Origin of the sequence: Pseudomonas vanderleydeniana (genome assembly GCF_014268755.2) — a bacterium.
GTDB classification, from domain to species: Bacteria; Pseudomonadota; Gammaproteobacteria; order Pseudomonadales; family Pseudomonadaceae; genus Aquipseudomonas; species Aquipseudomonas vanderleydeniana.
The window spans coordinates 6,437,844-6,668,529 of record NZ_CP077093.1 but is presented as its reverse complement, the minus strand read 5'-3'; the positions used below and the strand labels follow the sequence as shown (position 1 = coordinate 6,668,529).

Below are 230,686 nucleotides of genomic sequence, written 5' to 3'. Positions count from 1 at the left end.
CATGAATTCCGCCTGCTTGCCTGCCTGCTGGAGCAGCCCGAGCGGGTGTTCAGCCGCGAGCAACTGCTCGACGCCGTCGGCGTTGCGGCGGATGCCGGCTACGAGCGCAGCATCGACAGCCACATCAAGAGCCTGCGGGCCAAGCTGCGGCTGGTGGCCAGTGACGCCGAGCCGATCCAGACCCACCGTGGCCTGGGCTACAGCTACAGTCCGAGTCAAAGCTGATGCCGCTGGGGCTGCGGATCTTCCTGGTGTACTTCCTGTTCGTCGGCCTGACCGGCTACTTCGTGCTGAGCACGGTGATGAAGGAAATCCGTCCCGGAGTACGCCAGTCCACCGAGGAGACCCTGGTGGACACCGCCAACCTGCTGGCGGAAATCCTCCATGATGACGTCAAGTCCGGCACCCTTGGCCAGAGCCGCCTGCCCGAAGTGCTCAAGGCCTACGGCAAGCGCAAGCCGGCGGCGAACATCTGGGGCCTGCCGAAGAACCAGGTCAACCACCGTATCTACGTGACCGATGCCAAGGGTATCGTCCTGCTCGACTCCGCCGGGTTGGCGCTGGGGCAGGACTACTCGCGCTGGAACGATGTGTACCTGACCCTGCGCGGCGAGTACGGCGCGCGCTCGACCCGATCCGACCCTGACGACCCGAACTCCTCGGTGATGCACGTTGGTGCGCCGATCACCGATCAGGGCGAGATCATTGGCGTGGTCACCGTGGCCAAGCCCAACAGCTCGCTGCAACCCTATGTCGACCGCACCGAGCACCGCCTGATCCTCTGGGGCGCCGGGCTGATCGCCCTGGGCCTGCTGTTCGGCGCACTGCTGTCCTGGTGGCTGAGCGCGGCCCTGCGCCGACTGACCGCCTATGCCCAGGCGGTCAGCGAGGGCCAGCGCGCCGAACTGCCGCATTATCGCGGCGGGGAAATGGAACAGCTGGCCAGTGCCGTGGAGCACATGCGTACGCAACTGGAGGGCAAGGCCTACGTCGAGCGCTACGTGCACACCCTGACTCATGAACTGAAAAGCCCGCTGGCGGCGATTCGCGGTGCCGCGGAGCTGTTGCACGGCGAAATGCCGGATGCCCAGCGCGAGCGTTTCGTCGGCAACATCGAGAACGAAAGTGCGCGCATGCAGCAGTTGATCGAACGACTGCTGAACCTGGCGCTGGTGGAGCAAAGGCAGGTGCTGGAAGAACAGGTCGAGGTGCCGCTGGCGGCTCTGGTCGAAGAAGTCTTGCAGGCCCAGGCAGCACGTATCGAAGGCGCCGGTTTGCAGATCGAACGGGGGATCTGCGCGGACGTCAGCGTATTCGGCGAGCGTTTCCTGCTGCGCCAGGCTATCGGCAACCTGCTGGATAACGCCCTGGATTTTACCCCGGCGGGCGGAGTGATCCGCTTCAGCGCCGAACGCGACGGCCAGCGACTGCGTTTCAGCCTGTTCAACCAGGCCGAGGCGATTCCCGACTATGCCCTGCCGCGCCTGAGCGAGCGCTTCTACTCGCTGCCGCGCCCGCACAGTGGGCGCAAGAGCACCGGGCTGGGGCTGAACTTCGTCGAAGAAGTGGTGAAGCTGCACGGCGGCGAGTTGCTGATCGGCAACGTCGAGGGTGGGGTCGAGGTCAGGATCATCCTGTGTTCATGAGGCCGTCGTTGTCTTGTCGAGGTTGAACAGTGACTCGGCTTTTTCCGCATCCAGGTGGGCGACATTGATCCTCAGCCAGGGGCTCTGCCTGCCATCGGCACTGAACAGGTGCCCAGGGGCCAGCAGCACGCCTTCTCTGTAGGCCTTTTCGAGAAAGTCATCGGTACTTTCCAAACGTGGATGTCGGACCCAGATGAACATGCCGCAGTCGGGCTGATGAAAGATCTCCCAGCCCCAGCGCGTAAAGCAGGCATGGGCGGTTGCCTGGGACGTGCGGAGCTTGCGCTGGACGATGTTCAAGTGACGTTCATAGAGACCATCAGAGAGGATCGCGCTGAGGAAGCGCTCGCAGAAACTGGGGACGGCAACACTGGTCAGCAGCTTCAGGTCCGCCAGTTGGGCGATCAGGCCAGTCGGCGCGACCACGTAGCCGACACGCAGACTGGCCGAGAGTGTCTTGGAAAAACTGCCGATGTAAATGACCTTGCGCATACCGTCGAGAGTGGCCAGCCGGTTGCCCTGTTCATTGCTCAGGTCACCGTAGACATCGTCCTCGACCAGAGTGAAATCATGCTGATAGGCCAGTTGCAACATCTGGAACGAGTTCTGTGGACTCAGCGAGGCGCCGGTGGGGTTGTGAAACTTCGAGTTGATGAAAAACGCCTTGATCCGATGCCGGGTCAGCACGTCCTTCAGTGCGATGACATCCGGTCCCTCGGGTAGTCTCGGAATGCCGATCACCACCGCGCCGCGCAAGGCCAGGAGTTGGACCAGGTTGCTGTTGCAGGGATCGTCGACGAGGACATGATCCCCGGGCTCGAGGATATGGCGAATGACCAGATCCAGACCCTGGGTCGCTCCGAGGGTTGTCAGGATCTGGTCCGGCTGAAGGGTCAAGCCCAGGGTGTTCAGCAGGTGCTGGGCCAGGTTCTGCCGCAACGGCAGGTGCCCCAGGGGATCGCCATACTCGATCAGCGTGCTGTGGGCGAAGTTCGCGGTGCGGCGGATCACGCGGGCCAGTGCCTGGGTATCGCGCCAGGACGGCGGCAGCCAGCCACAACCGAGCTTCATGCTGTAGGCGCTGCCATGGAACAGCCGCCAGAAGGCGTTCAGATTGCCGTTATCGACCGGTTCGTCGACCGGCAGCCTTGGCATGCTCGCGAGCCTGGCCGGCTGTGCCTCGACGAAAAAGCCACGACCCTGGCTGGCACTGATCAGTCCATTGATCTCGAGGCGCTCGTAGGCGCTGACGACTGTGTAGTAGCTCAGTCCCTGGCTGCCACTCAATTTTCGAATGGACGGTAGGCGCTGACCCGGCTTGATCCTGCCCTGGAGAATGGCGTCCTTGATCGCCTGGATCAACTGTTCCACGGGTTTCCCCGCAGAACGGTCCAGTGTGAGTTCCATCCCAGCCTCCCTGACCACCAAGTGTTAGAGGGAATTTTCTAACAGTTCTCATAGCAGGGCCACTACTGTTTTTTTATTCATGGAACTTTTGCGGTATGCCTGGGAGCCAGTCACTTATCTCAGGAGGAGTACCCATGTTTGAGGCCTTGTCACAGTCCATGGCTACAAGGGCGCAGGAACGCAGCAACCTGATTGTTTCCGACTTCGATGACTGGGCGGATTGGAAGTGGCAGCAGCGCAATGCCGTTACCCGGCTGGATGAGCTGCTGGGCTACTTCCCGGGGCTTGAACAGGGTGACTGGCTGGCGCGTATCAGTAGCCATCTGCAGAATCGCAAACTCACGGTGACGCCCTACACCCTGTCGCTGATCAAGGTGGATGAGCACCTGCGCCCGTTAGCCGGCGACCCGATCTGGCGCCAATTGATCCCGGATTGGAATGCTGAACACGGCCCCCAGCCGCTGGCCTACGATGGTGAGTCGGAGAACTGGGAGCTGCCCGACGAGATGGTCACGCCCATCTGCCAGCATAAATACGACAACCGGGTGATCCTGCGTCTGGCCAACGTCTGCCATGCTTACTGCCAGTTCTGCTACGAGGCCCTGAGGACCTTGGAGAAGCAGACGGCCAAGAGCTCGATGCGCAAGCAGGACTGGCTCGATACGCTGGCCTATGTGCGCAACAACCCCCAGCTGGACGAGGTGATTCTCAGTGGCGGTGAGCCGCTGATGCATTCCGACAAGCACCTGGATGGTTATCTCGGCGATCTGCGGGCTATTCGCCCGGACTTGATCATTCGGTTGCACACCCGCGCCCTGACCTTCAACCCGTATCGCATCACTCCGGAACTGGTGAACATCCTGGCACGCCACGATGTGACAGCGATCGGTCTTCACATTGCCCACCCACGGGAGGTAACCGAGGATTTCCTCAAGGCTGTGCAGCGGCTGCGCGCGGTGTGTCCGATCCTGTTTGCCAACATTCCGCTGCTCAGTGGTATCAACGACAGCTATGAAACCCTGTCCGAGCTGTGCCTGAAGCTGTATCGCGTCGGTGTGCAGCCGCACTATCTCTACCACTTCATGCCTTTCTCGCCGGGCTCCGAGGCCTTCCGTACCGATATCAGCGCCGCCCTGGCGATTGTCGGGCGAATGAAGCGCCGGCTGTCCAACATTGCGGTGCCCGAATACGTGCTGCCGCACAAGACCGGCAAGTACACCGTCCCACTGGACCTGAATGTTGGCTTGCCCCGCCTTGAGGTTCGCAGCGAAGGAGAATTCCTGCATTTCACCAACTGGCAGGGGCAGCCATGCACATTCCCGGAATGAAACCGCAGGGGGAGCGGGGCATGCCACGAATTGCCGAGCATCTGCGCGGGCTGGAAAACCCCAATCCCTTTCCCGGGCTGGTGGCGTTCCAGAAACGTACCGGCTATCAGGTGCAGTACCGCCTGGGAGGCAACGAATGCCTGGATGCGCCGCTGACGGTGCTGCAGGAACACTATGGTGAGGAATTCTGTCGGCTCGCCCGCCTGTATGGTGATCCTGGTGCCAGTGCCCTACGCGAGTCGCTGGGGCGGGTCCATGGTATCGACCCCGAACATATTTGCCTGGACAGTGGGGCCGATGCCGTGATCGCCCTGTGCCTGCGGGCCCTGTGTGTTCCGGGGGACAAGGTGGTCTGCACTGCGGGCACCTATCCGACCTTTGGTTATTTTGCCCGGGCGGCGGGTTGCGAAGTGATCGAGGTTGACTATCAGCGCACCGGGCACAGCCTGTCGGTGCACCTGCCCGGCCTGCTGCAGGAGGTGGTCCGCACCGGTGCGAGGGTGGTCTATCTGGCCAATCCGGACAACCCCAGCGGGAGCTGGTGGTTGCCTGAGGTCATCGATGAGTTTTGTCGGAGCCTGCCGGATGATTGCACGCTGTTGCTTGACGAGGCCTACCTCGACTTCTGTGCGGATTTGCAGGCAGATAGTGGGCGGCCCTTGCCGGGCTGCATTCGTATTCGCTCATTGTCCAAGGCCTATGGATTGGCGGGACTGCGTCTTGGGTTCGCCTTGGCGGATGAGGCGTTCATCGAACTGCTGGGCAAGGTCCGGATTCACTATGCCGTGGGAGGGCTGGCCCAGCATGCGGCACAGCTGGTACTGGATGACCCGCAGCACGGTGAATTGATACGCACGCTCAATGGGTTGCTGCGCAACAGTCTGGGCGAGCGGTTGCGAGAGGTCGGTTACCGGGTGCTGCCGTCCGGTACCAACTTCGTCAGTCTGCTGTTGCCTTCCACTCGGGCGGCCCAGCACCTGCAGGAGCATCTGCTCGAACACCACATCGCCGTGCACCGCCCTGCGCACCCGGCGGTCGACAACCTGATCCGGGTGACAGTGTGCGAGGCGGTGCTCGAGGATGAACTGATCGCGCTGTTCGAGAGGGCTATCGCATGAAGCCGCAATTGCAATTTCGCGATGCGTTTCAGGATGCGCTACCGATTGTTATCAGTGGGTTCGTCTTTGGCCTGGTCTTCGGCGTCCTGGCTGCCAAGGCCGGGCTCTCGACCTTCGCCGCCACACTGATGAGCCTGCTGGTGTTTGCCGGGGCCTCGCAGTTCATCGCGGTGGAGCAGTGGAACGCGGGGCAGCTTTCCCTGGTGGCGGTGGTCATGACCACGCTACTGGTCAATCTGCGACATCTGCTGATGAGTCTTTCGTTGCGGCCCTCGTTTCGCAAGGAGTCCAGGAGCCGTCTGATTCCGGCGTTTGCATTGCTGCTGATCGATGAAACCTGGGCGTTGGCCGAACATCGCTTCAAGCAGGCGACACCCTCGCTGCGTTACTTCGTCCAGGCCGGCCTGCTGATCTATGGCGGCTGGGTAGGTGGCACGTTGCTGGGTACGCAATTGGGGAACCAGATTCCGAGGCCGGCGGATTTCGGACTGGATTTCACCTTTGTGGCGATGTTTCTGTCGCTGATGGTCCTGCTCTGGCAGCGCTCGCTGGATTTCTTCACCTGGTTGCTGTCGGGTGTGATCGCATTCTATGCGGCGAGGCTGCCGGGCATCGGCCAGGCTTCGGTGGTGATTGCGGCGATTGCCGCCAGTGCACTGGTTGCCGCGTTACCACAACCTGAACCCGAGGAGAGGCGGGCATGAGTGAGTTGGAGTTGGCGGCGATCGTTGGAATGGCGCTGGTCACATACCTGACGAGAGTCGGCGGTTTGTTGGTGACATCGCAACGCACGCATTTCAATGGTTTTACCGAACGTTTCCTGAAGAACCTGCCTGCCGCGCTGCTGGCGGCATTGATCAGCCCCAAGCTGGCCAGCGGCGACCCGTCGATCTGGTTGGCGGCGCTGGTCACCGTGGTGGTGGTCTGGGTCTCCAGGAACACATTGCTTGGCGTCGCCACGGGGACCGTGGCGTGTGCTCTGATTCGTTGGTTGATGGGATAGGGACAGAATGAAAATAGGAATTATCGATTCGCTGCACAACAGTTATGTAGACCAGCCCGATATCGAGCAACGGGTGTTGGGTGGGGACGCGAGTGTCACGCTCTACCGGGTGCGCAGCACCGATGAGTTGCCACCCGACGCACTTGAGTGCGACGGCCTGATCAGCTGGCATCTGGTCCCGCTGCAGGCTGGTTTTCTCGGTGAGCTCAAGGCTTGCCGCGGGATCGTGCGGGCGGCGGTGGGGTTCGACAATATCGACCTGGTGGCCGCTCGGCAGGCAGGTATCGCCGTGGCCAATGTGCCGGACTATGGTACCGAAGAGGTGGCCGATCATGCTCTGAGCTTGGCCCTCTCGCTGCTCAGGCGCCTGCCCCGCGGGCATGCCGTGGTCAGCTCCGGTAGTTGGGACTGGCGTGAAGTCGGGGCGTTGCCACGTCTCAACCAGTTGCATGTCGGCCTGATCGGTTGTGGACGGATCGGCATGGCAGTGGCTTTGCGCTTCAAGGCCTTTGGTTGCCGTGTGAGCTTTTATGACCCTCATCAGAGCAGCGGGGTGGAGAAGTCCCTGGGCGTCAACCGTTGTGAAACGCTTGCCCAGTTGCTCGAGTGTGCGGATCTGGTGAGCATTCATGCCCCCCTCGACGATCGGACTCGGCATCTGATCGGCAAGGAGCAATTGGCTGCCTTGCAAGGCAAGTACCTGGTCAATACGGCGCGCGGGCCGATCATCGATGGCGCTGCCCTGCGCGACGCGGTTGCCGATCGTTTGCTCGCCGGCCTGGGACTGGATGTCTATGAGGACGAGCGTCAGGCGATACCCGCCGAGTTTCTGAATCGTGATGATGTGCTGCTATCCCCGCATGTCGCGTTCTACTCCGATGCCGCTCTGCCCGAATTGCGGGCCAAGGCAGCACAGGTGTTGCGCGAAATCCTCAGCCAGGGCCAGCATCGCAACGTCGTCAACTGAGGTCGTGCGGCGCAACGGTCGGCTCTGCGACTGTTGCGCCATAACTCCACACAATCTCCACATGCTCCCCATCAGGACTCCACATGGGCGTCCCAGACTCTCTCCCATTCCAATCAGGGAGAGAGACCCATGAACCGCAGTCTGGCGATAAAATTCGGGGCGATTGCCCTATTGATGCTGTTGTTGCTGGTCCCGTTGATGATGATTGACGGGTTGATCCGCGAGCGGCAGTACCTGCGCGACGGTGTCCTGGAAGATATCGCCCGCAGCTCCAGCAACAGCCAGCTGATCAGCGGACCGGTGCTGGTGGTGCCGTATCGCCAGACGTTGCGGGAATGGAAGACCGACGCCAAGGGCAAGCGTATCCAGGAGACCAGGGAAGTCAGCGGGCGCTTGTTCATGCTGCCGGATCGCTTCGAAGTCGATGGCAAGATCCAGACCGAGCGCCGTGCGCGGGGTATCTATGAAGCACGGTTGTTTCACGCCAACAACCATATCAGCGGCACTTTCGTGCTGCCGGCGCAGTTGGGTATCGACGAGGATTTTGCCGACTACCGTTTCGACGAGCCTTACCTGGCTGTCGGCATCAGCGATATCCGTGGCATCGAGAATGCGCTGACCCTGCAGTTGGGTGACCGGCAGTTGGAGTTCACGCCGGGAACCCAGGTGAGCTGGCTGGGCGATGGTGTGCATGTGACCCTGCCGCGAGTCGATGGCCGGCAGCAGCAACGCCTGGATTTCGAGTTTGACCTGACGCTGCAGGGTACCGGCCAGTTGCAGGTGATTCCGGTCGGCAAGACCAGCAGCGTGCACCTGGCCGCCGACTGGCCGCACCCGAGCTTCATCGGCAACTATTTGCCGGCCCGGCGTGAAGTGACCGAGCAGGGTTTCACGGCCAACTGGCAGACCTCGTTCTTCTCCACCAACCTGCATGAAGCGATGAGCAGCTGCGTGGACACCAACCGTTGCGAGTCCTTCAACGATCGTAGTTTCGGCGTGAGCCTGATCGACCCGGTGGACCAGTACCTGAAGTCCGATCGTGCAATCAAGTATGCGCTGCTGTTCATTGCCCTGACGTTCGCCGGTTTCTTCCTGTTCGAAGTGCTCAAGCGCCTGGCGGTGCATCCGATCCAGTACGCCCTGGTCGGCGCGGCGTTGGCCCTGTTCTATCTGTTGCTGCTGTCGCTGTCGGAACACCTGGGGTTTGGCATGGCGTACCTGGTGTCGGCGGGGGCCTGTGTCGGCCTGATCGGCTTCTACACCTGTCATGTACTGCGCAGCCTGGGGCACGGCCTGGGTTTCGCCACGGCGCTGGCGGCGCTCTACGGCCTGCTGTATGGATTGCTGAGCGCCGAGGACTATGCCTTGCTGATGGGCTCGCTGCTGCTGTTCAGCCTGCTCGGGGTGTTCATGGTGCTGACCCGCAAGCTCGACTGGTATGGGGTCGGCCTGGCGAGGACCAGCAGCCGCCAGCCGGTCGATGCCGAGGTGGCCCATGAGTAGGTCGCTGGGGTTGCGCGAGGAACAGCAGTGGGGGAGGGAGTTGGCATGGCTGATTGGCGAGGGCGTCCTTCAGATCGTCAAGAGCTTCGCGGATGAATCCGGCTCCCACAGAGGAGCGGCGTTCACAGGTTCTGTGACCACCACTGAACCCGTGGGAGCAGGATTTATCCGCGAAGGGGCCCTTGAGCCTTACCTCGGTATCATGCCGTGGCGGGGGTGCCGTTCAGCGTCGGTTCGTTCGGCGCCGACTTGAGCGGCCGGGCCACGTTCCACACCAGCAGCGCGGCGACGATGTCGAAGATCGCCAGGACCACGAACAACGGGCTGTAGCCGACCTTGGTCACCATGATGCCCAGGACCATGGTGAACAGCGCCGCGCCGAAGTAGCCGAACATGCCGCCGACACCCGTGGCCGTGGCGACTTCATTCTTGCCGAAGGAGTCGGAGGTGATCGCGTACAGCGCACCGGACAGGGTCTGGTGGGCGAAGCCGCCGACACAGAGCAGGGCAATGGCCGTATACGGGCTTTCCACCAGGCCGATGCAGGCCGGGCCGATCATGCAGCTGCAACCGAGGAACATCACCATCTTGCGCGAGGTGAACAGGCTGACCTTGAGGTGCTTGTGGAAGAACGGGCTCAGGTAGCCGCCGAGGATGCAGCCCAGGTCAGCAGCCAGGAACGGCAGCCAGGCGAACATCGCGATCTCCTTGATGTTCATGTGCCGTTCGGTCATCAGGTACAGCGGAATCCAGGCGTTGAAGGTCTGCCAGGCCGGCTCCGAGAGAAAGCGTGCACTGGCGATGGCGAAGAAGTTGCGGCTGATGACGACCTTTTTCCAGCTACCCTTTTTCGGGGTGGCGTCCTTGAAGTGTTCTTCCTGGCCGCTGAGGATGTAGTCGCGCTCGGTGTCGCTCAGGCGCTTCTGGTCCCGTGGGTGCTTGTACAGCCACAGCCAGGCCAGGCTCCAGACGATGCCCAGGGCGCCGACGATGATGAACGCCAGTTGCCAGCCACTCTGCAGGATCGCCCAGACCACCAGGGGCGGTGCCAGCAGCGCGCCGAAGGACGAGCCGATGTTGAACCAGCCGATGGCGACGGAGCGCTCCTTGGCCGGGAACCATTCGGTGGTGGTCTTGACCGCCGCCGGCAGGCCGGCGGCCTCGGTGACGCCCAGTAGTCCGCGCACAAACGCCAGGCCCTGCCAGCCGCTGGCCAGGGCTGCCGCCGCACAGGCCAGGGACCAGGCGATGGCGAAGATCGCGAAGCCCAGCTTGGTGCCGATGGCGTCGACGATGTAGCCGGCGATCGGCTGCATCAACGCATAGCCGATCTGCCAGGCGACGACGATATGCGAGTACTGCTCGGTGGAAACGTTCATCTCGCTCATGAGCGTCGGTGCGGCCACCGACAGCGTGTTGCGAGCCAGGTAGTTGACCATCAGGCCACAGGTGACCAGGCCGATCATCCACCAGCGGATGCCTTTGATTTTCATCACTTCACCATTTTTGTTTTTGGAGTCGAGGTGGTGCGTAGCGCCCCGTGCTCGAACGGGGAACGGGTGCGTCGGGACATCAGGAGGGTGGCGAGTGGGTTGTTGGGGAGCCAGTGGCGAGCAGGGCGCACAGGCCTGCAGGAGGTGCAATGAATCCGGTCATTTGCGTGGACACTCTTTGAATTATTTTTATTGGAGCGAATATGTTTCGTTGTATGTCGTCGTATGACTAGCGCCTTTATAAGGACTGTCGAGAGGGGATGTCAATTGGAGTTTCAACAAAAAAAGCGCCTATCGCGGTTTCTGACCGATGGGCGCTTTCATTGTTGTCGTATGACTATGGAGTCAGCGGGGGCGGCGACGTAGCAGGGCCTGAATGCCGATTACCGCCGGAATGCCCAGGCCCAGCCAGCTCAGCGCATCCCACAGGCCATCGCCGAGCAGCGCGGTGAACAACCCCGCGGCGGTGAGCACGGCGATCAGCAGCGGGATGGCGAAGACCTTCCAGAAATTCGATGCCCTTGGTTTCATCGGCAGGCCTCTGCCATGGCGGCCTTGGGGTGGCGGCGGACCCACCACAGGTACAGGCCGCTGCCGAGCACGACGATGGTCAGCACATCGAGCAGGGCCCAGAGGACCTTCATCGGCAGGCCGCCGTAGTCGCCGAAGTGCAGGGGTTGCGACATGCCCATTGCATCCATGTACCAGGGCCGTTCGGCCACGGCGGTGACCTGCAGGTTGCTGGCGTCGATCAGTACCGGTGTGAGCAGGTGCGAGGTCAGCTGGCTGGCGCCCTTCATGAACACCGCGTAGTGATGTTCGCTGGAGAAACGTGTGCCCGGGAAGGCGATGAAGTCCGGCTGCATGCCGGGGGCCGCCTGCTCGGCGATCTTCAGCAGGTCGCTGGCCGGGGCGAGCCGGGTCAGCGGCGGGGCGTTGCGATAGGGCTCGACCATGGCGCCGAGGCTTTCGCTGCGCCAGGCGTCGATGATCAGGTCAGCACAGGCGCTGATCACGCCGGTGACGCCGACCACCAGGCACCAGGTCAGGGTGACGATGCCGATCAGGTTGTGCAGGTCGAGCCAGCGCAGGCGGCTGGATTTGTCCTGGCGCACGCTGGCGAACTCCAGGCGGCGCATGAACGGCAGGTACAGCACCGTGCCGGAGATCAGTGCCAGCACGAACAGTACGCCCATGAAGGCCAGCAGCAGCTTGCCGGGCAGGCCGGCGAACATGTCCACGTGCAGGCGCAGCAGGAACAGGGTCAGTCCGCCGTTCGCCGCCGGTGTTTCCAGGGCCTCGCCGGTCCGGGCGTCGAGCATGAAGGAGTGCGACGAGTTGGGTTCGGTGCCGGCAGTGGCCGCCATGATCGCGATTACCCCGTTCGGATCATCATCGTCCCAGGCCAGGTATTGCATGGCCTCGCCGGGGCGATGGGCCTGTGCGGCCTGCACCAGTTGTTCCAGATTCAACTGCGGGGTGTCGGCGGGCATCTGCCGCAGCTCGGGTTCGTTGCCCAGCAGATGGTCGATCTCATGGTGGAAGACCAGCGGCAGCCCGGTCAGTGCCAGCATCAGCAGGAACAGGGTGCAGATCAGGCTGGTCCAGGTGTGGATGAAGGCCCAGCGGCGGATGGTGTGGCTTTTCATGGCATTTTCCAAATGCAAAAGGGCCACGGCTGCCCGTGACCCTTGTTTCGACGCGATGAAGCTAGTCGGTTACCACTTGTAGTTCACGCTGGCGACCACGCTGCGTTGGTCACCGTAGTAGCAGTAGTAGCTGTCACAGGTGGACAGGTATTCCTTGTCGAACAGGTTGGTGGCCTTGACCGCCACGGTGGCACCCTTGAGGGCGTTGTCGACGCGGCCCAGGTCATAGTGGACCGACGCGTCGAACACCGTGTAGGCATCGGCCTTGCCGAGCCAGGTGTTGGCCTGGTCGCCGTAGGTATTGCCGGTGTAGCGGGCACCGGCGCCGACGCCGAAGCCGTCGAGGAAGCCGCTGTGCCAGGTGTAGTCGGTCCACAACGAGGCCTGCTGTTCGGGCATCCGTTGCAGGCGGTTGCCCTTGTAGATGCCTTTCTGCACTTCGGACTTGGACAGGGTGTAGCTGGCGATCAGCTTGAGGTTCTCGGTGACGTCGGAGGTGGCTTCCAGTTCCAGGCCCTTGACCTTCACTTCGCCGGTCTGGCTGGTGACTGGAGTGTTGCCGACCATGTCGGTGACCTGCACGTTTTTCTGGGTCAGGTCGTACACCGCAGCCGTGAGCAGCGTGTTGCTGCCCGGTGGTTGGTATTTCACGCCCAGTTCCCACTGCTTGCCTTCGGTTGGCTTGAAGGTTTCGGTAGGCGAGGCGCTGGCGTTGCTGGTCGGCTGGAACGACTCGGCATACGACAGGTAGGGCACCACGCCCGAGTCGAATACGTAGCTGATGGCGGCATTGCCGGTGAAGGCCTTGTCCCGCTGGGTGTTGGTGACGTCGTTCTTGTTGAAGTAGGTGGTACCGCTGTGGACCCAGTCCTCGCGACCGCCGAGGGTCAGGCGCCATTGATCGAGGGCCATCTGGTCCTGGATGTAGAGACCGGTCTGGTTGGTTTTCTGGTTGTAGTCGTAATAGGCGGTTGAACGTGCCGGGCGGGTGATCGCCAGTCCGTAGGTCGGGTTGTTCACGTTGATGCCGGGTGCGCTGCCGAAGATCGAGGTGTAGGTGGTATCGCTGCGCTGGTGATCCAGGCCGAGCAACAGGGTATGGGCGATTTCGCCGGTATTGAAGTTGCCCTGCAGGTTGTTGTCGATGGCGATCTGGCCGATGTTCTCGTCGGTGCTGGTGGTGCTGCGAGAGGACAGGTTGCCCTGGTTATCCACTTGCCCATAGGGATAGGAGAGGGGGGTAATGGCCTGGAAGGACAGCTCGGATTTGGTGTAGCGCAGGTTCTGGCGGAACTGCCAGGTGTCGTTGATGCGGTGTTCGAAGGCGTAGCCCAGGGAGTAGTAGGTGCGGTCGTAGTATTCCCAGTTCGGGTCGCCGAGGTTCTTGTCGCGGGAGATGTCGCCGAACGGCATCTTGATCTTGGTGCCCTGGATCGGCCGGAACTGGCTGGTCATGCCGGTATCGTCGCGGGTGAACTGCGAGAGCAGGGTCAACCGGGTGTCGGGGTCGATGTTCCAGGTCAGGCTGGGAGCGATGTTGTAGCGCTTGTCATCGATCTTTTCGATCTGGGTGCCACCATCGCGGACCACGCCGCTGAGGTTGTAGAGGAACTGGCCGTCGTCATCGATCTTGCCGGTGCTGGCGAAGTTGATCTGGCGATGATTGTCGGTGCCGTACTGCACTTCGACCTCATGGCTGGCTTCGGTGCTGGGACGACGGCTGACCATGTCGATCAGGCCACCGGGCGGTGTCTGGCCGTACACCGAGGAAGCCGGGCCACGCAGCAGGGCGACACGATCCAGGTTCCAGGTTTCCATTTTCGGGTTGGCGTACACGCCCTTGGGCAGAGGCAGGCCATCGAGGAACTGGGTCGGTTCGAAACCGCGAACCAGCAGCCAGTCGGCGCGGCTGTCGCTGCCAAAGCTGCTGGCGACGATGCCTGGCATGTAGCGCACGGCGTCGTCGAGGTTCTGTACGTTACGCTGCTTCATCTGCTCGCGGGTGGCGACGGAGATCGAGCGCGGGGCTTCGACCAGGGCGGTGTCGGTCTTGGTGCCGGCAGCAGTGCGGGTGGCAACGTAGCCCTCGACCGGGCCCCAGGCGCTTTCGCCGCTGCCCTGGCCGGTGATGTTGGTTTCCGGCAGGGCCAGCGCACCGGCGACGACAGGAACCAGGGTATAGGTGCCGGCGCTGCTCTGTACCAGTTGCAGGCCGGTGCCATTGAGTGCGGCATGCAGGGCGCCGAGGGCGTCGAACTGGCCCTGGACCGGTGCCGAGGTCTTGCCGGCGGCCAGGGCCGGGTCAAGGCTCAGGGTTACCCCGGACTGGCTGGCGATCTGGCTCAGCACCGCGCCCAGCGGACCGGCCGGCAGGTTGTAGGCGCGCACGCTGGAGGCCTGTTCGGCAGCGATCAGCATCGGGCTGAGCAGCGGCGTGCCGAGGGCGATGGCGGCGGCCAGGAGACTGGGGCGAAGCAGGGTATCGAGCGTGCGGGACATGGGCGGATTCCTGAATGGAAATGTTTCTCAATGCCTATGGGCCGGACGAGATTCGAAAAGTGATAGGGCTGATTGAAAATAATTTAGATTCACGTTGGCTCTCCGGATGAACACCGTCCTCCCGTGGGGACAGGTGTGAGGCATTCCGTGGCCGGTCAGGTGGATGATCGTTCCCGATCTTGATCGCTCCCACGCTCCGCGTGTGAGCGCAGCCCGTGACGCTCTGCGTCACAAGAGCGGACGCCGAGCGTCCTGAAAGGCATTCCCACGCAGAGCGCGGGAACGATCGGTTGGGGACGATCAGGTGCCTACATTCAGGGTTTGGGGTCGGCCTTGGCCTGTACCGTCACCCACCACTGGGTGTGCCGTTCGATCTGCACCGGCAGGGTCGGCAGCAGGGCGGTCAGCGCCAGGTCGGTGTCGTGCAGCGGGAAGCTGCCGGTGATCCGCAGGTCGGCGACCTTCGGATCGACGCCAAGGTGGCCGCGGCGATAGCGGCCGAGTTCATCGAGCATGTCCGCCAGGCGCATGTTGTCGACCACCAGCATGCCGCGGGTCCAGGCGTCGGCCCCGGGATCGAGGGTTTGCAACGGGCCGAGGCGATCGTTTCGCATCAGTACCTGCTGGCCTTCATGCAGAATCTGTTCGTCGTGTTGCAACTCGGGCCGGGCGGCCACTGCCGATTGCAGCACGCTCAGGCGGGTGCCGTTGTCCTCGCGCTTGACCAGGAAGCGTGTGCCCAGGGCGCGCATGCGCCCGTCGCCGGTTTCGACGATGAACGGACGGGCGTCGCCGTGGCCGGTCTCGATCAGGATCTCGCCGTCGCGCAGCACCACCCGGCGGGTCTTCTCATCGAAACGCACGTCCAGCGCACTGTGGGTATTGAGCTGGATGACGGTGCCATCGGCCAGGTGCAGGGTACGCTGTTCGCCGGTGGCGGTACGCTGGTCGGCCAGCCAGTAGTCGATCGGCAGGTAGTGGTTGCCCAGCAGCAGGGCCAGGCCGCAGGCCAGCATCACGCTCGCCAGGCCACTGCCGAGCTTGCGCATTCGCCGGTGCGCGCTGTCGCGGGATTTCAGCAGGGCACTGCGCGCCGGTGCGCTGGTGCCACTGAAGCGCTGGTCGAGCATGCCCAACTGGCTCCAGGCCCGGGCGTGTTCTTCGCTGGCCGCGTACCACTTCTCGAACTCGGCCTGTTCCACCGCGCTGCGGCCGCTGCCGTCCAGGCACAGTTGCCAGGCAATCGCGGCGTCGAGGACGCGGGCGGACACCGGCTTGTTATTGAACGGATTCATGTCGGTTCGCCATACAGTGCGATGTAGCACTGGCGAATGCCCTGGGCCAGGTACTGGCGCACACGGGGGACCGAGACACCGAGTTTTTCCGCGATCTCGGCGTGGCTCAGGCCCTCGAGGCGGTTATAGAGGAAGGCGGAGCGAGCCTTGCTCGAGAGCTTGCCGAGCATCCGGTCGATCGCCTTGAGATCCTCGAGGATCAGTTGCTGATCTTCCAGCGACGGTTGTTCGTGTTCCGGCAGCAGCATCAGTTCGTTGAGGTACGCCTGCTCCAGCGCAGCCCGACGGAAGTGATCGAACAGCAGCCCCTTGGCAATCGCCACCAGGAACGCCTTGGGTTCGCGCGGAGCCTTGAGCTCGTCACGACCGAGCAGGCGGACGAACGTGTCCTGGCTCAGGTCTTCGGCGCGTTGTGGACAGGCGATGTTGCGTCGCAGCCATGCCAGCAACCAACTGCGATGGTCGCGATACAGGGCGCCAACAAGCTCATTGTGCGGGCTTCGGACTGACGACACGGGGATTACCGACAGGAAGTTTAAATTAACGAGAACTATTCGCGATTGTGTCAGGGCGCCGGGAAAGGTGCAATGGCTGCTGGTCGGATTGCCATCATGCAGGCGTGGTAGTCGGTGCCGGCCTCTTCGCGGATAAATCCGGCTCCCCCCCTCTTGAGTTGCTCAAAAAGTCCGTGAGCAGCGCCGAGCTCTGTGGGAGCCGGCGGTCCGGCGCCCCGGTTTATCCGCGAAGAGGCGCCGCGTAGTTTCAGAATGAAGGCGCCTGCTGCCGTCGTTTCCATTGGCCCAGCCGCTGTTGCAGTTGCAGCGGGCTGTCCAGTTGCTGCTGGCGTGCGCGGCTGAACAGGATCAATGCCAGTTCGGCGGTGGCCAGGGCGTCGGCGCTGGCATGGTGACGTTCCTCGACCTGCAACCGGAAATGGTTGATCCAGTCATCCAGCCCGGCTTCGCGGAAGTTTGCCTGGGGACAGAGCAGGGGCGCCAGGTCGGCAACATCGAGAAACGGATGCTGCAGGCGATAGCCCAGGCTTTCCTTCAGGGCGCGGCAGAGCATGTGCTGGTCGAACGGTGCATGGAAAGCCAGCAGCGGGCTGTCACCGACGAACGCCATGAAGTCCAGCAGCGCCTCGACCGGGTCGCTGCCGGCGGCCAGCGCGCTGGGTCCCAGGCCATGGAGCAGCACGCTGGGGCTGACGGTCCGTTCGGTGCGCTGCAAGGTGCGCTCGAACGACTGGCCGAGGTCAATGGCGCCATCCTCGATGGCCACCGCGCCGATCGAGATCACCTGGTCGCGATTCAGGTTGAGCCCGGTGGTTTCCAGGTCGACCACGACCCAGCGCTGTTCGCGCAGCGGGCATTCGCGCAACGGTGCCGCGGTGGGTAACCGTTGCAGGCGTTGCAACTGCCCGGCATCGAGTTGCGGCGCGTTGGCCTTGAACCAGGAGAACAGCTTCATAGCTGGTACCGCAGGGCCAGGCTGGCTTGCAGGCGCTGGGCCTGGCGCAGCGACTCGCGCAGGATGCGCCGGTCCAGGTGGTTGAGGCTTTCCGGGTCGACCCGGTTGGAGTAGGGCAGGTTGCTGCGGGTCTGCAATTGGTGCTGCTGCATGCGAGTCTGCTGGATGAAGTGATAGGCCTCTTCATAGGCGGCGCCGTCGAGGGGGTCGATCACTTCCCGGGCGACCAGTTGCTGCAGGCGCTCCAGGGTATTGTTGGCTTCGATGCCGTTGGCCAGGGCCAGCAGGCGGGCGCCGTCGACGAAAGGGGTCAGGCCCTGGACCTTGAGGTCGAGGGTCGCCTTGTCGTTGCCCTTGCGGCTGAGGACGAACTCGCGGAAGCGCCCCACCGGCGGACGGTTGCGCAAGGCGTTCTCGGCCATCATCCGCTGGAACAGGCGGTTGTCGCCGACCTGGGCAAGAATGCCCTGGCGCAGTTGCTGGCAGGCCTGTTCCTCACCCCAGACCACCCGCAGGTCGAAGTAGATGCTCGAGCCCAACAGGTTTTCCGGCGTGGCTTCGCGGATGAAGGCGGCGAAGCGCCGGGCCCATTCCGCGCGGGACAGGCACAGCTCGGGGTTGCCGGCCATGATGTTGCCCTTGCACAGGGTGAAGCCGCACAGCGCCAGGCTCTGGTTGATCTGCTGGGCCAACGGCAGCAGCTTGCCGCGAATCTCGGCGGCATGGGCGGCATCGCGGGCCTCGAAGAGGATGCCGTTGTCCTGGTCGGTGTGCAGGGTCTGCTCGCGGCGGCCCTCGCTGCCGAAGCACAGCCAACTGAACGGCACGCCGGGGTCGCCACGCTCGGCCAGGGTCAGTTCGATCACCCGGCAAACGGTGTGGTCGTTGAGCAGGGTGATGATGTGGGTGATCTGGGTCGAGGAGGCGCCGTGGGCGAGCATGCGCTCGACCAGTTGGCCGATCTCGCCGCGGATCGTCACCAGGTTTTCCACGCGGGCGGCGGTGCGGATGGTCCGCGCCAGGTGCACCAGGTCGACCCGTTGCAGGGAAAACAGATCGCGCTCGGACACCACGCCGCACAGGCGCTGATCCTTCACCAGGCAGACATGGGCGATATGCCGCTGGGTCATCGCGATCGCCGCGTCGAAGGCGCTGTGCTCCGGCGTCAGGGCGAACGGGGCCTGGGTCATGTGCCGGTCGATGCTCTGGCTGAAGTCGCTGATGCCGTCGGCGACCACCTGGCGCAGGTCGCGCAGGGTGAAGATGCCCAGCGGCGCCTTGGCGTCATCGACCACCACGATGCTGCCGACCTGCTGTTCGTGCATCAGCGTCACCGCCTCGCGCAGCGGCGTGAACGGGCTGCAGGTCACCGGGTGGCGCATGGCCAATTCGCCGAGGCGGCTGTTGAGCGAGTACTGGGTGCCGAGGGTTTCCACAGCTTTCTGCTGCACCTGCTGGTTGACCTGGTCGAGCAGGCTGCTGACGCAGCGCAGGGCAAAATTGCGGAAGCAGTCGGACAGCGAGAACAGCTTGATGAACGCCGGCTTGTTCAGTTGCAGGCAGAAGGTGTCCTCGCCCGCCAGGTGTTCGGTGCGGGTCGCGCGCTCACCGAGCAGCGCGGCGAGGGGGAAACACTCGCCGGTGGTGATTTCGAAGACGGTCTGGGTACCGCCCTTGGCCGTGTGTGGGCGCTCGCCGACGATGCGCCCCTGCTTGACGATATAGAAATGCTCCACCGGGCCGTCGCCGGGCTTGATGATGCTCTCGCCCTGGCTGTAGAAGCGCAGTTGGCACTGCTCGACCAGATAGGCCAGGTGGGCCTGTTCCATCTGGTTGAACGGGGGGAATCGTTGCAGGAACTGCATGGTGCCGTGGATGTTTTGCAACACCGCGGTCTTCCCTGCCTGGGTGAAGGCATCTGCTTTGCTCATAACCACTACCGCTGTTGTCCGTTGTTGTTCTTGTCGCGAGCTGTCGCTGTTTTCACCCATGGTCGGACGCTTGCTGGCGGGTGCCCATTGGACGTAAGTCTAGGGTGCGCAGGAAAAATTCCTGATCATTGGCGGGACATCGCCGTGGTGGCCCCGCCGTTTTCGGAAATATCCTACAGTTAATGGGTCAGATTCTTGATGCTGAACCTCTTGGAAAACTTTCCGACGAAGTGCACATTGAGCAGCCGTATAGCGATGTCTGAGCACTGTGCCAGGGGATTGGCTGGCCAAGGGAAGCCTGAGAACCGTATGACCGACCACGATATTTTGAGCGATGCCGAGCGTGAGGCATTACTTCAGGTAATGCACGCTCCCCAGTTGCCACCGCAACGTGTGCTGATCGTCGATGACGACCAGGACGCGCGCGAGCTGTTGTCGGAGATCTTTGCCATCAACGGCATCCATTGCCTGACGGCGGCCAGCGGTAGTGCGGCCTTCGACCTGCTTCAGGACAACCGCTCCATCGGCCTGATGATCACCGACCTGCGCATGGCCGATGATGGCCTCGACCTGATCCGCAAGGTGCGCAGTTCGGAGCGCGCGGCGCTGCCGATCATCATCGTGTCCGGCAATGCCCAGGTGCGTGACGCCATCGATGCCATGCACCTGAGCGTGGTGGATTTCCTGCTCAAGCCGATCAATGCCGAGCACCTGTTGAAGCTGGCCAGGCGCGAGCTGGGCATGATCGCCTGATCCAGCGGGTACCATGAAAAAAGCCCTGGCCGTTACCGACCAGGGCTTTTTTGTTGCGCCACTGCGTGGTTACAGGCCGTTGCGGGCCTTGAACTCGCGGCGACGGCGATGCAGCACCGGCTCGGTGTAGCCGTTGGGCTGTTTGGTGCCCTCGACCACCAGTTCGACCGCCGCCTGGAAGGCGATGTTGCTGTCGAAGTCCGGGGCCAGCGGCCGGTACAGCGCGTCGCCGGCGTTCTGCCGGTCAACCACGGGGGCCATGCGCTTGAGGCTTTCCAGCACCTGGGCTTCGGTGACGATGCCGTGGCGCAGCCAGTTGGCGATGTGCTGGCTGGAGATGCGCAGGGTCGCGCGGTCTTCCATCAGCCCGACGTCGTTGATGTCCGGCACTTTCGAACAACCGACGCCCTGGTCGATCCAGCGGACCACGTAGCCGAGGATGCCCTGGGCGTTGTTGTCCAGCTCGTTGCGGATCTCTTCGGCCGACCAGTCGGTGTTGCTCGCCAGCGGGATGCTCAGGATGTCGTCCACCGACGCCCGGGCGCGCTTGGCCAGTTCGGCCTGGCGGGCGAACACGTCGACCTTGTGGTAGTGCAGCGCGTGCAGCGCGGCGGCGGTCGGCGACGGTACCCAGGCGGTGTTGGCACCGGCCAGCGGGTGGGCGATCTTCTGTTCGAGCATCGCCGCCATCAGGTCCGGCATCGCCCACATGCCCTTGCCGATCTGGGCGCGGCCCTGCAGGCCGGTGCTCAGGCCGATGTCGACGTTCCAGTTCTCGTAGGCGCCGATCCACTTCTCGGCCTTCATGGCGGCCTTGCGCACCATCGCGCCGGCTTCCATGGAGGTGTGGATCTCGTCACCGGTACGGTCGAGGAAGCCGGTGTTGATGAACACCACGCGCTCGCTGGCGGCCTTGATGCAGGCCTTGAGGTTGACCGTGGTACGGCGCTCCTCGTCCATGATGCCGACCTTGAGGGTGTTGCGTGGCAGGTTCAGGACTTCTTCGATACGTCCGAACAGCTCGTTGGTGAAGGCCACTTCCTCGGGGCCGTGCATCTTCGGCTTGACGATGTAGATCGAGCCGGTGCGGCTGTTGCGGCGCACGGTATTGCCGTTGAGGTTGTGGATCGCCGCGAGGCTGGTCACCAGGCCGTCGAGGATACCTTCGGGCACTTCGTTGCCGTGGCTGTCGAGGATCGCGTCGATGGTCATCAGGTGGCCGACGTTACGCACGAACAGCAGCGAGCGGCCATGCAGGCTCAACTCGCTGCCATCGAGAGCGGTGTAGCGGCGGTCGGCGTTCATGGTGCGGGTGAAGGTGGTGCCGCCCTTGGCCACTTCTTCCGCCAGGTCGCCCTTCATCAGGCCGAGCCAGTTGCGGTAGATCACTACCTTGTCATCGGCATCGACGGCGGCAACCGAGTCTTCGCAGTCCATGATGGTGGTCAGGGCGGCTTCCATCAGCACGTCCTTCACGCCGGCGGCATCGGTCTGGCCGATGGCGCTGGTGGCATCGATCTGGATCTCGAAGTGCAGGCCGTTGTTCTTCAGCAGGATCGCGGTCGGCTTGGCGGCATCGCCCTGGAAACCGATCAGTTGGGCATCGTTGCGCAGGCCGCTGTTGCTGCCACCCTTGAGGGCGACTACCAACTGGCCGGCGACAATGCTGTAGCCGGTGGAGTCGACGTGCGAGCCGGCTGCCAGCGGTGCGGCTTCATCGAGGAAGGCGCGGGCGAAGGCGATGACCTTGTCGCCGCGAGCCTTGTTGTAGCCCTTGCCCTTTTCCGCGCCGCCGGCTTCGCTGATGGCGTCGGTACCATACAGGGCGTCATACAGCGAACCCCAGCGGGCGTTCGAGGCGTTGAGGGCGAAACGGGCGTTCATCACCGGCACCACCAACTGCGGGCCGGCGGTGCGGGCGATCTCGTCGTCGACATTCTGGGTAGTGGCCTGGAAATCCGCCGCTTCTGGCAGCAGGTAGCCAATGTCTTGCAGGAAGGCTTTGTAAGCCACGGCATCGTGAGCCTGGCCGGCTCTCGACTGGTGCCAGGCATCGATACGGGCCTGGAAATCATCGCGTTTGGCGAGTAGGGCTTTGTTCTTCGGCGCCAGGTCATGGATGACCTTGTCGGCACCGGCCCAGAACTGGTCTGCGGTCAGACCGGTACCGGGAATGGCTTCGTTGTTCACGAAGTCGAACAGGACTCTGGCGACCCGAAGGCCACCGACTTGAACGTGTTCAGTCATTGCTTGCCTCACTCTGCTCAGCTATTCAGCTCTTCTATTTAAAGCCTTGCGTGCTTCTCTAAACACAGTACCAGAACATGCCCTCGCGGACGGCTGGGCTGGCCCCGCCAACCATGGCCGGTGGGGCTTTCCGTGATTTCACAGGCACTCGGGCGAACATCCATCCAAGGTTATGTAGTGCGTGCCGGGGCATACTACATGATGCATTGCGGTTGTGAAAATCAGACTAAATACGTCGTTCTGCGACCGATCGGTTCTGTCTGGTCACGCAGCAGACCTCAATGTTCTCAAGAAAACCATGGGTTGTTCCATATAAATATGAAAATGGTACACAATTTGTTGTGTGCGAATGCATGGATGCTTTGACCCATCCGAGGGTGTGAAGGCGGGTACCGTCGCGAAAGCGGCAAGCCGGTCATTGCCTATACTGGATCGATGAACTGCCAGAGGGCTTCCCCGTGGACCATCTCGTACTGACTGTATTCGCCCCGGACAAGGCCGGCCAGGTCGAACGGATCGCCCAATGCATCGCAGCCCACGGCGGCAACTGGCTGGAAAGTCGCCTGTCGCGCCTGGCCGGGCAGTTCGCCGGGATCTTGCGCATCGGTGTACCGGCCGAGGCCCACGATGAATTGATCGACGCCTTGCAGGCGCTCGCCCATCAGGGCATCCGCGTGCTGGTCGCCGAAAGCGGGATCGAGCAGTCCTGCACCTGGAAGCCCATCGCGATGGAATTGGTGGGCAATGACCGCCCTGGCATCGTGCGCGATATCACCCGCCTGCTCAGCGAGCAGGGCGTCAACCTGGAGCGGCTGGTGACCGACATGCGCCCGGCGCCGATGAGCAGTGAACCACTGTTTCATGCCGAGGCGATCCTGGCGGTGCCGCTGACCCTGTCCCTGGACACCTTGCAGGCCAGCCTGGAAGCCCTGGCGGATGACCTGATGGTGGAGTTGGTACTGCGCAGCGAAGGTTGACCCGGCTTATCCAAGTTAACCGGGGACGGGCCTGTGGATAAGCTGGGGAGACACCGCGCCCGGCCAGGCGGGCCGGGGCTTGCCGAGATTTGAGCAAAAAACGAGCAGTTTCAAGGGCTTGTGCACAAACGGCGTGGACCGGCTTGTGGATAACCTTGGGATGGAAGCCTGCAGCCCTTGTCGAGTGTGGCTTGCAGGCTTTTGTACGTTTTCTGATCAGCCGCGTTTGCGCAGGCTGAGCCAGATATCCACGCTGTAGACCACCAGGCCCGCCCAGATGAACATGAAGGCGGTGAGGGTGCTGGACGACAGGTGTTCGCCGAACAGCAGCACGGCTTCGAGCAGCACCAGGGTTGGCGCCAGGTACTGCAGGAAGCCCAGGGTGGTGTAGGGCAGGTGGCGGGCCGCCGCGTTGAAACTGACCAGCGGCACCAGCGTGACCGGACCTGCTGCTACCAGCCACCAGGCCTGGGGGCTGCTCCAGAATTCCAGGTGGGCGGTGCTCGCTTCCGGATGCAGCAGCAGCCAACCGAGAGCCAGGGGCACCAGCATCCAGGTTTCCACCACCAGGCCCGGGAGCGCCTGCACGGGTGCCTGCTTGCGAATCAGGCCGTAGAAACCGAAGGTCAATGCCAGCACCAGCGACACCCAGGGCAGGCTACCGACCAGCCAGACCTGCTGGGCCACGCCGATGGCCGCCAGCCCCACCGCGACCCATTGCAGCCGGCGCAGGCGCTCACCGAGCAGCAACATCCCCAGCAGCACGTTGACCAGCGGGTTGATGTAGTAGCCGAGGCTGGCCTCGAGCATGCGCCCGTTGTTCACCGACCAGACGTAGGTCAGCCAGTTGGCCGCGATCAGCGTGCCGCTCAGTGCCAGGATCGCCAGGCGGCGTGGGTTTTCGCGCAGTTCGTGCCACCAGCCCGGGTGTTTCCAGGCGGCCAGCAGCAGGCTGCCGAACAGCGCCGACCAGAGCACGCGGTGGATGATGATTTCCGTGGCCGGCACGCTGGCGATGGCCTTGAAGTAGATCGGGAACAGGCCCCAGATGATGTAGGCGGTGAGGCCGAGAATGTACCCGCGGCGCGGGTTGGCGGCTTGCATGCAGAGTCCTTGCTTGGGCTGCTTGAGAAAATTTCGATTTGATGGGGGTGAGGCTATCGCCACCCAGCAGGGCGGCATGCCGTTGGCTGGCGATAGCGCCCGAAAGGGCATCACCGAATCCTGCCACAACCGTCAGAATAATTTCAGCGGTTCTTCATTCAGCGCCGCGAGCTGTTCGCGCAACGCCAGGACCTGGTCGCCCCAGTAACGCTCGCTGCCGAACCACGGGAAGCTGCGTGGAAACGCCGGATCATCCCAGCGTCGTGCCAGCCAGGCGCTGTAGTGCAGCAGGCGCAGTGCACGCAGCGGCTCGATCAGCGCCAGCTCGCGGGGATCGAAATCGTGGAACTCGCTGTAGCCCTCGACCAGTTCCGAGAGCTGACCGAGGCATTCCTGGCGATCGCCGGCGAGCATCATCCACAGGTCCTGGACGGCCGGACCCATGCGGCAGTCGTCGAGGTCGACGATGTGGAACACCTCGTCGCGGCACATCATGTTGCCAGGATGGCAGTCACCGTGCAGGCGGATGTTCTGGTGCGGGGTTTCGCGGTAGACCTGTTCCACTCGCTTGAGCAGGTCGCGGGCCACCGATTCGTAGGCCGGTAGCAGGCTGCCGGGGATGAAGCCGCCGTCGAGCAGGGTGGCCAGGGCGTCATGGCCGAAGTTCTGCACGCCGAGCGCTTCGCGGTGGTCGAACGGACGGGCGGCGCCGACCGCGTGCAGACGGCCCAGCAACTGGCCGAGGCGATAGAGCTGGTCGAGATTGCCCGGCTCCGGGGCTCGCCCGCCACGCCGGGGGAACAGGGCGAAACGAAAGCCCTGGTGTTCGAACAGGCTTTCACCGTCGTGTTGCAGTGGGGCGACCACCGGCACTTCGCAGTCGGCCAGTTCGAAGGTGAAGCGATGTTCCTCAAGAATCGCGGCGTTGGTCCAGCGATGTGGACGGTAGAACTTGGCGATCAGCGGTTCGCTGTCTTCGATGCCGACCTGGTAGACGCGGTTTTCGTAGCTGTTGAGCGCCAGTACCCGGGCATCGCTGAGAAAGCCGAGGCTTTCCACGGCGTCGAGGACCAGGTCGGGGGTGAGGGTATCAAACGGGTGGGACATGTTGGCTCCTGCGGGCGGCAGGCGGCCGCGTCCGGCCAGCCATCTTAGCGCACGAGGAGCAGGAAAGGTGATCGAGTCCGTGGCGAGCGGGCTTGCCCGCGATGGGGTGCGGAGCGCCCCTGAAACCTGCTGGCGCGGCGTGTCAGGCTCAATGGGGTCAGCGGACTTGCGGCTGCTTTGCAGCCGAACGCAGGCAAGCCTGCTCGCCACAAAGGCCCATTGGCACAAGCGCCATGAAGACTCGCCCCCACCCTCCTGTGGCGAGCGGGCTTGCCCGCGCTGGGGCGCGGAGCGCCCCTGAAACCTGCTGGCGCGGCGTGTCAGGCTCAATGGGGTCAGCGGACTTGCGGCTGCTTTGCAGCCGAACGCAGGCAAGCCTGCTCGCCACAAAGGCCCATTGGCACAAGCGCTATGAAGACTCGCCCCCACCCTCCTGTGGCGAGCGGGCTTGCCCGCGCTGGGGCGCGGAGCGCCCCTGAAACCTGCAGACGCGGCGTGTCAGGCGCCGATGATCCCGCCGTCCTCACGCCGGATGGCCATCACCGACGACCTCGGCTTGCCATTCGGCAGGTGCTCGGGGAACGTCGAACCGCCAGTTTCACCCGGGTGCTGGATGCCGACGAACAGGGTCTTCTGGTCTGGCGAGAAACTGATCCCGGTCACCTCGCAGCCGACCGGGCCGACCATGAACCGGCGGATCTCACCGCTGGCCGGATCGGCACAGAGCATCTGGTTGTTGCCCATGCCGGCAAAGTCGCCGGCGTTGCTGTAGTCGCCGTCGGTGAGGATCCACAAGCGCCCGGCCTTGTCGAAACCCAGTCCATCCGGGCTGTTGAACATGTTCTGCGGGGTGATGTTCGACGAACCGCCCTTGGGTGTCCCGGCGTGTACGCCCGGGTTGCCGGCGACCACGAACAGGTCCCACTCGAAGGTCGTCGCGCCGTGATCGTTGCCAGCGGCATGCCAGCGCAGGATCTGGCCGTAGACGTTCTTCTCGCGCGGGTTCGGCCCGCCCACCGGCTGGCCGTCCTCGCCACGCTTGGCGTTGTTGGTCAGGGTGCAGTAGACCTGGCCATCGATCGGGCTGACGACGATCCACTCCGGGCGGTCCATGCGCGTGGCCTTGACCACGCTGGCGGCGAGGCGGGCGTGGATCAGTACCTCGGCCTGGCTGGCAAAGCCGTTGTCGGCATTGATGCCGTTCCTGCCGAAGCTCAGTTCGACCCACTCGCCCGCGCCCTTGGGCCGGTCCGGGTTGCCGTCGCCGTTGTCGAAGCGCGCCACGTACAAGGTGCCGTGATCGAGCAGGTCTCGGTTGGCCTTGGGGTTCTTGTGGTTGATCCGGTCGCGGCTGATGAATTTGTAGATGAACTCGCCACGCTCATCGTCGCCCATGTAGACCACCGCACGACCGTCACGGGTTTCGGCGACGGCGGCGTTCTCGTGCTTGAACCGGCCAAGGGCGGTGCGCTTGACCGGGGTGGACTGCGGATCGAACGGGTCGATTTCCACCACCCAGCCATGCCGGTTCAGCTCGTTCGGGTTCAGCGCCATGTCGAAGCGTGGATCGTGGGTGTGCCAGCCGATTTCCTTGCTGGCTGCCACCACGCCGTAGCGTTTCTGCGCGGCGTCGAACTTCTGCTCGGCATTGCTGCTGCCGAAGCAGTCGGTGAAGTTTTCCTCGCAGGTCAGGTAGGTGCCCCAGGGCGTCTTGCCGTTGGCGCAGTTCTGGAAGGTGCCGAGCACCTTGCGCCCCTGCTTGTCGGCGCGGGTCTGCAGCCAGGGGTGACCGGCCGCCGGGCCGCCGATGCGGATCGGCGTGTTGCCGTGGATGCGCCGGTTGTATGGCGAGCCCTGGACGAAGTGCCACTGGTCGTCCTTGCGCTGGATCTCGATCACCGACACGCCTTCGCTGGCCTGCGCCTTGTGCACGTCTTCCGGCGACTGCGGCTGGCCACCGTGGGCATAGAGGTAGCGGTAGTTGGTGTATTCGTTGTTGATCGCCATCAGCGCGCGGTTTTCGTCGCCGGGGAAGGGGAACAGGCTCATGCCGTCGTTGTTGTCGCCGAACTGGACCTCCTGGGCCTTGGCGGTACCGTTGCCGCTCGGGTCGAAGGCCGGGCCGTTCTTCTCCAGCGGCTGGCCCCAACTGATCAGGACCGAACTGGTGTAGCCGTTGGGCAGGCTCAGGCTGTCGCTGGTGGCGGCGGCGATGCTGTCGAAACCGAGCAGCTTGCCAGGCGTTGTGCCGACGCTGGCCGCCATCACGCTGCGGGTCAGCAGGTTGCCACCGAGGAACAGCGCCGCGCCGCACAGGGCGCCGGCACTGATGAAACCACGGCGGCTGAGGCCGACCATCTGCTCGAGGTCGGTGGATTGGTTCTCTTCTAATAGACTCATCATCAGGCTCCCTGCGGTTAGGCAGCCACCTTAATCAGCCCGGATGACGGAATTGTTGCAGTAAAAAGTCGAGATGTTTCGCCCGCTCATTGCTGCCTAAAGGATGACGCTCATCGTGGTAGGAGCGCGGCTTGCCCGCGAAAGCGTCAAAGCGGAGTGCCCAGCAGGACAAAGGACGGCGCGAACTGCACCCGCACCGCGCTACCGCCTGCCAGGCCGAGGGCCGCGAGCTTTTCCACCGCCGCCAGGGCGCAAAGCGTCTGCCCGTTCGGCAAGGCAACTCTGACTTCCGAAGGGCCGTTTTCGTCTTCCAGGATTTCCTCGACGAGACCGTCCAAACAATTGTGTCCAGGTGTTGCTGCGACGTCGGGTGCGAGCAGTTCCAGCCAGCCGGCCTTGATCAGGGCGACAACCTGGGTGCCGATTTCCAGCTCCAGCCGGAGCGTGCTGTCGTGGGTGATCTGCGCCTGCAGGGGTAGGCCGCCGGCCAGTTCCAGGTGCACCCGGTCATTGCGGCCGTGGCTGTCGACGGCGACGACGGTGCCGTGCAACTGGTTGCGGGCACTGGTGCGCAGCATCAGGCGTCCGAGCAGGTCGAGGTCGCTGGCGTCCTCGGCGGCTTCCAGTACCTGCGCCTGGATCGCCTGCAGGCGTTGATAGAGACGCAACACCCGCTCGCCCTCGGCCGACAGTTTCGCGCCGCCGCCGCCCTTGCCACCGACACTGCGCTCCACCAGTGGTTTCTGCGCCAGGTTGTTCAACTCGTCGATGGCATCCCAGGCGGCCTTGTAGCTCAGGCCCGCGCTTTTTGCCGCGCGGGTGATCGAGCCCTGTTCGGCGATGTGTTGCAGCAGGGCGATGCGCTGCGGGCGGCGGGCGATGTATTGGGTCAGCAGGACGGGCAGGGACATGGGTGGGCTTCGGGCGGTGGCATTGTCTTCGAAAAGTGCCCGCTGGCGCGCCAGGCGTCAAGCCGGGTCGCCAGGCTTGGGTGTGCGCGCCAGGCAATAGACATCGACGCGCCGGGCGCCGGCCTTGAGCAGCAGGCGCGCCAGGCTTTCAGCGGTGGCCCCGGTGGTCAGGACGTCGTCGACCAGTGCCAGGTGCAACCCCCCGACCGACGCCCCGGGGGCCAGGGCGAAGGCGTCGAGCAGGTTGCGCCGGCGTGCCCTGGCGTCCAGCTCCTGCTGGGCAACGGTGTCCTGGATGCGCAACAGGCGGTGCTCGTCTGCCGGGATCTCCAGGCTTTTGCCGAGCCAGGTCATCAGCATCGCGGCCTGGTTGTAGCCGCGCTGGCGCTGGCGTTTCACGGCCATGGGCACCGCCAGCAGCAGGTCCGGTCGAGGCAGTCCGTGCTCGTAGCGTTCGCACAGGGCCAGTGCCAGCAATTCGCCCAGCAGGCGACCCAGCGGCCACTGGCCCTGGTGCTTGAAGCGGGTGATCAGGGTGTCCACCGGGAAGTGGTAGGTCCAGGGCGCGATGACCTGGTCGAAGCTGGGCGGTTGCTTCAGGCATTGGCCGCAGTTCAGGCCGGCCATCGGCAGGGGCAGGGCGCAGGTCTGGCAATGCTCCAGCAGCCAGGGTAACTCGCTTTCGCAAGGGGAGCAGAGGGGGTAGGGATTGTCACTGGGTTCGTCGCAAAGCAAACAGATCTGGTTGTTCTTTAGCCAGTTGTAAACCTTGAGCTTGCAATGTGGTTGACAGTCCATGTCGCTTCCTTAAATATGCCGGCATCCGTGTCGTGGTCGTGGCTGTCGCCCCGGCCGCTTGCCCAGCATAAAACAAGGAACTCCAGCGATGAGTGCCAGCACTACCGCCACTTTGCGTCACGATTGGTCCCTGGCCGAGGTCAAGGCACTGTTCCAGCAGCCGTTCAACGACCTGCTGTTTCAGGCCCAGACCGTGCACCGCGCGCACTTCGATGCCAATCGCGTGCAAGTGTCGACCCTGCTGTCGATCAAGACCGGCGCCTGCCCGGAGGACTGCAAGTACTGCCCGCAGTCCGGTCACTACAACACCGGGCTGGAAAAGGAAAAATTGCTGGAAGTGCAGAAGGTCCTCGAGGAGGCTGCACGGGCCAAGGCCATCGGCTCGACCCGCTTCTGCATGGGCGCGGCGTGGAAGCACCCGTCGGCCAAGGACATGCCGTACGTGTTGCAGATGGTCAAGGGCGTCAAGGCCATGGGCCTGGAGACCTGCATGACCCTGGGTCGCCTCGACCAGGAACAGACCGCGGCCCTGGCCGAGGCTGGCCTGGACTACTACAACCACAACCTCGACACCTCGCCGGAGTTCTACGGCAGCATCATCACCACCCGCACCTACAGTGAGCGTCTGCAGACCCTGGCCTATGTGCGCGATGCCGGGATGAAGATCTGCTCGGGCGGCATCCTCGGCATGGGCGAATCCCTCGATGACCGCGCCGGCCTGCTGATCCAGCTGGCCAACCTGCCGGAGCACCCGGAGTCGGTGCCGATCAACATGCTGGTCAAGGTCGCCGGCACACCGCTGGAGAATGCCGAGGATGTCGATCCGTTCGACTTCATCCGCATGCTCGCGGTGGCGCGGATCCTCATGCCCAAGTCCCACGTACGCCTGTCGGCGGGCCGCGAGGCGATGAACGAGCAGATGCAGGCCCTGGCGTTCTTCGCCGGTGCCAACTCGATCTTCTACGGCGAAAAACTGCTGACCACCGCCAACCCGCAGGCCGACAAGGACATGCAGCTGTTCGCTCGCCTGGGTATCCAGCCGGAAGCCCGCGAGGAGCATGCCGACGAAGTGCACCAGGCGGCTATCGAGCAGGCGCTGGTGGAGCAGAAGAGCAGCGAGCAGTTCTATAACGCCGCGGTCTGACTGACACCGCTTTTCCAACCGAACACTGCCCGCGCCCAAGCCAACGGATGCTGTAGTAGCCGGACTTGTCGGGACGCTGAACCGCCGCGAATGCGTTCGCAAGATCGCGAAAAGCCTCGCTGTCAACCGAGCGTCGGCCGGCCGCTCCTACAGGAAGGGGCGGTGTTCTTCAGATTGCACTGCGAGGCGCCCATGTCCTTCGATCTGTCCGCACGCCTGGCTGCCCGTCGTGCCGAAAACCTCTACCGTCACAGGCCGCTGCTTGAAAGCCCCCAGGGGCCGGAAGTGGTGGTCGATGGCCAGCCGTTGCTGGCCTTTTGCAACAACGATTACCTGGGCCTGGCCAACCACCCACAGGTGATCGAGGCCTGGCGGGCGGGCGCCGCACGCTGGGGCGTGGGCGGCGGCGCGTCGCACCTGGTGATTGGCCACAGCGGCCCGCACCATGCGCTGGAAGAAGCCTTGGCCGACCTCACCGGACGGCCCCGGGTGTTGTTGTTCAGTACCGGCTACATGGCCAACCTCGGCGCGGTCACGGCACTGGTCGGGCAGGGTGACACCGTACTGGAGGATCGCCTCAACCACGCCTCGCTGCTCGACGCCGGGCTGCTTTCGGGCGCGCGCTTCAATCGCTACCTGCACAACGACCTGGCCAGCCTCGCCAAGCGCCTGGAGAAAGCCACCGGCAATACGCTGGTGGTCACCGACGGAGTGTTCAGCATGGACGGCGATATCGCCGACCTGCCGGCCCTGGCTCGGGAAACCCGTGCCCGTGGCGCCTGGCTGATGGTCGATGACGCCCACGGTTTTGGCCCGTTGGGGGCCAACGGCGGCGGTATCGTCGAGCACTTCGGCCTATGCCCGGAAGACGTGCCGGTGCTGGTCGGTACCCTCGGCAAAGCCTTCGGCACGGCCGGCGCATTCGTCGCTGGCAGCGAAGAGCTGATCGAGAGCCTGGTGCAGTTCGCCCGGCCCTACATCTACACCACCAGCCAGCCGCCGGCGTTGGCCTGCGCCACGCTGAAAAGCCTGGAGCTGCTGCGCACCGAGCATTGGCGCCGGGAACACCTGAACGCATTGATCCGCCAGTTCCGTGCGGGTGCCGAGCAGATCGGCCTGGAGCTGATGGACAGCTTTACGCCGATCCAGCCGATCCTGATCGGTGATGCCGGGCGGGCGCTGCGCTTCTCGCAACTGCTGCGCGAGCGCGGGCTGATGGTCACGGCGATTCGACCGCCCACCGTACCGGCTGGCAGTGCACGCTTGCGGGTCACACTGACCGCTGCCCACAGCGAAGCGCAGGTACGGCTATTGTTAGAAGCGTTGGCCGAGTGTTCCAGATTGCTGGGGCCCCATGAGCCGTTGGAGCCACACCATGCGTGATCGCCTGATTCTGTTGCCCGGGTGGGGGCTTGGCATTTCGCCGCTGGAGCCTTTGGCCGCTGCCTTGCGCGGGTTGGACGAGCACCTGCGGGTGGAAATCGAACCGCTGCCGGAGCTTGCCAGCGGCGAGCTGGCGCAGTGGATCGAGGAACTGGATGCCACGCTGCCGGAAAACACCTGGCTGGGTGGCTGGTCGCTGGGCGGCATGTTGGCTACGGAGCTGGCGGCCCGCCGCGGCGATCGTTGCTGCGGCCTGCTGACGTTGGCGAGCAACCCACGCTTCGTGGCCGGGCAGGGCTGGTCCAGCGGCATGGCCGACGACACCTTCGCACAGTTCCTGAGCGGTTGCCGCGAGCAGCCCCAGGCCACGCTCAAGCGCTTCAGCCTGTTGTGTGCCCAGGGCTCGGCGGACCCGCGTGGGCAATCGCGCAGCCTGCTCGGTGGTGCACCGCACAGCCGTCCCGAGGTGCTGCTCGGCGGTCTTGAAGTGCTGGCGCAATTGGACACCCGTGAGGCCCTGCAAACCTATGGCGGCCCGCAGTTGCACCTGTTCGCCGGGCTCGACGGCCTGGTGCCGGCCGAAGCGGCGGGTGAGCTGCTGGCGCTGCTGCCGGATGTCGAAGTCGGCCTGATCGAACAGGCCGGCCACGCTTTTCTCCTCGAAGACCCGCACGGCGTAGCCGGGGCAATCCAGGCTTTTCTACATGAGTGTGCCGATGACTGATCTTTCCCTCCCGCCATTGCCGGGCAGCCTGCCCGACAAGCGCCAGGTCGCGGCCTCGTTTTCCCGTGCAGCCGCCAGCTACGACAGTGTTGCCCAATTGCAGCGGGACGTCGGTGACGAACTCCTGCGGCGCCTGCCGGCGCAGAGCCAGCCTTCGCGTTGGCTCGATGTCGGCTGTGGTACCGGGTATTTCACCCGCGCCCTGGGCGCCCGCTTCGGTGAGGATCAGGGCCTGGCCCTGGATATCGCCCAGGGCATGCTCGAGCACGCCCGGCCCCTGGGGGGCGCACGTCACTTCATCGCCGGTGATGCCGAGCGCCTGCCATTGCAGGCGCAGTGCTGCGACCTGGTGTTTTCCAGCCTGGCCGTGCAATGGTGCGCCGATTTTGCCGCGGTGCTGGGTGAGGCCCATCGGGTGCTGCGGCCGGGTGGTGTGATGGCGTTCGCCAGCCTGTGTGTCGGCACCCTGCATGAGCTGCGCGAAAGCTGGCGGGCGGTGGATGGCATGGTGCACGTCAATCGCTTCCGCGAGTTCGCCGATTACCAGCGTCTGTGCGCAGCCAGCGGACTGCGGGTGCTGAACCTGGAAAGCCGGCCACAGGTGCTGTACTACCCGGACGTGCGCAGCCTGACCCACGAACTCAAGGCACTGGGTGCGCATAACCTCAACCCCGGACGTCCGGGCGGGCTGACGGGCCGCGCGCGGGTGCTGGGGCTGATCGACGCCTACGAACGATTCCGCCAGGCGCAGGGTCTACCGGCGACCTATCAAGTGGTCTATGCCGTTCTGGAGAAACCGCTATGAGTGCAGCCTATTTCATCGCCGGGACCGACACCGACGTCGGCAAGACCACCATCGCCGCGGGCCTGTTGCATGCGGCCCGGACCGCCGGGTTGAGCACCGCGGCAGGCAAGCCGGTGGCTTCCGGCTGCGAGGTGACGCCCAAGGGGCTGCGTAACGCCGATGCGCTGGCGTTGCTGGCCGAGTGTTCGCTGCCGCTGTCCTACGCGCAGGTCAATCCGGTGGCGCTCGAACCGGCCATCGCTCCGCACCTGGCGGCGCGCGAGGCGGGTATCGCCTTGACGGTGCAGTCGCTGCTGGAGCCGATGCGCGAGATCCTGGCATTGCAGGCGGATTTCACCCTGATCGAAGGGGCGGGCGGCTGGCGGGTGCCGTTGGCGGACCAGGCCAACCTGTCGGACCTGGCCCGGGGCCTGGGGTTGCCGGTGATCCTGGTGGTGGGTGTGCGCCTGGGCTGTATCAGCCATGCCTTGCTGACCGCCGAGGCGATTGCCCGTGATGGCCTGCAACTGGCCGGTTGGGTGGCCAACATCATCGAGCCGAAGACCTCTCGTCTGGAAGAGAACCTCGCGACGCTGGCCGAACGCCTGCCGGCGCCGTGCCTGGGGCGGGTGCCGAAGCTCAAGACGGCCTCCGCACAAGCCGTGGCAGAGCACTTGCAGCTGGATCTGCTGGATTGATGGACAGGGCAGGGCGCTAGTTTTTGCCTATTGCCAGGCATTGTGCCATTAGTGTTTTTGACGGGCATTCTTGCCCGGGTTCTGCTTCAATGCAGCCTGTAACCGTTTTTCACAGTCGAGTTCGCCCATGGAAATCTCAGGTAGCACCGCTTTTTATGCCGGTCTGAGCACTATTCAGTCCGGGCAGAACCGTGTAGACCAGGCCGCCGGCCAGATCGCCAATACCACTGTCGAGCGTTCGCTGAAGAGCCAGTCTTCCGACTCCCAGGTCGAGCGCCTGCTGTCGCTGGACCGTAGCCAGCAGGACCTGTCGAGCAGTCTGGTCGACCTGTCCCAGGGCAAGCTCCAGGTCGAACTGGGCGCCAAGGTCGAGAAGGCGGCAGACAAGGCGCTGGGCACGCTGATCGACACCTACGCCTGATCCCTCTTTCGTCGTTATCCTGACGGGCGCGAAGGCGCCCGTTTTGCCCTGCGCGAGTCTCGTGCCCGGCACCTCCCCCTTTTCCCGCAACTGGCGTCAATGACGCTCGGCGCTGATACGCGCGCATTCGATAGATCATCTTTTCCCTGGACTATTCTTTCCTTGGCGCCAGCCGCTGCCTTCAGGGTTGCAGGTCATTTCCTGTGCGTATTGTGGGCTGCGTATGACCAATGGCTCATGAACGACGCTTGACAAGGCTTGGGCGCAAACGTATGTTTCAAACAACTGTTTGACCGGCGTGGCAAATCGACGCGGTCGCTTATTTCCAGGTTTCATCAGCAGAGGTTTATCGCTATGCCTGACTACAAGGCCCCCTTGCGTGATATTCGCTTCGTTCGTGACGAACTGCTTGGCTACGAAGCGCACTATCAGAGCCTGCCGGCTTGCCAGGACGCTACTCCGGACATGGTCAACGCCATCCTTGAAGAAGGCGCCAAGTTCTGCGAACAGGTACTGGCTCCGCTGAACCGTGTTGGTGATACCGAAGGCTGCACCTGGAGCGAGTCGGGCGTGAAGACCCCGAGCGGCTTCAAGGAAGCCTACAAGCAGTTCGTCGAAGGCGGCTGGCCGAGCCTGGCCCATGACGTCGAGCACGGCGGTCAGGGCCTGCCGGAGTCGCTGGGCCTGGCGGTGAGCGAGATGGTCGGCGAGGCGAACTGGTCGTGGGGCATGTACCCGGGCCTGTCCCACGGTGCGATGAACACCATTTCCGAGCACGGTACCCCCGAGCAGCAGGAGGCCTACCTGACCAAGCTGGTCTCCGGCGAGTGGACCGGCACCATGTGCCTGACCGAACCGCACTGCGGCACCGACCTGGGCATGCTGCGCACCAAGGCCGAGCCTCAGGCTGACGGTTCCTACAAGGTCAGCGGGACCAAGATCTTCATCTCGGCCGGTGAACACGACATGGCCGACAACATCGTCCATATCGTCCTGGCGCGCCTGCCGGATGCACCGGCCGGCACCAAGGGCATTTCGCTGTTCATCGTGCCCAAGTTCCTGCCCAACGCCGATGGTTCGGTTGGCCAGCGCAACGCCGTTTCCTGTGGCTCGATCGAACACAAGATGGGCATCCACGGCAACGCCACCTGCGTGATGAACTTCGACGGCGCCACCGGCTTCCTGATCGGCCCGCCGAACAAGGGCCTGAACTGCATGTTCACCTTCATGAACACCGCTCGCCTGGGTACCGCGCTGCAAGGCCTGGCCCACGCCGAGATCGGTTTCCAGGGTGGCCTGAAGTACGCTCGCGAGCGTCTGCAGATGCGCTCCCTGACGGGCCCGAAAGCGCCGGACAAGGCCGCTGACCCGATCATCGTGCACCCTGACGTGCGTCGCATGCTGCTGACCATGAAGGCCTTCGCCGAGGGCAACCGGGCGATGGTGTACTTCACCGCCAAGCAGGTGGACATCGTCAAGTACGGCCAGGACGAGGAAGAGAAGAAGAAGGCTGACGCACTGCTGGCGTTCATGACGCCAATCGCCAAGGCCTTCATGACCGAGGTCGGCTTCGAGGCCGCCAACCATGGCGTTCAGATCTACGGCGGCCACGGTTTCATCGCCGAGTGGGGCATGGAGCAGAACGTTCGCGACAGCCGCATCTCGATGCTGTACGAAGGCACCACCGGTATCCAGGCCCTCGACCTGCTGGGTCGCAAGGTGCTGATGACCCAGGGCGAGGCACTGAAGGGCTTCACCAAGATCGTCCACAAGTTCTGCCAGGCCAACGAAGGCAACGCGGCGGTCAGCGAGTTCGTTGCACCACTGGCCGCGTTGAACAAGGAGTGGGGCGAGCTGACCATGAAAGTGGGCATGGCGGCGATGAAGGACCGCGAGGAAGTCGGCGCCGCTTCGGTGGACTACCTGATGTACTCCGGCTACGCCTGCCTGGCCTACTTCTGGGCCGACATGGCGCGCCTGGCCGCCGAGAAGCTGGCTGCGGGTACCACCGACGAGGCGTTCTACACCGCCAAGCTGCAGACCGCACGCTTCTACTTCCAGCGTATCCTGCCGCGTACCCGGACCCTCGTGGCGACCATGCTGTCGGGTGCCAACAACCTGATGGACATGCAGGAAGAGAACTTCAGCCTGGGCTACTGAGTCCTGCCGGAGTGACCTCGAAAAGCCGCTTCTCCTTCGGGGGAAGCGGCTTTTTCATGGGCGTTTTTCGTATTGCCGATTTATTGGCGTCAATCGTGAAAATTCCTGACTAAAACGCTAAGAAGAAGCCGAGCCCTGCCGTTAAAGAGAGTGCATTCGTGATCTCTGTCACATTCTTTGTGCTTTACTCGCGCAAATAAAGGCACAATGCCATCTATTGAATCTGCCGGTCGGAGCTTTACCCTTGCCGCGTTCTACTGCTGTACATGCCAGTCACTTTCTACCCTCCGTCATGCTGTTGCTTGCGGGGCTCGCGGCAGCCTACGTCAAGGACCTCAACGTCTTCTTCACCTCACTGTTCAACGTCCTGCCGACCCTGGTGCTGTTGCTGGGCGGTTCCTACTGCGCGGTCTACCGGCGCCAGCGTGAACTGTTCCTGATGATCACGGTGTACATCGCCTACTTCCTGCTTTCGACCCAGGCCGACTTCTACCGTGACCATGGCAAGGTCCGCCAGGATGCCGCAGTGGTTTTCCATCTGGTCTGCCTGTTGTTGCCGCTGTTGTTCGGCGTGTTCGCCGCCTGGCAGGAGCGCACGCACCTGTTCCAGGACATGGTCGCGCGCTTTGCCGTGCTGCTGGCGGTGGGCAGTGTGGCGCTGGGCCTGGAGCAGAGCTACCCGGAGGCCCTGCTCGACTGGCTGGCGGAAATCCGCTGGCCGGCCCTGCATGGGGCGTGGATGAGCCTGATCCAGTTGTCCTATCCGGTGTTTCTCGCCGCTTTCATGCTGCTGACGGTGCAGTACTGGCGCAACCCGCGGCCGCTGCATGCGGCGCAGCTGATCGGCCTGCTGGGGCTGTTCTGGATGCTGCCGATGACCTTCATCCTGCCGTTCACCCTGAACATCATGTGCAGCCAGGTGATGCTGATGATCGCCGCGGCGGTGGCTCACGAGGCCTACCAGATGGCGTTCCGCGACGAGCTGACCGGGCTGCCCGGGCGTCGCGCGCTCAACGAACGGATGCAGCGCCTGGGCCGCAACTATGTGCTGGCGATGACCGACGTCGACCATTTCAAGAAATTCAACGACACCCACGGTCACGACGTTGGCGACCAGGTACTGCGGCTGGTCGCAAGCAAGCTGGCGAAAGTCAGTGGCGGTGGCCGGGCCTACCGCTACGGCGGCGAGGAGTTCGCCGTGGTGTTCGCCGGCAAGAGCCTGGAGGAGTGCATGCCGCACCTGGAGGTGATCCGCGAGGTTATCGCCAACTACAACATCCACCTGCGCAACCCGGAAAGCCGTCCACAGGATGACCAGCAAGGTCGCCAGCGGCGTTCGGGCAGTGCGGCGACGAGCGTTTCGGTGACGATCAGTATCGGTGTCGCCGAGCGCCAGGCGGACCAGCGTACCCCGGACGAGGTGCTCAAGTCCGCCGACCAGGCGCTGTATGCCGCCAAGGGCGCCGGGCGCAACTGCGTGATGGCCGCCGGGCAGACCGCCAGGCGTGGCGCGGTGCGCACCAACGAGGCTGCCGGCTGAGTGATGGTGGAGCATTCAGCGGCTGGACTGTGATTGCCCGGTGGCGGGCGCCGACAGTAGGTTGAGTCATCTGCTGCCGGAGAAACGACCATGCCTGACTACAAAGCCCCGCTACGCGACATGCGCTTTCTGCTCGACCATGTTTTCGATTTCCACACCCATTACCAGCACCTGGGGGCCAGCGATGCCAGCCCGGACATGGTCGCGGCGATCCTGGAGGAAGGCGCGAAGTTCTGTGAACAGGTGCTGGCCCCGCTGAACCGCTCCGGCGATGAGGAAGGCTGCCATTTCGACAAGGGCGTGGTGACCACCCCCAAGGGCTTCAAGCAGGCCTTTGCCCAGTATGTCGAGGCCGGCTGGCATGGGCTGGCGGCCGATCCAGAGTATGGCGGGCAGGGCCTGCCGCAATCGCTGGGGCTGGTGATCAGCGAAATGATCGGCTCGAGCAACACCTCCTGGGGCATGTACCCCGGCCTGACCCATGGCGCCATGTCGGCGATCCACGCCCACGGTACCGAGCAACAGAAACAGACCTACCTGAGCAAGCTGACCGCAGGTGAGTGGACGGGCACCATGTGCCTGACCGAAGCCCACTGCGGTACCGACCTGGGGCTGATCAAGACCCGTGCCGTGCCCCAGGCCGATGGCAGCCATGCGCTGACCGGCAGCAAGATTTTCATCTCTGCCGGTGAACACGACATGAGCCGCAACATCATCCACCTGGTGCTGGCCAAGCTGCCGGATGCACCGGCGGGCACCAAGGGCATTTCGCTCTTCATCGTGCCCAAGTTCCTGCCCGATGCGGCCGGCGAAGCGGGAGAGCGCAACGGCGTGAACTGTGGTGCCATCGAGCACAAGATGGGTATCAAGGCCTCGGCCACCTGCGTGCTGAACTTCGATGGCGCCACAGGCTTCCTGATCGGCGAGGCGAACAAGGGCCTGAACTGCATGTTCACCATGATGAACCATGCCCGCCTGGGTACCGGGATGCAGGGCCTGTGCCTGGGCGAAACCAGCTTCCAGGGGGCGGTCCGCTACGCCAGCGAACGTCTGCAGATGCGTTCCCTGACCGGGCCCAAGGCACCGGACAAGGCTGCCGACCCGATCATCGTGCACCCGGACGTACGCCGCATGCTGCTGACCATGAAGGCGTTCAACGAGGGCAACCGGGCCCTGACCTACTTCACCGCGCAGTGGCTCGACATTGCCCATCGCGCCGCCCAGCCCGAGCAGCGCCAGGAGGCCGAGGACCTGCTGGCGTTCCTGACGCCGATCTGCAAGGCCTTCATGACCGAGACCGGTCTTGAGGTCACCAACCACGGCATGCAGGTGTTTGGCGGCCACGGTTTCATCCGCGAGTGGGGTATGGAGCAACTGGTACGTGATTGCCGCATCGCACCGATCTACGAGGGCACCAATGGCATCCAGGCACTGGATCTGCTGGGGCGCAAGGTGCTCGGCAGCCAGGGCAAGCTGCTGCGCGGCTTCACGCGGATCGTGCACAAGTTCTGCGAAGCCAACGCCGGGCATCCGCAACTGGCGGCCCAGGTGACACGACTCGATCAGTTGAACCGGGAGTGGGGCGACCTGACGCTGCTGGTCGGCAAGGCGGCCATGCAGAACCCGGATGAAGTCGGGGCGGCGGCGGTCGATTACCTGATGTACAGCGGCTATATCGTCCTGGCCTATCTGTGGCTGCGCATGGCACTGGTGGCGCAGGCACAGCTGGACGATGGCCGCGGCGACGCGGATTATTGCCGCGGCAAGCTGGCGACGTGCGAGTTCTACTTCAAGCGTTTGCTGCCGCGTACGACCGCTCATCGGGCGGCGGTGGAGGCGGGGAGCGAGAGTCTGATGCGTCTGCCGGCCGAGGTGTTTGCCCTTTAGGCTATGAGGGGGCTTTGGGGCCTCTTCGCTTGCCCGCGAAGAGGCCGGCACATTCTCCGCAACAATCCCTGCAGGTATGTGACTAAAAATAACAAAAACGTCACGTGATGACCCTATGTGTCTGAAAAGTTGTTGTTGTACACTCAGGCCTTCGGAAATCGGCCCAGCGCGGGCCCTATCGTTCTAGATCTTGCGAGGTTTGCCATGGCTGACTACAAAGCGCCCCTGCGCGATATGCGCTTCGTCCTCAATGAAGTCTTCGAGGTCGCCAATCTCTGGGCGCAACTGCCTGCCCTGGCCGAGACCGTGGATGCGGAAACCGTCGAGGCGATCCTCGAGGAAGCCGGCAAGGTCACCGCCAAGAGCATCGCTCCCCTGAGCCGCGCTGGCGACGAGGAAGGCTGCCGCTGGGACAACGGCGCGGTCTACACGCCGACGGGCTTCCCGCAGGCCTACCAGACCTATGCCGAAGGCGGCTGGGTTGGCGTCGGCGGTGACCCGGCCTTTGGTGGCATGGGCATGCCCAAGGCCGTGTCGGCCCAGGTCGAGGAGATGATCAACTCCTCCAGCCTCGCCTTCGGCCTGTACCCGATGCTGACCTCCGGTGCCTGCGTTTCGATCAACACCCACGCCAGCGAAGAACTCAAGGCCACCTACCTGCCGAACATGTATGCCGGTACCTGGGCCGGCTCCATGTGCCTGACCGAACCCCATGCCGGTACCGACCTGGGGATCATCCGCACCAAGGCCGAGCCCCAGGCGGACGGCTCCTACAAGATCAGCGGTACCAAGATCTTCATCACCGGTGGCGAGCACGACCTGACCGAGAACATCATTCACCTGGTACTGGCGAAGCTGCCTGATGCGCCGGCCGGCCCGAAAGGCATCTCGCTGTTTCTGGTGCCCAAGTTCCTCGTCAATGCCGATGGCAGCCTGGGCGCGCGCAACCCGGCGACCTGCGGCTCGATCGAGCACAAGATGGGGATCCAGGCCTCGGCGACCTGCGTGATGAACTTCGACGAGGCCATCGGTTACCTGGTCGGTGAGCCGAACAAGGGCCTGGCGGCGATGTTCACCATGATGAACTACGAACGCCTGGGCGTCGGTATCCAGGGCCTGGCTTCCGGCGAGCGCTCCTACCAGAACGCCATCGAGTACGCCCGTGACCGCCTGCAGAGCCGTTCGCCAACCGGGCCGAAGGCCAAGGACAAGGCGGCCGACCCGATCATCGTCCACCCGGATGTGCGTCGCATGCTGCTGACCATGAAGGCGGCGAACGAAGGTGGCCGTGCGTTCTCCACCTATGTGGCGATGCAGCTGGACACCGCCAAGTTCAGCGAGGACGCGGCGACCCGCAAGCGTGCCGACGAGCTGGTCGCACTGTTGACGCCGGTGGCCAAGGCGTTCCTGAGCGACCTGGGCCTGGAAGCCACGGTGCATGGCCAGCAGGTTTTCGGCGGGCATGGCTACGTGCGTGAGTGGGGCCAGGAGCAACTGGTGCGCGACGTGCGTATCACCCAGATCTACGAAGGCACCAACGGCATCCAGGCGCTGGACCTGGTGGGCCGCAAGATCGTCGGCAGCGGCGGTGCCTACTACCGCCTGTTCGCCGAGGAAGTGCGTCACTTCATCGATACCGCGAGTGCCGACCTGAGCGAGTTCACCAAACCGCTGGCGGCAGCCCTGGACAACCTCGACGACCTGACCGACTGGGTGCTGGACCGCTCCCGGACCAACCCGGACGAGATCGGCGCGGCATCGGTCGAATACCTGCACACCTTCGGTTACACCGCCTATGCCTACATGTGGGCGCTGATGGCCAGGGCTGCGCTGGGCAAGGAGAAGGAAGACGCGTTCTACGCCAGCAAGCTGGGCACGGCGCGCTTCTATTTCGCCCGCCTGCTGCCACGGATCCACTCGTTGACGGCATCGGTGAGGGCTGGCAGCGAATCGTTGTTCCTGCTCGATGCCGAGCAGTTCTGAGGCGGAATTGGCATGTAAGCATTTGCTTACATAACGCGCTGCTGTTTGCCCATATCGCCCTATTGGATCCAGCAGTAATCTACACATGAAGGACGTCGAGCAGGAAGCTCAAAGCAAAACACGGACACGTAGGATTCCGCCAGGATGGTGGAGCGAAATGGATGTCAGGGAAACAGTCTGCAAAGCCCCGCTTCGGCGGGGTTTTCTTTTGTCCGCGAAAAAGTTTTCTCAGCCCAGGCCGTCGAGCCCGGCCGTCCCCGGCAGGTGCGTCACCTGGCTGTTCATCACGTCGTCCAGCAGCACCCGCAGCAGTTCCAGCGAAGCCTGCTGGCGCTGCACATCGCGACACACCAGGCCGACCCGCAGCGACACCCGAGGTTCGGTCAACGGCTTCCACAGCAGGTCATGATCGTCATGCTCATCCCGTGAGCGACCCGGCAGCACGGTGGCCAGGCGGGTGTGAGGCAGACTGTCGAGAATTCCCGCCATGTTGTTCAGCTCGGCCTGGACCTGTGGGCGCCGCCCCAGGTTGGCCAGTTGCGCCTGCCAGATCTGGCGGATCTGGAACTCTTCGCCGAGCAGTAGCATCGGCAGCTCCGCCGCTTGGCCGACCGAGACTTTCTTGAATTCGCGCAGCGGATGTTCGGCGGGGATCACCAGTTGCAGTTCGTCTTCGTACAGCGGCAGGCCGTGCAGCCCTGGCTGGCGTGGCGGCAGATAACTGATGCCGATATCCAGCGAGCCATTGAGCAGGCGCCGCTCGATCTCCAGACCCGTCAATTCGTAGATCTGCACCACCAGGTGGGGATGGGCCTTGCGTACCCGTTCGAGCATCTGTGGCACCAGGCTGGTGTGCACCGTCTGCAGCACGCCGATGGCGAGGGTCCGCAGCGCCTGGCCCTGGAAGTTGCGCAACGCTTCGCGGGCCCGTTGCATGCCGTCGAGCAGCGGCAGGGCATGGTTGTACAGTGTATGGGCGGCCAGGGTCGGCAACAGGCGCTTGCTGCTGCGTTCGAACAGGCTGACATCGAGGTTGTGTTCCAGGTGGCGTATCTGTTGCGACAGGGCCGGCTGGGAGATCGACAGCCGTTCGGCGGCGCGGCCGACATGCCCTTCTTCATACACCGCGACGAAATAACGCAGTTGCTTGAAATCCATAAGCAGTACTTATCGAAAATGCTCGAAAAACGAAATGGCCGTGAACGCCCGGGAGGCCTAGTCTAACCCCAAATCAAAGGGCTTACAGGGCCAGAGCGTGCGATGAATACCGTTTGCGTGGATGGTGTTTACATAGGCAAGGCAAAAAATCTCGGACAGGGTCTGATCAGCGATACGGATAAACACCGGGTTGCCAGCCGGCTCTGGTTATGGCCACAGGGGCTGGGCAGCGACGAGCAGGGCGATCCGCGTTTCCACAGCGGACCGGAGCGGGCATTGCATCACTACCCGGCCGAGCATTACGACTACTGGCGCAAACGGCATCCACAGCTCGACTGGGCCGCGCCGGCCTTTGGCGAGAATCTGTCGACCCGTGGGCTGACCGAGGAACATGTCTGCCTGGGCGACCTGTTCCGCTGGGGCGGTGCGTTGCTGCAGGTCAGCCAGCCCCGTTCGCCCTGCTACCGCCTCAGCCACCGCTGGGGCCTGGCCGAACTGCCACGGCAGGCCCAGGACACGGGACGCTGCGGCTGGTTCTATCGGGTACTCAAGCCCGGTTTCGTCAGCGACGACCAACCTTTCGAGCTGCTGCAGCGCAGTTATCCCGGGCTCAGCGTGGCCTGGGCCCTGCACGCGTTCTACACCGAACCGCTGGAGCATGCCGGGCTGAAGAAACTGGTGGATTGCCCGGCGCTGTCCTCGCGCTGGCGCGACATCGCCATCCGCCGCCTGCGCACCGGCAAGGTCGAGGACTGGTCGGCCAGGTTGCTCGGGCTGCCATTGGAAGGTCTGCGCGCATGAATCTGTTCAAGCTGCGCCGGCCACAGCCGAGCCTCGATGACCTCACCGCCGATTTCCAGCCGCGTTCACGGCATGAGCATGCACCCAGCGAGTACCTGATGCCCGCCGCCGAGCGCCCCAGCCCGGTGTTCGTCCGCGGCCAGGGTTCCTGGCTGTGGGACAGCGAGGAGCGCGCTTACCTGGATTTCAGCCAGGGTGGCGGCAGCAACAGCCTCGGTCATAGCCCGGGCGTGCTGGCCCATGCCCTGGCGGACCAGGCCCACGGTCTGATCAATGTCGGCGCGGGTTTTCATAACCCGGCGCAATCGAAACTGGCCGACCGTCTGTGTCGTGCCACTGACAGCGACCAGGTGCATTTTCTCAACAGTGGTTCGGAAGCCTGCGAGGCGGCGATCAAGCTGGCGCGCAAGTGGGGCCAGCTGCATCGTGGCGGTGCCTACCGGATCATCAGCGCGAACAATGCCTGCCATGGTCGCAGCTTCGGGGCGATGTCGGCATCTGGCCAGGACTGCTTCGGCAATCGTTTCGAGCCGCAACTGCCCGGCTTCAGCCAGGTCCCGTTCAACGACCTGGAAGCCCTGTACGCCGCAGTGGACGCCAAGACCGTGGCGATCATGCTCGAACCGATCCAACGGGCAGCGGGCGTGACCCCGGCGACCCGCGACTACCTCCAGGGCGTCGAGCGGTTGTGCCGGGAACTGGGCATCCTGCTGATCTTCGATGAGGTGCAGACCGGCATCGGGCGCTGTGGCAGCCTGCTGGCCGAGCAACTGTATGGCGTACGCGCCGATATCATCGTCCTCGGCAAGGGCCTGGGCGGTGGCGCGCCGCTGTCGGCGCTGCTGGCCCGGGGCACGGCCTGTTGTTTCGAACACGGTGAGATCGGTGGCAGCCATCATGGCAATGCGTTGATGAGTGCTGCCGGCCTGGCGGTGCTCGATACCGTGCTCAAGCACGATTTCCTCGACGAAGTGGCCGAGCGCGGGCTGCATCTGCAACAGGGCCTCGACCGGCTGGCGCGACGTTATGAACATGGCGAACTGCGGGGGGCCGGACTGCTCTGGGGCCTGACCTTGAGCGACGCCTCGGCGGATGCGGTGGTCAAGGCCGCATTGCAGGAAGGCCTGCTGCTCGATGCCCCGACTGCCGACAGCCTGCGCTTTTCTCCGGCCCTGACGGTCAGCCAGGGCACCATCGACGAGATGCTCCTGCGCCTGGGCCGAGCTTTCTCCCGCGTACGTACCGCCCAGGTGCAATGCCGCAAGGGTATTGCCGTCTGACTCGACTCGTCGCCTTTTCCTGAGCCTTATTCCGAACCGTCTCGCGGTATAACGCGTCGCCCTGTGCCTGACTCTTTTGGCACGGGGTGTTTTTTTATGGGCGGTATCCCGGTGCGCTCTTCCTGGGCGGGGCGCGACGCTGCCTTTGGGCGGAAAAAGTGCTCGAGGATTTGAATTTATATACCACCGGGTGGTATGTTTTTGGAGAAGGATTTCCATGCGATACAGGGTTTTCAAGACCAGGGGGTTCGCCGTCAGCGCCAGGAAGGCACGGATCGACGACGCCGAACTGGTGCTGGCAATCGGAGCGGTGATCAGGGGGCAGGCTGACAATCTGGGTGGTGGGGTGTGGAAGAAACGCCTGAACGAAAATCGCCACCGCTCCATCGTGCTGGCCCGGGGCGGGTGCTACTGGGTCTTCCAGTTCCTGTTCGCCAAGAGTGACCAAGGAAATATCAGCCAGCAGGAGCTCAGTGCCTTCAAGGCGCTGGCCAAAGCCTATGAGAACCTGAGCAGCCGGCAGATTCGGCAACTGCTGGAAATGAAAAAGTTTGTGGAGATAGCTTATGAACAAGCGGTATGAGTCCGAGGCATTGCAGTCGGTTCACGAATCGGCCAGCGCATTGCGCGCTATCGGAGCGATCAGCAAGGCGACCATGCGCGAGTTCGACGAGTCGTGCCTTGCACCGGTGCCGGACGAAATCGCCCCCGAGCAGATCAAGTCGTTGCGCGAGCGCAATCATGTCAGCCAACCGGTGTTCGCCCGTTACCTGAACACCAGCGTGTCGACGGTCAAGCAGTGGGAAGCTGGCGACAAACAGCCCAGCGGCATGGCGCTCAAGCTGTTGAGCATCGTGCAGAAGCACGGGTTGCAGATACTCGCCTGACCCGCAGGGCCAGAGGGGCTGGCATGTCGCTCAGCCCTTGGCGATGAGGCGCGAGTTGCGCTCGTTGCGAAATACCAGCTGCTCGATGTTAGGGCCGTCCTGGCTGGCTTCCTCGCGGGCTCGCAGGATCACGTCGTGGTGGTGCGACTTGGCACAGACCGGGTCGGCGTTGCTGGCGTCACCGGTGAGCATGAAGGCCTGGCAGCGGCAGCCGCCGAAGTCCTTTTCCTTCTCGTCACAGGAGCGGCACGGTTCGGGCATCCAGTCATAGCCGCGAAAGCGGTTGAAGCCGAACGAGTCGTACCAGATGTGTTGCAGGCTGTGGTCGCGCACATTGGGAAACTGCACCGGTAGCTGTCGTGCGCCGTGGCAAGGCAGAGCGGTGCCGTCCGGCGTGACCGTGAGGAACACGCTGCCCCAGCCGTTCATGCAGGCCTTCGGGCGCTCCTCGTAGTAGTCCGGGGTGACGAAGATCAGCTTGCACGGGTTGCCCTCGGCTTGCAGTCGGGCGCGGTACTCGTTGGTGATGCGTTCAGCACGTTGCAACTGTTCGCGGGTCGGCAGCAGGCCCTGGCGATTGAGTTGCGCCCAACCGTAGAACTGGCAGGTGGCGAGTTCGACGAAGTCCGCCTCCAGGGCCAGGCACAGCTCGATGATCCGGTCGATCCGGTCGATGTTGTGTCGGTGGGTGACGAAGTTCAGCACCATCGGATAACCGTGGGCCTTCACTGCCCGAGCCATTTCCAGCTTCTGCGCGAAAGCCTTCCTGGAGCCGGCCAGCAGGTTGTTCACCTGTTCGTCGCTGGCCTGGAAGCTGATCTGGATATGATCCAGGCCAGCCTGCTTGAAGTCGCTGATCTTCTGCTCGGTCAGGCCGATGCCGGAGGTGATCAGGTTGGTGTAGAAGCCCAGCCGGCGTGCCTCGGCGATCAGCTCGACGAGGTCCTGGCGCACCAGAGGCTCGCCACCGGAAAAACCCAGTTGGGCAGCGCCCATTTCCCGCGCCTCGCGCAGTACCTTGAACCACTGCGCGGTACTCAACTCCTGGCCCTGCCCGGCGAAGTCCAGCGGGTTCGAGCAGTACGGGCATTGCAGCGGGCAGCGGTAGGTCAGCTCGGCGAGCAGCCACAGCGGCAGGCCGACTTCCGGCTTGGCCGGCAGGCCGGATTCAGGCCAGTTCGATCCAGTGCTCTGCACGGGCGACCTCCATGAACTGCTCGATGTCCTCGCCGAGCTCGGCTACGTCGGGGAACTGTTGCTGCAGCTCGGCGATGATGGCTGCCACGTCGCGCTGGCCATCGATCAGGCCGCCAATCAGGGCGGCGCTCTCGTTGAGCTTGATCATGCCTTCCGGGTACAGCAGCACATGGCCCTTTTGCGCCGGTTCGTACTGGAAGCGGTAGCCGGCGCGCCATTTCGGGGTCAACTGGCGATCGAAGCTCATAGGGCGATTCCTCGGTGCCAGACCCGCTGGTCGGTCACGCTGTGATAGGGCGGTCGGTTCAGTTCGTAGGCCATGCTCATGGCGTCGAGCATGCTCCAGAGAATGTCAAGCTTGAACTGGAGAATCTCCAGCATGCGCTGCTGCCCCTCGTAGGTAGTGTAGTGCTGCAGGGTGATCTCCAGCCCGTGTTCGACATCGCGCCGCGCCTGGCCGAGGCGGGTGCGGAAGTACTCGTAGCCGGCGGGATCGATCCAGGGGTAGTGCTGCGGCCAGCTGTCCAGGCGCGACTGGTGGATCTGCGGCGCGAACAGTTCGGTCAGCGAGCTGCTGGCCGCCTCCTGCCAACTGGCCCGGCGGGCGAAGTTGACGTAGGCGTCCACGGCGAAGCGTACGCCGGGCAGCACCAGTTCCTGGGAGCGCAGTTGATCGGGGTCGAGGCCGACCGCCTGGCCCAGGCGCAGCCAGGCTTCGATGCCACCGTCTTCACCTGGGGCGCCATCGTGGTCGAGCAGGCGCTGGATCCACTCGCGGCGGATCTCCCTGTCCGGACAATTGGCCAGGATCGCCGCGTCCTTCAGGGGGATGTTGACCTGATAGTAGAAACGGTTGGCGACCCAGCCCTGGATCTGTTCGCGGGTAGCGCGGCCCTCATACATCGCCACGTGGTAGGGATGATGGATGTGGTAGTAGGCGCCCTTGGCACGCAGCGCCTGTTCGAATTCGGCGCGGGACAGTGGGGTATCGCTCATGGGGTTGTGCTCCTACAGCTCGATGCTCATGCCGTCGTATGCAACTTCGACGTTGCGTCGCTGCAGTTCGGCGCGTTGTGGCGAGTCTTCGTCGAGGATCGGGTTGGTGTTGTTGATGTGAATCAGCACCTTGCGCTGTGTTGGCAGGCGCTCCAGCACTTCGAGCATGCCGCCGGGGCCGCTCTGTGCCAGGTGGCCCATTTCCCGGCCGGTGCGGGTGCCAACGCCACGACGCTGCATCTCGTCGTCGTCCCACAGGGTGCCGTCCACCAGCAGGCAGTCGCTTTCGGCCATGATCTGCAACAGCGGCTCGTCAACCTTGCCCAGGCCCGGGGCATAGAACAGCTTGCCGCCGGTGCGCAGGTCCTCGACGATCAGGCCGATGTTGTCGCCCGGGTGCGGGTCGAAGCGATGCGGCGAGTAGGGCGGGGCGGCGCTGCGCAGTGGCAGCGGGGTGAAACGCAGGTGGGGGCAGGCGGCGATGGCGAAGCTGCCCTCGAGCTCGATGCGTTGCCAGTCGAGGCCGCCATTCCAGTGGGTCAGCATCTTGAACAGCGGGAAGCCGGTGCTCAGGTCCTCCTTGACCATGTCGGTGCACCAGACCTGGTGCGGACAGCCTTCGCGCAGGCTGAGCAGGCCGGTGGTGTGGTCGATCTGGCTGTCCATCAGGATGATCGCGCCGATGCCGGTATCGCGCAGGGCCCGACCCGGCTGCATGGGCGCGAAGCTCTGGAGCTGGGCGCGGATGTCCGGCGAGGCGTTGCACAGTACCCAGTTCACGCCGTCGTCGGAGAGGGCGATGGAGGACTGGGTGCGTGCCGTGGCCCGCAGGCTGCCGGCACGAAATCCTGCGCAATTGGCGCAGTTGCAGTTCCACTGGGGAAAACCGCCACCGGCAGCGGAACCTAGAATCTGGACGTACATGGTCCTGTCACTCACTCAAGGACTGAAAACGAAAACGCCCCGGCGAGGCCGAGGCGTTGCACTGCAGGTCGACCGATCAACGATTGGCGAAGTACATGGTCACTTCGAAGCCGATACGCAGGTCGGTATAGGCGGGTTTGGTCCAGGCCATGAATGACTCCTTCGGTTGGGTGGATGGGTGTCTATACATATAGTCCACCTCCGGCGGGAGATGTTCAAATGCTTAGCAAGCTAATATTACTGAATATTACCGGTTAAGTAGACCGCTTTCTTGGATAAAGCTCATTGCAGCCCGGGTAATGATCCCGTCCTGGCCTGCGAGCCCGCGTCCGGCGCGGCGCCGTTGGCCAGGCACAGCCAGCCGCCTGCGGCCTCGGCGAGTTGCCGGGCGGCCACCTGCAGTTGTTCGCGCTGCAGGCAGCGAAGATTCGAGGCGAGCTGCTCAAGATAATCCGACGAGTGGTTGGCCAAATGTGCCTGCCAGAGCAGCTCGGCGGCCTGTGCCAGTGGCAGGTCCGCCAGGTTGAACTGGGCAGCCAGGGATTCTCGCTGGGCCAGCCAGGCGTCGTCGTCCAGGCTGGCGATCCGCTCGGGGAGTTGCACCAGGAAACTTTCGAAATGCCCCAACAACTGTGCGAGTGATGTTCCGGGCGATTGCACGCCGAGCAACAGGCCGGTTCGGCCTTGGATCTGTCGGACGCTGCTGAAGACCGCGTAGCCCAGTTGCAACTCGACCCGCAGGCGCTGGTAGAACGGGGCCTGCACCAGTTGGCCGAGCGCCCGCCAGCAGGCGTCGTCGACCAGGCTGTCGCTGGGCGCCGGACAGAACAGCAGCAGGGCCTGCTCGGCCGTGTCGCAGGGCACGGTTTGCCAGCGCCTTTCGCCAGAGGCCACGGGTGGCTGCGGTACTTCCCGGGCCGGACTGCCGGGGGTACGGCTCAGGGCATTGTTGAGTGCGGTCTGGATGGCTGTCGGGAACCCGAGGGCCAGGCCCTGCCATTTGGCTTCGGACCAGAGCCTGCGCAGTCGCTCGGCATCCCAGGCCTGGGGGGGCACGTGGGTGGCTGCTGGCTGTTCGGACAACGCCCTGAGCAGTTCCCGGATAGGGATCAGTGCCTTGGGTGGCTCGGGTGGAGCCTGCCAGATCGCCTCACTCGGGGTCGTCAGGCTGCGCAGGGCCTGTTCGAGAATCGCCGGGATCGGTTCGTGCCAGCCAATAAGCTGGAGTTGCCAGGCACTGGCCTGGACGGTGAAGGACAGTTCCACACCGGCTTGCCGCGCCTGGGCGCGCAGGGTGTGCAGTCCCTGATTCAGCCGCGCTTGCAGGGCATGCGTGCCAGGCAAGTCATCCAGTTGCCAACGCAGGTAGAGTGCCGCCTCGCCGCTGTCGTTCGCCGGCAGCTCGACAGGGGTGATGGCGGACGAGTCCCGCCGCTTGTGCAGGCGGTCCTGGGCAAAGGTGCGCAGGCCACGATGGGCGCTGGTCTGGCCGCGGATCAGTCCCGGGTGCTCGGCTGGCGCGGTGGAGCGCAGGAAGGGATTGGCCGGCGGTAGCCGCCAGGACACCGCCGGGTTATCCACAGGCGCGCTGTCGAAAGGGCCCAGCAGGACCTTGAGCGCTGAAAGGGCGGCGTCCGAGAGTTCTGGCGAAGCATCGCCGGCATCCTGTCGGGCCCGCTCCAGTGCCGTGCTGCTGCGGGCCTTGCGGTTCTGCAGCAGGCGGTATTCCCGACGCAGCCCGGGCCAGTCGGCGTGGCTGGCGAAGAAACCCAGCCAATCGGCCAGCAGGGCCTCGATCTCGGCGCCCTGGTCGACGCCCTGTGGCGCCAGTTCGAATGCCAGTCGCACAAGGGCCTGTCCGGCGAACTGATAGAGAACCGTGACGTTCAGCGAATTTATCCACAGGCGCCCATGCAGCTCGGCCGCGAGTCCGCCGGGCTGGCTGTCGTTGAGCCAGGTGCAGAGGAAATCCAAGGCCTGCCGGGCGCCCTCGGGCAGTTCTTCCCAGGCCAGCAGCAGGTCGAGGTGCTGAGCGCCGGCCTGTTGATAACTTCGCTTGCCATGCTCGAACAGGGCCACAGGTGCTTTCTGTTCGATCGCCTGGCCTGGGCGCAGGTCGGCACCCAGGGATTGCGCCAGGGCCTGCAACTGCTCCAGCGGCTGCGGGCCGACCAGGCTCAGGGTCATTTGTCCGGACTGATAGAAGCCCTGGTAGAAAGCCTGCAATGCCTGCTGGAAAGCCGGGTCTTCGACCTGCAGGCTGGCGCGATTGCCAGCATGCACGCCGCGCAGGGGGTGGTGTTCGGACAATCCGGCGTAGAGCTGGAATTGCCGTTGCGCCACGGTGTCCCGCGACCAGGCGATGAACTCCGCTTCCAGCACCTCGCGTTCGCGCCATTGTTCGTCTGGCGCCAGGCGTGCCCGGGCGAGCATGTCGACCAGGCGCTCGAGCCCACCGGCAAAGGCCTGGGGCGGCAGTTCGAAGAAGAATTCGGTGCTGCGTTCACGGGTTTGCGCATTCACCTGGCCGCCGTGGCGCTGGACGTAGGCCATCAGCCCGTCGGCGGCGGGGAAGCGCTCGGTGCCGAGAAACAGCAGGTGTTCGAGGAAGTGCGCCAGCCCTGGCCAGGCTGTGGGAGCATCGTGGCTGCCCGCCGCCACTCGCAGGACCGCTGCGCACCGCTTCAACTGTGGCGCATGGCGTAGCGAGACCCGCAGGCCGTTGGCCAGGGTGATGCATTGGAGGGCTTGGGCGTTGGGGGCTGGCATGGACACTTCCGTTTCAGAGAAGCGTCCATGCTAGCGGATAACGCCAGGTCAGTCCCGGCTGAGGTTGCCGTAGAGCGCGGGGCGACGATCCAGCAGGTAGCGGTTGCTCGCGCGTGATTGCTGCATCGCCGCGCGGTCGAGCGTGCCGATGATCAGTGCCTCGTCCAGCCCGGCGCGGGCGATGCGGCTGCCATCCGGCGCGGCGATGCTGCTCTGGCCGCAGTAGTGGATGTCACCTTCGTGGCCGCAGTAGTTGGCATAGGCCACGTAGCACTGGTTCTCGAATGCGCGGGCGCGAATGGTCACGTCGGCGACGAAGTCGAACGGTACCATGTTGGCGGTGGGCACCAGGATCAGCTCGGCCCCGGCCAGGGCCAGGCGCCGGGTGTTTTCCGGGAACTCGACGTCGTAGCAGATCAGCAGGCCGACTTTCCAGCCGCCGAGTTCGACCACCGGGAACTCGTCCGGCCCGGCGCTGAACATCGAGTGATCGAGATCGCCGAACAGATGGGTCTTGCGGTAGTTGCAGCGGCTGTTGCCCTGGGCATCGATCAACTGCACGGCGTTGTAGAGGTTGCCGTCCTCGGCACGCTCCGGATAACCGTAGACGATGGCGATATTCGCCGCCCTGGCCAGCGCGGCAATGTGTTGCGCCGCCGCGCCGTCGCGGGGTTGCGCGAGCGCGGCAACCGCCTCGACGCCGATGTTGTAGCCGGTCAGGAACATTTCCGGCAGCACCAGCACATCGGCGCCATGGGCCTCGGCCAGCAGTTGCTGCAACCGCTGCAGGTTGCCCGCCACGTCCAGCGGCAGGGGCGGGCATTGGTAAAGCGCTACGCGCATGGGTTCGACTCCGTTCAGTCGGCCAGGGCGATCGGGCCGATGTCGGCGAACACGTCGCCTGGACCTGGGTTCTCGGCATGGGTACGGCCGCCGAAGTGGTTCATGATGCCCCACACCGCGTTGAGCGAGGTCTGGACTGCGCCCTCGACCCAGGCCGGCGTCCAGGACACGTCGTCGCCGGCAATGAAGATGCCGCGTTGTTCAGCCGGCATGTCGGCCTGCATGAAGTGCGCGTACATCCGCTGGTTGTAGCGGTAGTGGCCGGGCAATGCGCCCTTGAATGCACCGAGGAAGTGCGGGTCGGCTTCCCAGGACACGGTGATCGGGTCGCCGATGATGCGCGCGGCGATGTCCACTTTCGGGTAGATCTTCTTCAGGGCGTCCAGGGCCAGCTTGACCCGCTTGTCGATCGGCTGCGGCAGCATCTTCAGCGCGTCGCTCATCCACGAGTAGGACAGGCAGATCACGCCCGGCTTGTCGTCGCCGTTGTCGAACAGGTACGTGCCGCGGGTCAGGCGATCGGTCAGGGTCATGCTCATCAGGTCGCGGCCGGTTTCCGGGTCCTTGTCCTTCCAGAATGGCCGGTCGACCATGACGAAAGTCTTCGACGACTGCATGTAGCGCGTACGGTCCAGGGCCATCCACATCTTCTGCGAGAACAGCGATTCCTCGCACTCGATCTGGGTGGTCAGCAGCCAGCTCTGGCAGGTGGTGAGCACGGCGGCGTAGTGGCGGGTGTCGCCCCAGTTGTCGGTGACGGCGAAACGACCGTCGGCGGCGCGGGCGATGCGTTTCACCCCGGTACGCGGTGCGCCGTGGTGCAGGGAGCTGAGGCTGGTACCGGCTGGCCAGTGGGCGCAACGCTCCGGCACATGGCGCCAGATGCCCAGCGGTACCTGCTCGACACCACCGACCACCAGGTGCTGGTGATCGTCGCAGTTGGTCATGACCACGCGGAAGATTTCCAGCATCGAGTTGGGGAAGTCCGAGTCCCAGCCGCCGGTACCGAAGCCGACCTGGCCGAACACCTCCCGGTGGTGGAAGGACAGCTTGGCGAAGGCCTTCGAGGTGGCGACGAAGTCGTAGAAGGTGCGGTCGTCCCACAGCGGTACCAGGGTGTTCCACAGTTCTTTCAGGCGTGGCACATCGCGGTCGCGGATGGCCTGCTGGATATCACCGAAGCGCGCACCGTCCTCCAGGGCATCGGCCCAGGCGTCGGCGACTTCCTGGAACAGCGCCGGCAGGTCGGCGAGTTTTTCCGCGTAGTGGGTCTGCCCTTCGAGATCGATCACCGTGCTGCCGGAGGCCGGGGTCAGCGGGTTGGGGAAGGGTTTGGTTTCCAGGCCGAGCTTGTCGACATAGTGATAGAAGGCGGTGGACGACACCGGAAAGCGCATCCCGCCGAGTTCGGCGATGATGCCCTTGGCGCCTTCGAACTCCTGGGAGCGCAGGCGACCGCCCATCTTCGAGGCTTCGTACACCACGGGCTTGAGGCCCAGTTTCATCAGCTCGTAGGCGGCCACCAGGCCAGCGATACCGGCACCGACGATGGCGACTTCGGCGCCATGATTTTCCGCGGGAATCGTCCCCAGTCCTGCAGGATGCTCGATCCAGTCATCGAAGGCGAAAGGAAAGTCCGGGCCGAAAATGGTGACCGGTTTTTTACCATCGACAGGGTGGCGATTCTTCTTGTTCATGGCGGACCTTGCTGGCGACTCCTGCCGGAAGTGGTATCCGGTGGAAGTGTAGTTAGGAAAAGACTGGCGCCATTGTAGGTAGCGGGGAGAACGTAAATAAGACGCAAATTGTCGTCGTTTTGCTGATTAATGATGCTTTATGACGAGTCTGTTCGGCATTTTGTAGTGAAAGGGCTGGCCTCTTCGCGGCGGTCCGACGCATCGGTAAATCCGGCTCCCACAGGATAGGCGGTTGGCGCGGGGAGCCGTGGGAGCCGGATTTATCCGCGAAGAGACCCTGAGGGGTACAAAGTCCTTGGTCCTCGATTAAATCGGCTGCCCCCGATCCACCTTGCTGCTGAGAATGATCGAGGTGGTCGTTTTCTCCACCCCTTCGACACTACCAATCTGGTCGAGCAACTGATCCAGTTGCTCCGGCGAATCACTGCGCAGCCATGCCACGTAGTCGAACTCGCCACTCACTGCACAGAGCTGCTGGATCTGTGCCATGGCACTGAGCCTGCGCACCACATCCTTGCCCGAGCGCGGTTGTACCGTGATCCCGACATAGGCCTGCAACCCGCCATCGACCACTCGCTGACCAAGGCGCACGCCATAGCCCGTGATCACCTTGGCCTTTTCCAGGCGCGCCAGCCTCGAGGTCACGGTCGTGCGGGCAATGCCCAACTGCCGGGCGAGCATGGCTACGCTTTCGCGAGCGTTGATCTGCAAGGCGGCGATCAATTGGCGATCGATTTCGTCGAGGGGGATGCGGCTGTCAGGCAAGGTACTACTCCGTCGGTGAGGTCTACTCACATTGTTGGTTCACTTGATCCGTAGCCAGCAGGCCGGGGATTTGGTAACGCGTACTGCGACCTCCCCCTGGAAGGCGGACCAGGCAGCGCTTTTCCAGCAAATCGGCCAGATGGCGAGTCGCTGTAGCCTTGCTGACCTTCGCGACCTCCTGATATTGCGCGGCGTTGATCCCGTTCGCGAAGCCTTTATCGCCACCATCGAGCAAGCGATTCAGCACCTTCAATTGTTCGGTCGAGAGTTGATGCTGACGATGCTGTTGCCAATACCTGGCCTTGATCAGTACCCGATCGATCCGCTGCTGAGCCTGTTCCAGGCTACGCAACAAGGTTTGTAGAAACCATTGCAACCAGGCGGTGATATCCATCAAACCTTTCTGAGTGCTTTCGAGTATCTGGTAATAGCCCTTGCGGTCCTCAAGGATGCTGGCGGACATCGCATAAAAACGGATGGCTTGCTGCTCAGACTGCGCCAGGGCCAGGTCAGTGAGGCTGCGGGTCAAACGACCGTTGCCATCGTCGAACGGATGCAGCGTTACGAACCAGAAGTGGGTGATGGCGGCACGTAGCAGTGGATGCAGTGTGTTGTCCGTTTGGCTGCTATTGAACCAGTGGATGAAGGTTGCCAACTCTTGATCGAGCCTGTTGCGCGGTGGAGCCTCGAAATGTACGACTGGCCGATCGAGACGCCCGGAAACAACCTGCATAGGCTCGTTCCCCCGGATCCTGCCCACATTGATCCGTGGTGCCAGATTGCCTTCGTTGCCAGGGAAAAGCAGCGTGTGCCAGTGCAGTAGGCGCTCCAGGCTCAGGGGGTGTTCGTGGTGCTGGGTTGCGTCCAGAAGTAACTCGGCCAGGCCTTCACTGCGGGGGCTGACTTGGTGATCTGCCGCCAGTCCCAGGCGCCTTGCGAGCGAGGAACGGACCGAGCCGGCATTCAACTGCTCGCCCTCGATAGCCGAGGAGGTGATGATGTTTTGCAAAAGGGCATCCAGTTCGTTCTGGGCACTGCTGTCACCGTCGATGGCGCTAGCCATGCCGAGCAGACGTCCCTGGGCCTCAGCACATGCCTGCAGGCGGGTAGCCAGAACGTCGGCCTTCCAGGTGAAGTTGGGCCAGTCGGGCTGCTGCCAGATCCAGTAGGGAAGCTCGGTCATGGGGGCCTCGGCGGATGCGTGAGCCGAATAAAAGGGCTATTCGGCTCATTTGGTGAGCCGATTGTGCGAGGTATTCGGCTCAGCGTCCAGTTTTGCGCGGGTAGCCTGTTTCTATTGATGCGCCCACGCAGACGGATCAATGATGGCTGTCTTGAGACTGGAAGGCCCATCGAAAACGCAAAGGCCAGAAACGCAAAAGCCGCGCAACGCGCGGCTTTCAAGGATGGTGGGCCCACACGGACTCGAACCGTGGACCAAAGGATTATGAGTCCTCTGCTCTAACCGACTGAGCTATAGGCCCTCAGTTGGCCGCGAATTATAACGACGGTTTCTCTCCTGTGCTATCCGAAAACTCCGAAAGCATCACGCGAAGAAAGGTCGCGGCGAATTCTTCGGCTTCCAGCGGCAGGCTGACGATGTAGCCCTGGATCTGTTCGCAACCCTCGGCGGCGAGAAACTCCTGCTGTGCCAGGTTTTCCACACCCTCGGCGATCACCGTGAATTGCATGCTGCGGCCCAGGGCGATGATGGCGCGGACGATGGCGGCATCGTGGGGGTCGTCCGGCAGGCCGCGGACGAATGACTGGTCGATCTTGAGGTAGTCCAGCGGCAGGCGCTTGAGGTAGCTCAGCGAGGAGTAACCGGTGCCGAAGTCGTCGATGGCCAGCTGCACCCCCAGGCGCTTGAGCTGGTGCAGGACGTCCAGGGCCTCTTCGGTCTGGCTCATGATGAAGTTCTCGGTGATCTCCAGTTGCAGGCAGCCAGGGCGCAGGTGGTGGTCCTTGAGCAGTTGCTCGATGCGTGCCAGCAAGTTCGGCTGGCGCAGCTGGGCGCCGGCAAGGTTGACCGACAGTGGGCCGAATTCGCCGTAGCGATCGGCCCAGCGCTGCATCTGGCGGCAGGCCCGTTCCAGTACCCAGTCACCGATCTGCAGGATCATGCCGTTGTCTTCCGCCAGCGGGATGAAATGCTCCGGTGGGACGTCGCCGTAGGTTGGATGGTGCCAGCGGATCAGCGCCTCGGCGCCGACCAGCGCGCCGTCGTCGAGGCTGATCTTGGGTTGGTAATAGAGGAACAGTTCCTGGCGCTCGATGGCACGGCGCAGTTCGTGCTCCAGGGCAACCCGTTCGCTGGCCTGGGCCGTGAGGTCGCGGGTGTAGCTTTCGACACGGTTGCGGCCCTTGGCCTTGGAGCGGTACATCGCCGCATCGGCGTTCTTGATCAGGGTGGCGACGTCATCGCCATCGCGGGGGTAGAGACTGGTGCCGATGCTGGCGCTGATGAAAAACTCGTGTTCGCCGGCCTGGAATGGCGCGCTGAAGCAATCCAGCAGCTTGTTGGCCAGGTACTCCGCGTCGCTGGGTTGGTGCAGGCCGGGCAGCAGGATGATGAATTCGTCACCGCCCAGGCGCGCCACGGTGTCGATGTCCCGCAGCTGTTCCTTCAGGCGCTGGGCGATGCCCTTGAGCAGGAGGTCGCCGACCGGGTGGCCGAGGCTGTCGTTGATGTGCTTGAAGCGATCGAGGTCGAGGAACAGCACCGCGCCCTGGCCGCCATGTTCCAGCTGGCTGTTCAGGGCCGCCTGCAGGCGATTTTCGAACAGGGTGCGGTTGGGCAGCCCGGTCAGCGGGTCGTGGTGGGCCTGGTAGTCGAGCCGGGCCTGGGCGTGCTTGAGGCTGGAGATGTCGGCGAATACCGCGACAAAATGGGTGATGGTCTTGTCGCGGTTGCGCACGGCGCTGATGGTCAGCCAACTGGGGTAGAGCTCGCCGTTCTTGCGGCGGTTGTAGATTTCGCCCTGCCAGTGGCCCTCGGCGCTCAGGCGGTGCCACATCGCGGCGTAGAAGGCACTGTCGTGCTGACCCGAAGCTAGCAGGCGCGGGGTATTGCCCAGGGCCTCGGTTTCGCTATAGCCGGTGATTTCGCTGAAGGCCCGGTTGACCGCGCTGATGTGCTGATGGATATCGGTGATCAGTACACCTTCGGCGGTGCTTTCGAAGACCGTGGCGGCCTGTTGCAGCTTTTCCTGCATCAGGTGGCGTTCGGTGATGTCCCGGGCGATGGTCAGCATGCACTCCTCATCGGCGATGGGCAGCGGCCGGCTGGACACTTCACAGAGGCGGATCTGCCCGTCGCTGCGGCGGATATGGCAGGCGAAGTCACGGACGAAACCATCGCGCTGCAGCAGTTCGAGCATGTGCTTGCGTTCGTTGAGGTCGACCCACAGGCCCAGGTCCATGGCGGAGTGGTCCAGCGAACTGGCGCTGTTGTAGCCGGTCAGGCGGGTGAAGCCTTCGTTGATCTCCAGCAGCATGCCGTCGCGCTGGCGGCTCAATAGCATGCCGTCCGGCGACGCGTGGAAGGCCTTGGCGAATTTTTCCTCGGATATCTGCAGCTGCTGCTGGGTTTCCTTGAGCTGGCTGATGTCGCGGACCACGACCACCAGCGCCGGGGTGGTATCGAGTTCGAAGACCTCGGCGGAAATCAGCCCGGTAAACAGCTCGCCGTTGCTGCGGCGAAAGGTCATTTCCAGGTTGCGGATGCTGCCGCCCTGCAGACGTTGCAGCAGCCCGGGGCCAACGCCCTCGATACCCCAGATGTTCAGCTCGGTGGCGGTTCGTCCGATGACCTGGCTGGCGCCAAGGCCGATCTGCTCCTCGAAGGCCTCGTTGACCTCCAGCAGGCAGCCGTCGGACAGGCGGGCGATCACCAGGATGTCGGGGCATTGCTGGAATACCGAGGCGAACTTCTGTTCCGACAGGCGCAACGCTTCTTCGGTGTGCTTGGTTTCGCTGATGTCGATCATCAGTCCGCGGATGAGCAGGTTGTCACCCTCTCCGATCAGGCTGACGATATCGCGCACCCACAGGGTCCGACCGTCGGCGGTGATCACCCGGTAGTCGAGGCTGTGGTCGAGGCCGGCCAGGACCTTGTGGTCGAAAAAGGCATGGGCGCGGGTCAGGTCGGCGGGGTGGGTGATACTGCGCCAGAAGCCCGGCACCAGCCAGTGGGCCAGGGGATAGCCGAGCAGGGCCTCGGCATGGGGGGAGACGTAGGTGTAGGTGTAGTCACCCATCCGCGCTTCCCAGGCTATCGCCGACAGGCTCTCCACCAGGCCGCGGTAGTGGTACTCGCTGCTGCGCAGTTCCTGTTCGAGGGCTACCCGGCGGGAGATTTCCGAGCTCAGGCGCCGGTTGATGCGGATCACCACGGCCAGCACGGTGACCAGCAGCAGGATGCCTGGCAGGCCATAGGTCAGGATATCGTTCCAGTACGAGACGCCGGTCGCTACGTTGCCAACCCAATGTTTCTGGAGGGCGTCGATCTCGGCGGGGCTCATGTCGGCCAGGACCTTGTCGAGGATGCCTACCAGGATCTTCTCGTCCTGCGGTACGCCCATCGCCAGTTGGTAGCGATAAGGCGTTTCGCCACTGACGTACAGGCCGTCGAGCTTGAGCTGGCGCAGGCTCCAGACGCTGGAGGCGAGATCGCCGACCACTGCATCGACCTCGTCGGTGGCCAGAGCCTCAAGCGTCGAGCTGACGTTGGGCAGCGCGACCAGGTTCAGGTCCGGGTGGTGGGTACGTAGCAGTTCGTGGGGGGCGTAGTTCTCGACCACGGCGATCTTCAGGCCGTACAACTCCTTCATGTTGCGTGGCTTGGCTCCACCGGCATGGGCGAGGATGACGATCGGAAAGTCCAGGTAGGGGCGGGTGAAGGCCAGGTAGGCCTGGCGTTCGGGGGTGGACATGACGCTGGGCAGCAGGTCGAGCCGGTTGTCGCGGGCCTGCTGCAACACGGCCGTCCAGCTCATCGGCTGGCCCAGGGTGATGCCGACACCTAGGCGTTTCGCCACCAGCGCCATGTAGTCGGCGGACAGTCCCTGGTAGAGCCCGTTTTCGTCGCGGAACTCGAACGGCGGCCAAGAGGTGTCGACGCCCAGGTGCAGGTCCGGGTGGGCCGCGAGCCAGCCACGTTCTTCATCGGTGAGATTTAACGCGCCAGCCGTTGCGGTCCAGGCGAGCAGCGACAGCAGTAGCAGGGCTGGCAGTCTGGGCATAACGGTCTCGTTATGGCACGGTGATTGAAACGAGTGTAGACGGGCTGTGGGGGAGGGGAGGCTTTTGTGTCGCCCTGAAAAGCAAAACCCCCGGCGGGCCGGGGGTTTTGTTGATCACTCGTCGAGGAAGGAGCGCAGGTGCTCGCTTCGCGTCGGGTGACGCAGCTTGCGCAGCGCCTTGGCTTCGATCTGACGAATCCGCTCACGGGTCACGTCGAACTGCTTACCGACTTCCTCGAGGGTGTGGTCGGTATTCATGTCGATGCCGAAACGCATCCGCAGGACCTTGGCTTCACGGGCGGTGAGGCCGGACAGGACTTCGCGGGTGGCTTCCTTGAGGCTCTCGACGGTAGCGACATCGATTGGCGACTGCATGGTCGAGTCTTCGATGAAGTCACCCAGATGAGAGTCTTCGTCATCACCGATCGGGGTTTCCATGGAGATCGGTTCCTTGGCGATCTTCAATACCTTGCGGATCTTGTCCTCAGGCATTTCCATGCGTTCGCCCAGCTCTTCCGGGGTCGGTTCGCGACCCATTTCCTGCAGCATCTGCCGGGAAATGCGGTTGAGCTTGTTGATCGTCTCGATCATGTGCACCGGAATACGGATGGTGCGGGCCTGGTCGGCGATCGAGCGGGTGATCGCCTGGCGAATCCACCAGGTGGCATAGGTCGAGAACTTGTAGCCGCGACGGTATTCGAACTTGTCCACCGCCTTCATCAGGCCGATGTTGCCTTCCTGGATCAGGTCGAGGAACTGCAGGCCACGGTTGGTGTACTTCTTGGCGATGGAGATCACCAGACGCAGGTTGGCTTCAACCATCTCTTTCTTCGCGCGGCGGGCCTTGGCCTCGCCGATCGACATGCGACGGTTGATTTCCTTGATCTCGGCGATCGTCAGGCCGGTTTCGGCCTCGAGTGCGGTCAGCTTCTGCTGGCAACGGATGATGTCCGGCTGCAGGCGGCCGATGGCTTCGGCGTACTTCGCCTTGCCCTTGGCCAGGGCGTCGCTCCAGCTTTCGTCGATTTCGTTGCCAGGGAACTGGCGCAGGAAGTCGGCACGCGGCATGCGGGCATCACGCACGCACAGCTGCATGATGGCGCGTTCCTGCTGGCGCAGGCGATCCAGGGCGCTGCGAACACGCTCGACCAGGGTTTCGAATTGCTTCGGCACCAGTTTGATCGGCATGAACAGGTCGGCCAGGATCAACAGCTCGGCAATGGCCGCCTCGTTGTGGCGACCGTGCTTCTTCAGTGCCTTGCGGGTGACTTCCAGCTGGTCGGCGACGGCACCGAAACGCTGGGCTGCAACGACCGGATCCGGACCGCTTTCGGCCTCTTCCTCGTCGTCACCGCCTTCGGATTCTTCGTCTTCGTCGTCGCTGTCATCGTCCTTGCCGGACTTGGCGTCGACCGGTGGCGGAACTTCGGCGGCTGGCGGCGCGGTGCCGTCGTCCGGATCGATGTAGCCGCTGAGGACGTCGGACAGGCGGCCACCTTCGCTGGTGACGCGATTGTATTCGTCGAGGATGTAGTCAACCGTGCCAGGGAAGTGCGCGATCGCGCTCATCACTTCACGGATGCCCTCTTCGATACGCTTGGCGATTTCGATTTCGCCTTCACGTGTGAGCAGCTCTACCGTGCCCATTTCGCGCATGTACATGCGCACCGGGTCGGTAGTGCGACCGATGTCGGTTTCCACAGCCGCGAGCGCTGCTGCTGCTTCTTCGGCAGCGGCTTCGTCGGTATCGGCTTCGGCCAACAAAAGGGCATCCGCATCCGGAGCACTCTCGAATACGTTGATCCCCATGTCGTTGATCATGCGGATGATGTCTTCCACCTGTTCCGGATCTGAAATATCCTCCGGCAGGTGGTCGTTGACCTCCGCGTAAGTCAGGTAACCCTGCTCACGACCACGGCTGATCAACTCTTTGAGGCGAGACTGCTGTTGCGCTTTTCCGGACATAACACCCTATCCACTGAAGGTCTTGGCGGGCAAAAAACAAGCCGAGGATTATACCTGAGCTATGACCTCACGCGCCAGTTGAGGTCGGGTTTGATGCAGGAACATCGCGTTTGAGCAATTCGAGCAGCAGGGTTTTCTCCTCTGCGCTCAAGTCGCTCTGTCGCGATTTCCTGAGAAGTTGTTCCAGCTTTCGCTCGCGCTGGCGGGCTGACAAGCTAGTTATGGTGTCGAAAAACTGTTGTTCAAGGTTGTCTCCGTCGATGAGCCACTCCTTTTCCGCCAGGCGGGTCAGCAGCCGGCCCTGTTCGGTGCCGTGCCAACGTGAAAGCATCTGAATGGAGCTTAGCCCAGGATTCTTCTGCACGGCCTCGAGCAGGGCCACCAGCAACTGGGTCGTGCTGTTGTCTTCGTCGGCGAAGTGACCAGCGGTCTCGACCTTGCCGGCCAGTTGCGGGTGGTGGATGAGCGTGCGCACCGCCGCCTGGATGGGAGGCTCGACGGGCGCCGGGATCCTTGGGGCATGAGGCTGGTCGCGATCGCCGCGCTTGCCGTTCTTGTCCCAGGGCTTCTTTTCCCATTTCTTGCCGCCACCGCCGGACTTCTTCGGTGTCCACTCCTGCTGCTGGGGCAGGTAGGCCTCCTGCGGCTGGTGGTAATCCGAGTAGTCCGAGTGGTCTGAATAGTCCGGTGTGTAGCCGTAGTCGATGCCCTGGTCGTAGGCGCCCGGCATCTCTGTCGGTGCGCTCTGGGCCAGTTGGTTGACCGTCTCGTTGCTCAGGCCGGTGATTTCCGTCAGCCGCTGGCGCATCAGGATGCGCAGGTTGGCGCCCGGCACCTTGTCGATCAGCGGTGCGGCGAGGGTGGCCATGTGGGCCTTGCCCTCCAGCGAGCGCGGGTCGGCCTCTTCCGTCAGTTGCTGGAAGAAGTAGTCGGCCAGGGGCTGTGCGTGCTGGTTGATCCGGGCGCGGAAGGCGTCGGTGCCCTCGGCGCGGATCAGGGTATCGGGGTCCTCGCCTTCCGGCAGGAACAGAAAACGTGCGCGCCGGCCATCCTGCAGGCTGCCCAGGGTGGCTTCCAGTGCGCGCCAGGCGGCGTTGCGGCCGGCCTGGTCGCCGTCGAAGCAGAACAGCACGCTGGGCACGACCCGGAACAGGCGTTTCATGTGCTCTTCGCTGGTCGCGGTGCCCAGGGTCGCCACGGCGTTGCGCAGGCCCTGCTGGGCCAGGGCGATCACGTCCATGTAGCCCTCGACGACGATGATCTCGTCGAGATTGCGGTTGTTCTTGCGCGCTTCGAACAGGCCGTAGAGTTCCTGGCCCTTGTGGAAAACCGGGGTTTCCGGCGAGTTCAGGTACTTGGGCTTGTCGTCACCGAGCACCCGGCCGCCGAAGGCGATGATGCGGCCGCGGGTGTCGCGGATCGGGAACATCACGCGATCGCGGAAGCGGTCGTAGCGCTTGCCGGTCTCGGCGTTCTCGATCAGCAGGCCGGCGTCGATCATGGCCTTCTGCTGCAGCGTGTCGCTGGACAGGTGCTTGAACAGGTTGTCCCAGCCGGGTGGGGCGAAGCCCAGACCGAAGTCGCGGGCAATCTCACCCGTCAGGCCTCGGCCCTTGAGGTAGTCGACGGCGGCCTTGCGCGCGGGGTGGCTCTTGAGCGCCTGGCGGTAGAAGTCGGCAGCCGCGGTCAGCAGCGGGTAGAGCGGCGAGTCGGTCGGCTGGCGCGGCTTGCGCCCGCGGCCGTTGTCTCTCTCCTCGCGAGGGACCTCCATGCCGGCGGCTTTCGCCAGGTCCTCGACAGCCTGGGGGAAGTCCAGGTTGTCGTGGTCCATGATGAAGCCGAGGGCATTGCCGCCGGCGCCGCAGCCGAAGCAGTAGTAGAACTGCTTGTCCGGGCTGACGCTGAAGGACGGGGTCTTTTCCTTGTGGAACGGGCAGCAGGCGGTGTAGTTCTTGCCGGCTTTCTTCAGTTGCACGCGCGAGCTGACCACGTCGACGATGTCGGTACGGTTCAGAAGGTCGTCAATGAAGCTCTGGGGTATCAGCCCGGCCATGGCGTTCTCGCTGTCACTGCGCTGCTGGTATATCCCGAAAGGGCTTGTCGACGTGGGGCATGCGGGCCTGTTGGCTGCGCGACCGCTCGTCGTCTGCTCGAACATCATCGGGAAATGTATCTGTCGAAACCGGCTGGCCTTGAGTCGAACGGCGCGTCGAATTTCGATGGGTACACTGTCGCTGTCGGGCCCGCTGGAGGTCAAGGTGACCACGGAATTGCCCGCAAGCTGGAAAGGGTGTGCTCGTCGGTAGCCTTGGTAGGCTCGTCAGTAAAGACGTGCACCGCTGGCTATAAGCCAGTTCTGACGTGGTGAAGCGGGTTCGTCTGGGCCATATGGATGGCTTCGACGATGAAGCATCAAGCGATATCCGCAAATGCCATTAGCCCGGCTGAGGGCCGGGCTTGGCAGAAGCTTGCAGCGAACGTCTGTGTATTAGTACAGACGAACGGCGCGGCGCTGTTCGCGCTGAACTTTCTTGGCGTGACGCTTAACAGCAGCTGCTGCTTTACGCTTACGCTCGGAAGTTGGCTTCTCGTAAAATTCGCGGCTACGAACTTCAGCCAGAACACCGGCTTTTTCGCAGGAGCGCTTGAAACGACGCAGAGCTACGTCGAAGGGTTCGTTCTCTTTAACTTTGACGGCTGGCATCCAGAGCTACCTTCATTCATTACCGGGGGAGATGTCCTCAGGCAAAGCGCACTGGAGATCATCGGTTTTTAAGGGTTGCGGATGTTAACCCCTCGGGACGCGGAATGCAAAGCCTCTGATCGAAAACCGCTGGTCGGGCCGGGGAGTGACGACTATCATGCGCGCCTTCGAATTCAGCCTCAGGGCGCAAACCCATGCTAGTACTGGGATTAGAAACCTCCTGCGACGAGACCGGCGTCGCGCTGTACGACAGTGAACGCGGACTCCTGGCCGATGCGCTGTTCAGCCAGATCGATCTGCACCGCGCCTATGGTGGCGTGGTGCCGGAGCTGGCTTCGCGCGACCACGTCAAACGCATGCTGCCGTTGATCCGCCAGGTGTTGGCCGAGGCCGATTGTGCACCGACGGAGATCGATGCGATCGCCTATACCGCCGGTCCGGGCCTGGTCGGTGCCTTGCTGGTCGGGGCCTCGTGCGCCCAGGCACTGGCGTTCGCCTGGGATATTCCTGCACTGGGCGTGCACCATATGGAGGGTCATCTGCTGGCGCCGATGCTCGAGGAGCAGCCACCGGAGTTTCCATTCGTGGCGCTGCTGGTCTCGGGTGGCCACACGCAGTTGGTCAAGGTCGACGGGATCGGCCAGTACAGCGTGTTGGGCGAAAGCCTGGACGATGCCGCCGGCGAAGCCTTCGACAAGACCGCGAAGCTGATCGGCCTGAATTATCCCGGTGGTCCGGAAATCGCACGGTTGGCCGAGCAGGGCGTGCCCGGACGCTTCGTGTTCCCGCGGCCGATGTGCGACCGACCGGGCCTGGAGTTCAGCTTCAGCGGCCTGAAGACCTTTGCCCTCAATACCTGGCAGCAGTGCGTCAGCGCTGGAGACGACGGTGAGCAAACCCGTTGCGACATCTCGCTGGCCTTCCAGCAGGCGGTGGTGGAGACTCTGACCTTCAAATGCAAGCGGGCCCTGAAGCAGACCGGTATGAAGCGCCTGGTGATCGCCGGTGGCGTCAGTGCGAACAAGGCCTTGCGCGAGTCCCTGGAGAAAATGCTCGGTGACCTGAAGGGCGAGGTGTTCTACGCGCGCCCCAGGTTCTGCACCGACAATGGCGCGATGATTGCCTTCGCCGGTTGCCAGCGCCTGCAGGCCGGGCAGCATGAGAGCCTGGCGATCAGCGTGCAGGCGCGTTGGCCGATGGAGCAGTTGCCGCCACTCTGAGTGGCGTCAGCCAACGGCTTGAACGGGTTTTGCGGGCAGCATTCAGAAATGCCGTTCGCGGCCGGCGAAAAGGTCGCGTAGATTGCCACGGTGGCGCCACACGATCAGTCCGGTCAGTACGCTCATCGGCAGCAGCGCCGCCGGCTCCTGCCAGGCCAGCAGTGGCAGGGTCAGCGGCGTGGCGATCAGCGCGGCCAGCGAACTGGTGCGGGTGAGGTAGAAGGTCAGGATCCAGGTGGCGATGGCCAGCAGCGCGGCCGGTGGGTAAAGCCCCAGCAGCATGCCGGCCGCCGTCGCCACGCCCTTGCCGCCGCGAAAGCGGAAGTACAGGGGAAACAGGTGGCCGAGGACGGCACAGACGCCGATCCAGGCCTGTTGTTGCAGTGTCAGGTCGGCGAGCCCGGCGATCAGTACCGGCAGCAGGCCCTTTAGCAGGTCGCCGAGCAGGGTCAGGATCGCCAGTTTCTTGCCGGCCAGGCGCAGCATGTTGGTGGCGCCGGCATTGCCCGAGCCACTCATTCGCGGATCGGGGGTACCGGTCAGGCGGCTGAGCAAGATGGCGAAGGACAGAGAGCCGAGCAGGTAGGCGAGGATCGCCAGTAACCAAAACATGCTAACCATTCCGGGCGAGGACGCCCTGATTCTAACGGCGCATTGCGCCCTTGTCGTGCTGCGGAGAAGAGTGCTTGGACAGAGTGTTTATCGAAGGCCTGGAAGTCGACACGGTGATCGGGGCCTACGACTGGGAGCGCGGCATCAAGCAATGCCTGCGTCTTGACCTCAGTTTCGCCTGGGACAACCGCCCAGCCGCGGCAGGGGATGACCTGACCCTGGCGCTCGACTACGCCAGCGTGTCGGCGCGCATCCAGGCTTTTGCCGAGCAGTCGCAGTTCCAGTTAGTGGAAACCTTCGCCGAGCGCCTGGCCGAAGTGCTCATGAGTGAATTCCAGATTCCCTGGCTGCACCTCAAGTTGACCAAGCCGGGGGCGGTTGCGGCTGCCCGGGGCGTGGGCGTGGAGATCGAGCGCGGATGTCGCTAACTCAGGTTTATCTCGGGCTCGGCAGCAATATCGAGCGCGAAACCCATTTGTGTGCGGGTCTCGATGCCCTGGCCGGGTTCCTGACGGATATCCGCTGCTCGGCGGTGTTCGAGAGCCAGCCGGTGGGGATCAAGAGCGGGCCGTTCTTCAACCTGGTGGTGTCGGCACTGACCGACCTGCCGTTGATGGAGCTGGATCGTCGATTGAAGTTCATCGAGGCCGACAACGGTCGCTATGCGCCGGACCGCAAGGGTTTGCCGCTGGATATCGACGTCCTGCTGTATGGCGAGCAGGTGGGTAATTTCGACGGGTTGATCCTGCCCCGCGCGGAAATCCTGAAAAATGCGTTCGTCTTGTGGCCATTGTCCTTGATCGCGCCGCAAAAGCTGCATCCTGAAGCCGGGAAGAGTTTTGCGACACTGTGGAGTGAGGCACTGATTGACCAGGCGTTGTCTCCTGTTGCATTCGAGTGGCGTGGACAGCAACTGACCCCTTCGCAATTGCTGACACCCGCTGCTTGAGTCGGCACGCCGCGCACCCCTTGTGGAAGCCGGCTTGCTGGCGATCCGCCGCAGGCGGCCATTCAATGAGATAGCGGTGCCTGATGCACCGCTATCGCCAGCAAGCCGACTCCCAGATGTCCTTCGGGGGCTTTCAGGCAGTGTGTTTTACCTTGTAGGCCTTGAGGGCATTCAGGCGCTCGCGCTTGAGCGCCTCGCCGAGTTGTGGTCCCTTGAGGCCCTTTTCCAGCAGCGGCTGAACCGCGACGGCCTTGGCGGCCAGCGCTGCGCCGCGCAGGAAGGCGGCCTGTGGATAATCCCGCTGTTCCAGTCCCTGGCGCCCGCGGGCATCCATCTCGCAGGCGGCGATGAACTCCTCGAAACGTTGCGGACGACGATAGACATCGAAACTCTGCAGCAACTCCAGCAGGGTCGAAGCCTTCAACTCCAGTGCACGATGGGCGTGAGTGTGGTACTCGCAGACCAGCAAGGCCAGTTCCTGACAGTCGCGGGGCACCTTGTAGCGCTCGTTGACGTCCTTGATCGGTGTCAGTCCCCTGGCCTCATGGGCGATATGCCTCGGCCACTCTTGCTCGGGGGTGAGTCCCTTGCCCAGGTCGTGCAGCAGGCAGGCCCAGCGCACGGTCAGTGGCTGCTGATGACGCGCGGCCTGCTCCAGTACGCTCAGGGTATGCAGACCCGTGTCGATTTCCGGATGATGCGCGGCGGGCTGCGGCACGCCGAACAAGGCGTCGAGTTCGGGAAACAGGACTGCCAGGGCGCCACAGTCGCGCAGTACCTGGATGAATACCTGGGGTTGCTCTTCCATCAGGGCGCGGGAGATTTCCTTCCAGCTGCGCTCAGGTGTCAGCGCTTCCAGCTCGCCCGATTCTGCCAGCTCGCGCATCAGTGCGAGCGTCTGTGGCGCGACGGTGAAGCCGAGGCCGGCATAGCGCGCGGCGAAGCGGGCCACACGCAGTACGCGTAGGGGATCTTCGGCGAACGCCGGGGAAACATGGCGTAGGAGGCGGTTTTCGAGATCCTGCTGGCCGTGGTAGGGGTCGGTCAGTCGGCCATGATCGTCCTCGGCCATGGCGTTGATCGTCAGGTCGCGACGGATCAGGTCCTCTTCGAGGGTGACTTCGGGGCTGGCGTGGAAGGTGAAACCGCCATAACCGCGCCCGCTCTTGCGTTCGGTGCGAGCCAGGGCGTATTCCTCGCCACTTCTGGGGTGGAGAAACACCGGGAAGTCGGCTCCGACCGGGCGAAAGCCCTGGGCGAGCATTTCCTCGCTGGTGGCACCGACCACGACCCAGTCGACATCGGTGACAGGCCGGCCCAGCAGGCGGTCACGCACCGCGCCGCCAACTTTATAGATCTGCATGAAAAACCTCCGTTAGCCGGACAGGATAACCTGTGTTGCCCGCCAACGGAGGTGTCTGCAACTTAGAGGTGAATGACGGCCAGGTCCAGTCGACCGTATTCGTTTTCACCATGCTCGCCCTTGGGCGGTACGTGATGGGTCTTCATGATCTGGTCGCCCTGCAGGGTTTCCAGGTGGATGTCGAAGCCCCACAGGCGGTGCAGATGCTTGAGTACCTCCTCGGTCGAGTCGCCCAGGGGTTTGCGGTTGTGTTGCTGGTGGCGCAGGGTGAGCGAACGATCGCCGCGGCGGTCGATGCTCCAGATCTGCACGTTGGGTTCGCGGTTGCCCAGGTTGTATTGTGCGGCCAGGGTCTCGCGGATGGTTCGGTAGCCGCTTTCGTCATGGATGGCGGGTACCAGCAGGTCGTCGCGCTGATCATCGTCGAGGATGCTGAACAGCTTCAGGTCGCGAATGACCTTGGGCGACAGGTACTGCAGGATGAAACTCTCGTCCTTGAAGCTGCTCATGGCGAACTTGATGCTCGACAACCAGTCGCTGCCGGCCAGCTCGGGGAACCAGCGACGATCTTCCTCGGTCGGCTCCTCGCACATCCTGCGGATGTCCCGGTACATCGCGAAGCCCAGCGCATAGGGGTTGATGCCACTGTAGTAGGGGCTGTCGAAGCCGGGTTGGAACACGACGCTGGTGTGGGAAGTGAGGAACTCCATCATGAAACCGTCTGTGACCAGGCCTTCGTCGTAGAGGTCGTTCATCAGGGTGTAGTGCCAGAACGTGGCCCAGCCCTCGTTCATCACCTGGGTCTGGCGTTGCGGGTAGAAGTATTGAGCGATCTTGCGCACGATCCGCACGATTTCCCGCTGCCAGGGCTCCAGCAGCGGTGCGTGTTTCTCGATGAAATAGAGAATGTTCTCCTGCGGCTCGGACGGGAAGCGGGCGTTGTCCTTCTCGCTGAATTTATCCGTGCCCTTGGGAATGGTTCGCCACAGGTCGTTGATCTGCTTCTGCAAGTGTTCTTCGCGGTCTTTCTGCCGGCGCCGTTCCTCTTCCGCGGAGATCGGGTAGGGTCGTTTGTAGCGATCGACGCCGTAGTTCATCAGGGCGTGGCAGGAGTCGAGCAGGTCCTCCACCGCGTCGATGCCATGACGCTCCTCGCACTGGGTGATGTACTGCTTGGCGAACACCAGGTAGTCGATGATCGAACTGGCGTCGGTCCAGGTGCGGAACAGATAGTTGCCCTTGAAGAAGCTGTTGTGGCCGTAGCAGGCGTGCGCCACTACCAGTGCCTGCATGCAGATGGTGTTTTCCTCCATCAGGTAGGCGATGCAGGGGTCCGAGTTGATTACGATCTCGTAGGCCAGCCCCATCTGGCCACGGCTGTAGGATTTTTCCGTGCTAAGGAAGTGCTTGCCATAGGACCAGTGGTGGTAGCCCAGGGGCATGCCCACCGAGGCATAGGCGTCCATCATCTGCTCGGCCGTAATCACCTCGATCTGGTTGGGGTAGGTGTCCAGCGCATAGCGCTCGGCAATACGACTGATTTCGCGGTCGTAGGCCTGGATCAGCTCGAAGGTCCATTCCGAGCCAGTGGAAAGGGGTTGGCGCTTGGCCTGTTTCTGCTCTCTGGCGGTCATGTCACTAACCTGCGCTGGAAGAGTTCACGGAAGACCGGATAGATATCGGCGGCCGATACCAGCTGCTGCTGGGCAAACGTATCGCTGAACGCCTCGCTGATGCGTTCGTACTCGTACCACAGGGCCTGGTGTTCGCGCGGGGTGATCTCTACATAAGTGTAGTACTGCACGAACGGCATGATCTGGTTGATCAGGATGTCGCGACAGATCGGAGAGTCGTCGTTCCAGTTGTCGCCGTCGGAAGCCTGGGCGGCATAGATGTTCCATTCGTTGGTCGGGTAGCGTTCGGCCATGATCTCCTGCATCAGCTTCAGGGCGCTGGAGACGATGGTGCCGCCGGTTTCCCGTGAGTAGAAGAATTCCTCCTCGTCGACTTCCCGGGCGCTGGTGTGATGGCGGATGAACACCACTTCGATCTTGTCGTAGTTACGCTTGAGGAACAGGTACAGCAGGATGAAGAAGCGCTTGGCGATGTCCTTGGTCGCCTGGGTCATCGAGCCGGATACGTCCATCAGGCAGAACATCACGGCCTTGGAGCTGGGGTTGGGTTGCTTGACCAGCAGGTTGTACTTGAGGTCGAAGGTATCGAGAAACGGCACCCGGTGAATACGGGCGCTGAGTCTTTCGATTTCTGCCTCGATCTCCTGGATATCGCCGAAGTTGTCCGGCTCTTCGCGCTTGAGCCGCTCCAGTTCGGCCTTGGCCTCCTTGAGTTTCGCCCGGCTGCTGCCGGACAGGGCAATACGGCGGGCATGGGCCGAGCGCAGGGTGCGGATGATGTTGATGCGCGAGGGGTTGCCCTCGTTGCTGATCCCGGCGCGGACGGTCTTGTAGGTGTCTGTGCCGGTCAGGTTGCGCTTGACCAGGTTGGGCAGTTCCAGGTCCTCGAACATGAACTCGAGGAACTCCTCCTGGGTGATCTGGAAGACGAATTCATCCATGCCTTCCCCGGAGTTGCCGGCCTTGCCGGGACCGCGCCCACCGCCACCGCCCTGGGGGCGGGGGATGTGTTCGCCAGTGGTGAATTCCTTGTTGCCGGGGTGGACCACGGTCTGCTTGCCACCACGCCCGTGGTGCAGCACCGGTTCGTCGATGTCGCGACCGGGAATGCTGATCTGCTCGCCGTGTTCCATGTCGGTGATGGAGCGGCGGCTCACGGCCTCCTCGACCGCCTTCTTGATATGGTCACGGTAACGCCGCAGGAAGCGCTGGCGGTTCACCGTGCTCTTGTTCTTGCCATTGAGGCGTCGGTCGATCACATAGCTCATGGGGGAGCCCTCCGGGCAGCTTCACGTTACAGGCTTCCAGCACCGGGCTGGAAACTCGGGGACAAGCGGTTGGCTGCCGCAGCCGCCGGCACGCTGGATGACGTGTCGACGACCTTGCAGCCTGGCGCTTGCAGCTGCCGTTACTGCGACTTGCGAACCCGCAGGTACCACTCGGAGAGCAGGCGTACCTGTTTGTCGGTGTAGCCGCGTTCGACCATGCGGGTGACGAAGTCGTTGTGCTTCTGTTGATCCTCCTTGCTGGCCTTGGCGTTGAAGCTGATGACCGGCAACAGATCCTCGGTGTTGGAGAACATTTTCTTCTCGATCACCACCCGCAGCTTCTCGTAGCTGAGCCAGGTCGGATTCTTGCCGTTGTTGTTGGCGCGGGCGCGCAGCACGAAGTTGACGATCTCGTTGCGGAAATCCTTCGGATTGCTGATGCCGGCCGGTTTCTCGATTTTTTCCAGTTCCTCGTTGAGGGCAACGCGGTTGAGGATTTCGCCGGTTTCCGGGTCGCGGTATTCCTGGTCCTGGATCCAGAAGTCGGCGTACAGCACGTAGCGATCGAAGATGTTCTGGCCGTACTCGCTGTAGGACTCCAGGTACGCGGTCTGGATTTCCTTGCCGATGAATTCGATGTAGCGCGGTGCCAGGTACTCCTTGAGGTAACGCAGGTAGCGTTCGCGGGTCTCGGCCTGGAACTGTTCCTGCTCGATCTGCTGTTCCAGCACGTACAGCAGGTGTACCGGGTTGGCGGCGATCTCGTGGGGGTCGAAGTTGAAGACCTTCGACAGGATCTTGAACGCGAAGCGGGTCGACAGGCCGTTCATGCCTTCGTCGACGCCCGCCGCGTCGCGGTATTCCTGGATCGACTTGGCCTTGGGATCGGTGTCCTTGAGGTTTTCCCCGTCATAGACGCGCATTTTCGAATAGATGTTCGAGTTTTCCGGCTCTTTCAGACGCGAGAGCACGGTGAACTGGGCGAGCATGCGCAGGGTGTCGGGCGCGCAGTGGGCCTTGGACAGCGAGCTGTTGTGCAGCAGCTTGTCGTAGATCTTCACCTCGTCGCTGACCCGCAGGCAGTACGGAACCTTGACGATGTAGATCCGGTCGATGAAGGCCTCGTTGTTCTTGTTGTTGCGGAAGGTGTGCCATTCCGATTCGTTGGAGTGGGCCAGCAGCACGCCGGTGAACGGAATCGCGCCCAGGCCCTCGGTGCTGTTGTAGTTGCCTTCCTGGGTGGCGGTCAGCAGTGGGTGCAGCACCTTGATCGGTGCCTTGAACATCTCGACGAATTCCATCAGGCCCTGGTTGGCCCGGCACAGGGCACCCGAGTAGCTGTAGGCGTCGGCGTCGTTCTGCGGGAACTCCTCCAGCTTGCGGATATCGACCTTGCCGACCAGCGCCGAGATGTCCTGGTTGTTCTCGTCACCGGGCTCGGTCTTGGCCACGGCGATCTGGTTGAGGATCGAAGGGTAGAGCTTGACCACGCGGAACTGGCTGATGTCGCCGCCGAACTCGGCCAGGCGCTTGGTCGCCCAGGGCGACATGATGGTGTTCAGGTAGCGCCGGGGGATGCCGAAGTCCTCCTCGAGGATCGCACCGTCCTCGGTGGCGTTGAACAGGCCCAGCGGCGATTCGAAGACCGGCGAGCCCTTGATGGCGTAGAAGGGGACCTTCTCGATCAGCTGTTTCAGTTTTTCCGCCAGGGAGGACTTGCCGCCCCCCACCGGGCCGAGCAGATAGAGGATCTGTTTCTTCTCTTCCAGGCCCTGGGCGGCATGGCGGAAATACGAAACGATCTGGTCGATGCATTCCTCCATGCCATGGAAGTCTTCAAAGGCCGGATAACGACGGATCACCTTGTTGGAGAAAATACGCGACAGCCGTGAGTTGGTGGACGTATCCAGCAGTTCTGGCTCGCCGATTGCCAGTAGCATCCTTTCGGCTGCCGAGGCGTAGGCGCTGCGATCCTTCTTGCACAGCTCAAGATACTCCTGCAGCGTGAGTTCTTCCTGCCGTGTGGATTCGAAGCGTTGTTGGAAATGGCTGAATATGCTCATGACGTCACCTCGCTCGATACTTGGAGCCGGTGTCGGATCAGTCAGTCAAGTGCTGGCATGCAACGCTGGAACCGTTGCCGTTTACCCCCCAGAACACCTTCAAGGCAGCGATGGCCCTGAAAATTACTACCGATGACCCGTACGCCGGTGTACCGGCTCTCCCCTGATTTGGATGGCCTCGGGCTTAAGGATAGTTCGGAATCGGGGAGGTCAAGGCGGGATGCGCAATTAGTTGCGCTTTACCGTTCGTCAGGAAATGCTCTAGCCCGCGGTTCATGCGGGCTGGAGCGGAAGAAAAAAATTATTCGGAAATATCCTGAGCGATTTCCGCAGGATAGGTCGTACGCCAGAGTTCGAAGCCACCGTCCAGGCTATAGACCTCGGAGAAGCCCTGGCCGGCCAGATAGGCTGCCGCACTCTGGCTGGAGTTGCCGTGGTAGCAGCACACCACCAGTGGCTTATCCAGGTCGGCCTGGGTGATGAAATCGTGCAGCGAGTGGTTGTCCAGGTGCTTCGACCCGGTGATGTGGTTCAGGGCAAACGCCTGGGGATCACGGATGTCGACGACTACGGCGCCCTGCTCGCGCAGGGCCTGGGCTTGTTCGGGGGGGATGCGTTTGAATTCGCTCATGATGGGCTCCGGTCTGGGGCGTGTAGGTCGTTTGGGTCAGCGATAGAGCCAGGCGCGGAATCGCTCGGCCAGGGTCGGCGGTGGTGCGACGCCACCCTGGCTGTCGCATTTGCAGCCCAGGCGCTCGCCGGTGTCGATGTTCATCAGGGTCATGGCGCCGCCCCAGACACAACCGGTGTCGAGGGCGAAGATGTCCGGCTCGTCGCACTCGCCTTCGAGGGCGGCCCAGTGGCCGAAGATGATCTTCAGGCCATGGGTACGGCGCTCCTTGAAGCTGAACCAGGGCGCGTAGCCGGCTGGAGCGGTATCGGCGCCTTCCTTGCCCTTGAGGTCGAGCTTGCCTTCGGCGGTGCAGAAGCGCATGCGGGTGAAATAGTTGGTGATCACCCGAAGGCGTGCAACACCCTCCAGGTCGCCATCCCACTTGTTCGGTTCGTTGCCGTACATGCCGGCCAGGAATGCCGGGTACTGCTGGTCGTCGCGCAGTGCCGCCTCGACTTCCGCGGCGAGCTTGAGGGCCTTCTTCAGCGACCACTGCGGCGGAATACCGGCATGGACCAGCGCCACGTTACGCTCCGCGTCGTGATGCAGCAGCTTCTGCTGGCGCAGCCAGCCGAGCAGTTCCGGCGCGTCGGGGGCGGCGAGGATCTCGCGCAGGGTGTCGCTTTTCTTCAGGCGCTCGGCGTTCTGCGCGGCGGCCAGCAGGTGCAGGTCATGGTTGCCGAGCACGCAGACCAGCGAATCGCGCAGGCGGTAGAGGTAGCGCAGGGTTTCCAGGGACTGCGGGCCGCGATTGACCAGGTCGCCGACGAGCCACAGGCGGTCGCTGGCGGGGTCGAAGCGAACCCGCTCGAGCAGGCACTTGAGTGGTTCCAGGCAGCCTTGCAGGTCGCCGACGGCGTATACCGCCATCAGTGCAGGGCTCCGGGGACGGCCAGGCGGAACGGCGCGATAATGGCGTCGAAGTGCTGGCCATCCTCGGCCAGCATCTGGTAGCTGCCATGCATGTTGCCGACCTTGGTGGTCATGACCGTGCCGCTGCTGTAGGTGTGGCTGGCTCCGGCCTCGATCAGGGGTTGCTGGCCGACCACGCCGGCGCCGCGGACTTCCTCCACATGGCCATCACCGTCGGTGATCACCCAATGGCGGGAAAGCAATCGGGCAGGCAACTGGCCGTTGTTCTGCACGGTAATGGTGTAGGCGAAGGCGAAGCGGTTCTGTTCGGGCTGGGATTGTTCAGCAAGGAACCGGGTGACGACGCTGACGTCGACCTGATAGCGGGGATCGGACATGCGAGAGGCCTTGGAAACAAAAGCGAAAGACGCGACTGATGGCTCTCAGTCTAGGTCAAGTGCCGGGTAGTAGGCCAGATATGCTACCTGGCGTCGTACCCGGGCACGGTGGGATCGGCTGTCAGTCGACGACTGGTTGTTTGTCCGCCTGTTCGCTGAGCTTGTCGGCCAGGCGGACGAAGGCGGCCAGGTCCAGCTGCTCCGGACGCAAGCTGCCATCGACGCCGGCGGCTTCGATCTCGGCGCTGCTGAGCAGGGCCTTGAGCGTGTTGCGCAGGGTCTTGCGGCGCTGGTTGAAGGCTTCGCGAACGATGCGTTCGAGCAGGCGGTGGTCCTTGGCCGGGTGCGGCAGCACTTCGTGGGGCACCAGGCGGACGATCGCCGAATCGACCTTGGGCGGTGGGTTGAAGGCGCCGGGGCCGACGTTGAACAGGTGTTCCACGCGGCAGTGATACTGAACCATGATCGACAGGCGCCCCCAGTCACCGCCACCAGGGCCGGCAGCCAGGCGCTCGACGACTTCCTTTTGCAGCATGAAGTGCATGTCGCGGATCAGGTTGGCATTTTCCAGCAGGTGGAAAATCAGCGGGGTGGAAATGTTGTAAGGCAGGTTGCCGACCACCCGCAGGCTGTTCGGCGCGGCGTTCAGGGTGGTGAAGTCGAACTTCAGTGCGTCGCCCTGATGCAGTCGGAAGTTTGGCTTGCCGGCGAACTGCTGGTTGAGGATCGGGACCAGGTCCTTGTCCAGTTCCACCACGTCCAGCTGGGCACCGCTGCCCAGCAGGCCTTCGGTCAGGGCGCCCTGGCCCGGGCCGATTTCCAGCATGCGGTCTTCGGCCTTGGCACGGATGGCCCGCAGGATGCGATCGATCACGCCGGCATCGTGCAGGAAGTTCTGGCCGAAGCGCTTGCGCGCCCGGTGTTGGTATTGCTCGCTCATAAACGGGTCTCGGCCATCTGGTAGGCGGTTTCCAGGGCGACTTGCAGGCTGCCGGTATCGATCTTGCCGCTGCCGGCCAGATCCAGGGCGGTGCCGTGGTCGACTGACGTGCGAATGATCGGCAGGCCAAGGGTCACATTGACTGCCGCACCGAAGCCTTTGTATTTCAGCACGGGCAGGCCCTGGTCGTGGTACATCGCCAGCACCGCGTCGCAGTGCTCCAGATATTTGGGGGTAAACAGAGTGTCGGCGGGCAGCGGACCGCGCAAGTCCATGCCCTCGCTGCGCAGACGCTCCAGGGTCGGTTCGATGACGTCGATCTCTTCGTGGCCCAGATGACCACCTTCACCGGCGTGGGGATTGAGCCCGCACACCAGGATTCGCGGCTGGGCTATTCCGAATTTTTCCTTGAGATCGGTATGCAGAATGCGTGTGACGCGCTCCAGGCGCTCCGGGGTGATCGCGTCGGCCACCTGGCGCAGCGGCAGGTGCGTGGTGACCAGTGCCACTCGCAGTCCGCGGGTGGCCAGCATCATCACGACCTGGCGGGTATGGGTCAGGTCGGCGAGGAATTCCGTATGTCCGGAAAATGCGATGCCGGAGTCGTTGATCACACCCTTGTGGACAGGGGCGGTGATCATGCCGGCGAAAGTACCGTCGAGGCAGCCTTCGCCGGCGCGAGTCAGGGTCTCCAGGACGAAGGCCGCGTTGGCCTGGTCCAGCTGTCCGGGGACGACAGATGCCGCCAGGGGTGTGTCCCAGACATAGAGGCTGCCGGCGGGGGCCGGCTGTTCGGGCCAATTGCCCGGTCCCACCGGCAACAGGTTGACGGCCACTGCCAGTCGCGTGGCTCGCTCGGAGAGCAGATCACGACTGGTAATGGCAATCAGGGGGTGGGGCTGGGGCTGCGAGGCCAGCAGCAGGCACAGGTCTGGACCTATGCCTGCCGGCTCGCCGGGGGTCAGCGCAAAACGCTTGGGGTTCACTTGGCTGCCTGGTCTGCGCCAGGGAGCTTGATTTCAACGTAGGCTTCGTCGCGGATCTGGCGCAGCCAGGTCTGCAGTTCCTCGTCGTACTTGCGGTTACGCAGTACGGTCATGGCCTGCTGTTCGCGAGCCTGGTTGGTGCTGTCGGTGGCACGACGGCCAAGGACTTCCAGCACGTGCCAGCCATATTGGGTCTTGAACGGCTTGGACAGCACGCCTTGCGGAGTTTTCGCCATCACTTCCTGGAATTCTGGAACCAGCACCTTCGGGTCGATCCAGTTCAGGTCGCCGCCGTTGAGGGCTGACCCCGGGTCTTCCGAGAAGCTCTTGGCCAGGGTGGCGAAGTCTTCGCCATTCTGGATGCGCTCGTAGAGTTTCTGGGCCAGCGCCTGGGTTTCGGCTTCGCTGCGAATGGCGTTCGGCTTGATCAGGATATGACGAACATGCACTTCGTCACGCATCTGGGTCTCGCCACCACGCTTGTCCAGCACCTTCAGGATGATGAAACCACCGGGGGCGCGAGCCGGTTCGGTGATGCCGCCTACTGGCGTGCTGCTCAGCATCTGGTCGAACGGCGGTGGCAGTTGTGCCGGCTTGCGCCAGCCCATGTCGCCGCCTTCGAGGGCGTTGTCGCTGCCGGACTTGGCAATCGCCAGTTGGGCGAAGTCGGCGCCTTGCTTCAGTTGCCGGTAGATGTCCTGGGCCTGGGCCGCGGCAGCCTGAATGGCCTGCGAGCTGGCGCTGTCCGGGGTGGCGATCAGGATGTTGGCCAGGTGCAGTTCTTCGGAGAGCTGCATCTTGCCCAGGTCAGAGGCGAGGAAGTTCTTCACTTCCTGCTCGGAGACCTGCACGCGTTCGGCGACCCGGCGCTGACGTACGCGGCTGATGATCATTTCGCGACGTACCTGGTCGCGGGCGTCCTCGTAGGAAAGGCCGTCGTGGGCCAGGGCGGCCTTGAACTGGTCGATCGACATATTGTTGCGCTGGGCGATGCTGCCGATGGCCTGGTTCAGTTCCTCATCGGAAATACGGATGCCGGAACGTTCGCCGATCTGCAGTTGCAGGTTCTCGACGATCAGGCGGTCGAGGACCTGTTGGTCCAGGACGCTGGTCGGTGGCACGCCGCCGCCACGCTTGGCGATGCTTTGCTGGACTTCGTGGACGCGCTGGTCCAGTTGGCTCTGCATGATCACGTCGTTGTCGACGATCGCCACGACGTTGTCCAGGGGTTGTACCGCGGCGTGAACCGCGGCACTCAGGGCCAGTGCGCCCAGCATCAGCGGGCGCAGACAATCAGAAAGCTTGATCTTCACGTTCACGATAACCTTGGATGCCTTTGTCGAGGAAGGTTTCTACTTTCTGGCCGAGAACGCCGCCCAGACCTTTCAGGACAATTTGGAGGAAGATGCCGCGGTCGCCTTTCTCGTTTTGCGGGGCGTCTTGACTGAATTCGTCATACTTGACCCAGTAACGGTTGATCAGGCGCAGTTTCCAGCAGCAGTTGTCGTACTCGAAACCACCAAAGGCTTCCAGCGTGCGGTTGCGGTTGTAGTCGTACTGCCAGCGGCTGATGACGTTCCACTGCGGCACGATCGGCCAGATGACCGAGAAGTCGTGCTGCTGGATCTTGTAGTAGTCCTTCACGTAGCCAGGGGTGCCCGGAGTGCCATAGTCGCCGCCGAACTGCCATTGACCGGTATTCTGGTTGTAGATGACCTGATCGTTGCGATAGCGATAGCCGGCGTTGACGACCTTGTTCGGGTTGTCTTCAGGCTGGTAGTGGAACATCGCACTACCCGAACGTGGGCTGTGGCTGTCCGGGTCCCAGTTGTAGTCGGCTGTCGCGCGCCAGTCATGGTTGAACCGGTAGGCGTATTCCAGTGCATATGGCGAGACGTTGGCCTTGGCGTCGGCACGGGTGCGATAGTCGACACCAGGCAACTGGACGGTACGGTCCTTGAAGTACATGGCCTGGCCGACGCTGATGCGCTGGCGTTCGAAGCCGTTGTCTTCGATCCAGCGACTGGTCAAGCCGAGGGACAGCTTGTTTTCGTCGCCGACACGGTCCGAACCGGAGAAACGGTTCTCGCGGAACAGCGAGGCGTAGTTGAAGCTGTATTCGCCTGTATCAAAGACTGGAATGTCCTCCTGATTCTTCTCTGGAACATAGAGATAGAACAGGCGCGGTTCCAAGGTCTGGCGATAGTTGGTGCCGAACATGCTGGTGTTGCGGTCGAAGTACAGGCCGCTGTCGATGCTGGCGATCGGTACGCCACGGCTTTGCGAGCTGTTGTAGGTTCCACCCACGTAGTTCGTGCCGTTGGCGGCTGCAGCAAACTGTGCATTCACAATATCGGCTTTGCCCGTGCTGCCCAGGTCCAAGTCATACTTGGTGTACTGGTACTTGAGCGACGGTTTCAGGAAACCGTAGGTCCAGTCTAGCGGCAGGCTGACGCCTGGCTTGAGGTTCAGGCGATCACCGTTGGCACGTGCCAGGCCGGTGACGTTGGTGTCCAGGCGCGGAGTACCAACAGCGTTCCCGTTGGCATCGAACGGTCCACCATCCTTGTCGAAGTAGTTACCGGTTTGCAGACTGCGCTCGAAACGCACCGCTTCGGTCTCGTAGGTGAAGTCGAGACCTTCGGGGTGGTAGGGCAGCGTGCCGTTGAAGGTGATCTGCGGCAACTTGTTGTAAGGCGTGATGTTCGACACGCTGGCCAACTCGTACGCCTGTACGTTCAGTTTTGCCGTGTAGCTGTCGCCACGATAGCTGACGGCCGCTTGTTGGTTGACGTAGCTGCTGCTGTCCTTGACGCCGATCTGGTCGCTGGTCAGGTCCTGGAAGTAGTACGGGTCGCTGATCTTGGTGTAGTCGACCTCGGTCAGGACGCGCGAGTCCAGGCCACCCTTGTGCTGCCAGTTGAGCATGTAGCGGGTTTTCTCGGAGTCGGTCTGCTTCGAACGATCATTGCTGTCGTCGTTCAGGTAGGCGCCGCCGAACTGGCCTTCGCTGGACTTGGTCAGGTAGCGGAATTCGCCTTCCATCAGCAGGCCACGCTTGGTCATGTAGCGTGGGTACAACGTGGCGTCGTAGTTCGGTGCCAGGTTGAAGTAGTACGGCGTGACCAGCGTGAAGCCGTTGTCGCCACCCGAACTGAAGCTTGGCGGCAGGAAACCGGACTGGCGCCGGTTGTCGATCGGGAAGTAGATGTACGGCGTGTACAGGACCGGAATGTCCTTGACCCGCAGTGTCACGTTGGTCGCGGTACCGAAGCCGGTCGCCGGGTTCAGGGTGATGTTGTTACCCTTGAGCTGCCAGGCGTTGCTGTTCGGTTCGCAGGTGGTGTACGTACCGTCCTTGAGGCGGATGATCGCGTTCTCGGCGCGCTTGGCGTAGAGCGCGCTACCGCGAATGCGCGACTTGTGCAGGACGTACTCGGCGTTGTCGACCTTGGCTTCGCCAGTGTCCAGCTGGACATCGGCGTGGTCGCCGACCAGCAGTGCGCCGTTGTCGCGAACGCGGACATTGCCGTTCAGTTCGCCACGGTTCTCCGCCTGGTACAGGTTCGCCTCGTCGGCCTCGACCTGCATGCTGCCCTGGCGCATGACCACGTCACCGGCCAGGCTGGCGAGCTGCTGATCCTGCTCGTAGCGCGAAGCCTTGGCACCGATGAAGGTCGGTTCATCACTTTTATTCGTCTTGTCATTCATGCCAGGACGAATCGGTTCGATATAGGCACCAGAGCAGTAAGGACCGGTCTCGGCCAATTGGGCAGGCGTCAGCTTCTCGCGGGGAACCCAGTCGAGGTGGCTGTAATCGGCGCTGCGGGATTTCAGACCACGGCCCTTGGCTTCGGTGACCAGCTTGGGCGCCGCGGCGCTGTCGCTGCCGGAGCCGCTGTCCGCCGTGGCCTGGGAGGGGCCACCAACCGAGCCGGCGTCGTGCACGGGGCGTGGTGGCAACTGGGCTGTGGTCGCTTTCGGCGCACAATTCCAGGCGCCCGAAGCCGAGGCCGAACAGTCATACTGTTCAGCAGCAACGACGAACGAAGTGGCCAGAGGTTGCAGGGCCAGCAAACTGCCGGTGACCAGCAACGGAAACTTTCTACGAAACGCGGGGGATTTCAATGCCATCTTATTAGTCCGGGCTTCCTGCGTGCCATCTGCCCGCGGTAAGGGCCGCACGCCTATCGATGGTCTGAAAGTTGGGTAGGAACAGACCATTTCTGGTCTGTCCCCCCCTAAAAACCGTACGTGCGCCTTTCAGCGCATACGGCTCAAGTCTTTACTAAACCCCCGAAGTGGGAGTCGGTTTGTTCACTGTTAAACCACGTGCGTGAAGCTGCAGGTGGCAAATGGGATGCAATAGTACCCGGTTGTTTAGAGAGTCACCACCGCCTTGTGAGCGATAGATGATGTGGTGATCATGCCACCCCGTCTCCCTAGTTATGGGGTTCTTGCACAGAGAACACAGCCCTTTTTGCGATTGGAACAGACGTGCTACCTGCTTGCGATATTTCATCTTCCCGAGCATTCGGGACATTCGCAGCTTCTCGCCCATCTCCTCCATCGCAGGGTCGAACGGGTTGTAGTCCCCGCTGATTTTCCTGTGCCTCTCGATCGGCGTAGCCTCAAGGGTGTATAGCCTGATCTCCTCTTTGCCTCCTGCCTCGTTGAGCAATGTGGTACGGAACACCCAGTTTCGGTCCTCGGTAGGCTGGAAGTATTTCCTCCGGATCCACTCCAGACCTTTGTTTGGGTGGCGCCGTTTTGCCCATCGCCATAGCGCCTGGAATATCTGGTAGTCCATGCGGCTGTACGCCTTCTTGGCTACCACGGGCTGATGGTAAAACGCCCAGCCTCGCAGTATCGGGTTCAACTGGCGGATCAGATCCTCCTGTGTCGCCGCTTTGTTGGCGCTGATGACCTCCTTCACCTTGCTGTAGAACGCCTTTGCGTTCTTCTTGCTTGGTGTGATCAGCAGCTTTCCGCTGTATTGCCGGAAATTCCATCCCAGGAAGTCGAAGCCATCATCTATGTGGGTAATACGCGTTTTCTCGGGTGATAGCTGTAGCCCTCGGACTGCCAGGAACTGCTCTACCCAAGATCTGACTTCCTCCAGTATCTCTTTCGAGTCACCGGTGATGACGAAGTCATCTGCATATCGCACTACATTGACCTTCAGCTTCTTGGCTCTCGTCACGCCCAGGTGTTGCTTGAGCTGTGTCTCCAGTCCATCCAGCGCCATGTTTGCCAAGGTCGGCGAGATAATCCCGCCTTGTGGTGTGCCAGCATCAGTTGCCTGAAGCTGACCTTTATGGACCACTCCGGCTTTCAGCCATTTGCGCAGGATCACCTTGTCCGTAGGTACATTGGTGATCAGCCACTCATGGTTGATGTGGTCGAAACAGCCTTGTATGTCCGCTTCTAGTACCCAGCGAGCTGATAGCCGCTTGGACAGACAGACGAACAACTGTCCCATTGCGTCCGCCGTGGAACGTTCGATCCTAAAGCCGTAGCTATTAGGATCGCCGGTGGTCTCTGCAATGGGGGCCAAGGCCAGTAGGTGTAAAGCCTGCATCGCCCTGTCCCTCATGGTTGGAATGCCCAGTGGGCGTTCCTTTCCGTTCGACTTAGGAATAAAGACCCTCCGTAACGGCTGGGGCTTGTATCCATGGCGTTTCAACCCTATAGCCGCATTCCATTTAGCTTCGGGTGTATCCCAGAGCACGCGGTCGACTCCCGCCGTGCGCTTGCCCTGATTCTCAGTGACTCTCCTAACAGCCAGGTATCTGGCTGAGTATGAGCGGGTCAGCATCCGTTGCAGGGCTTTCACCTTGCGCCAGTTGCCTTCCCGACAAGCCTTCGCAATCCGTATCTGCATCGTCCGAACGTTCCGTTGAGTACGCCACCAGTCGATGTCGTGCCACTCGTGCGGAGCGCCAGAAGGCGCAGACATTGCCGTTTGGCTATGTTCCAACATGCTGCCTTCCTCTCAGGTACCCCTGGTCGAAAGACGTTCCTACTCCCTGAGGGGAGGGACGTCCCCGTCAGGGTAAGGTTGTTGAAGAGATTCAGATTTTCTGAATCTTCAGTTTCGTTGAGACAGACTCACTCAGTGTTCATGCGACGAAAGACCACGCAGAAGTTTGCCCGGTTTCCCGTGGGGTGATGTTTCAACCCCTATCCGAACCATTACAGCCCGGCGTTCGCTTTTTCTACGATCCCATACCCGCACAGCCAACAGATCCCCTTGCGGTTCACCTGCCCTAGGGCAGCTATACGGGCTTACCACGTTCCCTGCCTGTCACACGACTGGTTTAGGGCCTGCCTTTTCACCGGAGGCGTTGTAGCGACGTATTCCTACATCCCACAGGAATAACTAGCCTCATACCTTTTGGTTAATGCCTGACAGCAGCTTAGGCACGTCTATCCTTACGGCGTTTATCAGCAGTTCACCTATGTTGCCCATGCCAGCCAGCCTAGCGCCTCAACCCGGTGCTGCTCCGAGCATCCATGTTTTGCCTCGCGGCAAGAACATGCCCTAAGGGGCTACATTGTTGGAAGAGCTTCACACCCCACCGTTACCAGTGACGCATGTCTTCCTAGGCTATCGTTGGTCGCACAACGAGTCCGCTACCGTTCATTCAGAGCGGTTGGACAATGACAGACAGAACTTTCGCTCGTGTCTCCGGTTGAAGATGAGTCAGGGACTGGCGTATACAGCCTGCTCTTTGATTTGTTACCTCCTGTTGCTATTACAGGAGATAACCCCAGCGGGGATTATCTCCCGCGTGGGTTGAGTCCATGAAGGACTGAGGATCAGCATGCGCTTAAGAGCCGGTATGCCGGTCTTTGGTCGTGTTGCAAAGCGCTTTCCGACCTAGGGGTTGCCATTCCGCCGCTGCGGTAAGTCCTTGAAGGCAATAGACTTCTAAAGTGGCTTTGGTTCAAGGGATTAGGCTCCCGAGCAATCGACTTCTTGCGAAGTCCTTCAAGATGGCTCTACACCTCGAAGTAAGGGAGACACGTCGCACGTGTCGCACAAGATGCTGGATAATAAAGCATGACCCGCTTGACGGCTAGCGCCGTCGGAGACCCTTGTAATGCCTGACCAAGATCTACGCTTGCAACACCTGAAAGTTTGGCTGGATGAGCAACTGGCATCCCTGTTCCTGGCCAGGAGCTGGGGCGCCGTACCGGCCGCCACCTTGACCGCGGCCAGCAGCGACGCGAGTTTCCGCCGGTATTTCCGCTGGCAGGGCGAGGGCCGCAGCTTCATCGTGATGGATGCTCCACCACCCCGGGAAAACTGCAAACCCTTCGTGGAAATTGCCCATTTGCTGGCGAAATCCGGTATCAACGTACCGGAAATTTATGCTCAGGATCTGGAAAACGGCTTTCTTTTGCTCAACGACCTGGGCAACCGGACCTACCTGGACGTGATCGACGGCGAAAACGCCGATGCGCTGTTCGCCGATGCCATCGCTGCGTTGCTGGCCTTCCAGCAGTTGCCTATGGATGCCGAGCTGCCCAGCTATGACGTCGCCCTGCTGCGTCGTGAGTTGGAATTGTTCCCGGAGTGGTACGTGGGACACGAGCTGGGCACCCGTTTCAGCCCGCGGCAACTGGAGTTGTGGCAACGCATCAGCACGCAGTTGATCGACAGCGCGCTGGCGCAGCCCAAGGTGCTGGTGCACCGCGACTACATGCCGCGCAACCTGATGCTGAGCGAACCGAACCCGGGCGTGCTGGATTTCCAGGATGCGGTCTACGGTCCGGTGACCTATGACATCACCTGTCTGTTCAAGGACGCCTTCCTCAGCTGGCCCGAGGCCCGGATCGCCGATTGGCTGCTGGGCTACTGGGAGCGTGCTCGCCAGCAAGGTATCCCGGTCCAGGCGGATTTCGAGGAGTTCCACCGGGCCAGCGACCTGATGGGCGTGCAGCGTCACCTGAAGGTGATCGGCATCTTTGCCCGTATCTGTCATCGCGATGGCAAGCCGCGCTACCTGGCGGATGTGCCGCGGTTCTTCAGCTATATAGACGCGGTGCTGGCGCGCCGGCCGGAGCTGGCCGAGCTGGGTGAATTGCTCGCAAGCCTGCGCCAGCCTGCCGAGGCCGCGCTATGAAGGCGATGATCCTGGCGGCGGGAAAGGGCGAGCGCATGCGTCCGTTGACCCTGCATACGCCCAAGCCGCTGATCCGTGCCAAGGGTGTCCCGTTGATCGATTACCACCTGCGCGCGTTGGCAGCCGCCGGTTTCAGGGAGATCGTCATCAATCATGCCTGGCTCGGGCAGCAGATCGAGGATTACCTCGGCGATGGTTCACGTCTTGGCCTGAGCATCGTCTACTCGCCGGAAGGTGAGCCGCTGGAGACTGGCGGTGGGATTTTCCGTGCCCTGCCGTTGCTGGGTGACGAGCCTTTCCTGGTGGTCAATGGCGATATCTGGACCGATTACGACTTTTCCGCGCTGCGGCGTCCACTGGATGGCCTGGCCCATCTGGTGATGGTCGACAATCCGCCCCATCACCCCGCAGGCGGAGACTTCGTGCTGCGCGAAGGCCGATTGTTCGATGACCAGCCGGATGCACCCAAACTGACCTTCAGCGGTATCTCGGTACTGCATCCGCAGTTGTTCGCCGGCTGTCACGCCGGTGCCTTCAAGTTGGCGCCCCTGCTGCGCCAGGCGATGGCCCGGGGGTTGGTGACTGGCGAACGCCTGGAAGGGCATTGGGTGGATGTCGGCACCGTGGAGCGCCTGGCGCAGGTCGAGCAACTGCTGGAAGAGAGACACTGATATGTTGTGGCCAGGGACTCTGATTGGAGCCGGGGCGGGCTTTGCCATTGCCAGCATCCCGGGGGCCATGTTGGGCGCATTGCTGGGGCAGGCGCTGGACCGGCGCCTGCAGTTGCACAGCTGGGCACACTTGCGTGAGCGCCTGGGGGGCAAGCCGGCGCTGCGCAATGACGAGCTGTTGTTCGTGTTGCTCGGCCGCCTGGCCAAGAGCGATGGGCGCGTGGTCGACGGGCACATCCAGCAGGCGCGTCAGGAAATGCGTCAACTGGACATGGGCGAAGCGGCCCAGCGTCGAGCGATTGCCGCCTTCAATCGTGGCAAGTCGGGGGAGGACAGCCTGCGTGGCTACCTGCGTCATCTCAAGGCCCAGCCCCATGCGGCCGAAGGGGTGTTGCGGGCCTGCTGGCGAATGGTCTGGGCCGATGGCCGGACCGGACGGGAGGAGCGCGAGCTGATTCTGCTCTGGGGCAAGTGGCTGGGCTGGACGACGCAGCAGGTCCTGGCCCTGGCGGGCGACTATGAGCCAAGCCGCAAGCCATTGATGAGTAGCGCTGGCAGCTATCAGGAGGCCCTGCGGGTCCTCGGGGTGACCGCTACCAGTGAACCGTCCCAGATCAAGCGGGCCTACCGACGCCTGTTGAGTCGCCATCATCCGGACAAGGTGGCGGGGAGCGGTGCCACGCCGGCCCAGGTGCAGGACGCGACCGAGAAGACTCGCGAGTTGCACCAGGCCTACGCGCTGGTCCGTGAACGGCGGGATTTTCGCTGAGCTGAAAAGGCTTCGGGGATAGGGGCTGGCCACGAGGCTTCCGGCAGCCCCGTGGCGTCTTCCAAGTGGGTTGGCGCCCCTGCGCAGATGTTACTGGCTGTCCTGGTCCTGAGGGTTCAGGTAGCCGCGGACCCGGCGAGCAAGCTGCTCCTGGCCCGGGTTGCCCGGCATCGCTTTCAGCCCGACCTGAGTGTAGTTGGAGGTCTTTTGCCGTTTGCTGGCTTGCAGGCGCAACAGGGCGGCTTTGCGATCCAGCGTCTTGTCCTGATAGAAGAAGTCGGCCGTGGCCAGTTTCAGCTCGGGCGTCAACTGTGCCAGGTCGGTCTTGGCGCTGACCGGCGTTTGCGCGGCCACCAGCACCAGCTTCTGCACTTGTGGCGAGGCTTTCTCGACCAGATAGCGGGTTGCCCAGTAGGCGCCGGTGCCATGGCCGAGTAGCACGATACTGCGCGCATTCTGTTGTTGTGCGTAGGCAATCGCGGCGTCGAGGCGGGCGAAAATCCGCTCGGCGTCGCCCTTGAGCGGGTCCTCGGCGGTGGCGGCCGGGGCCTGGTCGGGAGTGTCGGTTTCCGCGCTGGCCGCCTGTTCGATCGGCTTGCTGGTGGTGCTGGCGTCCTTGCTGTTGCTCGATGTCGCCGGTTCCGCCGGTTTGGGGGCGTCAGCCACCCGTGGCTGGGAGGCGTCGCTTTGCAGGTCCGGGAGTGTCAGACTCAGGCTGCTCCAGCGGGCATCCGGCAATTTGTTGCGCAGCGGGGCAATAGCTTGAGGCCAGTCAGCGGTTTCGCCGGCGCCAGGGATTATGATCACTGCGCCATTGGGGGTTGGCGTGTTGGCCGGTTTCCACAAGGCCAGGAACGTGTCGCCGGCCGCCTGCAGCTGTTGTTGCTCCTGTTGCGGCAACTGCCGCTCCAGGGCGGTGGCGTCTTCCTGGCTGCGTTCGGGGAGAGACTGGCGTTCGGCCGGTTTTTCGGCTGCGGCTTCTTTCGCCGGTGCAGGTGCCGGGTCTGCCGCCAGGACCGGTGTGGCGAGCGGTAGGATCATCGACAGGCACAGCGCAGGCAGTGCCGAGCGGTAGACAAGGGGCATCGGATTTTCCAGGCCAGAGGTAATCCTGGCAGCCTAATGGGTTGGTCAGTATTTGTCAGTGTGGATGAGTCGAATCATGCGTTTTTGCTGTCTTTGGGTTATCGGCTGGCTGTGTCTTCCCTTGATGGCCTGGGCTGCGCCGGTGCCTGGCCTGCCACTCTCCAGCGAGCAGCATCGCTGGCTCGACGAACACCGCGAGCTGCGGGTCGGCCTGGTGCTGCAGGCGCCTTATGCGCAATACGACCGACGCCTGCAGCGTTTGTCCGGGGCCAATGTCGAGCTGATGCAGTGGCTGGCCAAGGCGATGAACGTCGAGTTGACCTGGCGTAATTTCCCCGACCAGGCGCAACTGGAGAAGGCGCTGGAGGAGGATGAGGTCGACATGGCACCAGGGTTGACCCAGACGCCGGCGGGCCTGCGCCTGTGGTTGTTCTCCGACCCGTACATGCGGGTGCCGCAACTGGTGGTCGGCGAGCGTAATGGTGCGGGCGCGGTCGAGCTGGAAAAACTCGACAGCCAGACCCGGGTCGCCGTGCGCATGCCCAGCGCCATCGCCGATTACCTGCGCAGCACCTACAGCAACCTCAACCTGCAGGGCGTGCCGGCTGAGCGTCAGGCCTTGCAACTATTGTTGAGCCAGCAGGCCCGCTATGCGGTGGTCGATGAGGCACAGCTCAGTCGCCTGTCCGGCGAGGAGGAGTTTGCCGGCCTGGCGGTGGTCGGTGATATCGGCTTGCCGCAACTGTTGCGGGTGGCGAGTCGACGCGACTGGCCGGAGCTGGCCGGGATCGTCGAGAAGGCGTTGCATGCGATTCCCGCCCGGGACCTCGACCAACTTCATCTGCGCTGGCTGCAGCCCAAGTATCCGCGCCTGTCGGCGTCACCGGGCTTCTGGCAGAACCTGTGCCTGCTGCTGGTCGTGATGTTCCTGGCCGGCCTGGCGATCGTGTTCTGGTTGCGCCGCCAGCAGCGCAGCCTGGAACAGGCCCTGCTCGCCGCCCGCGAGGACCTGGCGCGGCGCGAAGCCAGCGAGGAGGCGTTGCGCCTGACCCAGTTTTCCATTGACCAGAGCACTGTGGGTATTCTCTGGGTCAACTGGGACAGCCACGTGCGTTATGCCAACCGGGCGGCCGAGGAGATGCTCGGCTATCCACCGGGTGCGTTGTTCGATCGGCCATTGATCGACTTCGAACCGAACCTGCACATGGACCGCTGGCTGAACCTGTGGAAGCGCGCGCGGGCCAGCGACGAGGCGCCGCAGAGCTTCGAGACCCAATGCCGGCGAGCCGATGGCAGCATCCTGCCGGCCGACGTGTCCCTCAGCTTCCTGCGCTTTCGCGATGGCGAGTACCTGGTGGTCTATCTCAACGATGTCACCGAGCGACGCCGGGCCCTGGCCGCGCTCCAGGAGAGCGAGGCCCGGCTCAAGGGGATCGCGGCCAACGTTCCGGGCCTGGTGTTCCGCCTGGAACGGGTGCCGCAGACCGGCGAACTGTATTTCCCGTATATCAGCGAGGGCAGCGAGAGCCTGGTTGGTCATGCGCCCGCGACCCTGCGGCGGCAGGAGATCGGCCTGCGCAGCGTGGTCCATCCGGATGATCGCGCCGACTATCACCGCGTCCAGGACCTGGCGATCGATTCCGACAGCGACTGGGCATGGCAGGGGCGGATCATGACCCGCGACGGCCGGCAGCGCTGGGCCGAGATCAAGGCCATCACCCGCCGCCTGGCCGATGGCACGATGGTCTGGGACGGTATCGTCTGGGACATTACCGAAAGCAAGCGTATCGAGCTGGAGCTGGCCAGCTCGCGGGAGCAGCTGCGCGAGCTGTCGGCGCACCTGGAAAGCGTCCGCGAAGAGGAAAAGGCCCGTATCGCCCGGGAAGTCCATGATGAGCTGGGACAGATGCTGACGGTGCTCAAGCTGGAGACCTCCATGTGCGAGTTGGCCTATGCGCAGCTCGACCCAGGGCTGAACGAGCGCCTGAACAGCATGAAAAAGCTGATCGCGCAGCTGTTCCAGTTGGTGCGCGATGTCGCGACCGCCTTGCGTCCACCGATTCTCGATGCCGGCATCGCTTCGGCCATCGAGTGGCAGGCCCGGCGTTTCGAGGCCCGTACGCAGATCCCGTGCCTGGTGCAGGTTCCGGAAAACCTGCCGGCGCTCAGCGATGCCAAGGCCACCGGGCTGTTTCGGATTCTTCAGGAGGCGCTGACCAATGTCATGCGCCATGCCCAGGCGCATACTGTGGAACTGACGCTGGCGATCGACGGGCAGGACCTGTGCCTGACCATCAGCGATGATGGCGTGGGTTTCGCCGCGTCCAGCGGCCGGCCGACCTCGTTCGGCCTGGTCGGCATGCGTGAGCGGGTGCTGATGCTGGGCGGCAGCCTGTCGCTGGAAAGCAGCGTTGGCGAGGGCACGACCCTGAGTGTTCGTGTACCGTTGGACCCGCCGCAGGCCATGTGAGCCTTTTGACCGAGCAGGAGTAGAACGTGATCCGCGTACTGGTAGCCGAAGACCACACCATCGTCCGCGAGGGCATCAAGCAATTGATCGGCCTGGCCAAGGACCTGCAGGTGGCGGGGGAGGCGAGCAATGGCGAGCAACTGATGGAGGCCTTGCGGCACACGCCCTGCGAGGTGGTCCTGCTGGATATCTCGATGCCCGGCGTCAACGGCCTGGAGGCCATTCCGCGGATCCGCGCGTTGAGCGACCCGCCGGCCATTCTCGTGCTGTCGATGCACGACGAGGCGCAGATGGCCGCTCGGGCCCTCAAGATCGGCGCTGCCGGTTATGCGACCAAGGACAGCGATCCATCCCTGCTGCTGACCGCCATTCGCAAGGTGGCGGCGGGCGGGCGCTACATCGACCCGGAGCTGGCCGACCGGATGGTCTTCGAGGTCGGCCTGACCGACTCGCGGCCACTGCACGCGCTGCTCTCGGAACGCGAATTCTCGGTATTCGAGCGCCTGGCCCAGGGGGCCAACGTGAACGATATCGCCCAGCAACTGGCGCTGAGCAGCAAGACCATCAGCACCCACAAGGCCAGGCTGATGCAGAAGCTCAACATCACCTCCCTGGCCGAGCTGGTGAAGTACGCCATGGAGCACAAGTTGCTCTGACGCGGGCCCGCCGGAAAAGCGCCGGCATATCCATTAGCGACAGCGGCAGGCGGTTGGCTGACGCTGTTATGCGGGCGGTCATGGCAAAGTGCTTCTCGGCTTATCCAATTGCGTCATCCTTGTAGGGCGATCCCTACAACAACTCTTCCAGACTGCTGAGGACAATCTCTCACACCCCCCGATTTGCGCTGTGTGCAGCCTTCACTAGGCTTAGTCCACGGCAGTCAAAACAAAAAGGTGTGGGTATGAGCGAGGTTGATTCAAGCGCTGGGGCCAAGGACATCCTGGTCAGCTTTCGTGGTGTGCAGAAGAGCTACGATGGCGAGAACCTGATCGTCAAGGACCTCAACCTGGACATTCGCAAGGGCGAATTCCTTACCTTGCTCGGGCCTTCCGGTTCCGGCAAGACCACCAGCCTGATGATGCTGGCCGGGTTCGAAACGCCGACCGCTGGCGAGATCCAGCTGGCTGGACGCTCCATCAACAACGTGCCGCCGCACAAGCGCGATATCGGCATGGTGTTCCAGAACTATGCGCTGTTCCCGCACATGACCGTGGCCGAGAACCTGGCGTTCCCGCTGAGCGTGCGCGGCTTGAGCAAGACCGACATCAGCGAGCGGGTCAAGCGTGTGCTGGGCATGGTCCAGCTCGACAAGTTCGCCCAACGCTACCCGGCGCAACTGTCCGGTGGCCAGCAGCAGCGGGTGGCCCTGGCCCGGGCGCTGGTGTTCGAACCGCAGCTGGTGCTGATGGACGAGCCGCTGGGCGCGCTGGACAAGCAACTGCGTGAACACATGCAGATGGAGATCAAGCACCTGCACCAACGCCTCGGCGTGACCGTGGTCTACGTGACCCACGATCAGGGCGAAGCCCTGACCATGTCCGACCGGGTGGCGGTGTTCCACCAGGGCGAGATCCAGCAGATCGCGCCACCGCGCACGCTTTATGAAGAGCCACGCAACACCTTCGTCGCCAACTTCATCGGCGAGAACAATCGCCTCAGCGGACGCCTGCACAGCCACAGTGGCGATCGCTGCGTGGTCGAACTGGGCCGCGGCGAGAAGGTCGAGGCTCTGGCGGTGAATGTCGGCAAGACCGGCGAGCCGGTGACCCTGTCGATCCGTCCCGAGCGCATCAGCCTCAACGGTTCCAGTGAGTCCTGCGCCAATCGTTTCTCCGGCCGCGTGGCCGAATTCATCTACCTGGGCGACCACGTTCGCGTGCGCCTGGAGGTTTGCGGCAAAACCGACTTCTTCGTGAAACAGCCCATCGCCGAGCTCGATCCGGCGCTGGCGGTCGGTGATGTCGTTCCCCTTGGCTGGCAGGTCGAGCACGTTCGCGCGCTGGACCCGGTGCTCGACGCCAGCTGATCGCTGTACCCCAAGAGGCGAACCCATCGCCCCGTGCTTCACCAACCTGCACTCGTGGAGAGAAGAATAAATGCTCAAATCCCTGAAATTCAGTGCCCTCGCAGTAGGGCTGATGTGCGCGGCAAATGCCATGGCGGCGACCGACCTGACCGTGGTGTCCTTTGGTGGCGCGAACAAGGCGGCCCAGGTCAAGGCGTTCTACGCCCCTTGGGAAGCACAGGCGGGCAACGGCAAGATCGTCGCCGGCGAGTACAACGGTGAAATGGCCAAGGTCAAGGTCATGGTCGACACCAAGAGCGTGTCCTGGGACCTGGTGGAAGTCGAGTCGCCGGAGCTGTCGCGCGGCTGTGACGAAGACATGTTCGAACAACTGGACCCGGCCCTGTTCGGCAAGACCGAAGACTACGTCAAGGGCGCCATCCAGCCTTGCGGCGTGGGCTTCTTCGTCTGGTCGACGGTGCTGGCCTACAACGCCGACAAGCTCAAGTCCGCCCCCACCAGCTGGGCCGATTTCTGGGACACCAAGAAATTCCCGGGCAAGCGCGGCCTGCGCAAGGGCGCCAAGTACACCCTGGAATTCGCCCTGATGGCCGACGGCGTTGCGCCGAAGGACGTCTACAAGGTACTGGCCGGCAAGGATGGCCAGGATCGCGCGTTCAAGAAACTCGACGAGCTCAAGCCTTACATCCAGTGGTGGGAAGCCGGTGCCCAGCCACCGCAATACCTTGCCTCGGGTGACGTGGTGATGAGCTCGGCCTACAACGGTCGCATCGCCGCGGTACAGAAGGAAAGCAACCTGAAGGTGGTCTGGAACGGCGGCATCTACGACTTCGATGCCTGGGCCATTCCGAAGGGCCTGGACAAGGCACGTGCCGACGTGGCGAAGAAGTTCATCGCCTTCTCGGTCATGCCACAGCAGCAGAAGACCTACTCGGAAAACATCGCCTACGGCCCGGCCAACACCCAGGCGGTACCGTTGCTGGCCAAGGACATCCTCAAGGATATGCCGACCACTCCGGAAAACATCGCCAACCAGGTGCAGATCGACGTCAGCTTCTGGGCTGACAACGGCGAGCAACTGGAGCAGCGCTTCAACGCCTGGGCTGCCAAGTAACCCCCGACTCGTCCTCTTGCAGGCGTGAGCGGGGTGGCGAGGGGGCTTGCCCCCGTTGGGGCGCGAAGCGGCCCTGAAACCGGTGCCTGTGGTGTATCAGGTACACCGCATTGCATGGTTTTACGGCTGCTGTGCAGCCGAACGGGGGCAAGCCCCCTCGCCACCGATGTGTCGCTGCATTCTCGATTGATCAAAGATTTCCGGAGTTCGTCATGGCCATCACCGTTCCTCTGAACGAGGGGACCAGTCCCACCCTGAAGCAGCGCCTGGCGCGTGCCGAGCGGGTCAACCGCTGGAAGGCCCAGGCCTTGATCGCACCGCTGGTGCTGTTCCTGCTGCTGGTGTTCCTGGTCCCTATCGTCGCGCTGCTCTACAAGAGCGTCGGCAACCCTGAGGTGATCAGCGCCCTGCCGCGCACCGTGGCGGCCGTGTCGGCCTGGGATGGCAAGGGCTTGCCCGGTGAGGCAGCCTACAAGGCCCTGGGTGAAGAGCTGGGCGAAGCCCGCAAGAACCAGAATCTGGGCGACCTGTCCAAGCGCCTGAACATGGAGCTGGCCGGCTATCGCAGCCTGTTGACCAAGACTGCCCGCTCGCTGCCGTTCAAGGCTGAGCCGACGTCCTACAAGGAAGCCCTGGAAGCCCTCGACGAACGCTGGGGCGATCCGGCGTACTGGCAGGCGATCCGGCGCAATACCAGTAGTGTCACCCCCTATTACCTGCTGGCGGCCGTCGATCACCGCATCGACGACCTCGGCGAACTGGCCCCGGCCACCCCTGACCAGGCCATCTACCTCGACATCTTCGCCCGTACGTTCTGGATGGGCCTGGTGATCACCGCGATCTGCCTGCTCCTGGCCTATCCGCTGGCCTACCTGCTGGCGAACCTGCCGGCGCGCAAGAGCAACCTGCTGATGATCCTGGTGCTGCTGCCATTCTGGACCTCGATCCTGGTACGGGTCGCGGCGTGGATCGTGCTGCTGCAGTCGGGCGGCCTGATCAACAGTGCGCTGATGGCCATGGGCGTGATCGACAAGCCGCTGGAGCTGGTGTTCAACCGCACCGGGGTCTACATCTCCATGGTGCACATCCTGCTGCCGTTCATGATCCTGCCGATCTACAGCGTGATGAAGGGCATCTCGCCGACCTACATGCGGGCCGCGATTTCCCTCGGCTGCCATCCGTTCACCAGCTTCTGGCGGGTCTACTTCCCGCAGACCTACGCCGGTGTCGGTGCCGGTTGTCTGCTGGTGTTCATCCTGGCGATCGGTTACTACATCACCCCCGCGCTGCTGGGCAGCCCGAACGACCAGATGGTCAGCTATTTCGTCGCCTTCTACACCAACACCAGCATCAACTGGGGCATGGCGACGGCGCTGGGCGGCCTGCTGCTGCTGGCGACCGTACTGCTGTACCTGATCTACAGCCGGCTGGTGGGCGCTAGCCGCCTGAGCCTGGGTTAAGGAGAGAATCGAAATGCTCAGTCCGTACATGTCGCCCGTCGAGCGGGTCTGGTTCTACAGCTTGCGCATCCTGTGCGGGTTGATCCTGTTGTTCCTGGTCCTGCCGGTACTGGTGATCGTGCCGCTGTCGTTCAATGCCGGCAGCTTCCTGGTCTATCCGCTGCAAGGCTTCTCGCTGCACTGGTACCAGGACTTCTTCGCCTCCGCCGAGTGGATGCGGGCCCTGAAGAACAGCATCATCGTTGCCCCGGCGGCAACGGCGCTGGCGATGGTGTTCGGTACCCTGGCGGCCATCGGCCTGACCCGCGGCAACTTCCCCGGCAAGCCGCTGGTGATGGCCTTGGTGATTTCACCGATGGTGGTGCCGGTGGTGATCATCGGCGTGGCCAGCTACCTGTTCTTCGCGCCGCTGGGGCTGGGCAACAGCTTCTCGTCGCTGATCGTGGTGCATGCCGTGCTTGGCGTCCCCTTCGTGATCATCACCGTCTCGGCGACCTTGCAGGGTTTCAACCACAATCTGGTGCGCGCCGCCGCCAGCCTGGGAGCTTCGCCACTGACGACGTTCCGCCGGGTGACCCTGCCGCTGATTGCACCGGGGGTGATTTCCGGGGCGCTGTTCGCTTTCGCCACCTCGTTCGATGAAGTGGTGGTGACGCTGTTCCTCGCCGGCCCGGAGCAGGCAACATTGCCACGGCAGATGTTCAGCGGCATCCGTGAAAACCTCAGCCCGACCATCGCCGCTGCCGCGACCTTGCTGATCGCCTTCTCGGTGATCCTGCTGCTGACCCTGGAATGGCTGCGTGGGCGCAGCGAGAAACTGCGCACCACCCAGGCCTGAAGGCGGCTATTGGCGGGCAAGCCACGCTCCTACAGGGTTCGCGGCCTTCCGAGCCAGGCGCGGTCAATGTGGGAGCCGGCCGAGCGGCGCTCCGCTTGCTGGCGATAGCGGCCGCACGGACGCCATTGATGTATCGGATGGCCGCCTTCGGTGGATCGCCAGCAAGCCGGCTCCTACAGGGGCCTGTAATATCGCGGAGGTGACCAAAGTCGTAGGCTTAAGCCTGCTGTATGTGCGGCCAATTATCGCGGTCACGGTGCGCTGGGCGAAACATGAGGTATACAATGCGCGCCACCGTGATTCTGTTCAATAAGGTGCGTCATGCAGCCCTTCGCTATTGCTCCGTCGATTCTTTCCGCCGATTTCGCCCGCCTGGGTGAGGAAGTGGACAACGTTCTCGCCGCTGGCGCCGATATCGTGCACTTCGATGTCATGGACAACCACTATGTTCCCAACCTGACCATCGGCCCGATGGTGTGCGCTGCGCTGCGCAAGTACGGCATCACTGCGCCGATCGATGCGCACCTGATGGTCAGCCCGGTGGATCGCATCATCGGCGACTTCATCGAGGCCGGTGCGACCTACATCACCTTCCACCCGGAAGCCACCCTGCACGTCGATCGCTCCCTGCAACTGATCCGCGATGGCGGTTGCAAGGCCGGCCTGGTGTTCAACCCGGCGACTCCGCTGGATGTGCTCAAGTACGTCATGGACAAGGTCGACATGGTCCTGCTGATGAGCGTCAACCCGGGTTTTGGCGGGCAGAAGTTCATCCCCGGCACCCTCGACAAGCTGCGTGAGGCCCGTGCGCTGATCGATGCGTCCGGTCGCGATATCCGCCTGGAAATCGACGGTGGCGTGAACGTGAACAACATTCGTGAAATCGCGGCGGCAGGTGCCGACACGTTCGTCGCCGGCTCGGCGATCTTCAATGCTCCGGACTACCGCGAGGTGATCCAGAAGATGCGTGCCGAACTGGCGTTGGCTCGATCATGAGTGCCTTCGAGCAGCTCTTTGCGGGAGGGCTGCCCAAGCTGGTGATGTTCGACCTGGATGGGACCCTGGTCGACTCGGTGCCAGACCTGGCCGCTGCCGTCGACAAGATGCTGCTCGCGCTCGGGCGGCCTGCTGCCGGCCTGGGGGCCGTACGCGAATGGGTGGGCAACGGTGCTCCGGTGCTGGTGCGCCGTGCGCTGGCTGGCGGCCTCGATCACTCGGCGGTGGGCGACAGCGAAGCCGAGCAGGGCCTGGAGCTGTTCATGGAGGCCTACGAGGGTGGCCATGAACGGACCACCGTCTACCCGGGCGTACGCGAAGCCCTGGGCTGGATGCAGAAGCAGGGCGTGGAAATGGCCCTGATCACCAACAAGCCCGAGCGTTTCGTTGCCCCGCTGCTCGACGAGATGAAACTGGGGCGGTTCTTCCGCTGGATCATCGGCGGCGACACCCTGCCGCAACGCAAGCCGGATCCGGCCGCTCTGTTCCACGTCATGAAAATGGCCGGTATCCCGGCGTCGCAGAGCCTGTTCGTGGGCGATTCGCGCAGCGATGTGCAGGCTGCCCGGGCCGCTGGCGTGGCCTGCGTGGCCCTCAGTTATGGTTACAACCATGGCCGGCCGATCGCCGAAGAACAACCGGCGCTGGTCATCGACGACCTGCGCGCACTGATTCCCGGTTGCCTGGAGGGCGGCGCTGAGCTAATGTCGGCGGACTGTACTCAATCCCCTCCTGGAAACGCCATCGTGGTGGTCACTCGCAAACTCTGGATGAAAGTCATCAAGGCCTTGGCCCGTTGGCGTTGGCGCGCCTGACATTTATCTGGCCGCTCCGTGCGGCGCGTTTGCATACCTGACCGTTTGAACCTCACGCCACGAGGCACATGATGACCCGCGAAGAATTCCTGCGTTTGGCCGCTGCCGGCTACAACCGTATCCCGCTTGCCTGCGAAACCCTGGCCGACTTCGACACCCCGCTGTCGATCTACCTGAAACTGGCCGACCAACCCAACTCCTACCTGCTCGAATCGGTGCAGGGCGGTGAGAAATGGGGTCGTTATTCGATCATCGGCCTGCCATGCCGCACCGTCCTGCGTGTGCATGACCATCAGATCCGGGTGAGCCACGACGGTGTCGAGATCGAAAGCTGCGAAGCCGAAGACCCGCTGGCCTTCGTCGAAGAGTTCAAGGCGCGCTACAACGTCCCGACCATCGCTGGCTTGCCGCGTTTCAACGGCGGCCTGGTGGGCTACTTCGGCTATGACTGCGTCCGCTACGTGGAGAAGCGCCTGGGCAAGTGCCCGAACCCGGATCCGCTGGGTGTACCGGATATCCTGCTGATGGTCTCCGACGCCGTGGTGGTGTTCGACAACCTGGCCGGCAAGATGCACGCCATCGTCCTTGCCGACCCGACGCAGGAGAATGCCTACGAGCAGGGCCAGGCGCGCCTGCAACAGTTGCTGGAGCAACTGCGCCAGCCGATCACCCCGCGACGTGGGCTGGAGCTGGATCGCCCGCCGGCGGCCGACCCGGTGTTTCGCTCCAGTTTCACCCAGGGTGACTACGAGCGGGCGGTCGATACCATCAAGGAATATATCCTGGCCGGTGACTGCATGCAGGTGGTGCCCTCGCAGCGCATGTCCATCGACTTCAAGGCTGCCCCCATCGACCTGTACCGGGCGCTGCGCTGCTTCAACCCGACGCCGTACATGTATTTCTTCAACTTCGGCGATTTCCACGTGGTCGGCAGTTCGCCGGAAGTGCTGGTGCGGGTCGAGGACAACCTGATCACCGTCCGCCCGATTGCCGGTACCCGCCCGCGCGGTGCCACCGAGGAGGCCGACCGGGCGCTGGAAGAGGATCTGCTGTCGGATGACAAGGAGATCGCCGAGCACCTGATGCTGATCGACCTGGGCCGCAATGATACCGGCCGGGTTTCCGAGATCGGTTCGGTCAAGCTCACCGAGAAGATGGTGATCGAGCGTTATTCCAACGTGATGCACATCGTTTCCAACGTCACCGGCCAGCTCAAGAGCGGCCTGACGTCCATGGACGCACTGCGGGCGATCCTGCCGGCGGGTACGTTGTCCGGCGCCCCGAAGATTCGCGCGATGGAAATCATCGACGAGCTGGAGCCGGTCAAGCGTGGTGTCTATGGCGGCGCGGTCGGCTACTACGCCTGGAACGGCAACATGGATACCGCGATTGCCATTCGTACCGCGGTGATCAAGGACGGCGAGCTGCATGTGCAGGCCGGTGGCGGCATCGTCGCCGACTCGGTGCCGGCGCTGGAATGGGAAGAAACGCTGAACAAGCGTCGCGCGATGTTCCGTGCGGTTGCCCTTGCTGAACAAACCCACGCGTCCGACGCCTGAGGAACCCTTTGTCATGTTGCTGATGATCGATAACTACGACTCGTTTACCTACAACGTCGTGCAATACCTCGGTGAGCTGGGCGCGGACGTCAAGGTCGTGCGCAACGACGAACTGACCGTGGCCGAAATCGAAGCGCTCAAGCCCGAGCGCATCGTTGTCTCGCCGGGCCCCTGCACGCCGACCGAGGCGGGCATTTCCCTGGAAGCCATCAGGCACTTCGCCGGCAAGCTGCCGATTCTCGGGGTCTGCCTGGGCCACCAGTCCATCGGCCAGGCCTTCGGCGGCGACGTGGTGCGTGCGCGCCAGGTGATGCACGGCAAGACCAGCCCGCTGTTCCACGAAGGCAAGGGGGTATTCGAGGGCTTGAACCTGCCCCTGACCGTCACCCGCTACCACTCGCTGATCGTCAAGCGCGAAACCCTGCCCGAGTGCCTGGAGCTGACCGCCTGGACCCAGCTGGAAGACGGTTCGGTCGACGAGATCATGGGCCTGCGCCACAAGACACTGAACATCGAGGGGGTGCAGTTCCACCCCGAGTCGATTCTCTCCGAGCAGGGCCACGAGCTGTTCGCCAACTTCCTCAAACAGACCGGCGGCGTGCGCTAAGGAGTTTTCATGGATATCAAGACAGCCCTGAGCCGTATCGTCGGCCACCTGGATCTGAGCACCGAGGAAATGCGCGATGTCATGCGTGAAATCATGACCGGGCAGTGCACCGAGGCGCAGATCGGCGCCTTCATGATGGCCATGCGCATGAAGAGCGAAAGCATCGACGAAATCGTCGGCGCGGTTTCGGTCATGCGCGAGTTGGCCGACAAGGTCGAACTGCAGAGCCTCGATGGCGTGGTCGACGTGGTCGGGACCGGTGGCGACGGCGCCAATATCTTCAACGTGTCCACCGCATCGGCCTTCGTCGTCGCCGCGGCCGGCGGCACGGTGGCCAAGCATGGCAACCGTGCGGTGTCGGGCAAGAGCGGCAGTGCCGACCTGCTGGAGTCGGCCGGTGTCTACCTGAACCTGACGCCGGTCCAGGTGGCCCGCTGCATCGACAACGTCGGCATCGGCTTCATGTTCGCCCAGACTCACCACCGGGCGATGAAGTACGCGGCCGGCCCGCGCCGCGACCTTGGCCTGCGCACCCTGTTCAACATGCTTGGCCCGCTTACGAATCCGGCTGGCGTGAAACACCAGGTGGTGGGGGTGTTCACCCAGGCACTCTGCCGGCCGTTGGCGGAAGTCCTGCACCGCCTGGGCAGCAAGCATGTGCTGGTGGTGCACTCCCAGGATGGCCTGGACGAGTTCAGCCTGGCCGCGCCGACCTACGTCGCCGAGTTGAAAAATGGTGAAATAACGGAGTATTGGGTTCAGCCCGAAGACTTGGGTATAAAGAGCCAGAGTCTGTTCGGTCTGGTGGTGGACAGCCCCGCGGCTTCGCTGGAGCTGATCCGCGACGCGCTGGGACGCCGCAAGACCGAGAACGGCCAGAAGGCTGCGGAAATGATCGTGCTCAACGCCGGCGCCGCGCTGTATGCCGCCGACATCGCCACCAGCCTCAAGGAAGGTGTCGCTTTGGCCCATGACGCCTTGCACACCGGCCTTGCCCGGGAAAAACTCGAGGAACTGGGCGCGTTCACCGCCGTGTTCAAGCAGGAGAATGAAGCATGAGTGTGCCAACCGTTCTGGAGAAGATTCTCGCCCGCAAGGCCGAGGAAGTGGCCGAGCGCAGCGCGCGCGTGAGCCTGGCCGAGCTGGAGAACAGGGCTCGCGCCGCCGATGCGCCGCGCGGTTTTGCCCAGGCACTGCTCGAACAGGCCAAGCGCAAGCAGCCGGCGGTCATCGCCGAAATCAAGAAGGCTTCGCCGAGCAAGGGCGTGATTCGCGAGAACTTCATTCCGGCGGAAATCGCCAGCAGCTACGAGAAGGGCGGGGCAACCTGCCTGTCGGTGCTGACCGACGTGGATTATTTCCAGGGCGCGGACCTTTACCTGCAGCAGGCCCGCGCGGCCTGCAAGCTGCCGGTGATCCGCAAGGATTTCATGGTCGACCCGTACCAGATCGTCGAGGCCCGGGCCATGGGCGCCGACTGTATCCTGCTGATCGTTGCCGCATTGGAAGACGGCCAGATGGCCGAGCTGGCCTCGGTGGCCAAGGATGTCGGGCTCGATGTGCTGGTGGAGTCCCATGACGCCGCCGAGCTGGAGCGGGCACTGAAGCACCTGGATACCCCGCTGATCGGTATCAACAACCGTAACCTGCACACCTTCGACGTCAGCCTGGAAACCACCCTCGACCTGTTGCCGATGGTGCCGCGCGACCGTCTGGTGATCACCGAGAGCGGTATCCTCAACCGGGCCGATGTCGAACTGATGGAAATCAGCCAGGTGTACTCGTTCCTGGTCGGCGAAGCGTTCATGCGTGCGCAGAACCCGGGTGACGAGCTGCAGCGGCTGTTCTTCCCGGAGCGTGGCGCGCCGGTGATCACCGGTTCCACTCTCGACTGAACCTGTTGTTCGAACAAGCCGGCATTGCCGGCTTTTTCATGGCCTGACTAAATGGATCTTTTTGCCATGACCCTGCCTGTTGCCCTTACCGTCGAAGCCGGCCTGCGCGCCGAACAGGATCTGCTGGCTGAAGTCTGTGCCGGTGATCGGGACTGGGGGCTGCTGTTCTGGCAGCCCAGTGATCGGGCGCTGGTCATGCCGAGACGGTTGAACCGCTTGCCCGGTTTCGAGGCGGCCTGTGACGCCCTGGCGGCCAGTGGCTGGCCCGTGCTGCTGCGGGAAACCGGCGGGGAGCCGGTGCCACAGTCATCGTCGACGGTGAACATTGCCCTGGTCTATGCGCCGCCGCGCAGCGAGGGTGATCAGAACCGTATCGAAACCGGCTATCTGCGCCTGTGCCAACCGATCTGTGAGGCGCTGGATGAGCTGGGGGGCGTCGCTTCCCTTGGGGAAATCGAGGGGGCGTTCTGCGACGGGCGGTACAACGTCAATCTCAATGGGCGCAAACTGGTCGGTACGGCTCAACGCTGGCGGCAGAGTCGGGGGGGGACGCGACCGGTGGGGCTGGTGCATGGTGCGATGCTGATCGACGACGAGCGCGAATCGATGGTGACAGCGGTCAATCAGTTCTACCAGGCGTGTGGCCTGGAGCAGCGGGTGCGGGCCGCGAGCCATGTCGCGCTGCATGAGGTCTATCCGGCCCCGCTATTCCTTGAGCGGTTGGCCGGTTCTTACCAGCAACTGCTGGCAGGCTTGCTCGACGCCTAGCGGGTGCCGAAGACCACCATGGTCTTGCCCTTGACGTGCACGAGGTTCTGTTCCTCGAGGTCCTTGAGCACGCGACCGACCATTTCCCGTGAGCAGCCGACGATGCGGCCGATTTCCTGACGGGTGATCTTGATCTGCATGCCGTCCGGGTGGGTCATGGCGTCTGGCTGCTTGCACAGGTCCAGCAGGCAGCGGGCCACACGTCCGGTCACGTCGAAGAAGGCCAGGTCGCCGACCTTGCGGGTGGTGTTGCGCAGGCGTTGGGCCATCTGCCCGCTGAGGGCGTAGAGGATGTCCGGGTCCTGCTGGGCCAGTTCGCGGAACTTGGCGTAGCTGATCTCCGCCACCTCGCATTCGACCTTGGCGCGAACCCAGGCGCTGCGTTCCTGCTCGACACCGGCCTGCTCGAACAGTCCCAACTCACCGAAGAAATCCCCGGCGTTGAGGTAGGCGATGATCATTTCCCGGCCGTCGTCGTCTTCGATCAGGATGGTGACCGATCCCTTGACGATGAAGAACAGGGTTTGCGAACGATCGCCGGCACAGATGATGTTGCTCTTGGCCTGGTAGCGACGGCGCTGGCAATGCATCAACAGTTTGTCGAGGTTCTTGATCTTGGAGGCGGAAGCGGAAGCCAGAGCACCCATGTTTGTATCCTGGAAAGACTGCACGGTTTGGTTTTTTTTTAGTCGTAGCCAAAAAGCTGGCATAACGCCAGCGATTTGGCGTCAGCTTAACAGACGTACTGCGTGGAGATGGTGGAATTTAACAGGCCGACCAACCGGTCGTCGCCTGGGGCCATGTGGTGCTGTGCTAAGCTGGCGACCCTTTTTTATCAGTGGAGTCTTGGCGATGAAGGCACGCATCCAATGGGCTGGCGAAGCCATGTTCCTCGGAGAGTCGGGTAGCGGGCATGTGGTGGTGATGGACGGCCCGCCCGAAAGCGGTGGCCGCAACCTGGGTGTGCGCCCCATGGAAATGGTGCTGTTGGGCCTGGGTGGCTGCAGCAACTTCGATGTGGTCAGCATCCTGAAGAAGGCGCGCCAGCCGGTCGAAAGCTGCGAGGCGTTCCTCGAGGCCGAGCGTGCCAGCGAAGATCCGAAGGTGTTCACCAAGATCCACCTGCATTTCGTGGTCAAGGGCCGCGGCCTGAAGGAGTCGCAGGTCAAGCGCGCCATCGAGTTGTCGGCCGAGAAGTACTGCTCGGCCTCGATCATGCTCGGCGCCGCCGGTGTTGCCATCAGCCATGACTACGAGATCGTCGAGCTGGGCTGATGCGTCAGGCGGGCCCTCGCTGTTTGTAGGAGCAGGGCTTGCCCGCGAAGCTCTTGGCTAATTCAAGCGCCCATTCGCGGGCAAGCCACGCTCCTGCAAGATAGCGGGGGCGGTGACCTGTCGGTTCAGATGCGGTAAGTGCTCTTGGTCATGACCTTGGCCAGCATGCTCATGCCGAACTTTACCGGCGCCGGGAAGCGGAAACCGCCGGCGTCGAGTGCCGACTCGGCATGGTGCTCCTCGTCGATGCGCATCTGTTCGAGAATCGCCCGGGATTTTTCATCTTCGGCCGGCAGTTGTTCAAGGTGCTCATTCAGATGCTTGCAGACCTGGTCTTCGGTCGCGGCGACGAAGCCGAGGCTGACCTTGTCGCTGATCAGCCCGGCGACGGCGCCGATACCGAAGGACAAACCATAGAACAACGGATTCAGCACGCTCGGGCTGCTGCCCAGTTGGCGGATACGCTGTTCACACCAGGCCAGGTGGTCGATCTCTTCCTCGGCCGCATGCTCCATGGCCTCACGCACGTGGGGCAGCTTGGCGGTCAGGGCCTGGCCCTGGTACAGCGCCTGGGCACAGACTTCACCGGTATGGTTGATACGCATCAGGCCGGCGACGTGGCGGGTATCTTCCTCGCTCATCTGCGCTTCGGGTTGGACGATGGCCGGCGACGGGCGGTACGGCTGGCCGCTGAAGGGGAGCAAGGTGCGCATCGCGGCATCGGCTTGCAGCAGCAGGCGGTCAATCGGCGAGTAGTGACGTTGGGTAGTCATGCTGACCTCCGGAGGAATCTCGGCCTGCAGTTTACCCCAATCCGCCGCGGAAGGTTTGAGCTGGGTCATCGGCAGGAAGAGCAGGTGGCGCCGGCAGGTGTCTGCCGGGCTTGTCGGTGTGGCGAAGTGCCGCGACCCGGTCGACAAGCCGGCTCGAACGAGAGTCGATCAGCCCGGAGGCCAGTTCATCTGGCGCTGACCCAGCACATGCATGTGGATGTGGTAGACCGTCTGGCCACCTTTCTCGTTGCAGTTCATCACCACGCGAAAGCCTTCCTCGCAACCCAGCTCCAGCGCCAGGCGCTGGGCGGTGAAGAGGATATGGCCAGCCAGTGCCTTGTCGCCTTCGGTCAGGTCATTGAGGGTTGCAATCGGCTTCTTCGGGATGACCAGGAAGTGCACCGGTGCCTGCGGGGCAATATCGTGGAACGCCAGGACCTGGTCGTCTTCGTAGATGATCTTCGCGGGGATTTCCCGGTTGATGATCTTGGTGAACAGAGTATCCACAACGGTTTCTCCATTTGAGTGAGGACGGGCCGGAGTCTGTCTGCAGTGGCCCGCGAGTTCAAGTGTCAGCGTGGGCAATATGCCCGGGTAATCAGGCCGGCCAGCTTGCGCACCATCCAGCGGCTGCCCAGGCGCGGCAGGCGGCTGAGCCAGCGATTGCGCCAGCCCGGGATGATGATCGCGCGATTCCTGTCCAGTGCGCGCACGGTGTACAGCGCGACTTCCTCGGGACTCATCATCATTTTGCTGCGCTTGAGCTTGTCGGCCTGCAATTGGGCGGTATCGAAGAAGGCGGTGCGGGTCAGGCCAGGGCAGAGCACCGAAACCTTGATTCCGGTTTTCTTCAGTTCCTCACGCAAGCCTTCGCTGAAATGCAGCACATAGGCCTTGCTGGCGTAGTAGCTGCTCATCCATGGCGCCGGGTGGAAGGCGGCGATCGAGGCGACGTTGAGGATCTGGCCGCCACCCTGGACCGCCATCAGGTTACCGATGGAATGGCACAGGCGGGTGAGGGCGAGAATGTTCACCTCGATCAGGTCCTGCTCGGTCCCCCAGTCCTGGGCCAGGAATGGGCCGCTGGTGCCCATGCCGGCGCAATTGACCAGCAGATCGATCTGGTGCGTGCCTTCCTCCAGTTCCAGCAGGAAGCCGGACAGGCGCAGCGGCTCGCTCAGGTCGCAGGCACGGAACAGCACCTCGACGCCGAAGCGCTGGGTCAATTCGATGGCAATGCTTTCCAGCCGATCACGTTGGCGGGCAACCAGGATCAGGTTGCGACCGCGGCGCGCCAGGGCTTCGGCCAGGGCCAGGCCGATACCGCTGGAAGCGCCGGTGATCAGGGCGTAACGGGTCATGCAGTTCTCCATGGCAACGGCGCCGAGCCTTGGGACAGGGAGGTCGCAAGGTCAGCGCTGTTTATTTTGCCGATAGTCTACAGGGGCCACGGTTACTTGGCGCTGCTCTCGACTTGAGTGGTGCCCTAGGGGCTGACATGGGACGCGCCCATGCCGATTGCCATGCCGATCAGGAAGACGAAAAGCGTTGCCCCGATCGACAGGATCTTGACCGCAGTGCTGTTTGGCGGGGGCGGTGCACCGTAGCGGTTGGCCGAGGCATTGCCCGGATAGAACATCAGGATGAAGGGAAATACATAGCCGATGAACGGCACCAGCATGAGCAGCCAGGTCCAACCGGACCAGCCGATATCGTGCAGGCGTTGCACGGCTATCTGGATAGTCAGGAGGATGTAGAAAGCCACGGCGACGATCACCACAAGACCTGTGAAGAACGTTGCGCCTTTCAGGATGCCGATCAGTATCGCCAGGAGGGAGAATGTCGCCAGCGCTGCGGTCATGCTCCAGGCCAGGTAGCGCAGTCGACCGATCCGGCCATTGAGGGTGAACACCTTCAGCGGCCCGAAGGTGGGCAAGGTATCTGCGACATTGGCGGCCGGTGGCGCATAAGGTGAATGCGGCTCAGTGCTGGCCGCCGGTGGCGTATACGGCGGGCGCGGTTCACTGATAGCGGGCGGCGGGGTATGGGGCGCAGCCGACTCGCCGAGGGTCGGTGGTGGCACGCTGGCGGGCAGCTCGTTGACATCCGCCAGGCTCAGCTCGATGTTCGGTGCTTCCTCGACGATGCGCGCGTCGATCCCGGTGTTGCGCAGGGCCTCGAGATAACTCTGTGCCTCGGTGGCTGAAAGATCGCGCTTGAGCGCAACCGGTCGGCCACTGAAGAGCTTCTCGACGGATGCGACATCGCTCTTGAACAGCTCGGCGAGGTTGAACTGGGCGGTGGTCTGTTCCACCCCGGGCAGCAACGTGCCGTCGAATACGATTTTGAAACGGGTGTTACTCATTGGGCGTCCCTGTCGCGGCACTGATGGAATGGCGCGTAGTGTAGGCCTGCAAGCAGCTTGCAGGCCACAGGGTTTCGCTAGCGTGGCCAGTGGCTCGACAGCTGTGCGGCCCGGTTCTGGGCCTTGCGGTACTCATCGTCGAGCCGCGCGATCAGTTGGTCGATGCCTGGCAGGTCATCGATTCCGCCGACACCCTGGCCGGCGGACCAGACGGTCTTCCAGGCCTTGGCTTCGTCATTGAGTGGCTTGAGCTTGCTGCCGAAGTCGACTTCACCCTTGCCCTGCAGGGCGGCGAGATCGAAGCCGGCATTTTCCAGGCTCTGGCGCATGAAGCTGGCCGGCACGCCCGAAACGGCGGCGGTGTGCACGATGTCGGCGGCATGGGAATCCAACAGCATCTGCTTGTAGGCGTCGGGAGCGTGGCTCTCGGTGGTACCGATGAAGCGAGTGCCGAGATAGGCCAGGTCAGCCCCCAGCAGTTGCGCCGCGAGGATCTCGTGGCCATGGTTCAGGCAACCGGACAGCAGCAGGGTCTTGTCGAAGAACTGGCGGATCTCGGCAATCAGGGCGAATGGGCTCCAGGTGCCGGCATGCCCGCCGGCACCGGCGGCGACGGCAATCAGTCCATCGACACCGGCCTCGGCGGCTTTCTCGGCATGGCGGCGGGTGGTCACGTCATGGAATACCAGGCCACCATAGCTGTGCACCGCATCCACCACTTCCTTGACCGCACCCAGGCTGGTGATGACGATCGGCACCTGGTGCTCGATGCAGATCTGCAGGTCGGCCTGCAGCCGCGGGTTGCTGTTGTGCACGATCAGGTTGACGGCATAGGGCGCCGGATTGTTCAGCTCCGCCAGGCCGCTTTCGATTTCCTCCAGCCAGGCCTTGAAACCGCTGCTTTCGCGCTGGTTGAGGGCGGGAAAGCTACCCACTACGCCATTGCGGCAGCAGGCCAGGACCAGTTGCGGGTTGGAAATCAGGAACATCGGCGCGGCCACGACAGGCAGGCGCAGGCGTTGTTCGAGCAGGACGGGCAGCGACATGGGCGGTACTCCGGGAATGACGGCTTATTGGCTTAGAACGGTCTGACCACGACCAGAATTACGATAGCCAGCAATATCACAACCGGTACTTCATTGAACCAGCGATAAAAGACATGACTGCGGGTGTTCTCGCCACGGGCAAAACGCTTCACCTGGGCGCCGCACATGTGGTGATAGCCGATGAGCAGCACGACCAGGGTCAGCTTGGCGTGCATCCAGCCGCCCTGGCCGAAGTAGGCGCCGGGGTTGAGACTGATCAGCGCGCCGCCGAAGATCAGCGTAGCGATCATCGCCGGTCCCATGATGCCGCGATACAGCTTGCGCTCCATGACGCTGAAGCGTTCCTGGCTGATGCTGTCCTCGCTCTGGGCGTGGTAGACGAACAGGCGCGGCAAGTAGAACAGGCCGGCGAACCAGCAGACGACACTGACGATGTGCAAGGCTTTGAGCCACAGATAGAGCATTTTTATGATTCCCAGGTTCACGGTGGAGCAAATAGTAGAGTCTTGAGCCTGCGCACGTCACCTTGGCGGTTGTCGCAGGCCCGCGCGCGCCCTATTATCGTGGGCTTTCCAGTGGGTTCGTTGAGGGGCAGGTCATGGTCAAGGTCGGTATCGTCGGCGGCACGGGTTACACCGGTGTCGAATTGCTGCGTCTGTTGGCACAGCATCCGCAGGCAGAGGTGGTGGTCATCACTTCCCGATCCGAGGCCGGGGTGGCCGTGGCCGACATGTATCCGAACCTGCGCGGTCATTACGATGGCCTCAAGTTCAGTGTGCCGGACGTCAAGACCCTGGGCGCCTGCGATGTCGTCTTCTTCGCCACGCCGCACGGCGTTGCCCATGCCCTGGCCGGTGAGCTGCTGTCCGCCGGGACCAAGGTCATCGACCTGTCCGCTGACTTCCGCCTGCAGGACGCCGATGAATGGGCCAAGTGGTACGGTCAGCCGCACGGTGCGCCAGCGCTGTTGGACGAGGCGGTCTACGGTCTGCCGGAAGTGAACCGCGAGAAAATTCGCCAGGCGCGTCTGATTGCCGTGCCGGGTTGCTACCCTACCGCCACCCAGCTCGGTTTCCTGCCACTGCTTGAAGCCGGCCTGGCCGACGCTTCGCGGCTGATTGCCGACTGCAAGTCCGGTGTCAGCGGTGCCGGTCGTGGTGCCAGTGTCGGTTCTCTGTATTCCGAAACCTCGGAAAGCCTCAAGGCCTACGCGGTCAAGGGACATCGTCACCTGCCGGAAATCCGCCAGGGCCTGCGTCGCGCCGCTGGCAAGGAGGTTGGCCTGACCTTCGTTCCGCACCTGACGCCGATGATCCGCGGCATTCACTCCACGCTCTACGCGACCGTGGCGGACCGTTCCGTCGATCTGCAGGCGTTGTTCGAGAAGCGTTATGCCAACGAGCCTTTCGTTGACGTGATGCCAGCTGGCAGCCACCCGGAGACCCGCAGCGTGCGTGGCGCGAACGTCTGCCGGATCGCCGTGCACCGTCCACAGGACGGCGACCTGGTGGTGGTGCTGTCGGTGATCGACAACCTGGTCAAGGGCGCTTCGGGCCAGGCGGTACAGAACCTGAACATCCTGTTCGGCCTGGATGAGCGCCTGGGCCTGTCCCACGCCGGCATGCTGCCTTAAGCGCGGTTCACGCTTCACCGGAAAGGCCCGCCATGCGGGCCTTTTTCCATGGTGCGCGGCGTGGCGGGTTTATTGATATACCCTAACAATAGTTGACCGCTTTTCTAGGAGAAGCGGATAATGCAGGCCATCACGCATTATGGCGGCGTAACGCCGGGAGATTGTCAGCATGAGCGTCGAATCCTTCACCCCCACGGCTTTGCTATTCACCCAAGGTGCGGCGCACAAGGTGAAGAGCCTGGTCGATGAAGAGGGTAATGATCGCTTGAAGCTGCGCGTATTCGTTACGGGCGGCGGTTGTTCAGGGTTTCAGTACGGCTTCACCTTCGATGAGGATGTGGCCGAGGACGACACCATCGTCGAGCGCGAGGGCGTCAGCCTGGTGGTCGACCCGATGAGCTTCCAGTACCTGGCCGGTGCGGAAGTGGATTATCAGGAAGGTCTGGAAGGTTCGCGGTTCGTGATCAAGAACCCGAATGCCACCACCACCTGTGGTTGCGGTTCGTCGTTCTCGATCTGACGGATTGCCAAGCGCTTGACCCGAACGCCGCGAATCTTCGCGGCGTTTTGCTTTGCAGGATTCAGGCGGGGTAGATCGCGCCCAGGATCCGCAGCCCACGCGCGCCGGTTACACTGGGGCGGTTGGTCGGGATGCCCTCAAGGCAGCAGTGGGCCAGCCAGGCGAAAGCCATGGCCTCCACCCAGTCGGGGTCTACGCCGTGGCTTGCGGTGCTGGCTACCCGGGTGCCGGGCAGCAACTGGCCCAGGCGCGTCATCAATGTCGCGTTATGGGCGCCGCCACCACAGACCAGCAACTCCTCGGTAGCGGCCTGGGCATGAGTCAGCGACTCGACAATGGTGCGCGCAGTGAGCTCCAGCAGCGTGGCTTGCACGTTCTCGGCAGCGTACGCGGGCAGGCGTCCCAGGTGCTGCTTGAGCCAGTTCAGGTTGAAGACCTCTCGCCCGGTGCTCTTCGGACCGGTGGTCTGGAAGAACGGATCACCCAGCAGCGCCTGCAGCAACTGTGGCTCGACCTGGCCGCTCGCGGCCCATTGGCCGTTGCGGTCGTAGCTTTCGCCGCGTTGATCGTGAATCCAGGCGTCCAGCAAGACATTACCGGGGCCGCAGTCGAAGCCCGAGACCGGCCTGCCGGGTTCAATCAGGCTCAGGTTGCTGAACCCGCCGATATTCAGTACCGCGCCATTGCCGCTGCGTTTCTCGAACAGGGCCTCGTGAAAGGCCGGGACCAGTGGCGCCCCTTGGCCGCCGGCGGCTACATCGCGGCGTCGGAAATCGCTGACGACGCTGATTCCGGTCAGTTCGGCCAACAGCGCGGGGTTGCCGATCTGCACGGTGAAGCCGCGGGCAGGTTCGTGGCGGATGGTCTGGCCATGGCTGCCGATGGCACGGATCGATTCGGGGGCCAGTGACTGGCGCGCGAGGAGGGCGTTGACACCCTGGGCGGCGAGGGTCGCCCAGTTGTGTTCGGCCAGTGCCGCCCGGGCGATTTCGTCCGGGCCGCTGGCGCACAGGCCGAGCAGTTCGGCGCGTAGTGCGTCAGGCATGGGGATGTAGTGCGTGGACAGCAACTGGATGCCGCTGCCCAGCTCGATCAGCGCGATATCCAGCCCGTCGAGGCTGGTGCCGGACATCACGCCGATGTAGAGCGCCATGATCTAGCGCTTGGCCGAGGCGAGCTTGGTGGCTTTTTCCTGGTCCATGCGCGCCATCAGTGGCTGGCTCTGTTGCAGGAAGCGCGCACGCTCGGACTTGGCGATCGGGTCGGCCATCGGCAGCTTCTGGCTCAGCGGGTCGACGTGAACGCCATTGACCTGGAACTCGTAGTGCAGGTGCGGGCCGGTCGACAGGCCGGTGGTGCCGATGTAGCCGATCACCTGGCCCTGCTTGACGTTGCTGCCGGTCTGCACGCCCTTGGCGAAGCCTTGCATGTGCCCATAGAGGGTACGATAGGCGTTGCCGTGCTGGATGATCACGGTGTTGCCGTAACCGCCGCGGCGACCGGCCAGGATCACCTTGCCATCACCCGCAGCCTTGATTGGCGTGCCGCGTGGGGCGGCGTAGTCGACGCCCTTGTGGGCGCGGATCTTGTTCAGGATCGGGTGCTTGCGGCCCATGGAGAAGCGCGAGCTGATGCGGGCGAAGTCCACCGGAGTACGGATGAACGCCTTGCGCATGCTATTGCCGTCGGCGGTGTAGTAGCTGCTGGTGCCCTGCTTGTTGGTGTAGCGCACGGCGGTATAGGTCTTGCCGCGGTTGGTGAAGCGCGCGGACAGGATGTTGCCGGTGCCGACGGTCTTGCCGTTGACCACCTTCTGTTCGTAGATCACCTCGAATTCATCGCCTGGGCGAATGTCCTGGGCGAAGTCGATGTCGTAGCCGAATACACTGGCCATCTCGCGGGTCAGGCTGTGGGGCATGCCGGCACGTTGGGCGGAGAGCGACAGGGAGCTGTTGATCACGCCGTGCACGTAGGCTGATTGTACGGTGGGCTTGGCGACCACGCGGTTGAAGGTGAAGCCTTTCGGGCCCTTGGTCAGGGTGATGGTTTCCAGGTCGCTGACCTTGCTGTGCAGGTTGTTCAGCTGGCCGTCGGGGCTCAGTTCGAACTCCAGCTTCTGGCCGTGCTTGAGCTGGGAAAACTGCTTGGCCTGCTTGTCGCTGGCCAGGACTTCGTGCACGGCGCCGGCTGGCAGGCCGACTTTTTCGAACAGGGTGGAAAGCGTGTCGCCACGGGCCACGGTCACTTCGCGGTGGCCGGGGGCCTTCTTCTCTTCGACAGCAGGAGCAGGCTCGCTCTTGGCGGTGTTCTTGCTGTCATCGCTGCTGTCTTCGATCTGGGCGAAAGGCGATTCATTGCCTTCATTTGTGGCTTGGTCGAGTTCTACAGCGTCTTTGTCTTGTGTCAGTTGAGTGGCGGTACTTTCCAGTTCAAGGCTCAGGGTCGTCTTTTTGGCTTCGACATCGCTGGATGGAAAGACCAGCAGTGCCAGGCTGAGAAGGGCGGCGATCCCGCTTGCGGCCAGCAAGTGGGTCTTCGGATAAAGCGGCGGCGCTTTAGGCGGTTCTGTGCTCATGAGTGATTTGACTTTGAAAAAGATGAATTGGAAAAGATGAATGACATGATGAAGATGAAATAACTGTATAAAATATAACCAAAACATCCCTGAAGCAAGTCTGTCATGTGTCGGCAGGCCCGAGCTTGGCCGTACGCCGGGCAAAACTTGTATTTGGGCGGCGATCTTGTATGGTTGGTTCCCTTTGAATCTGAGCCTTGCAGGTTGGTTATGAAGTCGGTTGAAGAGCAGCTAGCGCTGATCAAGCGTGGTGCGGAAGAGTTGTTGGTCGAGTCGGAACTGGTCGAGAAGCTCAAGCGCGGCCAGCCGCTGCGTATCAAGGCTGGCTTCGATCCGACGGCGCCGGACCTGCACCTGGGTCATACGGTGCTGATCAATAAGCTGCGCCAGTTCCAGGATCTGGGGCACCAGGTCATTTTCCTGATCGGCGACTTCACCGGCATGATCGGTGACCCGAGTGGCAAGAGCGCAACGCGTCCCCCGCTGACGCGTGAGCAGGTGCTCGATAACGCCGAGACCTATAAATCCCAGGTGTTCAAGATTCTCGATCCGGCCAAGACCGAGGTGGCGTTCAACTCCACCTGGATGGACGAGATGGGGCCGGCGGATTTCATTCGCCTTACTTCGCAGTACACCGTGGCCCGGATGCTCGAGCGTGACGACTTCGACAAGCGCTACAGCTCCAAGCAGCCGATCGCGATCCATGAGTTCCTCTATCCGCTGGTGCAGGGTTATGACTCGGTGGCCTTGCGTGCCGATGTCGAGCTGGGTGGTACCGACCAGAAGTTCAATCTGTTGATGGGGCGTGAGTTGCAGCGCTCCTATGGGCAGGAAGCGCAGTGCATCCTCACCATGCCGTTGCTCGAAGGTCTGGATGGCGTGAAGAAGATGTCCAAGTCCCTGGGTAACTATGTCGGTATCCAGGAGGCGCCGGGCGTGATGTACGGCAAGTTGGTATCGATTCCGGATGCGCTGATGTGGCGCTACTTCGAGCTGCTGAGCTTCCGCTCGATGGATGAGATCAACCAGCTGCGCAAGGATGTCGAGGCGGGGGCCAACCCGCGTGACATCAAGATCCTGCTGGCTGAAGAGATCGTCGCTCGCTTCCATGGTGAAGAGGCCGCTGCCAATGCCCATCGCGGTGCAGGTAACCGCATGAAGGATGGCGAGCTGCCGGAAGATCTGCCGGAAATCGAGCTGGCTGCGGCTGAAGACATGCCGATCGCGGCGATCCTCAACAAGGCGGGTCTGGTCAAGAACTCGGCGATCGCTCGTGACCTGCTGGGTTCCGGTGGTGTGCGGGTGGATGGCGAGGTGGTCGATCGCGCCTTTATCTTCAAGCTGGGTGCTACCCATGTTTGCCAGGCGGGCAAGAAGGCATTTGCCCGGATCACTCTGAAAGCTGAATAACTGCTGCTTCAGAGTCAGATAAGAAAGCCGGCCTCTGGGCCGGCTTTCTGCTTGTTGGCTTTTGCTCTTGATGTTGATTTTGCTTTTGTGGGAACCGGCTTGCTGGCGATCCATCGCAGGCGGCCATCCAGTTAGGTCTCTGGCTATAGAGAGGCCGCCATCGCCAGCAAGCCGGCTTCTACAAGGTCCGAGTTCATCTTTTGACCTTTATGACAGAAATCTGAAAATAACGGTTGACGCTGTTTCTCAGGGGCCTATAATGCGCCCCACTTCCGGCGCGGACTGAACGGAAAACTCCTTGAGATTCAATGAGTTATCAGGTTTCAGGCAGCGCAGTTTCAAATCATCGAAACACGGAAATGGCTGTAAAAGAGGTGTTGACAGCAGCGTGTAACGCTGTAGAATTCGCCTCCCGCTAACGAGAGATCGGAAGCGCAAGTGGTTGAAGTTGAAGAAGAAATTCTGAAAGCTTCTGAAAAAAATCACTTGACAGCAAATGAGGCTGCTGTAGAATGCGCGCCTCGGTTGAGCGAACAGCTCGCCAAACGATCTTTAACAACTGAATCAAGCAATTCGTGTGGGTGCTTGTGGTGTAAGACTGAATAGTCACTAGATTATCAGCAGCGCAAGTGGCCATGCGAGAAATCAAATGAGTCATTTGAGTATGCTGAGCCAAGTTTAGGGTTTTCTCAAAACCCAAGCAGTATTGAACTGAAGAGTTTGATCATGGCTCAGATTGAACGCTGGCGGCAGGCCTAACACATGCAAGTCGAGCGGATGAGAGGAGCTTGCTCTTCGATTCAGCGGCGGACGGGTGAGTAATGCCTAGGAATCTGCCTGGTAGTGGGGGACAACGTTTCGAAAGGAACGCTAATACCGCATACGTCCTACGGGAGAAAGCAGGGGACCTTCGGGCCTTGCGCTATCAGATGAGCCTAGGTCGGATTAGCTAGTAGGTGAGGTAATGGCTCACCTAGGCGACGATCCGTAACTGGTCTGAGAGGATGATCAGTCACACTGGAACTGAGACACGGTCCAGACTCCTACGGGAGGCAGCAGTGGGGAATATTGGACAATGGGCGAAAGCCTGATCCAGCCATGCCGCGTGTGTGAAGAAGGTCTTCGGATTGTAAAGCACTTTAAGTTGGGAGGAAGGGTTGTACGTTAATACCGTGCAATTTTGACGTTACCGACAGAATAAGCACCGGCTAACTCTGTGCCAGCAGCCGCGGTAATACAGAGGGTGCAAGCGTTAATCGGAATTACTGGGCGTAAAGCGCGCGTAGGTGGTTCGTTAAGTTGGATGTGAAATCCCCGGGCTCAACCTGGGAACTGCATCCAAAACTGGCGAGCTAGAGTATGGTAGAGGGTGGTGGAATTTCCTGTGTAGCGGTGAAATGCGTAGATATAGGAAGGAACACCAGTGGCGAAGGCGACCACCTGGACTGATACTGACACTGAGGTGCGAAAGCGTGGGGAGCAAACAGGATTAGATACCCTGGTAGTCCACGCCGTAAACGATGTCAACTAGCCGTTGGGGTCCTTGAGACTTTAGTGGCGCAGCTAACGCATTAAGTTGACCGCCTGGGGAGTACGGCCGCAAGGTTAAAACTCAAATGAATTGACGGGGGCCCGCACAAGCGGTGGAGCATGTGGTTTAATTCGAAGCAACGCGAAGAACCTTACCAGGCCTTGACATGCAGAGAACTTTCCAGAGATGGATTGGTGCCTTCGGGAACTCTGACACAGGTGCTGCATGGCTGTCGTCAGCTCGTGTCGTGAGATGTTGGGTTAAGTCCCGTAACGAGCGCAACCCTTGTCCTTAGTTACCAGCACGTTATGGTGGGCACTCTAAGGAGACTGCCGGTGACAAACCGGAGGAAGGTGGGGATGACGTCAAGTCATCATGGCCCTTACGGCCTGGGCTACACACGTGCTACAATGGTCGGTACAGAGGGTTGCCAAGCCGCGAGGTGGAGCTAATCCCACAAAACCGATCGTAGTCCGGATCGCAGTCTGCAACTCGACTGCGTGAAGTCGGAATCGCTAGTAATCGCGAATCAGAATGTCGCGGTGAATACGTTCCCGGGCCTTGTACACACCGCCCGTCACACCATGGGAGTGGGTTGCACCAGAAGTAGCTAGTCTAACCTTCGGGAGGACGGTTACCACGGTGTGATTCATGACTGGGGTGAAGTCGTAACAAGGTAGCCGTAGGGGAACCTGCGGCTGGATCACCTCCTTAATCGACGACATCAGCTGCACCATAAGTTCCCACACGAATTGCTTGATTCATTGAAGAAGACGATTGGGTCTGTAGCTCAGTTGGTTAGAGCGCACCCCTGATAAGGGTGAGGTCGGCAGTTCGAATCTGCCCAGACCCACCAATTACCTGGTGCACCCTGTAGTCGATACGGGGCCATAGCTCAGCTGGGAGAGCGCCTGCCTTGCACGCAGGAGGTCAGCGGTTCGATCCCGCTTGGCTCCACCATATTCAGCTCCACCATGCAGTTGGCCAGATCGTAGAGCTTAGAAATGAATATTCGATGACGAATATTGATTTCTGAACTTTATCAGAATCGTTCTTTAAAAATTTGGGTATGTGATAGAAAGAAGACTGAACACTACTTTCACTGGTAGTGGATCAGGCTAAGGTAAAATTTGTGAGTACTCTTAATTGAGCGGCAAATTTTCGGCGAATGTCGTCTTCATAGTATAACCAGATTGCTTGGGGTTATATGGTCAAGTGAAGAAGCGCATACGGTGGATGCCTTGGCAGTCAGAGGCGATGAAAGACGTGGTAGCCTGCGATAAGCTTCGGGGAGTCGGCAAACAGACTTTGATCCGGAGATCTCTGAATGGGGGAACCCAACCAGCATAAGCTGGTTATCTTGCACTGAATACATAGGTGCAAGAGGCGAACCAGGGGAACTGAAACATCTAAGTACCCTGAGGAAAAGAAATCAACCGAGATTCCCTTAGTAGTGGCGAGCGAACGGGGACCAGCCCTTAAGTGGCTTTGAGATTAGCGGAACGCTCTGGAAAGTGCGGCCATAGTGGGTGATAGCCCTGTACGCGAAAGTCTCTTAGTCATGAAATCGAGTAGGACGGGGCACGAGAAACCTTGTCTGAATATGGGGGGACCATCCTCCAAGGCTAAATACTACTGACTGACCGATAGTGAACTAGTACCGTGAGGGAAAGGCGAAAAGAACCCCGGAGAGGGGAGTGAAATAGATCCTGAAACCGTATGCGTACAAGCAGTGGGAGCAGACTTTGTTCTGTGACTGCGTACCTTTTGTATAATGGGTCAGCGACTTATATTCAGTGGCGAGCTTAACCGAATAGGGGAGGCGTAGCGAAAGCGAGTCTTAATAGGGCGCTTAGTCGCTGGGTATAGACCCGAAACCGGGCGATCTATCCATGGGCAGGTTGAAGGTTAGGTAACACTGACTGGAGGACCGAACCGACTACCGTTGAAAAGTTAGCGGATGACCTGTGGATCGGAGTGAAAGGCTAATCAAGCTCGGAGATAGCTGGTTCTCCTCGAAAGCTATTTAGGTAGCGCCTCACGTATCACTCCAGGGGGTAGAGCACTGTTTCGGCTAGGGGGTCATCCCGACTTACCAAACCGATGCAAACTCCGAATACCTGGAAGTGCCGAGCGTGGGAGACACACGGCGGGTGCTAACGTCCGTCGTGAAAAGGGAAACAACCCAGACCGTCAGCTAAGGTCCCAAAGTCATGGTTAAGTGGGAAACGATGTGGGAAGGCTTAGACAGCTAGGAGGTTGGCTTAGAAGCAGCCACCCTTTAAAGAAAGCGTAATAGCTCACTAGTCGAGTCGGCCTGCGCGGAAGATGTAACGGGGCTCAAACCATGCACCGAAGCTACGGGTATCACGTAAGTGATGCGGTAGAGGAGCGTTCTGTAAGCCTGTGAAGGTGAGTTGAGAAGCTTGCTGGAGGTATCAGAAGTGCGAATGCTGACATGAGTAACGACAATGGGTGTGAAAAACACCCACGCCGAAAGACCAAGGTTTCCTGCGCAACGTTAATCGACGCAGGGTTAGTCGGTCCCTAAGGCGAGGCTGAAAAGCGTAGTCGATGGAAAACAGGTTAATATTCCTGTACTTCTGGTTATTGCGATGGAGGGACGGAGAAGGCTAGGCCAGCTTGGCGTTGGTTGTCCAAGTTTAAGGTGGTAGGCTGAGATCTTAGGTAAATCCGGGATCTTAAGGCCGAGAGCTGATGACGAGTGTCCTTTAGGACGCGAAGTGGTTGATGCCATGCTTCCAAGAAAAGCTTCTAAGCTTCAGATAACCAGGAACCGTACCCCAAACCGACACAGGTGGTTAGGTAGAGAATACCAAGGCGCTTGAGAGAACTCGGGTGAAGGAACTAGGCAAAATGGCACCGTAACTTCGGGAGAAGGTGCGCCGGTGAGGGTGAAGGACTTGCTCCGTAAGCCCATGCCGGTCGAAGATACCAGGCCGCTGCGACTGTTTATTAAAAACACAGCACTCTGCAAACACGAAAGTGGACGTATAGGGTGTGACGCCTGCCCGGTGCCGGAAGGTTAATTGATGGGGTTAGCGAAAGCGAAGCTCTTGATCGAAGCCCCGGTAAACGGCGGCCGTAACTATAACGGTCCTAAGGTAGCGAAATTCCTTGTCGGGTAAGTTCCGACCTGCACGAATGGCGTAACGATGGCGGCGCTGTCTCCACCCGAGACTCAGTGAAATTGAAATCGCTGTGAAGATGCAGTGTATCCGCGGCTAGACGGAAAGACCCCGTGAACCTTTACTATAGCTTTGCACTGGACTTTGAATTTGCTTGTGTAGGATAGGTGGGAGGCTTTGAAGCGTGAACGCCAGTTTGCGTGGAGCCATTCTTGAAATACCACCCTGGCAACTTTGAGGTTCTAACTCAGGTCCGTTATCCGGATCGAGGACAGTGTATGGTGGGTAGTTTGACTGGGGCGGTCTCCTCCTAAAGAGTAACGGAGGAGTACGAAGGTGCGCTCAGACCGGTCGGAAATCGGTCGCAGAGTATAAAGGCAAAAGCGCGCTTGACTGCGAGACAGACACGTCGAGCAGGTACGAAAGTAGGTCTTAGTGATCCGGTGGTTCTGTATGGAAGGGCCATCGCTCAACGGATAAAAGGTACTCCGGGGATAACAGGCTGATACCGCCCAAGAGTTCATATCGACGGCGGTGTTTGGCACCTCGATGTCGGCTCATCACATCCTGGGGCTGAAGCCGGTCCCAAGGGTATGGCTGTTCGCCATTTAAAGTGGTACGCGAGCTGGGTTTAGAACGTCGTGAGACAGTTCGGTCCCTATCTGCCGTGGACGTTTGAGATTTGAGAGGGGCTGCTCCTAGTACGAGAGGACCGGAGTGGACGAACCTCTGGTGTTCCGGTTGTCACGCCAGTGGCATTGCCGGGTAGCTATGTTCGGAAAAGATAACCGCTGAAAGCATCTAAGCGGGAAACTTGCCTCAAGATGAGATCTCACTGGAACCTTGAGTTCCCTGAAGGGCCGTCGAAGACTACGACGTTGATAGGTGGGGTGTGTAAGCGCTGTGAGGCGTTGAGCTAACCCATACTAATTGCCCGTGAGGCTTGACCATATAACACCCAAGCAATTTGCGAAACGAAGCAGATTGCGGTGTATGAAGACGAAGTGAACCGAAAGTTTGCCACGCACAAAGCACCGAAGACTGTCACATACCCGATTCGCTGGAGCGTTGCCCAAACAACGAGCCGGCTACAGAATTTCTTGACGACCATAGAGCATTGGAACCACCTGATCCCATCCCGAACTCAGAAGTGAAACGATGCATCGCCGATGGTAGTGTGGGGTTTCCCCATGTGAGAGTAGGTCATCGTCAAGATTAAATTCCGAAACCCCAATTGCGAAAGCAGTTGGGGTTTTGTCTTTTCTGGCGTTTGGAAGCGGACGCGGAGCGTCCTGGGATGCATTCCCACGCAGAGCGTGGGAACGATCGGGGGGCAGGGGTCAAGGATCAGGGTCAGGGATCGGGGATCAACGATCAGGGGGGCAGGGGTCAGGATCGGGGATCAGAGACCAGGGATCGGGGATCATGGGGAAGGGGCGACGATGATTCGTTCCTGTACCTGCAGGCGCCGGCTTGCTGGCGATCGATGCCGCAGACGCCTCAAAAGCTCCAGCCCGCTGGCCACCGATCGTTCCCACGCTCCGCGTGGGAATGCATCCACCGACGCTCCGCGTCACAGGGGGGGCATGTTTTCTATGCAATGAACCGGCTCATGGCTATCATGCGTGCCTCATTGTGAGGCGAGAACTGCATGCTGACTCTGTTAGAACTCCTGAAAGATGGCCGGTTTCACTCCGGGGAGGCGCTCGGCGCTGCGTTGGGCGTGAGTCGCAGCGCGGTGTGGAAGCAACTTCAGCAGCTGGAAGTGGAGCTCGGGCTGTCGATCCACAAGGTTCGTGGTCGCGGCTACCAGCTGGCCTCTCCTCTTGTTTTGCTCGATGCGCAGAAAATCGTCGCTGCCGGGCCTTCCCCCGCCTGGCCAGTGCATGCCTACGATTCCATTGATTCAACCAATGCCGAAGCGCTGCGCCTGGTCGAGCGGGGTGCATCTGCCCCCTTTATCGTCGTCGCCGAGCGGCAGACGTCCGGCCGTGGCCGCCGCGGACGTCAATGGGTCAGCCCCTTCGCGGAAAACATCTACTACAGCCTGCTGCTCAGGATCGACGGTGGTATGCGTCAGCTTGAGGGGCTGAGTCTTGTGGTCGGCCTCGCGGTCCTGCATGCGCTTCGTGAACAGGGCCTGCCGGGGGTCGGCTTGAAGTGGCCGAACGACGTCCTGATAGGGCGCAAGAAGATCGCCGGCATTTTGCTGGAGTTGGTCGGTGATCCCGCGGATGTCTGTCATGTGGTGCTGGGCATCGGCGTCAACGCCAACATGCAGGCAGCCGAGCAGATTGATCAGCCATGGACTTCGGTGCGCTCGGAAATAGGGCGCCCGGTCGATCGTAACCAGTTGATCTCTTCCCTGAGCAAAAAGCTCCAGGAGTACCTGCGGTTGCATCGCGAGGCGGGCTTCGCCGCCATACAGGCGGAGTGGGAGCAGAATCATCTCTGGCAGGGGCGGGAAGTGTCCCTGGTTGCCGGCGTCAATAGCATCAATGGCACAGTGCTGGGGATCGACCAGCAGGGGGCGCTGCGCCTGTCGGTCGACGGCGTCGAGAAGGTGTTCAGTGGTGGCGAGCTCAGCCTGAGGTTGCGCGATGATTCTTGAGCTCGATTGCGGTAACAGCTTCATCAAGTGGCGGGTCATTCGCACGAGTTGCCAGGATGTGCTGGTTGGAGGTGTCGTGGACGCTGACCTGGCGTTGCTGCAGCGCCTGCGTGAAGAGCCAGGTTTGACTCTGGCCTGGTGTCGCCTGGTCAGCGTGCGCACCGAAGAGGAAACCCAGCGTCTCGTGGCGGCGATTTCCGATGCCTTTGCCATCGAGGTCATATGCGCGCGTCCTGCCGAAGAGATGGCGGGTGTGCGTAATGGCTACCGGGAGCATGAGCGCCTGGGGCTCGATCGCTGGCTGGCCATGCTGGGGGCTTTCCACCTCGCGGGCGGTCCATGCCTGGTGCTGGATCTGGGGACTGCTGTCACGGCTGACTTCATTGCGCTGGACGGCCAGCATCTGGGCGGCTTCATTTGTCCGGGGATGCAGTTGATGCGTAACCAGTTGCGTACCCATACTCGACGGATCCGCTACGACGACGTGGCGGCTGAGCGGGCGTTGGCCAGCCTGGCTCCAGGGCGGGAAACCGTCGAGGCGGTGGAGCGTGGCTGTTTGCTGATGCTGCGTGGTTTCATCCTGACCCAGCTGCAGCAGGCCCGGGAATACTGGGGGAGTGATTTCAAAGTATTTCTCACCGGAGGCGATGCGCCGCTGGTCAGTGAGATGGTGCCTGACGCCTGCTGGGCGCCAGACCTGGTATTTGTCGGCCTGGCGATAGCCTGCCCGTTGAGTTGAGGTTTCTATGCGTTGGTTGTTTCTGCTGTTGCTGGTGCTCAATGGTGTCTATTACGTCTGGCACCAGCAGGAGGCGCCCCTGAAGGCGAAGGAGGTGGCTCCCTTGTCGCTCTATCGCAGTGCCCACCAGGATATCCAGCTGCTGAGCGAATCGGACAGCGCCGGTGCCCGCAAGACGGCTGCGAAGGACCAGGAAAGTGAATCGGAGTGTCTTTACCTGGGCGGCGTGCCACGCCAGGAGGTGGCGCAGTCGATTCAGCAGCGCCTGCAGGGCATGGATATCAAGGCGCGCGTGCAGCGTGTGAACGTTCCTGATGCCCCTGGCTACTGGGTTCGTGTCGCCCCCGAGAGCCGGCGTTTGCTGGACGATGCGCAGCTGCAGAATCTTGCTAAGGAATTCAATGAGTTAAAACATAAAATAATGTTGTGCGAGGGTATTGCAGGTGTCGAATAGTTTGCATAGAATGGCGCCCGCTCCGCAGCGAAGACCTCTTGAGGGATTAGCCACGAAGCAGCGTCAATGCAACTAACCTCATAATTTTAAATGAGAAATTGCTTGACAGAGGTTCAGCATGATGTAGAATGCGCCTCACATTGGAGGGGTTCCCGAGCGGCCAAAGGGATCAGACTGTAAATCTGACGTCTCAGACTTCGAAGGTTCGAATCCTTCTCCCTCCACCATAATTTAGGCGGAAGCAGCAGGCTCCGCGGGTATAGTTTAGTGGTAGAACCTCAGCCTTCCAAGCTGATGATGCGGGTTCGATTCCCGCTACCCGCTCCAAGTTTTGCTGGTTTTGCAAGGTGTTTCGCTCTTGTAGCTCAGTTGGTAGAGCACACCCTTGGTAAGGGTGAGGTCAGCGGTTCAAATCCGCTCAAGAGCTCCATACAGACAAGGCGGATATGCAAATATCCGCCTTTGTTTTAAGTGGTTGTAGTTGTTGCAATGTCTCTGTCTGGTCGGCATAATGGTCGGCCTGATTCAAGTTTTAGGTCAGTAGCTCAATTGGCAGAGCGACGGTCTCCAAAACCGTAGGTTGGGGGTTCGATTCCCTCCTGACCTGCCAGATTCACTCGATGTGTCTGGCTTTCTTCTCACAGGATCCTCGTAGATGACCACCAACACTGAAGCCCAAGGCTCTCGCTTAGATCTTCTCAAGTGGCTCGTTGTAGTCGCGCTGGTGGTTGTTGGGGTTGTTGGTAACCAGTACTACGCTGGTTCGCCGGTCCTGTACCGTGTGCTTGCTCTGCTTGTCATCGCTGCTGTGGCTGCCTATGTCGGCCTGCAGACCGCGAAAGGCAAGTCGTTCTTCGTACTGGTCAAGGAAGCCCGCACCGAGATCCGTAAAGTCGTATGGCCGACTCGCCAAGAAACCACCCAGACCACTCTGATTGTCGTGGCTGTGGTCCTGGTTATGGCGCTGTTGCTGTGGGGTCTCGACTCCCTGCTCGGCTGGATTGTTTCCTTGATTGTTGGCTAAGGGTGACCCGTGGCTAAGCGTTGGTACGTTGTGCATGCTTACTCCGGTTACGAGAAGCATGTCATGCGCTCGTTGATCGAGCGAGTAAAGCTGGCAGGCATGGAAGATGGCTTCGGCGAAATTCTGGTCCCTACTGAAGAAGTAGTGGAAATGCGTAATGGCCAGAAGCGCAAGAGCGAGCGCAAGTTCTTCCCTGGCTACGTGCTGGTACAGATGGAAATGAACGAGGGTACTTGGCACTTGGTCAAGGATACTCCTCGGGTGATGGGCTTCATTGGCGGTACTGCCGACAAGCCTGCGCCAATCACCGATAAAGAGGCTGACGCCATTCTGCGTCGCGTCGCTGATGGTAGCGACAAGCCTAAGCCGAAGACGCTGTTCGAGCCGGGCGAAGTGGTCCGCGTTATCGACGGTCCGTTCGCAGACTTCAACGGCTCGGTCGAAGAGGTCAACTACGAAAAGAGCCGGATTCAGGTCGCAGTGCTCATTTTCGGTCGCTCTACTCCGGTAGAGCTGGAGTTCAGCCAGGTCGAGAAGGTCTAGCTGGGCAAGCATCCCAACCCCGCAGTCCAAGGCTGTGGGGTTTTGTCGTCACTGGGATAAAACGCAAGTCATCCGGGGAGCCATCTGGCGTTCGTACCCGATTTTGGAGTAGCTCATGGCTAAGAAGATTCAGGCTTACATCAAGCTGCAAGTTAAGGCCGGCCAGGCCAACCCAAGCCCACCCGTTGGTCCAGCACTGGGTCAACACGGTGTGAATATCATGGAATTCTGCAAGGCTTTCAACGCCCGTACCCAGGGTCAGGAAGCTGGTCTGCCGACTCCAGTGATCATCACTGTCTACAGTGACCGCAGCTTCACTTTCGAAACCAAGTCCACCCCGGCTTCGGTTCTGCTGAAAAAGGCCGCCGGCCTGACCAGCGGTTCCGCTCGTCCGAACACCGTTAAGGTTGGCACCGTTACCCGTGCTCAGCTGGAAGAGATCGCGAAAGTCAAAAACGCTGATCTGACTGCAGCTGACCTGGATGCAGCCGTGCGTACCATCGCCGGTTCTGCTCGTAGCATGGGCCTTAACGTGGAGGGTGTGTAATGGCTAAGCTGACCAAGCGCCAAAAGGCTATTGCCGGCAAAATCGAAGCAGGCAAGTCCTACAGCTTTGTAGACGCTGCTGCTCTGCTGACCGAGCTGTCGACTGTCAAGTTCAGCGAGTCCTTTGACGTTGCTGTAAACCTGGGCGTTGACCCACGTAAATCCGACCAGGTCGTACGTAGCGCTACCGTGCTGCCTCACGGCACTGGCAAAACCGTTCGCGTTGCCGTGTTCACCCAGGGTCCAGCTGCTGAAGCTGCCCTGGCTGCTGGCGCCGACCGTGTTGGCATGGACGACCTGGCTGCCGAAATGAAAGCCGGCGACCTGAACTACGACGTAGTCATCGCCTCCCCGGATGCAATGCGCGTTGTAGGTCAACTGGGTCAGGTTCTGGGTCCACGTGGCCTGATGCCTAACCCGAAAGTCGGTACCGTGACTCCTGACGTTGCTACTGCCGTCAAGAACGCCAAGGCTGGTCAGGTTCGCTACCGCACCGACAAGAACGGTATCATTCACACTTCCGTTGGCAAGATCGGTTTCGACGCCGTCAAGCTGAAGGAAAACGTTGAAGCCCTGATCGCTGACCTGAAGCGTATCAAGCCAGCTTCCGCGAAAGGTATCTACGTCAAGCGCGTTACCCTGAGCACCACCATGGGCCCAGGTCTGGTCATCGACCAGAGCTCGCTGGACGCGTAAGACATGTGTGGGTGCAAGCGATTGCACCCATTGAAAGATTGGGGTCCCTGCCTGGCGGGGGCTATCCAAGACCGTAGGCGGCGCAAGTCTTAAACCTCAAGCCTACGCAGATGGTGCTCCCGGTTCCTTACCGAATCAGACACCAAAACGACATCAGGCTCTGGCCTGATGAAACGGTAACAAGCAGGAGTTAAACCCGTGGCAATTAATCTCGAAGACAAGAAGGCCATCGTCGCTGAAGTCAACGAGGCTGCCAAAGTCGCTCTGTCCGCTGTCGTGGCTGATGCCCGTGGCGTAACAGTAGGCGCAATGACCGGACTCCGTAAAGAGGCTCGTGAAGCTGGCGTATACGTACGTGTCGTACGTAACACCCTGCTCAAGCGCGCCGTTGCCGACACTCAATACAGTGTCCTCAACGACGTGTTCACCGGCCCGACCCTGATCGCGTTCTCCAACGAACATCCGGGCGCTGCTGCCCGTATCTTCAAAGAGTTCGCCAAGGGTCAGGACAAGTTCGAGATCAAGGCAGCTGCGTTCGAGGGCAAGTTCCTCGCAGCCAATCAGATCGACGTACTGGCAACTCTGCCGACCCGCGACGAAGCAATCGCACAGCTGATGAGCGTGATCCAAGGCGCTACCAGCAAGCTGGCTCGTACTCTGGCGGCAATTCGCGACCAGAAGGAAGCGGCTGCAGCCTAAGGCTGAGCGCTTCATCTCTCGCGTATTTTTGTTTATTTCGATGGCCTGCAGGCTATCCCCCAATTCAGGAATTGAGTCATGTCTCTGACTAACGAACAAATCATCGAAGCGATCGGCCAGAAATCCGTAGTGGAAATCGTTGAGCTGATCAAAGCGATGGAAGAAACCTTCGGCGTTACCGCTGCTGCCGCTGTTGCCGCTGGCCCAGCTGCTGCTGCCGCTGCTGTTGAAGAGCAAACCGAGTTCAACGTTGTCCTGGTTGAAGCTGGCGACAAGAAAGTCAACGTCATCAAGGCCGTTCGTGAACTGACCGGTCTGGGCCTGAAAGAAGCCAAAGAGAAAGTTGACGGCGCTCCTCAGGTTGTTGCTGAAGGCGTTTCGAAAGAAGCTGCTGAAGACGCCAAGAAGAAGCTGGAAGAAGCAGGCGCCAAAGTCGAGCTCAAGTAAGCTCAGACCTTGCGTCTCCGGCCCAAGCGTTAAGCGAAAGGCTGATGGCTGGTGGCTTTTGCCACCGGCCTTTTTCCGTTATTGGCGACCGGCTCGGTCGGTGCCTCTAACGTGCTTCACCCACCCGAGGCGGTGGCGCAGACCAAGGGGTCTGCACGATTTTCTGGCTGCTCCCGTCGGGAGAAGCCAAACAAGCAGGTGACCAAGCTGGGGAACGCTGATGGCTTACTCATATACTGAGAAAAAACGTATCCGCAAGGACTTTAGCAAGTTGCCGGACGTCATGGACGTACCGTACCTCCTGGCTATCCAGCTGGATTCGTATCGCGAATTCTTGCAGGCGGGCGCGACCAAGGACCAGTTCCGTGACGTCGGTCTGCATGCGGCCTTCAAATCCGTTTTCCCGATCATCAGCTACTCCGGCAACGCTGCTCTGGAGTACGTTGGCTATCGTTTGGGCGAACCGGCCTTTGACGTCAAGGAATGCGTATTGCGCGGCGTGACCTACGCGGTTCCGCTGCGAGTGAAAGTGCGCCTGATCATTTTCGACAAAGAATCGTCGAACAAAGCGATCAAGGACATCAAAGAGCAAGAAGTCTACATGGGTGAAATCCCCCTGATGACTGAGAACGGTACCTTCGTTATCAACGGTACCGAGCGCGTAATCGTTTCCCAGCTGCACCGTTCCCCGGGCGTGTTCTTCGATCACGACCGCGGCAAGACGCACAGCTCCGGCAAACTGCTGTACTCGGCTCGCATCATTCCTTACCGCGGTTCGTGGCTGGACTTCGAGTTCGACCCGAAAGACTGCGTGTTCGTGCGTATCGACCGTCGCCGCAAGCTGCCAGCTTCCGTGCTGCTGCGCGCGCTGGGCTACAGCACCGAAGAAGTGCTCGACGCTTTCTACACCACCAACGTCTTCCACGTTAAGGGCGAGACCCTGAGCCTGGAACTGGTGCCTCAGCGCCTGCGTGGTGAGATCGCTGTCCTCGACATCCAGGATGGCAACGGCAAGGTGATTGTCGAGCAGGGCCGTCGTATCACTGCTCGTCACATCAACCAGCTGGAAAAAGCCGGTGTCAAAGAGCTGGAAGTACCGCTGGACTACGTCCTGGGCCGTACTACCGCCAAGGCTATCGTGCACCCGGCTACCGGTGAAATCCTGGCTGAATGCAACACCGAGCTGAACACCGAGCTGCTGGCCAAGATGGCCAAGGCCCAGGTCGTTCGCATCGAGACGTTGTACACCAACGACATCGACTGCGGTCCGTTCATCTCCGATACCCTGAAGATCGACTCCACCAGCAACCAACTGGAAGCGCTGGTCGAGATCTATCGCATGATGCGTCCTGGCGAGCCGCCAACCAAGGATGCCGCCGAAACCCTGTTCAACAACCTGTTCTTCAGCGCCGAGCGTTACGATCTGTCCGCCGTGGGCCGCATGAAGTTCAACCGTCGTATCGGTCGTACCGAGATCGAAGGTTCGGGCGTGCTGTGCAAGGAAGATATCGTCGAGGTTCTCAAGACCCTGGTCGACATCCGTAACGGCAAGGGCATCGTCGACGACATCGACCACCTGGGTAACCGTCGCGTGCGTTGCGTCGGCGAGATGGCCGAGAACCAGTTCCGCGTTGGCCTGGTGCGCGTAGAGCGCGCGGTCAAGGAACGTCTGTCGATGGCCGAAAGCGAAGGCCTGATGCCGCAAGACCTGATCAACGCCAAGCCAGTGGCTGCGGCGGTGAAGGAGTTCTTCGGTTCCAGCCAGCTGTCGCAGTTCATGGACCAGAACAACCCGCTCTCCGAGATCACCCACAAGCGTCGTGTCTCCGCACTCGGCCCAGGTGGTCTGACCCGTGAGCGTGCAGGCTTCGAAGTTCGTGACGTACACCCGACCCACTACGGTCGCGTATGCCCGATCGAAACCCCTGAAGGTCCGAACATCGGTCTGATCAACTCCCTGGCGGCCTATGCCCGCACCAACCAGTACGGCTTCCTGGAAAGCCCGTATCGCGTGGTGAAAGAGGGTGTGGTAACCGACGACATCGTGTTCCTGTCCGCTATCGAAGAAGCCGATCACGTGATCGCGCAGGCTTCGGCGACCATGAACGAACAGAAAGTGCTGGTCGACGAGCTGGTAGCCGTTCGTCACCTGAACGAATTCACCGTCAAGGCGCCGGAAGACGTCACCCTGATGGACGTTTCGCCGAAGCAGGTAGTTTCGGTCGCTGCGTCGCTGATTCCGTTCCTCGAGCACGACGACGCCAACCGTGCGTTGATGGGTTCGAACATGCAGCGTCAGGCTGTACCTACCCTGCGTGCCGACAAGCCGCTGGTCGGTACCGGTATGGAGCGCAACGTTGCCCGTGACTCCGGCGTTTGCGTCGTGGCTCGTCGTGGCGGCGTGATCGACTCCGTCGATGCCAGCCGTATCGTGGTTCGTGTTGCCGATGACGAAGTTGAACCGGGCGAAGCCGGTGTCGACATCTACAACCTGACCAAATACACCCGCTCGAACCAGAACACCTGCATCAACCAGCGTCCGCTGGTGAGCAAGGGTGATCGCGTTCAGCGTAGCGACATCATGGCCGACGGCCCGTCCACCGACATGGGTGAACTGGCTCTGGGTCAGAACATGCGCATCGCCTTCATGGCATGGAACGGCTTCAACTTCGAAGACTCCATCTGCCTGTCGGAACGCGTTGTTCAGGAAGACCGCTTCACCACGATCCACATCCAGGAACTGACCTGTGTGGCCCGTGACACCAAGCTCGGCCCAGAAGAGATCACCGCGGACATCCCGAACGTGGGTGAGGCTGCGCTGAACAAACTGGACGAAGCCGGTATCGTCTACGTCGGTGCCGAAGTCGGCCCGGGCGACATCCTGGTCGGCAAGGTCACTCCGAAAGGCGAGACCCAGCTGACGCCGGAAGAAAAACTGCTGCGCGCGATCTTCGGTGAGAAGGCCAGCGACGTTAAGGACACCTCCCTGCGCGTGCCAACCGGCACCAAGGGTACCGTCATCGACGTCCAGGTCTTCACCCGTGATGGCGTCGAGCGCGACAGCCGTGCCCTGTCCATCGAGAAGAGCCAGCTCGACGAGATCCGCAAGGACCTCAACGAGGAGTTCCGCATCGTTGAAGGCGCGACCTTCGAGCGTCTGCGCTCCGCCCTGGTCGGCCACACCGTCGAAGGCGGCGCTGGCCTGAAGAAAGGCCAGGAGATCACCAACGAAGTCCTCGACGGTCTCGAGCACGGCCAGTGGTTCAAGCTGCGCATGACCGAAGATGCTCTGAACGAGCAGCTCGAGAAGGCCCAGGCCTACATCGTTGATCGTCGCCGTCTGCTGGACGACAAGTTCGAAGACAAGAAGCGCAAGCTGCAGCAGGGCGATGACCTGGCTCCGGGCGTACTGAAGATCGTCAAGGTCTACCTGGCAATCCGTCGTCGCATCCAGCCGGGCGACAAGATGGCCGGTCGTCACGGTAACAAGGGTGTGGTCTCCGTGATCATGCCGGTCGAAGACATGCCGCACGACGCCAACGGTACTCCGGTCGACGTGGTTCTCAACCCGCTGGGCGTACCTTCGCGTATGAACGTCGGTCAGATCCTCGAAACCCACCTGGGCCTCGCGGCCAAGGGCCTGGGCGAGAAGATCAACCGCATGCTCGAAGAGCAGCGCAAGGTCGCTGACCTGCGCAAGTTCCTGCACGAGATCTACAACGAGATCGGCGGCCGCAACGAAGAGCTGGACAGCTTCTCCGACCAGGAAATCCTGGACCTGGCGAAGAACCTCAAGGGCGGCGTACCTATGGCCACCCCGGTGTTCGACGGTGCTAAGGAAGTTGAAATCAAGGCCATGCTGAAACTGGCTGACCTGCCAGAAAGCGGCCAGATGCAGCTGTTCGACGGTCGTACCGGCAACAAGTTCGAGCGTCCGGTTACCGTTGGCTACATGTACATGCTCAAACTGAACCACTTGGTAGACGACAAGATGCACGCTCGTTCTACCGGTTCGTACAGCCTGGTTACCCAGCAGCCGCTGGGTGGTAAGGCGCAGTTCGGTGGTCAGCGTTTCGGGGAGATGGAGGTCTGGGCACTGGAAGCATACGGTGCTGCCTACACTCTGCAGGAAATGCTCACAGTGAAGTCGGACGATGTGAACGGTCGGACCAAGATGTACAAGAACATCGTGGACGGCGATCACCGTATGGAGCCGGGCATGCCCGAGTCCTTCAACGTGTTGATCAAGGAAATTCGTTCCCTCGGCATCGATATCGATCTGGAAACCGAATAACACGTGACGCGATCGAGAGCGGGGCTGTATCAGCCCGCTCTCTGCTCCGCCAGGAGGAAAGGCCTTGAAAGACCTACTGAATTTGCTGAAAAACCAGGGTCAAGTCGAAGAGTTCGACGCCATCCGTATCGGATTGGCCTCGCCTGAGATGATCCGTTCGTGGTCGTTCGGTGAAGTTAAAAAGCCGGAAACCATCAACTACCGTACGTTCAAACCTGAGCGTGACGGCCTGTTCTGCGCCAAGATCTTTGGCCCGGTCAAGGATTACGAGTGCCTGTGCGGTAAGTACAAGCGCTTGAAACATCGTGGCGTGATCTGCGAGAAGTGCGGCGTTGAAGTCGCCCTGGCCAAGGTTCGTCGTGAGCGCATGGCGCACATCGAACTGGCTTCGCCGGTTGCCCACATCTGGTTCCTGAAGTCCCTGCCGTCCCGTATCGGCCTGCTGATGGACATGACCCTGCGTGATATCGAGCGCGTTCTCTATTTCGAGAGCTATGTCGTTATCGATCCGGGCATGACCACCCTGGAAAAAGGCCAGCTGCTGAACGACGAGCAGTACTTCGAAGCCCTCGAAGAGTTCGGTGACGACTTCGACGCCCGCATGGGTGCCGAGGCTGTTCGCGAGCTGCTGCACGCGATCGACCTGGAGCACGAGATTGGCCGTCTGCGCGAAGAAATTCCGCAAACCAACTCGGAAACCAAGATCAAGAAGCTGTCCAAGCGTCTGAAGTTGATGGAAGCCTTCCAGGGCTCCGGCAACCTGCCAGAGTGGATGGTGTTGACCGTTCTGCCGGTTCTGCCGCCAGACCTGCGTCCACTGGTTCCACTGGATGGCGGTCGTTTCGCGACTTCCGACCTCAACGATCTGTATCGTCGAGTGATCAACCGTAACAACCGTCTCAAGCGCCTGCTGGATCTGTCCGCGCCTGACATCATCGTGCGCAACGAAAAGCGCATGCTGCAGGAAGCCGTTGACGCCCTGCTGGACAACGGTCGTCGCGGTCGCGCCATCACCGGTTCGAACAAGCGTCCTCTGAAATCCCTGGCCGACATGATCAAGGGTAAGCAAGGTCGTTTCCGTCAGAACCTGCTCGGTAAGCGCGTTGACTACTCCGGCCGTTCGGTAATTACCGTAGGTCCGACCCTGCGTCTGCACCAGTGCGGTCTGCCGAAGAAGATGGCCCTCGAGCTGTTCAAGCCGTTCATTTTCGGCAAGCTGGAAATGCGTGGTCTGGCGACCACCATCAAGGCTGCCAAGAAGATGGTCGAGCGCGAGCTGCCAGAGGTTTGGGACGTTCTCGCCGAAGTGATTCGCGAACACCCCGTACTGCTCAACCGTGCACCGACCCTTCACCGTCTGGGTATCCAGGCCTTTGAACCGGTACTGATCGAAGGTAAGGCTATCCAGCTGCACCCACTGGTCTGTGCTGCGTACAACGCCGACTTCGACGGTGACCAGATGGCCGTGCACGTGCCGCTGACGCTGGAAGCCCAGCTGGAAGCGCGCGCGCTGATGATGTCGACCAACAACATCCTGTCGCCAGCCAACGGTGAGCCGATCATCGTTCCGTCGCAGGACGTGGTACTGGGTCTGTACTACATGACCCGTGAAGCGATCAACGCCAAGGGCGAAGGTCGCGTGTTCGCCGACCTGCAGGAAGTCGACCGCGTATTCCGCGCCGGCGAAGCCGCGCTGCACGCCAAGATCAAGGTCCGTATCACTGAAACCGTGAACGACCGTGACGGCAACAGCGTCCAGAACACCCGTATTGTCGACACCACTGTCGGCCGTGCGCTGCTGTTCCAGGTGGTTCCGAAAGGCCTGTCGTTCGACGTCGTCAACCTGCCGATGAAGAAGAAGGCGATCTCCAAGCTGATCAACCAGTGCTATCGCGTGGTAGGTCTGAAAGAGACCGTTATCTTCGCTGACCAGTTGATGTACACCGGTTTTGCCTACTCGACCATCTCCGGCGTTTCCATCGGTGTTAACGACTTCGTTATCCCGGATGAAAAAGCCCGCATCATCGGTGCCGCCACCGACGAAGTGAAAGAGATCGAGAGCCAGTACGCCTCCGGCCTGGTCACCCAGGGCGAGAAGTACAACAAGGTCATCGACTTGTGGTCCAAGGCGAACGACGAAGTCTCCAAGGCGATGATGGCCAACCTCTCGAAAGAGAAGGTCGTCGACCGTCACGGTGAAACCGTCGACCAGGAATCCTTCAACTCGATGTACATGATGGCTGACTCGGGTGCGCGGGGTTCCGCCGCACAGATCCGTCAGCTGGCCGGTATGCGTGGTCTGATGGCCAAGCCGGACGGCTCCATCATTGAAACGCCGATCACTGCGAACTTCCGTGAAGGCCTGAGCGTACTCCAGTACTTCATCTCCACTCACGGTGCTCGTAAGGGTCTTGCGGATACCGCGTTGAAAACCGCGAACTCCGGTTACCTGACTCGTCGTCTGGTAGACGTGGCGCAGGACCTGGTGGTGACCGAGATCGATTGCGGCACCGAACACGGCCTGCTGATGACTCCGCACATTGAAGGCGGTGATGTCGTGGAGCCGCTGGGTGAGCGCGTATTGGGTCGTGTTATCGCCCGTGACGTGTTCAAGCCGGGTACCGAGGACGTTATCGTTCCTGCTGGCACCCTGGTTGACGAGAAGTGGGTCGAGTTCATCGAACTCAACAGCATCGACGAAGTGATCGTGCGTTCGCCGATCAGCTGCGAAACCCGCTATGGCATCTGCGCCAAGTGCTACGGTCGTGACCTGGCTCGCGGTCACCAGGTGAACATCGGTGAAGCGGTTGGCGTTATCGCGGCCCAGTCCATCGGTGAGCCGGGTACCCAGCTGACCATGCGTACGTTCCACATCGGTGGTGCTGCAAGCCGGACCTCGGCTGCCGACAGCGTCCAGGTGAAGAACGGCGGTACCGTTCGTCTGCACAACCTGAAGCACGTAGAGCGTGTCGACGGTCACCTGGTAGCGGTATCCCGTTCCGGTGAGCTGGCGATCGCCGACGACTTCGGTCGTGAGCGCGAGCGCTACAAGCTGCCGTACGGTGCGGTGATCTCGGTGAAGGAAGGCGACAAGGTCGACGCTGGTGCCATCGTGGCCAAGTGGGACCCGCACACTCACCCGATCGTTACCGAAATGAAAGGTACCGTGACCTACGTGGGCATGGAAGAAGGCATCACGATCAAGCGTCAGACCGACGAATTGACCGGTATGACCAACATTGAAGTACTCGACGTCAAGGATCGTCCAGCTGCCGGTAAGGACATGCGTCCTGCGGTCAAGATGGTCGACGACAACGGCAAGGATCTGTTGCTGCCAGGCACTGACGTTATCGCTCAGTACTTCCTGCCAGCCAACGCCCTGGTCGGTGTGGCGGACGGTGCGCGGATCGCGATCGGTGACGTTATCGCGCGTATCCCGCAGGAAACTTCGAAGACTCGTGACATCACCGGTGGTCTGCCGCGTGTTGCCGACCTGTTCGAGGCCCGTCGTCCGAAAGAGGCGTCGATCCTGGCTGAAGTCAGCGGCACCATCGCGTTCGGTAAAGAGACCAAGGGCAAGCGCCGTCTGGTCATCACCCCGAACGACGGTAGCGATCCGTACGAAGAGCTGATTCCGAAGTGGCGCCACCTGAACGTCTTCGAAGGCGAACAGGTAAACCGCGGCGAAGTTATCTCCGACGGCCCGAGCGATCCGCACGACATCCTGCGTCTGCTGGGTGTGAGTGCACTGGCCAAGTACATCGTCAACGAGATCCAGGACGTTTACCGCCTGCAAGGCGTGAAGATCAACGACAAGCACATCGAGACCATCCTGCGTCAGATGCTGCGTAAGGTTGAGATCACCGAATCGGGCGACTCCAGCTTCATCAAGGGCGACCAGATGGAACTGACTCAGGTTCTCGTGGAAAACGAGCGCCTGGGCGCGGAAGACAAGTTTGTCTCCAAGTTCACTCGCGTCCTGCTGGGTATCACCAAGGCGTCGTTGTCGACCGAGTCGTTCATCTCCGCGGCCTCCTTCCAGGAGACCACCCGCGTACTGACCGAAGCGGCCGTTACCGGCAAGCGCGACTACCTGCGCGGCCTGAAAGAAAACGTGGTCGTGGGTCGTCTGATCCCGGCCGGTACCGGTCTGGCCTACCACAGCGAGCGCAAGCGTCGCCGTGACCTGGACAAACCGCTGCGCGTAAGCGCCAGTGAAGTGGAAGCTGCACTGACCGAAGCGCTGAACTCGAGCGGTAACTGAGTTCTGCGGTAGTAGTAGAGTGAGGCCCTGGTAGCCCTTTCCCGATCGACGTGACGTTTTCTGTTGCGATGAGCGGGGAGAGGAGGCCGGGGCCTCGTCTTGACTGGGGGCAAGATCCTCTTTAGACTCTTGTACCCCTAAATTTGGCGGGGATCCGTTCCTGTCATTTTGCTTTCTTGTCGACAATAGCGTCGCAAGACAACAGTGGAGCTAGTAGATGGCAACTATCAACCAGCTGGTACGTCAGCCGCGTAAGCGTATCGTCGAGAAATCCGACGTTCCTGCGCTGCAGAACTGCCCGCAACGTCGTGGCGTGTGCACCCGTGTGTACACCACTACGCCGAAAAAACCTAACTCGGCACTGCGTAAAGTATGCCGTGTGCGTCTGACCAACGGTTTCGAGGTTTCCTCGTACATCGGTGGTGAAGGCCACAACCTGCAAGAGCACAGCGTGGTTCTGATCCGTGGCGGTCGTGTAAAAGACTTGCCAGGTGTTCGTTACCACACCGTTCGCGGCTCTCTGGATACCTCCGGCGTCAAAGGCCGTAACCAGGGTCGTTCGAAGTACGGTACCAAGCGTCCGAAGTAATTGGTCGTTTGCAGTTTCTAATTTTATTGAGTCGATAAGAGTAAGGTCGGGCATGAACACCTTCGGGTGTGTTGTCCCGAGCTAACCTGAAGACCGTTTGAGGGCTTATCATGCCAAGACGTCGCGTAGCAGCCAAACGTGAGATTCTCGACGATCCTAAGTACGGATCGCAGATTCTCGCCAAGTTCATGAACCACGTAATGGAAAGCGGCAAGAAGGCCGTTGCCGAGCGTATCGTTTACGGTGCTCTGGATACCGTGAAGGCACGCAAGGCCGGTACCGATCCCCTGGAACTCTTCGAAAAAGCACTCGACGCCATCGCTCCGCTGGTCGAAGTGAAGTCGCGCCGCGTTGGTGGTGCTACTTACCAGGTTCCGGTAGAAGTTCGTCCTTCGCGCCGTAATGCTCTGGCAATGCGTTGGTTGGTAGACTTCGCCCGCAAGCGCGGCGAGAAGTCCATGGCTCTGCGTTTGGCTGGCGAACTGCTGGACGCTGCCGAAGGTAAAGGTGCTGCAGTTAAGAAGCGTGAAGACGTGCACCGTATGGCTGAAGCCAACAAGGCTTTCTCGCACTACCGCTTCTAATTTTAGCGTCACTAATTTTGCGAGGGCTTTATGGCTCGTACTACTGCAATCAACCGCTACCGTAACATTGGTATCTGTGCCCACGTTGACGCGGGCAAGACCACCACTACCGAGCGGATCCTGTTCTACACAGGCCTCAGCCACAAGATGGGTGAGGTTCATGACGGCGCTGCGACCACCGACTGGATGGTGCAGGAGCAGGAGCGGGGTATTACCATTACCTCCGCTGCCGTAACCACTTTCTGGAAAGGTTCGCGCGGTCAGTACGATAACTATCGTGTGAACGTGATCGACACCCCCGGCCACGTAGACTTCACCATCGAAGTAGAGCGTTCGCTGCGCGTACTCGACGGCGCTGTCGTCGTGTTCTGCGGTACTTCCGGTGTTGAGCCTCAGTCCGAAACCGTATGGCGTCAGGCCAACAAATACGGCGTTCCACGTGTTGTCTACGTGAACAAGATGGACCGTGCCGGTGCCAACTTCCTGCGCGTTGTCGGCCAGATCAAGAACCGCCTGGGTCACACCCCGGTTCCTGTTCAGTTGGCGATCGGTTCTGAAGAGAACTTCCAGGGTCAGGTCGACCTGATCAAGATGAAAGCCATCTACTGGAACGATGACGACAAGGGCACCACCTATCGCGAGGAAGAAATTCCTGCCGATATGGTCGAACTGGCCAACGAGTGGCGCAACAACATGGTCGAGGCAGCTGCCGAGGCCAACGAAGAGCTGATGAACAAGTACCTGGAAGAAGGTGACCTGTCCGTCGAAGAGATCAAGGCTGGTCTGCGCGCCCGTACCCTGGCGAGCGAGATCGTTCCTGCGGTCTGCGGTTCCTCGTTCAAGAACAAGGGCGTTCCGCTGGTTCTCGACGCCGTTATCGACTACCTGCCGGCTCCGACCGAGATCCCTGCGATCAAGGGCGTTCACCCGGACAGCACTGACGACAACGAAATCGTCGACGAGCGTCATGCGGACGACAACGAGCCGTTCTCGGCTCTGGCGTTCAAGATCGCTACCGACCCATTCGTGGGTACTCTGACCTTCGTTCGCGTCTACTCCGGCTTCCTGAGCTCCGGTGACTCCGTCATCAACTCGGTGAAAGGCAAGAAAGAGCGCGTTGGTCGTATGGTGCAGATGCACGCCAACCAGCGTGACGAAATCAAGGAAGTACGTGCGGGCGACATCGCTGCGCTGATCGGTATGAAGGACGTCACCACCGGTGACACCCTGTGCGATATCGACAAGCCGATCATCCTTGAGCGTATGGACTTCCCTGAGCCGGTAATTTCGGTGGCTGTAGAGCCGAAAACCAAGGCTGACCAGGAGAAGATGGGTATCGCTCTGGGCAAGCTGGCCCAGGAAGACCCGTCGTTCCGCGTCAAGACCGACGAAGAAACCGGCCAGACCATTATCTCCGGTATGGGTGAGCTGCACCTGGACATCCTCGTTGACCGCATGAAGCGCGAGTTCAACGTCGAGGCCAACATCGGCAAGCCGCAGGTTTCGTACCGCGAGAAGATCACCGTTGGCTGTGAGATCGAAGGCAAGTTCGTTCGCCAGTCCGGTGGCCGTGGCCAGTTCGGCCATTGCTGGATTCGCTTCGCTCCGGCTGAAGTGGATGAAAAAGGCAATATCACTGAAGGTCTGGTGTTTGCCAACGAGGTCGTCGGTGGTGTGGTTCCTAAGGAATACATCCCGGCTATCCAGAAGGGTATCGAAGAGCAGATGAAGAACGGCGTTGTTGCCGGCTATCCGCTGATCGGCCTGAAGGCTACCGTGTTCGATGGTTCCTACCATGACGTCGACTCTAACGAGATGGCGTTCAAGGTGGCTGCCTCCATGGCGACCAAGCAGCTGCGTGAGAAGGGCAAGGGCGTCGTGCTTGAGCCGATCATGAAGGTTGAAGTAGTAACCCCTGAGGACTACATGGGTGACGTGATGGGTGACCTGAACCGTCGTCGTGGTCTGATCCAGGGTATGGAAGACTCGGTCTCCGGCAAGGTCATCCGCGCTGAAGTGCCGCTGGGTGAAATGTTCGGTTATGCGACCGATGTTCGCTCCATGTCCCAGGGTCGCGCGAGCTACTCCATGGAGTTTTCCAAGTACGCCGAAGCTCCGTCGAACATCGTCGAAGCTCTCGTTAAAAAACAAGGCTAATCCAGCCCTTTAGGCAAGGAGTTAATTGTCGTGGCTAAAGAAAAATTTGATCGTTCCCTACCTCACGTCAACGTTGGCACCATCGGTCACGTTGACCACGGTAAAACCACTCTGACCGCTGCTCTGACTCGCGTTTGCTCCGAAGTTTTCGGTTCCGCAGTCGTTGAATTCGACAAGATCGACAGCGCTCCAGAAGAAAAAGCTCGCGGTATCACCATCAACACCGCGCACGTTGAGTACAACTCGAACATTCGTCACTACGCTCACGTTGACTGCCCAGGTCACGCTGACTACGTGAAGAACATGATCACCGGTGCTGCCCAGATGGACGGCGCGATCCTGGTTTGCTCGGCTGCCGATGGTCCGATGCCACAAACTCGTGAGCACATCCTGCTGTCCCGTCAGGTAGGCGTTCCGTACATCGTGGTCTTCCTGAACAAGGCTGACCTGGTTGACGACGCTGAGCTGCTGGAACTGGTCGAGATGGAAGTTCGCGACCTGCTGAGCACCTACGACTTCCCAGGTGATGACACTCCAATCATCATCGGTTCGGCTCGTATGGCGCTGGAAGGCAAAGACGACAACGAAATGGGTACTACCGCTGTCAAGAAGCTGGTAGAAACTCTGGATGCCTACATCCCTGAGCCAGTTCGTGCTATCGACCAGCCGTTCCTGATGCCAATCGAAGACGTGTTCTCGATCTCCGGTCGCGGTACCGTAGTTACCGGTCGTATCGAGCGTGGTATCGTCAAGGTTCAAGACCCGCTGGAAATCGTTGGTCTGCGTGACACCACCACCACCACCTGCACCGGTGTTGAAATGTTCCGCAAACTGCTCGACGAAGGTCGTGCTGGCGAGAACTGCGGCGTTCTGCTGCGTGGTACCAAGCGTGACGACGTTGAGCGTGGCCAGGTTCTGGTCAAGCCAGGTTCGGTCAAGCCGCACACCAAGTTCACCGCAGAAGTCTACGTTCTGAGCAAGGAAGAAGGCGGTCGTCACACTCCGTTCTTCAAAGGCTACCGTCCACAGTTCTACTTCCGTACCACTGACGTGACCGGTAACTGCGAACTGCCAGAAGGCGTTGAAATGGTAATGCCAGGTGACAACATCCAGATGACTGTCACTCTGATCAAAACCATCGCAATGGAAGACGGTCTGCGTTTCGCAATCCGCGAAGGCGGCCGTACCGTTGGTGCTGGCGTTGTAGCCAAAATCATCGAGTAAGCTTCTCTTCTGAGATAGCTTCGATGCTTTGAAAAAGCCCCCGCTCAGCGGGGGCTTTTTTATTGGGTTGACACCTTATGGGGGCGTCTATAGAATTGCGCCTCCTTTTAACGGGCGTATTGCGCCCGGTGGGAATAGCAGCCGGAGTCTGAAATCCAATGCAAAATCAGCAAATCCGTATCAGGTTGAAGGCTTTTGACCATCGCCTGATCGACCAATCCACCCAGGAAATCGTGGAAACCGCGAAACGTACTGGTGCTCAAGTGCGTGGTCCAATTCCACTGCCTACTCGTAAAGAGCGGTTCACCGTTCTGGTCTCCCCGCACGTCAACAAAGACGCGCGTGACCAGTACGAGATCCGTACTCACAAGCGCGTCCTGGACATCGTCCAGCCAACGGATAAAACCGTTGACGCTCTTATGAAGCTCGATCTTGCGGCAGGTGTGGAAGTGCAGATCAGCCTCGGCTAAGACTCAGGTCTTGGTCGTGTAACGCTCTGAAATGGGCGGCCATAGCGGGTGAAAGCCCCGTACACTCATGAGGTTTACAACATGACTATTGGTGTAGTCGGTCGTAAATGCGGTATGACCCGTATTTTCACCGAAGAAGGTGTCTCCATTCCGGTCACGGTCATCGAGATCGAACCGAATCGCGTCACCCAGTTCAAAACTGAAGAGACCGATGGCTACCGTGCAGTGCAAGTCACTGTCGGCGAGCGTCGCGCTTCGCGTGTTACAGCTGCTCAAGCTGGTCACTTCGCCAAGGCGAACGTTGCCGCTGGTCGCACCGTCCTGGAATTCCGTCTTGAAGAAGGCGAATACAAGGCTGGCGATCTGATCAATGCTGAAATCTTCGCCGCTGGCCAACTGGTTGATGTAACCGGTCAGTCCAAAGGTAAAGGCTTCGCCGGTACGATCAAGCGTTGGAATTTCCGCGGGCAAGATAACACCCACGGTAACTCCGTATCCCACCGCGTTCCAGGCTCTATCGGCCAGTGCCAGACTCCTGGTCGTGTATTCAAGGGCAAAAAAATGTCCGGTCACATGGGCGCAGAGCGCGTGACCGTGCAGTCCCTGGAAGTAGTGCGCGTGGACGCTGAACGCAATCTGTTGTTGGTCAAGGGCGCTGTTCCTGGCGCTACTGGCGGCAACGTGGTTGTACGTCCAGCAGCCAAGGCTCGCGGTTAAGGGGAAGCTGACATGCAATTAAATGTAAATGGCGCTCAAGCGATCGAAGTTTCCGAACTGACATTTGGCGGCGATTTCAACGAGACGCTGGTTCACCAAGCAGTCGTGGCCTACATGGCTGGCGGCCGTCAAGGTAGCAAGCAGCAGAAGACCCGTTCCGACGTTTCCGGTGGCGGCAAGCGCCCATGGCGTCAGAAAGGCACTGGCCGTGCTCGTGCCGGTACTATCCGTAGCCCAATCTGGCGTGGCGGTGGTACCACTTTCGCAGCTCGTCCTCAGGATCACTCCCAGAAGCTGAACAAGAAGATGTACCGCGCAGCCCTGCGCTCCATCCTTGCTGAGCTGGTGCGTACTGATCGTCTGGTCGTTGTTCAGGATTTCGCTGTTGAAACCCCGAAAACCAAAGACCTGCTGAGCAAACTGACTGGCCTGAGCCTGACCGACGTTCTGATCGTGTCTGACGCTGTTGACCAGAACCTGTACCTGGCTGCTCGCAACCTGCCACACGTCGACGTTCGTGACGTGCAAGGTTCCGACCCAGTCAGTCTGATCGCATACGACAAGGTGTTGATCACCGTGTCGGCCGTGAAGAAATTCGAGGAGCTGCTGGGATGAACCAGGAACGCGTATTTAAAGTTCTGCTTGGCCCGCACGTTTCCGAGAAGGCTACGGTTCTGGCAGACAAGAAAGGCCAGTTCGTTTTCAAGGTTGCGACCGACGCAACCAAGCTGGAAATCAAGAAGGCCGTCGAAAGCCTGTTCAGCGTGAAAGTAGAGCGCGTGACTACCCTGAACGTTCTGGGTAAGAGCAAGCGTACCGCTCGCGGTCTGGGCAAGCGTAATGACTGGAAGAAGGCAGTTATCTCCCTTCAGCCAGGCCAAGATCTCGATTTCAGCAGCAGTGCTGAGTAAGGAAGGGGTGCATCATGGCAATCGTTAAATGCAAACCGACTTCCCCTGGCCGCCGTTTTGTGGTCAAGGTGGTCAACCAGGAGCTGCACAAAGGCGCTCCTCACGCACCGCTGCTCGAGAAAAAATCGAAGTCTGGTGGTCGTAACAACAATGGCCGCATCACTACTCGTCACGTAGGTGGTGGTCATAAGCAGCATTACCGTCTGGTCGACTTCCGTCGCAACGACAAAGATGGCATCGCTGCCACTGTCGAGCGTATCGAATACGATCCAAACCGTACTGCTCACATCGCTCTGCTGCTGTACGCAGACGGCGAGCGTCGCTACATCATCGCCCCTAAAGGCGTGAGTGCTGGCGACCAGCTGATCGCAGGCGCTCTGGCTCCAATCAAGCCAGGCAACACCCTGCAGCTGCGCAACATCCCAGTGGGTTCGACCGTACACGGTATCGAACTGAAACCAGGCAAGGGTGCACAGATCGCTCGTTCCGCTGGTGCTTCGGCTCAGCTGATCGCTCGTGAAGGCGTGTACGTTACCCTGCGTCTGCGTTCCGGCGAAATGCGTAAAGTGCTGTCGGAATGCCGTGCAACGCTGGGCGAAGTCTCGAACTCCGAGCACAGCCTGCGTTCCCTGGGTAAAGCCGGTGCCAAACGCTGGCGTGGCGTTCGCCCAACCGTTCGTGGTGTTGCCATGAACCCGGTTGACCACCCACATGGTGGTGGTGAAGGTCGTACCTCCGGTGGTCGTCATCCGGTATCGCCATGGGGCTTCCCGACTAAGGGCGCGAAGACTCGTGGTAATAAGCGTACCGACAACATGATCGTCCGTCGTCGCAAGTAAATAGAGGGATACGACAGTGCCACGTTCTCTGAAAAAAGGTCCTTTTATCGATCTTCACCTACTGAAGAAGATCGAAGTGGCGGCGGAGAAGAACGATCGCAAACCAGTTAAGACCTGGTCGCGTCGTTCCATGATCCTGCCACAAATGGTCGGTCTGACCATCGCTGTGCATAACGGTCGTCAACATGTTCCAGTTCTCGTGAACGAAGACATGGTCGGTCACAAACTGGGCGAATTTGCCGGCACCCGTACCTATCGTGGTCACGTGGCCGACAAGAAAGCCAAGCGTTAAGGGGTTAGGAAATGGAAGTAGCCGCTAAGTTGTCGGGCGCTCGAATCTCCGCCCAGAAAGCCCGCTTGGTCGCCGACCAGATCCGCGGGAAGAAGGTGGGCGAAGCGCTCAACCTGCTGGCTTTCAGCAGCAAGAAAGCCGCCGAGATCATGAAAAAAGTGCTGGAGTCGGCCGTAGCCAACGCCGAGCATAACGAAGGCGCAGACGTTGATGACCTGAAGGTCAGCACCGTTTTCGTCAACGAAGGGCGTTCGCTGAAGCGCATCATGCCACGTGCCAAGGGCCGTGCTGATCGCATCGTCAAGCGGTCTTGCCATATCACTGTCAAGGTTGCTGACAAGTAACGGAGTCGAAGAGATGGGTCAGAAAGTACATCCCATTGGCATTCGCCTGGGAATCGTCAAGGAGCACACCTCCGTCTGGTACGCAGACGGTCGCACTTACGCGGACTATCTGCTTGCAGATCTGAACGTACGTGCATACCTCCAGGACAAACTAAAAAGCGCGTCCGTAAGCCGTATCGATATTCATCGTCCGGCTCAAACCGCACGCATCACCATCCACACCGCTCGTCCAGGTATCGTTATCGGGAAGAAGGGTGAAGATGTTGAAAAACTGCGTCAGGACCTGACCAAGCAAATGGGTGTGCCTGTGCACATCAATATCGAAGAGATCCGCAAGCCGGAGCTCGACGGTATGCTGGTTGCCCAGAGCGTAGCTCAGCAGCTGGAGCGTCGTGTGATGTTCCGTCGCGCCATGAAGCGCGCCGTACAGAACGCCATGCGCATTGGTGCCAAGGGCATCAAGATCCAGGTGAGCGGTCGTCTCGGCGGTGCTGAGATCGCACGTACTGAATGGTATCGCGAAGGTCGTGTGCCTCTGCACACCCTGCGTGCCGATATCGACTATGCCACCTACGAAGCTCACACCACCTACGGTGTGATCGGTGTCAAGGTTTGGATCTTCAAAGGCGAAGTAATTGGTGGTCGCCAAGAAGAACTGAAACCACAAGCACCAGCGCCTCGTAAAAAAGCTGCTAAGTAAGGGGTACGCCAAATGTTGCAACCAAAGCGTACGAAGTTCCGCAAGCAGATGACCGGCCACAACCGTGGTCTGGCACTGCGCGGTAGCAAAGTCAGCTTCGGCGAGTTCGCGCTGAAGTCTGTTGCTCGCGGTCGTCTCACCGCCCGTCAGATCGAGTCGGCACGTCGTGCTCTGACCCGTCACGTAAAACGTGGCGGCAAGATCTGGATCCGTGTATTCCCGGACAAGCCTATCTCCAAAAAGCCCCTCGAAGTTCGTATGGGTAAAGGTAAGGGTAACGTCGAGTACTGGGTTGCCCAGATTCAGCCAGGCAAAGTCCTGTATGAAATCGAGGGTGTTTCTGAAGAGCTGGCGCGTGAGGCTTTCGCCCTGGCTGCTGCAAAGCTGCCTCTCGCCACCTCCTTTGTTAAGCGGACGGTGATGTGATGAAAGCGAATGAACTTCGTGAAAAATCCGCACAGCAGCTGAACGAGCAACTGCTCGGCCTGCTGCGCGACCAGTTCAATCTGCGCATGCAGAAAGCAACTGGCCAGTTGGGGCAGTCTCACCTGCTCTCGCAAGTTAAGCGCGACATCGCTCGTGTGAAGACCGTGCTCAACCAGCAGGCAGGTAAGTGATCATGGCTGAAGCCGAAAAGACCGTCCGTACGCTGACTGGCCGTGTTGTCAGCGACAAAATGGACAAGACCATCACCGTTCTGATCGAGCGTCGCGTGAAGCACCCGATCTACGGTAAATACGTTAAGCGTTCGACTAAGCTGCACGCGCACGACGAAACCAACCAGTGCCACATCGGCGACAAGGTCTCCATCCGTGAGACCCGTCCGCTGGCCAAGACCAAGTCTTGGGCGCTGGTCGAGGTTATCGAACGCGCTGTGGAAGTCTAAGGGCTAGGGGTCGGAGAAATTATATGATTCAGACTCAATCCATGCTCGATGTGGCCGATAACAGCGGCGCTCGTCGCGTTATGTGCATCAAGGTGCTTGGTGGCTCCCATCGTCGTTACGCAGCTATCGGTGACATCATCAAAGTTACCGTGAAGGAAGCAATTCCTCGCGGTAAGGTGAAGAAAGGCCAGGTGATGACTGCTGTTGTAGTCCGCACCCGTCACGGCGTCCGTCGTGCCGATGGTTCGATCATTCGCTTTGATGGCAACGCTGCTGTTCTGCTGAACAACAAGCAAGAGCCGATCGGCACCCGTATCTTTGGGCCAGTGACCCGTGAACTTCGCTCTGAGAAGTTCATGAAGATCGTCTCGCTCGCCCCAGAAGTGCTGTAAGGAGATCCGACATGCAAAAGATTCGTCGTGACGACGAGATCATCGTGATCGCCGGCAAAGACAAAGGTAAGCGCGGTAAGGTGCTTAAGGTTCTGGCTGACGACCGTCTGGTCGTTGGTGGCCTGAACCTGGTCAAGCGTCATACCAAGCCTAACCCGATGTCGGGCGTACAGGGCGGTATCGTCGAAAAAGAAGCGCCACTGCACGCTTCCAACGTCGCCATTTTCAACAGCGAAACCAACAAGGCTGACCGCGTTGGTTTCAAAGTAGAAGACGGCAAGAAAATTCGTGTCTTCAAGTCGACCCAAAAAGCGGTTGATGCTTGAACACTGCTAGGTAGAAGACCATGGCACGACTGAAAGAGATTTACCGGAAGGAAATCGCTCCGAAGCTTAAGGAAGAACTTAAGCTGGCGAACGTGATGGAAGTTCCGCGCATTACCAAGATCACCCTGAACATGGGTCTGGGCGAAGCGATCGGCGACAAGAAAGTCATCGAGCACGCTGTTGCCGACCTGGAAAAGATCACCGGCCAGAAGGTCGTCGTGACTCACGCTCGCAAATCCATCGCAGGCTTCAAAGTCCGCGAAGGTTGGCCGATCGGTGTCAAGGTGACCCTGCGTCGCGATCGTATGTACGAGTTCCTGGATCGTCTGCTGTCGATCTCCCTGCCTCGGGTTCGCGACTTCCGCGGCCTGAATGCCAAGTCCTTCGACGGTCGTGGCAACTACAGCATGGGCGTGAAAGAGCAGATCATCTTCCCGGAAATCGATTACGATAAGATCGATGCTCTGCGCGGTCTGGACATTACCCTGACCACCACTGCCAAGACGGATGAAGAAGGTCGCGCCCTGCTGCGTGCTTTCAAATTCCCGTTCCGCAACTGATTGGAGTAGGAAAATGGCCAAGAAGAGCATGAAAAACCGTGAGCTGAAGCGTCAGCTCACCGTTGCCAAGTACGCCACCAAGCGTGCAGCGCTCAAAGCTATCATCGTCGATCTGAACGCAAGTCCAGAAGCGCGTTGGGAAGCTTCGATCGCCCTGCAGAAGCAGCCACGTGACGCCAGCGCCTCGCGCCTGCGTAACCGCTGCCGCCTGACTGGTCGTCCGCACGGCGTTTACCGCAAGTTCGGCCTGGGCCGTAACAAGCTGCGTGAAGCTGCAATGCGTGGTGACGTACCAGGTCTGGTCAAAGCCAGCTGGTAAGCCGCACTTCCTCAGTCACCCTGGTCAGGGTCGCAAGATACTGACCGGCGGTGACCTGGAGTCTGAATCAAGCCCCTTTTGGGGCTTGATTCATTTCTGGCGTGTGTCTAGAATGACCGGCTCGCCTGAGCCTGCACTTTTTACGTGTGGAATAGCTCGGCGACAGTTGTAGCCGCAAGGCTCATTTTTTTTGTATCAGGAGCATCTAGCCCATGAGTATGCAGGACCCGTTAGCGGACATGCTAACTCGAATCCGTAATGCCCAGATGGCTGAAAAGTCCGTCGTAAGCATGCCGTCTTCCACTCTGAAGGTGGCTGTAGCAAAAGTCCTGAAGGACGAAGGTTACATCGCGGGTTTTCAGGTAACTACCGACGCCAAGCCGTCGCTGTCCATCGAGCTGAAGTACTTCGAAGGCCGTCCGGTCATCGAGGAAGTGAAGCGCGTTAGCCGTCCAGGCCTGCGTCAGTACAAGTCCGTCGAAGAACTGCCGAAGGTACGTGGCGGTCTGGGCGTGTCTATCGTCTCCACCAACAAGGGTGTGATGACTGATCGTGCTGCGCGCGCTGCCGGTGTCGGCGGCGAAGTTCTTTGCACAGTGTTCTAAGGGGGGATAAGCATGTCTCGCGTCGCTAAGAACCCCGTTAAGCTGCCAGCTGGTGTCGAAGTCAAATTCGCCGGCCAACAGCTTTCGGTGAAGGGTGCCAAGGGCACTCTCGAACTGAATGTCCATTCGTCCGTCGAGATCGTCCAGGAAGCTGGTGAGCTGCGTTTCGCTGCTCGCAACGGCGACCAGCAGACTCGCGCAATGGCTGGTACCACGCGTGCGTTGGTCAACAACATGGTCCAGGGCGTAAGCCAAGGCTTCGAGCGCAAGCTCCAGCTGGTCGGTGTTGGTTACAAGGCACAAGCAAAAGGCTCGGTCCTGAACCTGGCCCTTGGCTTCTCGCACCCAGTGGATTATGAACTGCCGGAAGGCATCACCGCTGAAACTCCTAGCCAGACCGACATCCTGATCAAGGGTATCGACAAGCAGCTGGTAGGTCAGGTGGCCGCCGAGATCCGCGACTTCCGTCCACCAGAGCCTTACAAAGGTAAAGGTGTGCGCTACGCGGACGAAGTCGTCCGTCGTAAAGAAGCCAAGAAGAAGTAGGGCATAGCAAATGACCGACAAAAAAGTTACTCGACTGCGTCGCGCTCGCAAAGCACGCCTGAAAATGCACGAACTCGAAGTCGTGCGTCTCTGCGTGTTCCGCTCTTCGCAGCACATCTACGCCCAGGTCATTTCGGCCGACGGCAACAAGGTCCTGGCCAGCGCCTCGACTTTGGATAAAGAACTGCGTGATGGTGCCACCGGCAACATCGACGCGGCCACTAAGGTTGGCCAGCTGGTCGCTTCGCGTGCTAAAGCCGCAGGCGTCTCGCAGGTGGCTTTCGACCGCTCTGGCTTCAAGTACCACGGCCGCGTCAAGGCGCTGGCTGATGCTGCTCGTGAAGCTGGGCTGGAGTTCTAAGTTATGTCCAATAACGACCAAAAGCGCGACGAAGGCTACATCGAGAAGCTGGTTCAAGTTAACCGCGTAGCCAAAACCGTAAAAGGTGGCCGTATCTTCACTTTCACCGCGCTGACCGTGGTAGGTGATGGTAAGGGCCGTGTAGGCTTCGGCCGTGGCAAGTCGCGTGAAGTGCCTGCTGCGATCCAGAAGGCTATGGAAGCTGCTCGCCGCAACATGATCCAGGTGGACCTGAACGGCACCACTCTGCAGTACGCTACGAAGTCCGCCCACGGCGCTTCGAAGATCTACATGCAGCCTGCATCTGAAGGTACCGGTATCATCGCTGGCGGCGCTATGCGTGCTGTCCTCGAAGTTGCTGGCGTTCAGAACGTTCTGGCCAAGTGCTACGGCTCGACCAACCCGGTAAACGTGGTTCACGCCACTTTCAAGGGTCTGAAAGCCATGCAATCCCCTGAGTCCATTGCTGCCAAGCGCGGCAAAACTGCAGCGGAGATCCTGTGATCATGGCAACCGTAAAAGTAACGCTGATCAAAAGCACCAGCGGCCGTATCCCTAGCCACAAACTGTGCGTGAAGGGTCTGGGTCTGCGTCGCATCGGTCACACTGTAGAAGTCCAGGATACTCCCGAGAATCGCGGGATGATCAACAAGGCTTACTACATGCTGCGTGTCGAGGGTTAATCGATGAAACTCAATGATCTGAGTCCAGCGCCGGGTTCCCGTCGCGAAAAGCATCGTCCGGGCCGTGGTATCGGTAGCGGTTTGGGTAAGACTGGTGGCCGTGGTCACAAAGGTCAGACCTCCCGTTCCGGTGGCACCATTGCTCCAGGCTTTGAAGGCGGTCAACAGCCGCTGCATCGTCGCCTGCCGAAGTTCGGCTTCGTTTCCCTGAAGGCCATGGACCGCGCTGAAGTGCGTCTGTCCGAGCTGGCTAAAGTGGAAGGCGACGTCGTAACCGTGCAGTCCCTGAAAGATGCCAACGTGATCAACCAGAACGTTCAGCGTGTGAAAATCATGCTGTCGGGCGAAGTGACTCGCGCTGTAACTATCAAGGGCATCGCCGCCACCAAGGGTGCGCGTGCGGCTATCGAAGCAGCTGGCGGCAAGTTCGAGGAATAAATGGCTAAGCAAGGTGCTCTCTCAGCGCTCAGCAAAGGCGGGTTATCCGAGCTCTGGGCTCGTCTGCGTTTCCTGTTCCTGGCGATTATCGTCTATCGGATAGGTGCGCACATCCCAGTTCCAGGTATCAACCCGGACCGGCTGGCGGACCTGTTTCGACAGAATGAGGGGACCATTCTTAGCTTGTTCAACATGTTTTCCGGCGGCGCGCTGGAGCGGATGAGCATCTTTGCACTGGGGATCATGCCGTACATCTCGGCATCGATCATCATGCAGCTGATGACCGCTATCAGCCCGCAGCTGGAGCAGTTGAAGAAGGAAGGTGAGGCTGGTCGTCGTAAGATCAGCCAGTACACCCGCTATGGCACCGTCGTCCTGGCCCTTGTTCAAGCCATTGGCATGTCCATTGGCCTGGCTGGTCAGGGCGTAGCTTTTTCTGCTGATTTCGGCTTCCATTTCGTCGCGGTGTCCACGTTCGTGGCCGGCGCGATGTTTATGATGTGGCTGGGTGAGCAGATTACGGAGCGCGGTGTTGGCAACGGTATCTCGATGCTGATTTTTTCGGGTATCGTCGCCGGTCTTCCGAGAGCGATCGGGCAGTCTTTCGAGTCTGCGCGTCAGGGTGATATCAACATTTTCGCCCTGGTTGCCATCGGTTTGCTGGCAGTAGCGATTATCGGTTTCGTGGTGTTCATTGAGCGTGGCCAGCGTCGTATCGCTGTTCACTACGCCAAGCGTCAGCAGGGCCGCAAGGTCTTCGCTGCGCAGACCAGCCACTTGCCGCTGAAAGTGAATATGGCCGGTGTGATTCCAGCTATCTTCGCGAGCAGCATCTTGCTGTTTCCGGCTTCGTTGGGTGCCTGGTTCGGTCAGTCTGAAGGTATGGGCTGGTTGCAGGACATCTCGCAGTCGATCGCTCCTGGTCAGCCGTTGAATATTCTGCTGTTTAGTGCAGGGATTATTTTCTTCTGCTTCTTCTATACGGCGTTGATGTTCAATCCGAAAGACGTAGCGGAAAACCTGAAGAAGTCCGGTGCCTTTATTCCGGGTATCCGTCCAGGCGAGCAGTCGGCGCGCTACATTGATGGCGTTCTGACCCGTTTGACCATGTTCGGTGCTCTTTATATGACGGCCGTGTGCCTGTTGCCCCAGTTCCTGGTGGTTGCAGCAAACGTTCCGTTCTACCTTGGCGGGACCTCGTTGCTGATCGTGGTCGTGGTTGTGATGGACTTCATGTCCCAAGTGCAATCTCACCTCGTTTCGCACCAGTACGAATCCCTGATGAAGAAAGCCAACCTGAAGGGCTACGGCAGCGGCATGCTGCGCTGAAGCACCCATAAGGTTCGAGGAGTTGGTGATGAAAGTTCGTGCATCGGTGAAAAAGCTGTGCCGTAACTGCAAGATTATTCGCCGCGAAGGTGTGGTTCGAGTAATTTGCAGCGCGGAACCGCGTCACAAACAGCGCCAAGGCTGAGTGTGATCTGCTTGAAGCCCAGCAGCTAGTGCGCTGCTGGGTTGATTATTTGTTATTACAGCGATATTATCTCGCGCCCTATTTCTTGGCTTCCGGGGCGTAGGTAGCTGTCAATTGGAGTCCCACTGAATGGCCCGTATTGCAGGCGTTAACATTCCAGATAACAAGCACACTGTTATCTCGCTGACCTACATCTATGGTGTTGGTCGCACTACTGCACAGCAGATCTGTGCAGTGACTGGGGTCAACCCAGCCGCTAAGATCAAGGATCTGAGCGACGAGCAGATTGAACAGCTGCGTGGCGAAGTGGCGAAGTTCACCACTGAAGGTGACCTGCGTCGCGAAATCAACATGAAAATCAAGCGCTTGATGGACCTGGGCTGCTACCGCGGTCTGCGTCATCGTAAAGGTCTGCCAGTGCGCGGTCAGCGTACCAAGACCAACGCGCGTACTCGCAAAGGTCCGCGTAAGCCGATCCGCAAGTAATCGCACCAGCGAATCGACAGGAATTTAGTCATGGCAAAACCTGCTGCTCGTCCTCGTAAGAAAATCAAAAAGACAGTGGTTGATGGCATCGCCCACATCCACGCGTCTTTCAACAACACCATCGTGACCATCACCGATCGTCAGGGTAACGCTCTGTCCTGGGCTACCTCCGGCGGTTCGGGTTTCCGCGGTTCCCGTAAGTCCACTCCGTTCGCTGCTCAGGTAGCCGCTGAACGTGCTGGCCAAGCTGCGCTGGAATATGGCCTGAAGAACCTCGACGTGAACGTCAAGGGCCCAGGTCCAGGTCGTGAGTCCGCTGTCCGTGCTCTGAACGGCTGTGGCTATAAGATCGCCAGCATCACCGACGTGACGCCTATCCCGCACAACGGGTGCCGTCCGCCGAAGAAGCGCCGCGTGTAATCCAGGAGATTGTAAAGAATGGCTCGTTACATTGGTCCAAAATGCAAACTGGCTCGTCGCGAAGGCACCGACCTCTTCCTGAAGAGTGGCGTGCGCGCTATCGAATCCAAGTGCAACATCGAAGCAGCTCCTGGTATCCACGGCCAGCGTCGCGGTCGTCAGTCCGACTACGGCACCCAGCTGCGTGAAAAGCAAAAAGTTCGTCGTATCTACGGCGTCCTCGAGCGTCAGTTCAGCGGCTACTATAAGCAAGCTGCTGGCAAGAAAGGTGCAACCGGTGAGAACCTGCTGCAACTGCTCGAGTGCCGTCTGGACAACGTCGTATACCGCATGGGCTTCGGTTCGACTCGTGCCGAATCGCGTCAGCTGGTATCGCACAAGTCGATCAGCGTTAACGGCAAGACCGTAAACGTTCCGTCCTACCAGGTTCGTGCTGGTGACGTGGTTGCTGTTCGCGAAAAAGCGAAGAACCAACTGCGTATCGTCCAGGCTCTGGAACTGTGTGCTCAGCGTGGCCGCGTAGAATGGGTAGATGTGGACACTGAGAAGAAGTCGGGCGTTTTCAAAAGCGTTCCTGCTCGCAGTGACCTCTCCGCCGACATCAACGAAAGCCTGATTGTCGAGCTCTACTCCAAGTAAGGGCTAGAAAATAGGTGCATCCATGCAGATTTCGGTAAATGAGTTCCTGACACCCCGTCACATTGACGTGCAGGTTGTCAGTCCAACCCGCGCTAAGATCACTCTCGAGCCTCTCGAGCGTGGTTTTGGCCACACCCTGGGCAACGCGCTGCGCCGCATCCTGTTGTCCTCAATGCCAGGCTGTGCAGTAGTCGAGGCCGAGATTGACGGTGTGCTCCACGAGTACAGCGCCATCGAAGGTGTACAGGAAGATGTCATTGAAATCCTGTTGAACCTTAAAGGTCTGGCTATCAAGCTGCACGGCCGTGACGAAGTTACGCTGACCTTGTCGAAGAAGGGTTCGGGGGTGGTTACCGCTGCCGATATTCAGCTGGATCATGATGTCGAGATCGTTAACCCCGATCACGTAATCGCCAACCTGGCGTCCAATGGCGCCTTGAACATGAAGCTCACCGTAGCTCGTGGTCGTGGCTATGAACCAGCAGACTCGCGTCAGAGCGATGAAGACGAAAGCCGCAGCATCGGTCGCTTGCAGCTCGACTCTTCGTTCAGCCCGGTTCGCCGTATCGCCTACGTGGTGGAAAACGCCCGTGTCGAACAGCGTACCAACCTGGACAAACTGGTTATTGATCTGGAAACCAACGGTACCCTGGATCCTGAAGAGGCCATCCGTCGTGCTGCAACCATCCTGCAACAGCAGTTGGCTGCGTTCGTCGACCTCAAGGGTGACAGTGAGCCAGTGGTTGTCGAACAGGAAGACGAGATCGATCCGATCCTGCTTCGCCCGGTTGACGATCTGGAACTGACTGTACGTTCGGCTAACTGCCTTAAGGCGGAAAACATCTACTACATCGGCGACCTGATTCAGCGTACCGAAGTAGAGCTGTTGAAGACTCCGAACCTGGGCAAGAAATCCCTGACTGAAATCAAGGATGTTCTGGCCTCCCGCGGTCTGTCCCTCGGCATGCGCCTCGATAACTGGCCGCCGGCAAGTCTTAAGAAGGACGACAAGGCGACTGCCTGATCGTCGTAATCACCGAACGTAGTGTTTGGTAAGGAATGAACCATGCGTCATCGTAAAAGTGGACGTCACCTGAGCCGCACCAGCTCGCACCGCAAGGCCATGTTCCAAAACATGGCTGTGTCGCTGTTCGAGCACGAGCTGATCAAAACCACTCTGCCAAAAGCCAAAGAACTGCGCCGCGTTGCCGAGCCGCTGATCACCCTGGCCAAGGTAGACAGCGTTGCTAACCGCCGTCTGGCTTTCGACCGTACTCGTTCGAAAGCTATCGTTGGTAAGCTCTTCAACGACCTGGGCAAGCGTTACGCTACCCGTCAGGGTGGCTACCTGCGCATCCTGAAGTGCGGTTTCCGCGCTGGCGACAACGCTCCTATGGCGTACGTCGAGTTGGTTGATCGTGCTACTGCTGGCGATGCTGTATCTGCCGAGTAAGACGTCAGTCTGAAACAAGAAACCGGGCCCAGTGCCCGGTTTTTTGTGCCTGCTATTAATGCATCTGTTGTTAATAGTTGTTAACTATTGCCTTTGATGGATTAATGCATTTGTGCCTGTAACCTTCATGGTCGATACTTCCTCTCAGCCGATTAGCCGGCAGTACCAAGACCCAGAGAGGAAGGATGATTATGAGCCAGAACAAAACGCTGACGACCGCCAGCGGCGCTCCCGTCGCGGATAACCAGAATTCCCGTTCCGCTGGCCCTCGTGGCCCACTGCTGCTCGACGACTTCCACCTGATCGAGAAGCTTGCCCATTTCAACCGTGAAAACATTCCTGAGCGCCGCGTGCACGCCAAGGGGTCGGGCGCCTACGGTACCTTCACCGTCACCAAGGACATCACCCAGTACACCAGCGCCAAGCTGTTTGAATCGATTGGCAAGAAGACCGAGACCTTCCTGCGTTTCTCCACGGTGGGTGGTGAGCGGGGTTCGGCTGATACCGAGCGCGATCCGCGCGGTTTCGCCCTGAAGTTCTACACCGAGGAAGGCAACTGGGACATCGTCGGCAACAATACGCCTGTGTTCTTCATCCGTGATCCGCTCAAATTCCCGGATTTTATCCACACCCAGAAACGTCTGCCGCAAAGCAACCTGAAAAGCGCGCAGATGATGTGGGACTTCTGGTCGCACTCGCCCGAGGCGCTGCACCAGATCACCATCCTGTTCTCGGACCGCGGGATTCCGGACGGCTACCGTCACATGCACGGTTTTGGCAGCCACACCTACAGCCTGATCAACGCCAAGGGCGAGCGTCACTGGGTGAAGTGGCACTACAAGACCAAACAGGGCATCAAGAACCTGGCGCCGGCCGAAGCAGCACGCCTGGCGGGTACCGATCCGGATTACGCACAGCGTGACCTGTTCAACGCCATCGAGCGCGGCGACTTCCCGAAATGGAGCGTTTGCATCCAGATCATGACCGAAGCCCAGGCTGCGGCGCACTACGAGAACCCGTTCGACGTGACCAAGACCTGGTCGCAGAAGGAGTTCCCGCTGATCGAAGTGGGTGAGCTGGAACTGAACCGCAACCCGCTGAACTACTTTGCTGAGGTCGAGCAGGCCGCCTTCGGTCCGAGCAACATGGTTCCGGGCGTCGGCCTGTCGCCAGACCGCATGCTGCAAGGTCGTGTATTCGCCTACGCTGATGCCCACCGCTACCGCGTCGGCACCAACCACCAGCAGCTGCCGGTGAACGCGCCACGTAGCCCGGTCAACAGCTACCAGCGCGACGGTGCGATGGCTTTCGGCAGCAATGGGGGGGCAGCGCCGAACTACGAGCCTAACAGCTACGCCGACGCGCCGAAGCAGGCTCCTCGCTACGCCGAGCCGGCGCTGGCACTGAGCGGTGCGGCGGACCGCTACGATCATCGCGAAGATACCGACTACTTCAGCCACGCCGGTGCGCTGTTCCGGTTGATGAACGATGAGCAGAAGGCGCTGCTGATCAACAACATCGCCGGCGCCATGAGCGGCGTCTCCGATGATGTGGTACAGCGCCAGCTGCAGTATTTCGTCAAGGCTGACCCGGCATACGGGGAAGGCATCGCGAAGGCGCTGGGAATAGTGCTGAAGTAAGTCTAAACGAGAAGCAGAACCGCCCGCATTTGGGCGGTTTTTCGCTTCAAATCGCTAGTTTTTCTCTGCTATTTCTCACTTTTCTGCTGTTTTTGCCGTGACCTTCCGGTCAGCTTGGTTCAAAATACAGACTTTAAAGCAGGGAGATGTAGGGCGATGCAAGGTCACCCGGACGTAATCGATTACCTCAACACGTTGCTGACGGGTGAACTGGCAGCTCGTGACCAATATCTGATCCATTCGCGGATGTATGAGGACTGGGGCTTCAGCAAGCTCTACGAGCGCATCAACCACGAGAGTGAGGAAGAGGCCCAACACGCCGACGCGCTGATCCGTCGGATCCTGATGCTCGAGGGCACTCCGCGCATGCGTCCGGATGACCTGGACGTGGGCACTACCGTGCCGGACATGTTCGCTGCCGACCTGCGTCTGGAGTACAAGGTGCGCGCCGCGCTGTGCAAGGGCATCGAGCTCTGCGAGCAGCACAAGGACTACATCTCCCGCGATATCCTGCGTCAGCAGCTGGCGGATACCGAGGAAGATCACACCTACTGGCTGGAGAAACAGTTGGGGTTGATCAAGTCCGTTGGGCTGGAGAACTACCTGCAGTCGCAGTTCTGAGTCGGATGGCCGGTGCTGTGCACCGGTTCGCCGGCAAGCCTGGCTCCTGGAGGCGCCGGTGTACCCGGTTCCGAGGAGCTAGGTGATCCTGTAGGAGCCTGGCTTGCCAGCGAAGGTAATTCCCGCCTCACAAAAAAGCCCCTGTCATCATTCAATGACAGGGGCTTTTTCATTTCCGCCGTTTACGCACGATCGCGAATCAACAGCGGCTTCAGGTAATGCCCGGTATGCGACTGTGGCATCTCTGCCACTTGCTCCGGCGTCCCTACCGCGATGATCTGTCCACCCTTGGATCCCCCCTCGGGTCCAAGGTCCACCAGCCAGTCGGCGGTCTTGATCACATCCAGGTTGTGCTCGATCACCACCACGGTGTTGCCGTGGTCGCGCAACCGGTGCAGCACGTCCAGCAATTGCTGGATATCCGCGAAGTGCAGGCCGGTGGTCGGCTCGTCGAGGATGTACAGGGTCTTGCCGGTATCGCGCTTGGACAGCTCACGAGAGAGCTTGACTCGCTGTGCCTCGCCACCGGACAGGGTGGTCGCCGATTGCCCCAGCTTGATGTAGGACAGCCCCACGTCCATCAGCGTCTGCAGCTTGCGCGCCAGCGCCGGCACGGCATCGAAGAACTCCCTGGCATCCTCGATGGTCATCTCCAGCACCTCGTGGATGCTCTTGCCCTTGTACTTGATCTCCAGGGTTTCGCGGTTGTAGCGCTTGCTCTTGCACACGTCGCACGGTACGTAGATGTCCGGCAGGAAGTGCATCTCCACCTTGATCAGACCATCGCCCTGGCAAGCCTCGCAACGGCCGCCCTTGACGTTGAACGAGAAGCGGCCCGGGCCGTATCCGCGGGAGCGGGACTCCGGCACGCCGGCGAACAGTTCGCGAATCGGCGTGAACAGGCCGGTGTAGGTCGCCGGGTTCGAGCGTGGTGTCCGACCGATCGGGCTCTGGTCGATATCCACCACCTTGTCCAGGTGCTGCAGGCCGTTGATGCTGTCGTGGGCCGCAGCCTCCAGGGTCGTGGCACCATTGAGCGCGGTGGCACTGAGCGGGAACAGGGTGTTGTTGATCAGGGTCGACTTGCCCGAACCGGACACGCCGGTCACGCAGGTCAGCAGGCCGATCGGGATTTCCAGGTCGACGTTGCGCAGGTTGTTGCCGCGCGCGCCCTTGAGGGTCAGCGACAGCTTCTTGTTGCGTGGCGTCCGTTTGGCCGGCACTTCGATCTTCACCCGGCCCGACAGGTACTTGCCTGTGAGCGAGTCCGGGTGGGCCATGACTTCGGCGGCGGTGCCCTGGGCAACGATGCTGCCGCCATGCACGCCGGCACCCGGGCCGATATCCACCACGTAGTCGGCTAGGCGGATCGCGTCCTCGTCGTGCTCGACCACGATCACCGTGTTGCCAATGTCCCTCAGGTGCTTCAGGGTGCCGAGCAGGCGGTCGTTGTCACGCTGGTGCAGGCCGATGGAGGGTTCGTCGAGGATGTACATCACCCCGACCAGGCCGGCGCCGATCTGGCTGGCCAGGCGGATCCGCTGTGCCTCGCCGCCGGACAGGGTGTCGGCACTGCGGTCCAGGGTCAGGTAGTCGAGACCGACGTTGACCAGGAACTGCAGGCGTTCGCAGATCTCCTTGAGGATCTTGTCGGCGATCTCGCCGCGTCGCCCGGTCAGCTTCAGCCCCGAGAAGTAGCCGGCGGCATCGCCGATCGGCAGGTTGGTGACTGCCGGCAGGGTCTTTTCGCCCACCCACACATGCCGCGCCTCACGGCGCAGGCGGGTGCCACGGCAGTCCGGGCAGGGCTGGGTGCTGAGGAACTTGGCCAGCTCCTCGCGCACGGTGGCCGACTCGGTCTCGCGGTAGCGGCGCTCGAGGTTCGGCACGATGCCTTCGAACGGGTGCGAGCGCTTGACGATATCGCCGCGGTCATTGAGGTACTTGAAGTCGACGTTCTGGTTGCCGCTGCCACTGAGGATGACCTTCTGCTGGTCCGCCGGCAAGGTGTTGAACGGCACTTCCAGGCTGAAGCCGTAGTGCGCGGCCAGCGAGCCGAGCATCTGGAAGTAGTAGACGTTGCGCCGGTCCCAGCCGCGTATCGCGCCTTCGGCCAGCGTCAGTTCGCCATTAACCAGGCGCTTGACGTCGAAGAACTGCTTTACGCCGAGGCCGTCGCAGGTCGGGCAGGCGCCGGCCGGGTTGTTGAAGGAGAACAGCTTCGGTTCCAGCTCGCTGATGGCGTGGCCACAGATCGGGCAGGCGAAGCGCGCGGAGAAGATCATTTCCTCGCCGGGCTCGTCGTCCATTGGCGCGACCAGGGCAATGCCGTCGGCCAGCCCCAGTGCGGTCTCGAAGGATTCCGCCAGGCGCTGCTGCAGGTCGGCGCGGACCTTGAAGCGGTCGACGACCACGTCGATAGAGTGCTTCTTCTGCTTGTCGAGCTTGGGCACTTCGTCCAGCTCGTACAATTTTCCGTCGACCCGGGCACGGACGAAGCCCTGGGCCCGCAGTTCCTCGAACACCGACAGGTGCTCGCCCTTGCGTTCACGAATCACCGGTGCCAGCAGCATCAGCTTGGCGCCCTCGGGCTGGGCCAGCACCAGATCGACCATCTGGCTGACGGTCTGCGCCTCCAGCGGAATGTCGTGGTCCGGGCAACGCGGCGTGCCCACGCGGGCATACAGCAGGCGCAGGTAGTCGTAGATCTCGGTGATGGTGCCGACTGTCGAGCGCGGGTTGTGCGAGGTCGATTTCTGTTCGATGGAAATGGCCGGCGACAGGCCTTCGATGGTGTCGACGTCAGGTTTTTCCATCATCGACAGGAACTGCCGGGCATAGGCCGACAGCGACTCGACGTAGCGGCGCTGGCCCTCGGCGTACAGCGTGTCGAACGCCAGGGATGACTTGCCGGACCCGGACAGGCCGGTGATGACGATCAGCTTGTCCCGGGGCAGGGTCAGGTCGATGTTCTTCAGGTTGTGGGTTCGAGCCCCACGAATCAGGATCTTGTCCAAAGTGGCCTCGCACGGCGGGCGGTAAAGGCAGGAGTATAAGACTAAATACTGGATGGATGCACACTATCGAGATACAGCATTGCAGCCTTGCATGACAGGATGCTGAACGAGTGAGCGACAAAGCGTCACCCTATACCCGCTCAAACGATGGGACTGATAGAATCGCCGCCGGTTCACACGAGGTTTTTCCATGCACGATCCCCACAGCGAACGCATGAGTAGCGGCGAGACCCGCGCGGCAAGCGGCCTGGCCCTGGTGTTCGCGTTCCGTATGCTTGGCATGTTCATGGTGTTGCCGGTCCTGGCGACCTACGGGATGGATCTGGCAGGCGCGACCCCCGCGCTGATCGGCCTGGCCATTGGTGCCTACGGCCTGACCCAGGCCCTGTTCCAGATCCCGTTCGGAATCATTTCCGACCGCATCGGTCGACGGCCGGTGATCTACCTGGGCCTGATCGTCTTCGCTCTCGGCAGCCTGCTGGCGGCCAACGCCCATTCGATCTGGGGCGTGATCGCCGGACGCATCCTGCAGGGTGCCGGGGCGATTTCCGCAGCGGTCATGGCACTGTTATCGGACCTGACCCGCGAGCAGCACCGTACCAAGGCCATGGCCATGATCGGCATGACCATCGGCTTGTCGTTCGCCGTGGCGATGGTCGTTGGTCCGCTGCTGACCCGCGCCTTCGGCCTGTCCGGGCTGTTCCTGGCGACCGGTGGCATGGCGTTGGTCGGTATCCTGATCATTGCCTTCATGGTGCCCAAGGCCACCAGCCCGCTGCAGCACCGCGAGTCGGGCGTGGCGCGCCAGGCGCTGGTGCCGACGCTCAAGCACCCGGACCTGCTGCGCCTGGACCTGGGCATCTTCGTGTTGCACGCGATGCTGATGTCGAGCTTCGTCGCCTTGCCGCTGGCCTTCGTCGAAAGGGCCGGCCTGCCCAAGGAACAACACTGGTGGGTGTACCTGACCGCCTTGCTGATCTCCTTCTTCGCCATGATCCCGTTCATCATCTACGGCGAGAAGAAACGCAAAATGAAACGAGTTTTACTCGGCGCCGTGACGACGTTGATGCTCACTGAGCTATTCTTCTGGGAGTTCGGCAATGGTTTGCGGGCCCTGGTGATCGGTACGGTGGTGTTCTTCATCGCCTTCAACCTGCTGGAGGCTTCGTTGCCGTCGCTGATCAGCAAGGTTTCACCAGCCGGTGGCAAGGGCACGGCGATGGGGGTGTATTCCACCAGTCAGTTCCTCGGCTCGGCACTCGGCGGTATTCTGGGCGGCTGGATGTTTCAGCATGGCGGTCTGTCGGCGGTCTTCCTCGGATGCGCCGCACTGGCTGCCCTCTGGCTGGCCTTTGCTGTTACCATGCGTGAACCTCCCTATGTGACGAGCCTGCGCTTGCCGTTATCGCCTGAGGCGATCCGCGAAGCGGGTCTGGTCGAGCGCCTGAAAGCCGTCGTAGGGGTAACCGATGCAGTGGTCGTAGCCGAAGAGGCCGCCATCTACATCAAACTGGACACCGAATTGTTGGATCGCACCACCCTCGAGCGCCTGGTCAATGAACCGGCCTCGCCAGCGTGCGACGCCTAGGAGAACGTTATGGCCCGTGGGGTTAACAAAGTCATATTGGTCGGCACTTGCGGCCAGGATCCCGAAGTTCGCTACCTGCCCAACGGCAACGCCGTGACCAACCTGAGTCTGGCGACCAGCGAGCAGTGGACCGACAAGCAGACCGGCCAGAAGGTCGAGAAGACCGAGTGGCACCGTGTGTCGATGTTCGGCAAGGTTGCCGAGATCGCCGGCGAATACCTGCGCAAGGGTTCGCAGGTCTACATCGAAGGCAAGCTGCAGACCCGTGAGTGGGAAAAGGACGGGATCAAGCGCTACACCACCGAGATCATCGTCGACATGCAGGGCACCATGCAGCTGCTGGGTGGCCGTCCACAACAGGGCGACCAACAGGGCGGTGGCAACAACTACCAGCAGTCCGCACCACGCCAGCAGGCGCCGCGTCCACAGCAGGCTCCACAGCGCCCAGCTCCACAGCAGGCCGCGCCGCAGCCGGCTCCGGACTTCGACAGCTTTGATGACGATATCCCGTTCTAAGTCGCTGCTTTCCCAGCGTTGAGAACCTGAAAAGCGAAGCCACTGACCTGGCTTCGCTTTTTTATTACTTGGCAATCAGTCATTTGTATTGAGGTTCCGCTTCTGATTGGCATCGTGGATCAGTTCGGCGGCGCAGGCCTACGCCGCTGTGCTACGAGGGAAAATCGATACCAAGGCGCGTGAAGTTTCATCCCTCAACGTTGAATACCTGGCGCAAGCTCGAGGTCTCGGGCAATACCTACTACTGCGACTCATACCGGGCCGTCGCCTGATCTTCGGACTGGTACGGGCAGCCCGTGTCGAAGTGCCTCAGGGAGCGGCCGGATGGCGCTAGACCCATCTTGCACCGAACTTTGCCAGCCTCCCGGGACTCAGTTCCTTACAGCGACCGCTGAAGAGGAATTATGCCCGTGCCCAGATTCAAGCTGGCCATTGTCTTGTCGATCTTCCTGTTATTCGTCAGTGGCGGCGTCGGTGCCGCTCCTGCTGCCGCGACGTCCCAGGCCCCGCCCCAGCCGCTGGTGCAGGGTGGGTTGCTCGGTGCCCTGAGTTCGAGCATCGAGGAAGTCCAGGACAAGCTCGACCTCAACGACAACCTGCTGGACGCCTGGCGCCTGCGGGCCGACCGGGCGGCCGACGAAATGGATCGGCTGGTCAGCCAGACCGTCGAACGCTCGCCCTGGAGCGTGGCGGCCGACTTTCTCCTGCTGTCGTTGATCTGGATCGGCAGTTTCGCCGCGCTGAGCCTGCTCGGCCGATTCTTCGCCCGTCGGCTCAATCGGCAGCCGCTGTTGCTCGACCGCGAGCGCGGCCGTTCCTTGGTCGATTACATCCTGCCCTACATGCTGCCTGCCTTGGCCAGCCTGCCGCTGACCCTCTACGCCAGCCATCTGCTGCCGGTTTCGGTGGGCCGCGCCCTGGCCCTGTGCCTGGCCTACGCCACCAGCAGCGGGGTGTTCTCCACCGGCTTGCTGCTGTGCCTGAGCGTGCTGTTCGACCTCGGCCACAAGCGCCGGGCGGTGCGCATCATCCGCAGCTACAGCCCGCGTCCGCTGTTTCTGATCGGTTTCCTCGCTGCCCTTAGCGACGCGCTCACCAGCCCGCAGATCGCCCGCCAGCTGGGTGGCAACATCACCAGCAGCGTCGCTGTGTTCACCGGGCTGTTCGCCTCGCTGTTCTTTGGCGTGCTGGTGTTCCGCCTGCGCCGGCCAGTGGCCCATCTGATCCGCAACCGGTCGCTGGCCCAGCGCCTGCGTCAGCCGGCCCTGCAGGAGTCGCTGCGAATCTTCTCCGGCCTCTGGTACTGGCCGATCCTGCTGATGGTACTGGTCTCGGTGGTGAACCTGATCGGCGCCGGCGAGGACAGTCAGAAGGCCCTGCGCTGCGCCTTGCTGACCACGGTGCTGCTGATCGGCACGGTGTTTCTGAGCACGATCATCCAGCACCTGTTCAAGGGCCGCAGCGTCGAGGCGATCCAGCGCAGCAGTGTGTACAAGGAGCGCCTGCTGAGCCTGTTGCATGCGCTGCTGCGGATCGCCCTGGCGGTGACCTTCATCGAACTGCTGGGGCGGATCTGGGGCCTGTCGCTCTACGAGTTCGCCGTGCAGAACACCGTCGGTCGGGCAATCAGCGATGCCCTGAGCCGCATCGGCCTGATCCTGCTGGCGACCTGGCTGCTCTGGGTGGTGCTCGACACGGCGATCCAGGAGGCGTTGAAACCGCCGGTCAATCCGCGCTCGTCGCGCCAGCCGAGCATGCGGGTGAAAACCATCCTGCCGCTCTTGCGCAATGCGGTGAAGATCATCCTGGTGGTGATCTGCACCATCACCACCATGGCCAACCTGGGGATCAACGTCGCGCCGCTGCTGGCGGGGGCCGGGGTGGTCGGGCTGGCGATCGGCTTCGGTTCCCAACAGTTGGTGCAGGATGTGATCACCGGCCTGTTCATCATCATCGAGGACACCCTGTCCATCGGCGACTGGGTGGTGCTCGACTCCGGTCACGCCGGTACCGTGGAGGGGCTGACCATCCGTACCCTGCGCCTGCGCGACGGCAAGGGCTTCGTCCATTCGGTGCCGTTCGGCCAGATCAAGGCGGTCACCAACCAGTCGCGGCAATTCGCTTTCGCGTTCTTCTCGGTGCAGTTCACCTACGACACCGATGTCGACAAGGCCACCGCGCTGATCCGCGAGGCCGGGCGGATGATCAGCGAGGACAGCTTCCTCAAGTTCAACCTGCAGGGGCCGCTGGAGGTGTTCGGGGTGGATCGCATGGACCTCAATGGCGTGGTGCTGACGGCGCAGTTCCGCACCGTGTCCGGTGGGCAGTATGCGGTCAGCCGGGCATTCAACGAGCGCCTGAAGAAGCTGGTGGACCAGAGCCCGTGGGTGCACTTCGCGCAGACTTATCCACAGCAGGTGATGTTGCCCAGCCGGACGCCGTCGGTGGACGAGGGGGCGCAGAAGGTGGCAGAGGGCGGTTCGGTGGTGTTGCCAGGGGAGCGGGTACAGACACAGTGATCCGGGGGCAGTTCGAGCCTCTTCGCGGATAAATCCTGCTCCCACAAGGCCTGAGGTTGCGCATAACCTATGTGGACACCGCAACGTTGTGGGAGCCGGATTTATCCGCGAAAGGGCCAGTAGTCACAGCGCAGTCCTACAGGTCCTCCCATGACCTAGGCTATGTATGAAATCGCTTGAAACTTGGTTATGCGGCGTTAAAAACCGGCTCAGAATGCTCATTGACAACCAGTCAACTGCGCTTCCTCGCCGGTTTTTGCCTTGCCTAACCTGCGTTTCAAACAATTTCATACACAGCCTAGTGCCTGATCAGCTTCTGCCGCACCTCATTCGCCGCCGGCGGCTCCAGTTCAAGCCAGAATTGCTGCTTGCCGGCGATTTCCGCGGCCGCCGGTATTCCATCGCGATATACCAACCGATTCCCCGCCAGCGCCGGCACCTTGCTGCCGGGCAGCAGGGTTCCTGCCAGGTTCAGGGGGTCGGCACCACACACGGCGACCAGGCTGCCATCCAGCGGTCGACGGCGGACTTCGCGCAGCAGCGCAATGGCTTCGGGCAGCGCGAACTGCTCGCCAGCCAGGCCACTGACGAAACGCCCGCCGCGAATTTCGCCACGGGCCTCCAGCCGATGCAGGGTGCGCAACAGCTCACGCCAGCTCGGCAGCCATTCCGCCTCCCGCTCCAGCAGCCGCCAGAACACCACGCCATAGCGGCGCAAGAGGGTCCTGGCAATGTGTTCGAGGGTTTCCTCGGGCAGTCGCTCGCTATCGCTGGCCGCTGGTGACGCGCGCCGCAACAGGGCCCAGCGCCCGGCGTCGTCCATGCCGCCGACCAGCGGCCCACGCCCACGCCGTGGACTGCGCGCCTGGCGCTTGCTGGCCGGGGTGACCAGCGCCCGCAGCCCGGCGAAGCTGTCGGCATTCACCAGGCCGGCACCGACCAGCTCCTGCAGTGCCGCTTCCAGCTCGGTCGGCAGCAGATGGGCCTCGTGCAGCAGCTCATCGAAGAACAGCGCGCCGTGCTGGCTCAGTGCGGCATGGACTTTCAGCGTGCGCGGTGACAGCTCCTCGACGGCGGTCTGTTGCGCCAGGCTGCTCCACAGCGCGACCTGGGGCCGTGGCAGCAGCACGATAGGCGTACTGCGCAACGTGGTCGCCGCCGTTTTGCCGCGAGCGTTGAGCCGGGTCCAGACCAGTCTGCCCGAACGGCACAGCTCATCCAGCCAGCTCGGCGAATAATCCTTCAGGCGGGCATTGAGCAGCTCACTGTCCCAGGCGCCGGCCGCTGCGGCATAGCCCTCGAGCTGGCTGACGATGGCCGGCAGTGCCGCACTGCCCCGGGCCTGGCTGGCGCTGGACAGGTGCTGCCAATCGAACAGGAAACGCATGAAGTCCTGCAGGGACACCGGCTCGATTTCCCGGCGCAGGCGCTTGACCGTATAGCGATGGATGCGCGCCAGCAGATGTCGTTCGCACCATTGCTCAGTGCTGGCGCCAGGGCTGAAACGGCCGCGCAGCACATACCCTTCGCCTTCCAGTTTCGCCAGGGCCTGGGCAACCGTGCTGCTGTCCAGGGCCAGCGGCCGGGCGATCTCCGCCAGTGACAACGGGCCGAAACCACTGAGGCGGGCGCGAATCACCTCGACGGCCGCCTCGTCGCCGTCCCGGCATCGCTCGAAGTCCGCCAGCGCCTGCAGCGGTGGTTGCAACGCGGCCTGTGGATAAAGTGCCTGCAGGCAGCCCAGGCGTTCCAGGGCGACCCAGCCGCCCTGGTCGTCGAGTTGCAAGCGGGTGGCGCGCCCGCTGCTCGCCAGGGCCCGGAGCCAATCCGCCCAGTGCTCGTTGTTCGCCACTTCGGCATCGCTGATCAGCGCCAGGCTCATCAACGCTTCGTGCATCTCGTCGACGCTGGCCGGTTGTGGCCAGGCCTCCGCCCGTACCGCATCGATCGCCTCGCCATCCAGGGCGCCGAGATCGTCGGTGCCCTGCGGGTCGCTCCAGCGGCGGTTGAGCACGGCCTGGGTGCGACGTTCCTCCAGCGGCGCATCATCGAGAAAGGTATAGGGTTTGGCGCTCAGGATTTCCGCCGCCAGCGGCGAAGGCGCCGGCAGGTCGCGGGCAATCAGGCGGATGGTGCCGCTCTCGATGCGTCTTAGCAGGGCCAGCCAGCCGTCGCTGTCCATGGCCTCGTGCAGGCAGTCGTCGAGGGTTTGCCGTACCAGCGGGTGGTCGGGAATCTCCCGTTCGCCTGCGAGGTTCTCCAGGCAGGCGATCTGGTCCGGGAATACGCAGGCCGTGAGGTCTTCACCCTTCATCCGCTGGATCTGTGGCGGCACCTTGCGCCCACCGACGAAGCGCGGCAACGCCAGCGCAACCCCGGCGTTCCAGCGCCAGCGCACACCGAACAGCGGCGCATCGAGCAGCGCCTGGACGAGGATCGGCTCGGCGCTGTTGCTGCGCAGATAGCGCCAGACCTCCTCCAGGGCGAAGCTGTGGCTGGTGGACAGCGACAGCACGATGGCGTCCTCGCTGGCGGCCGCCTGCAGTTCGAAGTTGAAGGTGCGACAGAAACGCTTGCGCAACGCCAGGCCCCAGGCGCGGTTGACCCGGCTGCCGAAGGGGCTGTGGATAACCAGTTGGGTGCCGCCGGACTCGTCGAAGAAACGCTCCATCAGCAGGGTGTCCTGGGTGGGCAGGGCGCCGAGAGCCTGGCGCGCACGGGCCAGGTACTCGACGATCTGCTCGGCGCTGGCCAGGCCCAGGCCGAGTTCGTGGCACAGCCAGTCGAGGCTGGGGCGCAGGTTGCCTGGTGTGGCGCTCAGCCGCTCGTCCAGTTCCCCGCGCAGGCGGGCCACGGCGAAGGACAGCTCATTGCTGCGCCCCGGCGCCTCGCCGAGCCAGAACGGGATGCTCGGCGGCTGGCCGTGGGCATCCTCGACCCGCACCCGACCGGTTTCCACCCGCAGGATCCGATAGGAATGGTTGCCCAGCTGGAACACGTCGCCGGCAATGCTCTCCACCGCGAAGTCTTCATTGACGCTGCCGATGTTCAGCCCCTGGGGTTCGAGCAGCACGGCATAGTCGGCGTTGTCCGGAATCGTCCCGCCGCTGGTCAGCGCTGTCAGCTGGGCACCGCGTCGACCGCGCAGGGTGCGGGCCACGGTGTCGCGGTGCAGGTAGGCGCTGCGCAGGCCCTGGCGACTGTTGAAACCCTCGGCGAGCATCTGCAGCAGGGCCTGGTAGGTCTGGTCGTCGAGCCCGGAGTAGGGGCTGGCGCGGCGGATCATTTCCAGCAGTGCCGCCTCCTGCCATTCCTGGCAACTGACCTCGGCAACGATCTGCTGCGCCAGCACGTCCAGCGGCGCACGGGGAATCAGCAGGGTATCGAGTTCGCCACGGCGCACGCAGTCGAGCAGGGCGGCACATTCGAGCAGGTCGTCGCGACTGGTTGGAAACAGCCGGCCCTTGGGCGTGCCACCCACCTGGTGACCGGAACGGCCAACCCGTTGCAGGAACGCCGAGATCGAGCCCGGCGAGCCGATCTGGCAGACCAGCTCGACTTCGCCGATATCGATGCCCAGCTCCAGCGAGGCGGTGGCGACCAGCACCCGCAGCTCTCCGCGCTTGAGACGCTGTTCGGCCTCCAGGCGCTGTTCCTTGGCCAGGCTGCCGTGGTGCGCGGCGACGGCCTGCTTGCCGAGGCGCTCGCTCAGGTGGCGGGTCAGGCGTTCGGCCAGGCGCCGGGTATTGACGAACACCAGGGTGGTGCGATGTTCGCGGGTCAGCTCGGCGAGGCGGTCGTAGACCAGCTCCCAGACGTCGGTCGCCATCACCGCGCTCAACGGAACCTTGGGGACCTCGATCGCCAGGTCGCGCGGGCGGGCATGGCCGATGTCGATGATTTCGCAAGGGCGCTGGCTGCCGACCAGGAAGCGCGACACCGCGCCGATGGGCTTCTGCGTGGCCGACAGGCCGATGCGCAGCAATGGCTGACGACACAACGCCTGCAGGCGTTCGAGGCTCAGGGCCAGGTGACTGCCACGCTTGCTGGCGGCGATGGCATGGATTTCATCGACGATCACCGTACCGGTGGTGGCGAGCATGCGCCGCCCGGATTCGGAGCCGAGCAGTACGTACAGTGATTCCGGAGTGGTAACCAGGATGTGCGGTGCGCGCTTGCGCATCTGCACGCGCTCCTTGTCCGGGGTATCGCCGGTGCGCACCGCCGTATCGATCCGCAGTGCGGGCAGCCCCTGGCGCTCCAGTTCGGCCGTGATCCCGGCCAGCGGCTCTTCAAGGTTGATGCGGATATCATTGGACAGCGCCTTGAGCGGCGAGACATAGACCACCCGGGTCTCGTCGGGCAGCTTGCCGCCCTGGGCGAGGCCCTGGCGCACCAGGTCGTCGATGACCGCGAGAAAGGCGGTGAGGGTCTTGCCGGAGCCGGTGGGCGCGGCGATCAGCGTCGACTGGCGCCGGGCGATCAGCGGCCAGGCGCGGGCCTGGGCCGCCGTGACGTCCGGGAAGGTGGCGCGAAACCAGGTCCTGACGGCCGGATGAAAGCCTGCCAGGACACCGGGGACCGATTCGGGGAGGTTCATATGCCCTTTATGCGGCCACCGGCCGCAGGTTGCAAGCGCCATGGGCCGAGCGTGCCTGCGGGCACATTCTCCGTGACGGTTGCATCCAAAACCCGCAAAATGCAACGATTGTGGTTATTGCCAATGGGAACCCCCGGGTTTCCTCCACCTTCATCGTTCTGAACTGATTCTGGGCCAGCTGACTCTATGCGAATGCGCCTTATGTTATTGGGCGGCGGGAATGCCCTCGGGCAGGCGCTGATTCGCCTGGGGGCGGAGGAAGACATCAGCTTCCTCGCCCCCCGCCCGCCGCAGGACGGCTGGGACGCCGCGAGCCTGACGCAACTGCTGGACGACACCCGTCCGGATGCGTTGATCAACCTCGCCTACTATTTCGACTGGTTCCAGGCCGAAACGGTCAGCGAAACGCGCCTGGCCGGCCAGGAAAGTGCGGTCGAGCGCCTGGCCGAACTTTGCCAGCATCACAACATCATCCTCGTCCAGCCGTCCAGCTACCGGGTCTTCGATGGCTCGCGGGCGACCGCCTACAGCGAAAAGGACGAGCCGGTACCGCTCGGCCTGCGTGGCCAGGCCCTGTGGCGCATCGAACAGAGCGTGCGGGCGACCTGTCCGCAGCATGTCCTTTTGCGTTTCGGCTGGCTGCTGGACGACAGCCGCGAGGGTTCGCTGGGGCGTTTCCTGGCGCGTGCCGAACGGCCGGAAGAGCTGCTGCTGGCTGATGACCGGCGCGGCAACCCGACGCCGGTGGACGACGCCGCGCGGGTGATCATCTCGGTGCTCAAGCAACTCGACTGTGCAGCGCCGCTGTGGGGCACCTACCACTACGCCGGCCACGAGGCGACCACACCGCTGGCCCTGGGCCAGGCGATCCTCGGCGAGGCGCGCAGCTACCGCTCGTTGGCGATCGAGTCACCGACCGCCCAGGCGCACGCAGCTCGCCCGGATGCGGCCGAAGAACCGCAGCACGCGGTGCTGGCCTGCAAGAAAATCCTTCACACCTTCGGCATCAAGCCCCGCGCCTGGCGCGCCGGGCTGCCGGCTCTACTGGACAGGTTCTATCGTCATGGCTGATGCCCCTATTCTGATTACCGGTGGCGCCGGCTTCATTGGTTCCAACCTGGCCGAGCTGCTGCTGGCCAAGGGGTACTCGATTCGCGTGCTGGACGACCTGTCGACCGGCAAGCGCAGCAACCTGGCGCTGGACGACCCACGGGTCGAACTGATCGAAGGCGATGTCGCCGACGCCGCGCTCGTCGCCCGGGTCATGGTCGGCTGCCAGGCGGTGGTGCACCTGGCGGCCGTGGCTTCGGTGCAGGCGTCGGTGGACGATCCGGTGCGGACCCACCAGAGCAACTTCATCGGCACGCTGAACGTCTGCGAGGCGATGCGCCAGGCCGGCGTCAAGCGTGTGCTGTTCGCCTCGAGCGCTGCGGTCTATGGCAACAACGGTGAAGGCGAATCGATCGTCGAGGACACGGCCAAGGCGCCGCTGACCCCCTATGCCTCGGACAAGCTGGCCAGCGAATACTACTTCGACTTCTACCGCCGCCAGCATGGCCTGGAACCGGTGATCTTCCGTTTCTTCAACGTCTTCGGACCGCGCCAGGATCCATCCTCGCCGTATTCCGGGGTCATCAGCATCTTCAGCGAACGGGCCGAGAAGGGCCTGCCGATCACCGTCTTCGGCGATGGCGAGCAGACCCGCGATTTCATCTACGTCGGCGACCTGGTGGATGTGCTGGTGCAGGCGCTCCAGGCGCCAGAGGTGGCGGAGGGTGCGATCAACGTCGGCCTGAACCGCTCCACCACCCTCAACCAGATGCTGCAGGCGCTGGCCGAGGTGGTCGGGCCGCTGCCGCCGGTGAGCTATGCGCCGGCCCGTTCCGGCGATATCCGCCATTCGCGGGCGAACAACCAGCGCCTGCTGGAGCGTTTCTCGTTCCCCGAACCGACGCCGATGAGCCTCGGGCTGGCCCGCTTGCTGGGCCGCTGAGGGTCCGTCAGGACAAATGAAAAAGGCGCCTGTCGAGGCGCCTTTTTTCGTGGGGCTGGATCAGAACTTGTAGCCCAGGCCGACCATGTAGACCATCGGGTCGACATCCACGTTGACCTTGGCACGGGTGCCGCCGGCCACGGCGTTGTTGTCGACGTAGGCGGTGGTGTCGATGTCGATGTAGCGGACCTGGGCGTTGATCATCAGCTTGTCGGTGAGCATGTAGTCGGCACCGACCTGCCAGGCCACGCCCCAGGAGTTCTTCGCGCGGAAGTTGTCGAAGCCGGCGGCGCTCGCCTGGCTGCCGACGTGCTCGTCGTAGATCCAGGTGTAGTTGATACCGGCGCCCAGATATGGCTGGAAGGCCGACTTGGCATCGAGCGGGTAGTAGACCAGGCTCAGGGTCGGTGGCAGGTGCTTGAGGGTACCGAGCTTGCCGTTGGCGGCGCCGAGGGCAGTGTTCTTGAGCTTCACGTCATGCTCGAACGGGGTGGCCGCCAGCAGCTCGATACCGAGGTGGTCGGTGACCATGTAGGCGAAGTTCAGGCCCAGCTGGGTGTCGCTGCTCATGGTGGCCTTGCCACCGAGGTCGGCGCCGGCCAGCGGGCCGCGATCGACCTTGACGCTGGAACTGTCGGCTTTCGGATTGACCGTGATCGCACCGGCGCGAACGATGATGTCACCGGCATCGTGGGCGTGGGCGAGTGGGGCGGCGAGGGCGAGCGCAACGAGAGAGGCGCTGAGCAGGGACTTGTTCATGGGGGCTCCAGAGGACGTTTCGAATTCACTGGATCCAATGGTAAGGAGCGGACCGATCAGGTCCTTGACTCAGCTCAATGAAAGGCCAATCGGACGTGCGCGGGACGTTGGGCTGTTCGTTCGGACGCCTTCGCGGGCAAGCCCGGCTCCCACAGTGTCAGCGTCGTTCGCAGGATTCATGCACGGCGCGAGCGCTTGTGGGGGCCGGATTTACCGATGCGTCGGACCGCCGCGAAGAGGCTTGCACCTATCGCAAGACCCTCTCCTCAATCCGGCAACTCGTACACATAGATCTTCTGCGCTTCCATGCCGTACCCGGCATCCGCCAGCTCGCTGGTGCTCGGCTTGACCTGCAGCACACCCTCGATCCAGTACGGCTGGTACAACTCGTCGAGCTTGACTCCCAGCTCGCTGGTCACGTGCACGATCTGGTTCGACGGTGGTGGCGGCACATGGATGCAGGCGCCGAAGTACGGTACCAGCAGGAACTCCGTGGTCCGGCCTTCCTCGCTCACCTCCAGCGGCACGATGTAGCCCGGCAGGCGCACGTGCTGGCCATCCAGGGCCTTGACCACCGGCGCGTTGGGCAGGGCCTGCTTGGCCGCCGGGGCCGCCTCGGGATCCATGTTGCCCAGCTGCGACAGGTCGTGCAGCGGACGCATGTCGGGTTTTTCCTCCGGGGCGTCCGGCGGGATCATTTCCTGCCAGACCAATTCACGGATGGCGTCCTTGGCCCAGGTGGGCAACGCCACCAGCAACAGCAGGGCCAGCAGGGCGCGGGACAATACGGCTTTCTTCATCGCACAGGGGCTCACAAACGAATGGACAGGCCATCGGCCAGGGACTGTCGATAGGCGCGCCAGGCCGGCACGCTGCCCATCAACAGGGCGGCGACGAGGATACCGCCGAGCAGCGTCCATTCATATTCGCTTGGCCAGGACAGCGGCAGGTAGAGACCGTAGTTGGACTGCACGTAGCCCTGGGCCAGGGCAATGCCCAGGTACAGCAGGCCGAGCCCGGCCGCCACCCCGGCCAGTGCCAGGGCGAAGGCTTCCAGCACCAGCAGGCTGGCGATATGCCAGGGCCGCGCACCCACCGAGCGCAGGATCGCCATCTCCCGTCGACGTTCGTTGAGGCTGGTGAGAATCGCCGTGAGCATGCCGATCAGGCCGGTCAGCACCACGAACAGCGAGACCACGAACAGGGCCTTTTCCGCCGTGCCCATCAGGCTCCAGAGTTCCTGCAGGGCCACCCCTGGCAGGATCGACAGCATCGGCTCGCCACGGAATTCATTGATCTCGCGTTGCAGGGCGAAGGTCGCGATCTTGCTCTTGAGGCCGAGCATGAACGCGGTGATCGCCTGGGGCGTGAGGTCCATGTTGCGTGCCTGGTCGGCGCTGATCCGTCCGGCACCATGGGCGGGGACGCCGTTGTGCCAGTCGATGTGAATCGCCTCCATGCCGCCGAGGCTGATGTGCAACGTGCGATCGACCGGCGTGCCGGTGCGCTTGAGGATACCGACCACGGTGAACGGCTTGTCGTCGTGCTTGACCAGGCTGATCGCCGCGACTCCATGGGCCAGCACCAGCTTGTCACCAAGCTTGTAGTGCAGGGCTTCGGCGACTTCGGCACCGAGCACCACTTCGAACGGGTCGGTGGCGAAGGCGCGACCGCTGGCCAGTTCCAGGTGCTGCTGGTGACCGTACTGGTAGTGCTCGAAGTAGGATTCGTTGGTTCCCAGCACCCGGTAGCCGCGGTGCGAGTCGCCGAGGGACATCGGGATCGCCCACTTCACCCGTGGGTCGTTGGCGAAGTGCTCGAAGCTGTCCCAGCGGATGTTGTTGGTGGCGTTGCCGATGCGGAACACCGAGTACAGCAGCAGGTTCACCGAGCCCGAGCGGGCGCCGACGATCAGGTCGGTGCCGCTGATGGTGCTGGCGAAACTGGCGCGAGCCTCGGTGCGCACCCGCTCCACCGCCAGCAGCAGGCAGACCGAGAGGGCGATGGCGAAGGCCGTGAGCAGGGCGGTAAAGCGGCGGTTGGCCAGGCTGGCCAGGGCCAGTCGAAACAGATACATCTCAGACCTCCGCGGGCGCGGCCGCGCGATTGAGTTCGGCCAGGGACAGGTGACGGTCGAACAATGACGCCAGGCTCTGGTCATGGCTGACGAACAGCAGGCTGGAGCCGGCCTCGCGGCATTCGGCGAACAGCAACTGGATGAAGGCCTCGCGGGCGTCGTAGTCGAGCGCCGAAGTCGGCTCGTCGGCGATCACCAGCTCTGGCTGGCCGATCAGCGCGCGGGCGGCAGCGACCCGTTGTTGCTGGCCGATCGACAGCGAATCGGCGCGGCGTTCCAGCAGCGCCGGATCCTTCAGGCCCAGGTGGGCGAGCAGAGTCGCGGCGGCCTGGTCGACGCTGCCGTGGCGCTGGGCGGCGCGGCTGGCACGCAGCCTGGAGAAGTGGCAGGGCAGCTCGACGTTTTCGCGCACCGAGAGAAACGGCAGCAGGTTGAACTGCTGGAAGATGTAGCCAGTGTGATCGACGCGAAAACGGTCGCGGGCACCGGCGCCCAGTTCGGTCAGTTCCTGGCCGAGCAGACGAATGCTGCCGCGGCTGGGTTTCTGCACGCCGCCGAGCAGGCCGAGCAGGGTGGTCTTGCCACTGCCGCTGGGGCCCTTGAGAAACAGCGTTTCGCCGGGTTCCAGGCGGAACGCCGGAATATCCAGCAACTGTGGATGCCCGGGCCAGTTGAAGCCCAGGTCGGACAGTTCGATAAGTGCTTGGGTCATGGAAACCGTTTCACAGTGTATGGATTCTCTGGTCTTGCCGGTCGGGCCTGGACTTTACGCGGGTCTGCAGGAGCGGCCGGCCGAGGCTCGGTTGCCCGCGAGGCTCTTGGCGTTCTCGAGGGCGCATTCGCGGCCCCGTCGACCGCCCGCTCCTGCAACGGACATCGGATCAGAACTTCAGCGTAGCGGCCTTCGGCGTCGCATCGACACCCTGCTGACCGCTTGGCGAGATCAGTTGTACCTGGATTTTCTGCGTGGCGGGGAAGGTCTTGAAGACCTGGCCCAGGTCGAGCTGCTTGAGCGCCGCCGGCGTGCTGCAGGTGAACTGGTAGTGCGCGTGGATTTCGCTGTGGTCGTGGTGATGCTCGTGCTCATCGCCAGCGTGGGCATGGTCGTCGTCATCATCGTCGTCGTGATCGGCATCTTCCGGCGCCTTGTCGCCGAACAACGGGCTTTCCAGTTCCTGGTTGGCGACCACGCAGCCGGCGCCCCTGGGCAGGTTGAACAGCTCCAATGGTTTGTCCAGCAGCGCGCGCACGGCTGCGACCTTGGCCTTGTCGGCGTCGCTGGTGGCCGCGTGCTCGAAGCCCACCAGGTTCATCGCCGGGCTTTGCAACTCCAGTTCCAGGGTCTGGGCATCCAGCACCGCGTTCAGGCGGCCCACGCCGTGTTCATGGGTACCGAGGCTGCCATGTTCTTTTTCATGGGCCTGGGCGGCGACCAGGGGCAGCAAGGCGAAAGGCAGGGCGAGGAGCAGGCGGCGCATGGCGTTTCTCCGGAAACGGCGAGGGGGATTTTGTTATGTGATCTTATAACGTTTCGAAGGGTTTCGGCCACCCGCTTGGCTATCCTGCTGACGCGTGGGAGCATGCAGGCTTGCCTGTTGGCGTAAAGATGATCGAGGACCGATGCATGGTGAGGATTCGTGGGACCGTCGGCCAGTGGCCGGTGGATTTGACGCTGGAGCTGGATGACAGCGAATGGGCCCGGCTGGGCGCGCAATTGCAGGGTCTGGAACCAAGGCAAGTAGCGGCCACCGCAGTGCCGAGCAAGCCGGCGAGCCAGGATGATACCCAATGGCAACTGGCCCGGGATCTGCTGCGCCGGGCCGGGCAACTGAGTGGCCCGGAACTGCTGGAGCAGTTGGAGGCGCTGACGGGCACCACGGCGGCCGGCAAGCGCCTGCTGGTGCGGCTGCGCCATAGCAGCGAGGTCAAGGTCGAGAGTGGCACGGATTCACCGCTCTACAGTTGGATCGGTGGTTGATTGCCGGCGACACGACATCGAAAAATCTTCTTCATTACCTCGCGTCAACTGTCGACGCCTTGACCCATGTCATCGCACGTTCAGGATTCTTGGCTAGAGTTATCTATTGGCAGGCAGTAATCGCCTCCACCGTGATTGCCAAGAGGCGCCGGCGATGTCCCGTGCGCCACCACCTGATCAGGAGTGCACGATGGACCTCAACCGTCGGCAGTTCTTCAAGGTCGCCGCCATCGGCCTTGGAGGCTCGAGCCTTGCGGCGTTGGGCATGGCCCCGACGCAGGCATTCGCCGAGCAGGTGCGCCACTTCAAGCTGGCGCATACCAAAGAAACCCGCAATACCTGTCCCTACTGCTCGGTCGGCTGCGGCCTGATCCTGTACAGCCAGGGCGACGCGGGCAAGAACGTCAAGCAGAACATCATCCATATCGAGGGCGACGCGGACCATCCGGTCAACCGCGGCACTCTCTGCCCGAAAGGCGCTGGCCTGCTGGACTTTATCCACAGCCCGAGCCGGCTGATGTACCCCGAGGTACGCAAGCCCGGCAGCAAGGAATGGACCCGCATCGGCTGGGACGAAGCGCTCGATCGCGTCGCCGAGCTGATGAAGCAGGACCGCGATGCCAACTTCATCGAGAAGAATGCCCAGGGCCAGACGGTCAACCGCTGGCTCACCACGGGGTTCCTTGCCGCGTCCGCCGCTTCCAGCGAAGCCGGCTACCTGACGCACAAGGTGATCCGCTCGCTCGGCATGCTGGGGTTCGATAACCAGGCGCGTGTCTGACACGGTCCGACGGTGGCAAGTCTTGCCCCGACGTACGGCCGTGGCGCCATGACCAATCATTGGTCTGACATCGCCAACGCGAACCTGGTCCTGGTGATGGGCGGCAACGCTGCTGAAGCGCATCCGTGCGGCTTCAAGTGGGTGACCGAAGCCAAGGCGCACAACAAGGCGCGGCTGATCGTGGTCGACCCGCGGTTCACCCGTACCGCCTCGGTGGCGGACTACTATGCGCCGATCCGCACCGGTAGCGACATCGCCTTCATGGGCGGGCTGATCAACTATCTGCTGAGCCATGACAGGATCCAGCACGAATACGTGCGCAACTACACTGACGTGTCGTTCATCGTCAAGGCCGGCTATGGCTTCGAGGATGGCCTGTTCAGCGGCTACGACGCGGCCAAGCGCAGCTATGTCGACAAGTCCGGCTGGGGTTATGAACTCGGCGAGGACGGGTTTGCAAAGGTCGATCCGACCCTGCAGCACCCGCGTTGCGTCTACCAGTTGATGAAGCAGCACTACAGCCGCTACACGCCGGAAGTGGCGAGCATGACCTGTGGCATGCCCCAGGACCGGATGATGACGATCTGGGAAGAGATCGCCACCTGCTCGGCACCGGGCAAGACCATGACCATCCTCTATGCCCTGGGCTGGACCCAGCATTCGATCGGTGCGCAGATCATCCGCAGCGCGGCGATGGTGCAACTGTTGCTGGGCAACGTCGGCATGCCGGGAGGCGGGGTCAACGCCTTGCGCGGGCACTCCAACATCCAGGGCCTGACCGACCTGGGGCTGCTGTCCAACTCGCTGCCGGGCTACCTGACCCTGGCCGGTGATGCCGAGCAGGACTACGCCACCTTCATCGACAAGCGTGCACCCAAGCCGCTGCGGCCGGGGCAACTGTCCTACTGGCAGAACTACGGCAAGTTCCACGTCAGCCTGATGAAGGCCTGGTATGGCGCCAACGCCACCGCAGCCAACAACTGGGGCTACGACTGGCTGCCCAAGCTCGACGTGCCGGCCTACGACGTGCTGCGCATGTTCGAGATGATGGGTCAGGGCAAGGTCAACGGCTACATGTGCCAGGGCTTCAATCCGATTGCCGCGCTGCCGGACAAGAACCGCGTCACCGCCGCCCTGGGCAAGCTCAAGTGGCTGGTGGTCATGGACCCGCTGGCCACCGAGACCTCGGAGTTCTGGCGCAACGCCGGGCCGTTCAACGACGTCGACACGGCCAACATCCAGACCGAGGTGATCCGCCTGCCCACCACCTGCTTCGCCGAGGAGGACGGCTCGCTGGTCAACAGCAGCCGCTGGCTGCAATGGCACTGGAAGGGCGCCGATGGCCCCGGTGAAACCCGTACCGATGTGCAGATCATGAGCGAACTGTTCCTGCGCCTGCGTCATCGCTACCAGGCCGAGGGTGGTGCCTATCCGGACCCGATGCTCAATATCAGCTGGCCGTACAAGATCCCCGACGAGCCTTCGCCTGAAGAGCTGGCCAAGGAGATGAACGGCTGGGCGGTCAGCGACCTGAGCGACGCGAGCGGCACCACGCTCAAGGCCGGCCAGCAACTCTCGGCCTTTGCCCAGTTGAAGGACGACGGCAGCACCGCGTCCGGCTGCTGGATCTTCGCCGGCTGCTGGACCGAGCAGGGCAACCAGATGGCCCGGCGCGACAACAGCGACCCGTACGGCATGCACCAGGTGCAGAACTGGGCCTGGGCCTGGCCGGCCAACCGCCGCATCCTCTACAACCGTGCCTCCAGCGACCCGCAGGGCAAGCCCTGGGATCCGGAGAAAAAACGCCTGGTGTGGTGGAACGGCAAGGCCTGGGGCGGCACCGACGTGCCGGACTTCAAGGTCGACTCGCCGCCGGAAGCGGGGATGAATCCGTTCATCATGAACCCCGAAGGCGTGGCACGGTTCTTTGCGCTCGACAAAATGGCCGAAGGGCCGTTCCCCGAGCACTACGAACCGTTCGAGACGCCGATCGGCATCAACCCGCTGCACCCGCAGAACAAGAAGGCGATCAGCAACCCGGCCGGGCGGATCTTCGATTCGGTGTGGGATACCCTCGGCAAGCACGAGGAATATCCCTACGCGGCGACCACCTACCGGCTGACCGAACACTTCCACTTCTGGAGCAAGCATTGTCGGCTCAACGCGATTGCCCAGCCCGAGCAGTTCGTCGAGATCGGCGAGGTGCTGGCCAACGAGAAGGGGATCAAGGCCGGCGATCGGGTGCGGGTATCGAGCAAGCGTGGGCACATCGATGCGGTGGCGGTGGTGACCAAGCGGATCCGTCCGCTGCAGGTCAACAACCAGACCGTGCACCAGATCGGCATCCCGTTGCACTGGGGCTTCACCGGCACGACCCGGCATGGCTACCTGACCAACACCCTGGTGCCGTTCCTCGGTGACGGCAACACCCAGACGCCGGAGTCCAAGTCGTTCCTCGTCAAAGTGGAGAAACTCTGATGGCCAGCCAAGACATCATCGCCCGCTCCGCCACGACCACCGTGCCGCCTTCGGTACGCCAGCAGCAGGAAGTCGCCAAGCTGATCGACACCACCAAGTGCATCGGCTGCAAGGCCTGCCAGGTGGCGTGCTCGGAGTGGAACGAACTGCGTGACGAGGTCGGCCACAACCACGGCACCTACGACAACCCCCAGGACCTCAGTGCCGAAACCTGGACCCTGATGCGCTTCACCGAACACGAGCGCGACGACGGCAACCTGGAGTGGCTGATCCGCAAGGACGGCTGCATGCACTGCGCCGATCCCGGTTGCCTGAAGGCTTGCCCGAGCCCGGGGGCGATCATCAAGCACGCCAACGGTATCGTCGACTTCAACCAGGACCACTGCATCGGTTGCGGCTACTGCATCACCGGCTGTCCGTTCAACATCCCGCGGATCTCGCAGAAGGACCACAAGGCGTACAAGTGCACCCTGTGTTCCGACCGCGTGACCGTGGGCCTGGAGCCGGCCTGCGTGAAGACCTGCCCGACCGGGGCGATCGTCTTCGGCAGCAAGGACGAGATGAAGGTGCATGCCGCCGAGCGTATCGTCGACCTCAAGTCGCGTGGCTACGACAAGGCCGGGCTCTACGACCCGGATGGCGTCGGTGGTACCCACGTCATGTACGTGTTGCACCATGCCGACACGCCGAAGCTGTACGCCGGTTTGCCGGAACAACCGGTGATCAGCCCGCTGGTCGGCCTGTGGAAAGGCGTGACCAAGCCGCTGGCGCTGCTGGCCATGGGCGCGGCGGTGGTGGCCGGGTTCTTCCACTATGTGCGGGTGGGACCGCAGCGGGTCGAGGAGGAGGAACATCCGACTCCGCCCGACGGCAGTGTCCACCCGGTGGATCCCTCGGTGCATGTCTATGATCCGAACCGTCCCGGCGGGCAAGGGGAGCAACGGCCATGAGCGAGAACGACGACAAGCCTATCCTGCGCTACAACGCCAACGAGCGCAGCAATCACTGGATCGTCGCGATCCTGTTCGTGCTGGCCGGGTTGTCGGGGCTGGCGCTGTTTCATCCGGCGCTGTTCTGGCTGAGCAACCTGTTCGGCGGCGGGCCGTGGACACGCATCCTGCACCCGTTCATCGGGGTGGCGATGTTCGTGTTTTTCCTCGGGCTGGTGCTGCGGTTCTGGCGCGCCAACTTCATCACCGCCAATGACCGGCTGTGGCTACGGCGGGTCGACCGGGTGATGCTCAACCAGGAGGAGGGCGTGCCTGCGATCGGCAAGTACAACGCCGGGCAGAAGCTGCTGTTCTGGACCCTGCTGGCGTGCATGCTGGTGCTGCTGGTCAGTGGCGTGGTGATCTGGCGAGCATACTTCAGTCACTACTTCGACATCGGTACGATCCGCCTGGGCGCCTTGCTCCATGCCCTGGCGGCGTTCGTGCTGATCCTCAGCATCATCGTGCACATCTATGCCGGGATCTGGATCAAGGGGTCGATTGGCGCCATGCTGCATGGCTGGGTCAGCCGGGCCTGGGCACGCAAGCATCATGAGCTGTGGTACCGCGAGGTGACCGGCGACAAGACTCCTCGTGACCACGGTCGAAAACAAGGATGAACGCTTGAGCACTATTCTCGAACCCGGACAGATCGAAGCGTCGGCGGTAGCGCCGCCGTTCCTGCATTTGCCGCCGGCCAACCTCTTCGAACTGCGTGCCGTGCGCCTGGAACAGCTCGCCGAGGGGCATGCCCTGGACGACTACCTGCGCCTGATCGCGCAACTGTGCCGGGTCCAGCAGCAACTGATCGACCATCCGCCTGGTGGCGTGCCGGTGGCCGAGGAGCGTCAGCGCCTGTGTATCAGCCATGGGCTGCCGCCGTTGGCGGCGGACAGTCTGGTGCGTGAGGGACCGTGGCTGGCCTGGCTGCAGGCGTTGCTCGAACATCTGGCACCGTCAGGGGACGGGGCGCTGGCCGACGCGGTGCAGCGCTTGCGCGACAGCGACGACAGCCAGCGCAAGGGGTGGGGCATCGCCCTGCTCGGCGGGCAGTACGATGCCGTGCCGGCCGCCCTGGTGCCCTTTATCGGCGCCGCGCTGCAGGCGGCCTGGTCCAGTTGGCTGCTGGCCTTGCCCAGCCCGGAACTCAAGCCTGCCGGCAGCCTGGCCCAATGTCCGGCCTGCGGTTCGCCGGCCATGGCCGGGGTGGTGCGCAACCGTGGCAAGCACAATGGCCTGCGTTACCTGGCGTGCTCGCTGTGTGCCTGTGAGTGGCATGTCGTGCGGGTCAAGTGCGTGTACTGCGAGTCGAGCAAGGATCTGCGCTACACCAGTATCGAGGATGACCGACACGCGCCCGGCAAGGCGCCGTTGCGGGCCGAGTGTTGCCCGGGCTGTGAGTGTTATCTCAAGCAGAGCTACCTGGAGAACGACGCTGCGGGCGAGCCGTTGGCCGATGACCTGGCGAGCCTGGCCCTGGATATCCGGCTGGACGAGGAGGGCTTCCAGCGCCTGGCCCCGAACCTGATGCTGGCGCCCGGGGGAGGGTGAGTGGCTACACTGGAAAATCGCGTTGCCCTCATGCGCGGGCAAGCCGCGCTCCTACAGGAGACTGCACGCCACCCAATAGGTGAACGACTCCCCCCTTGCAGGAGCGCGGCTTGCCCACGAATGGGCCCGTCCCGACACCGAATGAATTGAAGGTTGCCCGAATGCCCGCGAGTCCCGCCAGCGCTACCCCACGCCTGCCCTCCATCGACACCCTGCTGCGCCACCCCACCTGCCAGCCGCTGCTCGATCGTCACGGCCGCGAGTCTGTCCTGGCCACCCTGCGCCAATTGCTCGACGACCTGCGCGAGCCCACCCGCCAGGGCCAATTGAGTCCCGCGGAACTGGCTGCCGAAGTCCTGCTCGGCCGCGCCGGCGAACGCCTGGCGATCCAGCAGCGCAGCCAGGTCCGCCGGGTGTTCAACCTTACCGGCACGGTGCTGCACACCAACCTGGGCCGGGCGCTGCTGCCGGAAGAGGCCATCGAGGCCATGCAGACCGCTGCGCGCTACCCGCTCAACCTCGAGTTTGACCTGAACACCGGCAAACGTGGCGACCGCGATGATCTGATCGAAGGGCTGATCCGCGAGCTGACCGGTGCCGAAGCGGTCACCGTGGTCAACAACAATGCCGCGGCCGTGCTGCTGGCGCTGAACAGCCTGGGCGCGCGCAAGGAAGGCATCATCTCCCGTGGCGAGCTGATCGAGATCGGTGGCGCCTTCCGTATCCCCGACATCATGGCCCGCGCTGGCGTACGCCTGCACGAGATCGGCACCACCAACCGTACCCATGCCCGCGACTATGAAGGTGCGATCAACCCGCGTACCGGCCTGTTGATGCGTGTGCATTGCAGCAACTACAGCATCCAGGGCTTCACCACCCAGGTCGCGACTGCCGAACTGGCGCGTATCGCCCATGAGCATGGCTTGCCATTGCTGGAGGACCTGGGCAGCGGCAGCCTGCTCGACCTGACCCGCTGGGGTCTGCCGGCCGAGCCGACCGTGCGCCAGGCGCTGGCCGACGGGGCTGATATCGTCACCTTCAGCGGCGACAAGCTGCTCGGCGGGCCCCAGGCCGGGATCATCGTCGGGCGCAAGGAACTGATCGCGAAGATCAAGAAGAACCCGCTCAAGCGTGCCCTGCGAGTGGACAAGATCACCCTGGCGGCGCTGGAAGCGGTACTGGCGCTCTACCGCAACCCGGATCGCCTGGCCGAGCGCCTGCCGAGCCTGCGCTTGCTGACCCGGCCCGAGGCCGAGATCGCCGCCCAGGCCGAGCGCCTGGCTCCCGGGCTGGCAGCGCGCCTTGGGCCGCAGTGGACGGTCAGCGTCGAAACGGCCCTGGGCATGATCGGCAGTGGCAGCCAACCGGTCGCGCGTCTGCCCAGTGCGGCGCTGTGTCTACGCCCGCAGGTATCGAAGAAACTGCGCGGGCGCAGCCTGCACGTCCTGGAGCGGGCCCTGCGCAATCTGCCGGTGCCGGTATTGGGGCGTATCGACGATGATGCGTTGTGGCTCGACCTGCGCCAGTTGGATGATGAAGCCCAGTGGCTGGCGCAACTGCCGGCACTGCAATTGGGGCCGGTGCAGTGATCGTCGGCACAGCCGGACATATCGACCACGGCAAGACCGCACTGCTCCAGGCGCTGACCGGCCAGGCCGGCGACCAGCGCCAGGAGGAGCGTGCGCGGGGCATGACCATCGATCTCGGTTACCGCTACGCGGCCCTGGGTGACGGGGACGGGCTGACCGGTTTTATCGATGTGCCGGGGCACGAGCGGTTTATCCACAACATGCTGGCCGGTGCCCACGGTATCGACCTGGTACTGTTGGTGGTGGCGGCTGACGACGGGGTCATGCCGCAGACCCGTGAACATCTGGCGATCATCGAATTGCTGGGCATACCCCAGGCGCTGGTGGCGATCAGCAAGAGTGACCGGGTCGAGCCGGCACGGCTGGCTGAAGTTCAGGCGCAAGTGACCGAGCTGCTGGCGCCGGGGCCTTATGCGTCGGCGGCGCTCTTTCCGCTGTCGAGTCTCTCCGGGCAGGGGATCGAGCCGCTGCGCCAAGCCTTGCGCGAGGCCCAGGGGCGCGTGCGCCAACGTAGTGTCCAGGGCGGTTTTCGCCTGGCGGTCGACCGGGCGTTTTCGGTTTCGGGGGCCGGTATCGTCGTCACCGGCACGGCCCTGGCCGGGCAGGTCGAGGTGGGCGACAACCTGCTGCTGGGCGCGGCCGGCAAGGTGGTGCGGGTGCGGGGCCTGCATGCGCAGAACCAGGCCGCGTCGCAGGCTGTTGCCGGACAACGGGTGGCGCTGAACATCAGCGCCGACCGCCTGGCGGTGGAGCAGGTGCACCGGGGTGACTGGCTGTTGCCGTCGTGGCTGCATGCACCGAGTTCGCGAGTCGACATCGAGCTTCATCTGTTACCCGGTGAAACCCGTACCTTTGAACACTTCAGTGCCGTGCATGTGCATCTCGGTACCCAGGACGTCACCGCCCGGGTCGCCTTGCTCGAAGGCGAAAAGCTCCTGGCCGGCCAGCGCATGTTCGCCCAGTTGCTGCTCAACGCACCGTTGCAGGCGGTGCACGGTGATCGTCTGGTCCTGCGCGATCAGCGCGCCCAGCGCACCCTGGGTGGCGGACGCGTGCTCGATCCGTTTGCGCCCAGCCGGCAGCGTCGCAGCGAGGCGCGCCTGCGCCAGTTGCAGGTGCTGTGCGAGGCCAGCACGCTCGAACAGGCCTTGCAGGCCCTGCTCGACACTGCGCCGGGCGGACTCGACCCGCAACGCCTGGAGCGGCAGTTCAATCGTCTGCGTGAGAGCTGGCAACTGCCCGAGCATGTCCAGGTGCTCGCCACCCGCCAGGGCCAGTTGCTGTTCGCCCGGCCGCAGTGGCAGGCGCTCAGGAACCAGTTGCTGGCGCGGCTGGCGCAGTTTCACCAGCAGGAGCCCGACCAGCTTGGCCCCGACCGCGATCGGCTGCGCCGTTTCTGCGCCTTGCCACTGGAGCGTCCGGCCTTTGTCTGCCTGCTGGATGAGTTGCTGGCCGAGGGCGCGATCAGCAGCAGCGGCCCGTGGCTGCACCTGCCGGATCACGAGGTGCAACTGAGCGAGGCCGACGAGTCGCTGTGGCAGCGCCTGCAGCCACGCTTGCTGGCGGGCGGGTTCGATCCGCCGTGGGTCAGGACCCTGGCCGGCGAGGAAAAACGGGAGGAGGGCGAAGTCCGCCTGCTGTTGCGCAAGCTCGCCCGACTGGGCCTGTTGCACCAGGTGGTACGTGACCTGTTCTACCCGCAGGTGACGTTGCAACGCATGGCCGAGCTGCTGTTGCAGCAGGCTGCGGCATCGCCGATAGTGCAGGTGGCGGCGTTTCGCGATATGTTGGGCATCGGTCGCAAACGCAGTGTGCAGATACTGGAGTACTTCGACCGGATCGGTCTGACCCGCAGGGTCGCCGATCAGCGTCATATCCGTGTTGACAGTGCCCTGGCCCAGCAGCAGGCCAGGCACTGAAAATCCAGGGAAGGCAATCGCGCCCGGTGGCGCGGCCGGGCTTCAAACCCGGTTGGGGACGGCAGCCGTTCCCGGGCAGGTTCGACTCCCGCTGCCTTCCGCCAACTTCCCCTGAATCCTGTGCAGGCCTTTAGAACCCTTTCGCGGCGGTCCGACGCATCGGTGAATCCTGTTCCCACAGAGTTTTCGGTGTACACAGGGTTTGCGTTCAGCATGATCATTGTGGGAGCCGGCGGTCCGGCGCCCCGGTTTATCCGCGAAGGGGGCCCCGAGAGCGACGCTTATGCACGCTCCCCGCACAGATCCAGGGCGAACCACTGTTGCGCCGCTTCGACATCCAGTCCCGCCCCCAGCAACGCGAACAACTTGCCCAGCGCCGCTTCGCGAGTCATGCCACCGCCGCTGACCAGGCCGGTATCGCGCAGGCGGCTGCCGGCGGCGTAGGTGTCGAACACCACCGAACCTTCCGGGCACTGGCTGATGGCAACGATCATCACGCCACGCTGGCGGGCATCGCGCAGCACATCGAGCAGCGCCTGGTCATCGGACGGGCCGGTACCACTGCCGTAGCACTCCAGCACCAGGCCCTGGATGTCACTGTCGAACAGACCGTGCAGGTGCGATGCCTGCAAGCCGGGGAACACTGGCAGCACGGCCAGGTTGACCGGTACCCGCGGCTGACGGTAATCCAGCCGGTCCGGGATCGCCGTCGCCGGTTCGCCTTCGCGATGACGGGCTGGCGCGGTGAAGGCGTCGAACGCCTCGCTGCGCAGTTTCGAGGCACGGCAGCCATGCAGCAACTGGCCGTGGAAGAACAGTTGCACGCCGCTTGGCAGGCCGTGCTCGAACTGCTTCAGGGCACCGATCAGGTTGTCCCAGGCGTCGCTGTCCGGCGCACCGGCCGGCAGCATCGAGCCGGTCAGCAGCACCGGTACCGGCAGGCCGAGCAGCAGGAACGACAGGGCAGCGGCGCTGTAGGCCAGGGTATCGGTACCGTGCAGCACCAGCACGGCGTCATGGCCCTGCTGTTCGACAGCCTCGACGATGGCATCGCGCATCGCCAGCCAGTTGGCCTGTTGCATGTTGGCGCTGTCGATCAGCGGGTTGAGTTCACGCAGCGACCAGGGCAACTGCGGGGCGTCGGCACACCCGGCGAGGTGTTCGCGCATGCGTGCCTCGAAGCCACCGGCCGGCGCCAGGCCTTCGGCGGTCTGCAGCATGCCGATGGTGCCCCCGGTATAGAGGACGAGAAGATTCTTGACTGCACCCATGGGAGCATTCCGTAGCGATTTGGAGAGAGAAAGAGACAGCCGCCCGCGGACGGGGCGGCTGAGACAAGGAGAATATCAGCGTTGCGGCTGCGCTTGGGCGGCGGCGTTGTCAGTGGCTGTTTCAGCTTGTGGATTGGCAGGCCAGGCGGCACGGTCCAGATCCAGGTCCTTGAACTTGCTGGAGTCGAACACTGGCTGGTTGACGCCGGCACGACGCTGTTCGTCGTAGTCGCGCATCACGCGCAGGCCGATCTTGAACAGCAGGGCCAGGGCGATCAGGTTGACGAACGCCAGGCAGGTCATGGTGATGTCGGCGAAGGCGAATACGGTCGACAGGTTCTGGGTCGAACCCCACACCACCAGGGCCAGTACCAGCGCGCGGTAGGTCATCAGCACGGCACGGTTGCGGCTGAGGAACTGCAGGCTGTTTTCGCCCAGGTAGTAGTTGTAGAGGATGCAGGTGAAGACGAACAGCGACAGCGCGACGCTGACGAACAGACGGCCCCAGTCACCCACTACGGCAGCCAGGGAGTTCTGGGTCAGGACGATACCATCCCCTTCGAAGCCCGGGGTGTAGAAGCCCGACAGCAGGATCAGCAGCGCGGTGCAGGTGCAGATGACGAAGGTGTCGAGGAACACGCTGAACGCCTGGACCACGCCCTGGGCGCCCGGGTGTTTCACGGCGGCTACGGCGGCCACGTTCGGCGCGCTGCCCAGGCCGGCTTCGTTGGCGAACACGCCACGCTTCACGCCCATGATGATGGCGCTGCCGAGCAGGCCGCCGAAGGCTGGGTCGAGGCCGAAGGCGCTCTTGAAGATGGTTTCCAGCATGGCCGGCACGTGTTCGATCTGGGTGCCGATCACGTACAGGGTCACGCCGATGTAGGCCAGGGTCTTGACCGGAACCAGCAGGTCGGACACGGCGGCGATACGCTTGATGCCACCCAGGAACACGATGGCCAGCAGGACGGCCAGGGCGATACCGGTGTGCTCCGGAGCGAAGCCGAAGGCGTTCTGCAGGGAGTGGGTGACGGTGTACGACTGCAGGCCGTTGAAGGCGAAGCCGTAGGTGACCAGCAGCAGGATGGAGAACACCACCGCCATGCTCTTCAGCTTCAGGCCGTGCTGGATGTAGTAGGCCGGACCGCCACGGTACAGACCATCGCCATCGGCGCGCTTGTAGACCTGGGCCAGGGTACATTCGAAGAAGCTGCTGGACATGCCGACCAGGGCGGTCACCCACATCCAGAAGACGGCGCCCGGACCACCGAGGGTCACGGCGATACCGACACCGGCGATGTTACCGGCGCCGACGCGGCCGGCGAGGCTGAGCATCAGGGCCTGGAACGAGCTGAGTTGGCCTGCCTGGCCGCGGAGGGACTCCTTGAACACACCGAACATGTGGCCGAAATGGCGGAACTGGACGAACCGCGAGCGGATCGTGAAGTAGCTGCCGAGACCGACGATCAGCACGATGAGCAGTTTCCCCGAGAGGAAATCGTTGAGTGCATCTAGCATTGGAGAATGACCTCGATTCTTATTCTTTGCATGAAAAGACGAGCAGGCGGCAGGCGCACCGCTATCCGTTGGGGCGCATGGTTGGTCATGACAGGAGTGGTTACAATTTCGCGGGTTGCTCTGCTTTGGTGCGACTTGATGCTAGACTGGCATCACTCGCACCATCCAGGTTCTTGCTCATGAGCGACCATTTCGCCGTCAATCTCAAGTTGGCCTGTAGCCACTACCGCTCTATTTCAGAGGTTTGCCGGCAGCTGTCGATCAATCGCGCGCAGTTCAACAAATACCTGAGCGGGCAAAGCCATCCGACGAACTACAACCTCAAGCGCATCGGCGATTTCTTCGGCGTGGAGGATTACGAACTGGGCCTGCCGCCGGAGCAGTTCGCCCGCCTGATCGGCGCGCGCAACCCGGCGATGCGCAGCGAGCAGTTGAACGACCCGATCAGCGAGCTGTTCAAGCCGCTGCACCGGGAGTCGGGCAATCTGTCGCGTTACTGCGGTTACTACTTCGAGTATTCCAACTGCATGTCGGTTCCCGGCTCGATCCTGGTGTCGCTGGTGCATCTGCGCGAGGAGCGCGGCAGTTTCCTGTTCGAGCGCCAGGAGCGGCAGGAGCGCAGCACCGTCAACGACGGGCATGCCGAGGTGCGTTGTCGTTATCTGGGGGCGGCCTTCCAGTTGCAGGACCGGGTGTTCCTGATCGACTACGAGTCGCTGACGCTCAACGAGATGAGCCAGACGATCCTCATCCCCAGTTTCAAGAGTCGCATCACCCGCCTCAATGGGCTCAAGACCGGGGTTTCCAGCGGCGACCGGCGCAATCCGGCGTGCACCCGGGTGGTCTGGGAGTTCCTTGGCGAGGAGATCAACCGCATCAATGCCTACCGGCAGATCAAGCTGTACCGTCCGGATGATCCGCGTATCGATGACGATGTGCGCGAGCGCCTGAGTGCCGGTTCGGTGGGCAATGGCCTGTTCGAGATCGAGTGATGCGCTGCAATGCCTGTGAGCCACTCAATCCTGTAGGCGCAGGGCTTGCCCGCGAAGAGGCCGGCAAACCCTGTCCAGCGCCTCAGTAGAGCGCTGCGAACAGCTTGCGCCGGTAGGTGGTGACCAGCGGGTGATCGTTGCCCAGCAGGTCGAACACCTGCAGCAGGGTCTTGTGCGGCAACCCTTCACCGTAGCCACGGTTGCGACTGAACAGCTTGAGCAGGGCATCCAGCGCGGCCTCGTACTGCTGGCGGGCCAGTTGCTGGATCGCCAACTGGTAGGTCGCTTCGTCGTCCTTCGGATCCTGCGCCAGGCGAGCCTTGAGGTCGGCGGCATCCGGCAGGTCGGCGGCCTGGCGCAGGAAGGTCAGTTGAGCCTTGGCGCCCGCCAGGGCGGCCTTGTGTTCATCGCCCTTGACCGTATCGAGCACGGTCTGGGCCTCGCCCAACTCACCGCGCTCGGCGAGGCAGCGTGCGAACAGGATCAGCGCCTTGGCGTTGGTATTGTCTTCGCCCAGCAGGGCGACGAGGATAGCCTCGGCTTCGGCGACGCGGCCTTCGCTGAACAGAGCCTGGGCCTGTTCCAGTGGATCGGCCGCAGCGGGCGCCGGCATCTGCACGTGGGGTTCAAGCATGGCGCGCACCGCCGACTCCGGCTGGGCGCCAGCGAAACCGTCGACCGGCTGGCCGTCCTTGAACAGCACCACGGTGGGCAGGCTGCGGATACCGAAGCGGGCGACGATGTCTTGCTCGGCATCGCAGTCGACCTTGGCCAGCAGCAGCTCGCCCTGATAGCTCTCGGCGATCTGTTGCAGCATTGGCATCAACGCCTTGCAGGGCGCGCACCATTCCGCCCAGAAGTCCACCAGTACTGGCTTGTGGAAAGAGTTCTGGATCACCGCCTGGTCGAAGTTCAGGGCGGTGGCGTCGAAGATGTAGGGCGTGTCCTGGGTCATCGGGAGTCTCGAAGAGCGGGGTATCGCGCAACTATAAGGCTTGGGCGGGTTGGCCGGAAGCGGGGCATGCAGCCATCTCCCCCGTGGCTGGGCTCAGGGGCGGCTGGCGTGGTAGAGGCTGACCTGGCGAAACTCCTCCGGCTCCATCAGGTCCGGCAGGGTCAGCGCCTGGAGCATCTCCAGGCGCCGGTACAACGGATGACGGAAATCGCGTACCCGTGAATCGGCCACCAGCGCCTCACGGCCGCGGCTGAGGAACTGATCGAGCAGCGGCAGGTTTTCCCGGTCGTACAGCACATCGGCGACCAGGATCAGGTCGAAGCGGTCGCTCTCGGCGAAGAAGTCTTCGCTGTAACTCAACTCCACGCCATTGAGTGCGGCATTCGCCCGGCAGGCTGCCAACGCCAGCGGATCGAGGTCGCAGGCCACCACTTCGCGTGCCCCGGCTCGCGTCGCGGCAATCGCCGCGATGCCGGAGCCGGCACCGAAATCCAGCACGCGCTTGCCGGCCACCCACTCGGGGCGCTCGGCCAGGTAGCGCGCCATGGCCAGGCCGCTGGCCCAGCAGAAGCACCAATAGGGCGGCTCGTGCAGGATGCGCCGGGTTTCTTCCGGGGTGAACTCGCGGTCCATGTTCTCGGCGTCGATCAGCCACAGCCTGAGGTCGGTCCCGGGCAGCGCGCTGGCTGTCAGTCGCGCATCGCCCAGCAGCGCAGCCAGTGCCCGCTGCAGGTCGAGCGGAACCTTCATGGCGCGCTGACGAATTGCAGCTGGCCCATGGCCTGGGTGGTCGGTTGGCTCACCGTCACCGAGGGCAGGTGCAGGATCAATTGCCCCGATTGGCTGGCGCGCCCGCGTAACTCGACGCGACCTGTCGCCGGGAACACGTCGGGGTTGAAACGCAGGCGGAACGGCAACACCTGGCCGGTACCGTTGATCCTGCTGCTGGCGAGCAGTTGCTGCGGCCGGCCGCGCTCGTCGATCACCAGCAGGGCAAGCTCGACCTCGGCATTGGCCGGTACGCCCTGCAGGGTGCCGCTCAGTTCGCGCTGGTACGCGGGTAGCGGGCCGAGTGCTTCATATTCACTCAGCGGCTTTTTCACCTGTTGCTGGGGCGGTGGCGTCGGCACGGGCTTGGGTGCGCTGCTGCACGCGAGCAGCAGGCCGGTGAGGCTGAGCAAAACAAGCGGTCGTACTGACATCTACAGCTCCAACTGAGGCGAAAATCGACGGTTCTGGTGGCTTAACGTTAGTCCGCCGACTGTATACCGCAAACCCTATGGCTTGTCTTGCCACGGAGATGCGCTACCATGGCCCTCCCCATTTTTTGTTGCCTGCCACCATGCACTGTCCCTTCTGCGGTGCCAACGACACCAAAGTCATCGACTCGCGTCTGGTCGCCGAGGGCGAGCAGGTGCGCCGCCGGCGCGAATGCGTGGCTTGCGGTGAGCGTTTCACCACCTTCGAAACCGCCGAACTGGTTCTGCCACGCCTGATCAAGCAGGACGGCAGCCGCCAGCCCTTCGACGAAGAAAAACTGCGTGCCGGCATGCAGCGGGCCCTGGAAAAGCGCCCGGTGAGTGTCGAGCGCCTGGAAGCCGCGCTGGCGCATATCAAGCACAAGCTGCGCGCTACCGGTGAGCGCGAGGTCAAGTCGCTGGTCGTCGGCGAGATGGTGATGACCGAGTTGCAGAAACTCGATGAGGTCGCCTACATCCGTTTCGCCTCGGTCTATCGCCGTTTCCAGGACCTCGACGAGTTCCGCGAGGAAATCGATCGTCTTGCCCGGGAGCCTGCCAAGGAATGAGCCTTCCAGCCGAACAGGCGGTTCTCGACGCCCACTACATGGCCCGTGCCCTGGAGTTGGCGCGCAAGGGCCGTTACTCGACCCACCCGAATCCGCGGGTCGGCTGCGTCATCGTGCGCGATGGCGTGGTGGTCGGCGAGGGCTGGCACGTCCGGGCCGGTGAGCCCCATGCCGAGGTCCATGCCCTGCGCGAAGCCGGCGAGCTGGCCCGTGGCGCGACGGCCTACGTGACCCTGGAACCGTGCAGCCACTTCGGACGCACGCCGCCCTGTGCCGAGGCGCTGGTCAAGGCCGGCGTCGGTCGGGTGGTCGCCGCCATGCAGGACCCTAATCCACAAGTCGCAGGAAACGGCCTCAAGCGCCTGTCCGATGCAGGGATCGCCGTGCACAGCGGCGTGCTCGAAGGCGAGGCACGGGCGATCAACCGTGGGTTCCTCAAGCGCATGGAGCAGGGCCTGCCCTTCGTGCGGGTCAAGCTGGCGATGAGCCTGGACGGCCGCACCGCGATGGCCAGTGGCGAGAGCCAATGGATCACCGGTCCGGCCGCCCGTTCCGCGGTGCAGCGCCTGCGCGCCGAATCCAGCGTGGTGCTCACCGGCGCCGACACGGTGCTGGCCGACAGCGCTCGCCTGACCGTGCGTGCCGCCGAGCTGGGCCTGGACCCCGAGCTGACGGCCCTGGCCGAAAGCCGGCCGCCGCTGCGGGTGCTGATCGACGGCCGCCTGCGGGTGCCGCTGGACGCGGCCTTTTTCCAGGCCGGCCCGGCACTGGTGGTGACGTGCGCGACGACGATCAGCGCCGACTACCAGGCCGCTGGCCACGAAGTCCTGAGCCTGCCCGGCAACGACGGCCGGGTCGACCTGGCGGGCCTGCTCGAGCAACTGGCGGCCCGTGGCGTCAACGACCTGCTGGTCGAGGCCGGCCCACGCCTGGCTGGTGCCTTCGCCCGCCTGGGACTGGTGGACGAGTACCAGATCTTCGTCGCCGGCAAGTTCCTTGGCTCCACGGCGCGGCCCCTGCTGGACTGGCCCCTGGAGCGAATGAGCGAGGCGCCCCGGCTGAAAATCACTGAAATGCGCGCGGTCGGCGATGACTGGCGAGTCACCGCAATACCTGACCCGGCACCCGGCGTATAATTCGCGGCCAGTGCCTGGCACTGGCTCGTCTTCGAGGAGTACTTCATGTTTACCGGCATCATCGAATCCATCGGCAGCATCCGCGCGCTGAGCCCGAAAGGCGGCGACGTACGCGTCTATGTAGAAACCGGCAAGCTCGACCTGGGCGACGTCAAGCTCGGCGACAGCATCGCGGTCAACGGCGTCTGCCTGACCGCCGTCGAGCTCCCGGGCGACGGGTTCTGGGCCGACGTCAGCCGTGAGACGCTGGACTGCACCGCCTTCAACGACCTCAAGGCCGGCAGCCGGGTCAACCTGGAAAAGGCCCTGACGCCGACCACCCGCCTGGGCGGTCACCTGGTCAGCGGTCACGTCGACGGCGTCGGCGAGATCGTGGCCCGCGAGGAAAACGCCCGGGCCATCCAGTTCCGTGTGCGTGCACCCAAGGAGCTGGCCAAGTACATCGCCCACAAGGGTTCGATCACCGTCGATGGCACCAGCCTGACGGTCAACGCGGTGCACGGCGCCGAGTTCGAACTGACCATCGTCCCGCATACCCTGGTCGAGACCATCATGGCCGACTACCGCCCCGGTCGTCGGGTCAACCTCGAGGTCGACCTGCTGGCCCGCTACCTGGAGCGCCTGTTGCTGGGCGAGAAGGCCGCGGAACCCACCAGCGGTGGCATCACCGAAAGTTTCCTGGCCGCCAACGGCTACCTCAAATCCTGACGCAAGGGGGTGCCGCGTGGCGCTCAACACGATTGAAGAACTGGTCGAAGACATTCGCCAGGGCAAGATGGTCATCCTCATGGATGACGAAGACCGCGAGAACGAAGGCGACCTGATCATGGCCGCCGAGTGCTGCAAGGCCGAACACATCAACTTCATGGCCAAGTACGCCCGTGGCCTGATCTGCATGCCGATGAGCCGCGAGCGCTGCGAGCTGCTCAAGCTGCCGCTGATGGCACCACGCAACGGTTCCGGTTTCGGCACCAAGTTCACCGTGTCGATCGAGGCCACCGAAGGCGTGACCACCGGCATCTCCGCCGCCGACCGCGCACGCACCGTGCAGGCGGCCGCGGCCAGGGATGCCAAGGCTGAAGACATCGTCAGCCCCGGCCACATCTTCCCGCTGATGGCCCAGCCTGGCGGAACCCTCGCCCGTGCCGGCCACACCGAGGCCGCCTGCGACCTGGCGCGCATGGCCGGTTTCGAACCGAGCGGAGTGATCTGCGAAGTGATGAACGACGACGGCACCATGTCCCGTCGTGCCGAACTGGAAACCTTCGCCGCCGAGCACAACATCAAGATCGGCACCATCGCCGACCTGATCCACTACCGGATGATCCACGAGAGTACCGTTCAGCGGATTGCCGAGCAGCCGCTGGATAGCGAACTGGGCCAGTTCACCCTGGTGACCTATCGTGATTCGGTGGAAGGCGACGTGCACATGGCCCTCACCCTGGGCAAGGTCTGCGCCGAGGAGCCGACCCTGGTCCGCGTGCACAACATGGACCCGCTGCGCGACCTGTTGATGGTCAAGCAACCCGGACGCTGGAGCCTGCGCGCGGCGATGGCCGCAGTGGCCGAGGCCGGCAGTGGTGTGGTGCTGTTGCTCGGCCACCCGCTGGATGGCGACGTGCTGCTGGCGCATATCCGCGAGACGGTCGAGCATGCGCCGGTGAAGAAACAGACCACCTACAGCATCGTCGGCGCCGGTTCGCAGATCCTGCGTGACCTGGGCGTGCGTAAAATGCGCCTGATGAGTGCGCCGATGAAGTTCAACGCGATATCCGGTTTCGACCTGGAAGTAGTAGAATACGTGCCCTCCGAATAAAAGGCCGGCTGCGCCCGACCTTGATTCGCGGTACAAATATCCCTGAGGGGCGCGTATCAGACGCGTCCCGGCTCTTTAAGAGAATTGTCGAATGACCCTGAAGACCATCGAAGGTACCTTCATCGCCCCCAAAGGCCGCTATGCCCTGGTGGTCGGCCGTTTCAACAGCTTCGTCGTCGAAAGCCTGGTCAGCGGCGCCGTTGACGCCCTGGTTCGCCACGGCGTGAGCGAAAGCGACATCACCATCATCCGTGCGCCAGGTGCGTTCGAGATCCCGCTGGTGGTGCAGAAAGTCGCCCAGCGTAGCGAATACGCGGCGATCATCGCCCTGGGTGCGGTCATTCGTGGCGGTACTCCGCACTTCGAATACGTGGCGGGTGAGTGCACCAAGGGCCTGGCCCAGGTGTCCATGGAATTCGGCGTACCGGTTGCCTTTGGCGTGCTGACCGTCGACTCCATCGAACAGGCCATCGAGCGTTCCGGCACCAAGGCCGGTAACAAAGGTGCCGAAGCCGCCCTGTCCGCCCTGGAAATGGTCAGCCTGCTGGCGCAGTTGGAGGCCAAGTGATTAACGACGACAGCGATCGTTTCAACCCGCGCGAGCCACGCCCTGAAGGCGCCGGCAAGCCGTCCAAGAGTGCCAAGCGTCGCGAAGCCCGCCAGCTCGCGACCCAGGCGCTCTATCAATGGCACATGGCCAAGCAATCGCTGAATGAAATCGAAGCACAGTTCCGTGTCGACAACGATTTCACCGATGTCGACGGTGCGTACTTCCGGGAGATCCTCCACGGGGTGCCGCAGTTCAAGAACGAGATCGACAACGCGCTCAAGCCGTGCCTGGACATCGAGATCGAAGAACTCGACCCGGTCGAGCTGTCGGTGCTGCGCCTGTCGACCTGGGAACTGCTCAAGCGCGTCGACGTGCCATACCGCGTGGTGATCAACGAAGGTATCGAGCTGGCGAAGATCTACGGTTCGACCGACGGTCACAAGTTCGTCAACGGTGTACTCGACAAGCTGGCACCGAATCTGCGCGAAGCCGAAGTGAAGGCGTTCAAGCGCTGACCGGCGCTTGCTCCTCCCATGGGTGAGTTCGAGCTGATCCGCAATTTCTTTGCCGCCGCGCCTTGTGCGCAGGCCGGCGAAGGCGTTGCCCTGGGTATTGGCGACGACTGTGCCCTGCTCGATGTTCCCTCCGGTGAACAGTTGGCGATTTCCACCGATACCCTGGTGGCCGGTGTGCATTTCGCCGATCCCTGCGAGCCGTTCCTGCTCGGACAGCGTGCGCTGGCCGTGGCTGCCAGCGACCTGGCCGCCATGGGCGCGACGCCCGTTGCCTTTACCCTGGCCCTCACCCTGCCGCATAACGATGCCGACTGGCTGCAGGCGTTCGCCCGCGGGCTGGACCAGATGGCCCGGCACTGTGCCTTGCGCCTGGTCGGCGGTGATACCACTCGCGGTCCGCTGAGCCTGACGCTGACGGTGTTCGGTCGCGTGCCCGTTGGGCAGGCGCTGACCCGCCGTGGTGCGCAAGTGGGTGACCTGTTGTGCGTGGGGGGGGAGTTGGGCAACGCTGCCGGGGCCTTGCCACTGGTTCTGGGGCAGCGTACTGCCGAGCCGGCACTGGCCGAACCGTTGCTGGCCCACTACTGGTCGCCGCGACCACAGTTCGCCCTGGGCCAGGCCCTGCGTGGCAAGGCCAGTGCGGCGCTGGATATTTCCGATGGTCTTTTGGCCGATTGCGGACATATCGCCGCGGCATCCGACGTGCGTTTGCTGGTCGAACGTGAAAAGCTGCCGTTGTCCCCTGCATTGCTGGGTTTCCTTGGTCTGGCATCAGCCCGGGACGCGGCGCTCAGTGGCGGTGACGACTACGTCCTGGCGTTCACCCTGCCACCGGCCGAGTTGCCCGCGCTGCTGCTCGCCCATGACTCGGTACGGGTGGTCGGGCGGGTGGAGGCCGGGCAGGGCGTTGCCCTGCTGGCCGCCGACGGGCAGGACATCACGCCGCGCATCCGCGGTTATCAACATTTTCCGGAGACGCCGTGACAGATCATCCCAAACAGGTTCCCGCCGAGTTCGTGCCGCCGTCGGTGTGGCGCAATCCCTGGCATTTCCTGGCGTTCGGCTTCGGCTCCGGAACCCTGCCCAAGGCTCCGGGCACCTGGGGGTCGCTGGTTGCGCTACCCTTTATCCCGTTATGGCAGATGTTGCCGGACTGGGGCTACTGGCTGATGCTCGGCATCACCATGCTGTTCGGCTTCTGGCTGTGCGGCAAGGTCGCCGACGACCTGCGCGTGCATGACCACGAAGGCATCGTCTGGGACGAGATGGTCGGCATGTGGATCACCCTGTGGCTGGTGCCGCAGGGCTGGTACTGGCTGCTGGCGGGCTTCCTGATGTTCCGGTTCTTCGACATCCTCAAGCCCTGGCCGATCCGCTGGATCGACCGGCATGTGCATGGCGGCGTGGGCATCATGCTCGACGACGTGCTGGCCGGCGTATTCGCCTGGCTGGCGATGCAGGGGCTGGTGCATCTCTTCGCCTGAGGGATTGGGTATGTCCGGTTGTCGTGTGTGGGGCTTGCTCCTGCTGCTGTTGCTCAGCCCCTTGGTCAGGGGCGGGGAAGCCGTCGGCCTGCCGGCGCAGGTCCGTCTGGTCAGCGAGGAATGGCTCGACTACACCAATGCCGATGGCAGCGGGCTCGCCTGGGACGTACTGCGTGAGGTGTTCGAGCCGCACGGGGTCAAGGTCGAGATTCGCAGCGAACCGTATGTCCGTTCGGTAGGCCTGGTGCAGCGCGGCGAGGCGGATGCCTGGGTCGGCTCCTACAGTCGGGAGATCGGCGGCGTCCTGTACCCGCGCTGGAACTTCGATACCGATCATATCTATTCCCTGGGCCTGGCCAGCAAACCTGTTCCCGATCAGGCTAACCTGGGCGACTTTCGCCTGGCCTGGGTGCGTGGCTACAAGTACCAGAAGTACCTGCCCAACGTGCGCGACTTCAACGAAATCCAGCGCCGCGATGGCATTCTGTCGATGCTGCAGCATGGCCGGGTCGACTTCTACATCGATGCCCTGAGCGAGGTCGAGTATGTCCTTGGCCAGGCCGAGGACCCCAAGGTATTTCGCAGCACCCATCTGGCGGAGTTGCCCCTCTACCTGGGGTTCGCCGACAACGAGCGGGGGCGGATGTTGCTGGCACTGTATGACCAGCGCATGGGCGAGCTGGTCAAGAGCGGCCGGCTGCGCAGGATTTTCGAGCACTGGAAGCAACCCTATCCGTTCGAAAGCGGAAAGTATCCGGTGCTGACCGATCAAACTGATTGATAGTTATCATGGATAAATCGGCCTAAGCGTCTGTAGGAACCTCCTGTTACAATGTCGCAACCGCGAATTTCCAGCCTTCATACTGATCAGGAGCACAGGGTGCCTGTCGTTTTTGTCGCTGCCTCCAAATTGCCTACCCCTTTCGCGACTTTCACCATGAACGGTTTTCTCGAAGAGGCGACCGGTCGTGAACATGTCGTGCTGACGCTCGGGGATGTGGCCGATGGTGCACCGGTACTTGGCCGTGTGCACTCCGAATGCCTGACCGGCGATGCCTTGTTCAGCCAGCGTTGCGACTGTGGTTCGCAGCTGGAAGCCGCCCTGCAGGCGATCGCCCGCGAAGGGCGTGGTGTCCTGTTGTATCTGCGCCAGGAGGGCCGGGGCATCGGCCTGATGAACAAGATCCGTGCCTACGAACTGCAGGATGGTGGCGCCGATACCGTCGAGGCCAACGAGCGCCTCGGTTTTGCCGCCGACCTGCGTGACTACGCAATCTGCCGGCCGATGCTCGAGCACCTGGGCATCCAGTCCCTGCGGCTGATGACCAACAATCCGCGCAAGGTCAAGGCGCTGACCGACATGGGCATCACCGTGGCCGAGCGTGTGCCGCTGCACACCGGGCACAACCCGCACAACAAGCTCTATCTGGCGACCAAGGCCGGCAAGCTCGGCCACATGATGGGCAACGAGCACCAGAACGAGGCCGACCCGGCGTGACCCGTGGCCAGGTGAAGCGTCGATTGGCGGTTGGCTGGTACAAGCAGTTACTGCTGACGGTCCTGCCGCTGTTCGTTGCCAGTTGGGCGTTCGGCCAGACCGAGCCGGTGCTGCCGGTCCTGGCGATGCCATTGTTCATTGCCGGCATCGCCTCGATGTTCCTCACCCTGCGGTTCTTTGGTGGCTACAAGCACGCGCTGATTGCCACTGAAAAAGCCCTGGATACGCCACAGGAACCGGCGGCGTGGATCGCGCTGGCGAATGTCCGGCGCAAGGCGCTGGTGATCGCGGCGCTGCCGACCTGGATCGGCACCCTGGCGGTGTTCGTCGGCCTGGAAGCGGTGCCGCTGATCCTGTTGGTCCTGTCCACCGCGTTGTTGTTCTACCTTTACCGCATTCCACGGCAACTCGGCTGATGAGCCGCTGACGCGGTAGGGCGCAGCGAAGGGGCAGCGCCTTGGAGTGCGGTGCCTGCTTCGCGGATAAATCCTGCTCCCACAGTTTGCGTCGATCACAGGATTTGTGTTCAGCACGGTACCGTGGGAGCGGGATTTATCCGCGAACTGGCCAGCCCAGGCAACCGCGATGCCCAGGCTGTTCCGGATAGTCTTACAGGCCGAGCCGCTTCATCCGCTCGGTGACGGACGCCTCGATCCCCGCCACGTCCAAACCGCACTCGGCCAGCATCTGTGCCGGCTTCGCATGCTCGACGTAGGCATCCGGCAAGCCCAGATGCAGGATCGGCTTGAGCAGGTTGTCCTGCGCCAGGAATTCGCTGACCGCCGCCCCGGCGCCGCCCATGATGGCGTTTTCCTCGATGGTCACCAGCAACTCGTGGTTGCCGGCAATCTCGCGGACCAGGGCCTCATCCAGCGGCTTGACGAAGCGCATGTCGACCACGGTCGCATCCAGCTTCTCGGCCACCACCAGCGCCTCCGCCAGTTGTACGCCGAACACCAGCAGGGCGACCTGGCTGCCCTGACGGCGGACCACGCCCTTGCCGATCTCGATCGGCTCAAGGTTCTTCTCGATGGTTGCGTTCGGGCCGCTGCCGCGTGGGTAGCGCACCGCTGCCGGGCCGTTGTACAGGTGGCCGGTGCTGAGCATCTTGCGCAGTTCGTTCTCGTCGCTCGGTGTCATCACCAGCATGCCGGGGATGCAGCGCAGGTACGACAGGTCGAAGCTGCCAGCGTGGGTCGGACCGTCTTCGCCGACCAGGCCGGCGCGGTCGATGGCGAACAGCACGTCGAGGTTCTGCACGGCCACGTCATGCACCAGTTGGTCATAGCCACGCTGCAGGAAGGTCGAGTAGATCGCCACCACTGGCTTGGCGCCTTCGCAGGCCATGCCGGCGGCGAAGGTCACCGCGTGCTGCTCGGCAATCGCCACGTCGAAGTAGCGCAGCGGGAAGCGCTCGCTGAAGGCCACCAGGTCGGAGCCTTCCTTCATCGCCGGGGTGATGCCGACCAGGCGTGGGTCGGCAGCGGCCATGTCGCACAGCCATTCGCCGAACACCGCGGAGTACTTCGGTCCGCTGGGCTTCTTCGGCGCGGCGGCGGGAGCGTCCAGTGGTTCGAGCTTGGTGATCGCGTGGTAGCCGATCGGGTCGACTTCCGCCGGGGCGAAGCCCTTGCCCTTCTTGGTCACCACATGCAGGAACTGCGGCCCCTTGAGGTCGCGCATGTTGCGCAGGGTGGCGATCAGGGTTGGCAGGTCGTGGCCATCGATCGGGCCGATGTAGTTCCAGCCCAGCTCTTCGAACAGGGTGCCGGGGACCAGCATGCCCTTGGCGTATTCTTCGGTGCGGCGAGCGATTTCCCAGGCGCCGGGCAGGCGCGACAGCACCTTCTTGCTGCCTTCGCGCATGCTCGCGTAGGTGCGGCTGGAGAGAATCTTCGCCAGGTAGTTCGACAGCCCGCCGACGTTGCGCGAAATCGACATGTCGTTGTCGTTGAGGATCACCAGCATGTTCGCGTCGACTTCCGGCGCGTGGTTCAACGCCTCGAACGCCATGCCCGCGGTCAGCGCGCCGTCGCCGATCACCGCGATCGCCTTGCGGTCGCTGTTCTGCAGTCGAGCGGCGATGGCCATGCCCAGGGCGGCACTGATCGAGGTGCTGGAGTGACCGACGCCAAAGGTGTCGTACTCGCTCTCCGAGCGGCGCGGGAAGGCGGCCAGGCCGTCCTTCTGGCGCAGGCTGAGCATGCGCTCGCGACGACCGGTGAGGATCTTGTGCGGATAGGCCTGGTGCCCCACGTCCCATACCAGCCGGTCATCCGGGGTATCGAAGACGTAGTGCAGCGCGATGGTCAGCTCGATGACGCCAAGGCCGGCACCGAAGTGTCCGCCGGTCTGGCCGACCGAATAGAGCAACTCCTGGCGCAGTTCATCGGCCAGGGTTTCCAGCTCGGCTTCACCTAACCGGCGCAGGCCGGCCGGCGTGTCGGCACGGTCCAGCAGGGGCGTGGTCGGGCGCTTGCGGGGAATCTCATGGAACGTCGTGGGCATCAGGCGAATCGTTATAGGTATGAAGACGCGGCAGTTTACCTTATGGAGCGCACGCTGCCCACGCGATGTCGCATCAGCGGGTCGGATGCTGGCCTTTCGATTGTGTGAAAGGCCAGCGTGACCGATCGGTCAGCTGCGCCGTTCGACGATGTAGCGGGCCAGCTCGCGCAGTGGTTCGGCGGCCGCGTCAAACGGTCGCAGGGCGTGCAGGGCCTGGTCCCGCAGTTCCAGGGCGTAGGCCTTGGCCGCTTCCAGGCCGAGCAGGGCCGGGTAGGTCGGCTTGTCGCGGGCGATGTCGGCGCCCTGGCGCTTGCCGAGGGTGGCGGTATCGCTTTCGACGTCGAGGATGTCGTCTTGCACCTGGAAGGCCAGGCCGATCGCCTGGGCGTAGGTCTGCAGCGACTTGAGCTCGTCCTTCTGCACGTTGACGCTGGCCAGGGCACCGAGCGTGACGCTGGCCTCGATCAGTGCGCCGGTCTTGTGCCGGTGCATGGTTTCCAGGGCCTTCTGGTCGAGTTTGATACCTACCGAGCCGAGGTCGATGGCCTGGCCGCCGACCATGCCGGCCGGGCCCGCGGCGTGGGCCAGGGTGCTGACCATGGACAGGCGGACCTCGGCGTTCAGGTCGCTCAGGCGTGGGTCGAGCAGGGCGCTGAAGGCCAGGCTCTGCAGGCCGTCGCCCGCCAGGATCGCGCAGGCTTCATCGAACGCCTTGTGCGTGGTCGGCTGGCCGCGGCGCAGATCGTCGTCGTCCATGGCCGGCAGGTCGTCGTGGACCAGCGAGTAGGCATGGATCAGCTCGACCGCACAGGCGGCGCCATTGGCCTGTTCCGGCTTGCCGCCGAGCGCTTCGCAGGCCGCGTAGACCAGCAGCGGGCGCACCCGCTTGCCGCCGTTCATCACGCTGTAGCGCATGGCTTCGTACAGGCGTGCGAGACCGGCACCGGGTGGCACGAACAGGGTATCCAGCGCGGCGTTGACGCGCTCCTGGCAGGCAGCCTGATAAGTCTTGATCATTCTGGCTGTTCCGCGTCGAAGGGTTCTTCGGCCAGTTCGCCATCGCGCTCCAGCAGGATCTGCACCTTCTGCTCGGCCTGGGCCAGGGCGCCCTGGCAGTCACGGGTCAGGCGGATGCCCTGTTCGAAGGCGGTCAACGAATCTTCCAACGACAGCTCGCCGTTCTCCAGGCGCTCGACCAGTGTCTGCAGGTCGGCGAGGGATTGTTCGAAATCCAGGGAAGCTTTTTTGCGGGCCATGGCGGCGATCTCGGTAGGCGTTTTAACGGGCGCGACACTAGCAGACAGCGGGTTTCGGGGCAAATGCGAGGGGTTGCCAATCAGGAGGGCTTCAGGTGCGTCTGCGGCGTTTTGGCGGTCTGCATTCTACACCCAGGGGGGAGAGGAATTTTCAGGTCATATGACAGCTTGGGATGGTGGCCTTTTGCCTTGTTTTACCTGGCTTCCAGCGGGTTGAGTGTGCACGATCTCTCATTTGCTGATCGCCCCCGCAAATACCCGTTTTCCGCCATTGTGTAACAAGATCTGAATCGCTACCCTCTGCGACTTCCCGACCTGCATCGCCAGGTTCTTTCTGATTTTTCGTGTTTCAGTGGTGTGCCGGGTATGGACCGGGCGCAGGGTTTCGTGATGCATGGCAAGGAGGCTGTTGATGCACCGGTTATTTCCCATCCTGATCGCCCTCTGGGCCGCGGCCGCCTGGGCCGAGCCCTCGGCCGAGCTTCAGGAACCGACCGGCGGCTGGCGCTATTCGGGCCTGCTCGATCGCAGCGATGCGCCGCAGGTGGCCTACCCGACGCCGCCCATCGACCGTGGCATCCAGCGCAGCCGCACGCCGATCGAGGGGCGGATCAACCCGCCCTCCGGCCCGCGCGAGCCACACACCCTGTCGGTCAACGGCAACCCGCTGAATCTCTACACCGACGACAACGGCCGGTTTGTCCGCCCCTATGCTTTCGGCGCCGGCTCCAACAGCGTCGAAGTGCGCAGTTCCCAAGGCAAGTCGCTCAAGCGCGTGCAGTTCTACGAAGCCAACAAGCAGATCACCCCGGCGCGCATTCGCGTGGTACTGGGCTGGGACGATCCCAAGGCCGAACTCGACCTGCACATCATCACGCCCGATGGCCAGCACGCTTTCTACGCCAATCCGCGCCTGAGCAACGGCGGCGGCCTCGACCCCGACGGTGTCGACGGCCCCGGCCCGGAGATGTTCACCATGACCGCGCCGATGCACGGTACCTACCTGGTCTACGTCAACTACTGGGGCAACTACAGCGCCAGCGACGGCTATAACTTTACCGAGCGCGCCAACCAGAACGAGGTCATCACCTCGCAGATCAACCTGGTGCTCAACGAAAACACCGTCGATGAAAAGCGCGAGAGCTTTACCGTCCCACTGCGCGCGATCGGCGACCTGCTGCTGGTCAAGACCTTCAACTATTGAACATCCCGCTCCACGGATGAATGGGCTTTGCGAACATGAGCGATCACACTGCTTCCCCGGCTGCCGCTGCGCCGGCCACCCCTCCACCTGCCGGCTCGCGCCGCTGGCTGGGCCTTGTGCTCGGCCTTTGCGTGACCGGTGCGGTGGTCGGTGGCCTGGGCTGGTTTTTCAAGCACAAGTCCGTTGCCCCGGTGCCGGAGCTGGCCCTGGAAAAACTTGGCGTCAGTCGTCCGGACGCGCTGTTCGAAACCGCGTCGCTGAGCCAGTTGCCCAAGGACCTGCTCAGCGTACCGTTCCTGCGCGACACCCTCACCGAGGATTTCGTCTTCTACTACGAGACCCACGGCGACCGCCTGGGCCTGATCGGCAGCCTGCGGCGGATCATCTACGAGCATGACCTCAAGCTGCAGGACAACCTGATCGAGCAACTGTTCGACCAGCCCGCCGACATCGCCCTGTGGCGTGGCACCGATGGCCGGCTCAGGGATTTCCTGCTGGTGATGGACCGCGGTGGCCTGGCCAAGCTGCTCGAGCCGCTGGCCCACGTCGCCCTCGACGACACCCAGTTGACCAAGGTCGGCGAAGTGAAGGTCGCCGGCGACAGCGTGGCGCTCTACCGCCTGGCCTACAACGCCAGCAAGGCGCTGCTGTTCGCTTCCCGTGGTGACAAGCTGGTGGTGCTGTCCAACCCGGACCGCCTCTACGAACAATCCAGTGACGACAGTGAAGTAGCCCCGGGCGAAGTCTCGACCCAGGCCCTGGCCGCGCTGCTCGGTGGTGAAAAACTGTTCCCCGAGGCCTTTGGTCTCAAGCCACGTGAAGCGGCAGTGAAGCAGCGCATCTCGGTGGCCTCCAGCGTCCTCGCCATGGGTTACCAGCGCTTCATCCCGAGCTTCGCCGGCCTGCGCCTGGACATGGACGACAAGGGCTGGCACAGCTTCCTGGCGCTCGACGAGCAGGACAAGGCCGTCGACTACGACTTCAAGCCGATCTGGCAGGCCATGCCGGTCGGCGCCAGTGCCTGCGTGGCGCTGCCACTGGCTGCCGAGCAGCAACAGCCGCTGCTGGTCAAGCTCGGTGCCGATGCGGCCACCGCACAGAAACTCACCGAGCACATGAGCGGTGCCGCCGGCCTGTGCTGGTACGCCGATTCGCGCCTGTACACGCCGCTGTTGGTAGCGAACCTGAACAAGGACAACGACAGCCTCGATGCCGACCTCGGCAAGTTGTTCGGTTCCATGGTCGGCACCCAGGAAAGCAACGTCGAGGGCGGCCTGTTCCCGATCGACGAGCAGAACAAGGACGGCCTGCATCAGTGGAAGCGCGTGGTCAGTTCGACCTTCGGCCAGTACGCCGCCAAGGAAGCCGAGAACCCCGACACCATCACCGGCCGCGGTTTCTTCCGCGTGAGCCTGGCGCGGCATGGCTCGACCCTACTGTTCTCGCTGGACGACAAGCTGGTGGACAAGGCCCTCGGCACGCTCGACAAGCACTTCCCTCCGTTGGCCGACGTGGTGCCCAAGGATGCGCTGACACCGGTGTACCTCGGCCCGGATTCCCTGGCGCAACTGATGAAGCAGGAAACCCTCGACAGCCTGCCCCAGGACATGGAACCGGTGTTCCGCAACGCCGCGCAGACCCACCTGCTGCCCAAGCTGCAGAAGCTCGCCGGCTTCGGCAAGTACGCCCTGACCCTGCCCGAAGGTACCGAGCCTGAAGGCCACTGGCAGTGGCTGCCGCTGCAATGGCGGGCGATGTGACGTCCATGTTCAGCACCGCCTGGCAACGTTGCACGGCTGTGGCGAGTGGGCTTGCCCACGCTGGGCTGCATGGCAGCCCTGAAACCTGCGAACGGGGCCTGGCTGATGCAACGCGGTGGCTGGCTTTGCGGCCGCTGCGCAGCCGAGCGTGGGCAAGCCCACTCGCCACGGTGAGGGGGCGCCTGTGCGTACTGGCGCTGCTGTTCAGCACGTCGGCATTCGCCGTCGAAACACCCGCCCTGGATGTCGAGCAATCCCAGGTGTTCCGCGCCTGGTTCGTGCGCATCGCCCAGGAGCAGCTGACCCAGGGCCCGAGTCCGCGCTGGTACCAGCAGGACTGCGCCGGCCTGGTGCGCTTCGCCGCCAACGAGGCGCTCAAGCAACACGATGACAAGTGGTTGCGGGCCAATGGCCTGTCCAACCGCTACCTGCCACCCGAGCTGACCCTGAGCGACAGCCAGCGCAAGCTGGCCCAGCAATGGCAGCAGGGTGGCGGCAAGGTCGGGCCCTACGTCAACGCGATCAAGCTGATCCAGTTCAACAGCCAGCTGGTCAGCCGCGACCTCAACCAGGCGCGGCCCGGTGACCTGCTGTTCTTCGACCAGGGCGACGACCAGCACCTGATGATCTGGATGGGCCGCAACATCGCCTATCACACCGGCACCACCACCCCCACCGACAACGGCATGCGCTCCGCCAGCGTGCAGCAACTCATGACATGGAAGGACACCCGATGGATACCCGATGCAACGAACCCCAACTTCATCGGCGTCTACCGGCTGAACTTCCTCTCTCGATGAACGGGTCTTCCATGATGCGTCTGTTATCCCGAATGGTTTTCGCCCTGGCCGTGCTGTTGCCGGTCGCCGCAGGTGCCGCCGACGACTCGGTTGCGCCGAGCAACTACACGCCGATTGCCGGTGAAAGCTTCTTCCTGCTCGCCGACAGCAGCTTCGCCAGTGACGAGCAGGCGCTGGTCCGCCTTGAAGCGCCGGGCCGTGACTACCGGCGCTTCCGCATGGAACCGTATGGCGGCGCGGACATCCGCGTGTACCGCATCGACCAGCCGCTGGAATTCCTCAAGCGCCAGAAGAACCTGCACCGGGTGGTCAGCGACGGCCAGTTCAAGGGCGAGGGGCTGTCCAACACCCTGGCCTACCTGTGGGACAACTGGTACCGCAAGTCCCGCCGGGTGATGCAGCGGGCGTTCTCCTACGAGTCGCGCAAGCAGGTGACCGAGCAAGTGCCGGAACTGAAGATGGGCGACAGCTTCAATCGGCCGACTCCGTACGACAACCCGCCGCAATACGCGCCGCTGCCGGGCCTGCCGCTGGTCAGCCAGTTCCGCTACCCGCTGTGGGACGCCAAGCCGATCCAGCCGCCGAAGGGTGTCGACCTGGCCGGCTCCTCCAGCCAGTTCGTCAGCGTCGCACCGGGTAACGTCTACATTCCGCTGGGCAAGCTGAAACCGGGCCTGTACCTGGTCGAGGCGCTGGTCGGCAAATACCGCGCGACCACCGTGGTGTTCGTCTCCAACACCGTGGCCGTGAGCAAGATCGCCGGTGACGAGCTGATGGTCTGGGCTGCGCGCAAGCATGAAGGCAGCTCGGTGCCCAAGGTCAAGGTGCTGTGGACCGACGGCCTGGGCGTGATGAGCAGCGGCGAGACCGATGCCGACGGCCTGTTGCGCCTCAAGCACGTCAGCCCGGAGCGCTCGTTCATGATCGGCGAGGATGACGAGGGCGGGGTGTTCGTCTCCGAGAACTTCTACTACGACAGCGAAATCTACGACACCAAGCTCTACGCCTTCACCGACCGGCCGCTGTACCGGCCGGGGGATTGGGTGTCGCTGAAGATCGTCGGTCGCGAATTCAAGAACGCCCGTGACTCGGTCAACCCGACCGGCGCCCCGGTGCGGGTCAGCGTGCTCGATGCCACCGGCACCACGCTGCAGACCCTGGACCTGAACCTGGACGGCAAGGCCGGTACCCAGGGCCGTTTCCAGCTGCCGGACAATGCCGTGGCCGGCGGCTACGAACTGCGTTTCACCTACCGCGACCAGACCTACAGCAGCGCCTTCCGCGTCGCCGAGTACATCAAGCCGCACTTCGAGATTTCCCTGGACCTGGCCAAGCAGGACTTCCGCACCGGCGAGCCGGTCAAGGGCAAGCTGCAACTGCTGTACCCGGACGGCAAGCCGGTGGCCGACGCACGGGTGCAACTGACCCTGCGCGCCCAGCAACTGTCGATGGTCGACAACGAACTGCAGTACCTCGGGCAATTCCCGGTGGAACTGACCAGCGCCGAGCTGACCACCGACGACAAGGGCCAGGCCGCACTCGACCTGCCGGCCGCGGAGAAGCCCAGCCGCTACATGCTCACCGTGTTCGCCAGCGATGGCGCCGCGTACCGGGTCAAGACCACCAAGGAGATCCTCATCGAGCGTGGCGCTTCGCGCTACAGCCTGTCGGCCCCGCAGCGTTTCAGCGCCAGTGGCGAGACGGTCGCGTTCAGCTACGCCAACGAGTCCGGCGTGGAGCAGGCCAACGCCAGCAAACCAAGCAGCTACAGCTGGGTGCGCCTGGAGGACCAGACCACCGGTGGCGGCAAGCTGGCGGCCGGCGACAAGGGTTTCAGCGTCACCTTCGATCGTCCCGGCACCTACAACCTGTCGCTCAAGGATGACCACGAGCGCATCCTCGGCGCCGCCGGCCACTCGGTCACCGGCGACGGTGTGAAAGCCGTGCCCGGTACCGTCGAGATCCTGCTCGACAAGCCCGAGTATCACGCCGGTGACGAAGCCCTGGCACTGATCACCTTCCCGGAACCGGTCAACGACGCACTGCTGTCGCTGGAGCGCGACAAGGTCGAGGCCACCGCGCTGCTGTCCAAGGGCGCCGACTGGCTGCGCCTGGAGAAGATCAGCGCCAACCAGTACCGCGCACGGATTCCGGTGAAGGATAACTTCGCCCCCAACCTGACCTTCTCGGTGCTCTACACCAAGGGCGGTGAGTACAGCTTCCAGAACGCCGGCCTCAAGGTCGCCACGCCGCAGATCGACGTGGCCATCGCCACCGACAAGGACAGCTACCAGCCGGGCGATACCGTCTCGGTGGACCTGATCACCCAGTTCGCCGGCAAGCCGATCCCGGCGCACCTGACCGTCAGCGTGGTGGACGAAATGATTTATGCCCTGCAGCCGGAAGTGGCGCCGAGCATCGACCAGTTCTTCTACCACCCGCGGCGCAACAACGTGCGTACCAGCGCCAGCCTGTCGTTCATCAGCTACGACGTGGCCCTGCCGGGCAGCCCTGGCGCGCCAGGCAAGGCCAACCGCAGCGAGCGTGGGGTCAAGGTGCTGGAGCGGCCGCGTCGCGAAGACGTCGACACCGCCGCCTGGCAGCCGGAACTGGTCACCGATGCCAATGGCAAGGTGCGTTTCACCTTCCGCATGCCGGACTCGCTGACCCGCTGGCGCATCACCGCCCGGGCCATCTCCGACGCCGGGCAGGTGGGTCAGCGCAACCAGTTCATCCGTTCCGACAAGCCGCTGTACCTGAAGTGGAGTGGCCCGACCCACTTCCGCAACGGCGACCAGCCCAAGCTCGGCCTGTTCGCCTTCAGCCAGGACGACAAGCCGGCCAAGGCCGAACTGCTGATCCGCTACGCCGGCCAGGAACAGCGCCTGCCGCTGTCGCTGAACAAGGGCGTCAACTATATCGCGCTGCCGGCGACCGCCCTGAGCGGCGGCGACTGGACGGCCGAACTGCAACAGAACGGCAAGGCCCAGGACACCCTGGCCGTGCGCCTCACCGCCGTCGGCGACGGCTGGCAGGTGACCCAGAGCCAGAGCCTCAGCGTTGCCAGTGGCGATACCCCGTTGAGCTTGCCGGCCGATGCCAGCGACATTCGCCTGCGCCTCGACGACAGCCCGCAGGCGCTGTTCCGCGCCAGCCTCGACGACCTGCTCAGCTACCCCTACGGTGGCGTCGAGCAGACCGCCAGCCAGTTGCTGCCGCTGAGCATCGCCTACCCGGCGTTGTCGGGTAACGCGCAGATCCGCGATCGCCTGCGCCTGATCCTGCAGAACAGCCGCCTGCGCCTGGTATCGATGGCAGGCCCCGAGGCCTGGTTCACCTGGTGGGGCGAGGACGTCACGCCGGATGCCTTCCTCACCGGCTACGCCTATTACGCCGACTGGTACGCCAGCAAGGCCCTGGGCGTGAGCCTGCCGCCGGAGCACTGGCAGCGGGTGCTGGACGTCTATGGCAAGCAGGCTGGCGCCACGCCGTTGCTGCAACGGGCGCTGGTGCTGTCGTTCGCCAAGGAGATGCAACTGCCGGTCAACACCCTGCTCAGCGGCCTGATGGACGAGCTGGCGAAAGCCGGCGAGGGCGCCGATGCCAATCTGCTGGATGATGGTGAAGACAGCGTGGTCATGGGCGCGCCGGACTCGGCCCTGGGCCTGGCCAGCGCGCGGGTACTGACCGCCGCGCTGGCGCGCCAGGGCAAGGTTGCCTTGCCGGACGCGTTCAGCAAGCAACTGCCGGCGGCCGAACAGCGCCTAGGCGCCAGTGCGCAACCGTTCGCCACGGCGCTGAACCTGTCGCTCAAGCCGTTCAATGCCGAGCAGGCCCAGGACCTGCTGCAGCGCCTGCTGCCGCAGCAATCCACCCTGGAGCGTGCCCTGGCATTGACCTGGCTGCAGCGCAGCGTCGAGCAGACCCCGAAAATGGTCAACCTGACGCCGGGTGAAGGCTGGCAGGTTCGCCAGGGCAGCACCGGTGAGGCCTACTGGCAGTGGCAAGGCCAGGGCGTACCGAGCGTGCTGACCCTGAGCGGTGCCCAGGAACGTCCGCTGCGGGCCAGCCTGAGCTACCTCAGCCAGGGCAAGGCCGCCGCCGACCTGCCGGTGCAGATCAGGCGCCGCCTGCTGGAACTGGTGCCGGATGGCGACGCCAATACCTTCAGCCTCAAGGCCGTGGGCGACAAGCCGCTGTCCAGCGACAGCCTCTACCTGGACGAAGTGACCCTCACCAGCAAGGCTGCCAAGCCGGTGCGCTACGGCATGCTCGAGCTGCCGCTGCCGCCGGGTGCGGATGTCGAGCGCACCACCTGGGGTGTCAACCTGGCCGGCCTGGCCGGTGAGGAGGCCACGCCACTGGAGAAGGCACACTTCGAGCCCGGGCAGATGGCCTATGGCGTGCCGGTCAACAGCCTCAACGGCGAAGTGCGCGTGCGCCACCTGATCCGCTTCTCGCAGAAGGGCCAGTTCAAGCTGCCGCCAGCGCGCTTCAGTCAGATCTATGCGCCGGAGCACCAGGCCCAGGAACAGAAGGCAGCCCTCGGACAAGTCACGGTCGAATGACATGATCCGCTCGCTGACCTGGCTGCTGTGCATCCTTCCTCTGCTGGCGACGGCAGAGGAGGCGCCGCTGCGCCTGGCCTGGAAAACCGCTGACGGCTACGAGCTGGTGCAGTTGAACACCACCCAGGTGCTCGGTCGCGAGCCGCTGCCGGCGGACTTGCAGACGCCGTTGGGCAGCCTGTGGAAACTGTTCGTCTATGCCTGGCTGGTGGACACCGACCGGCAGGAGCCAGCCTACGACTGCCATGGCCAGGATCACGAAGAAGTCTATTGCTGCACCCCGGGCGGCAGCATCGCCCGTGAGGCGGCGCTGGTCCGCTCCTGTGGCCTGTACTTCGATCCCAGGCGCCTGGACATTGATCCCGTCCAGTGGCGCAGCTACTGGCAGGCGCGCCAGGCTCCGGAGTGGCTGCTCGGCCTCGAGCGGTTGCAGCCGCAGACCCGCGTTCCCGTCGTTCAACTGCTGGAAGCGTTGCGCACGCTGCCGGCCCAGGACAGTGCGCGCAAGCTGCTGCTCGACGTGGTGCTCAACGCTGCCGACGGCCAGGCAGTGGCGGTGCTAGGTGGGCGCCTGCGGGTCAAGACCTGGAGCTGGCTCGGCGACCAGGACCCACAGTCGCGCCAGGGCGGCTTCGCCGGCTGGCTGGCGGACGGGACGCCGCTCTGGGCCGGTGGTCGCGGTACCAGCCAGATGGTGTTGCGGCACTATTCGGACGTGCTCGGCAGCTTCCTGCCAGCACCCCGGGCGGAGGACGCCGGGCGCTGCGTGCAGGTCGAGCTGTTCTCGCGCTACCCGCTCAAGGGCGTCAGCCGTGCCGATGGGCAAGCGGCTGCGGAGGGTGGCCTGCAAGGTCGCTACCGGGTCGACTTCGCCAACGGCAACCAACTCGACATCGAAAGCGCCGGTGAACTGTTCCTGCTGAACAACGCCGGCCAGCCACAACTGGTGGCCCGGCTCGATCGCGAGGAATACGTCGCCCGGGTCCTGCAGCGCGAGGCCAAGAGCGAACCGGTCGAGGCGGCCAAGGCCCTGGCCGTGGCGATCCGCAGCTACCTGTTGCAGAACGCTGGGCGTAGCGGTGACTGCCTGAGCATCGACGACAGCAGCAGTCGCCAGCGCGTGGCACCGCGACCGGCCACGGCCGAGGCGCGCGCCATCGCCGCCTGGACCAGCGATCTGGTGCTGGCCGGCAGCCCGGTGACCTATCACTCCGAGCTGTCCGGCCCGGACAAGCTGTCCTGGCAGCAGGCCGTGGAGCAGGCCAGCAACGGCGCGCGCTACGACCAGATCCTGCAGCACGCCTACCCGCGGGCGAGCCTGAGTCGCTGGGACAACCCGGTGGCCTCCTGCGACCCCTTGCCGGCGGCCCAGGAGTGGCTGCTCAAGCAGCGCCGGGTCTGGCGCCAGCGGCTGGACCGGGAAGTCGGCTATAACGAACTGAGCCGCTTCGCCGTCTGCCGCGTGTCGTTCGGTCGCCCGTATGTCGACCGCGAGCGTCAGCGCATCTACGTGCGCGGCGTGCTGACCCAGCAGGACCGCCTCGACCTGACCCATGAATACCTGCACCTGGCATTCGAAGCCCACCCGAACGGCCAGGACGAAGACTACATCGAAGGGCTTGCCCGCCACCTGTTACTGGAATAGGCCATGACATTGCGTATCCCAACCGTAGCCCTGTTCCTCGTCGCCCTGACGGCGTTGAGCACGGCCCAAGCCGAGATCAAGCTCGACACCCCGCGCGGAGGATGGCGCCAGGGTTCGTCGGATGGCGAAAACTACAGCCAGACCGTCAACTACCCGGCCTCGTCGGTCAATACGCCACTGGGCCAGGCCGACACGGCGCGGATCATGGGCCAGATCAAGGGCGCGCCGAAGAATGCCCGCGAGCCGGGCAACCTCATCGTCAACGGCGTGAGCATGCCGCTGAAGATCGATGCCGCTGGCAACTTCGACCGGCCGTTCGCCTTCCCCAACGGCACCAACAGCGTCGAGGTCCGCAGCCCCGACGGGCAGCAGCGCAAGCGCGTGCAGTTCCTCAACTCCGGCGGTGCGACCAAGGCCAAGCTGCGCATCCTGCTGTCCTGGGACAGCGACCACACCGACCTCGACCTGCACGTGGTCACCCCGGACGGCGCGCACATCTGGTACGGCGACCGCACGGCGCCCAACGGCGGCTCGCTGGACGTCGACGTCACCACCGGTTACGGCCCGGAGATCTTCTCCATGCCCGCGCCGATCAAGGGCCAGTACCTGATCTACGTGAACTACTACGGCGGTGGCTACCGCAGCGATGACGACGAGGACGGCGGCCAGGAAAACGCCGTACAGGCGTTGACCACGGCGAAGATCACGCTGATCACGGAAGAGGGCACGGTGAACGAGAAGATGGAGTCGTTCATCGTCCCGATGCGTGCACCGGGCGAACTGACGCTGGTGCGCAAGTTCAGCTATCCCTGATCCTCCATGAGCCAGGCTGCAGCGCTGCCCGGCGCCACCTCCACCCGGTTGCGGCCCTTGCCCTTGGCCCCGTAGAGTGCCTCGTCCGCCAGGGACAGCAGTCGTGACAGGTCGTGCCCGTTCTCCCGTGTCGTCACCACGCCGATGCTGACGCTGAGCAGTCCCGGCTCGAGCAGGGGCAGCGCGGCGAACTCCAGGCGGATACGTTCCGCCACGTCGACGGCTGCAGCCTCGTCGCTTTCCAGCAGGCAGGCGAATTCTTCCCCGCCAATGCGCCCGAACACGTCCAGCTTGTGCAATGTCCGGCTCATGACGCGGCTGAAGGCGATCAGCGCCTGGTCGCCCACGGCGTGGCCAAAGGTGTCGTTCAGGCGCTTGAAGTGGTCGAGGTCGCAGAGCAGCAGCGCAACCACCGTGCCACGCCGCTTGCAGCTCTCCAGCAGCTGTTCACTGCGGCTCATGAAGGCGCGGCGGTTGCCGATGCCGGTCAGGGCATCGCTGTAGGCGGCCGCCTTGAAGCGCAACTCGGCGCGCTCCTTGACCATTGCCAGGGTCATGTAGGCAATGCCGATCACGTAGACCATCGCTTCGAACAGCATGAACGAGAAAAATGAGGTGCCCTTGCCGGCGCCGGCCAGGGCCTGGTCCTGCCCCAGGCCCGTGTCATAGACCGCGCGGATGCAATAGAACACGGTGTGCAGCAAGGTCAGCAGAAACGCTGGCAGGTAGGAGACTTCGAGGCTCCTCTGGCTGCGCCAGAACTCCAGCACGGTGGCGGAGCCATAAGCGACGGTCAGCAGCGAGTAGGCGGTGACCCGGGCACTCAGCGACTCCATGAACGCGGGTACCAGGCACAGGATCAGCCAGGTCACCACACCGGCCAGGATCCCCGGTAGCCACGGTGCTCGTCCGGCCAGGACACGCATCGCCGTCCAGTTCATCGCCGCGCCCAGCAACAGTGCGATATTGCCCAGCACCACGGGCACGAAGTCGACGCCCAGGCCGCGCAGGCTCACCAGCAGCATGCCCAGCGATACCAGCAGCATCATGCTGCCGAGGTAGGCGAGCGGTCGCTCGCGGGTCTCACGGCTCCAGGCGTGCAGGGTCAGCAGGCCCATCACGCAAAAGATGAACACCGACACAATGAGCAGGGTCGGGATGTGTAGCGTCATGCTCTGAAGCTCCTTTGCCTGGCGCCTCAGAACGTTCCGGCAGCAAGCGCAAGGGTATGGCCAAAGGATGGCAACTGTACCTCAGTTGCCATGTCTTTCACCTCACTCATTTCTGGCGTTGGCTGGCGCTTCAGATCCCCGGGCCGATCACTCGTGCCGGGAGACGGGCCAGGCGATCCCAGCCGTCGGCATCGATCCCGGAGCTGTTTGCCAGCCACAGTTTCTGCAGCGGCAATTGTTCCAGCACGGATACTGCTGCCGAGGTGAGTTGCGATTCTCCCGGGCTGGCCGAGAGGGTCAGGTCCCGCAAGGGCAGGCCGCTGAGGTGGGCGACTCCCGCGTCGGTGATCCAGGGGCTGTCGTACAGGCTCAAGGTGTGCAGCGGCAGATTGTGCAGGCAGGCCAGGTCGGCATCGCGCAGGTTCAGGCCACCCAGGTCGAGCCGTTCCAGCGGCAAGCCCAGTTCGCTGAGCACACGCAGGGCCTGGCCGTCGATACCACTGCAGAAACTGAGGTTGAGGTGCTTGAGTGGCAGGCCAGCCAGCTGCTTCAACTCGTTGCCGGTGATCTCGTTCAGCGAAAGGTCCAGCGACTCCAGCGCCAGGCCACGCAGATCGCCCAGGGTATCGGCCTGGATGTCCTGCACATCGCTGAGCCCCAGCCGCTGGAGCGGAAAAGCGTGCAGCGTATCGAGCCGCTCGATCATCGCTCGTGACGCTTTCAGATCCAGGTCGGCGAGTGGCATGCCTTCCAGTTCAGCCAGGTCCTCCTCGCTGACGGAGGCGCACTGCAGCGACAGCCGTTCGATCGGCAGGTCGCGGATCGCCTGCAGAGTGGCTTCGTTCGCGTAGCAGTAGTCGAGGCGCAATGAGCGCAAGGTCGTCAGGCTTCGCAGCCACTCGGTGTTCTCCAGTAGGGCGAGACGCCCCCAACCCAGCGACAGGTGTTCGAGTGGGTGCCTGGACAGATGGGCCATGCCGCGCCAGCTGAGTTGTTCGAGACGCTCCAGCTCCAGTGAGCGCAACGGCAGTCGGGAAAGTTCGAGCAGGCCGTCGTCGGTGATTTCATCGCAGCGGTTCAGCGTCAGTTCCTGCAGTGTGGTCGGGCTGAGCCTGCGCAGGAAGTCGTCGTCGAAGTCATCGCCGTAGGTATGCAGTTTCAGCCGGCGCAAGCGCTCGGTTGATGGCAGGCAGGTCTCGTTGTCGGTGCGTGAAAAACCGCTGATTTCGAGTGTGTCGAGGGCCAGGGTGGGGAAACGCTGCCACAGGCCCTGGTCGCAAGTGAAGTTCGGGCTGTCGAGCACCAGCGTACGCAAAGGCAATCCGGCCAGGGCACTGAGCCAGTCCGGCTCGGCATGGCTCAGTTCCAGGCGGTCGACCGGCAGCCCGCGAAGTTGTGGCAACCAGGCACGGGGGCGGTTGGCCTGTGGCTTGGCGTGCCGTTCGGCGACCACCCTCATGGCCGCCGGATCACCCAGGCCGGCGGCGACCCGCACCCCATCCAGGGCCGCATCCGCGGTGTCGAGCAGGTCGCGATAAAGCGCGGCGCGCACCGCGACGTCATCGGGGGCGCTGGCCAGTCGGTCGATCAGGGCTTTGCGGTGGGGAGTGAGCACTGTCTGCGGTCCGTCGTATTTTCCTGGGCGAGCCAGGCCTCGGCCGATGCCGGTGACATCGGCTTGGAATAGAAATAACCCTGCACCAGCGAGCAACCCAGGCTGGCCAGGGCATCCAGTTCGCTGCGGGTCTCCACGCCTTCGACGATGCAGTCGAGTTGCATGTCCATGCTCAGCGCCACCAGCGACTTGACGATTTTGTAGCTGGCCGGTTTCTCATGCAAGCCGGTGACGAAGCTGCGATCGATCTTGATCTTGGTGAAGGCCAGCGAGTGCAGTTGGCTGAGGCTGGAGTAGCCGGTGCCGAAGTCGTCGAGGGAAATGCCGCAGCCCAGTTGGCGGAAACCGTCGATGGTGCGTTGTACCTGGACGATGTCCTGCATGGTTGCCGTCTCGGTGATTTCCAGGTCGAGTCGCCCGGGATCGAAACCGCTCTGGACGATCACCTCGACGATCTGCCCGGCCACTTCGTCGGAGGCACAGTCGTGGGCCGAGAGGTTGAACGACAGGCGAATGTCCTCCGGCCAGCGGTTGGCGGTCGCCAGCGCCTTGCGCAGCAGGGGCGGGGTCAGGCGGTTGATCAGGCCGATCCGTTCGGCTACCGGGATGAAATGATAGGGCGAGACATCGCCCAGCTTGGGGTTATGCCAGCGCGCCAGGGCTTCGAAGGACACGGTGCGTTGCGTGCGCAGATCGATCACCGGCTGGAACACCAGGTGGAACTCCTGTTCGATGTCCGCCCGGCGCAAGGCCTGCTCGGTCACCCCTTCGTGCAACAGTTGCTGGTGATGGCAGGCGGTGAACATCGACAGCGCACCACGATTGGTGCGCTTGCTGTGATAGAGCGCGTAGTCGGCGTACTCGAAGGCTTCGATGGCGTTGGTCGCCATGTCCGGGAAGGTCGCCATGCCGAGGGAGCCGCCGATCTGCACCGGCAGGTCGGTCAGCAGAAACGGCGTGGCCAGGGCATCGCAGACCCGCTGGCCAAAGGCGACCAGCGCGTCGTCGTTGGCATCGTTGGCCAGGATCAGCGCGAACTCGTCGCCGCCCAGGCGCGCCAGGTGCATATCTTCTTCCAGCAGGCTGTTCAGGCGCTGGCCGACCTGGGCCAGCAGGCGATCACCGACGCTATGACCGAACTGGTCGTTGACGGGTTTGAAACCGTCGAGGTCAATGATGCCCACCGCCAGGCGTGTCCCCCGGGCCTCTGCATTGGCCATCTCGCGGTCCAGGGTCGTGAAGAACTGTCGGCGGTTGGGCAGCCCGGTCAGGCTGTCCTCGTTCGCCAGCTTGAGGTTCTCGTCACTCAGTTGCTCGGCCTTGGCCTGGGCGTCGACCAGCCGGGTGAAAGCCCGGTAGTGGTTGTTCAGGATCACCAACATGGTGATCGACACCAGCAGCACGTTCAGCGCGGTGGCGGTGAAGGCCGTATTGCCCTTGGTGGAGAAGAACACCACGAACACCAGGTTGACGATCAGTGCGGTACTCTGCGCGGCCGGGCGCAGGTGCATCATGCTGAAGATCACGCCGATGACGGTGATCGCCATGTAGAAGGCGACGTGGGACTGCGCATAGATATCGCCATAGGGGAACAGCGCCAGCGACCACAGGGTAAAGGCCGTGGCAATGGGCGGCGCCAGCAGATTGGTACGCACCAGGGCGCGAGCGATCAACTCCGGCGCCGGTGGGTGATGTCGCATGCGCCACCACATGCCGCCGCGGACGCTGCAGATCAGGGTCATGGCCAGCGGTACGTAGAGGGTCAGCCACCTCGGCGCATTGTCCAGGTGGGTCGTGACCAGCGCCCAGGTGTTCACGACCAGGATGAAATACATCAGCGGCAACTGCCGAGCCAGCGCGATGTACTGGGCCCTGAGCAGCCTGGGGTTGTCCAGGGGCGGGGACATGAGTTTTCGAAGTTTGCCGAATAGGCCAGTCATTGTCGCGAGAGCCTCTGTGGCCGTGGTCGATACAGCTCCCTCTGCTTGGGGGCGGCTTCGTACGTGCATCCTTACGAGGTTCAGGCGCCCGCAGGCCGATCTGTGCCGGCTGTATTCTTTATTTCGGCTGGACCGGCGAGTTCTGGAGGTCGGCGTACGGTTTTTGGGGCGTTAGAGAATGAGAGGCGATCAACGGCAGCGCCAGGCGTGCACAGGGTGATTGACGACGGAGGTGAACGACAGGCATTAAAAAGCCGGCTTGTGGCCGGCTTCTCGGGGACGGGTTTGGCTCATTTTTGGTAAGCCTCGCCCGCCTTCAAAATGTACATGCGCAAAGGCAATGTCTGGTCGGGAGACCCTGTGCAGCAGTTTTGCACAGTGTCTGTGGCAGGCTGACCCGCTTTCGGGGGACGCTGCCCAAATGTGGGGCGCAGGATACCCACATTTGCGACATATGCCCAGCGAAAACCGCCACGCAGAGCTGTCGTTTTCAGCTAAATCCGCATTTCGGCGCTATTTGCACGGTACCGGCGGGCGGCGCTTGTTCAAGGTCGACCACCAGAACACCCAGCCGAGGATACGGATGCCCTGGCGTTCGATCTGTTCGGCACTGAAAACCTCGTCGGGGTATTCGTCATTGTTGTGGCTGCGTAGCCGCAAGGCGCCCGCGGGCAGGCGGTAGACGTACTTCACCCGCAGCATGCCGTCGTGTTCCAACGCATAGATTTCGCCATCGACCACCTGGGTCAGGCTGCGGTCGATGGCGATGGTGGAGCCGTCCTCGATCTTCTCGGCCATGCTGTTGCCGGTCATCGGCGCGCAGATGGCCTTGTCGGGGTCGACGCCCATGGCCTGCAGGATCCGGTAGGGCAGGCGTACCTTGCGCCCGGGCATGGCGCTGACCTGGGTCTGCTGGGAGCCCGGTGCCGTGGGCGTTTCCTTGTAGAGCGGAACCTGCACGTCGTTGCGCTCGGTGGCGGCCAGGTCGTCGCGGGCCGAGTAGGGCTCCTGTTCACCGGCCCGTGGCCGCAAGTTGTCGGCCTCTGCCTCGGCGGCAGAAGCACCGGGATGCTTCGGACCCTCGCCTGTCCGCAGCCAGCGGCTGTTGACGCACAACAACTCCGCTATCTCATCCATGCGGGCCATGGGGATGCCACGCTTGAACCAGTTATTGACGTGCTGCGGCGTCACTTGCCGATTGGCAGCGAAGTCCGAAGCGGAAAGATGGCACTCTCGCAAGAGCGCTCTTAAGCGATCACCTGATGTATTCATGAACACAGAGTTTACTGGCGTGCTACACCCGTTTAAATAAACGAGATGTTCAAAAATAGCGCTCAAAATCACACAACGTGATTGATTTTGTTGACTATTCCTACTCTTGTGTATGGGCGCCCGTTTCGCACTGTTTAGCCATTAAACGCCTTGTTTGTCCCGGGGTAAACGGACATAAAAAAACCCCGGCGGACCGGGGTTCTTCAGCAGCGCTTGCCAGCAGGGCGAATCAGCCCTTGAAGGCGGCAACCGACTTTGTGATTTCGGCGCGGGCAGCGTCAGCATTGCCCCAGCCTTCGATCTTGACCCACTTGCCTTTCTCGAGATCCTTGTAGTTCTCGAAGAAGTGCTTGATCTGTTCCAGCAGCAGGGCTGGCAGGTCGGTGTATTCCTTCACGTCGACGTACAGCTGGGACAGCTTGTCGTGAGGAACCGCGATCACCTTGGCATCGCCACCGCCGTCGTCGGTCATGTGCAGGATGCCGACCGGACGGGCGCGGATCACCGAGCCTGGAGCGACCGGGTAAGGGGTCACGACCAGCACGTCGAGCGGGTCACCGTCGTCGGCCAGGGTGTTGGGGATGAAACCGTAGTTGGCCGGGTAGAACATCGGGGTGGCCATGAAACGGTCAACGAACAGGCAATCGCTGTCTTTGTCGATTTCGTATTTGATCGGCGCGTGGTTGGCCGGGATTTCGATCGCGACGTAGATGTCGTTCGGCAGGTCTTTACCAGCCGGAATCTTGCTGTAGCTCATTGGGCGATGCCCCCGTTAGTTGACCAGGAAACCTGGTTGGATTGACCAAAAAGTGGCGGCGATTATAGGCACATTCCGGGGTGGATGCCACGTGTTGCAGGACGTGCGGGTGGTCTGGCACCCGCTTGCCGGATCAGTGCCCAGGCTGATAGCGCGGGTCGTGCGCCTGCAGGCGGTGTAGCCGCGCCAGCGGGTCCTGGCGATAGAACGCGCGCAGTTGTTCGTAAACCCTGGGGTAGGCGGCGTCCAGCAAATCCGGGGCACTGAAGAAGTATTCGCTGGTCACCGCGAAGAACTCCGCCGGGTTTTCCGCCGCATAGGGATCGATGGCGGTTTCGGCATCGGGGTCGCGGTCGAGTTGGCGGTTGAGGTCGTCGTAGGCATGTTGCATCGCCTGGGCCCAGTCGCCGACCCGCATGTCGCTGTGCAGCGGCGGCAGGCCGTTGGCGTCGCCGTTGAGCATGTCGAGCTTGTGCGCCAGTTCGTGAATCACCAGGTTGTAGCCTTCCCAGGCGCCACTGGCGAGCACGCCGGGCCAGGCGAGGATCACCGGGCCACGGTGCCAGGCTTCGCCGCTGTGCTCGGCGTCCCACTCATGCTCGACGCCACTGGCATCGCGATGACGCTGCGGGCTGAGAAAGTCGTCCGGGTACAGCACGATCTCATGAAAGCCCGAATACCATTCCAGGTCGCCCAGGTGCAGCAACGGCAGTTGCGCCTGGGCGGCCAGCAGCAGGCGGCTGTACTGGTCCAGCTCGACCCCCGGTAAGGTGCTCAGGTGCTTGTCGGCGAGGAACAGCACGCTGTGCTCCAGCAGCCAGCGGTCCTCGGCCTCGCTCAGGCCGTCGAGAAAACTCAGGTGCTCGCGCACCCGCTGCCAGGTTTCACTGGCAATGGGATGGCGGGCAAGGGTTCGGCGGCGGCGCCAGGCACTCAGCGACCACACGGAATTAGTGGGTCTCGGCCTTGGAGGCACCACCGAAGCGGCTGCGCAGCACACCGATGATCATCGGGACCAGCGACAGCAGGATGATGAAGACCACCAGCAGCGACAGGTTCTTCTTGATGAACGGGACGTTGCCGAAGAAGTAGCCGAGCGTCACCAGGCCGCCGACCCAGAGCACGGTGCCCAGCACGCTGAAGCCGAAGAAGCGTGCATAGGGCATCTTGCCAACGCCGGCGACGAACGGTGCGAAGGTCCGCAGGATCGGCAGGAAGCGCGCCAGGGTCACGGTCTTGCCGCCGTGGCGGTCGTAGAAATCGTGGGTCTTCTGCAGGTAGTCGCGGCGGAAGATCTTCGAGTTCGGGTTGCTGAAGAGCTTTTCGCCGGCCGTTCGGCCAATGATGTAGTTGGTGCTGTCACCGAGGATCGCTGCCAGCATCAGCAGCCCGGCCAGCAGCACCGGGTCCATGCCGCCGCCCGCCGCGACGGCACCGGCGATGAACAGCAGCGAGTCGCCTGGCAGGAACGGCATCACCACCAGGCCGGTTTCGCAGAAGATCACCAGGAACAGGATGGCGTAGATCCATGGCCCGTAATTGTTCACCAGCATGTCGAGGTACACATCGAGATGCAGGATTAGGTCCAGCGGGTTGAAATCCATGGGGTGGCACCTGTGTTGACGGCCTGGTTCCGCAGGCCTGCGCAGAAAATGGACACGTAGTTAACTACATCAAATGTAGTTTTTTCGTACATTGATATGAAACCGGGATTATAAGAGCTGGAGAGGATTCTGCTTGCGGAGTTTGTAGCGAAGAGTGTCTCCAGGCGCCTGCGAATTTGTACCCGCAGTGACCAGGGGGTGAGCTTTATGGCCTCTTCGCGGATAAACCGGTGCGCCGGACCGCCTGCTCCCACAGAAACCCCAGGCTCCTAGAGGAATGCGATCCCTGTGGGAGCCGGCGGTCCGGCGCACCGGTTTATCCGCGAAGAGGGCGCCGCAGGATTCTGAGAGGGCGCCTGTCAGTCGTCGCTGATCGGCAGTACGTAGTTCTTGAACTCGGTGTCTTCGCGAAAACCGATCGATTCGTAGGTCTTCTGCGCCACCTTGTTGTCGCTGCTGGTGGAGACGCGCAGGCGCACGGCATGGGTCTCGCGGGCCATCTTCTTGGCGGTGCGCATCAGGTTGTCGGCCACCAGCTGGCGCCGGGCGTCCTCGGCCACATAGATGTCGTTGAGAATCCACACGCGCTTGAGCGACAGCGAGGAGAAGCTGGGGTAGAGCTGGCAGAAGCCCAGCAGTTTCTTGTCGTCATCGTCCGCCAGTGCCAGGTAGATCACCGACTCCTTGCGCCGCAGGCGCTTTTCCAGAAAGCTGCGGGACGAATCGGGAAGGGGCAGTGAACCGTAGAATTCACGGTATTTGACGAACAGGGGCGTCAACAGGTCCAGATGTTCCAGGGTCGCTTGAGTAATCCGCATAGATCAGGCCTCAACTTCGTGGATATGACGGCAAACGGTTCACTCACTCGGGCAGCCGCTACGTCGATGCTGCCCAAAGCGTCGCAAAAGAGCAATCCGGATGACCATCAGTCCCTGGGCGGGCCCAGTAGGAAGTTGCCGTTTGAGTGGACATCCGATTCGCTTTCCAGTGTTTGCACTTGGGCCTCGTCCTTGAGATTGACCCCCGACAGTTGCCGGCGGCAGGCTTCTTTCATCAGGTACAGCAATTTGTGGGCGGCCAGGCCGTAGCTCATGCCTTCCAGTCGCACGTTGGAGATGCAGTTGCGGTAGGCATCGGTCAGGCCGACCTTGGGATTATAGGTGAAATACAGACCCAGGCTGTCCGGAGAGCTCAAGCCCGGGCGTTCGCCGATCAGGATCACCACCATCTTCGCGCCCAGCAGCTCGCCGATCTCGTCGGCGACGGCGACGCGGCCCTGCTCCACCAGTATCACCGGTGATTGTGACCAGCCTTCGGCTTCGAGTTGTTCTTCCAGGCGTGCCAGGAACGGCACGGTATGCCGGTGCACGGCCAGCGCCGACAGACCGTCGGCGACGACGATCGCCAGGTCGACTCCGCCCGGGTGGGCCAGGGCATGCTCGCGCAGTTGCCGGGCCGAGGCGTCGTTGAGCTTGCGCCCCAGGTCCGGGCGCTGCAGGTAGCTGTGGCGGTCATCGGCGGCACTGTGCAGCAGCAGGGTTTGCCGGCCGTGCTCGGCCAACTGTGCGCTGAGGCCGGCGTGGTCGAAGGGCAGGTGCACCGCATCGCGGGCCTGCGCATGGGCGAACTGGAAGTCCAGCTGGGCGTTGGTCGGCAGGCTGGTGCCGGTGCGACCCAGGGCGATGCGTGCCGGGGTCAGGCGGCGCAGTTCCAGCCAGGGGTTGTCGCTGTCGATCTGTTTGGCCATGTCATTCATCCTAGCTGCTCCAGGGCCTGGCGGAACGCCGGGGGCAGGTTGCTGCCGAACCGCACCTTGCCGTCGGCCTGGGTGAAGATGCCCATCCTGGCCAGCCACTGCTCGAATTCCGGCGCCGGCTTCAGGCCCAGGGTCTGGCGGGCGTAGAGGGCATCGTGGAACGAGGTGGTCTGGTAGTTGAGCATGATGTCGTCGGAGCCGGGAATCCCCATGATGAAGTTGATCCCGGCCACGCCGAGCAGGGTCAGCAGGGTGTCCATGTCGTCCTGGTCGGCCTCGGCATGGTTGGTGTAGCAGATGTCGCAACCCATGGGCACGCCCAGCAGCTTGCCGCAGAAGTGGTCTTCCAGGCCCGCACGGATGATCTGCTTGCCGTTGTACAGGTATTCCGGGCCGATGAACCCGACCACGGTGTTGACCAGGAACGGCTTGAAGTGCCGGGCCACGGCGTAGGCGCGGGTTTCGCAGGTCTGCTGGTCGACACCGAAGTGGGCGTTGGCCGACAGCGCGCTGCCCTGGCCGGTCTCGAAATACATCAGGTTCTGCCCAAGGGTGCCGCGATTGAGGCTCAACCCGGCGTCGTAGCCTTCCTGGAGGATCTTCAGGCTGATGCCGAAACTGGCGTTGGCCGCCTCGGTGCCGGCGATGGACTGGAACACCAGGTCCAGTGGCACGCCCCGGTTGATCGCCTCGATGGAGGTGGTGACGTGGGTCAGCACGCAGGCCTGGGTGGGGATTTCGTAGCGCTTGATCACCGCGTCGAGCATGTGCAGCAGGTCGCAGATCGAGCTCAGGCTGTCGGTGGCCGGGTTGATGCCGATCATCGCATCGCCGTTACCGTAGAGCAGGCCGTCGAGCACGCTGGCGGCAATGCCGGCCGGATCGTCGGTGGGATGGTTGGGCTGCAGGCGGGTCGACAGGCGGCCGCGCAGGCCCAGGGTACCGCGGAACTTCGTCACCACGCGGATCTTCTGCGCCACCAGCACCAGGTCCTGCACACGCATGATCTTCGACACCGCGGCGGCCATCTCCGGCGTCAGCCCCGGAGCCAGGGCGCGCAGGCTCTGTTCGTCGGCGGCCTCGCTGAGCAGCCAGTCGCGCAGGCCGCCGACGGTCAGGTGGCTGACGGCGGCGAAGGCCTGCTTGTCGTGGGTGTCGACGATCAGCCGGGTGACTTCGTCGGCTTCGTAGGGAATCAGCATTTCCTCGAGGAAGTGCTTGAGCGGGATGTTGGCCAGGGCCATCTGGGCCGCGACCCGTTCGCCGTCGTTCTGCGCGGCGACGCCGGCGAGAAAGTCGCCGGAGCGGGCGGGACTGGCCTTGGCCATGACCTCCTTGAGGCTGTCGAAGCGATAGGTCTGGGCGCCGACGGAATGGGCGAATGTGGCCATGGGGCGGTGTCCTCCTGGATCCGAACTGTTTCTGTGGCATCCGACGTGGCGAGTGGGCTTGCCCACGCTCGGCTGCGCAGCAGCCGTAAAACCTGAGCGCCTGTTCTGTCTGGTGCGGCGCAGTCGCTGGTTTCAGGGCCGCTACGCAGCCCAACGGGGGCAAGCCCCCTCGCCACAAGGGGCTGGCGTTGTAATCCGTAGGAGCGGGGCTTGCCCGCGAAGCTTCTGGCGATCTCAGGATCCCATTCGCGGGCAAGCCCTGCTCCTACAGCTCAGTGGTGTTCGATGGCGGGGCGCCAGGCGCCCTGCACTGGTGCAACTCAGTTACCGGTCAGCATAGCGTCCGTCGGCGCTTGCGAGCGCTGGCTGGCGGTCAACTGGAAGTAGATGAAGCCCGCCACCATGAAGCCCAGGAAGATCAGGCCGATCAGCGTGTTGAACCAGGCCATCGCTACCAGGCAGACCAGGGCCAATGCAAGGGCGATGCCGGGAACGATCGGATAGCCCGGGGCACGGAAGGTCCGCTCAAGGTTCGGTTCGCTGCGGCGCAGCTTGAACAGACTCATCATACTGATGATGTACATGACGATGGCGCCGAATACCGACATGGTGATCATCGCCGCCGTCAGGCTCATGCCCTGCAGGTTGACCAGGCCGTCGCTGTAGATCGCCGCGATGCCGACCACCCCGCCGGCGAGGATCGCCCGGTGCGGGGTCTGGAAGCGCGAGAGTTTGGCCAGCGACTGTGGCAGGTAGCCGGCCCGGGCCAAGGCGAAGAACTGCCGCGAGTAGCCGAGGATGATCCCGTGGAAGCTGGCGACCAGGCCGAACAGGCCGATCCACACCAGCATGTGCATCCAGCTCGAGTTGTTGCCGACCACCGCCTTCATCGCCTGGGGCAGCGGGTCGTTGATGTTCGACAGCTGGCGCCAGTCACCGACGCCACCGGCCATCACCATCACGCCGATGGCCAGGAACACCAGGGTCAGGATGCCGCTGACATAAGCCTTGGGAATGGTGCGCTTGGGGTCCTTGGCTTCTTCGGCGGCCATGGCCGCGCCCTCGATGGCGAGGAAGAACCAGATGGCGAAGGGAATCGCCGCGAAGATGCCGGGAATCGCCGCCAGGCTGAACGTGCTCGAGCCCGACCAGCCATTGAGCACGAAGTTGCTGAAACTGAAGCCCGGCGCGACCACGCCCATGAACACCAGCAGTTCGGCCACGGCCAGCACGGTGACCACCAGCTCGAAGGTGGCCGCGATGCTGACACCGAGGATGTTCAGGGTCATGAAGACGATGTAGGCACCCACGGCGGCGATCTTCGGATCGAGGCCGGGATACTGCACGTTGAGGTAGGCGCCGATGGCCATGGCGATCGCCGGTGGGGCGAAGACGAACTCGATCAGGGTGGCAATCCCGGCGATCAGGCCGCCTTTCTCGCCGAACGCCCGGCGACTGTAGGCAAAGGGACCACCCGCATGGGGAATCGCGGTGGTCAGTTCGGTGAAACTGAAAATGAAGCAGGTGTACATGGTCGCCACCAGCAGGGCGGTGACGAGGAAGCCCAGGGTCCCGGCGGTTCCCCAGCCGTAACTCCAGCCGAAGTATTCACCGGAGATCACCAGGCCGACCGCGATGCCCCACAGGTGCAGGGTGCCGAGGGTCGGTTTGAGTTCTGTTTGGGCAGTCATAAGTCCTCGCTTGTCTTTCTTATTGTTCGGTTGTTGGACTTTCGGGTGTCGATTCTCTGTGGAGCACGCACGCAGGGCCCGGGCCGGTGTGGCCGGGCGTTATTTGGGGTGTCAGGGAGGGCCTCTTCGCGGGCAAGCCCGCTCCCACAGGGTGATGGGCGCCGGGCCCTGTGGGAGCTGGCTTGCCAGCGAATGGTCTTCAGGGGTTTAGAAGAACCCGAGCGGATTGATGTCGTAGCTCACCAGCAGGTTCTTGGTCTGCTGGTAGTGGTCGAGCATCATCTTGTGGGTTTCACGACCGACGCCGGACTTCTTGTAGCCACCGAACGCGGCGTGCGCCGGGTACAGGTGGTAGCAGTTGGTCCACACGCGACCGGCCTTGATCGCGCGGCCGACGCGGTAGGCGCGGTTGATGTCGCGGGTCCACAGGCCGGCACCGAGGCCGAACTCGGTGTCGTTGGCGATCGCCAGGGCTTCGGCTTCGTCCTTGAAGGTGGTGATGCTCACCACCGGGCCGAAGATTTCCTCCTGGAACACACGCATCTTGTTGTTGCCCTTGAGCAGGGTCGGCTGGATGTAGTAACCGCTGGAGAGGTCGCCATCGAGTTTCTGCACCTGGCCGCCGGTCAGCAACTGGGCGCCTTCCTGCTTGGCGATTTCCAGGTACGAGAGGATCTTGTCGAACTGCTGCTCGGACGCCTGGGCGCCGACCATGGTGTCGGTGTCCAGCGGGTCGCCACGCTTGATCTGCTCGACCTTCTTCATCACCGCCTGCATGAATTCGTCGTAGATCGACTCCTGCACCAGGGCGCGGGATGGGCAGGTGCACACTTCACCCTGGTTGAAGAACGCCAGCACCAGGCCTTCGGCGGCCTTTTCGATGAAGCTCGGCTCGGCCTGCATGATGTCTTCGAAGAAGATGTTCGGCGACTTGCCGCCCAGTTCCACGGTCGACGGGATGATGTTCTCGGCGGCACATTTCATGATGTGCGAGCCGACCGGGGTCGAGCCGGTGAAGGCGATCTTGGCGATGCGCTTGCTGGTGGCCAGGGCCTCGCCGGCCTCCTTGCCGAAACCGTGCACCACGTTCAGCACGCCAGGTGGCAGCAGGTCGCCGATCAGTTCCAGCAGTACGCAGATGCCCAGCGGGGTCTGCTCGGCGGGCTTGAGCACCACGCAGTTGCCGGCGGCCAGGGCCGGGGCGAGTTTCCAGGCGGCCATCAGCAGCGGGAAGTTCCACGGGATGATCTGGCCGACCACGCCCAGTGGTTCATGGATGTGATAGGCCACGGTGTTGCCGTCGATTTCGGCGGCGCTGCCTTCCTGGGCGCGCAGGCAGCCGGCGAAGTAGCGGAAGTGATCGGCGGCCAGCGGGATGTCGGCGTTGAGGGTTTCGCGCACAGCCTTGCCGTTGTCCCAGGTTTCGGTGATCGCCAGGGTTTCGAGGTTCTGTTCGATACGGTCGGCGATCTTCAGCAGGATCAGCGAGCGCGCCTGTACCGAGGTGCTGCCCCAGGCATCGGCGGCGGCGTGGGCGGCATCGAGGGCCTTGTCGATGTCCTTGGCGTTGGAACGGGGGAATTCGGCGATGGGCTTGCCGTTCACCGGCGAAGTGTTGGTGAAGTACTGGCCGTCGACCGGCGCGACGAACTCGCCATTGATGTAGTTGCCATACTTGGCCTTGAACGAAACGATGGCGCCGGCAGTACCAGGGTGGGCGTAACGCATGGTGTGTGTCTCCTTGGCTTTTGTGCTTATTGGGGAGTACGCGGTTTAGCGTCTGATCAAGCGTAGAGCAAAGGTCGGGCCAGTGCGTTGAAAGCGCTCTATGGCGGGGCCTTGCTCTGCTCGAATGCAGCCGGTACTGCTGGGTTGTGGCAGGGCTGGTACAGCAGCTGGTGACACTTTGTACCGTCTGTGGCACAGCCTGTGACTTGGCGGTCGCGCAGAGATTGCAATGCCCGCCGTGCAGGAGGATGCTGGGGCATGTGGATGTGCACGAATCTCGGACACCACGAAGCCCTGTAGGCGCCGGCTTGCTGGCGATTCAGGCGCTGCGGTGTATCAGGTGGCAGCGCGTTATCGTTCATCGCCAGCAAGTCGGCTCCCACAAGCCGGTGTTTGCCTGGTGGGTACCGAGCGGTTCTACAGGAGGAGAACAATAAGAAATGCAGAACAACCATCTGAGTCGTCACGCCCAGCAGGTGCTCACCGTGACCCAGGGCAAGGCCCTGAGCGATGGGCCGGGCAGTGATCCGTCGATCGCCCGCTCCTGGCTGCGCTGCCTGGAGGACTACCACCTCGACCCCTCGTTGAGCATCGCGCCGACCGTGCTCGAACACGGCCGCCTGCTGGAAAGCCGCGAGCGCCTGCGCCAGGTGCTGCAGATCGCCGGCAACGAGATGACCAGCCTGCACCAGCAGTTGTCCGGAGCCGGGCATGCGGTGTTGCTGACCGATGCCCGCGGGGTGATCCTCAACTGTGTCACCGCCCCCGCCGAGCGCAAGATCTTCGAGCGTGCCGGACTCTGGCTCGGCGCGGACTGGAGCGAGGCCTGCGAGGGTACCAACGGTATCGGTACCTGCCTGGTGGAGCGCCAGGCACTGACCATTCACCAGGACGAGCACTTTCGCGGTCGCCACACCGGGCTGACCTGCTCGGCCAGCCCGGTGTTCGACCCCCAGGGCGAGCTGCTGGCGGTGCTGGATGTCTCCTCGGCCCGCCCGGACGTGTCCCGGCAGAGCCAGTTCCACACCATGGCGCTGGTGAACCTGTCGGCGAAGATGATCGAGAGCTGCTATTTCCTGCGGCATTACGACAAGCACTGGTTGCTGCGTTTTCACCTGCAGGCCGAGTCCGTTGGCCTGTTCAGCGAGGGGCTGCTGGCGTTCGACGGCGAAGGGCGGGTTTGCGCGGTCAACCAGAGTGCCCTGAACCTGCTCGGGTTCGGCCGTGGCAGTTTGCTCGGCCAGCCGGTGGAAGCGTTTTTCGACTGTTCGCTGGATGAGCTGCTCGGCCGGGCCAGCCCCCAGGCCAGCGCCAGCTGGCCATTGCGTACGCGTGACGGTCGTAGCCTGTTTGCGGTCCTGCGTGGCCAGCCTCGCAGCTTGCCCAGGCCGCTGGTACCGGCGACGGTGGCCGTCGAGCGATTGGCACGGGCGGACATCTGCCTGGACGACGAGACCCTGCAAAGTGATTTTCGCAAGGCCCTGCGGGTCTTCGAACGTGATGTGCCGCTGTTGGTCAACGGCGAGACCGGCTCGGGCAAGGAGGCGTTCGCCAAGGCGGTGCATCAGTCCAGCCAGCGCGCGGACAAGCCCTTCGTCGCCCTCAACTGTGCGGCGATCCCGGAGAGCCTGATCGAAAGCGAACTGTTCGGTTATCGCGGCGGCAGCTTTACCGGCGCGCGCAAGGACGGCATGCGGGGCAAGCTGCAACAGGCCGACGGCGGCACGCTGTTTCTCGACGAGATCGGCGATATGCCGCTGGCATTGCAGACTCGCCTGCTGAGGGTGCTGGAGGACCGGCAAGTGGTGCCGATCGGCGGCGAACCCGAGGCGGTCAACGTGCGGATCATCAGTGCGACTCACCGCCACCTGCTGGAGCGGGTGCAGGCGGGTGGTTTCCGCGAGGATTTGTATTACCGGCTCAACGGGCTGGAGATCGGCCTGCCGGCCTTGCGCGAGCGCAGCGACAAGTCCCGGTTGCTGGATTTCCTGCTGGCACAGGAGGCGGCCGGGCAGGTGGTCTCGATCGACGCTTCGGCACGCCAGGCGCTGCTGGATTTCGCCTGGCCGGGCAATGTCCGGCAGTTGCGCACGGTGCTGCGCACCCTGGTGGCGTTGTGTGAAGACGGGCGGATCGGAATGGCGGATCTGCCGGCGATGATTCGCCAGGTTCGTCCGCAGGTGGAGAAGGAGGGGCCTGAGCCGGCTGGTGCACACCCGCTGGAAGATGCCGAGCGCCTGGCCCTGCTCCATGCCCTGGAGCAGCAGCGTTGGCACATGACCAATACCGCCGGGCAACTGGGGGTCAGTCGCAATAC

Annotated in this window: 203 protein-coding genes, 8 tRNA genes and 3 rRNA genes (2 of these 214 only partly in view); 133 read left to right on the top strand and 81 right to left on the bottom strand. The window is 62.5% G+C overall.

Annotation, left to right across the window (positions count from 1 at the left end):
* Window positions 1-225, top strand: partial view of a two-component system response regulator CreB gene (gene creB / locus HU752_RS30020; RefSeq protein ID WP_186684385.1) — the end only. Its footprint begins 456 nt before the window's first position; only the last 225 of its 681 coding nucleotides appear in the window; its start codon lies off the left edge, out of view; the stop codon is at window positions 223-225.
* Window positions 225-1,646 (top strand): two-component system sensor histidine kinase CreC, encoded by a 1,422-nt coding sequence (gene creC / locus HU752_RS30015; protein ID WP_186684383.1) that lies wholly within the window; start codon window positions 225-227, stop codon window positions 1,644-1,646. The genes creB and creC overlap by 1 nt, the downstream gene beginning before the upstream one ends.
* On the opposite strand, the gene HU752_RS30010 is transcribed toward creC, so the two are convergent.
* Window positions 1,641-3,053, bottom strand: a complete 1,413-nt coding sequence (locus HU752_RS30010) for an aminotransferase-like domain-containing protein (RefSeq protein WP_186684381.1) — start codon at window positions 3,051-3,053, stop codon at window positions 1,641-1,643. The two genes, creC and HU752_RS30010, sit on opposite strands and share 6 nt — an antisense overlap.
* Before the next feature lie 134 nt (window positions 3,054-3,187).
* Between HU752_RS30010 and HU752_RS30005 the strand changes: the two genes are divergently transcribed.
* The 6 genes from HU752_RS30005 to creD all read left to right on the top strand — a co-directional run bounded on the left by HU752_RS30005 (window position 3,188) and on the right by creD (window position 8,972).
* Window positions 3,188-4,381: a KamA family radical SAM protein gene (locus HU752_RS30005; protein ID WP_186684379.1), complete on the top strand. Its 1,194-nt coding sequence runs from the start codon at window positions 3,188-3,190 to the stop codon at window positions 4,379-4,381.
* Window positions 4,382-4,401: 20 nt separating this feature from the next.
* Window positions 4,402-5,499 carry a pyridoxal phosphate-dependent aminotransferase gene (locus HU752_RS30000; RefSeq protein WP_186684371.1) on the top strand — a complete coding sequence of 366 codons (1,098 nt, stop codon included), beginning with the start codon at window positions 4,402-4,404 and terminating at the stop codon, window positions 5,497-5,499.
* Window positions 5,496-6,203: an AzlC family ABC transporter permease gene (locus HU752_RS29995; RefSeq protein WP_186684369.1), complete on the top strand. Its 708-nt coding sequence runs from the start codon at window positions 5,496-5,498 to the stop codon at window positions 6,201-6,203. The genes HU752_RS30000 and HU752_RS29995 overlap by 4 nt, the downstream gene beginning before the upstream one ends.
* Window positions 6,200-6,502: an AzlD family protein gene (locus HU752_RS29990; RefSeq protein WP_186684367.1), complete on the top strand. Its 303-nt coding sequence runs from the start codon at window positions 6,200-6,202 to the stop codon at window positions 6,500-6,502. The genes HU752_RS29995 and HU752_RS29990 overlap by 4 nt, the downstream gene beginning before the upstream one ends.
* Window positions 6,503-6,509: 7 nt before the next feature.
* Window positions 6,510-7,469, top strand: a complete 960-nt coding sequence (locus tag HU752_RS29985) for a C-terminal binding protein (RefSeq protein WP_186684365.1) — start codon at window positions 6,510-6,512, stop codon at window positions 7,467-7,469.
* 129 nt (window positions 7,470-7,598) lie between these two features.
* The gene (gene creD, locus HU752_RS29980; protein ID WP_186684363.1) at window positions 7,599-8,972 is read left to right on the top strand and encodes a cell envelope integrity protein CreD; all 1,374 of its coding nucleotides are present in this window, start codon (window positions 7,599-7,601) and stop codon (window positions 8,970-8,972) included.
* Between the two features lie 200 nt (window positions 8,973-9,172).
* On the opposite strand, the gene HU752_RS29975 is transcribed toward creD, so the two are convergent.
* The 8 genes from HU752_RS29975 to HU752_RS29940 all read right to left on the bottom strand — a co-directional run bounded on the left by HU752_RS29975 (window position 9,173) and on the right by HU752_RS29940 (window position 19,309).
* Complete coding sequence (locus HU752_RS29975; protein WP_186684361.1) at window positions 9,173-10,465, bottom strand: MFS transporter; 1,293 nt, start codon at window positions 10,463-10,465, stop codon at window positions 9,173-9,175.
* A gap of 345 nt (window positions 10,466-10,810) precedes the next feature.
* Window positions 10,811-10,996 carry a hypothetical protein gene (locus tag HU752_RS29970; RefSeq protein WP_186684359.1) on the bottom strand — a complete coding sequence of 62 codons (186 nt, stop codon included), beginning with the start codon at window positions 10,994-10,996 and terminating at the stop codon, window positions 10,811-10,813.
* A complete protein-coding gene (locus HU752_RS29965; protein ID WP_186684357.1) occupies window positions 10,993-12,114 on the bottom strand; it encodes a PepSY-associated TM helix domain-containing protein in 1,122 nt (373 codons plus the stop codon). Before HU752_RS29965 ends, HU752_RS29970 begins: the two co-directional genes overlap by 4 nt.
* A gap of 69 nt (window positions 12,115-12,183) precedes the next feature.
* Window positions 12,184-14,613 (bottom strand): TonB-dependent siderophore receptor, encoded by a 2,430-nt coding sequence (locus tag HU752_RS29960; protein WP_186684355.1) that lies wholly within the window; start codon window positions 14,611-14,613, stop codon window positions 12,184-12,186.
* A gap of 314 nt (window positions 14,614-14,927) precedes the next feature.
* Window positions 14,928-15,908, bottom strand: a complete 981-nt coding sequence (locus HU752_RS29955) for a FecR family protein (RefSeq protein ID WP_186684353.1) — start codon at window positions 15,906-15,908, stop codon at window positions 14,928-14,930.
* The gene (locus tag HU752_RS29950; protein WP_186684351.1) at window positions 15,905-16,423 is read right to left on the bottom strand and encodes an RNA polymerase sigma factor; all 519 of its coding nucleotides are present in this window, start codon (window positions 16,421-16,423) and stop codon (window positions 15,905-15,907) included. Before HU752_RS29950 ends, HU752_RS29955 begins: the two co-directional genes overlap by 4 nt.
* A gap of 247 nt (window positions 16,424-16,670) precedes the next feature.
* A complete protein-coding gene (locus HU752_RS29945) occupies window positions 16,671-17,378 on the bottom strand; it encodes a 3'-5' exonuclease (protein WP_186684349.1) in 708 nt (235 codons plus the stop codon).
* On the bottom strand, window positions 17,375-19,309 hold the full coding sequence (locus tag HU752_RS29940; protein ID WP_302471875.1) for a putative nucleotidyltransferase substrate binding domain-containing protein: 1,935 nt from the start codon (window positions 19,307-19,309) through the stop codon (window positions 17,375-17,377). The genes HU752_RS29945 and HU752_RS29940 overlap by 4 nt, the downstream gene beginning before the upstream one ends.
* A gap of 309 nt (window positions 19,310-19,618) precedes the next feature.
* On the opposite strand from HU752_RS29940, the gene HU752_RS29935 reads away from it, so the two are divergent.
* The gene (locus HU752_RS29935; RefSeq protein WP_186684337.1) at window positions 19,619-20,062 is read left to right on the top strand and encodes a response regulator; all 444 of its coding nucleotides are present in this window, start codon (window positions 19,619-19,621) and stop codon (window positions 20,060-20,062) included.
* A gap of 69 nt (window positions 20,063-20,131) precedes the next feature.
* Here HU752_RS29935 and HU752_RS29930 read toward each other — a convergent pair whose 3' ends face one another.
* On the bottom strand, window positions 20,132-22,309 hold the full coding sequence (locus HU752_RS29930) for a malate synthase G (RefSeq protein WP_186684335.1): 2,178 nt from the start codon (window positions 22,307-22,309) through the stop codon (window positions 20,132-20,134).
* Window positions 22,310-22,767: 458 nt separating this feature from the next.
* On the opposite strand from HU752_RS29930, the gene HU752_RS29925 reads away from it, so the two are divergent.
* Entirely contained in the window at window positions 22,768-23,286 is a 519-nt protein-coding gene (locus HU752_RS29925; RefSeq protein WP_186684333.1) for a glycine cleavage system transcriptional repressor, read from the top strand.
* A 216-nt stretch (window positions 23,287-23,502) separates the two neighbouring features.
* Here the strand turns inward: HU752_RS29925 and rarD are convergent, their stop codons facing one another.
* From rarD to HU752_RS29900, 5 genes are all read right to left on the bottom strand, one after another.
* On the bottom strand, window positions 23,503-24,390 hold the full coding sequence (rarD, locus tag HU752_RS29920; protein ID WP_186684332.1) for an EamA family transporter RarD: 888 nt from the start codon (window positions 24,388-24,390) through the stop codon (window positions 23,503-23,505).
* A 132-nt stretch (window positions 24,391-24,522) separates the two neighbouring features.
* Window positions 24,523-25,497 carry a serine/threonine protein kinase gene (locus tag HU752_RS29915; RefSeq protein ID WP_186684330.1) on the bottom strand — a complete coding sequence of 325 codons (975 nt, stop codon included), beginning with the start codon at window positions 25,495-25,497 and terminating at the stop codon, window positions 24,523-24,525.
* Window positions 25,498-25,995: 498 nt separating this feature from the next.
* Entirely contained in the window at window positions 25,996-27,897 is a 1,902-nt protein-coding gene (locus HU752_RS29910; RefSeq protein ID WP_186685438.1) for a PhoX family protein, read from the bottom strand.
* Window positions 27,898-28,043: 146 nt separating this feature from the next.
* On the bottom strand, window positions 28,044-28,808 hold the full coding sequence (locus tag HU752_RS29905; protein ID WP_186685436.1) for a TOBE domain-containing protein: 765 nt from the start codon (window positions 28,806-28,808) through the stop codon (window positions 28,044-28,046).
* Between the two features lie 57 nt (window positions 28,809-28,865).
* Entirely contained in the window at window positions 28,866-29,606 is a 741-nt protein-coding gene (locus HU752_RS29900) for a ComF family protein (protein ID WP_186685434.1), read from the bottom strand.
* An 88-nt stretch (window positions 29,607-29,694) separates the two neighbouring features.
* Here HU752_RS29900 and bioB point away from each other — a divergent pair, with 88 nt between their 5' ends.
* From bioB to HU752_RS29850, 10 genes are all read left to right on the top strand, one after another.
* The gene (gene bioB / locus HU752_RS29895; RefSeq protein WP_186685432.1) at window positions 29,695-30,750 is read left to right on the top strand and encodes a biotin synthase BioB; all 1,056 of its coding nucleotides are present in this window, start codon (window positions 29,695-29,697) and stop codon (window positions 30,748-30,750) included.
* A gap of 192 nt (window positions 30,751-30,942) precedes the next feature.
* A complete protein-coding gene (gene bioF, locus HU752_RS29890; RefSeq protein ID WP_186685430.1) occupies window positions 30,943-32,133 on the top strand; it encodes an 8-amino-7-oxononanoate synthase in 1,191 nt (396 codons plus the stop codon).
* On the top strand, window positions 32,126-32,857 hold the full coding sequence (locus tag HU752_RS29885) for an alpha/beta fold hydrolase (RefSeq protein WP_186685428.1): 732 nt from the start codon (window positions 32,126-32,128) through the stop codon (window positions 32,855-32,857). The genes bioF and HU752_RS29885 overlap by 8 nt, the downstream gene beginning before the upstream one ends.
* The gene (gene bioC, locus HU752_RS29880) at window positions 32,850-33,662 is read left to right on the top strand and encodes a malonyl-ACP O-methyltransferase BioC (protein WP_186685426.1); all 813 of its coding nucleotides are present in this window, start codon (window positions 32,850-32,852) and stop codon (window positions 33,660-33,662) included. The genes HU752_RS29885 and bioC overlap by 8 nt, the downstream gene beginning before the upstream one ends.
* On the top strand, window positions 33,659-34,339 hold the full coding sequence (gene bioD, locus HU752_RS29875; RefSeq protein WP_186685424.1) for a dethiobiotin synthase: 681 nt from the start codon (window positions 33,659-33,661) through the stop codon (window positions 34,337-34,339). Before bioC ends, bioD begins: the two co-directional genes overlap by 4 nt.
* A gap of 127 nt (window positions 34,340-34,466) precedes the next feature.
* Entirely contained in the window at window positions 34,467-34,760 is a 294-nt protein-coding gene (locus tag HU752_RS29870; protein WP_186685422.1) for a pyrroloquinoline quinone biosynthesis protein PqqE, read from the top strand.
* A gap of 354 nt (window positions 34,761-35,114) precedes the next feature.
* On the top strand, window positions 35,115-36,920 hold the full coding sequence (locus HU752_RS29865; protein ID WP_186685420.1) for a phenylacyl-CoA dehydrogenase: 1,806 nt from the start codon (window positions 35,115-35,117) through the stop codon (window positions 36,918-36,920).
* A gap of 244 nt (window positions 36,921-37,164) precedes the next feature.
* The gene (locus HU752_RS29860; protein ID WP_186685418.1) at window positions 37,165-38,460 is read left to right on the top strand and encodes a GGDEF domain-containing protein; all 1,296 of its coding nucleotides are present in this window, start codon (window positions 37,165-37,167) and stop codon (window positions 38,458-38,460) included.
* A gap of 90 nt (window positions 38,461-38,550) precedes the next feature.
* Window positions 38,551-40,347, top strand: coding sequence for an acyl-CoA dehydrogenase C-terminal domain-containing protein (locus tag HU752_RS29855; RefSeq protein ID WP_186685416.1), 1,797 nt, complete (start codon window positions 38,551-38,553; stop codon window positions 40,345-40,347).
* 204 nt (window positions 40,348-40,551) lie between these two features.
* A complete protein-coding gene (locus HU752_RS29850) occupies window positions 40,552-42,330 on the top strand; it encodes an acyl-CoA dehydrogenase C-terminal domain-containing protein (protein WP_186685414.1) in 1,779 nt (592 codons plus the stop codon).
* 228 nt (window positions 42,331-42,558) lie between these two features.
* On the opposite strand, the gene HU752_RS29845 is transcribed toward HU752_RS29850, so the two are convergent.
* Window positions 42,559-43,488 (bottom strand): LysR family transcriptional regulator, encoded by a 930-nt coding sequence (locus HU752_RS29845; RefSeq protein WP_186685412.1) that lies wholly within the window; start codon window positions 43,486-43,488, stop codon window positions 42,559-42,561.
* 102 nt (window positions 43,489-43,590) lie between these two features.
* On the opposite strand from HU752_RS29845, the gene HU752_RS29840 reads away from it, so the two are divergent.
* From HU752_RS29840 to HU752_RS29825, 4 genes are all read left to right on the top strand, one after another.
* A complete protein-coding gene (locus HU752_RS29840) occupies window positions 43,591-44,289 on the top strand; it encodes an MOSC domain-containing protein (RefSeq protein ID WP_186685410.1) in 699 nt (232 codons plus the stop codon).
* A complete protein-coding gene (locus HU752_RS29835; protein ID WP_186685408.1) occupies window positions 44,286-45,569 on the top strand; it encodes an aspartate aminotransferase family protein in 1,284 nt (427 codons plus the stop codon). The genes HU752_RS29840 and HU752_RS29835 overlap by 4 nt, the downstream gene beginning before the upstream one ends.
* Before the next feature lie 217 nt (window positions 45,570-45,786).
* Window positions 45,787-46,152 carry a type II toxin-antitoxin system RelE/ParE family toxin gene (locus HU752_RS29830; protein WP_186685406.1) on the top strand — a complete coding sequence of 122 codons (366 nt, stop codon included), beginning with the start codon at window positions 45,787-45,789 and terminating at the stop codon, window positions 46,150-46,152.
* On the top strand, window positions 46,136-46,456 hold the full coding sequence (locus tag HU752_RS29825) for a helix-turn-helix domain-containing protein (protein WP_186685404.1): 321 nt from the start codon (window positions 46,136-46,138) through the stop codon (window positions 46,454-46,456). The genes HU752_RS29830 and HU752_RS29825 overlap by 17 nt, the downstream gene beginning before the upstream one ends.
* A gap of 30 nt (window positions 46,457-46,486) precedes the next feature.
* Here the strand turns inward: HU752_RS29825 and pqqE are convergent, their stop codons facing one another.
* From pqqE to rpsU, 15 genes are all read right to left on the bottom strand, one after another.
* Window positions 46,487-47,653: a pyrroloquinoline quinone biosynthesis protein PqqE gene (gene pqqE / locus HU752_RS29820; RefSeq protein WP_186685402.1), complete on the bottom strand. Its 1,167-nt coding sequence runs from the start codon at window positions 47,651-47,653 to the stop codon at window positions 46,487-46,489.
* On the bottom strand, window positions 47,625-47,900 hold the full coding sequence (pqqD, locus tag HU752_RS29815) for a pyrroloquinoline quinone biosynthesis peptide chaperone PqqD (protein ID WP_186685400.1): 276 nt from the start codon (window positions 47,898-47,900) through the stop codon (window positions 47,625-47,627). The genes pqqE and pqqD overlap by 29 nt, the downstream gene beginning before the upstream one ends.
* Window positions 47,897-48,649, bottom strand: a complete 753-nt coding sequence (pqqC, locus tag HU752_RS29810; protein ID WP_186685398.1) for a pyrroloquinoline-quinone synthase PqqC — start codon at window positions 48,647-48,649, stop codon at window positions 47,897-47,899. Before pqqC ends, pqqD begins: the two co-directional genes overlap by 4 nt.
* A 12-nt stretch (window positions 48,650-48,661) precedes the next feature.
* Entirely contained in the window at window positions 48,662-49,573 is a 912-nt protein-coding gene (gene pqqB / locus HU752_RS29805) for a pyrroloquinoline quinone biosynthesis protein PqqB (RefSeq protein ID WP_186685396.1), read from the bottom strand.
* A 76-nt stretch (window positions 49,574-49,649) separates the two neighbouring features.
* Window positions 49,650-49,724: a pyrroloquinoline quinone precursor peptide PqqA gene (gene pqqA / locus HU752_RS29800; RefSeq protein ID WP_054057055.1), complete on the bottom strand. Its 75-nt coding sequence runs from the start codon at window positions 49,722-49,724 to the stop codon at window positions 49,650-49,652.
* Window positions 49,725-49,855: 131 nt separating this feature from the next.
* Complete coding sequence (gene pqqF / locus HU752_RS29795) at window positions 49,856-52,342, bottom strand: pyrroloquinoline quinone biosynthesis protein PqqF (protein WP_186685394.1); 2,487 nt, start codon at window positions 52,340-52,342, stop codon at window positions 49,856-49,858.
* A gap of 48 nt (window positions 52,343-52,390) precedes the next feature.
* The gene (locus HU752_RS29790) at window positions 52,391-53,185 is read right to left on the bottom strand and encodes a carbon-nitrogen hydrolase family protein (RefSeq protein WP_186685392.1); all 795 of its coding nucleotides are present in this window, start codon (window positions 53,183-53,185) and stop codon (window positions 52,391-52,393) included.
* 14 nt (window positions 53,186-53,199) lie between these two features.
* Window positions 53,200-54,882 carry a flavin monoamine oxidase family protein gene (locus HU752_RS29785; RefSeq protein WP_186685390.1) on the bottom strand — a complete coding sequence of 561 codons (1,683 nt, stop codon included), beginning with the start codon at window positions 54,880-54,882 and terminating at the stop codon, window positions 53,200-53,202.
* Window positions 54,883-55,188: 306 nt separating this feature from the next.
* On the bottom strand, window positions 55,189-55,647 hold the full coding sequence (locus HU752_RS29780; protein ID WP_186685388.1) for an Lrp/AsnC family transcriptional regulator: 459 nt from the start codon (window positions 55,645-55,647) through the stop codon (window positions 55,189-55,191).
* A 22-nt stretch (window positions 55,648-55,669) separates the two neighbouring features.
* Window positions 55,670-56,830, bottom strand: a complete 1,161-nt coding sequence (locus HU752_RS29775; RefSeq protein ID WP_186685386.1) for a Fic family protein — start codon at window positions 56,828-56,830, stop codon at window positions 55,670-55,672.
* Window positions 56,831-57,054: 224 nt separating this feature from the next.
* A tRNA-Ile gene (locus HU752_RS29770) sits at window positions 57,055-57,131 on the bottom strand.
* A gap of 15 nt (window positions 57,132-57,146) precedes the next feature.
* The gene (locus HU752_RS29765) at window positions 57,147-60,890 is read right to left on the bottom strand and encodes a bifunctional diguanylate cyclase/phosphodiesterase (RefSeq protein WP_186685384.1); all 3,744 of its coding nucleotides are present in this window, start codon (window positions 60,888-60,890) and stop codon (window positions 57,147-57,149) included.
* A gap of 114 nt (window positions 60,891-61,004) precedes the next feature.
* The gene (gene rpoD, locus HU752_RS29760; protein WP_186685382.1) at window positions 61,005-62,855 is read right to left on the bottom strand and encodes an RNA polymerase sigma factor RpoD; all 1,851 of its coding nucleotides are present in this window, start codon (window positions 62,853-62,855) and stop codon (window positions 61,005-61,007) included.
* A 67-nt stretch (window positions 62,856-62,922) separates the two neighbouring features.
* On the bottom strand, window positions 62,923-64,908 hold the full coding sequence (gene dnaG / locus HU752_RS29755) for a DNA primase (RefSeq protein ID WP_186685380.1): 1,986 nt from the start codon (window positions 64,906-64,908) through the stop codon (window positions 62,923-62,925).
* 435 nt (window positions 64,909-65,343) lie between these two features.
* On the bottom strand, window positions 65,344-65,559 hold the full coding sequence (rpsU, locus tag HU752_RS29750) for a 30S ribosomal protein S21 (protein ID WP_002551877.1): 216 nt from the start codon (window positions 65,557-65,559) through the stop codon (window positions 65,344-65,346).
* A 194-nt stretch (window positions 65,560-65,753) separates the two neighbouring features.
* Here rpsU and tsaD point away from each other — a divergent pair, with 194 nt between their 5' ends.
* On the top strand, window positions 65,754-66,779 hold the full coding sequence (gene tsaD, locus HU752_RS29745) for a tRNA (adenosine(37)-N6)-threonylcarbamoyltransferase complex transferase subunit TsaD (RefSeq protein WP_186685378.1): 1,026 nt from the start codon (window positions 65,754-65,756) through the stop codon (window positions 66,777-66,779).
* 42 nt (window positions 66,780-66,821) lie between these two features.
* Here tsaD and plsY read toward each other — a convergent pair whose 3' ends face one another.
* A complete protein-coding gene (gene plsY / locus HU752_RS29740; RefSeq protein ID WP_186685376.1) occupies window positions 66,822-67,391 on the bottom strand; it encodes a glycerol-3-phosphate 1-O-acyltransferase PlsY in 570 nt (189 codons plus the stop codon).
* Window positions 67,392-67,465: 74 nt separating this feature from the next.
* Between plsY and folB the strand changes: the two genes are divergently transcribed.
* Together folB and folK are read left to right on the top strand one after the other, a co-directional pair.
* A complete protein-coding gene (gene folB, locus HU752_RS29735) occupies window positions 67,466-67,819 on the top strand; it encodes a dihydroneopterin aldolase (protein WP_177063024.1) in 354 nt (117 codons plus the stop codon).
* A complete protein-coding gene (gene folK / locus HU752_RS29730) occupies window positions 67,810-68,340 on the top strand; it encodes a 2-amino-4-hydroxy-6-hydroxymethyldihydropteridine diphosphokinase (protein ID WP_186685374.1) in 531 nt (176 codons plus the stop codon). Before folB ends, folK begins: the two co-directional genes overlap by 10 nt.
* Before the next feature lie 133 nt (window positions 68,341-68,473).
* Here the strand turns inward: folK and HU752_RS29725 are convergent, their stop codons facing one another.
* The 12 genes from HU752_RS29725 to ltrA all read right to left on the bottom strand — a co-directional run bounded on the left by HU752_RS29725 (window position 68,474) and on the right by ltrA (window position 84,500).
* Window positions 68,474-69,703 carry a multifunctional CCA addition/repair protein gene (locus HU752_RS29725; RefSeq protein WP_186685372.1) on the bottom strand — a complete coding sequence of 410 codons (1,230 nt, stop codon included), beginning with the start codon at window positions 69,701-69,703 and terminating at the stop codon, window positions 68,474-68,476.
* A 62-nt stretch (window positions 69,704-69,765) separates the two neighbouring features.
* A complete protein-coding gene (locus HU752_RS29720; protein ID WP_186685370.1) occupies window positions 69,766-71,337 on the bottom strand; it encodes a SpoVR family protein in 1,572 nt (523 codons plus the stop codon).
* Window positions 71,334-72,605, bottom strand: coding sequence for a YeaH/YhbH family protein (locus tag HU752_RS29715; RefSeq protein WP_017902887.1), 1,272 nt, complete (start codon window positions 72,603-72,605; stop codon window positions 71,334-71,336). The genes HU752_RS29720 and HU752_RS29715 overlap by 4 nt, the downstream gene beginning before the upstream one ends.
* 140 nt (window positions 72,606-72,745) lie before the next feature.
* Window positions 72,746-74,668, bottom strand: coding sequence for a PrkA family serine protein kinase (locus HU752_RS29710; RefSeq protein ID WP_054057023.1), 1,923 nt, complete (start codon window positions 74,666-74,668; stop codon window positions 72,746-72,748).
* Between the two features lie 301 nt (window positions 74,669-74,969).
* Window positions 74,970-75,299, bottom strand: coding sequence for a thiosulfate sulfurtransferase GlpE (gene glpE, locus HU752_RS29705; RefSeq protein WP_186685368.1), 330 nt, complete (start codon window positions 75,297-75,299; stop codon window positions 74,970-74,972).
* A gap of 36 nt (window positions 75,300-75,335) precedes the next feature.
* Window positions 75,336-76,211 carry a symmetrical bis(5'-nucleosyl)-tetraphosphatase gene (locus HU752_RS29700; RefSeq protein WP_186685361.1) on the bottom strand — a complete coding sequence of 292 codons (876 nt, stop codon included), beginning with the start codon at window positions 76,209-76,211 and terminating at the stop codon, window positions 75,336-75,338.
* The gene (gene apaG, locus HU752_RS29695) at window positions 76,211-76,591 is read right to left on the bottom strand and encodes a Co2+/Mg2+ efflux facilitator ApaG/CorD (RefSeq protein WP_186685359.1); all 381 of its coding nucleotides are present in this window, start codon (window positions 76,589-76,591) and stop codon (window positions 76,211-76,213) included. The genes HU752_RS29700 and apaG overlap by 1 nt, the downstream gene beginning before the upstream one ends.
* Window positions 76,592-76,712: 121 nt before the next feature.
* On the bottom strand, window positions 76,713-77,531 hold the full coding sequence (rsmA, locus tag HU752_RS29690) for a 16S rRNA (adenine(1518)-N(6)/adenine(1519)-N(6))-dimethyltransferase RsmA (protein WP_186685357.1): 819 nt from the start codon (window positions 77,529-77,531) through the stop codon (window positions 76,713-76,715).
* Window positions 77,528-78,517, bottom strand: coding sequence for a 4-hydroxythreonine-4-phosphate dehydrogenase PdxA (pdxA, locus tag HU752_RS29685; protein WP_186685355.1), 990 nt, complete (start codon window positions 78,515-78,517; stop codon window positions 77,528-77,530). The genes rsmA and pdxA overlap by 4 nt, the downstream gene beginning before the upstream one ends.
* Window positions 78,514-79,836: a peptidylprolyl isomerase gene (locus HU752_RS29680; protein ID WP_186685353.1), complete on the bottom strand. Its 1,323-nt coding sequence runs from the start codon at window positions 79,834-79,836 to the stop codon at window positions 78,514-78,516. Before HU752_RS29680 ends, pdxA begins: the two co-directional genes overlap by 4 nt.
* Window positions 79,811-82,651, bottom strand: a complete 2,841-nt coding sequence (locus tag HU752_RS29675; RefSeq protein WP_186685351.1) for an LPS-assembly protein LptD — start codon at window positions 82,649-82,651, stop codon at window positions 79,811-79,813. Before HU752_RS29675 ends, HU752_RS29680 begins: the two co-directional genes overlap by 26 nt.
* 154 nt (window positions 82,652-82,805) lie before the next feature.
* Entirely contained in the window at window positions 82,806-84,500 is a 1,695-nt protein-coding gene (gene ltrA, locus HU752_RS29670) for a group II intron reverse transcriptase/maturase (RefSeq protein WP_186685349.1), read from the bottom strand.
* A 1,123-nt stretch (window positions 84,501-85,623) separates the two neighbouring features.
* On the opposite strand from ltrA, the gene HU752_RS29665 reads away from it, so the two are divergent.
* The 3 genes from HU752_RS29665 to HU752_RS29655 are packed head-to-tail and all read left to right on the top strand — an operon-like array spanning window position 85,624 to window position 88,089.
* Window positions 85,624-86,649 (top strand): aminoglycoside phosphotransferase family protein, encoded by a 1,026-nt coding sequence (locus HU752_RS29665; protein ID WP_186685347.1) that lies wholly within the window; start codon window positions 85,624-85,626, stop codon window positions 86,647-86,649.
* Window positions 86,646-87,320 carry an N-acetylmuramate alpha-1-phosphate uridylyltransferase MurU gene (gene murU / locus HU752_RS29660; protein WP_186685345.1) on the top strand — a complete coding sequence of 225 codons (675 nt, stop codon included), beginning with the start codon at window positions 86,646-86,648 and terminating at the stop codon, window positions 87,318-87,320. The genes HU752_RS29665 and murU overlap by 4 nt, the downstream gene beginning before the upstream one ends.
* 1 nt (window position 87,321) lies before the next feature.
* The gene (locus tag HU752_RS29655) at window positions 87,322-88,089 is read left to right on the top strand and encodes a TerB family tellurite resistance protein (RefSeq protein WP_186685343.1); all 768 of its coding nucleotides are present in this window, start codon (window positions 87,322-87,324) and stop codon (window positions 88,087-88,089) included.
* Window positions 88,090-88,179: 90 nt separating this feature from the next.
* Here HU752_RS29655 and HU752_RS29650 read toward each other — a convergent pair whose 3' ends face one another.
* Window positions 88,180-89,175, bottom strand: coding sequence for an alpha/beta hydrolase family protein (locus HU752_RS29650; protein WP_186685341.1), 996 nt, complete (start codon window positions 89,173-89,175; stop codon window positions 88,180-88,182).
* A gap of 64 nt (window positions 89,176-89,239) precedes the next feature.
* Between HU752_RS29650 and HU752_RS29645 the strand changes: the two genes are divergently transcribed.
* The 13 genes from HU752_RS29645 (at window position 89,240) to HU752_RS29585 (ending at window position 103,723) form a co-directional block, all read left to right on the top strand.
* Window positions 89,240-91,645: a PAS domain-containing sensor histidine kinase gene (locus tag HU752_RS29645; RefSeq protein WP_186685339.1), complete on the top strand. Its 2,406-nt coding sequence runs from the start codon at window positions 89,240-89,242 to the stop codon at window positions 91,643-91,645.
* Between the two features lie 26 nt (window positions 91,646-91,671).
* Entirely contained in the window at window positions 91,672-92,301 is a 630-nt protein-coding gene (locus HU752_RS29640; RefSeq protein WP_186685338.1) for a response regulator, read from the top strand.
* Window positions 92,302-92,546: 245 nt separating this feature from the next.
* Window positions 92,547-93,671 (top strand): ABC transporter ATP-binding protein, encoded by a 1,125-nt coding sequence (locus tag HU752_RS29635; protein WP_186685336.1) that lies wholly within the window; start codon window positions 92,547-92,549, stop codon window positions 93,669-93,671.
* Between the two features lie 70 nt (window positions 93,672-93,741).
* A complete protein-coding gene (locus HU752_RS29630; RefSeq protein ID WP_186685334.1) occupies window positions 93,742-94,785 on the top strand; it encodes an ABC transporter substrate-binding protein in 1,044 nt (347 codons plus the stop codon).
* A gap of 212 nt (window positions 94,786-94,997) precedes the next feature.
* On the top strand, window positions 94,998-96,245 hold the full coding sequence (locus HU752_RS29625; RefSeq protein ID WP_186685332.1) for an ABC transporter permease: 1,248 nt from the start codon (window positions 94,998-95,000) through the stop codon (window positions 96,243-96,245).
* Window positions 96,246-96,258: 13 nt separating this feature from the next.
* Window positions 96,259-97,083, top strand: coding sequence for an ABC transporter permease (locus HU752_RS29620; RefSeq protein WP_017902869.1), 825 nt, complete (start codon window positions 96,259-96,261; stop codon window positions 97,081-97,083).
* A gap of 321 nt (window positions 97,084-97,404) precedes the next feature.
* On the top strand, window positions 97,405-98,079 hold the full coding sequence (rpe, locus tag HU752_RS29615) for a ribulose-phosphate 3-epimerase (protein WP_186685330.1): 675 nt from the start codon (window positions 97,405-97,407) through the stop codon (window positions 98,077-98,079).
* Window positions 98,076-98,894, top strand: a complete 819-nt coding sequence (locus HU752_RS29610) for a phosphoglycolate phosphatase (RefSeq protein ID WP_186685328.1) — start codon at window positions 98,076-98,078, stop codon at window positions 98,892-98,894. Before rpe ends, HU752_RS29610 begins: the two co-directional genes overlap by 4 nt.
* A 71-nt stretch (window positions 98,895-98,965) precedes the next feature.
* Window positions 98,966-100,453 (top strand): anthranilate synthase component I, encoded by a 1,488-nt coding sequence (gene trpE, locus HU752_RS29605; protein WP_186685326.1) that lies wholly within the window; start codon window positions 98,966-98,968, stop codon window positions 100,451-100,453.
* Between the two features lie 13 nt (window positions 100,454-100,466).
* The gene (locus HU752_RS29600; protein ID WP_186685324.1) at window positions 100,467-101,060 is read left to right on the top strand and encodes an aminodeoxychorismate/anthranilate synthase component II; all 594 of its coding nucleotides are present in this window, start codon (window positions 100,467-100,469) and stop codon (window positions 101,058-101,060) included.
* A gap of 9 nt (window positions 101,061-101,069) precedes the next feature.
* Window positions 101,070-102,119 (top strand): anthranilate phosphoribosyltransferase, encoded by a 1,050-nt coding sequence (gene trpD, locus HU752_RS29595; protein WP_186685322.1) that lies wholly within the window; start codon window positions 101,070-101,072, stop codon window positions 102,117-102,119.
* Window positions 102,116-102,955: an indole-3-glycerol phosphate synthase TrpC gene (trpC, locus tag HU752_RS29590; RefSeq protein WP_186685320.1), complete on the top strand. Its 840-nt coding sequence runs from the start codon at window positions 102,116-102,118 to the stop codon at window positions 102,953-102,955. The genes trpD and trpC overlap by 4 nt, the downstream gene beginning before the upstream one ends.
* Window positions 102,956-103,021: 66 nt before the next feature.
* On the top strand, window positions 103,022-103,723 hold the full coding sequence (locus tag HU752_RS29585) for a lipoate--protein ligase family protein (protein WP_186685318.1): 702 nt from the start codon (window positions 103,022-103,024) through the stop codon (window positions 103,721-103,723).
* Here HU752_RS29585 and crp read toward each other — a convergent pair.
* Window positions 103,720-104,370, bottom strand: a complete 651-nt coding sequence (gene crp, locus HU752_RS29580) for a cAMP-activated global transcriptional regulator CRP (RefSeq protein ID WP_186685316.1) — start codon at window positions 104,368-104,370, stop codon at window positions 103,720-103,722. The two genes, HU752_RS29585 and crp, sit on opposite strands and share 4 nt — an antisense overlap.
* A 205-nt stretch (window positions 104,371-104,575) precedes the next feature.
* On the opposite strand from crp, the gene HU752_RS29575 reads away from it, so the two are divergent.
* Window positions 104,576-104,998: an OsmC family protein gene (locus HU752_RS29575; RefSeq protein ID WP_017902860.1), complete on the top strand. Its 423-nt coding sequence runs from the start codon at window positions 104,576-104,578 to the stop codon at window positions 104,996-104,998.
* 125 nt (window positions 104,999-105,123) lie between these two features.
* Here HU752_RS29575 and coq7 read toward each other — a convergent pair whose 3' ends face one another.
* The 6 genes from coq7 to hemJ all read right to left on the bottom strand — a co-directional run bounded on the left by coq7 (window position 105,124) and on the right by hemJ (window position 109,646).
* Window positions 105,124-105,771: a 2-polyprenyl-3-methyl-6-methoxy-1,4-benzoquinone monooxygenase gene (coq7, locus tag HU752_RS29570; protein WP_186685308.1), complete on the bottom strand. Its 648-nt coding sequence runs from the start codon at window positions 105,769-105,771 to the stop codon at window positions 105,124-105,126.
* Between the two features lie 168 nt (window positions 105,772-105,939).
* Entirely contained in the window at window positions 105,940-106,278 is a 339-nt protein-coding gene (locus tag HU752_RS29565; protein ID WP_186685306.1) for a histidine triad nucleotide-binding protein, read from the bottom strand.
* Window positions 106,279-106,343: 65 nt separating this feature from the next.
* Window positions 106,344-107,132, bottom strand: coding sequence for an SDR family NAD(P)-dependent oxidoreductase (locus HU752_RS29560; RefSeq protein WP_186685304.1), 789 nt, complete (start codon window positions 107,130-107,132; stop codon window positions 106,344-106,346).
* Between the two features lie 125 nt (window positions 107,133-107,257).
* Window positions 107,258-108,136, bottom strand: a complete 879-nt coding sequence (locus HU752_RS29555; RefSeq protein ID WP_186685302.1) for a DUF805 domain-containing protein — start codon at window positions 108,134-108,136, stop codon at window positions 107,258-107,260.
* Window positions 108,137-108,213: 77 nt separating this feature from the next.
* The gene (locus tag HU752_RS29550) at window positions 108,214-109,182 is read right to left on the bottom strand and encodes an NAD(P)H-dependent flavin oxidoreductase (protein ID WP_186685300.1); all 969 of its coding nucleotides are present in this window, start codon (window positions 109,180-109,182) and stop codon (window positions 108,214-108,216) included.
* Window positions 109,183-109,214: 32 nt separating this feature from the next.
* Complete coding sequence (hemJ, locus tag HU752_RS29545; RefSeq protein ID WP_186685298.1) at window positions 109,215-109,646, bottom strand: protoporphyrinogen oxidase HemJ; 432 nt, start codon at window positions 109,644-109,646, stop codon at window positions 109,215-109,217.
* Between the two features lie 134 nt (window positions 109,647-109,780).
* Here hemJ and argC point away from each other — a divergent pair, with 134 nt between their 5' ends.
* A complete protein-coding gene (argC, locus tag HU752_RS29540) occupies window positions 109,781-110,815 on the top strand; it encodes an N-acetyl-gamma-glutamyl-phosphate reductase (protein WP_186685296.1) in 1,035 nt (344 codons plus the stop codon).
* 169 nt (window positions 110,816-110,984) lie between these two features.
* Complete coding sequence (gene erpA, locus HU752_RS29535; protein ID WP_017902852.1) at window positions 110,985-111,335, top strand: iron-sulfur cluster insertion protein ErpA; 351 nt, start codon at window positions 110,985-110,987, stop codon at window positions 111,333-111,335.
* Between the two features lie 61 nt (window positions 111,336-111,396).
* Here the strand turns inward: erpA and HU752_RS29530 are convergent, their stop codons facing one another.
* The gene (locus tag HU752_RS29530; protein ID WP_186685294.1) at window positions 111,397-112,488 is read right to left on the bottom strand and encodes an anhydro-N-acetylmuramic acid kinase; all 1,092 of its coding nucleotides are present in this window, start codon (window positions 112,486-112,488) and stop codon (window positions 111,397-111,399) included.
* A 3-nt stretch (window positions 112,489-112,491) separates the two neighbouring features.
* Window positions 112,492-113,910 (bottom strand): peptidoglycan DD-metalloendopeptidase family protein, encoded by a 1,419-nt coding sequence (locus tag HU752_RS29525; protein WP_186685292.1) that lies wholly within the window; start codon window positions 113,908-113,910, stop codon window positions 112,492-112,494.
* 210 nt (window positions 113,911-114,120) lie between these two features.
* Here HU752_RS29525 and tyrS point away from each other — a divergent pair, with 210 nt between their 5' ends.
* The 55 genes from tyrS (at window position 114,121) to bfr (ending at window position 156,993) form a co-directional block, all read left to right on the top strand.
* Window positions 114,121-115,320, top strand: coding sequence for a tyrosine--tRNA ligase (tyrS, locus tag HU752_RS29520; protein ID WP_186685290.1), 1,200 nt, complete (start codon window positions 114,121-114,123; stop codon window positions 115,318-115,320).
* Between the two features lie 708 nt (window positions 115,321-116,028).
* Window positions 116,029-117,565 (top strand): 16S ribosomal RNA (locus HU752_RS29515).
* Window positions 117,566-117,630: 65 nt separating this feature from the next.
* Window positions 117,631-117,707, top strand: a tRNA-Ile gene (locus tag HU752_RS29510).
* A gap of 28 nt (window positions 117,708-117,735) precedes the next feature.
* A tRNA-Ala gene (locus HU752_RS29505) sits at window positions 117,736-117,811 on the top strand.
* Between the two features lie 249 nt (window positions 117,812-118,060).
* Window positions 118,061-120,951 (top strand): 23S ribosomal RNA (locus HU752_RS29500).
* A gap of 148 nt (window positions 120,952-121,099) precedes the next feature.
* Window positions 121,100-121,215, top strand: a 5S ribosomal RNA gene (rrf, locus tag HU752_RS29495).
* Together the 16S, 23S and 5S rRNA genes with 2 tRNA genes alongside form the textbook arrangement of a ribosomal RNA operon.
* A 436-nt stretch (window positions 121,216-121,651) precedes the next feature.
* Entirely contained in the window at window positions 121,652-122,611 is a 960-nt protein-coding gene (gene birA / locus HU752_RS29490; protein ID WP_186683189.1) for a bifunctional biotin--[acetyl-CoA-carboxylase] ligase/biotin operon repressor BirA, read from the top strand.
* Window positions 122,601-123,350, top strand: a complete 750-nt coding sequence (locus tag HU752_RS29485; RefSeq protein ID WP_186683187.1) for a pantothenate kinase — start codon at window positions 122,601-122,603, stop codon at window positions 123,348-123,350. The genes birA and HU752_RS29485 overlap by 11 nt, the downstream gene beginning before the upstream one ends.
* A 7-nt stretch (window positions 123,351-123,357) precedes the next feature.
* Window positions 123,358-123,804, top strand: coding sequence for a hypothetical protein (locus tag HU752_RS29480; protein ID WP_186683186.1), 447 nt, complete (start codon window positions 123,358-123,360; stop codon window positions 123,802-123,804).
* Window positions 123,805-123,946: 142 nt separating this feature from the next.
* Window positions 123,947-124,031 (top strand) — tRNA-Tyr (locus tag HU752_RS29475).
* 26 nt (window positions 124,032-124,057) lie between these two features.
* Window positions 124,058-124,131, top strand: a tRNA-Gly gene (locus HU752_RS29470).
* A gap of 27 nt (window positions 124,132-124,158) precedes the next feature.
* Window positions 124,159-124,234, top strand: a tRNA-Thr gene (locus HU752_RS29465).
* A 104-nt stretch (window positions 124,235-124,338) separates the two neighbouring features.
* Window positions 124,339-124,414, top strand: a tRNA-Trp gene (locus HU752_RS29460).
* Between the two features lie 45 nt (window positions 124,415-124,459).
* Window positions 124,460-124,828 carry a preprotein translocase subunit SecE gene (gene secE / locus HU752_RS29455; RefSeq protein ID WP_186683184.1) on the top strand — a complete coding sequence of 123 codons (369 nt, stop codon included), beginning with the start codon at window positions 124,460-124,462 and terminating at the stop codon, window positions 124,826-124,828.
* Window positions 124,829-124,837: 9 nt separating this feature from the next.
* The gene (nusG, locus tag HU752_RS29450) at window positions 124,838-125,371 is read left to right on the top strand and encodes a transcription termination/antitermination protein NusG (RefSeq protein ID WP_186683182.1); all 534 of its coding nucleotides are present in this window, start codon (window positions 124,838-124,840) and stop codon (window positions 125,369-125,371) included.
* A gap of 115 nt (window positions 125,372-125,486) precedes the next feature.
* Window positions 125,487-125,918, top strand: coding sequence for a 50S ribosomal protein L11 (gene rplK, locus HU752_RS29445; protein ID WP_186683180.1), 432 nt, complete (start codon window positions 125,487-125,489; stop codon window positions 125,916-125,918).
* Complete coding sequence (gene rplA, locus HU752_RS29440; protein WP_186683178.1) at window positions 125,918-126,613, top strand: 50S ribosomal protein L1; 696 nt, start codon at window positions 125,918-125,920, stop codon at window positions 126,611-126,613. Before rplK ends, rplA begins: the two co-directional genes overlap by 1 nt.
* Before the next feature lie 198 nt (window positions 126,614-126,811).
* Window positions 126,812-127,312, top strand: coding sequence for a 50S ribosomal protein L10 (rplJ, locus tag HU752_RS29435; protein ID WP_017901525.1), 501 nt, complete (start codon window positions 126,812-126,814; stop codon window positions 127,310-127,312).
* 78 nt (window positions 127,313-127,390) lie between these two features.
* A complete protein-coding gene (gene rplL, locus HU752_RS29430; protein ID WP_186683176.1) occupies window positions 127,391-127,759 on the top strand; it encodes a 50S ribosomal protein L7/L12 in 369 nt (122 codons plus the stop codon).
* Between the two features lie 220 nt (window positions 127,760-127,979).
* Window positions 127,980-132,053 carry a DNA-directed RNA polymerase subunit beta gene (gene rpoB, locus HU752_RS29425; protein ID WP_186683174.1) on the top strand — a complete coding sequence of 1,358 codons (4,074 nt, stop codon included), beginning with the start codon at window positions 127,980-127,982 and terminating at the stop codon, window positions 132,051-132,053.
* A gap of 64 nt (window positions 132,054-132,117) precedes the next feature.
* Entirely contained in the window at window positions 132,118-136,317 is a 4,200-nt protein-coding gene (gene rpoC / locus HU752_RS29420) for a DNA-directed RNA polymerase subunit beta' (protein ID WP_186683172.1), read from the top strand.
* A gap of 217 nt (window positions 136,318-136,534) precedes the next feature.
* Window positions 136,535-136,906 carry a 30S ribosomal protein S12 gene (rpsL, locus tag HU752_RS29415; protein WP_003186084.1) on the top strand — a complete coding sequence of 124 codons (372 nt, stop codon included), beginning with the start codon at window positions 136,535-136,537 and terminating at the stop codon, window positions 136,904-136,906.
* Window positions 136,907-137,016: 110 nt separating this feature from the next.
* Complete coding sequence (gene rpsG, locus HU752_RS29410; protein WP_007970418.1) at window positions 137,017-137,490, top strand: 30S ribosomal protein S7; 474 nt, start codon at window positions 137,017-137,019, stop codon at window positions 137,488-137,490.
* A 30-nt stretch (window positions 137,491-137,520) separates the two neighbouring features.
* Window positions 137,521-139,647: an elongation factor G gene (gene fusA, locus HU752_RS29405; protein ID WP_186683170.1), complete on the top strand. Its 2,127-nt coding sequence runs from the start codon at window positions 137,521-137,523 to the stop codon at window positions 139,645-139,647.
* A 30-nt stretch (window positions 139,648-139,677) separates the two neighbouring features.
* Window positions 139,678-140,871: an elongation factor Tu gene (gene tuf / locus HU752_RS29400; protein WP_026144793.1), complete on the top strand. Its 1,194-nt coding sequence runs from the start codon at window positions 139,678-139,680 to the stop codon at window positions 140,869-140,871.
* Between the two features lie 158 nt (window positions 140,872-141,029).
* The gene (gene rpsJ / locus HU752_RS29395) at window positions 141,030-141,341 is read left to right on the top strand and encodes a 30S ribosomal protein S10 (protein WP_003186070.1); all 312 of its coding nucleotides are present in this window, start codon (window positions 141,030-141,032) and stop codon (window positions 141,339-141,341) included.
* Between the two features lie 81 nt (window positions 141,342-141,422).
* A complete protein-coding gene (gene rplC, locus HU752_RS29390; protein WP_010443950.1) occupies window positions 141,423-142,058 on the top strand; it encodes a 50S ribosomal protein L3 in 636 nt (211 codons plus the stop codon).
* A 12-nt stretch (window positions 142,059-142,070) separates the two neighbouring features.
* The gene (rplD, locus tag HU752_RS29385) at window positions 142,071-142,673 is read left to right on the top strand and encodes a 50S ribosomal protein L4 (protein WP_186683168.1); all 603 of its coding nucleotides are present in this window, start codon (window positions 142,071-142,073) and stop codon (window positions 142,671-142,673) included.
* Window positions 142,670-142,969, top strand: a complete 300-nt coding sequence (rplW, locus tag HU752_RS29380) for a 50S ribosomal protein L23 (RefSeq protein ID WP_002555488.1) — start codon at window positions 142,670-142,672, stop codon at window positions 142,967-142,969. Before rplD ends, rplW begins: the two co-directional genes overlap by 4 nt.
* Window positions 142,970-142,983: 14 nt before the next feature.
* The gene (gene rplB / locus HU752_RS29375; protein ID WP_017901532.1) at window positions 142,984-143,808 is read left to right on the top strand and encodes a 50S ribosomal protein L2; all 825 of its coding nucleotides are present in this window, start codon (window positions 142,984-142,986) and stop codon (window positions 143,806-143,808) included.
* A 16-nt stretch (window positions 143,809-143,824) separates the two neighbouring features.
* A complete protein-coding gene (gene rpsS, locus HU752_RS29370; protein WP_002555486.1) occupies window positions 143,825-144,100 on the top strand; it encodes a 30S ribosomal protein S19 in 276 nt (91 codons plus the stop codon).
* A gap of 11 nt (window positions 144,101-144,111) precedes the next feature.
* On the top strand, window positions 144,112-144,444 hold the full coding sequence (gene rplV, locus HU752_RS29365) for a 50S ribosomal protein L22 (protein WP_003103908.1): 333 nt from the start codon (window positions 144,112-144,114) through the stop codon (window positions 144,442-144,444).
* Window positions 144,445-144,457: 13 nt separating this feature from the next.
* Window positions 144,458-145,144 carry a 30S ribosomal protein S3 gene (gene rpsC, locus HU752_RS29360; protein WP_010443927.1) on the top strand — a complete coding sequence of 229 codons (687 nt, stop codon included), beginning with the start codon at window positions 144,458-144,460 and terminating at the stop codon, window positions 145,142-145,144.
* A gap of 12 nt (window positions 145,145-145,156) precedes the next feature.
* A complete protein-coding gene (gene rplP, locus HU752_RS29355; RefSeq protein ID WP_003228729.1) occupies window positions 145,157-145,570 on the top strand; it encodes a 50S ribosomal protein L16 in 414 nt (137 codons plus the stop codon).
* Window positions 145,570-145,761, top strand: coding sequence for a 50S ribosomal protein L29 (gene rpmC / locus HU752_RS29350; protein ID WP_002555481.1), 192 nt, complete (start codon window positions 145,570-145,572; stop codon window positions 145,759-145,761). The genes rplP and rpmC overlap by 1 nt, the downstream gene beginning before the upstream one ends.
* Before the next feature lie 2 nt (window positions 145,762-145,763).
* Entirely contained in the window at window positions 145,764-146,030 is a 267-nt protein-coding gene (gene rpsQ, locus HU752_RS29345) for a 30S ribosomal protein S17 (RefSeq protein ID WP_026144794.1), read from the top strand.
* Between the two features lie 23 nt (window positions 146,031-146,053).
* Window positions 146,054-146,422, top strand: a complete 369-nt coding sequence (gene rplN / locus HU752_RS29340; RefSeq protein ID WP_009397502.1) for a 50S ribosomal protein L14 — start codon at window positions 146,054-146,056, stop codon at window positions 146,420-146,422.
* 11 nt (window positions 146,423-146,433) lie between these two features.
* Window positions 146,434-146,748 carry a 50S ribosomal protein L24 gene (rplX, locus tag HU752_RS29335; RefSeq protein WP_010443924.1) on the top strand — a complete coding sequence of 105 codons (315 nt, stop codon included), beginning with the start codon at window positions 146,434-146,436 and terminating at the stop codon, window positions 146,746-146,748.
* Window positions 146,749-146,768: 20 nt separating this feature from the next.
* Window positions 146,769-147,308, top strand: a complete 540-nt coding sequence (gene rplE, locus HU752_RS29330; protein ID WP_010443923.1) for a 50S ribosomal protein L5 — start codon at window positions 146,769-146,771, stop codon at window positions 147,306-147,308.
* A 13-nt stretch (window positions 147,309-147,321) separates the two neighbouring features.
* On the top strand, window positions 147,322-147,627 hold the full coding sequence (rpsN, locus tag HU752_RS29325) for a 30S ribosomal protein S14 (RefSeq protein WP_017901535.1): 306 nt from the start codon (window positions 147,322-147,324) through the stop codon (window positions 147,625-147,627).
* Between the two features lie 212 nt (window positions 147,628-147,839).
* A complete protein-coding gene (gene rpsH, locus HU752_RS29320; protein WP_017901536.1) occupies window positions 147,840-148,232 on the top strand; it encodes a 30S ribosomal protein S8 in 393 nt (130 codons plus the stop codon).
* Between the two features lie 12 nt (window positions 148,233-148,244).
* Window positions 148,245-148,778, top strand: coding sequence for a 50S ribosomal protein L6 (gene rplF / locus HU752_RS29315; protein WP_017901537.1), 534 nt, complete (start codon window positions 148,245-148,247; stop codon window positions 148,776-148,778).
* Between the two features lie 10 nt (window positions 148,779-148,788).
* A complete protein-coding gene (gene rplR, locus HU752_RS29310) occupies window positions 148,789-149,139 on the top strand; it encodes a 50S ribosomal protein L18 (RefSeq protein ID WP_010443919.1) in 351 nt (116 codons plus the stop codon).
* A gap of 3 nt (window positions 149,140-149,142) precedes the next feature.
* Window positions 149,143-149,643 (top strand): 30S ribosomal protein S5, encoded by a 501-nt coding sequence (rpsE, locus tag HU752_RS29305; protein ID WP_186683166.1) that lies wholly within the window; start codon window positions 149,143-149,145, stop codon window positions 149,641-149,643.
* A gap of 2 nt (window positions 149,644-149,645) precedes the next feature.
* Window positions 149,646-149,822: a 50S ribosomal protein L30 gene (gene rpmD, locus HU752_RS29300; RefSeq protein WP_026144795.1), complete on the top strand. Its 177-nt coding sequence runs from the start codon at window positions 149,646-149,648 to the stop codon at window positions 149,820-149,822.
* A 3-nt stretch (window positions 149,823-149,825) separates the two neighbouring features.
* The gene (gene rplO, locus HU752_RS29295; protein ID WP_010220318.1) at window positions 149,826-150,260 is read left to right on the top strand and encodes a 50S ribosomal protein L15; all 435 of its coding nucleotides are present in this window, start codon (window positions 149,826-149,828) and stop codon (window positions 150,258-150,260) included.
* Entirely contained in the window at window positions 150,261-151,589 is a 1,329-nt protein-coding gene (secY, locus tag HU752_RS29290) for a preprotein translocase subunit SecY (RefSeq protein WP_010443917.1), read from the top strand.
* A 28-nt stretch (window positions 151,590-151,617) separates the two neighbouring features.
* Window positions 151,618-151,734 (top strand): 50S ribosomal protein L36, encoded by a 117-nt coding sequence (gene rpmJ / locus HU752_RS29285; protein WP_002555468.1) that lies wholly within the window; start codon window positions 151,618-151,620, stop codon window positions 151,732-151,734.
* A gap of 129 nt (window positions 151,735-151,863) precedes the next feature.
* Window positions 151,864-152,220 (top strand): 30S ribosomal protein S13, encoded by a 357-nt coding sequence (rpsM, locus tag HU752_RS29280; RefSeq protein ID WP_017901542.1) that lies wholly within the window; start codon window positions 151,864-151,866, stop codon window positions 152,218-152,220.
* 30 nt (window positions 152,221-152,250) lie between these two features.
* Entirely contained in the window at window positions 152,251-152,640 is a 390-nt protein-coding gene (gene rpsK, locus HU752_RS29275; protein WP_007924177.1) for a 30S ribosomal protein S11, read from the top strand.
* Window positions 152,641-152,658: 18 nt separating this feature from the next.
* The gene (rpsD, locus tag HU752_RS29270; RefSeq protein ID WP_186683164.1) at window positions 152,659-153,279 is read left to right on the top strand and encodes a 30S ribosomal protein S4; all 621 of its coding nucleotides are present in this window, start codon (window positions 152,659-152,661) and stop codon (window positions 153,277-153,279) included.
* 22 nt (window positions 153,280-153,301) lie between these two features.
* Entirely contained in the window at window positions 153,302-154,303 is a 1,002-nt protein-coding gene (locus HU752_RS29265; RefSeq protein ID WP_003186012.1) for a DNA-directed RNA polymerase subunit alpha, read from the top strand.
* 42 nt (window positions 154,304-154,345) lie between these two features.
* Window positions 154,346-154,732 carry a 50S ribosomal protein L17 gene (gene rplQ, locus HU752_RS29260; protein WP_017901545.1) on the top strand — a complete coding sequence of 129 codons (387 nt, stop codon included), beginning with the start codon at window positions 154,346-154,348 and terminating at the stop codon, window positions 154,730-154,732.
* 191 nt (window positions 154,733-154,923) lie between these two features.
* Window positions 154,924-156,372, top strand: coding sequence for a catalase (locus tag HU752_RS29255; RefSeq protein ID WP_186683162.1), 1,449 nt, complete (start codon window positions 154,924-154,926; stop codon window positions 156,370-156,372).
* Between the two features lie 156 nt (window positions 156,373-156,528).
* A complete protein-coding gene (bfr, locus tag HU752_RS29250; protein ID WP_186683160.1) occupies window positions 156,529-156,993 on the top strand; it encodes a bacterioferritin in 465 nt (154 codons plus the stop codon).
* 182 nt (window positions 156,994-157,175) lie between these two features.
* Here the strand turns inward: bfr and uvrA are convergent, their stop codons facing one another.
* The gene (gene uvrA / locus HU752_RS29245; protein WP_186683158.1) at window positions 157,176-160,010 is read right to left on the bottom strand and encodes an excinuclease ABC subunit UvrA; all 2,835 of its coding nucleotides are present in this window, start codon (window positions 160,008-160,010) and stop codon (window positions 157,176-157,178) included.
* 190 nt (window positions 160,011-160,200) lie between these two features.
* On the opposite strand from uvrA, the gene HU752_RS29240 reads away from it, so the two are divergent.
* From HU752_RS29240 to HU752_RS29230, 3 genes are all read left to right on the top strand, one after another.
* The gene (locus HU752_RS29240) at window positions 160,201-161,598 is read left to right on the top strand and encodes an MFS transporter (RefSeq protein WP_186683156.1); all 1,398 of its coding nucleotides are present in this window, start codon (window positions 160,201-160,203) and stop codon (window positions 161,596-161,598) included.
* Between the two features lie 9 nt (window positions 161,599-161,607).
* On the top strand, window positions 161,608-162,114 hold the full coding sequence (locus tag HU752_RS29235) for a single-stranded DNA-binding protein (protein WP_017901550.1): 507 nt from the start codon (window positions 161,608-161,610) through the stop codon (window positions 162,112-162,114).
* A gap of 410 nt (window positions 162,115-162,524) precedes the next feature.
* A complete protein-coding gene (locus tag HU752_RS29230; protein WP_225920081.1) occupies window positions 162,525-164,633 on the top strand; it encodes a mechanosensitive ion channel family protein in 2,109 nt (702 codons plus the stop codon).
* 298 nt (window positions 164,634-164,931) lie between these two features.
* Here the strand turns inward: HU752_RS29230 and HU752_RS29225 are convergent, their stop codons facing one another.
* Window positions 164,932-169,233, bottom strand: coding sequence for an Lhr family helicase (locus HU752_RS29225; RefSeq protein ID WP_186683152.1), 4,302 nt, complete (start codon window positions 169,231-169,233; stop codon window positions 164,932-164,934).
* 186 nt (window positions 169,234-169,419) lie between these two features.
* Here HU752_RS29225 and HU752_RS29220 point away from each other — a divergent pair, with 186 nt between their 5' ends.
* Window positions 169,420-170,304, top strand: a complete 885-nt coding sequence (locus HU752_RS29220; RefSeq protein WP_186683150.1) for a sugar nucleotide-binding protein — start codon at window positions 169,420-169,422, stop codon at window positions 170,302-170,304.
* A complete protein-coding gene (locus tag HU752_RS29215) occupies window positions 170,297-171,226 on the top strand; it encodes an NAD-dependent epimerase/dehydratase family protein (RefSeq protein ID WP_186683148.1) in 930 nt (309 codons plus the stop codon). Before HU752_RS29220 ends, HU752_RS29215 begins: the two co-directional genes overlap by 8 nt.
* 60 nt (window positions 171,227-171,286) lie before the next feature.
* Here HU752_RS29215 and HU752_RS29210 read toward each other — a convergent pair whose 3' ends face one another.
* The 5 genes from HU752_RS29210 to HU752_RS29190 all read right to left on the bottom strand — a co-directional run bounded on the left by HU752_RS29210 (window position 171,287) and on the right by HU752_RS29190 (window position 175,540).
* Complete coding sequence (locus HU752_RS29210; protein WP_186683145.1) at window positions 171,287-171,985, bottom strand: OmpW/AlkL family protein; 699 nt, start codon at window positions 171,983-171,985, stop codon at window positions 171,287-171,289.
* Window positions 171,986-172,251: 266 nt separating this feature from the next.
* Entirely contained in the window at window positions 172,252-172,770 is a 519-nt protein-coding gene (locus tag HU752_RS29205) for a DUF3299 domain-containing protein (RefSeq protein ID WP_437182392.1), read from the bottom strand.
* 26 nt (window positions 172,771-172,796) lie between these two features.
* A complete protein-coding gene (locus HU752_RS29200; RefSeq protein WP_186683141.1) occupies window positions 172,797-174,062 on the bottom strand; it encodes an ABC transporter permease in 1,266 nt (421 codons plus the stop codon).
* Window position 174,063: 1 nt separating this feature from the next.
* Window positions 174,064-174,774 carry an ABC transporter ATP-binding protein gene (locus HU752_RS29195; protein ID WP_186683139.1) on the bottom strand — a complete coding sequence of 237 codons (711 nt, stop codon included), beginning with the start codon at window positions 174,772-174,774 and terminating at the stop codon, window positions 174,064-174,066.
* 169 nt (window positions 174,775-174,943) lie between these two features.
* Window positions 174,944-175,540 (bottom strand): DUF2796 domain-containing protein, encoded by a 597-nt coding sequence (locus tag HU752_RS29190; protein ID WP_186683137.1) that lies wholly within the window; start codon window positions 175,538-175,540, stop codon window positions 174,944-174,946.
* Between the two features lie 146 nt (window positions 175,541-175,686).
* Here HU752_RS29190 and HU752_RS29185 point away from each other — a divergent pair, with 146 nt between their 5' ends.
* The 8 genes from HU752_RS29185 (at window position 175,687) to HU752_RS29150 (ending at window position 185,451) form a co-directional block, all read left to right on the top strand.
* Entirely contained in the window at window positions 175,687-176,040 is a 354-nt protein-coding gene (locus tag HU752_RS29185; protein ID WP_186683135.1) for a hypothetical protein, read from the top strand.
* A 190-nt stretch (window positions 176,041-176,230) separates the two neighbouring features.
* Entirely contained in the window at window positions 176,231-179,299 is a 3,069-nt protein-coding gene (gene fdnG / locus HU752_RS29180) for a formate dehydrogenase-N subunit alpha (RefSeq protein ID WP_186683133.1), read from the top strand.
* The gene (gene fdxH, locus HU752_RS29175) at window positions 179,299-180,249 is read left to right on the top strand and encodes a formate dehydrogenase subunit beta (protein WP_186683131.1); all 951 of its coding nucleotides are present in this window, start codon (window positions 179,299-179,301) and stop codon (window positions 180,247-180,249) included. The genes fdnG and fdxH overlap by 1 nt, the downstream gene beginning before the upstream one ends.
* Window positions 180,246-180,908, top strand: coding sequence for a formate dehydrogenase subunit gamma (locus tag HU752_RS29170; RefSeq protein ID WP_186683129.1), 663 nt, complete (start codon window positions 180,246-180,248; stop codon window positions 180,906-180,908). Before fdxH ends, HU752_RS29170 begins: the two co-directional genes overlap by 4 nt.
* Window positions 180,909-180,912: 4 nt before the next feature.
* On the top strand, window positions 180,913-181,839 hold the full coding sequence (gene fdhE / locus HU752_RS29165; RefSeq protein ID WP_186683127.1) for a formate dehydrogenase accessory protein FdhE: 927 nt from the start codon (window positions 180,913-180,915) through the stop codon (window positions 181,837-181,839).
* A gap of 161 nt (window positions 181,840-182,000) precedes the next feature.
* A complete protein-coding gene (gene selA, locus HU752_RS29160) occupies window positions 182,001-183,428 on the top strand; it encodes an L-seryl-tRNA(Sec) selenium transferase (RefSeq protein ID WP_186683125.1) in 1,428 nt (475 codons plus the stop codon).
* Complete coding sequence (gene selB / locus HU752_RS29155) at window positions 183,425-185,347, top strand: selenocysteine-specific translation elongation factor (protein WP_186683122.1); 1,923 nt, start codon at window positions 183,425-183,427, stop codon at window positions 185,345-185,347. Before selA ends, selB begins: the two co-directional genes overlap by 4 nt.
* 8 nt (window positions 185,348-185,355) lie before the next feature.
* Window positions 185,356-185,451, top strand: a tRNA-Sec gene (locus tag HU752_RS29150).
* A gap of 177 nt (window positions 185,452-185,628) precedes the next feature.
* Here the strand turns inward: HU752_RS29150 and HU752_RS29145 are convergent.
* Both HU752_RS29145 and HU752_RS29140 read right to left on the bottom strand, forming a co-directional pair.
* On the bottom strand, window positions 185,629-186,618 hold the full coding sequence (locus tag HU752_RS29145) for an asparaginase (RefSeq protein WP_186683121.1): 990 nt from the start codon (window positions 186,616-186,618) through the stop codon (window positions 185,629-185,631).
* A gap of 75 nt (window positions 186,619-186,693) precedes the next feature.
* Window positions 186,694-188,136 carry an alanine/glycine:cation symporter family protein gene (locus tag HU752_RS29140; RefSeq protein ID WP_186683119.1) on the bottom strand — a complete coding sequence of 481 codons (1,443 nt, stop codon included), beginning with the start codon at window positions 188,134-188,136 and terminating at the stop codon, window positions 186,694-186,696.
* Window positions 188,137-188,315: 179 nt separating this feature from the next.
* On the opposite strand from HU752_RS29140, the gene HU752_RS29135 reads away from it, so the two are divergent.
* Window positions 188,316-189,128, top strand: coding sequence for an XRE family transcriptional regulator (locus HU752_RS29135; RefSeq protein ID WP_186683117.1), 813 nt, complete (start codon window positions 188,316-188,318; stop codon window positions 189,126-189,128).
* An 82-nt stretch (window positions 189,129-189,210) separates the two neighbouring features.
* Here the strand turns inward: HU752_RS29135 and trxA are convergent, their stop codons facing one another.
* The 3 genes from trxA to HU752_RS29120 form a co-directional block, all read right to left on the bottom strand.
* Window positions 189,211-190,083, bottom strand: a complete 873-nt coding sequence (gene trxA / locus HU752_RS29130) for a thioredoxin (protein WP_186683115.1) — start codon at window positions 190,081-190,083, stop codon at window positions 189,211-189,213.
* 93 nt (window positions 190,084-190,176) lie between these two features.
* Entirely contained in the window at window positions 190,177-190,833 is a 657-nt protein-coding gene (locus tag HU752_RS29125; RefSeq protein WP_186683113.1) for a class I SAM-dependent methyltransferase, read from the bottom strand.
* Window positions 190,830-191,285 (bottom strand): YbaY family lipoprotein, encoded by a 456-nt coding sequence (locus HU752_RS29120; protein WP_186683111.1) that lies wholly within the window; start codon window positions 191,283-191,285, stop codon window positions 190,830-190,832. Before HU752_RS29120 ends, HU752_RS29125 begins: the two co-directional genes overlap by 4 nt.
* A 140-nt stretch (window positions 191,286-191,425) precedes the next feature.
* Between HU752_RS29120 and nrdR the strand changes: the two genes are divergently transcribed.
* The 11 genes from nrdR to HU752_RS29065 all read left to right on the top strand — a co-directional run bounded on the left by nrdR (window position 191,426) and on the right by HU752_RS29065 (window position 199,305).
* Complete coding sequence (nrdR, locus tag HU752_RS29115; protein ID WP_026144921.1) at window positions 191,426-191,890, top strand: transcriptional regulator NrdR; 465 nt, start codon at window positions 191,426-191,428, stop codon at window positions 191,888-191,890.
* Window positions 191,887-193,026, top strand: a complete 1,140-nt coding sequence (ribD, locus tag HU752_RS29110) for a bifunctional diaminohydroxyphosphoribosylaminopyrimidine deaminase/5-amino-6-(5-phosphoribosylamino)uracil reductase RibD (RefSeq protein WP_186683109.1) — start codon at window positions 191,887-191,889, stop codon at window positions 193,024-193,026. The genes nrdR and ribD overlap by 4 nt, the downstream gene beginning before the upstream one ends.
* A 45-nt stretch (window positions 193,027-193,071) precedes the next feature.
* Window positions 193,072-193,734: a riboflavin synthase gene (locus tag HU752_RS29105; RefSeq protein ID WP_054061163.1), complete on the top strand. Its 663-nt coding sequence runs from the start codon at window positions 193,072-193,074 to the stop codon at window positions 193,732-193,734.
* Window positions 193,735-193,750: 16 nt separating this feature from the next.
* A complete protein-coding gene (ribBA, locus tag HU752_RS29100) occupies window positions 193,751-194,842 on the top strand; it encodes a bifunctional 3,4-dihydroxy-2-butanone-4-phosphate synthase/GTP cyclohydrolase II (protein WP_186683107.1) in 1,092 nt (363 codons plus the stop codon).
* 91 nt (window positions 194,843-194,933) lie between these two features.
* Window positions 194,934-195,410, top strand: coding sequence for a 6,7-dimethyl-8-ribityllumazine synthase (gene ribH, locus HU752_RS29095; protein ID WP_017902308.1), 477 nt, complete (start codon window positions 194,934-194,936; stop codon window positions 195,408-195,410).
* A complete protein-coding gene (gene nusB, locus HU752_RS29090) occupies window positions 195,407-195,907 on the top strand; it encodes a transcription antitermination factor NusB (RefSeq protein WP_186683105.1) in 501 nt (166 codons plus the stop codon). The genes ribH and nusB overlap by 4 nt, the downstream gene beginning before the upstream one ends.
* 18 nt (window positions 195,908-195,925) lie before the next feature.
* On the top strand, window positions 195,926-196,891 hold the full coding sequence (thiL, locus tag HU752_RS29085; RefSeq protein WP_186683103.1) for a thiamine-phosphate kinase: 966 nt from the start codon (window positions 195,926-195,928) through the stop codon (window positions 196,889-196,891).
* Complete coding sequence (locus tag HU752_RS29080) at window positions 196,888-197,391, top strand: phosphatidylglycerophosphatase A family protein (protein WP_186683101.1); 504 nt, start codon at window positions 196,888-196,890, stop codon at window positions 197,389-197,391. Before thiL ends, HU752_RS29080 begins: the two co-directional genes overlap by 4 nt.
* Before the next feature lie 10 nt (window positions 197,392-197,401).
* Window positions 197,402-198,172: a substrate-binding periplasmic protein gene (locus HU752_RS29075; RefSeq protein ID WP_186683100.1), complete on the top strand. Its 771-nt coding sequence runs from the start codon at window positions 197,402-197,404 to the stop codon at window positions 198,170-198,172.
* 99 nt (window positions 198,173-198,271) lie between these two features.
* The gene (gene ribA / locus HU752_RS29070) at window positions 198,272-198,889 is read left to right on the top strand and encodes a GTP cyclohydrolase II (protein WP_186683098.1); all 618 of its coding nucleotides are present in this window, start codon (window positions 198,272-198,274) and stop codon (window positions 198,887-198,889) included.
* A complete protein-coding gene (locus HU752_RS29065) occupies window positions 198,886-199,305 on the top strand; it encodes an MFS transporter (RefSeq protein WP_186683096.1) in 420 nt (139 codons plus the stop codon). The genes ribA and HU752_RS29065 overlap by 4 nt, the downstream gene beginning before the upstream one ends.
* 193 nt (window positions 199,306-199,498) lie before the next feature.
* Here HU752_RS29065 and dxs read toward each other — a convergent pair whose 3' ends face one another.
* The 3 genes from dxs to HU752_RS29050 form a co-directional block, all read right to left on the bottom strand.
* Entirely contained in the window at window positions 199,499-201,397 is a 1,899-nt protein-coding gene (dxs, locus tag HU752_RS29060; RefSeq protein WP_186683094.1) for a 1-deoxy-D-xylulose-5-phosphate synthase, read from the bottom strand.
* Window positions 201,398-201,526: 129 nt separating this feature from the next.
* Entirely contained in the window at window positions 201,527-202,414 is an 888-nt protein-coding gene (ispA, locus tag HU752_RS29055; RefSeq protein ID WP_186683092.1) for a (2E,6E)-farnesyl diphosphate synthase, read from the bottom strand.
* Window positions 202,411-202,653: an exodeoxyribonuclease VII small subunit gene (locus HU752_RS29050; RefSeq protein ID WP_186683090.1), complete on the bottom strand. Its 243-nt coding sequence runs from the start codon at window positions 202,651-202,653 to the stop codon at window positions 202,411-202,413. The genes ispA and HU752_RS29050 overlap by 4 nt, the downstream gene beginning before the upstream one ends.
* Window positions 202,654-203,065: 412 nt before the next feature.
* Here HU752_RS29050 and HU752_RS29045 point away from each other — a divergent pair, with 412 nt between their 5' ends.
* The 6 genes from HU752_RS29045 to HU752_RS29020 are packed head-to-tail and all read left to right on the top strand — an operon-like array spanning window position 203,066 to window position 213,443.
* On the top strand, window positions 203,066-203,857 hold the full coding sequence (locus HU752_RS29045; RefSeq protein ID WP_186683088.1) for a YfaP family protein: 792 nt from the start codon (window positions 203,066-203,068) through the stop codon (window positions 203,855-203,857).
* A gap of 35 nt (window positions 203,858-203,892) precedes the next feature.
* Window positions 203,893-205,617: a DUF2138 domain-containing protein gene (locus HU752_RS29040; protein WP_186683086.1), complete on the top strand. Its 1,725-nt coding sequence runs from the start codon at window positions 203,893-203,895 to the stop codon at window positions 205,615-205,617.
* Window positions 205,618-205,622: 5 nt separating this feature from the next.
* Complete coding sequence (locus HU752_RS29035; protein ID WP_225920080.1) at window positions 205,623-206,417, top strand: DUF1175 domain-containing protein; 795 nt, start codon at window positions 205,623-205,625, stop codon at window positions 206,415-206,417.
* Complete coding sequence (locus HU752_RS29030; RefSeq protein ID WP_186683084.1) at window positions 206,414-210,985, top strand: alpha-2-macroglobulin family protein; 4,572 nt, start codon at window positions 206,414-206,416, stop codon at window positions 210,983-210,985. The genes HU752_RS29035 and HU752_RS29030 overlap by 4 nt, the downstream gene beginning before the upstream one ends.
* 1 nt (window position 210,986) lies before the next feature.
* Entirely contained in the window at window positions 210,987-212,630 is a 1,644-nt protein-coding gene (locus HU752_RS29025) for a DUF2300 domain-containing protein (RefSeq protein WP_186683082.1), read from the top strand.
* A 3-nt stretch (window positions 212,631-212,633) separates the two neighbouring features.
* Window positions 212,634-213,443 carry a YfaP family protein gene (locus tag HU752_RS29020; protein ID WP_186683080.1) on the top strand — a complete coding sequence of 270 codons (810 nt, stop codon included), beginning with the start codon at window positions 212,634-212,636 and terminating at the stop codon, window positions 213,441-213,443.
* On the opposite strand, the gene HU752_RS29015 is transcribed toward HU752_RS29020, so the two are convergent.
* From HU752_RS29015 to exaC, 12 genes are all read right to left on the bottom strand, one after another.
* On the bottom strand, window positions 213,434-214,615 hold the full coding sequence (locus HU752_RS29015) for a GGDEF domain-containing protein (protein ID WP_186683078.1): 1,182 nt from the start codon (window positions 214,613-214,615) through the stop codon (window positions 213,434-213,436). The two genes, HU752_RS29020 and HU752_RS29015, sit on opposite strands and share 10 nt — an antisense overlap.
* A 130-nt stretch (window positions 214,616-214,745) precedes the next feature.
* Window positions 214,746-216,230, bottom strand: a complete 1,485-nt coding sequence (locus tag HU752_RS29010) for a leucine-rich repeat domain-containing protein (protein WP_186683076.1) — start codon at window positions 216,228-216,230, stop codon at window positions 214,746-214,748.
* On the bottom strand, window positions 216,203-218,137 hold the full coding sequence (locus HU752_RS29005; RefSeq protein WP_186683074.1) for a putative bifunctional diguanylate cyclase/phosphodiesterase: 1,935 nt from the start codon (window positions 218,135-218,137) through the stop codon (window positions 216,203-216,205). The genes HU752_RS29010 and HU752_RS29005 overlap by 28 nt, the downstream gene beginning before the upstream one ends.
* 546 nt (window positions 218,138-218,683) lie before the next feature.
* Window positions 218,684-219,442 carry a LexA family transcriptional regulator gene (locus tag HU752_RS29000; protein WP_186683072.1) on the bottom strand — a complete coding sequence of 253 codons (759 nt, stop codon included), beginning with the start codon at window positions 219,440-219,442 and terminating at the stop codon, window positions 218,684-218,686.
* A 229-nt stretch (window positions 219,443-219,671) separates the two neighbouring features.
* Window positions 219,672-220,199 (bottom strand): inorganic diphosphatase, encoded by a 528-nt coding sequence (ppa, locus tag HU752_RS28995; protein WP_017902328.1) that lies wholly within the window; start codon window positions 220,197-220,199, stop codon window positions 219,672-219,674.
* A gap of 133 nt (window positions 220,200-220,332) precedes the next feature.
* Window positions 220,333-221,145: a M90 family metallopeptidase gene (locus tag HU752_RS28990; protein ID WP_186683070.1), complete on the bottom strand. Its 813-nt coding sequence runs from the start codon at window positions 221,143-221,145 to the stop codon at window positions 220,333-220,335.
* 4 nt (window positions 221,146-221,149) lie between these two features.
* Window positions 221,150-221,803, bottom strand: coding sequence for a DedA family protein (locus tag HU752_RS28985; protein WP_186683068.1), 654 nt, complete (start codon window positions 221,801-221,803; stop codon window positions 221,150-221,152).
* Window positions 221,804-222,162: 359 nt separating this feature from the next.
* Window positions 222,163-222,621: a GNAT family N-acetyltransferase gene (locus HU752_RS28980; RefSeq protein WP_054058412.1), complete on the bottom strand. Its 459-nt coding sequence runs from the start codon at window positions 222,619-222,621 to the stop codon at window positions 222,163-222,165.
* 107 nt (window positions 222,622-222,728) lie between these two features.
* Window positions 222,729-223,559 carry an ethanolamine ammonia-lyase subunit EutC gene (eutC, locus tag HU752_RS28975; protein ID WP_186683066.1) on the bottom strand — a complete coding sequence of 277 codons (831 nt, stop codon included), beginning with the start codon at window positions 223,557-223,559 and terminating at the stop codon, window positions 222,729-222,731.
* Window positions 223,556-224,950, bottom strand: coding sequence for an ethanolamine ammonia-lyase subunit EutB (locus HU752_RS28970; protein WP_186683064.1), 1,395 nt, complete (start codon window positions 224,948-224,950; stop codon window positions 223,556-223,558). The genes eutC and HU752_RS28970 overlap by 4 nt, the downstream gene beginning before the upstream one ends.
* 320 nt (window positions 224,951-225,270) lie before the next feature.
* Window positions 225,271-226,641, bottom strand: coding sequence for an ethanolamine permease (eat, locus tag HU752_RS28965; protein ID WP_186683062.1), 1,371 nt, complete (start codon window positions 226,639-226,641; stop codon window positions 225,271-225,273).
* A gap of 207 nt (window positions 226,642-226,848) precedes the next feature.
* Window positions 226,849-228,369, bottom strand: coding sequence for an acetaldehyde dehydrogenase ExaC (exaC, locus tag HU752_RS28960; protein WP_186683060.1), 1,521 nt, complete (start codon window positions 228,367-228,369; stop codon window positions 226,849-226,851).
* A gap of 440 nt (window positions 228,370-228,809) precedes the next feature.
* Here exaC and HU752_RS28955 point away from each other — a divergent pair, with 440 nt between their 5' ends.
* On the top strand, window positions 228,810-230,686 hold the 5' portion of the coding sequence (locus HU752_RS28955) for a sigma-54-dependent Fis family transcriptional regulator (protein WP_186683058.1). The gene runs 40 nt beyond the window's last position; only the first 1,877 of its 1,917 coding nucleotides appear in the window; it begins with the start codon at window positions 228,810-228,812; the stop codon falls past the right edge of the window.

Bases quoted from the DNA above. Each gene is read 5' to 3' on its own strand.
- HU752_RS29630 (WP_186685334.1), top strand. From the start codon at position 93,742: ATGCTCAAATCCCTGAAATTCAGTGCCCTCGCAGTAGGGCTGATGTGC.
- HU752_RS29995 (WP_186684369.1), top strand. From the start codon at position 5,496: ATGAAGCCGCAATTGCAATTTCGCGATGCGTTTCAGGATGCGCTACCG.
- rpmC (WP_002555481.1), top strand. From the start codon at position 145,570: ATGAAAGCGAATGAACTTCGTGAAAAATCCGCACAGCAGCTGAACGAG.
- rpsK (WP_007924177.1), top strand. From the start codon at position 152,251: ATGGCAAAACCTGCTGCTCGTCCTCGTAAGAAAATCAAAAAGACAGTG.
- dxs (WP_186683094.1), bottom strand. From the start codon at position 201,397: ATGCCCACGACGTTCCATGAGATTCCCCGCAAGCGCCCGACCACGCCC.
- rpoB (WP_186683174.1), top strand. From the start codon at position 127,980: ATGGCTTACTCATATACTGAGAAAAAACGTATCCGCAAGGACTTTAGC.
- tsaD (WP_186685378.1), top strand. From the start codon at position 65,754: ATGCTAGTACTGGGATTAGAAACCTCCTGCGACGAGACCGGCGTCGCG.
- HU752_RS29600 (WP_186685324.1), top strand. From the start codon at position 100,467: ATGTTGCTGATGATCGATAACTACGACTCGTTTACCTACAACGTCGTG.
- secY (WP_010443917.1), top strand. From the start codon at position 150,261: ATGGCTAAGCAAGGTGCTCTCTCAGCGCTCAGCAAAGGCGGGTTATCC.
- crp (WP_186685316.1), bottom strand. From the start codon at position 104,370: ATGGGTGCTCTGGCTTCCGCTTCCGCCTCCAAGATCAAGAACCTCGAC.
- HU752_RS29000 (WP_186683072.1), bottom strand. From the start codon at position 219,442: ATGAATACATCAGGTGATCGCTTAAGAGCGCTCTTGCGAGAGTGCCAT.
- HU752_RS29840 (WP_186685410.1), top strand. From the start codon at position 43,591: ATGAATACCGTTTGCGTGGATGGTGTTTACATAGGCAAGGCAAAAAAT.
- HU752_RS29555 (WP_186685302.1), bottom strand. From the start codon at position 108,136: ATGAGTAACACCCGTTTCAAAATCGTATTCGACGGCACGTTGCTGCCC.
- rpsH (WP_017901536.1), top strand. From the start codon at position 147,840: ATGAGTATGCAGGACCCGTTAGCGGACATGCTAACTCGAATCCGTAAT.
- HU752_RS29870 (WP_186685422.1), top strand. From the start codon at position 34,467: ATGGAAATCTCAGGTAGCACCGCTTTTTATGCCGGTCTGAGCACTATT.
- trpC (WP_186685320.1), top strand. From the start codon at position 102,116: ATGAGTGTGCCAACCGTTCTGGAGAAGATTCTCGCCCGCAAGGCCGAG.
- HU752_RS29775 (WP_186685386.1), bottom strand. From the start codon at position 56,830: ATGACCGAGCTTCCCTACTGGATCTGGCAGCAGCCCGACTGGCCCAAC.
- rpsL (WP_003186084.1), top strand. From the start codon at position 136,535: ATGGCAACTATCAACCAGCTGGTACGTCAGCCGCGTAAGCGTATCGTC.
- fdxH (WP_186683131.1), top strand. From the start codon at position 179,299: ATGGCCAGCCAAGACATCATCGCCCGCTCCGCCACGACCACCGTGCCG.
- rpsE (WP_186683166.1), top strand. From the start codon at position 149,143: ATGTCCAATAACGACCAAAAGCGCGACGAAGGCTACATCGAGAAGCTG.
- rplV (WP_003103908.1), top strand. From the start codon at position 144,112: ATGGAAGTAGCCGCTAAGTTGTCGGGCGCTCGAATCTCCGCCCAGAAA.
- HU752_RS29700 (WP_186685361.1), bottom strand. From the start codon at position 76,211: ATGGCGGTATACGCCGTCGGCGACCTGCAAGGCTGCCTGGAACCACTC.
- coq7 (WP_186685308.1), bottom strand. From the start codon at position 105,771: ATGACTACCCAACGTCACTACTCGCCGATTGACCGCCTGCTGCTGCAA.
- HU752_RS29965 (WP_186684357.1), bottom strand. From the start codon at position 12,114: ATGAAAAGCCACACCATCCGCCGCTGGGCCTTCATCCACACCTGGACC.
- rplC (WP_010443950.1), top strand. From the start codon at position 141,423: ATGACTATTGGTGTAGTCGGTCGTAAATGCGGTATGACCCGTATTTTC.
- rpsN (WP_017901535.1), top strand. From the start codon at position 147,322: ATGGCCAAGAAGAGCATGAAAAACCGTGAGCTGAAGCGTCAGCTCACC.
- rplO (WP_010220318.1), top strand. From the start codon at position 149,826: ATGAAACTCAATGATCTGAGTCCAGCGCCGGGTTCCCGTCGCGAAAAG.
- rpmD (WP_026144795.1), top strand. From the start codon at position 149,646: ATGGCAACCGTAAAAGTAACGCTGATCAAAAGCACCAGCGGCCGTATC.
- bioB (WP_186685432.1), top strand. From the start codon at position 29,695: ATGAGTGCCAGCACTACCGCCACTTTGCGTCACGATTGGTCCCTGGCC.
- HU752_RS29790 (WP_186685392.1), bottom strand. From the start codon at position 53,185: ATGCGCGTAGCGCTTTACCAATGCCCGCCCCTGCCGCTGGACGTGGCG.
- rpsC (WP_010443927.1), top strand. From the start codon at position 144,458: ATGGGTCAGAAAGTACATCCCATTGGCATTCGCCTGGGAATCGTCAAG.
- HU752_RS28970 (WP_186683064.1), bottom strand. From the start codon at position 224,950: ATGGCCACATTCGCCCATTCCGTCGGCGCCCAGACCTATCGCTTCGAC.
- HU752_RS29970 (WP_186684359.1), bottom strand. From the start codon at position 10,996: ATGAAACCAAGGGCATCGAATTTCTGGAAGGTCTTCGCCATCCCGCTG.
- rplL (WP_186683176.1), top strand. From the start codon at position 127,391: ATGTCTCTGACTAACGAACAAATCATCGAAGCGATCGGCCAGAAATCC.
- ispA (WP_186683092.1), bottom strand. From the start codon at position 202,414: ATGATCAAGACTTATCAGGCTGCCTGCCAGGAGCGCGTCAACGCCGCG.
- HU752_RS29485 (WP_186683187.1), top strand. From the start codon at position 122,601: ATGATTCTTGAGCTCGATTGCGGTAACAGCTTCATCAAGTGGCGGGTC.
- HU752_RS29830 (WP_186685406.1), top strand. From the start codon at position 45,787: ATGCGATACAGGGTTTTCAAGACCAGGGGGTTCGCCGTCAGCGCCAGG.
- HU752_RS29075 (WP_186683100.1), top strand. From the start codon at position 197,402: ATGTCCGGTTGTCGTGTGTGGGGCTTGCTCCTGCTGCTGTTGCTCAGC.
- bioD (WP_186685424.1), top strand. From the start codon at position 33,659: ATGAGTGCAGCCTATTTCATCGCCGGGACCGACACCGACGTCGGCAAG.
- HU752_RS29035 (WP_225920080.1), top strand. From the start codon at position 205,623: ATGTTCAGCACCGCCTGGCAACGTTGCACGGCTGTGGCGAGTGGGCTT.
- HU752_RS29990 (WP_186684367.1), top strand. From the start codon at position 6,200: ATGAGTGAGTTGGAGTTGGCGGCGATCGTTGGAATGGCGCTGGTCACA.
- rpsJ (WP_003186070.1), top strand. From the start codon at position 141,030: ATGCAAAATCAGCAAATCCGTATCAGGTTGAAGGCTTTTGACCATCGC.
- rpsM (WP_017901542.1), top strand. From the start codon at position 151,864: ATGGCCCGTATTGCAGGCGTTAACATTCCAGATAACAAGCACACTGTT.
- birA (WP_186683189.1), top strand. From the start codon at position 121,652: ATGCTGACTCTGTTAGAACTCCTGAAAGATGGCCGGTTTCACTCCGGG.
- HU752_RS29215 (WP_186683148.1), top strand. From the start codon at position 170,297: ATGGCTGATGCCCCTATTCTGATTACCGGTGGCGCCGGCTTCATTGGT.
- HU752_RS29170 (WP_186683129.1), top strand. From the start codon at position 180,246: ATGAGCGAGAACGACGACAAGCCTATCCTGCGCTACAACGCCAACGAG.
- rplR (WP_010443919.1), top strand. From the start codon at position 148,789: ATGACCGACAAAAAAGTTACTCGACTGCGTCGCGCTCGCAAAGCACGC.
- HU752_RS29655 (WP_186685343.1), top strand. From the start codon at position 87,322: ATGTTGTGGCCAGGGACTCTGATTGGAGCCGGGGCGGGCTTTGCCATT.
- HU752_RS29905 (WP_186685436.1), bottom strand. From the start codon at position 28,808: ATGTCCCTGCCCGTCCTGCTGACCCAATACATCGCCCGCCGCCCGCAG.
- HU752_RS29955 (WP_186684353.1), bottom strand. From the start codon at position 15,908: ATGAATCCGTTCAATAACAAGCCGGTGTCCGCCCGCGTCCTCGACGCC.
- HU752_RS29635 (WP_186685336.1), top strand. From the start codon at position 92,547: ATGAGCGAGGTTGATTCAAGCGCTGGGGCCAAGGACATCCTGGTCAGC.
- HU752_RS29015 (WP_186683078.1), bottom strand. From the start codon at position 214,615: ATGACGCTACACATCCCGACCCTGCTCATTGTGTCGGTGTTCATCTTT.
- rpsG (WP_007970418.1), top strand. From the start codon at position 137,017: ATGCCAAGACGTCGCGTAGCAGCCAAACGTGAGATTCTCGACGATCCT.
- ribD (WP_186683109.1), top strand. From the start codon at position 191,887: ATGAGCCTTCCAGCCGAACAGGCGGTTCTCGACGCCCACTACATGGCC.
- ppa (WP_017902328.1), bottom strand. From the start codon at position 220,199: ATGAGCTACAGCAAGATTCCGGCTGGTAAAGACCTGCCGAACGACATC.
- rpsU (WP_002551877.1), bottom strand. From the start codon at position 65,559: ATGCCAGCCGTCAAAGTTAAAGAGAACGAACCCTTCGACGTAGCTCTG.
- HU752_RS29625 (WP_186685332.1), top strand. From the start codon at position 94,998: ATGGCCATCACCGTTCCTCTGAACGAGGGGACCAGTCCCACCCTGAAG.
- eutC (WP_186683066.1), bottom strand. From the start codon at position 223,559: ATGAATGACATGGCCAAACAGATCGACAGCGACAACCCCTGGCTGGAA.
- creC (WP_186684383.1), top strand. From the start codon at position 225: ATGCCGCTGGGGCTGCGGATCTTCCTGGTGTACTTCCTGTTCGTCGGC.
- thiL (WP_186683103.1), top strand. From the start codon at position 195,926: ATGGGTGAGTTCGAGCTGATCCGCAATTTCTTTGCCGCCGCGCCTTGT.
- HU752_RS29940 (WP_302471875.1), bottom strand. From the start codon at position 19,309: ATGAGCAAAGCAGATGCCTTCACCCAGGCAGGGAAGACCGCGGTGTTG.
- HU752_RS29530 (WP_186685294.1), bottom strand. From the start codon at position 112,488: ATGGCGCTCTACATCGGCGTGATGTCCGGCACCAGCCTCGACGGGCTG.
- apaG (WP_186685359.1), bottom strand. From the start codon at position 76,591: ATGTCCGATCCCCGCTATCAGGTCGACGTCAGCGTCGTCACCCGGTTC.
- HU752_RS29915 (WP_186684330.1), bottom strand. From the start codon at position 25,497: ATGTCCCACCCGTTTGATACCCTCACCCCCGACCTGGTCCTCGACGCC.
- HU752_RS29120 (WP_186683111.1), bottom strand. From the start codon at position 191,285: ATGTCAGTACGACCGCTTGTTTTGCTCAGCCTCACCGGCCTGCTGCTC.
- rplQ (WP_017901545.1), top strand. From the start codon at position 154,346: ATGCGTCATCGTAAAAGTGGACGTCACCTGAGCCGCACCAGCTCGCAC.
- HU752_RS29675 (WP_186685351.1), bottom strand. From the start codon at position 82,651: ATGGCATTGAAATCCCCCGCGTTTCGTAGAAAGTTTCCGTTGCTGGTC.
- HU752_RS29850 (WP_186685414.1), top strand. From the start codon at position 40,552: ATGGCTGACTACAAAGCGCCCCTGCGCGATATGCGCTTCGTCCTCAAT.
- HU752_RS29040 (WP_186683086.1), top strand. From the start codon at position 203,893: ATGAGCGATCACACTGCTTCCCCGGCTGCCGCTGCGCCGGCCACCCCT.
- secE (WP_186683184.1), top strand. From the start codon at position 124,460: ATGACCACCAACACTGAAGCCCAAGGCTCTCGCTTAGATCTTCTCAAG.
- HU752_RS29480 (WP_186683186.1), top strand. From the start codon at position 123,358: ATGCGTTGGTTGTTTCTGCTGTTGCTGGTGCTCAATGGTGTCTATTAC.
- HU752_RS29960 (WP_186684355.1), bottom strand. From the start codon at position 14,613: ATGTCCCGCACGCTCGATACCCTGCTTCGCCCCAGTCTCCTGGCCGCC.
- HU752_RS29720 (WP_186685370.1), bottom strand. From the start codon at position 71,337: ATGACCGCCAGAGAGCAGAAACAGGCCAAGCGCCAACCCCTTTCCACT.
- HU752_RS29550 (WP_186685300.1), bottom strand. From the start codon at position 109,182: ATGTCGCTGCCCGTCCTGCTCGAACAACGCCTGCGCCTGCCTGTCGTG.
- rpmJ (WP_002555468.1), top strand. From the start codon at position 151,618: ATGAAAGTTCGTGCATCGGTGAAAAAGCTGTGCCGTAACTGCAAGATT.
- HU752_RS29185 (WP_186683135.1), top strand. From the start codon at position 175,687: ATGGTGAGGATTCGTGGGACCGTCGGCCAGTGGCCGGTGGATTTGACG.
- creD (WP_186684363.1), top strand. From the start codon at position 7,599: ATGAACCGCAGTCTGGCGATAAAATTCGGGGCGATTGCCCTATTGATG.
- rsmA (WP_186685357.1), bottom strand. From the start codon at position 77,531: ATGAGCGAGCAATACCAACACCGGGCGCGCAAGCGCTTCGGCCAGAAC.
- HU752_RS28985 (WP_186683068.1), bottom strand. From the start codon at position 221,803: ATGGATTTCAACCCGCTGGACCTAATCCTGCATCTCGATGTGTACCTC.
- argC (WP_186685296.1), top strand. From the start codon at position 109,781: ATGGTCAAGGTCGGTATCGTCGGCGGCACGGGTTACACCGGTGTCGAA.
- HU752_RS29210 (WP_186683145.1), bottom strand. From the start codon at position 171,985: ATGAACAAGTCCCTGCTCAGCGCCTCTCTCGTTGCGCTCGCCCTCGCC.
- HU752_RS29985 (WP_186684365.1), top strand. From the start codon at position 6,510: ATGAAAATAGGAATTATCGATTCGCTGCACAACAGTTATGTAGACCAG.
- HU752_RS30005 (WP_186684379.1), top strand. From the start codon at position 3,188: ATGTTTGAGGCCTTGTCACAGTCCATGGCTACAAGGGCGCAGGAACGC.
- pqqB (WP_186685396.1), bottom strand. From the start codon at position 49,573: ATGTACGTCCAGATTCTAGGTTCCGCTGCCGGTGGCGGTTTTCCCCAG.
- HU752_RS29240 (WP_186683156.1), top strand. From the start codon at position 160,201: ATGCACGATCCCCACAGCGAACGCATGAGTAGCGGCGAGACCCGCGCG.
- HU752_RS29900 (WP_186685434.1), bottom strand. From the start codon at position 29,606: ATGGACTGTCAACCACATTGCAAGCTCAAGGTTTACAACTGGCTAAAG.
- pqqD (WP_186685400.1), bottom strand. From the start codon at position 47,900: ATGAGCTTCGATCGCCAGTTGACCCCGAAATGGCGCGCCGGCTACCGC.
- HU752_RS29005 (WP_186683074.1), bottom strand. From the start codon at position 218,137: ATGTCCCCGCCCCTGGACAACCCCAGGCTGCTCAGGGCCCAGTACATC.
- nrdR (WP_026144921.1), top strand. From the start codon at position 191,426: ATGCACTGTCCCTTCTGCGGTGCCAACGACACCAAAGTCATCGACTCG.
- HU752_RS29845 (WP_186685412.1), bottom strand. From the start codon at position 43,488: ATGGATTTCAAGCAACTGCGTTATTTCGTCGCGGTGTATGAAGAAGGG.
- HU752_RS29145 (WP_186683121.1), bottom strand. From the start codon at position 186,618: ATGGGTGCAGTCAAGAATCTTCTCGTCCTCTATACCGGGGGCACCATC.
- HU752_RS29220 (WP_186683150.1), top strand. From the start codon at position 169,420: ATGCGAATGCGCCTTATGTTATTGGGCGGCGGGAATGCCCTCGGGCAG.
- HU752_RS29930 (WP_186684335.1), bottom strand. From the start codon at position 22,309: ATGACTGAACACGTTCAAGTCGGTGGCCTTCGGGTCGCCAGAGTCCTG.
- HU752_RS29715 (WP_017902887.1), bottom strand. From the start codon at position 72,605: ATGAGCTATGTGATCGACCGACGCCTCAATGGCAAGAACAAGAGCACG.
- rplF (WP_017901537.1), top strand. From the start codon at position 148,245: ATGTCTCGCGTCGCTAAGAACCCCGTTAAGCTGCCAGCTGGTGTCGAA.
- rplK (WP_186683180.1), top strand. From the start codon at position 125,487: ATGGCTAAGAAGATTCAGGCTTACATCAAGCTGCAAGTTAAGGCCGGC.
- rplW (WP_002555488.1), top strand. From the start codon at position 142,670: ATGAACCAGGAACGCGTATTTAAAGTTCTGCTTGGCCCGCACGTTTCC.
- HU752_RS29200 (WP_186683141.1), bottom strand. From the start codon at position 174,062: ATGTATCTGTTTCGACTGGCCCTGGCCAGCCTGGCCAACCGCCGCTTT.
- rplN (WP_009397502.1), top strand. From the start codon at position 146,054: ATGATTCAGACTCAATCCATGCTCGATGTGGCCGATAACAGCGGCGCT.
- HU752_RS29825 (WP_186685404.1), top strand. From the start codon at position 46,136: ATGAACAAGCGGTATGAGTCCGAGGCATTGCAGTCGGTTCACGAATCG.
- erpA (WP_017902852.1), top strand. From the start codon at position 110,985: ATGAGCGTCGAATCCTTCACCCCCACGGCTTTGCTATTCACCCAAGGT.
- eat (WP_186683062.1), bottom strand. From the start codon at position 226,641: ATGACTGCCCAAACAGAACTCAAACCGACCCTCGGCACCCTGCACCTG.
- HU752_RS30010 (WP_186684381.1), bottom strand. From the start codon at position 3,053: ATGGAACTCACACTGGACCGTTCTGCGGGGAAACCCGTGGAACAGTTG.
- HU752_RS29945 (WP_186684349.1), bottom strand. From the start codon at position 17,378: ATGAAGCTGTTCTCCTGGTTCAAGGCCAACGCGCCGCAACTCGATGCC.
- HU752_RS29045 (WP_186683088.1), top strand. From the start codon at position 203,066: ATGCACCGGTTATTTCCCATCCTGATCGCCCTCTGGGCCGCGGCCGCC.
- rplD (WP_186683168.1), top strand. From the start codon at position 142,071: ATGCAATTAAATGTAAATGGCGCTCAAGCGATCGAAGTTTCCGAACTG.
- hemJ (WP_186685298.1), bottom strand. From the start codon at position 109,646: ATGCTCTATCTGTGGCTCAAAGCCTTGCACATCGTCAGTGTCGTCTGC.
- HU752_RS29725 (WP_186685372.1), bottom strand. From the start codon at position 69,703: ATGCAGATCTATAAAGTTGGCGGCGCGGTGCGTGACCGCCTGCTGGGC.
- HU752_RS29885 (WP_186685428.1), top strand. From the start codon at position 32,126: ATGCGTGATCGCCTGATTCTGTTGCCCGGGTGGGGGCTTGGCATTTCG.
- glpE (WP_186685368.1), bottom strand. From the start codon at position 75,299: ATGAGCGAATTCAAACGCATCCCCCCCGAACAAGCCCAGGCCCTGCGC.
- HU752_RS29645 (WP_186685339.1), top strand. From the start codon at position 89,240: ATGAGTCGAATCATGCGTTTTTGCTGTCTTTGGGTTATCGGCTGGCTG.
- HU752_RS29195 (WP_186683139.1), bottom strand. From the start codon at position 174,774: ATGACCCAAGCACTTATCGAACTGTCCGACCTGGGCTTCAACTGGCCC.
- ribH (WP_017902308.1), top strand. From the start codon at position 194,934: ATGACCCTGAAGACCATCGAAGGTACCTTCATCGCCCCCAAAGGCCGC.
- bfr (WP_186683160.1), top strand. From the start codon at position 156,529: ATGCAAGGTCACCCGGACGTAATCGATTACCTCAACACGTTGCTGACG.
- HU752_RS29560 (WP_186685304.1), bottom strand. From the start codon at position 107,132: ATGACCCGTTACGCCCTGATCACCGGCGCTTCCAGCGGTATCGGCCTG.
- HU752_RS29650 (WP_186685341.1), bottom strand. From the start codon at position 89,175: ATGCCCCTTGTCTACCGCTCGGCACTGCCTGCGCTGTGCCTGTCGATG.
- rpsQ (WP_026144794.1), top strand. From the start codon at position 145,764: ATGGCTGAAGCCGAAAAGACCGTCCGTACGCTGACTGGCCGTGTTGTC.
- rplA (WP_186683178.1), top strand. From the start codon at position 125,918: ATGGCTAAGCTGACCAAGCGCCAAAAGGCTATTGCCGGCAAAATCGAA.
- HU752_RS29710 (WP_054057023.1), bottom strand. From the start codon at position 74,668: ATGAGCATATTCAGCCATTTCCAACAACGCTTCGAATCCACACGGCAG.
- rplX (WP_010443924.1), top strand. From the start codon at position 146,434: ATGCAAAAGATTCGTCGTGACGACGAGATCATCGTGATCGCCGGCAAA.
- HU752_RS29125 (WP_186683113.1), bottom strand. From the start codon at position 190,833: ATGAAGGTTCCGCTCGACCTGCAGCGGGCACTGGCTGCGCTGCTGGGC.
- HU752_RS29140 (WP_186683119.1), bottom strand. From the start codon at position 188,136: ATGCTAGATGCACTCAACGATTTCCTCTCGGGGAAACTGCTCATCGTG.
- ltrA (WP_186685349.1), bottom strand. From the start codon at position 84,500: ATGTTGGAACATAGCCAAACGGCAATGTCTGCGCCTTCTGGCGCTCCG.
- HU752_RS29265 (WP_003186012.1), top strand. From the start codon at position 153,302: ATGCAGATTTCGGTAAATGAGTTCCTGACACCCCGTCACATTGACGTG.
- rpsD (WP_186683164.1), top strand. From the start codon at position 152,659: ATGGCTCGTTACATTGGTCCAAAATGCAAACTGGCTCGTCGCGAAGGC.
- HU752_RS28980 (WP_054058412.1), bottom strand. From the start codon at position 222,621: ATGCGGATTACTCAAGCGACCCTGGAACATCTGGACCTGTTGACGCCC.
- bioF (WP_186685430.1), top strand. From the start codon at position 30,943: ATGTCCTTCGATCTGTCCGCACGCCTGGCTGCCCGTCGTGCCGAAAAC.
- pqqF (WP_186685394.1), bottom strand. From the start codon at position 52,342: ATGCCAGCCCCCAACGCCCAAGCCCTCCAATGCATCACCCTGGCCAAC.
- HU752_RS29765 (WP_186685384.1), bottom strand. From the start codon at position 60,890: ATGCCCAGACTGCCAGCCCTGCTACTGCTGTCGCTGCTCGCCTGGACC.
- rplB (WP_017901532.1), top strand. From the start codon at position 142,984: ATGGCAATCGTTAAATGCAAACCGACTTCCCCTGGCCGCCGTTTTGTG.
- fusA (WP_186683170.1), top strand. From the start codon at position 137,521: ATGGCTCGTACTACTGCAATCAACCGCTACCGTAACATTGGTATCTGT.
- plsY (WP_186685376.1), bottom strand. From the start codon at position 67,391: ATGTTTTGGTTACTGGCGATCCTCGCCTACCTGCTCGGCTCTCTGTCC.
- HU752_RS29225 (WP_186683152.1), bottom strand. From the start codon at position 169,233: ATGAACCTCCCCGAATCGGTCCCCGGTGTCCTGGCAGGCTTTCATCCG.
- folK (WP_186685374.1), top strand. From the start codon at position 67,810: ATGTCGCTAACTCAGGTTTATCTCGGGCTCGGCAGCAATATCGAGCGC.
- HU752_RS29255 (WP_186683162.1), top strand. From the start codon at position 154,924: ATGAGCCAGAACAAAACGCTGACGACCGCCAGCGGCGCTCCCGTCGCG.
- HU752_RS29525 (WP_186685292.1), bottom strand. From the start codon at position 113,910: ATGAGCACAGAACCGCCTAAAGCGCCGCCGCTTTATCCGAAGACCCAC.
- HU752_RS29575 (WP_017902860.1), top strand. From the start codon at position 104,576: ATGAAGGCACGCATCCAATGGGCTGGCGAAGCCATGTTCCTCGGAGAG.
- trxA (WP_186683115.1), bottom strand. From the start codon at position 190,083: ATGACCCAGGACACGCCCTACATCTTCGACGCCACCGCCCTGAACTTC.
- HU752_RS29620 (WP_017902869.1), top strand. From the start codon at position 96,259: ATGCTCAGTCCGTACATGTCGCCCGTCGAGCGGGTCTGGTTCTACAGC.
- HU752_RS30000 (WP_186684371.1), top strand. From the start codon at position 4,402: ATGCCACGAATTGCCGAGCATCTGCGCGGGCTGGAAAACCCCAATCCC.
- murU (WP_186685345.1), top strand. From the start codon at position 86,646: ATGAAGGCGATGATCCTGGCGGCGGGAAAGGGCGAGCGCATGCGTCCG.
- bioC (WP_186685426.1), top strand. From the start codon at position 32,850: ATGACTGATCTTTCCCTCCCGCCATTGCCGGGCAGCCTGCCCGACAAG.
- HU752_RS29025 (WP_186683082.1), top strand. From the start codon at position 210,987: ATGATCCGCTCGCTGACCTGGCTGCTGTGCATCCTTCCTCTGCTGGCG.
- dnaG (WP_186685380.1), bottom strand. From the start codon at position 64,908: ATGGCCGGGCTGATACCCCAGAGCTTCATTGACGACCTTCTGAACCGT.
- exaC (WP_186683060.1), bottom strand. From the start codon at position 228,369: ATGCGTTACGCCCACCCTGGTACTGCCGGCGCCATCGTTTCGTTCAAG.
- HU752_RS29785 (WP_186685390.1), bottom strand. From the start codon at position 54,882: ATGAACAAGAAGAATCGCCACCCTGTCGATGGTAAAAAACCGGTCACC.
- rplE (WP_010443923.1), top strand. From the start codon at position 146,769: ATGGCACGACTGAAAGAGATTTACCGGAAGGAAATCGCTCCGAAGCTT.
- HU752_RS29855 (WP_186685416.1), top strand. From the start codon at position 38,551: ATGCCTGACTACAAAGCCCCGCTACGCGACATGCGCTTTCTGCTCGAC.
- HU752_RS29585 (WP_186685318.1), top strand. From the start codon at position 103,022: ATGACCCTGCCTGTTGCCCTTACCGTCGAAGCCGGCCTGCGCGCCGAA.
- rplP (WP_003228729.1), top strand. From the start codon at position 145,157: ATGTTGCAACCAAAGCGTACGAAGTTCCGCAAGCAGATGACCGGCCAC.
- HU752_RS29665 (WP_186685347.1), top strand. From the start codon at position 85,624: ATGCCTGACCAAGATCTACGCTTGCAACACCTGAAAGTTTGGCTGGAT.
- HU752_RS29030 (WP_186683084.1), top strand. From the start codon at position 206,414: ATGAACGGGTCTTCCATGATGCGTCTGTTATCCCGAATGGTTTTCGCC.
- HU752_RS29835 (WP_186685408.1), top strand. From the start codon at position 44,286: ATGAATCTGTTCAAGCTGCGCCGGCCACAGCCGAGCCTCGATGACCTC.
- trpD (WP_186685322.1), top strand. From the start codon at position 101,070: ATGGATATCAAGACAGCCCTGAGCCGTATCGTCGGCCACCTGGATCTG.
- trpE (WP_186685326.1), top strand. From the start codon at position 98,966: ATGACCCGCGAAGAATTCCTGCGTTTGGCCGCTGCCGGCTACAACCGT.
- rpoD (WP_186685382.1), bottom strand. From the start codon at position 62,855: ATGTCCGGAAAAGCGCAACAGCAGTCTCGCCTCAAAGAGTTGATCAGC.
- HU752_RS29910 (WP_186685438.1), bottom strand. From the start codon at position 27,897: ATGAGTCTATTAGAAGAGAACCAATCCACCGACCTCGAGCAGATGGTC.
- HU752_RS29235 (WP_017901550.1), top strand. From the start codon at position 161,608: ATGGCCCGTGGGGTTAACAAAGTCATATTGGTCGGCACTTGCGGCCAG.
- pqqC (WP_186685398.1), bottom strand. From the start codon at position 48,649: ATGAGCGATACCCCACTGTCCCGCGCCGAATTCGAACAGGCGCTGCGT.
- rpe (WP_186685330.1), top strand. From the start codon at position 97,405: ATGCAGCCCTTCGCTATTGCTCCGTCGATTCTTTCCGCCGATTTCGCC.
- HU752_RS29975 (WP_186684361.1), bottom strand. From the start codon at position 10,465: ATGAAAATCAAAGGCATCCGCTGGTGGATGATCGGCCTGGTCACCTGT.
- HU752_RS29610 (WP_186685328.1), top strand. From the start codon at position 98,076: ATGAGTGCCTTCGAGCAGCTCTTTGCGGGAGGGCTGCCCAAGCTGGTG.
- HU752_RS29135 (WP_186683117.1), top strand. From the start codon at position 188,316: ATGAGCGACCATTTCGCCGTCAATCTCAAGTTGGCCTGTAGCCACTAC.
- HU752_RS29935 (WP_186684337.1), top strand. From the start codon at position 19,619: ATGACCGACCACGATATTTTGAGCGATGCCGAGCGTGAGGCATTACTT.
- HU752_RS29865 (WP_186685420.1), top strand. From the start codon at position 35,115: ATGCCTGACTACAAGGCCCCCTTGCGTGATATTCGCTTCGTTCGTGAC.
- HU752_RS29190 (WP_186683137.1), bottom strand. From the start codon at position 175,540: ATGCGCCGCCTGCTCCTCGCCCTGCCTTTCGCCTTGCTGCCCCTGGTC.
- rarD (WP_186684332.1), bottom strand. From the start codon at position 24,390: ATGCAAGCCGCCAACCCGCGCCGCGGGTACATTCTCGGCCTCACCGCC.
- tyrS (WP_186685290.1), top strand. From the start codon at position 114,121: ATGAAGTCGGTTGAAGAGCAGCTAGCGCTGATCAAGCGTGGTGCGGAA.
- HU752_RS29050 (WP_186683090.1), bottom strand. From the start codon at position 202,653: ATGGCCCGCAAAAAAGCTTCCCTGGATTTCGAACAATCCCTCGCCGAC.
- selA (WP_186683125.1), top strand. From the start codon at position 182,001: ATGCCCGCGAGTCCCGCCAGCGCTACCCCACGCCTGCCCTCCATCGAC.
- HU752_RS29020 (WP_186683080.1), top strand. From the start codon at position 212,634: ATGACATTGCGTATCCCAACCGTAGCCCTGTTCCTCGTCGCCCTGACG.
- HU752_RS29105 (WP_054061163.1), top strand. From the start codon at position 193,072: ATGTTTACCGGCATCATCGAATCCATCGGCAGCATCCGCGCGCTGAGC.